Source organism: Streptosporangium sp. NPDC048886, from assembly GCF_055586905.1.
Genome location: NZ_JBVJHH010000013.1, coordinates 1 through 171,025 on the forward strand (window position 1 = coordinate 1; position 171,025 = coordinate 171,025).

Genomic DNA, 171,025 nt, shown 5'->3' on the forward strand with positions numbered 1-171,025 from the left:
ACGGATGCAGTACCGTCCTGCGCTGCTCGACGGCTTCATCGCCCAGACCGGCCTGCTCCTCGAACCGCTGTAACTTCAGCCTTTCAGGCTCAGTAACACGGTTGCTAACAACGGGCCCGCACGGACGTGGATATGTGTGGACTGGCGGGCTGTGCGAGTGGCCGTCGACCAGGGCGGCGGGATGAGGCGGACGCCGGTGGATGGCCGTGATCAGACTACGGATCAGAGACAGCGTGGTGGCTGAGGCCGTGACGATCGCACACTTCGGCGCCCGCCATAAGGGCTGGGGCGATCGCCGGCAAGGCCCTCCTACGTCGGGCCTTGCCATCGGGTGACCGTGGTTGAGGTGACAGCAGCGCTGACAGCAACGTCCCCACATCCAGACGCGTCTGCGCCACCGTCTGCACCCGTCTGACCGCGGCCTCGTTCAGGCGAGCAGGGTGATTGCTCCGCCTGAAAAGCGGAAGGTCGGCGGTTCGACCCCGCCCCTGACCACAGCAACTGAGCAGCACAAACGCCCCGAGCGATTATCGTTCGGGGCTTTTTTGATCTTCAGTGACAGCAACGTTCCCATCCTGAGTGCTGAGGTTGTGGTCTCTCAGCTTCGCTGGTTCGCGATCTCAATCTGTCGGACCTCTCAGCTATCTTGACCACGGCGTCTGGAGCTGACTGGGACGCAAGGGGTGGACCTCGGCCTTGATCTTGATGTGTGCTCTAGGTGTTCGTGTGCCGCCTGATGCAAAGGGGTTGTCGTGGAGTTCAGGAAAAAGACTATCGGGCAGATAGCGGACATGATCTGCGGAAACGCTCCTGATGCAGAGCAGTTCTTCGTTTACCGGAGCAGCTTCTATCTGACCGAGTTTTTCCAGGATATCGACACGGAATATCGGCATGACGGGTCAACGCGTAAGTGGTGGGTGTCTGATGTTCTTGCCGAGATACTTGCTGAGCCGCGCTCAAGCGTAAATGCCTTGCCTGAAACCTTCCTGCGCGTAATTCGCAGGCTTATGGATCAAGAAGACGCTACAAACGAAGAGGCGCACCGTCCTGGGGCTCTGGCTCTCCTGAACGCTGCGCTTCAGCGTGAAGGATTTCAAGCATTCTACGGCGAAGACAAGCAGTGCTATCTGCGTCACGTCGCAACAAACTCCATTGCTGCGCCGCCTCCCAGTCCGCATCGCCCTTTTTCGGAGGCGGAGATCAAGCGACGCGACCAATTGCTCGCATACCTTGAGGCTGCATCCGAGGATGCGTTGATCGAGGAGGTCCTCCTCCCGCTCTTTCGGCAACTGGGGTTCCATCGCATCACGGCGGCCGGCCACAGGGACAAGGCGCTTGAGTATGGGAAGGACGTGTGGATGAAGTACGTTCTACCTACTCAGCATGTTCTCTATTTTGGGATCCAGGCCAAGAAGGGGAAGCTTGACTCCTCCGGGATGGGCAGGTCTGGCAATGCTAATATCGCGGAAATTCATAATCAGGCGTTGATGATGCTTGGCCATGAAATATTCGACCCTGAGATTGGCAGGCGTGTTCTAGTCGATCACGCTTTCATTGTTGCTGGCGGAGAGATCACGAAGGCGGCGCGAAATTGGCTTGGTAATCATCTGGATGCTTCAAAGCGGAGCCAGATCATGTTCATGGATCGGGAGGATATACTTAACCTCTTTGTTGTGACGAATCTGCCATTGCCGAGTTCCGTATGGCCGGAGGCAAGGCAGTTTTCGGATGAGCCTCCCTTCTAGCTTCGCTTGCCTGGTTTCCCTAAAAAAGAAGCGCTCCAACTTGATGAATTGGAGCGCTCTAGTAGTGCTTTGTTAGGTGGTTAGGGCGGTCGCTGGTGACAGGTCGGGCATCGGCCTTCCCAGGTGGCCAGCAGCGTCTGCAGTTCCCGGAGGACCGCTTAAAGCGTCAGGCCGCCCCAGTCGCTTTTGGGCAACTCAAGCGCAGTTTGGTGCAGAACAGATGCGCAGCGGTCACCAACGTGACGTGCCGGTGCCAACCGGTCCAGGACCGGCCCTCGAAATGGTCCAGCCCCAGGCCGGTCTTCAACGACTTGCGGCGGCCGTCCAGTAGCAGGCCGCGCAGGTAGGTCAGGCCCTTGGCCCGCTGATCGCGGCGGGCCAAGGGGGTGAAGATCTCAGCGGCGAACGCTTCCAGCCGCTGCCGGGTATGCGCGAGCTGTTCGGGGGGCACACCCGCAGCGAACCATCACACGGTGACACCGGCCAGTCACAACAGGCTGACCTAACAAAGCACTACTAGGCCTGCCAGAACTGACGGCTCAGGTGCCCTGCGGATGTGTTAACCTCGCGGGCCAGCGCCTCCACACTCAGCGGCTCGGCGTACTCCCGATCGCTCCGGTCCCGCACCCGGTGCAGCCGAGCCAGGTCGCTCAGTCTCGCCCGCCGCTACTCGGGTGCGCCGTACGTGATTTCCAGCAAATGCTCCTCCAAGCTGCGGAGCGTTAGTTGGTCGTCTCGGACCTGGTTGAGCAGGAAGAGCTCCCGGGTGCGGCACTCGTCGCACAGGCTGACGACGGCGAACGGCCAGAGATCGACCGGAGCCCCGTACGGGACGCTGCCCACGTAGATGCGGTCGGGCCGCAGCGGCTGGGTACTCGACCGCTCGAACGGCTCCCAGCTCGGATGGCTGCCCCGCAGCCGGAGCCCGACGATCCGGTACGAGCCCTCGTCGAGGTACTCGCACCGCTCTACCCAGTCCCAGTGTGTCCCGGAGAGCCAGCTGACCGCGCTGATCGCCCGCACCACGTGCGGTTCCAACCGCTCGACGTCCTCTGCCAGTTGGTGACTGGCGCGGACACCGTGGGCGTGGTGCGAGGTGTTCCTGAAGTCCTTGATGTGGCCCAGCAGGGCGCGTGCGTCGTCACGGTCGCGCACGGTCGCGAGCTGTTGGACGCGTGGCACGATGCCCTCGGCCTCCAGCCGGTCGAGGAGCCAGAGCCAGGTGCCGAAGGTGGCACCGGTCCGGAACTGCTTGCGCAGGTTGCTGGAGAAGCCGTTCGACGCTGCGAGCTCGGTGAGCGCCAGCACGCCCAGCACCCGGGCCAGGCCCTCGCCCAGCTTGAGCAGTCCGTCCTTCCGTTCCGCCGGGTGCGTGCTGACCCGGTACTGACGGGACAGCGCGGCGACGTGGTGCGGAAAGCTCCACTCGGCGCGCCAGATCGGGTCGTCCAGCGGCCGCACGAGTTCGCCGATCAGGCCAGCCTCGTGGGCGGCAAACCTAATCTCGTTCCGAACGCCCTGGACGTCCCGCTCGCCGCTGCCGAAGACGTTGGGCAGGATTCCCGACATCGTGGTCCGCAGTGCGCGCCGCCCCTCCTGCACTGTCTCCAAGAGGCTCTCCACCTCGCTGTCGGTCACCAAGTCGACGGGGACATGCGTGTCCAGCAGATCGCGGGCGCTGGGGTACTGGCCGTTGTCCTTGCGGGAGTTCAACCACTCGCAGAGCGCCTGGCCGCTGCCGCGCAGCGGCTGCAGCACGAAGAGGGAGGTCGCCGCCTCGCCGAAGCCCTGCGGCAGCAGTCGCCAGTTGCCCGGCCGTCCGACGAGCATCCCACCCGCGCACAAGGTCAGTGGCGCCCCACCCTCCGGCGCGTCGGGGAGCTCGACGGCCGAGTCCGCCTCGTGGAGGTCCTGGGCACGCAGGTGCTTGGGCCGGTCGGCGCCGTCTCGCTGCTCCTCGCCGCGCTGCGGCGGGTTGACCCGGGTGGTCTCCAACTGGGCGAGGTTGCGCAGCAGTTCGAAGTCGCTGTCGAGTTCCGGCCGGTAGAAGAGCGCAGGTGGGATCTCGCAGCCCACCCGCGTCCTGCTGTCGTCGATCCAGGCGTCCGGAGCGCTCGGGAGCACTTCGCGTCGGAGGTGGTCGCTCGGATCCGCCTGCAGCGGCAGGTGGACGAACTCTCGCAGTTCGGGATCCGGCTCGTACGCCTCGCCGGTCCGCTGCGGCTCTCCGTCGCCGTCGCGCACGCCGACGACCTTGCGGACTGCCGCCTCGAAGGCCTTCCCCCTCGGCCAGTTCACGCTGGCCGAGGCGACCGCCCGGCGCAGCGCCGTGACGGCGTCCTGGCCCCTCGCCCACTTCGAGCCGACCAGCGGACGCAGGGCGGCCACCAGGGCGGCGGGATCACCGGTCTTCTGCATCATGCGCGATTCAGCGAGCCGGGTCAGGACCTCCTCAGACAGCTCGTACCGGAGCCGCAGCGGTCGTTCGATCGTGACGCGCTGGTACATCAGTTCGTGGGTGGAGACGAGACGGACCCGGTCGTCCGGCTGCTGGGCGGGGCCGGCGGACAGGGTGTCCAGGTAGAGCTCGGTAATCTCGGTGATCTGGTCCGACGTGATGTAGTTGCGCTTCGAGCCGATGGAGCGGCGCATCCGCTGGTACTGGTCCTGAGCGTTCAGCAGCAGCACCTGGCCCCTGCGCTGTACCGGCTTGCGGTTGCTGAGGACCCACAGGTAGGTGCTGATGCCGGTGGTGTGGAAGAGGTGGTCAGGCAGCGCGACCACAGCCTCGAGCCAGTCGTTCTCCACGATCCACCGCCGGATGTCCGATTCGCCAGACCCCGCGCCCCCGGCGTACATCGGGGAGCCGTTGAAGATGACCGCGATCCGGCTACCGCCCTCACCCGAGGCGCTCACCGGCTTCATCTTTGCCAGCATGTGCTGCAGGAAGAGCAGTGAGCCGTCGTTGATCCGGGGAAGACCGGCCCCGAAGCGGCCCACGAAGCCGAGCTGCTCGTGCTCCGAACGAACCGCGTACTCGCTCTTCTTCCAGTCGACGCCGAACGGCGGATTAGCGAGAAGGTAGTCGAAGGCGGCACCCTGGTGCCCGTCCTCGGCGAGGACATTCCCGAAGGCGATCGTCGAGGACCGGCGGCCGCTGATCATCATGGTGGCGCGGGAGACCGCCCATGAATCCCGGTTGATCTCCTGGCCGTACAGCGTGACGTCCGCCCGTGGGTTCATCGATGCGATATACGAGGCTGCCTCGGTCAGCAGGCCAGCTGTCCCGCAGGTCGGGTCCAGGATGGTGTGGACGGCGTGCGGAGACGTCAGGAGGTCCGAGTCGGAGGAGATGAGGAAGCCAGCCATCAGGTGGGCGACGTCCCGGGGAGTGTAGTGCTCCCAGCTCGTCTCGTGGCCGCTCTCTGCGGACCGCCGGACGAGCTCCTCAAAGAGGCTCTCCATGTGGACGTCGTTGATCATCTGCCCCAGGTCGATCGAGATGAACTGCGCGACGACGTGGTGAAGGAGCCGGGCTTGGTACAGGCGGGTGGTTGTCCACTCGAACTCGAAACCGTCCAGCAGTTCCCTGACGTTGCGGGAGTACCCGTTGACATAGGCCAGGAGCACCCGGTCGGCGTTCTCCGGATCGCTGAGCACGCTCTCCATGGAGAATCGGCTGGAGTTGTAAAAGGGCCAACCCGAGGCGGCCGTCAGGCGCTGCTCCCACTCCTGCCCGCCGTCGGTGCGCTCGGCCTCGTCGAGCACCGCCTGCCGTGTCGGGGCCAGCAGGCAGTCCAGTCGGCGCAGCACCGTGAACGGCAGGATCACCCGCCCGTACTCAGAAGGCTTGAAGTCGCCGCGCAGCAGGTCAGCCACCGACCAGACGAGCTTGGACAGATGTCCGGTGCCGTCACTCATGCTGTCCCCCGCGGGCCGGCGCCTTCAACTGAACTGATCATCCCATGGCGGGCGGCTGGGCCGGGCCCGCGAGGAGTACGGGACGCCGACATGCCGGTGGTGGCACCGGGTCCCGGGGCCGCCGCCGTCGATCGTCCGTCGTCAGCCGTCGTTCTCGGCGAACGACAAGTAGGCGCCGGGTACGTCGTTCGGGGCGTGGATCACCCCCTCCCGGGGACGGCAGGGTCCAGTTGTGCCTCGCACCAGGTCAGGCGATCCATCTGCGTCAGGCTGGCGGAGTCCGGCTTGGTGTCCGCCCCAGTGAGGTCCTGCTTCACCGCCCAGGCCTCCACTCTGCCGCCGCCCTGCTGCGCCATTGGCAGGGTGGCAGTCGTCGTGGCCGCAACCGCCTGGGCAGGCCGGGGCCGGGACGCCCGGACCGTAGGACGGCTGGGTCTTGAGGCCGTCGGTCAACGAGGTCCGGTTTGGCACCGAATTGAACGGGGTGAAGTCCGGCTTGTCGGTGAAGGCCATGGCCATCGGGGTGGCCGCGCTGTCCTTCTAGCTTCATCGGCTAGATCCCGAGGATCTGCTCGATGGTGCGGACCATGGTGATCTGCGCGGCCGCGCTCATCGTCCGTCCTGCGGGGGAAGCTCAGAGGCGTGATCGTTCACTCATGTGGTCCACTGTCGTGGCACTTCAGAGAGACTGGACGCTGTGATCTCGCCAACCCCCGGGCCTTCCCCTCACGTGACGGTGACAGAGACTGAGTTTGTTACCGCCCAGCCGAGTCCACCTCCAACAATCTACGTGAAAGTGCCGGACGACTGGGACCCGACTCGCGACGTGTGGCTGAGCGACTTCGGAGGCGCGCTACTCGGTGCGGTAGTAGCCCTGATCGTCGCCTTGACCGTGATCTGGTTTGACAGGCGAGCACGCAGAGAAGAGCGACGAACGGCGCTCGCTATCGAGTTCATGAACGCGATCGATGCCACGTTCACGGCGCTCGATCCCGACAGCGACGTGAACGAGCTGCGTAAAGCTGGCAACCAGTTCCTTTTTTGGGCGGCCAAGATGGCTGCGATATACGGCAACAGCCGCAGGCATCGCCGCTATGCGGAGTGGGTTCATCGCAGAACTGTGATAGCCACCGACGCCCTTGTCGAACTTCGCCACGGCACAAGCACTTCAGAAGGTGATGCGCGAGACAAGATTATGAAAGCCGTCGAGATCCTGGCACAAATCCAGGCCGCTACTGCCAACTGGATCATGATGAGTCCCTGCGCGTGGCATCCCGGCGACGATTCCGATGCTGAGATCCCAAGATCCAGGTGGTGCAGAGCGAAACGATGGATACAGCAGCGATTTGGGCGGGGGGACAAGTCCATCAACGCCAAGGCGCTCGGGTATAGCGATTTTGCTTCGTGACCCGGATGTTAACAACGGCCTTGGGTGATCATGGACGCTCGTGGATGACCGGACCCTCATGGTGACGCGCGACATGGGTTGTCGGAGGGACATGGACACTTGAGGACGTTTTCGTTCTCACTCGTAATGAAGTGGCCATAAGTGGAACTACGACCGTGCTGCATCCAGAGACGGCTACAGCGTCCCTGTTGGGTGAATGTGCGAGCGCACTAAGCTACTGATCATGAAGCGCTCGACGATCGCGGTGCTTGTGGCCGCTGCTGTGTGGGGCGGTGCTCTGCTTGTTCCCGCCGCTTTCTTCGTGCTGAACTATGGGTGCGATGCTGACGATGACCGGCTCGTCGACTCTCTCGGCATCCTCGACGTTCGTCCGGCAAGCGCCACACCGCAGGAGGGACGCGACAGCTCTTGTGAGGAGGACGACCGGATCACAACCATCTGGCAGACCTACCGTCCCTCGGGCCCGCGAGCCGACGTGCTGTCCTTCTACCAAGACATCGCGCTCAAGAACGGGTGGACGCCCCCTCCTGAGGATGACGGTGAAGGGGTGTACTGCTTCACCAAGTCCGTCGAAGGAAGGAACGTCGAGCTCTTTGTGCAGTTTGAGGATGCGACGGGAGAGGAGTACGGCGATGACTACGAAGTACTCGTGAGCACTTCCGCGGCTGGCCTGAGCTGGTGGTGCTGACACCACGGAGTCTCTGAATGCTTTGAGCCTCCACCGCAGGCTATGCGAGGTGGGGCTGACGACAACGGTGACGACAACGTCGGCCACCGCGAGCACACGGCGACAGTCGTCCACAGCCCTCTGACCTCGTATCGATTGGGCGGAGCAGGGTGATCGTTCCGCCTGAAAAGCGGAAGGTCGGCGGTTCGCCCCCACCCCTGACTAACTAGTTTAGGCAGCAAAAAGGCCCATAGTCAGTCATGTCCGGGGTATTTTTGATCTCCGGTGACAGCAACGCTGATAGCAACGTCACCACTCTTCGGCCACTTCTCAGAGGAAGCGGAAGTGCTCGTCGATGCCGATCTCTGAGCCCTTGAGATACCCAGCGATACCCTCCATCTCGTTGTGGAACGCTCGCATGTCCAGAGACCACAGACCTTCGAGAGTGAAGGAACCCTTGGTGTTGATCGGGTATCGAGCTTCCTGTCCTGTCGGATCCATTTCGTGAAGTTGGAGTATGAGGCGGCCTACGTGACCCTGGGTCTCGTCGTCGCCGAATGCCTCTGACTGGTCGATAAGGGCGGCGGCCTCGCGCCACAACCTGTCGAGCCGGTGGGTCTTCGGCACCTCGACGGGTAGTCCAAGCTCGAACTGAACCTGGTTGATCAGAGACTTGAGATGGAGCTCGACGTAGTGACGCCAGCAGACCAAGAACGGGAGAACCATGCTGTCTTGATTCGGATTTCCGGTTTCGACCTCTTTTAGGATGGCGCTAGCTGCGAGCCGGAAACCTTCCACATGTCCGAACCATGGGTCTGTGGCCGAACGTCGATACAACGGGAATGCGGTGGTCGCGGTCTGGTGGGCGACCTCCCGAAAAAGATCGCTGTTTACATTCGGCCAGACTCGTTGCGGAGACTCATCAGATTCCATAGAACAAGTTTCACCATAAACGATCAGCGCCTCAACCTGTTTCGACTGAGGCGCTGGCATCGAGACGATCAAGTGAGAGCGCTACCAAGCTTGGTGAGTGCCGAACGCTTGTCATCGAGGGAGACGCGGGCGTAGATGGTCATGGTCACTTCAATGTCGCTGTGGCCAACGATGTCGCGTACGACCTGGGGCGGAACGCCGAGGTTGAGCAGCAGGGTGACGCAGGTGTGGCGAAGGTCGTGAAAGCGCATGCTGCCGAGGCCGGAGGCCTTGCGAATCGCTCCCCCAGCTCCGCCGGAGGTTGTCCGGTTCCATCGGAGTGCCGCGACGGGACGGGACCGACCAGGCCATATTCCTCCCCGTCGTTCCATAGCCCTCACCGTTGAACGTCTCTAGCTCAGGGCGCATCACGGCCGGACGAACAAGGGCACCACGCCGAGAATCGCGGCGGCGATGTATACCGCAAGGGAAGGCCGGGCACCTGACCTGGCACACATGAACATGTGCACTGCAGCGAACGCCGTCCCCGTGATGGTTATCACCGAGCTGATGTGCCCGAACATGACGTCCGTGGAGGGGGCGGAAGCGAAGCCGGCCACACGCTGGTCGTAGGTGATGACGCCGGCGATAGCTAGGCCCAACACCACTAGACCGGACACCAGCACGACAACGCGGCTGGCGGGCGTTAGGCGCTCCTCATGGGGGGACACATTTCCTCCTCGGCGAACCACGGAGTCAGGAGAACACCCTCACGATCCCATCCGGGTCCGACAACGACCAGGCCCGCCACCCGCCAATCGCGGGCCTGGTCTCGTCGGTCTATGGGGTGCCGGCCCGGTTTCTCAGCTGGGCGGCGGCGCGCACGGTCGCGACGAGCTCTGCCGGTCGGCGTCGTATGGCAGGAGGACGACACCCGCGAAGCCGGTCCCGGGGAGGCGGAGGTCTGCGAATATCCCGGTCACTCCGGCAGGCCATGGAGTGGGCAGGATGGTTCCCGGTAGCCTCTACCCGAGCATGAGCCGTGGCCGGAGCCAATGCCATGCTTCTGCACTCATGCGTACCCTCTCGTCTCCTGCCAGGGTAAGGCGGTTCGGAAAGGACGCTGATGGGGTGAGGTACTTCCGGCGAGGGTGGGGCGAGGATCGTGGGGATCAGTACGCGAGCTGGGGAACGTCCACGTTCTATCTGGCGCTCGACGACGAGGGGTACGCCCATGCGCAAGTCGAGGTCTACGCCAACGGTACGGTGATCGCCTACGACGCGGAACACGACGAGGACCGGTACGGCGGCTTGACCTACGCTCAGTTGGATCTCGATGAGTTCGCGCCATATGAGATCGGCGAGCGGGAGTTCTCCGAGGAGTTGGGTCGTCTGTGCCCGATGAACCTGCGGGTCGATCGAGCGTGGCCACCTGACCGATGAGGCGCCGTGTTCCGTCACTGTTCCGTGGGAGCGCCGAAATCAGTGAGAAGTGACGCGAGACGGCCACAGGCGTAATCCCTGTTCACTGGCATGATCGAGCCGTTTCCCCAGGTGACCGGATCCGGTCCCGGAGATCACCCAGATCTACAAGGGCACCAACCAGATCCAGCGCCTCGTCATGGCCAGGCAACTGCTGAAGTAGGGCTTTGGGCAGGGGAAACTCTGCCCTCGGCAAGATTTCCCCGTGTCCTCTTCGGGGCAGAGGTGATCTTCTGAATGTCCCTGTTCCGCTCCGCGTTCCGTGAGACGCGGGGCGGCCTCGGGCGTATCTTTCATACGGCCCGCAAGGCGATTGCATTATTCCCGACAGGGCTGGCCATCCCCGGCATGAGGTCTTCTTCCGAAGGGTCCGGGATTATTTCGACCTCTCTAGTTTGGCGAACTGATTAGACAATAGTCATTCTTTCGCTTGCCCCAGTCGCGATCCATCTACAGCCAAATAGCCTGGCTGGTGGCGCTAGGTGCGGGGTTTTAAAATTCAGGTGGTGGCATGTTTAGCCAATCCGTGTCAATCCAATAAGTATTTCGTAGCCGGTAGTAGTCATAATCGTTACCTTGGGGTGCGCGATTAACCTTGAGTAGCCCGAGCTGTTCTAGCTCACGTTGCCCACGGGTCCACGTGTCATGAGAGAGGCCGTAACTCTCTCGCCGATCTCTTAGGAGATACCTTGGTTCGCTATACCCTCCAAGGGCTTCAGTTAGAGCGAAAAATACAGCTATTCCTGTAGGCGATAACTCAAGAAGCCAGCCGCGTGACCAAAATGTGATCGGTATGGTTATGTATCGCTCTCCCGCGCGTGGATCAGTCAAGGGGGCGCCATCCCCCTGGAGAGAGAGCAACTGAATCGAGGATGTCAATCCGGGACGCTTGGTCAGCTCGATAAAGCCGTGTTGTGCCAGCCATCTCATGTTGTTATTGATGCGCCTTGGTCCAGTGGAGGGCGGTAGGTCTAGAGTACGGGCTAGAGTCATAGGTGTTGGCGGATTCCGGATGTCAAATGGACGCTGTGTCGCACTCATAGTGAACAGTAGATAGAGCTGCAATCTCACCTGCCCTCCGCGTCCTCCTTGAATCAGCTGGGCAAGTGGTGGGGCAGACATGGGTTCGTTTGGCGACAGGTTCAGTGACCTGACGAATTCGAGGGAATACGCGACGTTCGAACGCTGGGACCTCTCTGCTGCACGGGCGAGGAGACGGCGAGCCTCAGTGTGGGACTCGAGGGTGGGCATCTTCTAGACCTTTGCACTGGAGAAACGGGGGGTGCGGGGGTACCGGGGGTTCGGGGGTCCTGGAGCTACCTACCCTATCCAGTAAAGGCTCCTAAGTAGTCCTGTGTAGCAACTGGAGCCTTACAGCAGGGCTTCCTTGCCCATCCATTACGATCGCTCTGTTGATACAGCACAAGCGTGCTCACAGTCGTTTGACCTGGGGTTTTTCTTTATGCGACTGTCTGTGATGCCAGCGCCGACGCTGGTTGGGGCGGATCCGAGGAAACGAGCTATCCGTTAGAACGCCATGCTCACGGCCATGGCGTCCCTCATCTAGGACGAAGGGGCAGCTCCAGTGTCAGAGAACCACCACTCTTCGAGCCGGCCTGTCTGGCTGGCGATCATTCTCGTCGCTTCCGTGCTTGTTGCGGCTGGGACTGCTTTTCTGTTTCACCTGGCTGGCGCTGGGACAATCAGCATCCTTGCGAGTTCGGGCGCAGCGTTCGTCGCAACGGTGACGTTGTGTATGACGGCATGGAACTTTCTCAACTCTTAAGCCTTGGTCGGCGGGAAGTTCTGGGGCAAGTTCGTACCCGTGGTCCAGTGGGCCGGTTGATCACCGAGCGGCCACACCGGCATGCCGTCTCGGGGTGGCCGTCGGCCCGATCAATCCTGCTAACGTCGGGTACGCCCCTGGAAGCTGATCAAGCCAAAGGGACACTGAGCAGGTTTCTGACGGCGGTGGACGTCCGTGAACGATCTCGAACTGGCTACGGATCAGGTACTCAGGGGTCAGCCCGTGACGATCGCCGGTTTGGTTCGCGCCATACAGGGGCAGGGCGATCAGCTACGGTGGCCCTCCTTCGCCGGACCTTGCCACCGGGTGACGTGGTGGCCGACCTCGGCGGATGCGGGACATGTACGAGATGATCTTGTAATGGGCGTAGGCCGCCTGAGGTGCTCGCGCAGCTCACGCCACGTGAAACAGCCGTACGGACACCGCTCTCCTAAAGCGGGTGTCGCATGTTCGAATCATGCCGGGGGCACTCTCTCGACCAGCGATCACGCCCTTGACCTGGGCATATCTTTCCGATCGCCATCCAGCTCTGCGCAGCCGTGTGCCAGCGTAGGCAGCCGTATGTCAGCGGCTGTGGGATATGCGTGGGATGGATCTTGGAGTGTTTCCGCAGGTCACCTCTCCTCTGAGCGGGCCGCAGTCACCGATCCCACAGCACCGGCCGGCGGCCGGAGCACGGGCCTGCAGGGCGAAGTCGGCCCCGCCTAAGATCGGGCACCGTGCAGCGATTGGCGCTCTTCGACCTGGACAACACACTCATCGACCTGGACGCCGCCTTCCTACTGTGGGCTCATGAGTTCGCCGAAGAGCATCGACTCAGCCGGAAGGCCATCGACCACCTGGTCAAGCTGGACCGTAACGGCCTGCCCCACCGTGAGTTGTTCTTCGCCAAGGTGCGCGAGCGGTTCAAGCTATCCGCTTCGGCAGCGGATCTGTGGACCGCGTACCGCCGCCGGATGCCCCATCTTGTCGGGTGTCGTCCCGAGGTCATAGCCGCACTGACAGAGCTACGCGCGTCCGGACGGCGGGTCGGGATCGTTACGAACGGGACAGCGGACAACCAGCTCGGCAAGATCCAGCGGACGGGACTGGCCGATGCCGTCGACGGCTACGCACTCTCGGGCGTCGAGGACATCCGCAAGCCCGACGTTGACCTGTTCGAGATCGCTGCCAAGCGGTGCGGTACGAGTCTCGCCGGCGGGGGCTGGATGGTCGGAGACCACCTCGTCGCGGACATCGGTGGAGGGCAGGCGGCCGGCCTACGAACGGTCTGGATCGACCGCGAAACCTGGGCCGGTCATGAGCATTCCTCGAACCATGTGGTCGCCGATGTGATCTACGCGATGGACATCCTGCGCGCCGCCGGTGAATGATCTTTTAGAGAACCACCGGATACCCGGTGGAACATAGGAGGTTCTGTCATGAGCAGCGAAGCCCCAGAGAGACAGGGCAACCTTGACGCGCACGACCGCGGCTCACAAAAGGTTGCTGTGGCCCTGATGAGTGCCGGCATCTTCATCCTGGCGCTGTTCGCGATGCTCATCAGCTTCATACCGACCAGCTACAGCTGGGACCTGGAGATGCCGGAATTCAGCGATCCGGACTCGGTGCTTTTCGCCCTTCTTTGCTCAGGGACCAGCTTGTTCCTCTTCACAGTCGTGGTCCTGATCCTGCGACGACACAGGGCGGCGTGGATCACCTATCTCCTGTTCGCAGCATTGAACGGGTACAGGTTTGCCGAGCTCGCGCTGCACTTCCAGGGGTAACTAGTCTCAATGAAGAAAGGCCCGAACTATGCCCAGACGACTGGCAGGATTGAGATATATACCCGTTCTGCCTATCTCTCTGCTGTGACCGCGTGACGCATCACAGTAGGTCTATCGGGCAGCGGACAAGGATGAGCCTCTGCTAGAGCCGAACAAATATCTACTGCGCCAGAACCCTCTCCACCCTGAATTCTCCCGGCCGCCCCGGAGGCCGGACTACCGCACCACGACCTTGCCTACTCCTGAAACATTCCGGAGCACCGACTTGACCGCGTCCACCGCCCGCCTGTCGGTAATCTTGATCTCGTAGCTCTCGACCACCTCATGAAGGGCGGGCGGCTCGCCCAGCATGTACTCGGCGACCTTGCGCGTGTGCTCGGCCTCCTGGAAATAGACCTTGTCGATCCCGTCGACCGTCGCGAGCACCGCCTCGATCGCCTCTCGCTCCTGCCCGGTGGGCCGTCCCCGCCCCGTACAGGGCGGTTCCTGCTCCAAGCCCTCCCCGCAGAGCTGGACCGACAGATCCGATTTTCCGTCCCAGAAGAGGTGCTCGGTGGAGAAGTTCACTGACACCACGCCAGGCAGGTCCTCAACAGCCGCTCGCAGGCCGTCCATCAGGGGACGCGTCGCGTCCTCATCCCCGACGTTCCGCAGGTGGCCGTCGAACGACGGTGGAGCCTCCTCCTCGGTGAGGAGACCCTCCTCACCGAACTGCTCGGCCGTCTGCCTGGCCGCCTCTTCGGCACTCACAAACATGAACTTCTCGACACCGGGCACTCCGCGGATCGCCGTCTCGACCGCTCGCCGCTGCCGGTCGGTGACTCCGCTCCGGCATTTCTCGGCGCCCTCGCCTTCTCCCTTCTTGTCCGGACAGAGCCAGACGGAGAAGAGCGTCTCCGGCCAAGGCCCGTCGGGCGGGGGCAGGACGGTGAGGGACGGCCGTTCCTGGAGCAAGAAACCCGTCGCCACCACACACAGGACGACGGCAACCACCGTAACCATCACCGCTATCAAGAGTCGCCGCCGAGGAACAGCCGACACGACCTTGTCAGAGCCAGAGACGCCTTTTGACGGAGCGTCTCCCTCACCAGGGCCGCAAGTCACCCGGCCAAGATCCTGGAAGAACGGTGTGCCGGTCAAGCCTCCGACATCACCTCGCCTCCAACGCCCAAGGTGATGGGCAGCGGCTGGTCGCGACCTACGCCGACAGTTTCAGAGCCGTCCAGGCCGGTGCTACACCAGTAGAGTTCTGCCCCATGGCCCACCGGCTGGACTTCTACGACGACCCCGAGGCGCCCACACCCAACGCCCTTGTCCCCTCGGTGAATGTCGTGGTCACCAACGATGCCGGGGACATCCTGATGATTCGCCGCACTGATGGCAGCAGTTGGCCCTGCCCGGCGGCGCGATCGACCTGGGCGAGTCCCTTCCCGGGGCTGCGATCCGCGAGACACTGGAGGAGACCGGAATCAGGTGTGAGATCACCGGCCTGATCGGCACCTACACCGATCCTCGGCACGTCATCCTCTACACCTCCAACGGCGAGGCTCGCCAGGAGTTCTCCATCGTGCTCACCGGTCGCGCCGTCGAGGGCGAGCCGACACCAGGCGACGAATCTCGCGAAGTCCGTTGGGTGCCACGCGAGGAGGTCGAGACGCTGGCGGTGGACCGGTCAATGCGGCTGCGGATCGGCCACTTCCTGGCTGGCAGGGCTGTGCCGCACATCAGCTAATACTGCTGCCGGATCTTTGTGGTCATCGATGCCCCAGGATGTTGACCACGCGGCCATTCGAGTCGCGGACGAAGAACCGGCGGACTTCCCACTGCTCGTCCTGCAAGTTGTAGCCGTCACTACCGCCGGACTTCTTCTTTGTGCTTTTCGGGAACCCAGGTGGCGCTGTGGACAGTCCCTGTGTGTGGACATGTCAATACGTGCCCGGATACGTGACGGGGATACAGAGGCGTTCGAGCAGCTCTTCGATGAGTTCGCCCGATCGGTGTACGGCCATGCCTTCCGGCTGACGGGCAACTGGTCGACCGCCGAGGATGTGACGTCCCTGACCTTCCTGGAGGCCTGGCGGCTGCGGCACCGCATCGACGCCAACGACGGCTCCCTGCGGCCGTGGTTGCTGGGCATCGCCACCAACGTCGCGCGCAATACCCGGCGGGCCGCCCGCCGATACAACGACGCCCTGACCCGGATGCCCAGAAGCGAGGAGGTCCCGGACCTCGCCGACGAGGTGGTAGGGCGCATCGACGACGCCGAGCGGCTGGCTGCGATCCGACGGGTCTACGGCAGGCTGCGCCGCCAGGAGCAGGAGGTGTTCGCGCTGGTCGTCGGGGCGGGCCTCGGCTACGCCGAGGCGGCCGAGGCGCTCGGCATCTCGGTGGGCACGGTCCGGTCCCGGCTGTCCCGGGCGCGAAGAAAACTGGAGAAATTCGCGGCTGAAAGGGAACCGCCTCGGCCGTCACGACAGGTAAGAGGTGACCGCGATACCGCGGTCCGGTTCACAAGGGAGGAGTACCGATGAACGCAGGCGAGCGAGAAGAGCTGGCCCGGCTGCTGCCGTCTCAGGTGGAGCCCGAACTCCCGCGGGACCGGCACCGGCAGCTCAAGGAGTTCGTGATGACCGAGATTCACCAGGACGCTCAGCCAGCCAAGGCGAAGTGGCGGCTGCTGCGCCCTGCCGTCCTGGCCCCAGTGCTGGCCGCCGCCGCTGCCGTGGCGATCGCCGCCCCGCTGGCTCTGGGCGGCGGCGCGGCCTACGCCGTCTCCCAGAATGACGACGGCACCATCCTCATCACCATCAACGAGGCCAAGGACCCTAAAAGCCTGCAGGCAGATCTGCGGGACATGGGTCTCAACGCGGTCGTGGACTACGTTCCCATGGGCAAGCAGTGCAGCCCGCAGCCCCGCAGCGAGAGCTTCCTGTCCAAGGAGGACGCTCCCCTCAGCGTCTCGGTACCGGAGAACTGGGGGCGAGGCTTCACGATCGACCCCAAGATCGTCAAGGACGACCAGGTCGCGGTGCTGGAGTTCAGCGTCTCCGAGAATCAGGGGGGGATAATCGCCGCCATCCGGGCGCGCGTCTCCAACGGGCCCGTGGCCGACTGCGAGCTGGTCGACAGCACCGAGGCCCCGCTCGGCCCGCCCCAAGGCAACTGACCAACCCACTCCTCAAGGTGCGGCAGGCCGCTGGGCCATCCCCACGGGGGCGCCTGCCGAACCTTGACGAAGCCCTCAATGAAGAAGGCCCCGGCTTGTACCAGGGCCCGAGACGAGCATCTGTGTCGATCACCCATCGAGAGCGCTGCTGATCTTCCCGTTCATCCGTTCCTGCTGTCCTTCCATGCACTTGGCGTACACCCGGTGAAGGACCTCCACGCTGTGCCCGGCTCGCTTGGCCACCTCGGTGGCCGGTACGCCCGCGTTGAGCCAGAGGGACAGGGCGGCGTGTCGCAGGTCGTAGGGCCGGGCGGCGAGCGGCGACCTCACCTGCTCATCGGTGAAGACGAGCGCTCGCGCTTCCTGCCAGACGTAGGAGCATGCCGAGCTGGAGTAGGAACTTCCCTTGGTGGTCCGGAAGAGCCGGCCGTCGTCCTCGGTGCCGTAGGCGTCGATGTGTTCGCGAAGGATGGCGACCAGGGCAGGCGGGATGGGAATCTCCCTGGTTTCCTTCGTCGCCCGGTGCTTGAGACTGCGCGACTCATGGGTCTCCCCCGAGTTGGTCCATCGCTTGTTCGCCTGCGGTCGCGCCCTCTCCAGGATGATCTGGCCCCATCCCGATTCGGGCAGAGTGCAGTTCCTCAGGCGAAGGTCCGCAGCCTCCTCCGGGCGCAGACCCGCGTAGTAGATGCAGGCGAACAGGGCCTTGAGCCGGACGCCCCGAGTACGGCCGACCTTGGGCACGGCGGCCAAGAGCTGCTTCGCCTGGGCCGGATTGATCACCGTACGGGGGTCGACGACGGTGACGGCCTTGGGTGGCTTCCACTTGATCTCGTGCAATGGGTTGGTCGCGAACACCTTCTGTTCCACTGCCAGCTCCAGGAGGTGGTGAAGGATCGCCCGCTTCCGCCGTACGGTGTTGGCTGCGGCTTCCTTGCCGTCGAAGGTGACCGAGATGGCATCGAGTGCGGTCCGGACGACGCGTGCCTCCTGAAGATCCGCCAGCGGAAGGGACGCCTTCTCCAGCCAGCGCAGCGCCATGGTCTGCGCGCGGGTCAGCGTCCCCCGCCGGCTCTCGGGAAGCAGCACGTGGTTACGTAGCACCTGTCGCAGTTCGTCGTCCTCCGGTCGGTCCGGAACGTCGGCCACCAGCGCCGGGATCAACGACAGCAGCGCGTACGCCTCGGTCTCCCGCGTCCGCGGAGCTGTCCTCCGCCACCGGCCGACCACATACGACTGCGCGAAATGCATGACAGACGGCCCCGAAGGCTCAGAGTCCGCCGCCAGCATCAAGACCGGCAACCCGGTGGCGATGTCGAACGCCTCCCCCTTCCTCGCTGCCTGGCGGAGGTCGGACAGGAAGTTCTCGGCCAGCGCCTTGGTCCGGAAGGTCTTGGACCGTGACTTGGTGCCGGCCTTCCAACGCGCTTCGAAGGATGGTGCCTTGCTGGACTGGTTCCGGCGGACTTCCCAGATGCGCACTTCATAGGTGACGGTCACGACGCCTCCCGCAGCGAGTCGAGCCACGCTTCGAGGTCGCTGCGCCGGACACGCAGCTCGTCATTGGGGTACTGGATGCAGACCGGTGCCTTGCCTAGCTCACGCCACCGGTAGAAGGTGCGGCGAGAGACTCCGTTCAGCTCGGTGAGCACTTCGGGCAGGGTGAGGAGCTTGTCGTCACGTCGAGGCATCAGGCGCCTCCCCCGAGCGTTGGAGGCGCAGGTAGAGGTTTTCCGGTCAGCGCGGCGGCGAGGAGGGCGTCACCGGCGGAGAAGCCCTTGCCTGCGTACTCCCAGGTGGCGATCACGAGGACGGTGTCGTCGTCGAACAGGGGCAGACGGCCGGTGGTGATCTCTTCGGTGCGGGCGAAGTCACGACGCTCGTCGCGGATGGAGCCCATGGTGGTGGAGTAGTGCCGGGAGCGGGTGGAGAAGTGGCCGCGAAAGCCCAGCATGTGGGCCCACTGGGCAAGGTGGAGGTCGGCCAGCTCGTCGAGTTCGCCCAGGCGCAGGCATTCGGCGATGAGACGGCGGGGGTGGTCGCGGAGGCCGAAGGCTTGGAGGTCGTCGAGAGGGTTGATGCGCCGGTCCAGGGTGCCGACGCATTCGGCGGCCTTGGTGGCGTACTTGGCGATGTAGCCGGCCACGGCCTGATCCGACAGCTCACCGTCCATGGTGATCTCGCGGATGTCGAGCTGTCGTCCCCAGCGCAGGACGCGCGCGGGTTCGGCATCTGTGGCGGGGATGGTGGCGGTCACTGCTTGAGCGGCGTGTTGTACGGCGTGCGTCAGCATCTCGGCCGTTGCCCAGGCCGGAGGCGGTGAGGTGGGCCCGTCGGGACCGTCGAGGCGGACGACGGCGTGGAAGTGGACGACGCCGCGCTTTTGGTATTCGGCGACCTTGGCGAAGGAGATGGTGACCTGCTCGCGCAGCTCCCGCAGAGTCAGGCCCGCGGTTTTGGCGACGCGGCGGCGCAGAGCGTCGGTGACGTACTTCCACAGCTGGGGAGCGAGCGCATTGAACAGCACGCTGCCGGAGTAGTCGTAGCAGTCCGGGCACAGCGGCTCCCCGAGACAGGACTCGTCGGCACCGTGCCGGGCGGGCAGGTGGCGGCATCCCGCCAGGCGTGACAGGGAAGGACCGTCCCGTTCTTCTCCCGCCGGGTGTGGACGGTACCGAAGGATGGGGCGGTGAGGGTGATGAACAGGCAGGGGTGGGCGGTGATCGAGGCCGGGACGCCCTTGCCGCCGACGAGGCCGGCGCGGATGAGGCGGATGAGTTGGTAGGTGTCGGCCCGGTAGGTCTCGGCGCAGGACGGGCAGCGGGTCGCGCGGCGGGTATTGCAGGGGAGGCGCAGGATGCCGTCCGGTTCGGTGGCAGTGGTGTAGCTGTGGAGGCGTTGGCCGGTGGTGGGGTCGACGTGGTGGACGTGGCCGCGGAGGTGGATGGGCTGTCGGCAGCCGCCGGCCCGGCGGATCTGGGAGGCCCAGCAGGCGTATTGGGGGTCGTGGAGCCGGGTTATGAGTCCGGCGACCGCGTGGGTGCTTGGCATGATGGGTGCGTCCCTTCCGGGCTTTCGAGGTTCGGTGCGGGATGGCCCCCATCGGCTTGCCACCGAGTGACGTGGTGAGGTGCCCTACGGTTTCCTGACAATCAGGGACATAACCTGACAGAGAGTCTGGAAGAGACAGGTACACGACCAGACGTCGCAGGCAGTTCTCGCCGGAGTTCAAAGAGGAAGCCGTCCGCATGGTGCTGGCCGGCCCCGCACGGTCGCCTCGATGGCCCGCGAGTTCGAGGTGAATCCCACGACCCTCGGCAGCTGGGTCAACCTGCACAAGACCCTGACCCCTGAGGCCGAACCGCCGCTGACCGGCCCGGAACGCGCCCGCATCCGCGAACTGGAGCGGGAGAACGCCGAACTGCGGCGCGGCGAGCGGGAACAGCCCTTGGTCACAGAGAACCCGCCGGCGGCCCAGGATTACTGATCAACTTCTAATCTTTGAGTGCGGTTCTCAACATCGCCCCTCGCTGCCGAGGCCGGGCTCGACCTTGCCGATTTCACACACTCCGTCGAAGCACATCGTTCTCCGCTGCATTCCGTTGGACCCTAAGGCCATAGCCGCCGATCTACCGGTGCTCTACGCCGACGACGTAGTCCATAGCAGCATCAGCCACGAAATCGCTTAGAGTAATGCCACTCAAAATAGCGACGATTGTTCTCAGTGAATGTAAGGCACGGTCGTCCTGCTAGGCGTGCCAGTTGATCAGCTAGAAATCCGCTGGTTTCTGCAGTAGTGGATGCGACGTTCCCGTCCTGATCAACGGAGATGTAGCCAGTTTCATAAAGGGCGTCACAACCAAACTGACATGCTGGCATCGCAATGTGAGCCAGGTCGCGGCGCTCTTCGTCACTGCAGAGGCTTCGCATCTTCACGTGTGCGGCAACCAGGAATCGAACAGGGTAAGTCTCGCCGCAGAGCGCGCACACTGCAGTAGTTTCCGAACCAAATAAGAGTCGGCGTAATGCGGCTTGTTCGCCACGCTGCACAGCAGTCACTGGTCGATCCAGATCGCCATCGTAGCTGAACGTCTCTTGATCCTCCGTAGACGTATCAATCGCGTCGAGAGGGCGCACAGCGATAACAGGCGGTGTTCCATCTATCAGTTGAACTCCCGGAAGAGTGAGCAGCACTGCTCCGATGAAGGCGCTGCGATAGCCAATCTCCTCAGGGCGGATCACCACGCGACCTACAGAGCGGAGCGTCTCGAGAGCAGCCTGCACATCAGTGATTGCCACCCGTTGCCCGCTTGGTGAGCGTTCTGTCGCGACTAGGGCGTATGAAGACTGTACGTCGATTATGCGATTTAGTCGGCCACGAATGGTCTGAAGATCGTGACCAAGTAGCCGTCGAAGTAGGTCCGCGGCACTATCCTTAGCCTCAGCAGGGAGTATGAAAGGAGCATCCGGAAAACGATCGCCAAAACGCTCTAGGAATCGGTTGGCGAAAGAATCGTCGACAGAGAACAAATAACCTTGCTTGACACCACCATCGCGATTAAAGGGCCCTGATGATGAATGGCCGGTGCGCCACATCTCGGGAATGTCGTCCAGCGGAACTACCTGTGACGCCCCGCGGTAGGCGGCTCGCACAAGTCTGCCACCGTCGCCCCAGAGGCCTTCAGGCAGTTGCCGAGGGCGACGAGTGGGGACGGCGGCGGCAGTCACGATGCTAAGAGCGGTCACTCCGGAGGCGTAGTGGATCACTGTGTCACCTGGACGCACCTCAGTCATCGTTTCCCAGTGCGATTGGCGCCTACCGGCCTGGTTGCGGATAGGTGCCCAGAGGATCCCCGCTTCTAGCTCCTGCCAAAACGAACGCCGCTGGTTCACCCACCAATACGCCATGCAGCGGACCCCTTCTCGATTTGCGGTTCCCGCTTGACAGCCCTACCAGGCAGGACACGCATCGGATGATCTTGAGGATGCCGGACGATTATACGGGGATATGTACAGCTTTTTTAGGGAGGGAGCATCACCTGCACGATCACCGCCCTCTTAGCGAACGGAGACCGATTGCACGAATCCGGCCAAGGAAGCGAGACCGTTGGCCTCTTCTCCGCGTTGATCGAGGTAGAGAACGCAACACGCCTACCGGTGGTCTGTTAAATCTGGACGTAGAGGTTGAGTGCGTGTCCGGCTCCGACGGCGGCAAGTAGGCGCTGGAGTTCAGGGGGCGGGGGCGCGTTGGACCAGGCACGCCAGTAGCGCTGGAGCCGTATCCAGGGGGTGAGCCAGCCGCACACGTGGCGCAGCGCTGACAGCCAAGATGGCCGGAGCCGGCTGCCGGAGCTGATTTTTTCCCCGGCTCTCGACGGTCTGCCCGCCGTTGGCATGATTCTCGCCCGGTGAAGGTGGCGGTTCATCGCCCGGATCTGCGGTGCCATCGGGTGGGCTACCGGCCAGCCAGGTGTGCCGGCAAAAGCAGAACACGGCCATCACCAGCCTCTGGTGGCGGCGGATCGCCACCGAGGAGCGAACCTGGAAGTCGGCCCAACCCAGTTCGTCCTTAACCTGTTTGTAGCCCTGCTCGATCCAGTCGCGTAGGCCGTACAGGCGCACGATCGCCGCGAGAGCGGCCGGTGGGTGCGGCGAGCCGGCGGCGGCCGAGCCGTGCGGGCGCGGCAGGTTGATGGTCAGATACCAGGTGCTCGCATCCGGCAGCGTCGCCGGGTCGGTGGTGGCGACCACCCGCCGGTCGTTGACCGCCTCGGGGTCCCACACCGATTCCGACAGGAAGTACTGCAGCCGCTGCACCGCCGGATCGTTGATCCCGACCATCGGTTCGGCCTCGGCCAGGCAGGTCAGCGTCTTGTTGCGCTCGCATGGCAGCAGCAGCCCGGCCAGGTACTCGCGAAACCCGCGCCGCTGCCCGAGCGCGGAGAACACGTCATCGAAACGCGCCGCGTAGTCCTCCAGCGGGCCAGGCGCCACCGGAACTGGCAGACGAGCGGTCATCACGCACCCCCGAATCACCTGAACGGTCATCAATCAGGTGATACTCGGCATCGTCTTTGATTCAACGAACTACCGGTAGCTGTTGAGCCTCTGATCTGGGGCTCAGGGTGCCTCCCGGTAGCGATCACATGCAGCTGAGTGCCGCTGGGCGCAGTTGTAGGCCAGTGATCGCTAACCGTATGCGAACCGATCTTGAGGTGGTTTACCCAGGTCACCGGCCCTTCTATGGGTAGTGCATCGCCGGCGGGGGTGGAGAGCCGTACGGAACCGGGGCGGTCGCCGCCGTAGGGTCTTCTCCGTCGGATCCACGGTTTCGGTGACCTCGGCCGACGTCCGTACTCACTTCGGTGACCATCGGATCCTTCACGAGAGACCAGTCCGGCTGCGGCGCGGGCGAACGGAAGCCCGCCCTCAGCTCGGCGGGTGGCGATCAGAGGTAGAAGATCACCAGAACGGTGAGGCCGATGCTCAGCGCTATGAAGCCCGGCGTTCTGGGCTGCCGGGCGGCCTCCCTCTGTGAGGAGATCACCAATACGGCGCCCATGGCCAGCGCCATCAGCAGGTGCAGGCCGTACCACATGGGGATGGGCAGTCTCCCAAGGATGGTCCCGGACAGCAGGTCGTCGGCGGCTCCGTAGCCGGCGAGTCCGGTGAGCACACCCAGGCCCAGCGCCGCGAGGGCGTATCGGAACCGGCCGAGCAGGGCCCAGAGGATCGTTCCCAGGACGAGCAGGACCGAGGAGGTGTGGTGCAGTCGCCGGATGAGCAGGCCCCCGCGCACGTCGAAGCTGAGGTTCAGGAGCGAGTTGTAGGCGGCGCTCATGGGAGTGCCCCGGAGGGGCTCGTAGGAGCCGCTGTAGGCCACCGTCTGGCCGCTGGGCACGTAGAAGAAGGCCAAGAAGCCTCCGGTCAGCAGGACGGCCACGGAACAGTAGATCAGCATCTCGCCCACCAACTGCCTCAAGCGCTCCATCCGGCATATCTCACCACAACGGCCAGTCACTGGCCCGGCTACAAGGGCCGCCGGCACGAGGAGGACGAGGGGGGGAGGAGGAGGAAGAAGGCTGAGGGACGAGGAGGAGGGGACGGCCGAGGGACGCGGCAGGCAGAAGGGCCCCGGTGAGAGACGGGTTCCGGCTGCCGACAAGGCGGAGCCCCGCCCCGGATACTCCGGGACGGGGCTCGGGGCCTCGGTCAGCTTTCCAGGTCATGGGCCAGGCGCAACCACGTGGTGAACAGGTCGGGGTCGATGTCGGCCGGGGTGTGGAGCCTGACGGCGGCCATCTGTCTGGCGGCCGGCTCCAGGCGGAAGGTCCAGTGGCTCTCTGGTGATGGAGGTCCGGGGATCCTCAGGCGGGCTGGTAGTGGAGGTTCAGGACACCGGTCTTGAAGGTGGTCGAATCGACCAGCTTGAGCGGCAGGCAGCCGGTGCTCTCGTCGAACAGCCGGGTTCCGGTGCCGAGCACGATCGGGTGGACCAGCAGGTGGAGCTCGTCGATGAGGCCCGCACGCAGCAGCGTCCTGGTCAGCGTGATGCTGCCGGTGATGCTGATGTTCTTGCCCGGGCGCTCCTTCATCCCCCTCAGCTCGTCGATCACATTTGCGCTGATCAAAGTGGAGTTGTTCCACTCCGCCTTCTGCAGGGTGGTGGAGGCGACCAGCTTGGGGATGTTGTTCAGCTGGTCGGCCATCTCGCCGGTCCGGTGGGGCCAGACCGCGGCGAAGGACTCGTAGGTGGCCCGGCCCAGCAGGAGCGTGTCCGCCTCGGCCTGGGTCGCCATGACCGCTGCGCCCATCTCCTCGCTCATATAGGGGAAGTGCCACTTCTCGGGCGACTCCACGACGCCGTCCAGCGAGACGAACAGCCCGGCAACGATCTTCCTCATGGGTTTCTCCTCAGGGATGAAGTGGTGTGTGATTCAGGCGGACTTGCGGAAGCGGGCCGCGACCAGGGAGACCCAGGCCATCGCGATCATGACCCCCGTGGCGAGTGTCACCGAGCCGGCGTGCCCGCCGGTGATCGCCCAGCCGTCACCCACGATCAGGGCCACACCGGCCAGGCGGGAGGCGACGGCCATGCCGCGGGCGCCGGTGCGGGTGAAGTACCGGCCGAGGACGAAGCAGGCCGCGGCGAGGGCGATGAACGTCACCGACCCTGTCACCATGTGCATGATGCTGTGCCAGCTCATCGCCGCCGGCGGTCCGGCGGGCGTGCCCACGGGGAAGCCGTCGGCGGGATCCATGACGAAGACGCCCGCTCCGATCATCCCGATGCCGGCGGCCAGCGTCAGACGCGGCACCCAGGTGCCGCCGGGCTCGCCGTACAGGGCCCTGCGGAACCCGAAGGAACCGGCGATGAGCAACGAGCCGACGATCAGGAAGTTGGTGATCTGGATCCACCCGAGCGAGCCGGTGGCGAGCTGGCTGAACGGGTGGCGGACCAGGTCGAAGCCCTCGCGGGTGAACGCCTGTGCAAGGGCGACCACGGTCCAGACGGGCATGGCGGCCGCCGCGGCGGTGAGCAGCGTGCGGGTGGAGGCGGAGCTGCGGGTGGAGGCGGAGCTGCGGGTCGTCGTGCTGGTCATGTTCCCGGTCCCTTTCGTGGTTCTGCCCACACGTCGTCCAAGCGATGTGACAGGGAACGCGGGAAGGACAGGGCCGCCGGAAACGGAACGGGAGTACGGCATGCGGTTTCTCGTGACGAGCGTGAGCGAGCAGAAGGCGGACGAGACGCTCCAGATCGAGACGGGCAGGTTCGTCCAGGAGCCGGCACAGGCCGGGGTGCTGCCGGCCGCCGGTGGGATGGAGCTGGGAGGCAGCGCGTGCTCAAGTCCGTGGGTGGCGAGCTCACGGTGACCGACGGCCCCTTCGCCGAGGCGAAGGGGATGGTGGTCGGGTCCGCACTGATCGAGGTGGGCTGCAGGGAACTGATCGAGGTGGGCTCCGGGGAGGAGGCGTTGGGGCTGTCCCGCCGCTTCTTCAAGTTCGTCGGCGACGCCGGGGGCCGGATGCAGCAGATCCACCGACCAGCGCGCCGAGCCGGCGAGCCTTCGGGCTGTTCGGCCTCAGCCGCGCGTGCTCTCGTCGCTCGGCTCGTTCAGCGGGGTCAGCGCGGCCGAGGCCGCGTCGTGGTCCATGCCGGTCGCCTCCAGCAGATCGACGGCGATGGAGCGCAGCTGCGCGATGGTGACGTTCGCGGAGAAGCCCAGGTTTCTGGGCCGCTCCCGCGCGGCGACGGCGAGCAACGCCTGCCTGGCCAGCATCGGTTCGCGTCCGGCCCCCAGTTCGAGCTGGAGCAGCAGCGCCGCCTCCGAGACCTCGCGCAGCGACTCGGCCAGCGCGGCCGGTGGCGGGCTGGCCTCACCCAGCGCCGCGAGCGTGCGGCGGACCAGCACCCGCGCGTTGCGCAGCGCCAGGTCCACCGGTACGGCGGCGGTCTCGTACCTGGTCAGTCTGGCCCGGTGATGCCAGCGCAGCGGTGAGATCATGATGATCTCCTTGCCGTTCTCCAGCGCCGCCTCGAACTCCTCGACCGCCGTCTGGGTCTTGCGTCCGCACTCCAGGGCCTCGGCGGCCAGGTCCACATCGCGCTTCTCGATCGCCTCCGCCGCCTGCTCCAGCACGGTGGAGAGGGCGTCAAGCACTCCGGACAGATGCTTGCCCACGATGGTGAGCGGGCTGGCGGGCAGCAGTGCGACCGCGGCGATGCCGATGACGCCGCCGGTGAGCGCGTCGGCCATCCGGTCCAGCCCGCCGACGTCCTCGCCCGGCACCAGCATGGCGACCAGCACCGCGGACGACCCGACCTGCGACACGAACAGCTCACCGCTGTTCAACAGTCCCGCGATGGTCATGGCCAGCGCGATCACAAGCGCCATCTGCCAGGGGCCCGAGCCGATCCAGGACACCAGCAGGTCGCCGATGCCCACGCCCAGACTGACGCCGACCACCAGCTCGGCCACCCTGCGCAGCCGCTGCCCGAGCCCCACACCCACGCAGATCATCACGGAGATGGGCGCGAAGAGGGGGTGGGCGTGACCGAGCAGATGAACGGCGACGATCCAGGCCAGCGCGGCGCCCACGGCACACTGCGCGATGGATGGCGCGATCAGGCCGAACGTGCCCAGCCGTTTCCTAACTTGATCACTGAGCCACGTCCGCACTCCTCCACGATGGCGGATCTTTATGACATTGGGATCACATTTGCCCTGAATTCTTCTGATTCGGCCATTCGGCGAAGGCCAGGGAGGCCACCGCATCCTGCCCTTTGGCACCGGCGGCCTGGGGCTCAGCGTGCGATCTCTCGGGGATCGTGTGCAGCCGAGCGCCGTGATATGCAGCCGTAGGCCACTGGTCGCGGGACGACTTGGGGACGATCTTGGAGGCGCTCCCCCAGGCCGTTCCCGGAAAACAGCGAAGGCCCCGGGACAGCTCGGAGCCTGGCCGGGCACGATCGACAGGTCGCTCCTCCAGCGTGTCCGAGATCTTGTCATTGGCGCGCCCACTGCCCTGCGACGCACTTGGCGTAGACCCTCAGAAGTCCTGACACGGCCCGACGCCGCCGACACCTGCCCGAGCCCGGTCGACACCGGCCCGAGCCCGGTCGACCGAGGCGAGACCGGCTCCAAGCACCCTGTGATCATCGGCGGGAACGGCATCCCGCCGGCGGTCAGCCTCGGCGGCGGCAACCGCGGGCGACACTTTGGCCGATGACGCTTTGGCCGATGACGCACCAGGTCAGCGAGGTGCACTCGGTCCCGGTCGGCCTGGCTCATCGACGTCAGGCCGCAGGTAGCCTTGGGTGGCTGCGTGCCGAGCCGGTGGGTGCTTCTGGCCCGACCACTGTGAAATCGTCCGACTCGCCGCCATCGGAAGTCCGCGGTGCGGACCGGTGGGTGAGCCGGGCCAGTGCGGCTGCCACCGGTTGAGCTCGCCGCCCAAGAACCGTGATCGAATCGCGGAACGTTCGTGGTGTCTCCCCAGCCGCACCCCTCAACTGATGGGAGATCTGTGTTCAGGGCAACTGGCATACGATCAGCGGTGCTCGCCGCCCTCATGGCCACCGGGCTCGCACTGACCACCGCCACAACGGCCGCCGCGGCTACCGTCCACGAGGCGGCCTCAGCGGGCGCAGGCCATCCCTCCATCATCGGTGGGAGGGCTGCGACGGAGCCCTACTCGTTCATGGTCTCCTTCCGGCTGCGAGGGCTGCCCGGCCACCACTGCGGCGGTTCCCTCATCGCCCCGGACTGGGCCGTCACCGCCGCCCACTGCAAGGGACTCATGAAGCCCGGCAGGACGCAGGTGCGGGTCGGCTCTCTCGACCGCGACAAGGGCGGAGCCCTCACCGGTGTGAAGCGTGTCATCGCCTATCCCGGCCACGACGGCCCCGGCCGGAGCGGGAAGTTCGAGAACGACATCCTGCTGGTCCAGCTGGACCGGCAGGTAGACCTCGAGCCCATCCGCATCGCCGACGACCCCGGCCGGGTGGGCGAGCCGAGCCGCGTCATCGGCTGGGGCATGGCATGCGAGGACAGGAACGATCCGATCTGTAAGAACGGTCCCCGGCGGTTGCAGGAGCTCGACACCGTACGCGTGCCCGACAACCGGTGCGCATCCCTCAACCGCGGCAGCGAGCTGTGCACCGGCGAGCGCCAGGGGCGCGCGGCCAGCGCGTGCAACGGCGACTCCGGAGGCCCGCAGATCCGCAGGGTGGGCGGCCGGTGGGAGCTGATCGGAGCCACCTCGCGCGATGGTGACGACGTGGAGGATCGCATGGACGGCGGCGCCGGCTGCTCCACCAACCCCGAGGGTGAGCCGGGAGTCGGCATCTGGACCGACGTGACCCACTACCGCTCCTGGATCACCGACACCATCGAGGAACACGTGCCCGCGGAGCTTCACAGCGCCTCCTGATCACCCGCCGGACCGCGCGGGCGCCGATTAACTTGATCTTCAACCTGCGCGTTGTCGTCGGGCGGTCATGGTCTGTCCAGCCGCATGAGGGTTTGGCGTCCGAGAATCGGTCGGCGACCGGCTGACCAGACGCTCGGAACCGTACCGGGAGCAGATCTCCGCCAGGCGCTTCTCGGCCTCGACCGGCACGGCTACCATTCATGATCATGTCGATGTGGTTGAACCTCGCGAAGATCGATGTCGAGCTGCTGGAGTCCGTACAGGCGGACCCCGACCTGATCGGTGAGATCTTCTTCGATAACGGGCAGGCGCCCGTCGGCTTCCAGCCGGAAACCGACATGTTCGCAGATGACTACCGAACCCTCAACGCCATCGCGAAGGCCAGAGCCGAGGCCGAGCGAGAGACCGCGCAGTGGCAGAAGTGCTATCCCTGGCTCGCGGCGGCGACCGGCGAGAACGGCGAGAACGACGTGGAGGGCTACGAGTTCGACTATGGTCCGGCCTTCGTCCTCGATCCCGGCCAGGTGGCGGCCGTCGCGCAAGGCCTGACAGGCGAGGGATGGGGGTTCGGCGCCGTTCGCCGGGACGCGGCAGACAGCGCTTATGAGGGGTTCGAGGACCTCGGGCCGTTCTACGCGGCGGCGGCACGAGAGGGCAAGGCCATCGTGGGCGGGGTGAGCTGACCCGCTGCGGTGGCCACCGCGCCGCTTCCGACGGGCTCTGCACCAGAGCCAAAACCTGTGGCCGTGCCCTGCTGGCGCCCGTAAGGTGCCGATCATGGTGGAGACGACGCCCGGAGGGCGCGCCCGATGACCCTGTTCACGCACCTCACCTCGGCTGATGACGTCCGCTCGATACGGCGGGCCGGCGTCCGCGCCCGCAGCCGAGGCTACGAGGGCACGGCCGGGGTGTTCTGCCTGCCGATCCTGCCCTCCTACCAGCTCACCCACCAGTGGGGCCGGGAGCTGCGGCGCAGCGGACGGCGCACGATGGTCGCCGTCGACTTCCGGCTGCCCGACGACGAGCCCGTGTCCGTGGGCCGCTACGGACGGGCTCATCAGGAGCTTCCCAGCGCCGAGGCCGCGGCCCTGATCGCCGGGTGCGAGGACGCCCGAGGGTATGAGGTGTTCGTCTCCCGGGCGATTGAGGCCAAGGAGATCCACCGAGTCCGGGGAGTCAACCGGGTCACCGGCTGGCGGTACATGCCCGACGCCCACGGCAGGTTCCCCTGCCCGTGTCCGAGATGCCTGCGGCGTGGGGAGTACGGCAGCGCGAAGATCCGCCAGGCGGCCGAGAGCCGCGGCTACTAGAGAAACCGGCCGAGCGTGACGGCCATCTCGTCCATCAGGCGGACGTCGACGTCCAGGGGGTGTCGGCCCAGGCTGGTGGTCATGTCGCGGTAGGTCTCAACGCCGCCACCGGCTCCGGGTGCTCCCGGTCGAACTCCTCGTTCAGCACGTCCAGCGGATCGCGCCCGGTGACCCGTAATCGCCGCACGGGCGTACGTGGGGCGCCGCGGGGCGACCTTCGATCGTGGCCGTGCCGTACAAGAGCTCCGGGCGCGTCTCGATCGCCGGTTCAGTCGCGACCAAGGCAGGTCGGCCACCGCGGCTGGCTTTACCGTACCCTCACCCACCGGAGCCGCAGGGACGAACTCAAAAGCTTTACCGGGACGGCTGCGCGGCGTTGTTCGACGCCGCCCACCAGCGGCTCGGCGGGCCGATCGTGGTGGTGTGGGACAACCTGGGCACCCGTCGCCGTTCACCGGGTCGGGCGAGGCCGGCGATCCGACCGGCTTGGAGATGCCGGCGGGGACCGGCGGCAGTGCGGCGCCCCGCAGCCGCACATGCGCTCTGCCGCCAGTTGAACCCGCTCGCCCATTGGGCCGTCGGGCCGTTCGGGCGAGCGGGTTACCGTGGCGGACGGCTGCAGACGTGCGAGAGCTGTCGCGGCCGTGCGTCGAAGTGGTCGGGGTAGGCGGAGTGGGCGGGGCGAGGGCCCGGGGTCAGGCCGCCACGAGCCGGAGAATCTCGCGAGGGCGTGATTCGCGCTCGTCATAGGCGAGGTCCAGTCCTGCCGCCTGTACGGCGGCGAGCGACGCGGCGAATGCGTCCTCGGACTCCCATTGCACGATGGAAATCACCGCGTCGGCCGACACCCAGCAGTCGGCTGAAAGGCATCCCGCTGTCCCCCGGAAGACCTCGGCGACCTGGTGGACGCGTGAGATGAACTCCTCGCGGTGAGAGGCGTGCGGATAGTGGCTTGCCAGCATGCCTACCTTCATGATGCGCTCCTTGGCGTTTCTCGACGGTGTGTCGCATATCGGATATCGGATCGTCGGCGAGAGTCCGGGCCGGACCGGCTCCGGGTGTGGCCGGTCACGGCGTCTTCCGCCCGCCGTCACGGGTAGAGGTGGCGGTCGGCCCGGCGCTCAGTGGTCAGCGTCCCGGGCGCGGTGGATCCGATGAACCCGGTACCCGATGAATCCGGTGGACCCGGTGGATCCGGTCATCCCGCCCCCTGCTCGCCGACCCACATCCGCCAGCCGTATCCGATCTTTCGGACCAGTGCCGGGTCCACGATCAGGTGCCGGAAGGGCCTGATCGCGGCCATGTAGGCCTTTCCGAACAGGCCGTTCGGCTTCACCAGCACGGCCATCTGGCCGCGGTGGCCACCGGCCCCGTCCGGGACCCAGCCGATGTGCATCACCGTGTGCACGGTCCGGTTGGCCATCTCCGCCGCCCACTCGTCGTCGGTCAGGTAGACCGAGCTGAACGGGACCGCGCGGAAGTCCGGTCCGGGGGGAGCGTCGCGGAGATCCGCCGGCAACCGGTCGCGCAGCGTCCGCACCCGCGCGCCGATGCCGGAGCCGGGCCCGTCCCAGCCGAGCAGCGCCCCGAGCTTCCAGCGGAGCGCGAACAGCGCGCGGGTGGCCCCGGAGAAGCGCCCCTCGCCGGAGCTCATCTGCCGCACCAGCCGCGGGAGGTCGTCAGGACCGCCAGGCGTCGGCAGCGCCCACACGTCCTCAACCCGGAAATCGGGCGCGAGCTCATGGATCCGCCAGGGCCGGGAGGTGTGCGCGGTGTTCGGGATTCTCATCAGTGGACCTCTTCAGTTCAGGCTCAGAGGAGTACGTGGAGCGTTCAGTTCAGAGAAGTACGTGGAGCGGGAGTCAAACCCGAGCACACCGGCGACGGCTGGTCCGGTGGACCTGGGCCGTCAGGGATCGGTCCCGCCCCCGCGGGAGACCGTACGGCCCGCGGGTTCCGGGGCTCACGGCTGCCGCCGGCTGTCCCATTCGGCCATCAGGCCGAACAGGGCGAACCGGTCGAGTGCCGGTTGGTCGGGGTGGATCTCGCGGTAGCGCCGGTAGACGTTGACCACGACCCGTTCGGCGTCCAGCCAGCCGCCGTACTCGGCCAGATCGATCCCGAACGCGGCCTCCTGGAAGTCCATGCCCTTGGCGTGGGCGGCGTCGGCCTGCTCGACGACGTGGCTGAGATACCCGCGCACGGCGCGGATCCCGTCGGGGTCCGTCACCGGGCCGTGACCCGGCACCACAATCGGGGTGTCGAGGGCGAGCATCGTGTCGCAGGCGGCGATCCAGTTGGCGATGGGCCCGCTCCATACGATCGGCGTGCCGCCGATGAACAGCAGGTCACCGGCGAAGAGCACGCCGGCGTCGGGTACGTGCACCACCGTGTCAGCCTCGGTGTGGGCGGGCCCGAGGTTGAGCAGACGCACCTCCCGCCCGCCCACGTCGAGGGTGAGCCGTCGGTCGAAGGTCTGGTCGGGCGTGCGCAGGCGGATGCCGCCGAAGTCGAAGGGCCTGAAGCGCTCGCGCAGGTACGGGGTGAGCGTGGGCCCGAGGTCCATGATCTGCAGGGCCGTGGTCAGCTCCGGCGCCATCTCGGTGTGCATCTCGTGCGCCGTCCCCTCGGCGGCGACCACGCGCACCGAGTCGGCGAGCAGTTGGCCGCCGTGGGTGTGGTCGCCGTTGGCGTGGGTGAGCACGGCGTGACCGATCGGGTGCCGATCGGTGATCGGCTCCATGCCGGACAGCATCTCGGCGGTGAGCGGCAGATCGTAGAGCGTGTCGACCAGCAGGGAGGCGCCCTCGCCCGCGACGAGGCCGGCGTTGCTCCTGCCGTACCCGCCGTCGGGCAGCAGCCACGCCCAGACGCCGTCGGCGATCTGGTGCAGCCCCTTCGTGTACGGCAGGGCGGGCTTGGCCGGGTTGACCCGGGGCCGGCGGGGCTTCGCGGTGGGGTCGGGCCTGGCGGCGAGCGGATGGGGGGCGGCGCTCGCCCGCACGGTCTGCCGCAGCGAGGGGCCGAGCAGTTCGATCAGGGTCGCGCCTCGGGGCAACGCGTGGATCAGGTCGCCGTCGATGACGCCGACCCGGTCGCCGTCAGCCGAGGCGTAGGTGACGAGGCGCAAAACGACCTCCTGTGTTGGTCAACATAGAATATGATTGCTAGCACAGAAGGAGGTGATGTGACAACACGACGAGGCGATGCTGCGGGTCAGGGAGTGAGCAGGCCCCGCGTGCGCGAGGTGCCGGAGCCGGACGGCCGGCGCCGGGACCGGCCTCGACACCTGGAGTCGTCGCGGGTCTCCGGTCGGCCGCGGCACGGGGTTCGACCCGTTGAGCCCAGGTCGGCGCGAGGGGGGCGAGGGAGCGACCTCGACCGGTTCATCACGATCACGGATGCTTCATGTGAGTCTCCACAGCGTCCGCCGGTCGCCCGTAGCGGCGGGGGTGGCTGTCGAGGAGCGATGTGGACGAGTTTCGCCAGTGCTCAAGGGCTTTCGACAGCGCTCAAGGGCCTGCGGTGGACGATCGGAACGCTCCTCGCACCGCAGCGGAACGATCGGAACGCTCCTCCTCGAAAGGGAACGCCAGTGGGCAGGGCGTCACGGGGGAGCGCCGGCGGGTACGGCGCGGAGGTCCGGCTCCGCCGTCATCCGGCTCCGCTCCCGGCGCGCCGGAGGTCGAGCGGACCGCAGGCCGCGGCGGACAGCACCGCGACCAGGCCCAGGGCGGCCAGCGCCACCGCCGGTCCACAGCCCCCGGCGTCGAGGAGCCGGCCTACGGCGAGCCCTCCCAGGAAGGCGGACACGCCGGACAGGAAGCTGAGCACACCCAGATAGGCCCCGAATCGATCGACCGGCGCGCACCGCGCGACGGTCTGGAACAGCGCCGGCTGCATGAGCCCCTTGGCCAGCCCGTTGAGTACGGCGGCCGCCAGCAGTCCGGCCGTCTGCCCGTCGCCGCCTCCCGACGGCGTCACGAGCAGCACCAGGTAGCCGGCCCCCGCGCAGAGCAGTCCGCTCCGCAGCACCCACGGGCGTTCCCCCCGTCCGCCCGTCGCGCACCACGGCTGAACCGCCGTCGCGACCATGGCCACCACCGAGAAGAACAAGGTCGTCGCGCCCGCTCCGACGTCCTTGAGCGGGACGACGGTTACGATCTGGTCGGCGAGCAACGTGCTGGGCGCGGCGACCACGGCGAAGCGCACGAACCTCCGATCGCGGAGCACCGCCGCCACTCCTTCGGCGACCGTCCGTGTGCCGTGCCGGGCACCGGCCCAGCGCCCCGTGCGGAGATGCGGGTCCGCGCGGGGAGCGGTACGGCGCTCCTCCCCCAGCAGGGTGAACAGCACGGCGGCGATCGCCCACGCGGCCGCCGCCGCGGCCGACAGCACCCAGAACCCGGCGGTCAGCAGGAGCAGCCCCACAGGCGGACCGGCCACCGCGGCCACCTGCCCGGCGATCGTGTAGGCCGCGAACCCGCGGGAGCGGCGAGCCGGCGCCAGCCCGGCCAGCAGGGACTGGGCGGTGGGATGGAACAGCGCACCGCCCAGCCCCAGCAGCACGGCGGCACCGAGCAGCCCGGCGAGCTCGTCCGCGGTCCCGAGCAGCACGAATCCCGCCGCGCGTAGCGTGCAGGCCAGCACCCCCGCCCTCGTCGCGCCGATCAGGTCGGTCACCGCGCCCACCGGCAGGAACAGCGCGTACTGGACCGCGATGCGCGCACCGAGCACCAGGGTGATGGTCCCGGCGAGCATGCCGAGGTCGTGCCGCAGGTAGGCCACCAGATGCGCCATCACCGCGAAGAATCCGAGCGAGATGGCGAGCTGCACCCCCACGACCACCACGATCACTCGCCGATCGGACGGCCCGCCTACTGGGCGACGGCACACCACGGACCGCCCGGGAGAATTCACGCGAGCACGGTCCGGACGGCGGCGGCCGGCTCCACCCGGGGACGCAGCGGGCGAGTGGGGGTACGGCGGTGCGACATGGGGGACTCCTTGCTCTCGGCGAACGGTGAGAGCAGACCAGGTCGATCCGGGTCGTGTCTAATATCGACAGGAGGGCGAGATCGATACCGGAATGAATAACCATGCTGCTCAAGCATGGTTCAGCGGCTGGCCCGGCCCGGTCTGCGCACGCCGCGAAACCCGGAGTCCACGCTGGGAGCCACGGGGCCGGATCACTCGTTCCCGCAGAGCCGAGAGATCCGGTCGAGATTCCTACGGAGCCGAGAAACCTGGTCGAGGTTCCTACGGAGCTGAGAGATCTGGTAGCGGCCAGCGGGTCGCGGTCCGCACCGGTCCCTCAATGCCGATCCGGGTGTCGTGGCGAGCGATGGAAGGCGAGGAACGACCGCCCTCGAATCGCCGCGGTCCGTGCTTTTCGGGAGCGTCCACGGACCGGAACCCTACGTGATCAGGGGCGCCCTCCAATGATCCGCACTTTCGGGAGCATCCACGGACCGGAACCCGCATGGTCAGGGGCCCCCTCCGACGGTCCGCGCCTTTTCGGAGCGCCCACGGACCGGAACCCCGCGTGGTCGGAGTCACGGCTTCGGGGTGAGGCCGGCGTCGAACCGCACCTCGACTCCGTCACTGACTCTGAGCGCGCCGAACAACGCCGAGTAGGGCCGGATCCCCCACCGGGTCTGCGCGATGGTCACCGAGCCCTGTGCGTGGCTCCCGGCCAGCGAGCCCTGTATCTCGACGGGCTGTGTGACGCCGACGATGGTGAGGTCGCCTTCGACGCGGAACGCCTCGGCGGTTCCGGCGACCCGGGTCGACCGGAATGTGATCATTGGGTTACGTCCGGTGTGAAGGATCTTCTCTCGGAGGATTTTCTCGATCTCCCGGCGGTCGGAGCCCGTGAGTGGCTTGACGCCGCCGGTCCCTTCCCGGACTTCGAGCGACTCGGCGTCGATCTCGACGGTCACCGAGGAGCCGGCCGGGTCAGTGGTGTCGACTGTGGCCTCGCCATGCCAGCGGGTGACCTCGATGGTGAGATCATGGCCGGCCTTCGCGCCCAGCCCGGCGCGGCCCGTGTTGACGAGGAGCCTGCCGGACTCAGGCCCCAACGTGTAGCTACCGGTGGTGACGCCCACCATGCCAGATTATCTCGCGCCCGGAGGATCCGTGGCGGCGCCCTGGATCGATGAGTCGGCGGCCATAACGGCCCCTGTTCGCTCCGATGGAACTGGCAGCACTCTCGACCGTATCCTTGAACCGAAGGTGTAAACTTTTATCCGTTTTCACTGGGCCTATGTGGCCATGACCTTCAACACCGTAAGGCGGTCCCATGCCCGGTGGGCGACTCCGGCCGGTCGACCTGGCGCGTGAGCACGGTCTGTCGACGCAGGCGGTGCGGAACTACGAAGAAGCCGGCATCCTCCCGCCGGCGGACCGCACACCCCACGGCTATCGGGCCTACACCCCTCTCCACGCGCAGGCCCTTCGCGCGTTCGCCGCCCTGGTGCCGGCCCACGGGCACCAGACGGCAACGTCGATCATGCAGGCGGTGAACCAGGGCGCGGTCGAGGACGCCCTGGAGTTGATCGATGGAAGCCATGTCCAGCTTCTCGAGGACCGCCGGACGCTCTCGGCCGTGGAAAAGGCGCTCCGGGACCTGGCGCAGTCAGGAACGCCCGGCCCTCCCCCGTCCGGCGTCACGTTCATCGGGCCGCTGGCCCGGAAACTGGGGATCCGGCCGGCGACCCTCCGCAAATGGGAGCGGGCCGGATTGATCCGTCCGCAGCGGGACCCGCAGACCGGTTACCGCGTCTACACCCCTGCCGACGTGCGGGACGCCCGGCTGGCCCACCAGCTCAGGCGCGGAGGGTATCTGCTGGAGCAGATCTCCCCGCTGCTCGCACAGGTGCGGACAGCCGGAGGCCTGGCACCCCTGGAGTCCGTCCTGGGCGACTGGCGCAGCCGGCTGTCCGCACGCGGCCTCTCAATGCTGACCGGCGCGACCGAACTCGCCGCCTACCTGCGTCAGCGCGGCGCCCTTCATCCAAAGGACGCCTCTCACCCAACTGATCCAAGGGACACCTTTCACCCGACTCATCCGACTCATCCGACTCCTTCAACGGACGCCCTGGACTAGGCGTCGCCACCGTGCCGGCCGGGCGCGTCGAGGATCGGGCGTCGCGCGGCGACCGGTGCCTGTCCGGCCGGCAGGGCCGGGCCCCGCATCGGCCGACACCGCTGCCGGATCCCCGGGGTCATCGATGCCCCAGAACGTTGACCACGCGGCCGTTGGGGTCGCGGACGAAGAACCGGCGGACTCCCCACTCCTCGTCCCGCAGTGGGTGCACGATCTCGGCGCCGCGCTCACGCATGACCGCGTAAGCCGCGTCCACATCGTCCACCTCGATGCTCACGTCCGGGGTGACGGATGCGGTCCTGTCGCTGATCATGAAGCTGACCTGGGCCGCCGGCGTGGATGGAGAGGCGAGGGTCATGATCCAGCCGTGGTTCATGACCTCTTCCAGGCCGAGCAGGCCGTAGAACTCCGAGCTCTCCTCCATGGCTTCCGACTGGATGTTGGGGACGATCCGACGGGCTGACATCGGCGACTCCTGGGGCAGAGGGGGTGTGGGTCTGATCCTTCCGTCCAGGATGGCGCATGTGTTCCCGAACCGGGTTCCGGCGCCGGTACGGCGGGCCGTCCCCCACCGCCGTGTCATCCGGGAAACGTGTCACCCGGAAAGCCGTGTCACCCGGGAAAACGGCCTGGGAGGTCGTCGCTCGGGTACGTTGGGGCCGGTGAACGATCAGCACGCGGGAGTCTCAGGGCAGGAGCGTGGCCGTCGGCCGGACGGGCGGGCGGCGCTCGCGCGGCCGGACGCCTCGGGTGGCGGGCCACCGGACATGCGCGCGGGCCGGTCGCGCGGGAGGCCGATGGCCGCCTCGCTCGTCGCCCTGGCCCTCGCGGTCTCCGGCTGCGCCGGCGCGCAGGGCGCCGCCTCACCGGCCGCTCCGGGCCGGACGGCGGCCCGGCCCGCTGCGGAGCGTCCGGCGACGCCGCCGGCGAAGGCGGAGGAGTCCGCGCCCCAGACGCCCGCACCCCAGACGCCCGCGGGTCAGGCGTCCGCCCTGCCCGCTCCGGACGCGGCGATCCCCACCGACCCGTCACGGCTGGCCCGTTCCCTGACCGGCACCGTCGCGGAGCTGCGACGCGCCGTCGACGGCTGGGTCCGCGACGGCGACCCCGCCAAGGGAGACCCCCCTGAGCCGGTGGTGCTGCTGGCCCTGCACCAGCAGCGCATCTACCGCTACCTGGCCCGCAACCCACAGGTCGCCTCCCGCACCTACGCCAGGCTGCCGAAGGCCCTGGCCGGGCAGGCGAAGGACAACGTGACGGCCGCCCGGAACCTGCTCTCCCTCGTCCGGCCCATCAGCAAGCCGGCGAAATTCCGCGTCCAGCCGCCCGAGCCCGCCGATGTCCTGCTCGGCCACTTCCGGCACGCCGCGCGCCGCTTCGGCGTCGAGTGGGAGGTGCTGGCGGCGGTGATGTTCGTCGAGACCAAGTTCGGCCGGGTGCGGTCGCCGAGCCACACGGGCGCCAAGGGCCCCATGCAGTTCATGCCGGGAACGTGGGACGCCTACGGGATGGGCGGTGACATCCAGGACACCCGCGACGCCCTGCTCGCCGCGGCCAACTACCTGCACGCCTCGGGGGCGCCGCGCGACTACCGGCGCGCGCTGTACGCCTACAACCACTCCCAGGCGTACGTCGACGCGGTGCTGCTGCACGCCCGCCAGATCAAGCGGGACGTCAGGAACTACTACGCCTACTACAACTGGCAGGTCTTCGTGGTCACCACCCGCGGCGACCGCCGCCTCACCGGCCCCTGACCTCGCGACCCGGCACCGCTCCTCCGGCGGCCGGGGAGCGGGACGCCCGCCGGCGGACCGGGCGCTCCCCGGCCGGTGCCGCCGGGCCGTACAGCGGCAGGTCAGGCCGGCGACAGCTCCGCCATCCGCGACCAGCCCTCGCCGGGCACCTCGACGTTGATGATCTCCGGTGTCTCCGCGATCACTTCGGGCATCCACGCCATGGCGGTCTTGAAGTGTTCGGAGCCCACGTGGGCCTCGCCCGCCGCGGATGAGGCGAACGCCTCGAGTAGGACGAACTGGTTGGGCGTCTCGACGCTCCTGGACCATTCGAAGAAGACGTTGCCCGGCTCCTGCCGGGTGGCCCGGGTGAAGTCGTCGACGAGCGAGAGCCATTCCTCGCTCCGCTCGGGACGGACGGTGAACTTGACGGTAATGAAGATCATGAGCTGGTCTCTCTCGCCGTGGTGAAGGGGCGTGTGCTCGGCGTGCGGGTGCCGCGCCGGACAGGCACGCGACGCCATGACCACGATAGGCGAGAGCCCGTCGGCCGGCCCGCAAGGCCAAGAGGGCGGGCGTGGAGCATCGGCGTGCCCTGCTCGCCGGGGCCGGCATCGTGGTCCCCCGGGACATCGGTCCGGCCGCCGTGATCCGCGGCGCCGGGCCGGTGCGGGTTCAGCCGCGGCCGGCGTGGGTTCAGCCGCGGGGGGAGGTCGGAGGGGGTGACGAGCTGTCGCAGGGGGAGGTCGCCGGCGCCGGTGTGCCCACGTACTGCCTCCATTCCGCCGCCGTGAGGTCGCGGCCCGCCGTGGCGCATGCCGTCGTCAGCCACCTGCTGGTGGACAGGTCCCACACCTGGGCCTCGCCGATCTCCTGGCCGGTGATGTCGTCCTCGGTCACGGTGATGAGGGAGGCGCCGTCAGGGGTGAGAGCCATCCCCGTCCGGGTGGTCGGCGACTTGCTGGGCAGGTCGAACGCGCCGAGCGTGGAGCCGTCGGCGATGTCGACGAGCAGAACGGTGCCGTCCCTGCGCGGCCTGGCGATGAGAGTGGACCGGGGAGCGGTGACCATCTCTTCCACGAGGTCCCCCTCGCCCTCGATCGACCGGATGCGGCGCTCCCCCCGCTCGTCGAACACGTCGAGCCGCCCGTTCTCCCGCTGCACGAGGAAGTGGTGCCCGGAGAAGCCGATCGCCTCCGCCGGACCGCCCCGGACGGCACGCCGCCGTCCGGACGCCAGGTCGACGACCCACACCTGTCCGTCGTGCTCCCAGCGGGTTTCGAAGAATCCGGCCGTCATGGCCCCGGGGTTGACGACGACGCTCGTCACGTCGTCGGGGTCGCTCACGGGCAGCACGCGGGACTCCCTGACGACAGCGCCGTCGGCGACGTCCCTGACCGTGATGTCGCCGGACGGGTGGGCGATGATGACCCGGCGGCTGTCCCGCGACCAGGTGATCGACAGGGCGGCCGGGTCCTTCCAGGAGCCGAGAGGGCGGTTGTGCCTGTCCCAGATCCGGTAGCTGTCGCCGGCCCCGTCGTCGACGGTGAGGATCAGGTGTCCGTGCGGAGACCACGAGAGAGGGACCTGGCCTTTCACCGGGAAGTCCTGCGCGGGTGACCCGTCGGCATGGTGGAGCTTCGCCCCGCCCCGGTCGATGACGAACTGCCGTCCGTCGGGACGTACCTCGACGCGCGGGCCGGGGCAGGCCATGCACCCCCAGGGGACCTTCATCCTGATGCGCGTGCTGATCCGTGACGCCTGCCGGAGATCCCACAGCGTCAGTGTGCGCCCGGAGGCCGAGGCCAGGCGGTCGCCCCCGGCGCCGAGGAACACCACGCCACGCTCGTTGACGGAGCTGTTGCCGGTCAGTTCCCTCGGCTGTCCGTTCTTCGTGGCGGCCACATCGGACACGTAGACAGTGCCCGCGCTGGCCACGGCCACCCGGCGCCCGTCACCGCTGATCGCCATCGCGGTCGGCCGGCCGTTCCGGATGGGCGTGACGAAGTCGGGTTTCTCATGGTCGTAGGACCGCTCCGCCCTGTCCCACACCGATGCGGGCGTTCTCCCGTTGGCCATGCCCAACCTGCGGCCGGTGGGCGATATCGCGCTGGCCGGGTCGTACATGGGGAAGAAACCCGTTGAAGCCGTCCTGTTCCTGAGGGGGTGCACCTCCCACTCCTCCAGCGCCCCGTCCGAGCCGAAGAAAATCGCCGACGACTCCGACGGGAACACTATTTCGGCGGCCCCTTCGGGGAGGTCGCGCGGGCGGAACGAGCGCCATTCCCCGTCGCTCCGGTCGAACACGGCGAGCCGGGCCGGCTTGTCATACGGCTCCCCCGGAGGCTCGGAGAGGGCGACGAATCTCCCGGAAGGGGAGAGGCCGACGGCGGTCGCCCTCATCTGCGGCCCGCCGGGGAGTTCCTGAGCGCCTTCCCGCGCGTCCCAGTACGCGATGGATACGCCGTCGGTGGCGGCCACCGCCTGTCCGCCGGAGCCGACCGACACGTCGACTATCGGTCTGGCCATGCGGGTGAGGTGTGTCCGCTCCAGTGTCGCGACGTTCCAGCGCAGAAGGTCACCGCCCCGGGTGCCGGCGACGACGGACTCACCGTCCCCCGAGGCTCTGACGACCGAGATGTCCTCGGGGGCGTGGAGATACCTCACCAGGTAGGGGCTGGCCGTGACGGCTCTGAACAGCGCCGCCCGCGTCTGCGGGTTGTCATCCAGCCGGTAGGCGGCCACCGACAGCAGCTGCGCCACGTCGGCGTGGGTGCCGAGCAGGGAGTCCGCCGTGGCGGCCAGCTGACGGGAGTTGCTCACCTTCTCCCTGCTGGTCGCGACGTCGCGCTGCTGGAAGGCGACGACGACCGCGTAGGAGAGGCCTACCAGCAGGGCGGTGAGGACGGCGATGACGCCGCCGACCGTCTGGCGCAGCCGGCGCCGGTAACGGACGTGCAGTCCCACCATCGTGTCCTTGGGACGTGCGCGGATCGGCGCGGCGAGGTCCGCGACGACGAGGTCTCCCAGCGGCTCCGGACCGTCCGCTCCCGGTCCGGGGTCACCACCCGCCGCGGCGCCCCGCAGGCCCCTCTCCCGCCGGAGGTCGGCCCATATCGGTTCTTGGGCGAAGGCTCCGGCGAGTTCTCGCCTGGGCAGTGCGGTGGTCGCACGCCAGTCGAAATCGTCGCCCTCCCAGACGATGTCACCCGCCGTCAGGGCGATCAGGAACCTGCCCGCCCCGCCGGGCTTGCGCGACATCCACCACTGGATCTCCCTGCGCACCCACGGCGACGCCGCCGACGCGGGCGAGGCGACGAGCAGGAACCACTCCGACCGGGCCAGCGCCCTCTCGATCTCAGGCCAGGCGCTGCCGCCGGCGGCGAGATCCGTCCTGTCGCGGAAGATCCTGAGCGATCTCGGTCTCCACCAGGGCCGCGCGAATCGCTGAAGCCTGTTCTGCAATTCCTCGGCGACAAAGGCGTCTCCGCCGTGACTGTAGGATATGAAAGCATGATATTTACTTTTTTGTCGCATTGCAGGTAATTCGCGCCCGTTCACCTGATCGCCAATGGCATTATCGCCACCAGGAAAGCACATGATGGATTGACGCGATGCGGGCATCGCGACAATCCGTCGTTCCGCCGGCGTGGCAGAGCGCCGTTCACCGGCGGCGCCGCCGGACCTGACCGTGCGGTCCGCGGGCTCCGCCGCCACGACCGCCCCGGGAACGGCCGCGCCCAGCGGCTCCGGGAGTAACCGCTCCAGAAGACGCGGCCCGGGACAGGACGGTCCGGTCTCACCGGATCTCCACAGGGATCTCCGCTGAATCTCCACGGATATCCCCACCGAATCTCCACAGAAAGGCCAGTCATATCTGCATACGTCCGCCGTAGATTGCGGCTTATGGCAGATATGCACGACTTCGGCGGATGGGTACGGGACTTCGAGGTCGAAGCCGAGCGCCGCGGGCTACGGGGCGATCCGGCCTGGGAGCGCGGGGCGCGGCTGGACCGTCCGGTGCTGCGCAGTTTGCAGCGCTTCCAGGTCGGCGAGGACGGCGACGGCGCGAACCTGATGGCCAAGGCCGCCGGCACGGGCGACGGGGCCTACGCGGAGGCGGTGCGGCTGTTCGTCGCGGAGGAGCGGAACCACGCGCGGCTGCTGGCGCTGCTGCTCGCCGCCGGAGGCGCGCGGACCATCACCGCGCACTGGAGTGACACGGTCTTCGTACGGCTGCGCCGGACGCTGGGGCTCCGGCTTGAGCTGATGGTGCTGATGGTCGCGGAGGTGGTCGCCCTCCGGTACTACCGGGCTCTGCGCGACGGGAGCGGGGACCGGCTCACCTCGGACGTGGCGGGCCGGATCCTCGCCGACGAGCAACGGCACGTGCCGTTCCACTGTGACCGGCTGCGGGAGTCGTTCCGGTCCACACCCCGGGCGCTCCGGACGGCCGTGCGCTGCGGCTGGTGGGTGCTCCTGCTGGGCGCCTGCGCCGTCGTCGTCTGGGATCACGGCCCCGCCCTGCGCCGCCTCGGGGTGTCCAGGGCGGCCTTCGTCGCCGATGTCACCGGCCTGTTCTCGGCGGTGACCGAGAAGGTCTTCGGGGCGGGGTGGCGCTGAACCGGACAGGCGGGCTCAGCACAGGCAGGCCCACCCGCCCGCCCGCATCGGACAGGCGGGCTCAGCCGTCCGCACCGGCCAGGAAGTCGAGCAGCAGCTCGTTGACCTTCTCCGGCGCCTCCAACTGCATCCAGTGGCCGGCTCCGTCGAGGCGTTCGTAGCGCCAGGGCCCGGCGACGTGCTCCGCCGTACCGGTCATCGCCCGCTCGGTGAGGAACCGGTCGCGGGTGCTCCAGACGCCCATGGTGGGCACCTGTATGGCGGGCAGGTCGTACGGCCAGGTGACCAGGGTCTCGGGCGGGATCCCGGCGCGGTAGATCGCCAGGCCGCTGCTGAGCGCCCGGGGGTCGCGCATGCGCTCGACGACCTCCTCGGCGTCGGGGTGCTCGGTCAGCATCTCGCGGAGGTTCCCGAAGTCGTCCTGAGCGAGCCACCGCTCGGCGATGTCGGGGAACTGGAACAGCAGCATGTACCAGGACTTCTCCCGCTGCTCCCAGCCCGCGGCCCGGAAGGCGGCGGGGTGGCCGACCGACAGGCAGGCGAGGCCGGCCACCCGGTCGGGTGCGGTGATGGCCAGGAGCTGCGCGAGCGTCGACCCCCAGTCGTGCCCGACCAGGTGCACCCGCTCGACGCCGACCTGGTCGAGGACTCCGGACAGGTCGGCGACGTACTGGCCGAGCTCGTAGCTCTTGAGGTCGGCGGGTTTGCCGGAGGCGCCGAAGCCGCGCAGGTCGGGGGCGATCGTCCGGTATCCGGCGGCGTTCAGCGCGGCCACCTGGTGCCGCCAGCAGGCGTGGGTGTCGGGGTAGCCGTGCACCAGCAGCACGGCGGGACCCTCCCCGCTGATCTGGACCTCAAGGTCGATGTCGTTGACGTTGACGCGCATCACGTGGCTCCGATCGCGGGCGGCGGCTCGGTGTGGACGGGCCCGGCGCGGCGTGGCGCGGCACGTCCCCACCCGGTCCCATGATTGTGTCAACGGGACCGGGGACGGCCAACGCCCCGCCGGAAGTCGCCCAGGCCGGCGACGTCACGGTTCGACCGACCTCACGGTTCGACGTACTGGTCGGCGTACGCCGTGGTGGGCGCGATGGGGGTGATCACATCGATCAGGACCCCGTTGGGGTCGGCCACGATGAAGTGCCGCTGCCCGAAGTCCTCGTCGCGCAGCTCCAGTTCGGCCCGGAGCCCCCCGCGCACGACGAGCCGCTCCCACTCCGCGTCCACGTCCTCCACCTCGAAGTTGAGCAGCAGCCCCCGCACGGGGGCGCGATAGGCCTCGGGCAGCGTCGGGTGGCCGTGGTCGAGCAGGGCGAGCTCGTACGGCAGCGCTCCCGGCCGCCGCAGGCTCACGTACCAGTCGGCCTCGAACGTCGGCTCGAACCCCAGCAGCCCGGTGTAGAAGTCGCGGGACTCCTGGAGCAGTGAGGTGCAGATGACCGGATAGAAGCTGGTCAGCGTCATACGAACTCCTTCACATACCGTCGGTATGTGAAGGTAATGTATTGGCGTACCATCGGTATGTCAACGGACGGGGACGCGATGACGGACGGCGGCAGGGCACAGCAGCGGGAGCAGACCAGGCGGGCCCTCATACGCGAGAGCAGACGCCTGTTCGCGGCCCTGGGCTACGGCGCGGTGGGCCTGTCGGAGATCGTCCGCGCCGCCGGGGTCACCAAGGGCGCGCTCTACCACCACTTCGACGGCAAAGCCGCCCTGTTCCGCGCCGTCCTGGAAGAGGTGCAGCAGCAGGTCGCCCGGGCGGTGGCCGCGGCCGCCGAGGCCCACGACGATCCATGGACGCAGTTCACCGCCGGATGTCAGGCGTTCCTCACCGCCAGCACCGACCCGGAGGTCCAGCGGATCATGCTCGTCGACGGCCCCGCCGTACTGGGCTGGAACGAATGGCGCGCGCTGGACGAGGCCGCTTCGGCCCGCCATCTGGCCGAAGCGCTCACCACCCTGATCGAGGAGGGGACGATCGCCCCGCAGCCGGTCGCGCCGCTGACCCGCCTGCTGTCGGGCGCGATGAACGAGGCGGCCCTGTGGCTGGCGGGGTCGGCCGACCCCGCAGACCTGGCCGACACCAGGGCCGCCCTGTCGCAGATGCTGGAGGCGCTGCACGTCGGATGAGCCGCCGCCGGCCCGCGCGTGCGGGCGGCGGCCCGCCCGGGCGGTACACCTAGTGCGCCGCGTCCAGCCGGGCCCGCTGCTCCTGGGTCAGCTCCAGGTCCACCGCGGCCAGGTTCTCCTCCAACTGCGCCACCGAGGACGCCCCTGCCAGCGGGATCACCGGCAGCCGGCCGCCGATCTGCCAGGCCAGCACCACCTGGTTCGCGCTCGCCCCGGTCTCCTCGGCGACCTCGCGCAGCACCGCCAGCCGGGCGGGCGTGCCCGGGTGGTCGTAGTCCGGCGGCAGCGGCTTGTCCTCCCGGACGTAGGCGCCGCCGAGCAGCGGCGAGTAGGCGACCAGGGTCAGGCCGGGCTCGGCCCGCAGGTAGCTGTGCAGCTCGGCCCCGGCATGGCCGAGGCTGCCGTCCTCGAAGAGCGGTTCGGGCATGTCGAAGCGGGGGCGCAGGTGGCTGTGCTGGTACTGCAGGACCTCGTAGCCGGGCAGCCCGGCCGCCGCGGCGAGGGCGCGGGCCCGCTCCACCCGCCAGATCGCGTGGTTGCTCACCCCGAGCAGCCCGACCGCCCCCTCCGCCACCAGTCCGGCGAAGCCCTCGACGGTCTCGCCGAGCGGGACCGTCCGGTCCTCGATGTGCGCGTAGAGCAGGTCGATCCTGTCCACCCCGAGCAGTTCCCGGCTGCGCTCGGCGGACTCCCGGATCGCCTTCGCCGACAGCCCCTCCGGATTGTCGATGTAGCCGGTGCCGGCCGCGAGCGGCCGCGCTCCCAGCTTGGTGGCGATGACGATCTCGTCTCCGACGCCGCGGCTGCGCCGCCACCGCCCGAGCAGCGCCTCGCTCTGCCCGCCCTGGCCGCCGTCGACCCAGAAGGCGTAGTTGTCGGAGGTGTCGATGAACGTCCCGCCCGCCTCGACGTAGCGGTCCAGGATGGCGAAGGAGGTCTTCTCGTCGGTCACCGAGCCGAAGAGCATCGCTCCGAGGGCGAGCACGCTCACCTCGCGGCGGGTCTCCGGGTCAGTGCCGATGGTGCGGTATTTCATGCTGTCCCCTCTGGTCCGGCCCTCTGTCTCCGGGCCTCGGACGGAAGTCTGGGACGTGGAGCGCACTCCAGGTCAAGCCCGCCGGCCGCGCGGGAGCCGCCGGACGGCCCCGGACCCGGACGGGCCTGAAACGCCGGCCCTGGACCGGAGCGGGCCTGGACGGCTGCCCCGGACCCGGGCGGGCCCGGACGACTGCTGGACGGCTGCTGGACGGCTAGCCCGCGCCGACCTGGGACAGGACGTGCGCGAGGGCGTCGAGTGCGGCCGGATAGGCGTGCTCGCGCGGCGTGCCGTACCCGACGATGACCGCCTGCGGGTGGTCGCCGGCCCGGTGCCAGTGGCCGCCCAGGCTCCCCAGGGCCAGACCCCGCTCCGAGGCGCGGTCGAGCACCTCCTGCTCGCCGGGCCCGCCGGCAGGCAGGTTGACCATCGCGTGGAGCCCCGCCGCGATCCCGTGGACGGCCAGGCCGGACACGGGTCCGAGCCGGTCCAGCAGGAGGTCGCGGCGGCGCCGGTAGTGCAGGCGGCAGGCGCGGATGTGCCGGTCGTAGACATGAGTGGTGATCAGGTCGGCGAGGGCCAGCTGCCCGACCACCTCGGTGTGATGGTCGAGGTGCAGCTTGGCGTCCACCACCGCCTCGACGAGGCGGTGCGGCAACACCATCCAGCCCAGACGCAGGGCGGGACCGAGGGTCTTGGACGCGCTGCCCACGTAGACGACGTGGTCGGGCGCCATGCCCTGGAGCGCGCCGACGGGCTGGCGGTCGTAGCGGAACTCGCCGTCGTAGTCGTCCTCGACGATCAGGCCGTCGCGGGCGCGCGCCCACTCGGTGAGGGTGTGGCGGCGGGCCGGGTGCAGGGTGACGCCGGTCGGATACTGGTGGGCCGGGGTCACCACGAGCGCCCCCACCTTCCCGTGCTCACCCATCAGGCCGGGGTGGGCCCCACGCCGGTCGACCGGGAGCGCGACGACGGCCGGACCGGCCCGCCGGACCACCTCCCGGTGAAAGCCCAGGCCCGGGTCCTCCATGGCCACCGCGTCGGCCCCGGCGTCGCCGAGCACCCCGGCCAGCAGGGCCAGCGCCTGGACGTAGCCGGAAGTGATCACGATCTGCCCGGGGGTCGCGAGCACGCCGCGGGTCCGCCCCAGATATTCGGCCAGCGCGGCGCGGAGCTCGGACCGGCCGCGCGGGTCGCCGTAGTCGAAGGCCCCGGCCGGCGTCGCGGCGAGCGCGCGCCGGATGGACCGCGCCCAGGCGGCGGCGGGGAACATGCCCACGTCGGGACTGCCCGGCCGCAGGTCGTGCCGGGGGACGGCGGCGCCGGGCCGCGGCGGCGGCTCCGGCGCGGGCCGTCCGGTGAGATCGGCGACCATGGTGCCGGATCCCCGGCGGGCGGTCAGGTAGCCCTCGGCGATCAGCTGATCGTAGGCGGCGCTCACCGTGCCGCGTGACAGGCCGAGCTGGGTGGCCAGCTTGCGGGTCGAGGGCATCCGGGCCTGCGGCGCGAGCCGCCCGGCGCGGACGGCGTCGCGCAGGGCGTGCTCCAGACCGACCCGGCGGCCGGTCGCGGTGTCGAGTTCCAGATACAGGTCGACACCGAAAGTGGCCCAAAATTCCGACATAGATTTGGATCTTATTACCGGTCCAGTCGATCTCTAATGTCGAGGGCATGACTACGACGAACCCTCCCACCGTCCGACTGGCGGTGGACAAGCTCGCCCCCCATGTCAACCGGGCGATGAACGCGCTGGACGCGGCCTCCAGGGAGACGGAGCTGGAGCCTGACCTGCTCGAGCTGGTCAGGGCCCGCGCCTCGCAGCTCAACGGCTGCGCCTACTGCGTCGACATGCACTCCCGGGACGCGCGCAAGGGCGGGGAGAGCGAGCAGCGGCTGTTCGCCCTCCCCGTCTGGCGGGAGACGCCGTTCTTCACCGACCGGGAGCGCGCGGCGCTGGAGCTGACCGAGGCGGGCACCCGGCTCACCGACGCCCCGGTCTCCGACGAGGTGTACGGGCGGGCGGCGGCCCAGTTCACCGAGACAGAACTGGCCGAGCTCATCTGGACGATCACTGTGATCAACGCGTGGAACCGGCTGGGCGCCATCGCCCACCCCTGGCCGCTGGCCTGACCGCCCGCGACCAGCCGGCGAGGACAGCCGGTCAGAACAGCCAGTCGAGCAGGCCGCCGCCGCCGCTGTCCTGGCTCGGGCTCTCACTGGGGGGCGTCTCGCTCGGCGCCGAGCTCTCCGTCGGGGCGCTCCGCGTCGGAGCGGGCTCCGCCGGCGGGCCGGTCTCGGGTCCGGAGGAGTGCTGCGGCCGGGAATCCACCTTGTGGGAGCCGTCCCTCTCGCGCTCCCGGGTGGGGTCGGGACTCGGCCGCACCGGCGGGCGGCTGCGCGTCGGCGTCGGCCGGGGCGGCTGCGTGCGGGGCACCGGGGCGCGGGAGACCTCCGGCTCGGGAGTCTCGCTCTCCTCAGTCGACGGCCGCGCCGTCTCCTCCGGTCCGGTGGACTCGGTGGGCTCGGCGGCCGGCGTCTCCGGCCGCGGTGGTTCGGCCCTCGCGCACCGGGCACCCGCCGGGCACGAGGCGTCGGGTGCGGACCCCACGGTGGAGGAGATCGCCCAGCCTCCGACGAGCCCCAGCGCCACGACGCCCGCGACGACCGTCAGCAGCATCCTGCTCCGGCGCCGGGGCCCGTCGTCGGGCTCCGCGTCTCCCCTCCAGCCCGACCCCAGGAAGCCGCGGGTCTGCCCCGCGCCGTCGCGGGTCTCACGCGAGGAGTCCCAGTCCTCCTGATCATGGAGATCGTAGGCGGCGTGCCGGTCCTCCTCGTCGCGGATCTCGTGCGAGGCGGGCCGGTCCTCCTCGGCTCCGGCCCCCGCGGCCTCGGGGGTCTCCCGGGACGCGTGTCCGTCGTCCCGGCCCGGCTCCTGGGCGACCTCCGGATCCCATCCGTCCGACAGCACGTCGCCATCCGGGCGGTCAGGTCCGTGCTGTGGCGTGACCGGCCCCATGGGGCCGGTCCGCTCACGGGGATCCTCGTCATATGGCCCTTGGATGCCGTCCTGCCCCACAATGACCCTCTCTGACGTGAATTTCGGTCGGGCAAATTCCTAGCAGATCCGACAGTGGCCTGTCCGAAAAATTCACTCATCGCTGGCAGTGTTCGAAGTTTCCCCACCGCCCGGAGCCGTCCGGCCAGGCGGATGTCACCCGGCCGATGAGGCATGACGGCCGGAGCGAGGGTAGCCGGGACACATACGGGCCGTACCGGTCCGGGAAGCCGGGGGTGAGGGGGCGTTCATGGCGTCATGGGTGGACCACGCGGTCCTGTGGCAGGTTTACCCGCTCGGGTTCACCGGCGCGGAGGGCTCGGCCCCGCCGCCGGGGGCGCCGGTCCGGCACCGCCTGCGGCAGCTCGACCCCTGGCTCGACTACGCCGTGGAGCTGGGCTGCTCGGGGCTGCAGCTGGGACCGATATTCGCGGCGGAGACCCACGGCTACGACACCGTCGACCACTTCCGGATCGATCCGCGGCTCGGTGACGACGAGGATTTCGACCATCTCGTCGCGGCGGCGCGCGGGCGGGGGCTCCGGATCGTCCTGGACGGAGTCTTCAACCACGTGGGCCGGGGGTTCCCGGTGTTCGCGCGGGCGACGGCCGCCGACCCCGATCCGCGTGCCGCGCGCTGGTTCCGGCGGCCGGCCGAGAACGGCGGCGAGCCGGACTACGCGACCTTCGAGGGGCATCACCACCTCGTGGCCCTCAACCACGAGGAGCCCGAGGTGCTCGACCACGTCGTGCGGGTCATGAACCACTGGCTGGACCGGGGCGCGTCGGGCTGGCGTCTCGACGCGGCCTACGCGGTGCCGCCCGGCTTCTGGCGCGGAGCCCTGGAACAGGTGCGGCCGCTCCACCCCGACGCGTGGTTCGTCGGGGAGGTGATCCACGGCGACTACGCCGGATACGTCCGGGCGAGCGGCCTCGACTCGGTCACCCAGTACGAGCTGTGGAAGGCGATCTGGAGCTCGCTCAACGACGGCAACTTCTTCGAGCTCGCCTGGGCCCTGGACCGGCACGACGGCCTGCTCGACGCCGTGCCGCCACCGCTGACCTTCGTCGGCAACCACGACGTGACCAGGCTGGCCAGCCGTCTCACCGACGTCCGGCACCTGGGTCACGCGCTGGCCGTGCTGTTCACCGTGGGCGGCGTGCCCAGCGTCTACTACGGCGACGAGCAGGCGTTCCGGGGCGTCAAGGAGGAGCGGGCCGGTGGGGACGACGCGGTCCGCCCGGCCTTCCCCGACCGTCCCGGCGCCCTCGCCGCCTCGGGATGGCCCGTCTACCACCTGCACCGGCGCCTGATCGGCCTGCGCCGCCGCCATCCGTGGCTGGTCCGGGCCCGCACCACCGCGGAGCATCTGACCAACCGGGCGGTCGCGCTGACCTCGACCTGCGCCGAGGCCCCGGGCCGCAGGATCGTCACCCTGCTCAACGTCGACGACCGGCCCCACCCGTTCCCGCTGGAGACCGGCGGGCTCACCGTCGAGGTGACGTCGGAGGCCACGCCGCCCTCCGGCGACCCGGCCCTCGTCCCCGCCCACGGCTGGGCCGTTCTCAGTGGCCGGTGACCCCGGCGGGCGACGGCCCCCGGCCGGCGTGACCGGGTAAGGACCAGCCGAGCATTTGATCTGCGAGGACCACACATGGGAGCCGGGAAGGTACGGTCGGCTCATGTCTGAGCGCAGCATGCCGCACGACGCCGCCTCCTGGGCGTGCCCCCACGGGCAGGACGCCCGCCGAGGCTGCGTGGCCTGCTACGAGAGATCGGTCGCCCCGGACCCGGCTCTGCCGTTCTGGGAGGTCGCCGCCTGGTTCACCACCGAGCAGCCGATCCCCATCAGGACCTTGCAGGACGTTCACCACCATGGCCGCCGTTTCGCCCTCGACCAGCCGTCCACGCCGCTGGTCTACCTCCTGACCGGTCACGCCCGTGCCCACGACAGCGTCGAGGCCCTGGCGGGCGTGATCGGCTTCCTCCTCCACAACCGGCACGTGGTCGCCGACTTCACCGTGACGGAGACCCGGGCCACGCCTCAGTCGCCGGCCAGGACCAGTGCCGCCCGCCAGACGGACGTGTGGCTCGACGACCGGTGAGGCGCCTGAGAGGCGGGGCGGACCGGCCTCCGCCCCGCTGCCGGAAAAGCGCTCCCCAGCGGGACCGCCGGTGGACCAAGAGCTCACCAGGATCGGGACCCGCCGGGCATCGCGTCCCCCGCGCCGGGTACGGCTGCCGCTAATTACACTAAATGCCCGGTTTCATAGCTAAAGGTGGAATTTCGGGGGTTCGCAGTGAAGAGAGCGGTGGCTCGCCTGGCGGCGGGCGGGGTGGCCGTCGTCGCGGCATTCGGGCTGACGGCCTGCGGGGTCATCGGGCGGCCCGGATCCGACGAGACGGCCTCCGCTCCCAGCCGCGCCGTGGCCGAGGGCTTCAAGATAGGTCTGCTGCTGCCGGGGACGGAGGCGACGCGCTACGAGAAGTTCGACCGCCCCTACATCACCGAGAGCGTGGCCGCGCTCTGCCCCAGGTGCCAGGTCGTCTACGGCAGCGCCGGCCAGGATCCCGACCGGCAGCGTCGGCAGTTCGACTCGATGCTCGGCGACGGCGTCAAGGCGATCATCCTGGACGCGGTGAACGCCAAGGCGATCGCGCCGTCGGTGTCCAGGGCCGTGGAGCAGGGCGTGAAGGTCGTCGCCTACGACCGCCTGGCCGGCGGGCCGATCGACGCCTACACCTCCTTCGACAACGTCCAGATCGGCAAGATGCAGGGCCAGGCCCTGCTCGACGCCCTCATGGCGGAGGGCGACCCCAGGCGGGGGCCGATCGTGATGATCAACGGCTCACCGGCCGACCCGAACGCGGGCGACTTCAAGAAGGGCGTCCACTCGGTCCTCGACGGCCACGTGGTGATCGGCGGGGAGTACGACATCCCGGGCTGGAGCCCCGACCTGGCCGCCTCCGAGGCGGCCGGCGCGTTCGCCACGCTCGGCCCGGAGCGGGTCATCGGGGTGTACGCGGCCAACGACAGCATGGCCGGCGGCGCCACCCGGGCGATGCGGATCACCGGGATCGCCAAGGGCACGCCGCTGACCGGCCAGGACGCCGAACTCGCGGCCATCCGGCGCGTCCTGCTGGGCACCCAGACGATGACCGTCTACAAACCGATCAGGCCCGAGGCCCGCAACGCCGCCCAGATGGCCGTCGACCTCGGCTCGGGCAGGACGGTAACGGGCAACGCCGACGGCGGCGGGACCGTGGCCAACGGGACCTCGTCCTCGATCCCCGCCCAGATCGTCCAGCCGATCGTGGTCACCAAGGACAACATCGAGAACACCGTGGTCAAGGACGGCCTCTGGAGGGTCGAGGAGATCTGCACGGCCGACCTCCGGGCCGCGTGCGAGTCCGCCGGGCTCACCTGAGCCGGGCTCACCCGAGAGGACCGGGACCGGCGACCGCGCCGCCGAGAACACGGGACCGGGAGCCGGCCCGCGGCGGAGACGGGACCGGGGCCGGGCGGCGGGCCACCACCAGGCCCCCTTGGCTCCGTTCGGATAGCGTGACCCCAGGGTCCCGTCCGAGCAGCGGCAGATGGAGTTTCATGGACGACCACGCGTCCTGGCCGACCGGCCGCCTCCTGCTGGTCGCCGCGCGCCTGGTGGAGCGCGAGTGGAACGCCGTGCTCGCCGGGCACGGCCTCACCCACGCGGGCTTCCTCACCCTGAACGCGCTCGACGACGGCCCCCGGACCCAGCGGGAGCTCGCGGCCCGCACCTACGTCGAGGAGCAGACGATCCGCCCGGTGCTCGACCGGCTCGAACGCGAGGGCCACATCAGCCGCAGGCGCGACCCGGCGGACCGGCGCCGCGTGATGGTGACCCGCACCCCGCGGGGAGAGCAGACGTATGCCTCGCTCCTGGCCGGCGACTCGGCCGAACGGATCATCGCCGACCGGGTGGAGGACCCCGAGACCCTGCGGGCCGAGCTGGTCCGGTTGATCAGCGGCATCCGCGGGGAGTGATCCGCCGCCCCTCGGGCCGGCCTCGCGAGGCCCGGCCGTGGCGGATCAGTCCTTACGGAGTGCGGAAGCCGCGGCCGCGTCCGCGCTCCTCGGCGGCGGGCGAGGATAGCGTCGGCCGCATGAGGACACTGGTCACCGGCTCCGCCGGGTTCATCGGAGGCCATGTGGCCGTCGCCCTGGAGGAGGCCGGGCACGAGGTCATCGGCTTCGACCTGCGGACCGGCGGCGACGTCCGGGACCGCGAGGCGCTGGACCGCGTGCTGGGCGGTGTCGGCGCCGTGGTGCACCAGGCGGCGAAGGTGGGGCTCGGCGTGGACGTGTCCGACCTCCCGGACTACGCCTCGGCGAACGTGCTGGGCACCGCCACGCTGCTGGCCGCCATGGCCGGGCACGGGGTCGGGCGGCTGGTGCTCGCCTCGTCGATGGTGGTGTACGGCGAGGGCGCCTACGAGTGCGCGGCGCACGGCCGGGTGCGGCCGGGCCCGAGAGCGGAGCGCGACCTCGCCCGAGGGCGGTTCGAGCCGCGCTGCCCGCACTGCGCGCTGCCGGTCGGCCCCGTCACCATCGGCGAGGACGCCCCGGCCGACCCGCGCAACGCCTACGCCACGACCAAGCTCGCCCAGGAGCACCTGGCGGCGAACTGGGCGCGGGAGACGGGCGGCACGGCCGTCGCGCTGCGCTACCACAACGTGTACGGGCCCGGGATGCCGCGCGACACCCCCTACGCCGGGGTCGCGGCGATCTTCCGGTCGGCGCTGGAGGCGGGCCGGGCGCCACGCGTGTTCGAGGACGGCCGCCAGCTCCGGGACTTCGTGCACGTGCGCGACGTGGCGCTGGCCAACCTCGTGGCGCTCGGCGGAGGGGCCCCCGGGACGCTGGCCGCCTACAACGTCGCCAGCGGGCAGCCGCACACGGTCGGGGAGATGGCCGCGGCCCTCGCGGCCGGACACGGCGGCCCGGCACCGGTGACCACCGGCGAATACCGGCTGGGCGACGTGCGGCACATCGTCGCCGGCCCGGGACGGGCGGCGGCGGAGCTCGGCTTCCGCGCCGCGGTGCCGTTCGCCGCCGGGATGGCCGAGTTCTCCACCGCACCGCTGGGCTGACCGGGCGGCGGACCTCACCACGGGGAGCCGACGAGCCCCTGCAGCAGGAGCCCGGTCAGGGCCTGGGCGGCGAGCCACCACCGGCCGGGCGACGACGCGGCGGCCAGGACGATCCAGACCGCGTAGGGCACCCAGATCCGCTCGACCTCTCCCCTGGTCACCCCGCTGACGTCGAGGGCGAGCACGGCCACGACCGCCGCCGCGACCAGCGCGCGCACCCCTCCGGGCGGCGTCCGCGCCAGCCCGGCGGCGGTCGCGGGGCCGGTCAGGAGGGCCAGCACCGCCAGGTTGGCGGCCAGGAAGTAGAGGTAGGGCCGGGCGGCGCCCGGGTCGGCGGCCCACTCCGCATGGGTGGCGAGCACCCCCAGCGGCCACAGGAAGCCGCCCGCGACGGCGGCCGCGGTCACCGCGGCCGCCCCCGCCAGGCAGGCGACCACGGTGGCGCGGGAGATCCGCGCCACCGTGGCGGCGACCACCGGGATCAGCAGGTACGGCACGAGCCCGTAGCTGAGGTACGGCAGGGCCCCCAGCAGCACCCCCGCCGCCGCACCGGACAGCACCCGCGCCCGGCCCCCGCCCCCGGACACCAGCAGGGCGATGCCCCAGGCGCCCACCCCGGCGAAGAAGGCGTCCATGGTCGTGGCGATCCAGACCGCGGCGGGGGTCAGCGCGAGGTACGGCAGGGCGAGACGAGCGCTCTCCTCCCCCGCCAGCCGCCGGACGGTGAGCGCGACGGCCACGGTGGCCGAGCATCCCACCGCGACGGCCAGCACCGCCGCCCAGAACGGCCCGGGCAGCCCCGCCTCCGCCAGGGCCCAGAGCACCAGGACGGGCAGCGGGGGATGGCCCCGCACGTGGGTGGGGTAGCCGGGGAGCCGCTCGGTGAAGGAGGCCAGCCAGCCGAGCGGGTCGTCCCCCACGGCGGGCAGCACGGCCGGATACTCGTAGCGGCTGGTGAACGGCTGGGCCAGGCCGTCGCCGGAGACGGCCAGCAGCACCGTCCACGCCAGGGCCGTGCCGTACGCCACGGCCAGGGCCTGCCCGAAGCGGAGCCGGACGGCCAGGCCGGGCAGTACGGCGACCGCCGCCGCGGCCAGGAGCAGGGGCGGCAGGAGCCCGGCCGTCGGCGTGCGGAGCCGCCCGTGCAGCGGCGGCAGGCGGTCGATGGGCAGCTCGCCGCGGGCGCGCAGGACGGCCCCGGCCGCGAACGCCGCGACGACGAGCGCGGCCCAGACGGCGAGCGCCGCCCGGCTCCGGCGGCCACCGGAGTCGGCGCCCCGCCGGAACGGGCCACCGGCCGCGGACAGGCGCCTTCCAACGCCCCGCCGGGGCGGGCCACCGGCCGCAGGCGGGCCCCCGGCCTGCCGCCGAGACTGTTTGATCACACACTCACATTAGGTCTGACCTGCTATTTTTCCGCGACACGTCACCACTCCGTAAGGGTTGACAGGCCCTGCCGGCCGTAGCGTCGCAAGCATGGAGATCGATGTGGTGCTCCCGTGCCTGGACGAGGAGGCGGCCCTGCCGTGGGTGCTGGGACGCATGCCGGACGGCTACCGCCCGATCGTGGTGGACAACGGCTCCACGGACGGATCGGCACGGGTCGCGGCCGAGCTGGGGGCGCTGGTGGTGAGCGAGCCCAGGCGCGGGTTCGGCGCCGCCTGCCACGCGGGCCTGCTGGCCGCGACGGGCGAGGTGGTGTGCTTCATGGACGCCGACGCCTCGCTGGACCCCGGCCAGCTCCCGCGGGTGACCGGGCCGGTCGCCTCGGGCCGGGCCGACCTGGTCCTGGGCAGGCGGATGGCCGGCCCGGGAGCCGCCTGGCCGCTGCACGCGCGGCTGGGCAACGCCTTCCTCGGCTGGCGGCTGGCCCGCCGCACCGGCACCCGGCTGCGCGACATCGGCCCGATGCGGGCCTGCCGCCGGGCGGACCTCGTGGCCCTGGGCCTGACCGACCGGCGTTTCGGCTACCCGCTGGAGATGGTCCTGCGGGCGGCCGAGCGAGGCTGGCGGATCACCGAGACCGGAGTGGACTACCTGCCCCGCAGCGGACGGTCCAAGGTGACCGGCACCGTACGCGGCACGCTGCGCGCGGTCGGCGACATGCGCAGGGTCCTGAGCGGGCCGGGCGGCGCCGGATGACCGGCGGCCGCGACAGGACCGCCCACCGGGACGCCACCCGTGCCGGGGCCGGTCCGCGGAAGGGGCGGCTCCCCCGGGAGGACGGGGGCCGGGCCGTCCGCGGCGGTGGGGCCCAGGTCGTCGTCATCGCCAAGGAGCCGGTGCCGGGGCAGGTCAAGACCAGGCTCACCCCGCCGTTCACCCCCGAGGAGGCCGCGGCCCTGGCCGCGGCGGCGCTGGCGGACACCCTGGGGGCGGTGGCCGCCGCCCCGGTAGGCCACCGGGTGATCGCGCTGCGCGGCGGCACCGGGCCCTGGCTCCCGCCGGGCTTCACCGTGCTGCCGCAGCGGGGTGCCGGCCTGGACGAGCGGCTCGCCGCCGCCTTCGACGATGCCCACCGGGCCTGCCCGCTGCCCGTCGTCCTGATCGGCATGGACACCCCGCAGGTCAGCTCACTGCTGCTGGCCACCGCGGTGGCCGGGCTCGCCACCTGCGACGCCGTCTTCGGCCCCGCCACCGACGGAGGGTTCTGGCTGCTCGGTCTGCGCCGTCCCGACCCCGCGCTCCTGCTCGGCGTGCCGATGTCCCGGCCCACGACCGGCGCCGTCCAACTGCGGCGGCTGCGCGCGGCGGGCCTGTCGGTGGAGATGCTGCCTCCCCTGCGGGACGTGGACACCGCCGACGACGCGCTGGCGGTGGCGTCCGAGGCGCCGTCGTCCCGCTTCGCCGCCACGCTCGCCGGGCTCGGCGCGGGGGTGCTCCCGGCCACCGGTCCGGCCCCGCGGCAGGGCCGCCCCTCGGACGGAAGCGGCCCGATGCCCCGGCCTCCTCGGGGCGGCCCCCTCCCCGGCCCCTCGGCAGGAGCGGCCCCATGACCGGGCACCGGTCCGGGGCGTCCCCCGGCGCGACGGATCCACCTGCGTAGACTCGTGGAAGGAGGCAGGACGATGGTCGACAAGCCTGCGCTGACGGAGAAGGTGGTGTTCACCAGCGGGCTGCGCTCGGAGGGCGTGGCCGCCCGGCTCGGCGCGCTGCTGGGCATCAGCTTCACCCTCGCCCTGATCACCGGGCTGTTCAGCCACTTCATGCAGCACCCGCCGCCCTGGCTGGACTGGCCGTCGCGGCCCGTCGGGCTGTACCGCGTCACCCAGGGGGTGCACGTCATCAGCGGCCTGGCCACGATCCCGCTGCTGCTGGCCAAGCTGTGGGCGGTCTACCCGAAGCTGTGGCAGTGGCCGCCGTTCCGCTCCGCGGCGCACGCGGTCGAGCGCGCGCTCATCCTGCTGCTGGTCGCCGGAGCGCTGTTCCAGCTGTTCACCGGGCTGCTGAACATCGCCTACACCTACCCCTGGTCGTTCTTCTTCCCGGCCGCGCACTACTGGACCTCGTTCATCGTCTACGGCGCTCTGATCATCCATGTCGTCACCGAATGGTCCAAGGTCCGCCGGTCCATCCCCGTCCCGCTGGAGCCGGCCCGGCGCCGCTTCCTGCTCACCATCGGCGCGGCCTCCGGGCTGACCGTGCTGCTCACCGTCGGTGAGGCCTTCGCCCCGCTGAGGCGGCTGGCCCTGATCGCGCCGCGGAACCCGGCGATCGGGCCGCAGGGCCTGCCGGTCAACAGGACCTCCCAGGCCGCCGGGGTCAGGCCCGTCGACGCCGGCTACCGGCTGGTCGTCACCGGCGCGGTCCAGGCGGAATACTCCTACCAGGACCTGGTACGGCTGCCGCAGCACACGGTCGAGCTGCCGATCGCCTGCGTCGAGGGCTGGAGCGCGTCCGCGCGCTGGACCGGCGTCCGGCTCCGTGACCTGGTGGCGGGCGCCCCGCCCGACGCCCTGGTCACGGTGGAGTCGCTGGAGCGTCCCTCCGGCGTCTACCGGACCAGCGAGCTGCGGCCACCGCACTGGAACGATCCGCTGACCCTGCTCGCCCTGCGCGTCAACGGCGAAACGCTCCATCTGGAGCACGGCTATCCGCTCAGGCTCATCGCGCCGGACCGGCCCGGCGTCATGCAGACCAAGTGGGTCACGAAGGTGGTGGTCTCGTGAAGGCGGACGGTCACCGGGTGAGCGGTTACAGAGTGGCCGGTTACGCCGCCGGGGCCGGGCTGGTCCTGCTGGGGTTCGCCGGGCTGCTCGCCGACGCCGACCAGACCCGGCCGTTGAGCTGGGCGGTGTGGTTCGGCGGGATCCTGATCGCGCACGACCTGCTGCTCGTGCCACTGGTGCTCGCGACGGGCGTCCTGACCCGCCGGATGCGCCGGCCGTACCGGGCGGCGCTGGTGATCGGCGCGGTGATCACCCTCGTCGCCCTGCCCATGGTCCTGGGCTTCGGACGGCGCGCCGACAACCCCTCCCAGCTGCCGCTGGACTACGGGCTCAACCTCGTCGTCATCCTCGCCGTGATCGCCGCCGCCGGGTTCGCCGCCGGGACGCTCGTCCGCGTCCGCGACGCGCGCACGCCCCACCCGCGCGACTGAGCCCCGCCGCCCCCGCGGGGCCTTCCACGAGGGGGCCTACGTGCGAGGAGGCAGGTCGTCGAGGGCGTCCTGGACCGTGGGGTAGACGGGGATGCGCGTCGTCAGACCGGTGATCCACAGGATGCGCGTGGCCCCGCGCTCGGTCCCCACCAGTGCCAGCCGGCCGCCCTCCTTGAGCGCGCGCCTCCAGCAGTTGACGATCAGGCCGGTGCCCCGGGAGTCGAGGAGGTCGAGACCCGTGAGGTCCACGATCAGACGCGGGCCGAACACGGCGAAGACCTGGTCGACGAAGTCGGCGGCGAGGGCGTGGACCGTGTGGTCGAAGCTTCCCCGGATCGCCACGACCGCCGCGCCCTCGGCGGCCCTGGCCGTGAACAGCGCCGCCGGCGTCTCCAGGTGAAGATCGGACATCAGCCGGCCCCGCGGACGTGCGGGCCGATCTGACCGTCCTGGGTGACCTGGGTGACCAGGACGCAGGTGTCGTCGGCCGCGTTGGCCGGCACCATGGCGTTCATGACCGCCGACAGTCGCTCCTGGGAGGCGGGCGCGATCGGCCTGAGCGCCTCGGCCAGGGCGGCGCTCATGAGATCCAGGCCCTCGTAGAGGTCGCTGCCGCGCTTCTCGATGAGCCCGTCGGTGAACATCACCATGAGATCGTCGGGCCTGAGCCGTACGGTGCCGCAGGTGTAGGCGGCGTCCTCGAAGACGCCGAGCAGCACGCCCGGGTGGAGCAGGCGCTCCACGTGGGAGCCCCGGGCCAGGAGCATCGGGGGGTGACCGGCGTGGGTCCACCGCAGGGTGCGGTCGGCCGGGTGGTAGCGGGCCACCAGCGCGGTGGCCAGCACGTCGGGCCGGAGCTTGCACAGCAGGCGGTTCAGCACGGTGAGGATCTCCGCCGGATCGTGCCGGGCGAAGGCCAGCCCGGTGATCGCGTGGCGGAGCTTCGCCATGGCGGAGGCGGCGGCCAGCCCGTTGCCGGCCACGTCCCCCACGGCGAGCAGCACGTCGCCGTCGTCCAGACCGATCGCCTGGTACCAGTCGCCGCCGAGATACGCCGCCGTCTCGGCGGGCTGGTAACGGGCGGCCACCCGCAGGCCCGGCAGGGTGAAGGGCTCTTCCTGGACCGGCATGACGATCTTCTGCAGGTGGGCGGTGAACCGGTTCTCCTCCTCCAGCCGCTGCCCGCTGTCGTCTCGGACCCAGGTGGCCAGCAGGCCGCCGTCGTAGCGGGCGAGCCGCACGACGTAGTCCGACCGGTGCGGGACGCCGTCGGCGGCCTCGACGTGCTCGTACCGGCTGGACCGCTCGGGCGCGCCGGTCTCCATCACACGCAGGTGCGCCTGCCACAGCGGTGTGTCCGGCACCGAGGGGTAGTCCTGCCGGACGCGCAGGCCGACCAGCTCCCCGCCCCGCCGGCCGTGAACGTCCTCCGCCTCCGGGCTCACGGCCTGGATGACGAAGTCGACGATCGCCCCCGAGGCGTCACGGATCGGCACGGACCAGCTCGCCGACCCGGGTATCACCTCGAGCATGGCCTGCGCCCGGGCCGTCGGGGCCGACAGGCGCTCGGCGGCGGGCAGCACCTCCATGATCCCCTCGAAGGCGGGATCGGCCGCCGGCGCCGAGCCGTCCGGGTCCGCGCACGCCTCCGGCGGGACCGCGTGGGCTCCCGCCGGAGCCGGGTACGCTCCCGCCTGGGCCGCACCGCGCCTGCCGGGGGACGGCATGGCCTGTCTGGTGGATTTCAGGACGTCCGGTCTGCTGGTGGGCAGCAGGCGACGCTCATCTCCTGGGCTCAGGATCGCTTCCTTCCGCATGGCCGCGCGCCGGCCTTGAGGGAGCCGGGGTGACGGGGCGCCGGCACGGGCTTTTGACAGATGGTGCAGATGGTCGTGTGCGGTCGGGGCGGTTCAAACACTGAAATATACGCGGACGGTGGTGCCGCCCTGGGTGGTGTGGACGCGGACGAGATCGCTGAGCAGGTTGGTGACGAGCAGGCCGCGGGATCCCCGCTGGCGGGGATCGACGGGCCGGCGTCCGGCAAGGGGGTCGACGATGTGACCGGCGTCGCTGACGTCCATGGCCACATGCCCGCTCTCCGACCAGATACGCACGGTCCCCGAGCCTCCGCCGTAGTCGAGGCTGTTGGCCGCCAGCTCGCTGGCGATCAGCCGCAGGTCCTCGAGCCGCTCTCCGGACAGTCCCATACGGCCGGCGTGTCCCACGACGAAGTCGCGTACCCGCCCCAGGTCGCCCGCGGAGAAGCCGAGGGCGGCGGCGTCCGCCGGGTCGCGCAGCGGCCGGTTGTAATGGCCGATGACGTGTTCGGGCGCGTAGTCGCGGCTGGGGCGCGAGCCCGAGGCGTCCACCAGGAGGGGGTGGGTCATCTCCGCGTCGGCGATCACCGAGGGGTCGAGCCCGTCGAGGTCGTAGGGGCACAGGATGGTGACGGCACGCCCGGAGAACGCCAGGTTGATCAGCGCCTCGTGCTGGGCGCAGGCGGGATACTCCGTCTCCGAGCGGCCCGGCCAGATCGGCTCGCCGATGATGCGGACCCTGCCGGCGGGGTGGAGGTCGGCGAAGGCGTACAGGACCCCGGGGATGATGCGGCCCGGGTTCCGGCCGGCCTGCGTCATGTCGAGGAAGCGCACTCCGGAGGCCTCCGCGCCGAGCTCGTCCCGGAGCAGCTCCACGTTCGGCGCGGGCACGGCCACCGCGACCGGCTCCCCGGCCGCCAGGCCCTCGCGGACGAACGGCACGGTGCCGTCGAGATACTGCTGGGCTCCCCGGTAGAACAGCGCCGGGTGGACGAACGGATCCACCGTGGTGGTGGTCGCCGTCGTGCTCATTGCGTCTCCACTTCGATCGGGGAGGGGTCCGGTCCGATCAAGGTGAGTACGGATCTCAGACAGTAGGGCGCGTGGTGCAGGAACACCTTTTTCCCGACGGGAAGGCTACGCGCGGCCTCGGTCAGCAACCAAGCCCCCCGGACGTCGACGAACGTCAGCCCGGAGAGGTCGAGGTGCATGTCCTCGCCCCTGGTGACCAGTCCGCCCAGCGTCTCCTCCCAGAGTCTCCTGGTCCTGCGGTCGATCTCACCGCTCACCCTCAGCAGGGCGGGCGCCGCCAGCAGGTCGACGTGGAGATCGTGGGGGCTCGGGTCACGGAGCCCGGCGGCCGGAGGCGGTCTGCACGGTCGCGCCTCTGGCCAGATCGTCATGATGACCATCCTGAAGTCGGCGATGAACACCTCCAACGTACCTGTTGTCCTCTTTCACAGCGAAAAGGGTGCGCCGACTCCACGGCGGAAGGGGGCAAGGAGGTCACGGCAGCGTGGAAGAGATCGCGGCGGCGCGGAAGAGGAGGTCAGCGCGGCGCGGAAAGCAGCGCGGCGCGGAAAGCGGCGCGGCGCGGAAAGCAGGGAGCGGAGCCGCGGTGGCGCGGAAACGGAAAGGAGGGAAGGCCGGTCCAGGCGTCCCTCGTGCCAGAAAATTCCGGCATACCTCACTAATTCCGGTGCACCTTATGCAGGAAAATGACGGGCATGCGCATTCTGATCATCGGTGGGACCCGGTTCGTCGGCCGGCACATCACCGAAGCCGCGATCGCGGCCGGGCACGAGGTCTCCCTGCTGCACCGAGGGCAGACGGGACCGGAGCTGTTCCCCGAGGCGGAGCACCTGCGGGCCGACCGCAACGCGGATCTGTCGGTCCTGCGTGAGCGGCGGTGGGACACGACGATCGACGTCAGCGCCTACCATCCGGGGCAGATCGCCTCCCTGGCCGGCGCGCTCTCCACGGGCCAGTACGTCTTCGTCTCCAGCACCGCCGTCTACACCGTCCCGAAGGAGCCGGGCTTCGCCGAGGACTCGCCGCTGGTCGAGCTCGACGGCCCGATCCCGGAGGCGGTCACCATCGAGACCTACGGGGCGCTGAAGGTGCTCTGCGAGCGCGCCGCGGTCGAGCACTTCGGGCCGGGGACCCTGATCGTACGGCCGACCTACGTGATCGGCCCGTACGACTACACGGGCCGGTTCACCTACTGGGTGAACCGGATCGCACGCGGCGGCGAGGTCCTGGCCCCGGGCGACCCCACGGACCCGATCCAGGTGATCGACGGACGCGACATGGCCGCCTGGATCATCGCCATGGCCGAGAAGGCGGGTTCGGGCGCCTTCCACGCGGTCAGCCCGCCCCCGCCGTTCTCCTTCGGAGACATGCTGGAGGCGATCGTGGCCGAGGTCGGACCGCCCGGGACCACGCTGACCTGGGTCGGGCAGGACTTCCTGCGCTCCGAGGGAGAGGACGGGCGGTCGCTGCCGCTCTGGTCGGAGGGCGGCGGGCACTCGGCGGTCAACACCGCGGATCCGGCCGCCGCCGCGGCGGCCGGTCTCAGCCCGCGTCCGTTCGGCCGTTCGGTGCGTGAGATCCACGAGTCCGAGGCGTCCTTCTCGACGGACACCACGATCAGCCCGGACCGGGAGGCGGACCTCCTGGCCAGGTGGCGCTCCCGCCCTCAGGGATGATCACATCCCCGCGGGTACGGCTTCCGGGTCCGGCACCCGCGGGACGCGTCATGAGGTGACACAGGACCGGCGCCCGCGGGGGATCGTCACGGGATGGCCGGCGCGGGACCGGCGCCCGCGAGAGGTCGTCACGCGGTGGCGTCGGTCTGGAGGACCGCCTGGATCTCGATGACGATCTGGACCTTCTCGCTCAGGGCCACGCCGCCGCCGGGGATGGGGCCGTTGTAGCTGACGCCGAAGTCCATGCGGTTGATCTCCCCGGTGGCCGTGAACCCGGCACGGCCACCGGCGAAGGGGTCGGCGGCGAAGGGGTCGGGGCCGAACCCGTTGACCTCCAGCCTCAGCGGGACCGGGCGGGTCACCCCCTTGAGGGTGAGCTCGCCGTCGAGCAGGAAGCCGTCACCGTCGGGACGGATCCCGCTGGAGCGGTAGGTCATGGTCGGGTGGACGTCGGCCTCGAAGAAGTCGGCGGAGCGGACGTGGTCGTCCCGCTGCTTGTTGCCGGTGTCGACCGAGGCCAGGTCGACGGTCGCGGTCACGCTCGACTCCAGCGGGTCGCCGCCGGTGACGATCCGGCCCTCGAAGGCGAGGAAGCGCCCGCGCACCTTGCTGATCATGAGATGCCGGACGACGAAGCTCACCTCGGAGTGGGTCGGATCGATGGCCCACGTGCCGGCGACGTAGCCGGGGATCTCGACAGCCTTGGTCGTCATCGTGTCTCCTTGGGTTACCTGGGGTAAGGCGGTTCCCTTTGATAGGTCGGTTCCGAAGGGGAACCGCCTCTATCCTGGTGACACTTCACCAAAAGTGACAAGAAGGCACTTTCACCTCATTTAGTTACCTGGAGAGAACCATGGACAGCACGGCCTCCCCGGAGCGCACCAGGGCCGCCTGCCGGGCCCGCGAGATCCTGGACCGCGTCGGGGACAAATGGTCGCTGTATGTGATCTCCCAGTTGAGCGACCAGACCAAGCGGTTCAACGAGCTCAAGCGCGACATCGACGGCATCAGTCAGCGCATGCTGACGGTCACCCTGCGCGGACTGGAGCGCGACGGCATCATCTCCCGGACCATGTATCCGGTCATGCCGCCCCGCGTCGACTACGCGCTCACCCCCATGGGTCGCACGCTGCTCGACACCGTCGGCTTCCTCGTCTCATGGGCCGAGGAGCACGTCGACGAGATCGAGACCACCCGCGCCCACTACGACGCCCGCACCGAGAGGTTCCCCGGCCCCGAGTGAGCCGCCGGCGCTCAGACCCCTATGTCCCGGGCGACGTTGTCGAGCCGGTCGGCCAGCACGTCGAGCTGTTCGTCGGTGACCACATCGCCGGCGGTGAAGTCCTCCACGTCCCGGCGGCGCGCGATGATCAGCGCCCGGTGGTCATCGTCGATCTCCCCCTTCTCCAGGACCAGGCAGTCGCCGCGGACGAACACCAGGGCGGCGTCGGGGTCCGGTGATTCCAGCAGCCGCCGGACGCATTCCCGGTCGATGAGCGCCATCGAAGCACCTCCTTGTCCGTAAGGCGGCCATACCCTGCGCACCCGCCGGCTTAACGGACCCGCAGGTCAAACCGGCCCGCCGTACGGCACGGCCCGCCATACGGCACGGCCCGCCCGGGCCGGTGCGGCGCGGGATCGGCCAGGCCGGTGCGGCGCGGGATCGGCCGGACCGGCGCGGCGGGCCCGCCCCCGCCCGGAAGGTCAGCTCGCCCGGCGGCCCTTCCTGCGGATGGGGATGGTGCTCATGTTCGTCATCGCCGGGCGCGGATCCCTGAACCCGTAGCCGTGGGCCTCGAGGAGGGCGATCGCCTCCTGCCGGGCCGCGGCCTCGCCGCCCGCCGCGTCGGCGGACACCTGGCAGCGGAACGTGAACCAGCTCAGGGTCTCGTCGTAGACGAAGGTGCCCTCCTCGCTGAAAGGGCTCACGGTCATGTCCCGACCGTCGGCCCGGTCGAGGCGGTCGAGGAGCACGGCCCGGTCGGCGTCGCCCAACCGGTCGAACTTGCCCCGAATGATCACTCGGAAGACGTGCCGCGTCATGGTGTCCTGATCCTTTCCGGACGGCGGGCGCCGGGGCCTGCCCGGCGGGTCACCGCCCCGGACGCACCCCGCCCGGCGGGCGGGTCCCGCGCTCCACACCCGCCCGCCCATTGCTGAACGTAGTGCAAATTTGAAGTCGACTGCAAATTTATACTAGCCTCCAGACGGACCTCGATGCCCACCGGCGGCGGAGCGACCGGACCGCCGCGGGCGCCGGACCTCCCACCCCTGTAAACGGATTGCTCACCCTTATGAGTGAGTAACTCACTCACTCACCGTGTAGGGTCATCCGCGTGATCATGACGTCCCATTCCCAGCGCGCCGCGCCGCTCCCGCCGGACGAGCGTCGTGCCGCGCTCATCGCCTCCACGCTGTCGCTGGTGCTCGCCCACGGCCCCGACGTCAACACCCGGCAGATCGCGCAGGCGGCCGGCGTCGCGGAGGGGACGATCTTCCGGGTCTTCGCCACCAAGGACGAGCTCGTGGACGCGGCCGTGGCCAGCGCCTTCGACCCCGACCCGCTCCTGCGCGACCTGGCGGCCATCGACCGCGCGGCCCCCCTGGAGGCCCGGCTCGTCGCGGCGGTCGAGATCCTGCAGCAGCGCACAACGCGCGTCTTCCGGCTGCTGGACGCCCTGGGGTGCGGGGGTGCCGTCGAGGCCGGCCGCAACCGCCAGATCCGGCTCGGCCAGAACACCGTCATCCGGCGGGCACTCATCGACCTGATCGAGCCCGGCCGCGACCGGCTGCGCTGCGGTCCGCAGGAGGCCGTACGCCGGCTGCAGTTGCTGACCGTCGCCTGCAGCCATCCCAGATTCGTCGAGGACGACCCGCTGTCACCGGCGGAGATCGTCTCCATGCTGCTGGACGGCATCCGCCTGCGTCCGGAGCACGACGCACCCGATCCGGACGCCACCGGCGGTCCGGAGACCTCCAACAGCTCCGACACCCCAAGCGGAGGGCACCACTCATGCTGAGCCGGCTGCTACGCACCTATCTCAGGCCCTACTCATCGACGCTGACCGCCGTGGTGGTGCTGCAGATCGTCGGCACCATGGCCTCGCTGTACCTGCCCAGCCTGAACGCCGACATCATCGACCAGGGCGTCGCCACCGGCGACGCCGGCTACATCCTGTCCGCCGGCGGCTGGATGCTGTTCGTGTCCCTGATCCAGATCGTCTGCTCGATCGCGGCGGTCTACTACGGCGCCCGCGCGGCGATGGGATTCGGCCGGGACGTCCGCTCAGCGGTCTTCCACCGGGTGGGCGAGTTCTCCACCCGGGAGGTCTCCCAGTTCGGAGCGCCCTCGCTGATCACCCGCAGCACCAACGACGTGCAGCAGGTCCAGATGCTCGTGGTGATGGGCTGCACGATGCTGGTCTCCGCGCCGATCACGGGCATCGGCGGCATCATCATGGCGCTGCGTCAGGACCTCACCCTGTCCTGGCTCCTGGCGGTCTGCGTCCCCGTGCTGCTGGTGTCGATCGGACTGATCATCTCTCGCATGGTCCCCCAGTTCCGTGCGATGCAGGAGCGCATCGACAGGGTCAACCAGGTCCTGCGCGAGCAGCTGACCGGCATCCGCGTCGTGCGCGCCTTCGTCCGGGAAGGCGAGGAGACGCTCCGGTTCGCCGGGGCGAACGACGCGCTGACCGCGACCGCGCTGCGCGCCGGGCAGCTGATGAACCTCATCTTCCCCGTCGTGCTGCTGATCCTCAACGTCTCCGCCGTCGCCGTGCTCTGGTTCGGCGCCGGCCGCGTGGACAGCGGCGAGATGCAGGTCGGCGCCCTCACCGCCTTCCTCATGTATCTGATCCAGATCCTCACCTCGATGATGATGGCCACCTTCATCTCGATGATGATCCCGCGCGCCGCGGTCTGCGCCGAGCGCATCGGCGAGGTGCTCGGCACCGAGTCGTCGGTGCGCCCGCCCGACGATCCCGTACGGCAGGTGCACGGCCGTGCCGAGCTGGAGCTGCGGGACGTCGAGTTCCGCTACCCGGGCGCGGCGGCTCCGGTGCTGTCCGGCATCTCCTTCCGCGTCTCCGCCGGGCAGACCACCGCCGTCGTCGGCAGCACCGGAGCCGGCAAGACGACGTTGGTCTCCCTGGTGCCCAGACTGTTCGACGCCACCTCCGGCACGGTGTCGGTCGACGGCGTCGACGTCCGCGACCTCGACCCCCAGATGCTCTGGACGCGCATCGGCCTGGTGCCGCAGAAGCCGTACCTGTTCACCGGGACCGTCGCGAGCAACCTGCGTTACGGCAACCCGGACGCCGGTGACGAGGAGCTGTGGCAGGCGCTGGAGGTCGCCCAGGCCCGCGACTTCGTCGAGGCGATGCCCGGGGGCCTCGACGCGCCCATCACACAGGGCGGCACGAATGTCTCCGGTGGCCAGCGGCAGCGGCTCTCCATCGCCCGGGCGCTGGTCAACAAGCCCGAGATCTACCTGTTCGACGACTCGTTCTCGGCTCTCGACCTGGCCACCGACGCCCGGCTGCGCGCCGCCCTGCGCCCCTACACCGCCCAGTCCGCCGTCGTCATCGTCGCCCAGCGGGTCTCCACCATCGCCGGCGCCGACCAGATCATCGTGCTCGACGACGGCGTGATCGTCGGCATGGGGACCCACGACGAGCTGCTGGAATCCTGCCCGACATACATCGAGATCGTCGAGTCCCAACTAGCCGCGGGGAGCGCAGCATGAGCGACCGGCCCATGACGACCACGCCACGCCCGCCGGCGGGTGGCGGCCTCTTCGGGCGGGGCCCCTTCGCCGGGGCCGGGATGCTCGTGGAGAAGTCGATGAGCTTCTGGCCGTCCACGCGGCGGCTGATGCGGCGCCTGGCGCCCGAGCGCGCGAGGATCACGGTGGTGCTCGTCCTCGCCGTGATCGGCGTGGTGCTCTCCGTCATCGGGCCGAGGCTCCTCGGCTGGGCGACAGACATGATCTTCGACGGCGTGATCGGCAAGCAGCTGCCCTCCGGGATCACCAAGGAACAGGCGGTCGCGGCCGCCCGCGCGGCGGGCGACGACAGCTTCGCGGACATGCTCTCGCGGATGGACGTCGTGCCCGGCCGCGGAGTCGACTTCGGCGCACTGGGCACGCTCGTGATGTGGGCGCTGGTGCTCTACGTCGCGACGTCGATCTTCGCCTGGCTCCAGGGGTACATCCTCAACGACGTGGTCCAGCGCACCGTGTACCGGCTCCGGTCCGACGTCGAGGACAAGCTGAACCGGCTCCCCCTGCGGTTCTTCGACGGCCAGCCGCGCGGCGAGCTGCTCAGCCGGGTCACCAACGACATCGACAACGTGTCCCAGACCCTGCAGCAGACGATGAGCCAGCTGCTGACCTCGCTGCTGACCGTGATCGGCGTGCTGGCGATGATGTTCGTGATATCGCCGCTGCTCGCGCTGATCGCCCTGGTGACCATCCCGCTGTCGATGATCGTCACCAAGCAGGTCGCGAAACGCTCGCAGAAGCTGTTCGTCGCGCAGTGGACCCACACCGGCACCCTGAACGCCCACATCGAGGAGGCGTTCACCGGCCACGAGCTGGTGAAGGTGTTCGGCCGCCGGCCGGAGGTCGAGCAGGCGTTCCAGGACCGGAACGAGGAGCTGTTCAAGGCCAGTTTCGGCGCCCAGTTCATCTCCGGGATCATCATGCCGACGATGACGTTCATCGGGAACCTCAACTACGTCGCCATCGCCGTCGTCGGGAGCATACGGGTCGCCACCGGGACGATGAGCCTGGGCGACGTCCAGGCGTTCGTCCAGTATTCGCAGCAGTTCACCCAGCCGCTGACCCGGGTCGCCTCGATGGCCAACCTGCTGCAGTCGGGGGTGGCCTCGGCCGAGCGGGTCTTCGAGCTGCTGGACGCCGAGGAGCAGGACCCGGACCCCGCCGAGCCGGTGCCGCCCGCCTCCCGGCGGGGCCGCGTCGAGTTCGAGCACGTGTCCTTCCGCTACGAGCCGGAGCAGCCTCTCATCGAGGATCTGTCGCTGGTGGCCGAGCCCGGGCACACGGTCGCGATCGTCGGCCCGACCGGCGCGGGGAAGACCACCCTCGTCAACCTGATCCTGCGCTTCTACGAGCTGGACTCCGGCCGGATCACCCTCGACGGCGTCGACGTCACCGCGATGCGCCGTGAGGACCTGCGCTCGCACATCGGCATGGTGCTCCAGGACACCTGGCTGTTCGGCGGCACCATCCGCGAGAACATCGCCTACGGCAACCCCCGGGCCACCGAGGAGGAGATCCAGGCCGCCGCGCGGGCCACGTTCGTCGACCGCTTCGTCCGCACCCTGCCCGACGGCTACGACACCGTCATCGACGAGGAGGGCGGCAACGTCAGCGCCGGAGAGAAGCAGCTGCTGACCATCGCCCGCGCCTTCCTCTCCGACCCGTCCCTGCTCATCCTCGACGAGGCCACCAGCTCGGTCGACACCCGGACCGAGGTCCTGGTCCAGCACGCGATGGCCGCGCTCCGCTCCGACCGCACCAGTTTCGTCATCGCCCACCGGCTGTCCACCATCCGCGACGCCGACCTGATCCTGGTGATGGACGCCGGCCGCATCGTCGAGCACGGCACCCACGACGAGCTGCTCGCCGCCCGGGGCGCCTACCACCGGCTGTACGCGGCGCAGTTCAGCGGCGCGCTGGTCACCGATGACGACGAGGTCAGCGGGGAGGAGGAGGTGGCGGGGGTGCGGGGATAGCCTCCTGCCCGGCCCGGACGGGCCTCACCGGGCGGTCACGGGTGAGGCTTACCCGGTTGCCTCAGGCGGGCCTCCAGCCCGCGTCATGCGAGCCTCACCGGTCTGTCACGGGTGAGCCTCTCCGGGGCGCCGCTCCGCCGGTTCCGCCGGGGCGGCGCCCGCCCCCGCCCCGGCGCGGCGGGCGGTCAGGCGTGCGGCGTCCGGCCAGCGCACGCCGTACGCCCAGCCTGCCCGTTCGAACCAGCGGATCAAGCGGGCGCTCGGGTCCAGCTGGCCTCGGAGCACCCCGTGGCGGGCGCAGGCGGGGTCGACGTGGTGCCAGTTGTGCCAGCCCTCGCCGAGGGTCAGCAGCGCCACCCACCGGACGTTGGAGGAGCGGTCCCTGCTCCGGAAGGGGCGTTCGCCGAAGGTGTGGGCGATGGAGTTCACCGACCAGGTCACGTGGTGCACCACGGCGTAGCGGACCAGCCCGCCCCAGAAGAGGGCGGTCCACATGCCGCTCCACGACATCGCCCACAACCCTCCGACCGCGGCGGGCAGCAGGAACGACAGCACCGCGACGGCGGGATAGGCGGAGTCGAAGCGCCGGACGTCGGGATCGGCCATCAGGTCCGGCACCCAGTGCTGCCGGCTGGAGCGGCGGCGCGCGGTGTAGAACCAGCCGACGTGGGCGTGCGCCATGCCGCGCAGCAGGGCCAGGCCGCTGTCGCCGTAGCGCCACGGCGAGTGCGGGTCGCCGGGCCGGTCGGCGTACTTGTGGTGGCGGCGGTGCTCGGCCGTCCACAGCGTGACGGGGCCTTCGAGCGCCATCCCACCGGCCAGCATGAGCGCGATCCGCAGCGGCCTGCGGCACCTGAAGGCGCGATGGGTGAAGTGCCGGTGGTAGCCGACGGCGATCCCGAAAACGCTGACCAGATACATGACGACGGCGATGACCGCGTCGCGGGGACCGATCCCCCACCCCCAGACGGCGGGGACCGCGACCGCCAGGGCCAGCACCGGCAGTATGACGAGGGCGACCAGATAGACGGCGCGGCGCCCGGCCGTGACCGCCACCGTCTCGGCCGCGCCTGACTCCGGCACCGTCTCGGCCGCACCTGACTCCGGCTGACCCGGCGGGAAGGCCGACGTGGTCACGCTACCTCCTTCTCCTGGCGGTCTCCTGGCGCTTCTCCTGGCGGTCTCCTCGCGGCCGGCGGAGACCGGCCGGCCCCCCTCGCGGCGGCGGAGACCGCCTGCGCACGGTCCGGCCACCCATTCAACGGCCGGACGGCGGGGCGGCGGGACTTGCCGGGAAGTGACGTCTTGATTACGTACGGGAGTCAAAACAATGCATTCGGTAGCCATCCTGAGGTAATGTGACGCCCACCTGAGTCATGGCTACGGAAAGTGACGCTCTCCATCCGCCACGGCTTCGGCGGTCGGTTCACGCGTGAGACGGAGGGTCCTACGGCATGGGTGCTGTCGATCAGTCGGCTGCGGGCGACCACCTGGAGAGAACGGGCGACCATCTGGCGAGATACGACGCGGCCGTGGCGCGCGATCCGAGGTCCGCCTCCGCCCTCGTCCAGGGGTGGATGCGCACCGACTGGCGCGCGCTGTTCGCGGAGCTCCGCGAACAGCGGCCGGTCTTCATCACGCCGGCGTTCACCGTCGTGACCCGGTTCGCCGATGTCGTCGAAGTGCTCTCCCGGGAGGAGACCTTCACCGTCAGGGCCTTCGGCCCGCGCCTGGACGCGGCCCTGGGCGGGCCGTTCATGCTCGGCAGGGACGCGACACCGATGAACTGGCGGGAAAAGGGGCTGATGCAGGTCATGCTCGCCCCGCAGGACGTTGCGGACCTGCGCGGACTGGTGGGACGGGTCGCGGACGAGGCGTTGGACGCCGCGGCGCGGCGCGGACGGATCGAGGCCGTCGGCGAGCTGTTCCGGCACGTCGCCCTCCGCGTGTGCGGAGATTACTTCGGCTTCCCCGGGCCCACTCCGGAGACCCTGTCACGGTGGACGAGGGCCATCGTCGCCGACGGCTTCGCCAACTTCCAGGGCGACCCGGCGGTCCAGGCCGAGTCGGTCCGCGCGGGCGAGGAGATGATGGGCTACCTGCGCGGCCTGCTCGCCGAGCGCCGGGCCGCCCTGGCGGCGGGGCGGGGACCACTGCCGGACGACGTCTTCACACGCCTGCTCCGCACCGCCCTCCCGGCCGAGGTCGGCGTCGGCGACGAGCGGCTGCTGATCAACATGGCGGGGCTGCCCCTCGGATCCGTGGAGAGCGGGCCGGGGGCCATGGTGGAGGCGGTGGAGCAGATCATGCTCCGCCCGCAGGTGCGGGCGGAGGCCGTCGAGGCCGCCGCCGACCCCGACCCCTCCCGTTTCGACCGCTACGTCTGGGAGGCGCTGCGGTTCAGCCCGTTCTTCAAACTGCTCCCCCGGCTGTGCGAGCGCGACTACGTCCTGGCCGCCGGCACCCCGCGCCGGACGGTCATCCCCGCGGGGACGTTCGTGCTCGCCGCGCCGGCCTCGGCCATGTTCGACCCGGACGTGGTGGAGGAGCCCGACGACTTCCGCCTCGACCGGCCGGAGCACCTCCGGCTCTACTTCGGCCACGGCCACCACGCGTGCCTCGGCGTGCATCCCGCCCGGGCCGTCATCTGCGAAACCGTACGCCGCCTGCTCCGCCGCCCCGGTCTGCACACGCTCCCACCGCCGGACGGGGTGATCGTCCGCGCCCACGGGATCTTCCCTGACCGATACGTCCTGGGGCTCGGCCCGGTGGGGAAGGGGGCGTGACGGTGAAGCCCACCAGAGTGAGCGCGCGGAGCATCGCGACCGACGGCGCCGCCAACCGGCTGAGGTTCCTGGCGCTGACCAACGGGCGTCCGCTCTGGGACCTCGCCCAGCGCGTCCAGCCCGTACGGCGACGCCTCAACGCCTCGCTGATCGACCACGCGATCCGCGAGATGCCGCCCCGGCCCGAGCCGCTGAGCACCATGGCCGACTACACCTCGTGGGCCTCACTGACCGACCGGACGTTCAACGGGCGCCACATGCCACCGGCCGCGGGAGACGGGAGCGGCCGGCCCACCCCCGAGCGGGCCGCCGACCTGTTCACCCGCGGCGACACCATGATCCCGTGTCCCCGGTCCACCGTGCTGTTCGCCTACTTCGCCCAGTGGTTCACCGACGGGTTCCTCCGCGGCGACACCCACGTCCCCAGAGATCCGCGCAAGAACAGCTCCAACCACCACATCGACCTGAACCAGCTCTACGGGCTCGACGACACGGCGACCGCCGCCCTGCGGACGTTCGACGGCGGACTGCTCAAGAGCCAGCTCATCAACGGCGCGGAGTTCCCTCCCCACCTCTGCGAGCACGGCAAGATCAAATCCGAGTTCTCCGCCCTCGGTGCGATCCGTTTCGCGGAGCTCACCGATGCGCAGCGCGACACCCTGTTCGCGACGGGCAGCGACCGGGGCAACATCCAGCTCGGCTTCACCATGCTCACGGTGCTTTTCCTGCGCGAGCACAACAGGGTGGCACGCCTGCTGGCCGGGCACCATCCGCGCTGGGACGACGAGCGCCTGTTCCAGACGGCGCGCAACATCCTCATCGTCCTCCTCATCAAGCTGGTGGTGGAGGAATACATCAACCACATCACCCCGTATCACTTCCGCTTCACCCTGGACCCACGGCTGTCGGCCATGCTGGCCCACGCGCCCTGGCACCGGCAGAACTGGGCCTCGGCGGAGTTCAACCTGGTATACCGCTGGCACAGCCTGATCCCCTCCACCCTGTCCGTGGGCGGCCGGGAGCTCCCGATGGCGGAGACCATGATCGGTGGAGCGCTCATCCCCGGGCCGGGTCTGGGCCGGCTCTTCGAGGACGCCTCTCGGCAGCGCGCCGGCCGTATCGGCCTGTTCAACACCGACCCCGTCCTGCGGGAGGTCGACGTGGCCAGCATCGCCGACTCGCGCGCACTGAAGCTGGCCCCCTACAACGGCTACCGCGAGCACTGCCGCTTCCCCCGCGTGCGCCGCTTCGATCAGGTCTCCGGTGACCCGAGGGTGAGCGAGGCACTGCGCGAGCTCTACCGGAGCGTCGACGACCTGGACCTGTACGTCGGCCTGTTCGCCGAGGAGCCGGGGGCCCCGGAGGCCATGCTGCCGCCGCTCCTCACAAAGATCATCGCAATTGACGCCTTCTCGCAGGCGTTGACCAATCCACTGCTGGCCTCGCGGGTGTTCAACGCCGCGACCTTCTCCCCGGCCGGGATGAAGATCATCGCCACCACGCGGACGCTGTCGGACGTGCTCCACCGCAACGTCCCCGAAGACCCGCGCCCGCGTCCGGTGAGCCTGACCTGGCAGGCGGCGCGGTGAAAGGTGCCCGACCCGAGGGCCCCCCGGCCGGAGACGCCCCGGCCGGAGGTGCCGCAGCCGAGGGCGCCCTGGCCGAAAGTGCCCCGGCCGCGGTCGCGGAGCTGCTGCGTGCCGCGGCCCGCGAGCTGGCCGACATCGGGTCGGCGGTCCAGGAGGCGTCCGTCCACGCCACCGCGGCGCTCACCGACGGCGCCGTGCTCGGCGCCCTGCCGCGCGCCCCGGCGGAGGGATACCGGGCACAGCGTGCCCTGCTCCGTGCGGTGACGGACCGCGGCGGGCTCGGATACGCGGTCGCCGGCGGCCGGTTGGGCGCTCTCGCGGCCAAGCTGGGCGGCATGGCGGGCGCCGAGAGCCTGGCCGTCCTCATCCTGGCGACCTCGCTGCGGCTGCGGATCACCGCCGTGACCCTGAACCACCCGGAGCTGCTCGACGACCCGCTGCTGAGCAGGCTCATCGGAGCGGTCGGCGCCGACCGCGACATCGAGTCGGTCCGGGCACTGCGCGCCCTGCTGAAGGACCGCGGCGCCGTACGCACCCTCAGCGAGCTCGCCCCGATCTTCGGCGAGGTTCTCGCCCTGCGGGCCCTGCTGGACGAGAACCCGCTCAACGACACCGCCGCGTGGCTGATCGCGACCGGGAAGGGATACGCCAGCGCCGATCCGATCACCGGCCTGAGCAACCGGGCCATAGCGGTCCTCGACACGGGAGACGGAGCCGCACGCCGCCTGGAGCCGGACCCCGCAGAGACCGCGCGGCTGGGATCGCGGGGCTCGCTGCTCGACTTCCTCGCCAACATCGGCGTCGTCGGCACGACCGGGCGGATGCTCATCCAGAGCGTGGCGGGCCCGGACGGCGTGGTGCGCCATGTCGTCCAGGTGCCCGGCATGAGACCCGGCCGGCCCGACAACGACTCCCCGCAGGATCTGCTCGGCGCCTTCAGCAGCGCCGTACTGGACAGCGGCCCCTACAGCCGCGCACTGATCAAAGCCATCGACGACTTCGGCATCCCGCCGGGGGCCGAGATCGCCCTGATCGGGCACAGCGCCGGCGGTGCCGCGATCATGAACCTGGTGCAGGACACCGGATTCTGCGCCCGCTACACCGTCACCCACGCCGTGGCCGTCGGATCGCCGGTCGACTTCAAGAGGCCCGCGGACCCGCGGACCTGGATCGCCAGCGTCACCAACCAGCACGACATCATCCCCACCCTGGACGGGCAGGGCGCGGGCAACTGCTTCGACCTGCATCCCGACTGGTACGTGGTGGACTATTTCGACTCGACCCACCTGTTCCCGATCTGCCACAGCATCGAGCACTACACCGCCAACATCGCCAACGACCTGCCCGAGGCCCGCGACCGGATCGACCACCGGCTCACGCCGTACCGGGGGCCGGTCACCCGCTCACAGACCTACCTGCTGTTCGACCGCGTCCCCCACCCCGAGGGCTTCCCCTTCCTGACCGTGCCGACCTATCCGGCGACGACCTCGCGGGGAGCGCTCGAACTGCCGGTCAGGTGCCAGGACGGCTCCGCCCTCACCGCCTACTTCGCCGCCGACCCGGGCGTGGCGGCGGCCCTGCTGGAGGAGACCGGGCTCGGGCCCGCCGTCCGGATCGCGGGGCGTGCCCTCGTCGCCCTCCACGCCTCCTGGGACCGGCGGACCAGCCTGGGGGGCTACCGCGAGGTCGACCTCGGGATCATCGTGCACGATCCGTGGCGGCCGCAGCCGTTCCGGGTCTGGCCCGATCTGCTCCGGAGGGCGGACCGCCGGCACTCCGGCAGCTGCTCCGTCGCCTCCGTGGTCGACACCGACACCGTGTCGGCCGTGGCCCCGGAGATCTGGGGCCGCCGGCCGTCCGTCGCCCCCCTGGACATCCGGCTCACCGCGCGCTCCGCCCGTGTCGTGGTCGGCGGCCCGGACGACAGGCTCCTCACCCTCCGGGGGCCCCTCGGTCCTGGAGTCCCGATCGAGGGCCGTGACCTGGTCGGCTACTCACGCCACGGGGGCACCACGCTGCGGTCGTGCGTCGAGACGCGGGGCCGGGGACGGGCGCATCCCGCGCCGCGGGCACGGCTGGCGGCCGGGCGGACGGCCCATCCCCTGGCGCGGCACCTGCGCGACCTGGGCCTCGACGGCGCCCGTCCCCTGCTGTGCCTGTCCACCACCGCCCACCAGACGCTCCGCGCCGCCGGCGTCCCGGTGTCGACCACCTGACCCGGCGTCCCGGCGCGGACCACCTGAACGACGACCACCTGACCACCTGACCGGCCTCCCCGACCGACTGGCCGACTGACCGAAGGAGCATCCGGATGGCCGCCGTCCCCCAGGCGATCGCCGCCCACGCGGAGGTCCTGCGGTCCGATGCCCGCGTGCTCACCGAATGCGCCCAACGCCTACGGGAGATCGAAGCCAGGCTGGACGGAGCCGGCGCCGCCCCGCAGTGGCTGCGGGAGACCCTGAACGCCCACGTCGCCGCCTGCGCCGCGGCCTCCGACGACCTGGCCGGAGCCGCGACCCTGCTGCGCCGCTACGCCGACCGGGCAGGTCGCTGACGGACCTGAGACGGCTCGGCGCGTGGTGGGGCAGCATGGAGGGGTGAGCGAGGGTACGAACATGCTGGCCGAGCTGCTGGCCGCGGGCGATGTCGTGGTGCTGAGCGGGGCCGGGATATCGACGGAGTCCGGGATCCCCGACTACCGGGGGCCGAGCGGCTCGTTGAAGCGGCACACTCCGATGACCTACCAGGCGTTCGTCGGCGACGCGGCGGCCAGGCGGCGCTACTGGGCCCGTAGCTATGTCGGGTGGCGGGCGATGACCCGGGCGGCGCCGAACAGCGGCCACCACGCGGTCGCGCGCCTCCAGCGGCGGGGCCTGGTGGCCGGCGTCGTGACGCAGAACGTCGACGGCCTGCACCAGGCGGGCGGCGCCCGGGCGGTCATCGAGCTGCACGGCAGCCTGCACCACGTGGTCTGCCTGGACTGTGGCGATTCGAGCCCGCGGGAGGAGCTGGACCGTCGACTGACAGAGGCGAATCCCCAGTTCGGCGCGCGTGCCACCGTGGTCAACCCGGACGGCGACGTCGAGCTGGGCGACGCGGAGGCCGACGGGTTCCAGGTGGTCGGATGCCGGGCCTGTGACGGAGGGGTGTTGAAGCCCGACGTCGTCTTCTTCGGGGAGACCGTCCCTGCTGGGCGCGTGCGTGAGTGCTTCGCCCTCGTGGAGGGAGCACGCCTGCTCCTGGTCCTCGGGTCGTCGCTGACGGTGCTGTCGGGCCGCCGGTTCGTCCTGCACGCCGCGAAGCTCGGCATCCCCGTGGCGATCGTCAACCAGGGCCCCACCCGCGGCGACAGATACGCGACCCTCGCCATCGACGCCCCACTCGGCACAGTCCTCCCGGAGCTGACCCGTCTCGTCGACGTATGAGCCGTGACAACCGGCCCCGGCCCGCCGGGAAGGCGCGAGACGGCCGCGGGCCCCGGCCGCCCGTGGACGTCCGGTGAACATCAGAGCTTGACGCGGGCCGCGATCGGCAGGTGGTCGCTGCCGGTGACGGGCAGGGTCCAGGTGGCGACGGGAGTCCCCGCACGGGTCATGATGTGGTCGATCCGGGCGAGGGGGAGAGCAGCGGGCCAGCTGAACCCGAAACCCCCGTCCGCCGGGGTCATCCGGGAGGTCACCGGGGCCAGACCACGGTCGTCGAGGGTGCTGTTGAAGTCGCCCAGCAGGACGACCCTGTCCAGTTCCTCCGCGGCGATGGCCGCGCCCAGTGCCACGGCGCTCTCATCCCTCCAGCCGGAGCTGAAGCCGTCGCGCAGCCGGATACGGACCGAGGGCAGGTGAGCGACGTACACGGCGATGTCGCCGAGCGGCGTCCGCGCGGTGGAGCGCAACCCGCGGCTCCAGTCGCCCCCGACGCCCACCGGCCTGATGTCCACCGGCCGGGAGCCGGTAAGGGGATACCTGGACCAGAGCCCGACGGTGCCCACGACCACGTGATGGGGATGGCCGGATGCGAGGACGGCCTCGTAGACGGGCAGGGCGTCAGGCGTCAGCTCCTCCAGCGCGATGAGGTCGGCCCCCGCTCGGGCCAGGACTCGCGCGGTTCCCCCGGGATCGGAGTTCTCGTCGCTGACGTTGTGCTGGAGCGCTGTCAGGTCGTGAGCCGCCCCGGGGTCGGCGGGCAGCAACCGCCCGCCGAAGACGGCGGCCCAGACCGCGGCGGGCAGCACCAGGGCCACCGTCGCGGTGGCCGAGCGGCGCAGCAGCGCCACGCCCAGCAGCACGGGAACGGCCAGGCCGCCCCAGGGGAGGAAGGTCTCCAGCAGGCTGCCGAGATTGCCCACGGTGTTGGGCACGGCGGCGGGGAACGCCAGCAGCCCGGCCACCAGCACGGCGATCGACGCGAGGACCCATCCGCGCGTCCAGGCCGTCCGCCCTGGCCCCTCCCCGCTCCAGCGCCACCGGCCCGTACGACGAGCGCCCCTCCGGCCCATGCGGCGAGCGCCCCTCCCGGCGGCGCGGCCTCTCCGGTCTCCGATGCTCATGCACCCGACCGTACGGGTCGCCGTCTGTCCCCGTGCGGGCCGGGCGCGGGCCGGGCGCGGGCCGGTTCAGGCCGTGAAGAACTCCGCCAGCGCGGGGGCGATGGCGGCCGGGTCCACGTTGTGGGGCTGGCCCTCCAGCGTGCGGCGCCGCGCGTCGGGAAGCGCGGCGGCGACCGCCTCGGCGGCGTTGCTCATCCACGGGGTCGTGCCGCCGTCGATCACGAGCGTGGGCATCGCGACCGCGGTCAGCCGCTCGGTGGGCAGGGAGAAGTCACCGGTGATGGTGGCGTCGTAGATGAGCGTGTGTGCCAGCGCCTCCATCGACGACCAGAACGGCAGATCGCGCATCGGGGCGACGAACTCGGCGGGCATGCCCACCGCGTCGGTGAAGAACAGCTCCAGCATGTCGCCCCGGCGACCGTCGGCCAGGAGCTCGACCAGCCGGTCTCTGTAGTCCGCCGGCACGGCCGGACGGCTGTCGTCGACGATGTAGGGCGTCTCCCAGACCGCCAGCCGGGTGATGGCCAGCCCACGCGCCGCCGCCTCCAGGGCGATGATCCCGCCACCGGAAGTGCCGTACACCAGAGCCGATCCGCCGGCCTCGGCGATGAGGGCCTCGATGTCCTCATACTCGCGGTCGACGGCGTAGGGCAGGGTGTCGCCGCTGTCGCCACGGCCCCGCCGGTCGTAGTTGAACACGGTGAAGTCCTTGGCCAGCAATTCGGCCAGCGGGGCGTTCGCCGTCCGGTCGGTGGGGCCGCCACCGATCAGGATGACCGCCGGCCCCTCCCCCATCCGGTCGAACACGATGGTGGTGCCATCCTTCGAAATGACCTTGTTCATGGTGATCTTCCTTCGACTCCGGTTCCGGACCCCGCCGTGCGGCCGGGCCTGACGTGCCTCTGCTTACGCGTCGATCGGTAGACGGCTTTTTCGACAGGCCTCACAAATTTTTTTCGCCGCAGGCGATGGGCGGCTCACCGCCAGCCCGTTCGGGGCCGAGATCCGCGGATCTCCGGACCCGCCCTACCGATCCGCCACGACGAGTACGGCCCGCACGACGGCGTCCGTGTCGGTGAGATCCTCCAGCACCAGATCGGCACCGGCCTCCTTCAGGGCCTGGACATCGCTGGAACCGGTGGCGACGGCCACCACCCGCGCCCCGCCCAGGTGACCGGCGAGGACGTCGTTCGGCGTGTCCCCGACCAGCACGGTGTTGCTCGTGGTGAAGGACTCCCCGTACTTCCGGGCGGCACGCTCCTGCGCCAGGCCCACCCCGGTCTTGCGTTCGATGCCGGACAACAGTCCCTCGAGGCAGACGCGGGCGCGCAGCCGTACCTCCCGCCGTAATCTCAGTTCACCTCCCGATGCGCGGCTGGAGTACTAGGTCGTCCGCAAAGTCCAGGATGACGAACTCGCTCCCCATCCCCGCATGGCGGCGGCACCTCAGCTTGTGTAGCCGACTGCCCGCGACCATGCCGGCACCATGACGGCACACCCCGCCGAGGCTTCATCACCCCGCGATCTCTCCTGACGCCACGGGTGGCCGTGGGCTCGCCCTTGGCAACAACCTCGCCGGTCGCTGGGGATCTCACCGTGACTTCATCAGAACCACGATCTGGTCCGGGCCCGGCTCATCCGGCTGATCTTCGCGTCGGCAGGTGGCGCCCCCGAGGCCGGGCAGTGCCCCTCCTTCCGGAGAGCCGCATCGCGGTGGTACGGCCCGCGTCCCGGTGCGAGCCGTACCCTCAGCCGGCGAACCCCGCCCCTGGGATGACCAGTTGGAACGGGTGCTGGCCCGGATAGACGCCCAGCATCCGGGCCTGGCCGGTCGCGACGTTCACCGCGTAGGTGATCTGGCGGTTCTCCCAGATGCGACCTGACGGGAGGGTGGCGAGCGTGACCTCGGTGCGGTTCGGCCAGGCTCCGAGGGTGAGCAGGACCGTGTCCTTCGGCAGGCCGCGCACCGTGACCTTCCTGCTGGTCCGGCCGGTCGTGGCGTCGAGGACGGCCAGGGTGCCGTCCATGTGCATGCCACCGCCCTTGACCTTCTCCATGCCGAGGGCGGCGATGCTCCTGCCGTCGGGGGCGAGTGCGCTGAATCTTGTGTACGTCTCGTCGAGTGTGACGGGAGAGCCTCCACCCGGCCGGGGCATCAGCCATGCCTTTCCCTTCGGCGGGTAGCTGACCATCGTCACGGGATCACCGCCGTCGGCGACGCTCGTCGGAGCCCACCCGCTCGGGAGGGGGGTGGTCGTCCCGGCACGCATGTCGATGAGCAGGCCGGGCTCCTTCCCCGCCGGGTAGGCGGTGAACGCCAGGTGACGTCCGTCGTCGGACAGCACCAGGGACGCCCGCGGACGTAGTCGCCGCTCCGCCACCGTGACGGGAGCCGTCAGCTCCTTGCCGCTCTCCAGATCGCGGACCTTGAATGTCTGCTCCTCACGGCTGTAGTAGGCCATCATGCGGCCGTCCCTGGTGATCGCCAACGGGACGAAGTTCAGCGCGCCGGCCATGCCGAGCGCCTGGGGCACGTGGTAGGTCTTACCGTCGCGGGTGACCACCCGCCACTCGCCGTTGCGGCAGTCCTCGGGCACGCCGCGAGCGACGTGGCAGAAGGTCTTGTAGGCGTGACTCAGCGGCCCCACCCCCCGTGGCGGCAGGTCGGCGAGTGCGCCGTCGCCCCGAGAGGGAGAAGATTCCTTCGGCGTGGCGGCGATGACGTTGTCGTGCCGGCCCGGCAGCAGGCCGGTGCCCGCCGCCGCACCGAGCGCGGTCACGGCGACCACGGCGACTGCGGCCAGCGCCACGCCGGTCCGCCGTCTGCGCCTGTCGCCTGCGATCGCGCGGTCGGCCAGGTCCACGGCCGGGGCCTCACCCGCGATGTCGGTCAGTGCGTCGTGCAGCCCGGTCATCGGTCCGCCCCCTGGATTTCGATCTCGGCGAGCAGGTGGGTCAGCTCGGGCGCGAGCGCGCGCAGGCGGCCCAGCGCGTGGTGGGTCTGGCTCTTGACCGTGCCGAGTGAGCAGCCCAGCAGGTCGGCGGTCTCGCGCTCGGTACGGTCCTCGTAGAAGCGCAGGACGATCACAGCGCGTTGCCTGGGGGTCAGGCGGCCCAGGGCCTGGCGTAGGACGATCCGGTTCACCGTGGAGTCGTCGTGGGAGTGCCCGCGCTCGGGCGGGTCGGCGCTCGGCAGTTCTCTCGTGGTACGGCGCCGCCAGGAGATGTGCTGGTTCACCAGCGCCCTGCGGGTGTACGCCTCGGGATTGCCGTGCCGTAAGAGCTTCGGCCAGTGCCCGGCGACCTTGATGAGAACGCTCTGCAGCAGGTCCTCCGCAAGGTGGGCGTCTCCCGTGAGCAGGTACGCGGTCCGCATCAGCGACTGCTGGCGGGCGTGCACGAACTCGTGGAAGCCGTCGTAGCGGTTCAATGTGATCCCCTCTCGCCCGTTACCAACGCGCGCGAGAGGCTGAAGGGTTGGAACCCTCACCCTCGAATATCGAGCGCCCGGGTCAGTCCACGCTCCGCCGGGTGGACCGACCCGGGCGCGGCCCCCCGGTCCTCACCAGGGGCTGAGGACAGAAGCGGATATTTCCGGAAATCTTCTGGGTGGGATGTCGAGGACGTGGCCGTGGCTCCGACTCTGCTGCGACCGGCCGAACCGAGACAGACGACAACCCCAGGGGGAACGAGCATGGAACCCACGAAGACGGACATCCTGAAGGTGCCCGGCGCGGAGCTGTACTACGAGGTCCGCGGCTCCGGTCCCGTCCTGCTGCTGATCTGCGGCGGGATCTATGACGCCGCCGGATACGCCGGCCTCGCCGAGCGGCTCGCCGGCCGGTACACGGTGGTGACCTACGACCGGCGCGGCAACTCGCGCAGCCCCCTGGCCGGGGCACCGGAGCGGCAGAGCATCGAGGTCCACGGCGACGACGCCCACCGCCTGCTGGCGGCGGTGGGCGTCACGGCGGACGAGCCCGCGTATGTCTTCGGCAACAGCTCCGGCGCGGTCATCGGCCTGGAACTGGCCGCCCGCCACCCCGAGCAGGTGCGCGCCCTGGTCGCCCACGAACCTCCCGTCCTCGGCCTGCTGCCCGACCGCGACCACTGGCACGCCGTCATCCAGGACGTGGAGGACACCTTCCTCAAGGAGGGCGCCGGGCCGGCGATGCAGGTCTTCGCCACCGGGATGGGGATGGGCGGCGACGGGCAGGGCGACGGCGACGAGCCGGCGCAGGGGGACGCGCTCTCCCAGGCCCCGCAGGGGGACGCCGCCGCGCAGGCACCGCGGGAGGAGTTGGTCCCGGAGACGACGGAGGAGCCGGACCCGGAGACGATGGGGATGATGACGCGCATGGAGCGGAACATGCAGTTCTTCATCGGCTACGAGGTGCCGCCGTTCGCCGGGTACGCCCCGGACATCGCCGCGCTCCAGGCGTGCTCGACACGCGTCGTCCTGGCGGTGGGCGGCGCCTCGGCAGGAGAGCCGCCGTACCGGGCCTCCTTCGCCGTGGCCGAGCGGCTGGGGACGCGGCCGGCGGTCTTCCCCGGCGACCACGGGGGCTTCGGCGCCCAGCCCGAGGAGTTCGCCGCCAAGCTCCACGAGGTGATCTCGAACCCCTGAGAACGTGGTGGTCCGGCAGCGTCACCACGCGGTCGGACGCCGGCTGGACATGGACGCCGGCTGGCGGTGGCCCCGGCCCGTGACCGGCGGTCACCTCTGCCCGTGGGCGGCGATGACCTCGTGGACGGCGTCGAGGACGAGGTCCGGCTGGGCGTTCTGGACGTAGTGCTCCGTCGTGGCCGCGATCACCAGGCGGCCACGGGTCGACAGCGCGGCAAGGCGCCTGGCGTGTTCGGTCACCTCCGCCGGCTGGCCTCCCGCGGAGATGACCACGGCCGGCAGCTCGCCCCATGCTCGCGGCCGGACCGTCGCGCCGACCTGGGCGGCGCTGTCCGCTGAGGCCCAAGCCTCGGCGCGGGCGGCCGCCATGCTCCGGTCCCCGTAGACGACGGTGGCGCCGGCGCGGGCCGCGGCGGTGGCGTCGGGCGGCACGAAGGCGTCGCCCGACAGTCTGAGCAGGCCGAGGCGGGCGACGAGCTGGTTGACGGTGAACTGGACGGCGAGCAGGGGACGGGAGATCCGGAGTGCGGTGACGGCCGTCTCGTCGGTGACGTCGATCAGCACCAGCCCGGCGGTCAGGGACCGCCACCGGTCGGCGAAGACGCGCACCGTGTTGCCGCCGTAGGAGTGCCCGACGAGGACGTACGGCCCCGCCTCCCCGGCCGCGGCCAGCAGGGTGTGCAGTTCCCCGGCGGTGCGCTCCGCCGTACGCGGCGACGGGCCGTCCTCGCTCCAGGAGTATCCCGCCCGGTCGTAGGAGCACACCCGGTTACCCGCGGAGAGCCGTCGCTGGATGGTCTCCCAGCTCGCGCTCGACTCGGCCAGTCCCGCCTCCAGCACGACGGTGGGAGCGCCTGTCCCGGTGCAGTACAGGTGCAGGCGGTGACCGCCGACGTCGACCAACCGTCCCGGCGCCCTGTGGCGCGCGGCATCGCCCTGCCGGGCGCCCGTCTCGTAGAGGAACCCCGCACTGGCCGCGAGCACGACCAGGCCCACGCCCCAGGCGGTGATCCGCAGCAGCCGCCGCGGTCGCCGCCGCTCTCTGGGCCGCGCCACCTGTGCGTCCTCGAACTCTCCGTCCGTCACACCTCGAATCTAGGTATGCGGCCCGTCCGTTTCCTCCTCCGCACAGCGGAACCCGCTGTGCCACCGGCGCTTCGACCGCCGCCGTCCCCTCCTCCGTCAGGAGGAGGGGCGTCAGGAGGAGCCGCGTCAGGAGGAGCCGGCCTGTGGAGAGGACGTGGCGGCGCCCGGTCCGGAGGGACGGCGCGGCCACGATTGGGCGGGAGAGGCCATGACACCTCCTGACCCGCGGGGAGGCTACTCCGCCGCGGCGGGCGGTCGTACAGCGACGGCCGGATCGGGCTTGGCCGTCTTCGCGGGGGATCCGAGACCGGGTGCCGGCCGGTCCAGGCCGGGACCGGTGATGATCCGCTCAGTGCCGCGGGCGCCCGCCGGCCGCGGGCGCCCTCGCCGTCGCTGCCCGTGCTCAGCCGGTGTAGCTGGGCTGCCGCACCGAGGGCTCGCCGGGCTCCGGTGCCGGGGCCGCGGTCGGATCCGCCCCGCCCCTGGTCGGAGCGGGCCGGGGAGTGTCGGACTCGGCGGGCTTGACCACGCGGGGGGCGGCGGGCTTGGCGGGCTCGGCCGAGGGCCCGCTGACGGCCGGTCTGGCGGGCTCGGCGGCCATCGCCGTACCGGCCAGGCCGGCGCCGAGGGCCAGGGCGGCGGCGAGGCCGCCGAGTACGAGCTTGAGACGCATGTATCTCACCTTCCGTTGTTCTCCGTGGCGGAGCTGTTCTCCGTGGCGGAGCCGTTCTCCGTGTTCGATATGTGGTCGGTCGATCCGTGGCCGGTCGATATGTGGTCCGGAGGGCGTCAGCCCTTCACGACGACCGGGGTGCCGATCGCCAGGTTCCTGGCCATCCAGGTGATGTCGGCGTTGCCGACCCGGACGCAGCCGTGGCTGGCCCGCGTGCCGATGGCCGCCGCGTCGTCGGTCCCGTGGACGGCGAGCTGCCCCGGGCCTCCCGCGAAGCGCTTCAGCGTCGGGGAGAACCCGCTCAGCCCGAAGGCGTAGGCGCCGTACGGCCCGCGCGGGTCCGGCGGGCGCACCAGCTCGGTGAAGAAGTAGCGGCCGGGGGGAGTGGGCGTGCCGTCCCGGCCCGTGGCCACCCTCCCCCGGCGCAGGACGCGCTCCCCGTCGTAGACCGTGAACCTGAACGCCGCGGGGTCGATCTCCACCCGGCGCGTGGTCCTGGCCAGCGTGACGTCGTCCGCCCTGATCCAGCCCGTGCTGCCGTTGGGCCTGACCGGCAGCAGCACCCGCAGCCACCGGCCGTCGCGGCGCTCCACGAGGAAGACCCGCTCGGCGCCGTAGTCGTTGGGGCTCGCGAGCTCACGCCAGGGCAGGCTCGCCCCTTTGCGCTTGTACACCGCGATGCGTGGTCCCCGCACGGTCGCCACCTCCACGCCGGCCCCCGTCTCGGCGTGATCGACGGCGGCAGCTCCGGTCCCGGCCTGACCGGTCGTGCCGCCCCCGGTCCCGGTCTGGCCGGTCGCGGTGCCGGCCTGGCCGGTGGTGGCGAGTGCCCGCGGAGGGACCGGACGCGCCTCGGGGGCCGCGCACCCGGTCAGCGTGGCCACGGCGGCGAGTGCCGCCGCGGCGAGACAGCCGTTGAACTTCACGCGACGCAGACTGGCGGAGGAATGTGAAGGTCCTGTTTGCTCGCTGTCAACGACCTGTCTTGGTCACATAACCTCGTCCCGATGTGCGCATATGTGCTGGTTGCAGAGGACGACGTGAAGCAGGCCGAGCTGGTCCGCCGCTATCTGGAGCGGGAGGGCCACGCGGTGCTCGTCGTGCATGACGGGCGGGCCGCGATCGACGAGGCCCGCGGGCGCGAGCCCGACCTCGTGGTGCTCGACGTGATGATGCCGAAGGCCGACGGCCTCGACGTCTGCCGTGTCATCCGCGCGGAGTCGGACGTCCCCGTGCTCATGCTGACCGCCCGCACCACAGAGGACGACCTGCTGATCGGCCTCGACCTGGGGGCCGACGACTACGTCACCAAGCCCTACAGCCCGCGGGAGCTGATGGCCAGGGTCCGCACGCTCCTGCGGCGGGCGCGGCGTTCCCGGGACGCCGAGGTCCCCGAGGAGACGCTGAAGGTCGGCGATCTCCTGGTCGACCCCGCACGCCACCTGGTCAGCGTCGCCGGCAGCCCGGTGGACTGCACGCCCGCCGAGTTCCGGATCCTGGAGACGCTCGCCGCCCAGCCGGAGCGGGTCTTCACCCGCGCGCAGCTCCTGGAGGAGGTCCACGGGTTCGACCGCTTCATCACCAGGCGCACGATCGACGTGCACATGCTGAACCTGCGTAAGAAGATCGAGTCCGACCCGCGCAGACCGGCCCGGATCCTGACCGTCTACGGGGTCGGCTACAAGCTGACCGACGGCTCGGGATGAGGGTCCGGCGGCACGGCCTGCTCACGCGGCTGCTGGCGAGCTCCGTCCTGGTGGCCGTCTGCTCGATCTCGGCGACCGCCTGGCTGACCAGCCAGAGCACCTCGGGTGCCATCCGCGAGGAGCAGGACCAGACCCTGGTCACCGACACGCGCATCAACGACACCCTGCTCGGCTACGGCGCGACGCACGCGAGCTGGGCCGGCGTCGGTCAGACGGTGCGTGACCTGGCCCGGAAGACGGGACGCCGCATCGCGCTCACCACCGAGAGCGGCGAGCCGATCGCCGACTCCAGCGACACTCCCCTGCCGGCCAAGCCCTCGGTGGTCGTCGATCCGCTGCGGGTGGACGTGACTCTGGTGCCGGGAGCGGCCAAGGATCGCATCGACCCCCGGGCGGTCGGGCCGTTCAAGCTCGCCGCCGCGGAGCGGTCCCGGCTGAGGAAGGCCGCCAACGCGGGGGCGGCCTGCGCGCGCCGCAACGGGCAGGAGGCCGACGTCGTCCTCTCCCCGTCCGGGCGTCCCTCCGTCGAGATCCCCAGCAAGAGCACCTATGTGGTCTCCGCGTGCGCCCTGAGGACGCTGGAGAGTCCCACCGCGACCGAACGCAAGGCGCTGCGCCAGCTCAACCACCTGCTCAACCGGTGCCTGTCGGGACAGAACAAGTCCGAGGTGACCCTCGCCCTCGACCTGTCCTGGACGTTCCGGCCCGCCGCCGCCCCCGCCCCCGCCCCCAGCCCGCGCGTCCTCGACCAGCAGCCCGTCTCCGCCTGCCTGGCGAGCGCCCGGCGCGAGCAGCTCAGGGCGTACGTCGCGCCCGCGGCCCTGCTCTACCTCGGCTCCTCGGCGCAGCAGCCCTCCACCGAGCTGACCTCGGCCGGGGTGGCGCGCATCGCGGGCACCGCGCTGCTCGTCCTGCTGCTCGCGGTCACGGTGAGCTTCGTGATCTCCTCCCGGCTGACCAGGCCGGTGCGGGCGCTCACCGAGGCGGTCCAGCGGATGCAGCGGGGTGACAGCTCCGCCCGTGTCGCGGTGACGGCCACCGGCGAGGTGGGCGAGCTGTCGGAGGCGTTCAACAGGATGTCGGAGCACCTGGAGCGGATGGAGGCGCAGCGCAAGGCCATGGTCAGCGACGTCTCCCACGAGCTCCGCACTCCGCTGAGCAACCTGCGCGGCTGGATGGAGGCCGCCCAGGACGGCGTCGCGGAGCTGGACCCCGCGCTGATCGACTCGCTGGTGGAGGAGATCATGCAGCTCCAGCACATCGTCGACGACCTGCAGGAGCTGGCTCTCGCGGACGCGGGCAGGCTGCGGCTGCACCCCGAGCCGGTGAACGTGGCCGACCTGCTCGACCAGATCGCCACGGCGCACCGCGGCCGCGCCGACGCGGCCGGCCTCGCCCTGACGGCCGAGACCACCGGCGCCCCCGAACTCCTCGCCGATCCCGTACGGCTGCGCCAGGCCGTGGGGAACCTGGTGAGCAACGCCGTGCACTACACGCCGCCGGGCGGGCGGATCACGCTACGCGGCCGCCTCGCGGACGGGCACGTCCTGATCGAGGTGGCCGACACCGGCGTCGGCATCGCTGCCGAACACCTCCCCCATGTCTTCGACCGGTTCTGGCGGGAGGAGAAGTCACGGAACCGGCGGACCGGCGGCAGCGGGCTCGGCCTGGCCATCGTCCGCAACCTGGCCGAGGCCCACCACGGGACTGTGAGCGTCTCCAGCGTCCCGGGTGAGGGCGCCGTCTTCACGCTGCGGCTGCCGGTCGGCCCGGGTCTGCCGGCATGAGCCGCTCCCGGCCCGGCGGAACCCGCACCAGCCGCCCCGGGCCGGCGGAACCCACACCGGCCGCCCGGGCCGGCGGAACCCGCACCGATCACTCCTGACCCTGCAAGGTCTGCACGGACCGGCGGAAGTTTCCCTAAGATCGATTCCAGAAGGACGGCGACAGATCGGAAGACAGCGTGGATGACCAGGCTACGCCGGACGGGGTCGACCCGAACGTGCCCAATGTCGCCCGGATGTACGACTACTACCTGGACGGCAAGGACAATTTCGCCGCCGACCGGGCCGCTGCCGAACAGATCCTGAAGCTCTTCCCGGCGACCCGCGACTCCGCGAGGGAGAACCGTGCGTTCCTGTCGCGTGCCGTACGCCATCTGGTCGGATCAGGCGTCCGGCAGATCGTGGACCTGGGCTCCGGGCTGCCCACGCAGGGCAACACCCATGAGATCGCGCACGCGGTCGCGCCCGGCACCCACGTGACCTACGTGGACTACGACCCCGTCGTGTGCGCGCACGGCCGGGCGCTCCTGGCGGGCGGCGACGACGTCGCCATCCTCCAGGCCGACGTGCGTGATCCGGAGAAGCTGCTGGCCGAGCTGGGCGGGCACGTCGACTTCGACCGGCCGGTGGCGTTCCTGATGCTGGCCCTGCTGCACTTCATCCCGGACGAGAGCGCCGAGGGCGCGGGCGCCCACGAGATCATCCGGCGGCTGCACGGGGCGAGCGCGCCGGGCAGCTACCTCGTTGTCAGCCATGCGATCGACGCCAAGCCGGACACCACTCCGGAGGCCCTGGAGATCTACAACCAGGCCACCGCGGCGCTGAACCTGCGCACGCACGCGGAGATCACCCGCCTGTTCGACGGCTACGAGCTGGTCGAACCGGGCCTGGTGTTCCCCAAGGACTGGCGCCCCGCCGATCACCCGCCGCTGATCGGCGACCAGGACACCTCGATCGGCTACGCCGGCGTGGGCCGCAAGCCCTGAACGCCGCCCTCCCCGCCGGGGTGGGACCAGCTCGCCGGCCTTGACGGCCCTCGGGCCCGCCGGGCCGTCGACGACCTTGACGGCCATCGGGACTGCCGGACCATGGCCGACCCTCACCGGCGTCCTGTCCTCGCCGAGCCGGCTGTCCAGGTCGACGGCCGGCTCCAGCCGTGGACGGAGGTCCGTACGGCGGGCAATCCGCGGCGACGACGGCTCCGAAGCATGTGAGACCCGCCTGTTGCCGGCGGGTGAGGCTCGGGCGGTCTGGACTGCGCGTTCCGGACCGGCCCGGTGAGCGGACGTGGCGGCGCGAGCTTGGAGGGGTGGCGCCGTCACGTCTGACCGGCCGGCGCGCCGCGGGTCACGCGGCGGGGTCCAGCGACCGGAGGAACTCGCCGACGGCCCGGGTGAACCCCTCGGGGTCGCCGGTGTGGACGAAGTGGTCGGTCTCCAGCTCGGCGAGGCGGGTGCCGGGGCGGCGTTCGATCATGGCGTGGGCCTGCTCGGCGGGGATGACCCCCTTGACGCCGCGCACCAGGAGGGCCGGGCAGGTGCTCGCCAGCCAGTCGTTCCAGTGGTCACCGTGGACGAGGTCCTCGGAGTCGACGATGTCCTGGGGGTGGAAGGGCAGGCGCCAGGTGCCGTCGGGGTTCTCCCGCAGGGCGTCGCCGAAGAAGGCGGCGGCCTGGCCGAGACCTTCGATCAGCGCCTCGCGGGTGGGGGCCTGGTAGGGCAGGGCGAGGACGAAGGCCAGCGGATTGGCGCCGTCGAGCCCGAGTGAGACCGCCCCTTCCGCGTTGACGAGGGCGCTGACCCGCTCGGGGTGGCGGGCGGCGAGCTGGTAGGCGTTGATGGCGCCGAGCGAGTGGCCCAGGACCACGGCCCGGTCGAGGCCGAGGTGGTCGAGCAGGGCGACGACGTCGGCGACGTAGCCCTCCCGGGAGTAGTCGGCCGCCCGGTCGGACTCGCCGTGGCCGCGCTGGTCGGGGGCGATGACCCGCCACTCGGGGGCCAGCGCGGCGGCCAGGGCGGCGAAGCTCGCCCCTTCGGACATGTGGCCGTGCAGGGCGACGAGGGGACGGCCGGCCCCGCCGAAGTCGACGTAGGACAGGCGGCGGCCGTCGCGGTCCAGCTCGGCCCGGATGGGAGTGGTCGTCTGGGGGGTGTCGCCGCGGCTCATGTCCGTCTCTTCCTTGTCGTTCGGTCTCTCTTGCCTGACCCGAACAGTACAGAGGATTTGCGCGTTTGCGCAATGCGTACGCCCAATTCGATCGCACAAGACATTTGTCTTAAAACTGGGTGGCGCGTCTGTCAGGGCAAGTAGCATCCCGGGTATGGGAAATCGTGAGGATCTGCTCGCCGGCGCCAGGCGCTGTTTGGAGGAGAAGGGGTGGGCGCGGACGACCGTCCGTGACATCTCCGCCGCCTCCGGAGGGGTCAGCATGGCCGCCATCGGCTACCACTTCGGCTCCCGAGAGGCACTGCTGAACGCGGCGCTCATCCAGGCGATCGACGAGTGGGGCGCCGAGACCGGGCGCACGCTGGCCGCCTACGGCGACCCCGCCTCCACCCCCGCCGAGCAGTACGAGGCCATGTGGACGAAGATCATCGAGTCGTTCACCGAGCACCGCAAGCTCTGGCTCGCAACCGTCGAGGCGCTTCTGCAGGCCGAGCACTCCCCCGACCTGCGACAGTATCTGGCCGGTGCCCAGAAGGAGGGGCGCCGGGGGTTGGCGGCGACGCTGCTGGGCGCCCCGGAGGAGGAGCTCTCCGACTCCACGACGCGCACCGTCGGCTCGGTGCAGTTGGCGCTGTTCTCCGGCGTGATGCTGCAGTGGCTGACCGACCCCGGGCAGTCACCCTCCGGGCCCGAGGTGCTGCAGGGCCTGCGCGCCATCGTGACCGGCCTCGGGCCGGCCACGGGCACCGGGGACCCGGCGGCCGGACCCGCTCAGCCGGCTCCGGGGACGACGACGTTCTTCTCCTTGAAGTCGTAGCCGTTCTTCAGGGCGTTCTGCTTCAGATCGTCGAAGGCGTTCTTGCTGACATCGAGGTCGGCCTCCGTGGCGGTGCCGCTCTTCAGCTTGTCGGTGAGGCTGGTGAAGCTGTCACTGACCGCCTGGACGCCCTTGCACAGCGTCGGGTTGGCCGTGGCGAACTTCTTGGCGACCTTCAGCTCGTGGAGGGCGAACAGGCCGGCCACGGCCGCCTTCACGAAAGTCCGCTTACGCTTCTCCGCCCCGGCCTTGAAGCCCCCGCTCCGCAGCGGCCGGTAGATGTAGCGGTAGAACGCCCCCAGCGCGAGGCCGGCGTGCAGCGCGAAGCGCGTCTTGGCGAACCGCCTGGTGTTGCCCGTGGTCGGGCACTCCTCGTCGAGGCCCCCCTGGGCGCCCGCCGGCCCGTCGAGGCCCGCCGGCGGTGGGGTGCTCGCGGCCGCCGGGGGCGCGGCACCCGCGCCCTGGGGGACCGGGTCGGCCGGCCGGACACCACCACAGCCGCCGATCAGCGTCACCGCCAGCATCACCGCCACCGGGAGGGTTGCGGACCGAGCTCTCCTTATAGCCATTTCTTCCCCCACGGAACCTTCATGCCGCCACGACCTGCACTCTCTCCTTTTTTCACTCCGTAGTCCAGTGAACACACTCGGTGATGGTCCGAGGTTGGCCGCCGGCCCCGGGCGTCGCCGTCACCCGGGGGCACTACCGTTGCAGGGCCGGCTCTCCCCCTCGACGGCTCCGGAGGGGCCCGGAGCCGGTGACCTCCTCCGCTCCGGCACGGAAGGCACGACGAGTGATGGCTGAGCGAAAGTACGGCGTGCCCGCACCCGAGACCCGGACCGTCATCCGGTCGCAGGACTGGGACAGCGAGGACCTGTCGGGTCAGAGCCACGACCGGGTCGCCTTCCTCGACGTGGACATGACCGAGACGTCGAGCCACGGCGCGGTCTTCCACGAGTGCACCTTCACGGGGGTCCGGTTCAACGCGTCCGCGCACTCCGACACCGCGTTCACGAACTGCACCTTCAAGCGGTGCACGTTCTTCGACGCCACCTTCACCGGCTGCAAGTTCGTCGGCAGCGTGTTCGACGGCTGCACCTTCGACCTTCTCAAGGTCGAAGGCGGTGACTGGTCGTTCGTCGGGCTGCCCGGAGCCGGACTGCGCAGCGCCTCGTTCAACGACGTGCGGATGCGCGAGGCCGACCTCACGGGCGCGCGCGGCGAGGGGGTCACGCTCCGGGGCGTCGACCTGTCCGGCGCCTGGTTGCACAGCGCCGACCTCTCCCGGAGTGACCTGCGGGGCAGCGACCTGTCCTCCCTGGACCCGTCCGTCGTCAAGCTGAAGGACGCGGTGATCGACATCCGGCAGGCCGTCACGATCGCCGCCGCGCTCGGCCTGCAGGTACGCTCCGACTGAGCCGGCCCGGGCGGCGCCCCCGCCACCCCGCACCGGCAGCCGGGCCCGCCGTACGGGGAGCTACCGGGCGGGGGTGACCTCGGGATACTCGGACGTCCCACCGCGCAGCAGCCGCTGCGGCCGGCCCTTGAGGCTCTGGTCGAAGAACGCGGTGAGGTAGGCCCGCTGGACGGCGACGCTCCGGCCGGGGTCGACGGTGCCGATCCGCTGGGCCCTGACCTCCGGTACGACCTCGAGCTCCTCATCCAGCTCCGGCAGGAACGCCTGGACGTCGGTGAAGCTGTAGTGCATCGCCCCGGGCATCGACAGGTCCAGCTTCCAGCCGGTCGACCTCTCCCAGAAGGACGTCCAGGCGGGGGCGGTCAGGTGGTCCCTGATCCGCCCGTCCGCGGTGCTGCCGGGCGAGCCCATCAGCAGGAACGGCCGGTCGACCCCTCCGGTGGCCGCGGGGCTGGGGGCCTCGCCGCCGACGTCATAGGCGAGCCAGCCGTCCAGATCGGCTCCGGCGTCCACCCGCCGGTCGGCGCGCATCGCCTCGGCCGCGGTGTCGCCGCCGTAGGAGTGGCCGAACACCCCGATCCTCGACAGGTCCATCGCCCGGGCGAGCCCCTTCACGGACGGGAGCCGGTCCAGGACGGTCCGGATGTCCTGGCGCCGGGTCTCCAGGGCCTGGCGCATGCGCGCATGAGCACCAATCTGGCCGCGCGGGCCCCTGCGCCACTTCTGGCATCCGTCAGGTCCCACCCCCGACTTCCGTCAGGGGCGCGCCCCACCGCCGGGCAGATATGACAGTGCTGTTACATTCTCTCCATGAGGGACATGCCAGACCGCGCCGCCGTCGGAACGCTACTACGCCACCTCCTCGAACTGCTGGAGGGAGACGTGGCCAAGGTGTACGGCGAGCTCGGCCTGTCGGGCTACCGGCCCCGGTTCTCCCCGGTCGTCCGGGCGCTGGTCTCCGAAGGCCCGATGTCGATCCGCGACCTGGCGCGGAGAGTGGGGGTGACGCATTCGGCGGCGAGCCAGACCGTGACGCAGATGGCCCGCGCCGGTCTGGTCGCCCTCGAACCCGGCGCGGACGCCCGCCAGCGGATCGTGCGCCTCACGCCGGAGGCGTACTCGATGCTGCCGACCATCGAAGCCGAGTGGGCGGCCACCAGGGCCGCCATGCGGGGGCTGGACGCCGAGCTGCCGATGCCCCTCGCCGACCTGCTGGCCGAGGCCGTACTGGCCCTGCAGCGCCGGCCCCTCCGCCGGCGGATAGCCGAGTCGGGGCTGGAGGAGCCGGGACCGGAGTAGCCAGGACCGTCATCGGAGCCGACCGTCTCCGGAGCTGACGGTCACCTCACCAGCGGACCACTACGCTCGACATCATGTTCGACCAGCTTGCCTGCCACTGCCTCCTGTGCGTCGAGCGCGACATCGAGCTCGACGAGCTCGACCGCGACACGATGCGGCACGTCCGGGAGCGCGGGTGGGGCGTCATCATGATCCCGGAGGACGAGGCCGGTCCCGGATGGGCGTTCACCGTCGGGCTGTGGCACACGCTCCGCTCGCCCGAGGCGGCGATGTTCGGGCTCCGGGTCGAGGTGCTGAAAGACTGCCTGAACACCCTGGCCGACAGGGTCGCCGCCGGTCACCGTCTCGTCGCGGACCAGGAACGGGACGACGTCATCAGGGACTACCCCGTCGTCACGAAGACCGTGGACACGAGCTGGTACCGCTCGCTGTTCGGCATGGCGCTGCACTTCTACCAGCAGCCGCCGCTGCCCTTCATGGAGATCGTCTGGCCCGACGCCGGGGGCCGGTACCCCTGGGACCCCGCCGCGGCGCCGAGACTGCGCGAGCTCCAGCCCGCGCTGTGGATCCCGAAGGACGACCACGCTCCAGGCCCGTGGACCGAGCTGCCGTGAGGCGTGTCCGGGGGCGTCCGGCATCCGGGGCACCCGGCAGGTGTCCGCCGCGCACCGCATGACACCCTGTCTCGGTCGATCAACACCAAAACGGGACACAGCAAGCAATGACCGATCAGGATACGGCCGGCCGGGGCAGCGTCATCGACCTGCTGCAGCGCATCGGCTCGGTGGTGCTCCCCGTGGGCATCGCGCTCTACGCCCTGCTCTATCTCGGCATCCAGCAGGTGTACGGAGTCTTCAACATCAGCCCCGAACAGGCGGGCATCGACCAGGCGACCATGTTCGGCCGCCTCGTCGGGTGCCTCATCCTGCTGGCCCTGGCGGGCGCGCTGGTCCTGGGCGCGCTGGTGGCGGTCGGCTGGCTGGTGGACAGGGCCGCCCGGGGCCACGTGTTCAGGCTGGCCCGCGCCGTACGGGAACGGCCCTGGGCGGCGGCCGCCCTCGGCGCGGTGTGGTGCGGCGGAACGTACTGGGGCTTCCTCGGCTATCTCGGCCTCGCCGAGGGGGTGGGGCCGGCCACGGTCGTGCTGGTGGCGGCGGGGATCGGGGTCGTCGCCTTCGTCGTGCCCTTCCGGCTGCTCCGGCGCCGCCCGACGGGCCGGGCCGGGATGCGGGTCGTGGTCGCCGCGTTCACCGGCATGGGGCTCGGCTTCGTGCTGATCGGGCAGATGGAGTCGGACGCGGTGCGGCTGGCCACCACGGGGCGGAGCAGCCTCGTGCTGACCCTGTCGGGCTTCCAGGACCAGTGGGTGCTCGCCACCCACCCGGGCAACGGCAAGCCCATGCGCGGGGGCGTGCCCCTGCTGCTGCTCGGTGAGCGCGAGGGGACCTACGCCTTCTACGACTGCGTCAGGCAGGAGACCTTCCGCCGCCCGATGGGCTCGACCGTGCTCCAGCAGATGGTGCTGGAGCCCGACCACGACGAGGGCTTCACCTGCGACTCTCTCGTCCCCTCCGGATCCGCCTCCGCCGAGCCCCGCGCGACCCCCCGCCCCACCGGCCCGGCCCCCGCCCGGACCGCTCCCGCCGGACCCCACGCGACCCCCCGCCCCACCGGCCTCCGCCCCACCGGCCCGGCTCCCACCGAGGCCGCCGGCGGTCATCGGGGCGAAACGGAAGAGCGCTCCATATCCGTAAGTGATTGATGGAGCACGGATCGTTATTTACGATCACGGTATGGACATCCCCACCGAACCGATCGGCAGCATCCCCCGCCCTCCCGCTCTGCTGGCCGCGCTGGCCGACCACGCCGCGGGCCGGATCGGCGACGCCGAGCTGGCCGCGGAGCAGACCGGAGCCGTCGCCGACACCATCGCGCGGCTGGAGCAGCTCGGCTGCCCGGTCCTCGTCGACGGCGAGCAGTCCAAACCCAGTTTCCTCACCTATCCGGTCGCCGGACTCGACGGCCTCAGCCCCGACGGGGCGGTCGTCCCGTTCGCCGACGGGCACACCCGGCAACTGCCGCGCCTGACCGCCGGCCCGTTCCGCTACCGCGTCCACGCCTCGGAGTATCTGAAGCAGGCACAGCGCCACACCCGCCTGCCGGTCAAGCAGGCGGTCATCGCCCCGTCGGCGCTGAGCCTGCTCTATCCGGCCGACGGCATCGCCGACTACCCCCGGAAGGTCTTCCTGGACGACCTGCTCGCCGAGGCCGAGGCCGACATCCGCGGCTGCCTGGACGCCGGTGCGCACGCCGTACAGCTGGACTTCACCGAGGGACGGCTGTCGCTGAAGCTCGATCCCAGCGGCGGGCTGCTGGATGACTTCATCACCCTCAACAACCAGCTCCTGGAGCGCTTCAGCGCGGCCGAGCGGGCCCGGATCGGCGTGCACACCTGTCCCGGCGGCGACCAGGACTCCACCCACAGCGCCGACGTCGACTACGCCGCCCTGCTGCCCAAGCTCCTCGGGCTGAAGGCCGGCAACTTCTACGTCCAGCTGGCCGGTGAGCCCGACCCGGCCCGGGCGCTGGACGTCATCGGCGCCCACCTGCGCCCCGGGACCAGGGTCTTCATCGGGGTGACCGATCCGATCGACCCCGCGGTGGAGACTCCCGAGCAGGTGCGTGACCGGGTGCTGCAGGCGGCCCGCCACATCCCGGTCGAGCAGCTGGGCACCTGCGACGACTGCGGCTTCTCCCCCTTCGCCGACGACACCTCGACCTCCCGCGAGGTCGCCTTCGCCAAGATCGACGCCCGGATACGGGGGACCGCGCTCGCCGCCGAGGCCCTGGGCGCCTGACACGGCCGGCCCCACGCGGGCCGCGCACCGCACTCCCCGCGAGGGGGGGGTTCGGCCTTCCCCGCGAGAGCGGGCGGTGCGCGCTCCGCGCGGGGTCACCCGCTCTGGGGCTCCGCGACGGGCGAGGTGGTCGTGTAGCCGTAGGCGATGATCCGGTCGGCCGCCATCGCGTAGTCCGCCGCGTCGTCGGGAGCGATCGTGGCCAGGCCGTCGACGTAGCGGTTGAACATGCAGAACGCCGCCGCGATCAGCACCGTGTCATGGATCTCCACGTCCGTCGCGCCCTCCGCCCGGGCCGCCGCGATCTGCTCGTCGCCGACCCGCTGCCCGCTCTGCTGGACCGCGCCCGCGATGGCCAGCAGGGCCTTCAGCTTGGCCGAGATGGGCGCGCCGTCCGGATCGGCGCGCACCTGATCCACCAGCGCCATCCCCTCCGGCAGCTGCGCGGCGGCGAAGGCCGCGTGCGAGGAGGTGCAGAACCGGCACTGGTTCAGCCCCGACACGTACGCCGCGATCAGTTCGCGCTCCCCGCGCGACAGGGTGCTCTCCCCGCGCAGCAGCACCTCGGCCAGGTCGTTCAGCGGGCGGGCCGTCTCCGGGCGGAACCTCAGCAGTCCGCGGATGCCGGGCTCGTCGGTGTTCAACGTGATGTGTGGCATGAACGCTCCTTCAGTGACCATGGCGGAGAAGTGCCCGCGGCCTCAATGGAAGATCACCTGGCAATCCCCCACGATCTCCGTCCCACCGTCCGCCGTCAATGGCCGGTTCCCGCCACTCCCACACCGCCGCCCACCGGGCGCCGCGCCGCTGGGCCTCCGGCGGACAGCGCCCGGTGCGGGGCCGGCCCCGGCCCGCACCGGCTCAGCCGGGCTCGCCGAACCAGCGGCGGAGCGCGGTCCGGAGGGAGGCGGCGTCGCCGGGGGGACACCAGGCGACGTAGCCGTCGGGCCGGATGAGCAGCGGCTCGCACTGTGCCGCCCGTATGGTGTCCACCCGGCCGGCCCACTCCGCCGCGACGTCCGCCAGCCGTTCACCACCGCTCGCCGAGCCACCCGGACCGCCCCGGCCACCGTCCGAGCCGGCCGAGCCGCCGCCCGAGCCGCCGTCCGAGCCGTCCCCCGGGCCGCCGTCCAGGGGGCACAGGAACAGGGGCCGGCCCCGGCGGAGCAGCTCCACCAGGCTGACCGCGCCGTCCTCGGTCTTGAGCTCGGTGTCCGGGGCGAGCCGGCCGGCGCCGGGGTGGCCGACGTCGTAGGCCGTCCGGGTGCCGCTGATCATGCCGCTCAGGTGGTCGTTGACCTGCTCCAGCCGCATGAGCTCGGCGAACAGCTCCCGCAGCGGGTCGACCCGGGGGTCGGGGTCGGCCAGGGCGGTCTGCGCGCGGACGTTCCACAGGACCCGCGCCGCCACCGGGTGCCGCTCGCCGTGGTAGGTGTCGAGCAGCCCGTCGGGGGCCCGCCCCCGCACCTGGGCGGCGAGCTTCCAGCCCAGGTTCATGGCGTCTTCCATGCCGGTGTTGAGCCCCTGCCCTCCCCAGGGGAAGTGCACGTGGGCGGCGTCCCCGGCGACGAGCACGCGCCCCCGGCGGTAGGTCTCCGCCTGGAGGGCCGCGTCGCCGTACCGGGTCAGGCCGCGCGGCTCGGCCATCCGGACCGGGTGGCCGGCGATGTGCTCCACCACCCCGCGCAGCTCCTCCAGGGAGACCGGCGCCTGCCGGTCGGCGTGCGGGCCGCGGAAGTCGTAGGTGCTGATCCGGCTGTGGCCGTATGTTCCGCCGCCCCAGACCATCAGCCAGCCTCGCGGGGTGCGGTGCCAGCCGCCGGGGAGGGGGTCCAGCAGCCGGACGTCGCCCGTCAGCGCGGCGACGCCCGCCGGAGTGCCGGTGAACGCGATGCCCGCGAGTCTGCGCACGGCGCTGCGGGCGCCGTCGGCGCCGACCACGTAGCGGGCGGCCAGCTCGTACGGCCCGGCCGGCCCCGCCACGGTCAGCGTGACGCGGTCGGCGTCCTGGGCGAGGCCGACGACCTCGTGCCCCCGCCGGATCTCCGCGCCCAGGTCGGCGGCGCGGTCGGCGAACACCTGCTCGGCCCACGCCTGCGGGCTGCCGACGATGCTGGGCCCCTCTCCGGCCACCGCGCCGAGGTCCAGTTCGAACATGCCGGAGAAGTGGAAGCGCACGCCGCCGTAGGAGGATCTTCCCACCTCGTCGAGCAGACCCCGGCGGTTCAGGCTCTGGGCGGTCCTGGCGTGCAGCGTGCCGGCCTTGGACTCCCCCGTCGGGGTGGGGAGCCGCTCCAGGACCACCGGCCGGACACCCTGGAGGGCGAGCTCGGCCGCGAGCAGCATGCCGACCGGGCCGCCGCCGGCCACCGCGACGTCGAAGCTCGGAACGTCGGAACTCATGGGGATCTCCTCAGGCGTCCACGCGCGCGGGCCGGGGCTCTGCCGCCTCGCGACGCTGGAAGGTCAGGGCCAGGAAGGCGCTCAGCAGGATACCCGCGGCGGCGACGTAGATCGCGGCCCGCAGTCCGCCGGTGATCTCGCCGAGCAGGGCCTCGCCCGCCAGGCCGGTGACGTCCTGGCCGGCGACCGCGACGAGCACGGCCAGGCCGAGCGCGGTCCCGACCTGCAGGGCGGTGGACGCCATGCCGGAGGCGACCCCCTGCTCTCCGGCGGCGACCCCGGAGGCGGCGGCGATCCACATCCCGGTCCAGGTCAGGCCCTGACCGAGCCCCATGACGACGATGCCGGGCAGCACGTGCCAGTAGGAGCCGCCCGCGCTCATGCCCGTGGCGAGCAGGGCGGTGCCGGCGGCGCCGGCGACGATGCCGGTGAGCAGGGTCAGGCGCATCCCGGCCCGGGTGGCCATCCGCTCGCCGATCTGGGTACCGGCGGCGATCATGAGGGACGGCACGAGGAAGGCCGCCCCGGTCGTGAGCGGGCTGTAACCGTGGACGCTCTGGAAATAGAGGGTCAGGAAGTACGGCAGGGCGTTGAACGTGGCCCCGAAGAGCAGGGTGATGGCCATCGATCCGCTCAGGCTGCGGTTGCCCAGCAGGCGCAGCGGCATGAGGGGGTCACGACTGCGGGCCTCGATGACGAGGAAGGCCGCCAGCAGCACGGCGGCGAGGGCGAAGCCCGTCAGGATGAGCGGCGAGGTCCAGCCGGACTCGGGGCCCTGGATGAGCGCGAAGGCCAGCAGGGTGACCCCGGCGGTGACGGTCACCGCGCCGGGCAGGTCGAAGCTGCGGCCCCGCTGCCGCGCGCCGTCGGCGGGGATGAGCGGGTAGGCGAGCAGCGCGGCGGCGCCGGCGAGCGGGACGTTGACGTAGAAGACCGCCTCCCAGCCGAAGGAGTCGGTCAGCACCCCGCCCAGCAGCGCCCCCAGGGACAGCCCGCTGGCCCCGGCGCCGCTCCAGATCGCCAGCGCCCGGTTCCGTTCGGGGCCTTCGGCGAAGAGGGTGTTGACCAGCGACAGGGTGGCGGGGAAAAGCAGCGCCCCGCCGAGCCCCTGCACCGCGCGGGCGGCGACCAGCAGGCCGGAGCTCTCGGCGAGCCCACCGACCAGCGAGGAGACCGCATACAGCAGCAGGGCCGTGACGAACAGGCGCCGACGTCCCAGCAGGTCGGCCGCCCGTCCGCCGAGCAGCAGGAAGCCTCCGTAGGTGACCGCGTACGCGCTGGTCACCCACTGCAGGGTGTGGGCGGAGAAGCCGAGGTCCCGGCCGATCTCGGGGAGGGCGACGAAGACGATGTTGAAGTCGAGCGAGGTGATGAGCTGGGCGAAGGCCAGCAGGGCCAGGGTCCGGCCGACATGGCGGCGCCGGGTGAGCGGCTGGGACGGGGAGGGAGACGGCATGACCACCTTCACATTGTTCGGGAAATACGAACAGTTGGACAGTTCGGGATACTCGTACAAAGCAGGTCGCGCCGTCAAGTTCGACTCTTCCGTACAATCGCCCTATGACCGCCCTTCACCCGTCCAGCGAGCAGTTCCAGCTCGAAGCGGTGCTGGCCGCGCTCGGCCACCCGATCCGGGCGTCGATCGTGCGGGCCCTGTCCTCCGGCGAGGAGAGGTTCTGCGGCGCGATAGTCCCCGACGTGCCCAAATCGACCCTCACCCACCACTGGCGGGTGCTGCGCGAGAGCGGCGTCATCCGGCAGCGCCCCTCCGGCCGCAAGCTCTACATCACCCTCCGCCGCGACGACCTCGACACCCGCTTCCCCGGCCTCCTCGACCTGCTCCTGTCCGACGAGACCTTCGGCAGGACGGCCTGGCACGCCGCCTCCACCGGCTGAGCGCCCGCCACCGTCCCGGCAGCCGGCGGAGAACCGTGAGACAGCCAGAAGAAGGGGTGAAACAGAAGCGCGGGTCCGGACAGGTATAGGTGACGAGTCCCCTCCGGAAGGCAACAGCGTGGGCCCCCCTGACCCGAAGCAGCGCTTCGAGGAGATCTACAACGCGCACTACCCGGATCTCCTCGCCTACGTACGGCGGCGCACCGGCTCCCCCGACGACGCGGCGGACGCCATCGCCGAGACCTTCACCACGGCCTGGCGCCGGATGGGCGACATCCCCGACGGGCACGACGCGCGGCTCTGGCTGTACGGCGTGGCCCGGCGGGTCCTGTCCAACCGGCGGCGGGAGGAGAACCGGCGGACCGCGCTGGCCGTACGGCTCCGCGCGGAGCTGGCCGCCTGGGCCGAGAGGGCCGTGGAGGAGGATCCCGACGGCGTCCGCCGGGCCTTCATGCGCCTGAGCCCCGACGACCGGGAGCTGCTCTCCCTGGTCAGCTGGGAGGGGCTGAGCAGCGAGGAGATCGCCAAGGTGCTGGGCTGCTCGCGCGGCGCGGCCCGGCTGCGGCTGCACCGGGCCCGCAGACGGCTCGCCAGGGAGCTGGACTCCGGGGGATTCGACATGGCCAGATACGGCTCGCGCGCGGTCGCGCTGGCGAAGGGACAGCTGTGATGAACGACGTCGACCGCCTCGTCGCGGGGATCGTCCCCGACCCCGGCCCCGGCATGACCCCCGGCGCCAGGGAGCTGTTCGACGAGATCACGGCGGTCCCGGCCGTCGCGCCCGGGAGGCGGTGGCCGCGCCTGACCTCCGCCCGTCCCGCCGCGCGCGGACGCTCTCAAGGACGGTGGAGCCGCCGGTGGTTGAGCGTGCCGGCGGTCGCCGGACTCGCCGCCGCGGCCATGATCACGGGCTGGGTGCTCCCCGGCGGCTACGGCACGGCTCCGGCTTCCGCCTCCCTCGACATCAAGCGGGCGGGCGGCTACTACGTCATCACGGTCAAGGACCTCTACGCCGACCCGAAGATGTACGAACGCGAGCTCAACGCCCGTGGTCTCGACATCAGGCTCCTGCTCGAACCGACCTCTCCGAGCATCGCCGGCCGGATGTTCGTGATGAGCGGGGGGATCGAGGGGCTCCGGCAGGGGCGGACCGTACCCGAGCAAGACTCCATCAGGACCATCGAGGCTCCGGGGCCCTGCAGCCGGTTCGGGGGCTGCCCGATCGGCCTGAAGGTCCCGGTGGGCTTCAAGGAGAGAGGCGAGATCCTCCTCGGCCGTGTCGCCCGTCCCGGCGAGCGCTACACGATGCCGCCCGGCATCGACACGCCCGGCGAGCCGCTCCACTGTGTCGACTACGTCAACAAGACCGTCGACAAGGTGCGGGCGATGCTCCGGCAACGCGGTGTGGAGCCGGAGTTCACCCACTACGGCGCCGGGAAGGGCGAGAAATTCTCGGTGCCGGGCGGCTGGTACGTCCACGACGGCGTGATGAGCGCGGCGGGCGAGGCGCTCCTCCTGGCCGGTCCCACGACGAACGACGCCCCCCGGCCCAGGAGAGCCTCCTGCCCCAAGGGTTCCTGACCCCGGGCGGCAAGGGTCCCCGCCCTCGGGCCGTGCCCTCTGCCGGCCGGGCCGCGTCCTCTGCCCGGCCATGCCCGGCACCCGGTGAGCGCGTCCGGGCCGCGCCCCTGACGGCACGCCTCCGGGCCGCGCCCCTGACGGCACGCCTCCGGCCCCGGCACGCTCCGCCGCCCACGCCCCTCCGACCGCCTTTCCGGCCCGCGTGACCTGAGCGGTCGCCCCTCACCCGCCACGAGCTTCCAAGCGCGGCGAGCGGGGAGTCCCGGCCGCCGGAGTCGCCCCACGCGCCACGCGCTCTCCTCCGCATGCGCGTTCCCCCGCCACGCCGCGTGCTCTCCTCGGCGCGCGGGTTCCCGCCACGCCGCGTGCTCTCCTCCGCGCGCGGGTTCCCTCCACGCCATGCGTTCTCCTCCGCATGCGCCGACCCCCACGACGACGATCGGATCCGGCGTGCTCACAGACGTCCGCCCCACGGCGATCCCCCCGGCCCGCCGCGCGCTCACCGACCACCGCCTGTTCGCCGCGGTCCTCACGCTGGCCGCGGCCCTGCGCGTGGTGACGATGCTCGGCTACCGCCCCGCCCAGCTCTACTGGTACGACTCCTTCACCTATCTGGACACCGCGGTCCACCTCAGGCCCTCGGCCACCTTCCACCCGATCGGCTACCCGCTCCTGCTGCGGGCCCTGTGGCCCTTCCACAGCGTCGAGGTGATCGCGGCCGTCCAGCACGCCATGGGCCTCGGGACCGGACTGCTGATCTACGCCCTGCTCCGCCGCAGGTCGCTACCCGCCTGGGGCGCGGCGCTCGCCACCGTGCCCGTCCTGTTCGACGCCTCGTTCCTGCGGCTCGAACACGCCGTCCTGTCGGACACGCAGTTCGTCTTCCTCGTCGTCGCCGGGCTCACCGCCCTGATGTGGTCGCCGGGGCTGTCGACACGGGCCGCCGCGGGGGCGGGCCTGCTGTTCGCGGCGGCCGCGCTCACCAGGACGATCGCGCTGCCGCTGCTCGTCCTGGTCCTGCTCCTGCTGGCCGTGCGGCGGGTCGGATGGCGGCCCCTGGCGGTCATGGCGCTCACCGGGACGCTGCCGCTGGCCGCCTACGCGGGGTGGTACGGCCACCACCACGGCAGGTTCGCCCTCAGCGGCGCCGACGGGGTCGCGCTGTGGGCGCGCACGATGACCTTCGCCGACTGCTCGGTCGTCAAGCCGCCGCCGGACCAGGCGAAACTCTGCCCCAACGGGACGGTCGTGGACGCGGCCTCGGAGTACGTCTGGGCCCCGGGAGCCTCGCTCAACAGACTCCCCGGCGACCGGTTCGGCCACAACGACCTGGCCCGCGCCTTCGCGGTCAACGCCATCGCGGCCCAGCCGTTCGACTATCTCCGCGAGGTGGTGAAGGACACCTCCCTCGCCTTCGCCTGGACCCCGGTGGCCCACCCCAAGCGGGTCACCCCGGCCTTCGGCTTCGCGCACGGGAGCTGGTCGCTGCCCGGCCATGCCCTGATCGGCGAGGTTCGCCGGGAGTACGACCCGGGCATCCGCGGCCTGTACTCGGTCCGGCCGTACGCGGACCTCCTGGTCGCCTACCAGTACCCGGCCTACCTGCGCGGCCCGCTGCTCGGCGCGATCCTGCTGCTGGGCGCGGCGGGCGCGGTGCTGCGGCGCCGTACCGTGCTGCTGCCCTGGGCGGTCGCGGTCGGTCTGCTGGTGGGCCCGGTGGCGGTGCTGGACTTCGACCACCGCTACGTCCTGCCGGTGGTCCCGGTCGCCTGCCTGGCCGCCGCGCTGGCTATTCGAGAGCTCATACGGCCGACGCCTCCTGCGTCTCGGGCGCGGCGAGCACGGTCCGCGGGATGAGCACGACCGCCGTCGTCCCCCCGAAGGGGGAGCGGCTCAGGGTGACCTTGATGCCGTGGCGGGCGGCGAGCTGGCTCACCACGAACAGGCCGAGCTGCTCGCTGTCGGCCACGTCGAACTCGGGCGGGGTGGCGAGACGTTCGTTGATGCCCTCGCGCTCCAGGTCCTGCAGGCCGAGGCCCCGGTCCTCGATCTCGATGACGTAGCCCCGCCCCACGGCCTCTCCCCGGACGTTCACCGGGGTGGTCGGCGGCGAGAAGACGGTCGCGTTCTCCAGCAGCTCGGCCAGCAGGTGGGTGACGTCGGCGGTGGCGGAGCCGGTCAGCCTGGCCTCCGGCAGCGGCGGGACGACGATCCGCCGGTAGTCCTCGACCTCGGCCACGGCCGCGCGGACCACGTCCATCAGGGAGACGGGGGTGCGCCAGGTGCGGCCGGCCGTGGCTCCGGAGAGGATGACCAGGCCCTCCGACTGCCGCCGCATGCGGGTGGTGAGGTGGTCCAGCCGGTAGAGGTCCTCCAGCGCCTCCGGCTGGGTGGTCTTGCGCTGCATGGAGTCGAGCTGGATGAGCTGGCGCTGGACCAGCGACTGGTTGCGCCGGGCCAGGTTGCGGAAGACCCGGTTGAACCCCTGGCGGAGCCGGGCCTCGCCCACGGCGGCCTCGACGGCCGTGCGCTGCACGGTGGAGAACGCCCGGCCGACGTCGGTGATCTCCAGGGTGGTCCCGGTCGTGGGGATGGGCGGCGCCTCGGTCTCCACGTTCACGGACTCGCCCTTGCGGAGCCGCTCGACGACCTGCGGCAGCCGCGCCTCGGCCAGGTCCAGGGCCGCCAGGCGCAGGCTGCCCAGCTCCTCGGCGAGCCCCCGGCCGAGCCTGGCCGACAGGATCACCGCGCCCAGGATCGCGGCGAGACCGAGGCCGCCGGCAACGATGATCTTCGCGATGATGCCGCCCGCGGCGCCGTCGGCGCGGTCGTTCAGCAGCTTGGCCCGGGTGATCAGGAGCTGGTCCATCTCGCCGCCGACCTCGGCGGCGGAGGCCTGCCAGGAGCTCCGGTTCCGGGGGAGCCGCGAAGTCTCGATGATCTCCTTTTCGAACTCGGTGATCTGCCCGTGGCGGGGGGAGCTGAGAAGCTCCTCGAAGGGGCCGCGCAGCTCGCCGTCCAGCACCGCCATGCCCTCGCTGAACAGCAGCCACCGGTTCGGCGCGATCACCTCGATCGCCTCGTACTCGTCGTGGGTCAGCGCGCCGGCGAGGACGGCGCTGGAGATCAGCGAGTCCTCCCTGGACATGAGGTCGCGGGCGTGCGCGATCCGCTGGAGTCCGATGGCCTGCTGGTAGAGCCCGATCTCCGGCACGGTGACGAGCTTGTCCTGGAGCCGGTAGACCGTGTCGGTGAGGCGGCTGAACGCCTGGACGGCCTGCAGCCGGCTGGAGACGCGCCCGTCGACGTCCCGGCGGATGGCGCGCAGCCTGCCCAACTCGCTGATGACCTGCTTGATCGACGCGTCCAGCTCCGGCCCGGTGACCGAGGTGGCCTCCATCGAGGTGGCTCGCGTGCGGAAGTGGCTGACCGCCCTGTCCGTCCGCTCCCGGACCTCGGAGAGCTCCTCGGGCTGGGAGCCGGACTTGCTCAGCGCGGCGGCCGAGAACTTGCGCTCGTTCTGCATCTCGGTGACCAACGCGATGGCGGGCGCCGACACCCGGTCGTAGAGCGTGGTGGCCTGGCGCAGTTCGAAGAGGTCACCGACGAGGTAGCCGGTGACGAAGGTCCAGAGTGCGATGAGCGCCACGATCGGGAGGCTGAGCAACGCATACAGCTTGAAGCGAATGGTCCGGGTTGCCATGACTCATGCCTGCCATATCGATGACCGCAATACCGACAAATAGCGCGAAAGATCGGAGATTAACATCCAACGGTGGCCGCTGTCCGCTGATCCCAGATCAGCTCGCCCCCGACGGCCGTCGCGACGCAGCGTCCCGGCCCCTCCTCGATCAGCGTCCGGTACGGCTCCCGCGCCGGGGAGACGTCGAAGACCGCGAAGTCGGCCGGTCCGCCCGGGGCGAGCCCCCCGGCGATCCCCAGGGCCCGGGCCCCGCCCAGCGTCGCGGCCTCGACCAGCCGCCGGTCCAGGTCACCGGCCCGGTAGCCCTGCCGGGTCGCGAGATCGCGCAGCAGCGCCACGTCCTCCAGCAGGTCCAGCGACGGCGAGGAGGACAGGGAGTCCGTGCCGACCGCGACGGGGTTGCCCTCGGCCAGCAGTGCGGCCACGTCCGGGGCCCGCGTGCCGACCGTCCGGTTGGAGCGGGGACAGAGCGCGACGGCGGTGCCGCGCGCGCGGAGCAGGGCGCGGTCGGCGGCGTCGAGGTGGACGCCGTGCGCGACGTGGCATTCGGGCCCGAGCACGCCGAGCCCGTCCAGGAACGCGGTGGGCCCGAGGCCGGTGCCGCCCTCGCGCAGGATGGCGAAGTCGAACTCCAGCTCCCTGACCATCCGGGCCAGCGGCCCGGTGCCCGAGACCGTGTACTCCCGCTCGTGCGCGCCCTCGGCCAGATGGATGTGCCGGCGCAGTCCCCGGGCGCGGGCCAGCCCGGCCACCTCCCGCAGCGCCCCGGTGTCCAGCGTGTACGGCGCGTGCGGGGAGACGCCCATCGGCACCCCCGCCGCGTCGAGCATGGCCGCGAACCGCTCCCGCCCCGACTCCGCCCAGCTCGCGTCGGTGTCGCCGAGGGTCTCCAGGTACGGCAGGCCGCCCAGGCCGGCCTCCCGCAGCGCGGTGGCCGCGGGGAGGTCGGTGACGACGTCGGCCGCCGCGGTGGTCCCGGCGCGCAGCGCCTGCCGGGCGCCGTCGAGGGCGCTGGCCGCCCAGTCGATCGCGGAGCCGTGGTAGACCTCGTCGAAGGCCGTGGACCACTCCTCGAAGGAGGCGTAGACGCGCTGCCCCACCTCGGCCATGTGCGTGTACTGCAGGTGGGTGTGGGCGTTGACCAGCCCGGCGACGATCGTCCCCGGCCAGCGGGTCTCCTCCCGGCCCGGCCACGCGGCCAGGACCTCCGCGCGCGGGCCGAGCGCGACGACGCGGCCCCGCCGTACGGCCAGGGCTCCGTCGCGGACGGGCGGCGAGCTGACCGGCAGGACCAGCGGCGCCGAGTGGATCACGGTCGGCGGCGCGGGGCGGGTCGTCGTCGGCGGCGCGGGGCGGGTCACGGCCGGTGGGGCGGGGCGGGTCACGGCCGGTGGGGCGGGGCGGGTCACGGCGTCCACACCTCGCCGAACGGGCCGAGGACCTTGGCGGCGGTCATCGCCGCGGCGAGCGCCAGGAAGCCGCCCATGACCAGGTAGTCGGTGCGGCCGAAGCCGAGCTCGCGCATCCAGGTGCGGTGCTTGGCGCCGAAGCCGCGCAGGTCCATGGCGTTGGCGGTGTCCTCGGCGTCGATCAGCGCGTTCACCGTCACCGGGACGACGACGGGCTTCAGCGAGGCGAGTTTCCTGAACGGGTTGCGGCTGCGGCTGTGCTCGTAGCCGCGGACCCGCTGGGCGTCGATGGTCTCGCGCATCGAGGCGACCGTGGACGGCAGGAACCGGAAGGTCAGGTCCACGCCGTAGGCGAGGCGCTGCGACAGGCGCAGCCGCGCGAAGGCGGTGCCGAAGTCGGAGGGGGCGATGTCGAAGGCCACCGGGAAGCTGACCATCGCCAGAGAGACGTAGCGGACCAGCAGGGTCAGCGCGTACGACAGGCCGGCCCAGGTGATCTCCGTCCCGGCGAGCGGGATGGTGAACAGCGTCTCCCCGTCCCCCGAGCGGGCATCCGCCGCGGTGAAGACGCTGTTGATCACCACCAGCACCGTCGTGAAGGTCAGCATGAAGATCCAGTTCGCCCTGACACCGCGCCACGGGATGCCCGCGGCGCGGTAGTACACCAGGGCGACCACGGCGCACAGGATGATGCCCCGCAGGTCGGCGACGTTCACCACCGCCACGAGATAGAGCACGGGGACCAGCAGGAGCACGCGCGGGTCACGGCGCGCGAGGAAGGAACCCGCCCCCAGATAACGTGGCGTGACGTCCATCGGCTACAGGCCCGCCCTCTTGGCCAGCGGCTCCCAGGCGGCGTCCAGCGCCGGGACGAGGATGACGACCGCGATGCCGTTGGCCAGCAGCGCCGGCAGGTAGTTGACGAACAGGAAGGTGTCGAAGTCGACCCCCTGGAGCCAGATGTCGGTGACCACGAAGAGCAGGCCGACCGCCGTCGCGAGGAGCGCCCCGAACGCGGTGACCAGGTGCCGGACGGTCTCGTTGGAGATCGGCGGGACCACCGTGAAGATCAGCGCGGCGAGCGCGCCGACCAGGCCGTTGGCGACGCTCCAGTTCCACCAGAGCAGGCCCGCCCCCTGGACGAGGTCGATGACGATGTTGCCCACGCAGCCGACGAAGAAGCCGGTGATCACGCCGAAGCGCTTGCCGAAGAACGGCACCAGCGCGACCGCGGGACGGACGGCGACGCTCTGGGTCCCGGGGATGAGGAAGCTGAACAGGCCGAGCACGGCGTAGAGGGCCGCGCCGACGGCGCCGAACACGATCGTCCTGGAGTTGAGCGTCCACGGGGAGTGGCGCGGCGACAATGCCTCTGTACTCATGAAGGGGGGACTCCTTCCGGGTGGGGGATGAGGCGGCGCGCGAGGTCGAACGGGTGGGGTATCCCTCCCGCGCCATGGACGTGGTCGCGGATGGCCCGGACCAGGCTGGTCTGCCGGAGCCCCGCGCGGGACCAGACGTCCGCGTCGTGGGCCAGTTCGGCGGGCGGCGCGTCGGCGACGACCCGCCCCCCGTCGACGACGACGATCCGGTCGGCCGAGGTCAGCGCCAGGTCGACGTCGTGGGTGATGAAGTAGACGCTCTCGACGGCGCCCAGGACCTGGGTCATGAACCGCGTGGTGGTGTGCAGGTCCTGGCCGGCGGTGGGCTCGTCGAGGATGAGGGTGCGGGGCCGCATGGCCAGGGCCAGGGCGACGGTGAGACGGCGCTGCTGGCCGAAGGAGAGCGTGCGCGGCGAGCGCTCCATGACGTCGGCCTCGTCGTCGAGGAGCATCGCGCGCAGCGCCTCCTCCGAGACCCGCCGGATCTCCTCGTCCGGCCGGCCGAGGTTGCGCGGGCCGAAGGCCAGCTCGTCGCCGACGGTCGCGCAGAACAGCGCCTGGCCGGGGTTCTGGAAGACGTATCCGAAGGTGGTGGCCAGCTCCCTGGTCGAGCGCTCGGTGACCGGCGCACCGTCCACGTGGACGGTGCCACGCAGCGGTTCGAGGAGCCGTACGGCGGCGCGCAGCAGGGTGGACTTGCCCGCCCCGTTCCGCCCGAGGACCGCGACCCGCTCGCCGCCCCCGAGCGCCAGGTCCACCCCGTCCAGCACGGTCCGCCCGCCGTACCCCAGCGAGGCCTCCCGGTAGTCCAGCCTCGCGACCGTGTCTCCGCCGCCCCGTACGGCGGGCCCGCCGGGCCGCGCGGCGGGTGGCTCGGCGGCGCCGCCGGGCCGCGTGAGACCGGCGGGCACGGCGGGCAGTTCGGCGGCGCGGGCCACCAGCGTCTCGAAGGGCAGCTTTACGTGGGCCACCGGCGCCCAGGCCAGGAAACCGGCCACGTCCCCGGCGTAGCCGCTCCGCCCGCCCTCCAGGTAGAGGACCTGGGTGGGCGCGAACCGCAGGATCTCCTCCACCCGGTGCTCGACGACCACGGCGGCCCCGCCCTCGTCGACGAAGCGGCGCAGCTCGCGCATGAGCCGCAGGCCCGCCGCCAGGTCGAGGTTGGCCAGCGGCTCGTCCACCAGGACGGCCCGGGGCCGCATCACCAGCACGCCGGCGAAGGCGACCAGCTGCAGCTCGCCGCCGCTCAGCTCGGCGGTGACCCTGCCGAGCAGGTGCCGGATGCCCACCCGGTCGGCCACCTCGCCGATCCGGCGGCGGATCTCGGCCCGGGGCAGGCCGAGGTTCTCCGGCCCGAAGGCCAGCTCGGCGTCCACGGTGGTGCCGACGATCTGCTTGCGTGGGTCCTGGAGCAGGGTGCCGACGGTGGTGGACAGCTGCCTGACGCTCTGCTCGGCCACCGGCCGCCCGCCGACCAGGACCTCGCCGGTCACCTCGGTGCGGTAGGCGTGTGGGATGAGCCCGTTGAGCAGCCGGAGCAGGGTGCTCTTGCCGCCGCCGGAGGGACCGCTGACCAGCGCGAGGTCGCCCGGGCCCACGGCGAGGTCGACTCCGTCGAGCACCTGCCGCCCGGTGGTCTGGTAGCGGACCGAGGCGCCCCGCAGCTCGATGATCACAATCCTCTTTCCAGGAATTCGCGCTGGCGCGCGGACGGCGCGTCGAGACCGATCCCCAGCGCGCGCAGCTTGAGCCGGGCGACCCGTTCGTCCAGCTCGCCGGGCATGAGGTGGACGGCTGGCTCCATCGCCGGGCCGTGGGTGACCAGGTGCTCCACGGCGAGCGCCTGCACCGACAGCGAGAGGTCCATGATCTCGATCGGGTTGCCCTCGGCCGCCGCGCAGTTCACGCACTCCCCCTCGGCCAGCACGGTGACGCCGGGCGGCACCTCGCCGGTCTCGACCTCATCCGGCACGCCCCCGGCGACGGCCACCACGGCGCCGGGCCGCATGGCGCGCAGGTGCTCGCGGGTGACCGTGTGCGCGACGCCGGTCGCGGAGAACACCAGGTCGGCCTCCGGGCAGGCGTCGAGGAGCGGGACGACCTCGAAGCCCTCGTGGTGGGCGCGCAGTGCCGCGAACGGCTCCACCTCCGTCACGACGACCCGGGCGCCGAACGCCCTGGCGTAGCGGGCCACGCCCTGGCCGACGTGGCCGTAGCCCGCGACCACGCAGACGGCGCCGGCGAGCTGGAGCCCGGTCAGGTCCAGGGCGGCCAGCACGCAGGACTGCCCGGTCCCGTGCACGTTGTCGAACAGGTATTTCGAGCGGGCGTCGTTCACCGCCAGCACGGGGATCCGCAGCTCGCCCCGGCCGGCCATGACCCGGAGCGGGCGCAGGCCGCTGGTCGTCTCCTCGGCCGCCCCGAGCAGCCCTCCCAGGAGGTCGGCGGCGTGCGCCAGCCGTACGACCCTTGAGCCGTCGTCGGCCAGCACGTCGAGCCCCTGACGGAGCATGCGCAGCGCGGAGTCCCGGTCCTGCTCCGGCGAGGCGTCGGAGCGGGCGAGCACGGCGACGCCCTCGGAGACGAGGGCCGCCGCCACGTCGTCGGCGACCTCGCTCGCCGGGCAGGTCACGATCACCTCGGCCCCGGCGTCCCTGAGCGTCAGCGCCAGGTTCGCGGTCTTGGGCTCCAGCACGAGCACCAGGCCGACCCTGCGCCCGGTCAGGTCGAGTTCGCCGGCGATCGCGTTCAGCACCGGCATGGACCGGCGCGCCCAGGCGATCCGCTCCAGCCCGCGCGCCTGGAGCGAGGCGTCCCTGATGTCGGCTAGCACGCCATGTCCAGCACGAACACCTCGCGGTCCGGGCCGAGCCGGTAACCGGTGATCCCGTCGCGGACCCGCGTCCCCGGCATCCCCGCCAGGACGCCGGCCGCCCCGGACGGGCGGCCGTCCGCGCCGGTCCGGGGTCCGGAACAGGCCAGGATCGCCCCGTCCCGTAGGAGGGGCAGGTGCGCCTCGGTCGCCCCGATCACCAGGTCGGCGACCGCCACCGCGTCCTCCTCGGCGAGCACCCGGTGGCCCAGGAGCGCCGCCGCCGGGTCGGTCAGGAGGGTCTGCGCGCCCATCGCCCGCAGGCAGGCGGCCAGCTCCGGCTCGTGACCGATGACCGCCACGCGCTTGCCCGCCATCAACAGGTTGGTGAGCCGGAGGATGGTCTGGACCGCGGCCTGTGCCCGGCGATGTCCGTTGTTCATGACCCCTCATCCGACTCTTTTGCAAGATCCGATTAAAGGGGAGATCCGCACCCAGTGACAATGCTCTTGCCCGGATAAACGGATAAACGGCACCGATCAGCCCGAATGAGCCTCCGTGGACGCCCTCCTGAGGCGAAGGACGCGCCGAACCACGACACCCGAGCCACCCGCCCCCCTCCACGCGCCGGCCCGGCCACCCCTCGACCGCCCCCCGCGAGGCCCTCTGGGCTCGGAGTCCCCGGAGGTCCGGGATCATGAATTTGCGAACACCAGAGCGACCTGTAATTTTTGTGCGATTGTTGGTCGGACGTTTACCTACGGGGAGGGTACCGGTGTCCAGGGCGACGTTCCGGGAACGGGTGCGGTACTGGTTCGACAACACCATGTCGCGGGGCGCGGTCGCCCTGATCGGCTGGCTCGCCCTGATCTCGCTCGGGCTGATCCTGCTGGTCACGATGTTGAGCCTGTGGCTGACCCCGGTCGAGGCGGCCAAGAACAACGGCTTCCCGGGCATGCTGTGGATGTCGCTCATGCGCACGCTGAGCCCCGGCAAGGTCGCCAGCGACACCGGGAGCACGCTGTTCGTCGCGCTCATGTTCACCGCGTCGCTGGGCGGGATCTTCATCGTGAGCGCGCTGGTCGGCGTGCTCTCCAACGGGCTCAAGACCAAGTTCGAGCAGCTGCGCAAGGGCAAGTCCCGGATCATCGAGACCAGGCACACCGTGATCCTCGGCTGGTCGGACCAGATCTTCACGATCGTCGACGAGCTGGTCCAGGCGCACGCGAGCCAGCGCGGCTCCGTCATCTCGATCCTGGCCGACAAGGACAAGGTCGACATGGAGGACGAGATCCGCCAGCACGTGGGCGAGACCGGGAGGACCAAGCTGGTCTGCCGGACCGGGCGGCCCACCGAGCCGACGGACCTCGACCTGATGAACCTCGACGCGGCCCGCTCCGTGGTCGTCCTGTCCCCGCAGGGCGACGACCCCGACGCCCACGTCATCAAGACCCTGCTCGCCCTGGCCAAGCGCTCCGGCGACCACCCGCCGGTGGTGGCCGCGGTCGCGAGCACCTCCAACATGGCCGCCGCCCGCCTCGCCGGAGGCCCGGCCGTCCACCTGGTCGACTCCGACGACACCGCCTCCCGGCTCATCGTGCAGTCGTCCCGGCAGTCGGGCACCTCCGTGGTCTGCATGGACCTGCTCAACTTCTCCGGCGGCGAGATCTACCTGCGCTCCGACCGCGACCTGGCCGGCATGACGTACGGCGACGCGCTCCCGGCCTACCAGACCGCCACGGTCATCGGCCTGCGCCGCGAGGGCCGGACCATGCTGAACCCGCCGATGGACACCGTGATCGCCGCCGACGACCAGATCATCGTGATCGCCCAGGACGACTCGATGATCCATCTGGCCGACGGCATGCCGCAGGCCCAGGAGGAGTCGATCGTCTCGGCCGAGCCCGACAGGCCCGGCCCCGAGCGGACCCTGGTCCTCAACTGGAACGGCCGGGGCCACCAGATCATCCGCTGCCTCGACGGCTACGTCGCCCCCGGCTCCGTCCTGGACATCGCCTCCGACCACCCCGACGCCTCCGCCGGCTTCGAGGGCCTGGTCAACCTCACGGTGAACGCCAAGGACTGCGACACCACCGACCGCTACGCGCTGGAGGCCCTGGGGCTGGGCGTCTACCAGCACGTGGTGGTGCTCTCCGACGACCGCTACGAGCCCGCGCACGCCGACACCCGGACGCTGATGACCCTGCTCCAGCTCCGCGACATGCAGACCACGCTCGGCGAGCGCTACTCCATCGTCAGCGAGATGCACGACGAGAACAACCGCGCCCTGGCCGAGGTCACCCGGGCCGACGACATCGTGATCAGCGACACGGTCATCGGCCTGCTCCTGGCCCAGCTCACCGAGAACCAGCACCTGGTCGACGTGTTCGGCTACCTCTTCGACTCGCGCGGCTCGGAGATCTACCCCCGCCCGGCCGGCCAGTACGTCCGCGCCGGGGCCCCGGTCAGCTTCGCCTCGGTGATCGAGTCGGCCCGCCGCCGCGGCGAGACCGCGATCGGCTACCGCCTGGCCGACCAGGTGAACGAGGCCCCCCACTTCGGCGTCGTGCTCAACCCCGACAAGTCACGGCCGCTCCGCCTCGGTCCCGGAGACTCGGTGATCGTCCTCGCCGAGCGCTGACCCGCCGTCGCCGGAGAGCGGGAGCCGGTGCCGAGGACCGGTGCCGGGAGAGCAGGGCCGGGAGAGCGGGGCCGGGGCGGCCCACCGTACCCGGCCCCGGCGGACGGTCGGTAGGGTGCCGGGCGTGGGACTCCGCCGCATCCCGATCGAGACCGTGGTCACCGCCCTGGTGATCCTGGGCGTGCTCGGCGGGAACGCCGTCATGGCCCGGCTCCGGCCGGAGGTGACGCCCAACGCCTGGGACCACGCGATGCCGCTGGTGGCGTGCGCCGCGGTGGCGATGCGCCGCCGCCTCCCGATCCCGGCGCTGCTGCTGGCCGTGGCGGCGGCCGGACTCTACTATCCGCTGGCCCACCTGGACGGCTGGATCTTCCTCGCCGTGCTGCTCATCCTGTTCACCGCCGCCGACCTGGGCCATCTGGCGGCCGCGGCGACCATCACGCTCATGAGCCTGCTCGCCGTCGTCCTCGGCGAGGCGAACAGCCCGATCCGGCATCTCGACGACAGCCAGTTCCTGCTGCTGGGCGGCTGGGTGCTGGCGACCCTGGCGATGGGCGGGGTCTCGCGCAACCGGCGCGCCTACCTCACCGAGGCCCGGCGGCGGGTGGCGGAGGCCGAGCGCACCCGCGAGGAGGAGGCCCGGCGCAGGACGGCCGAGGAGCGGCTCCGGATCGCGCGGGAGATCCACGACACGCTCGGCCACAACCTCTCGATGATCAACGTGCAGGCGGGGGCCGCGCTGCACCGGATCGGACAGCGGCCCGAGCAGGCCGAGGCGGCGCTGACGGCCATCAAGGAGGCCAGCAAGGAGGCCCTGCGGGAGCTGCGGGCCACGCTGGGCGTGCTGCGGCTGGTGGATGAGGACTCCCCCACCAGCCCGGCGCCGAGCCTGGCCCGGATCCGGGAGCTGGCCGACCGGACCGGGCTCGCCGTGCGGATCGAGGTCCTCGGCGAGCTCCGGCCCCTGCCCGCCGAGGTGGACCACGCGGCCGTGCGCATCGTCCAGGAGTCCCTGACCAACGTCACCCGCCACTCGGGCACCGGCGCCGCCGAGATCACCGTCCGGTACGGCGGCGCCGACCTCACCCTGCGGATCGACGACCACGGCCGCGACGTCCCCGGCCATGACGCCGGCGACGGGGGCCCTGGTGGCGCCCCGGAGCCGGGCGACGGCGACCGGTCGCGGCCCGGGAGCGGGTTCGGGATCGTCGGCATGCGGGAGCGGGCCGCCGCCCTCGGCGGCTCCCTGGAGGCCGGGCCCCGCCCCGGTGGCGGTTTCCGGGTCTCCGCCCGGCTCCCCCTGAGAGGAACTTCATGATCCGTGTGCTGCTCGCCGACGACCAGACGCTGGTCCGTGCCGGATTCCGGTCGATCCTGGAGGGCGAGGACGACATCGAGGTGGTCGGGGAGGCCGCCGACGGGGCGCGGGCCGTACGGCTCGCCGGGGAGCTCGGTCCCGACGTGGTGCTGATGGACATCCGGATGCCCGAGCTGGACGGGCTGGAGGCCACCCGGCGGATCGTCGCCGACGGCCGGCTGGCCGCCACCAAGGTGATCATCCTGACCACCTTCGACCTCGACGACTACGTGTACGGCGCGCTGCGCGCCGGGGCCGGCGGGTTCCTGGTCAAGGACACCGAGCCGGCCGAGCTCATCCACGGGGTCAGGGTGGTGGCCAGGGGCGACGCGCTGATCGCCCCCTCGGTCACCCGGCGGCTGATCTCGGAGTTCGCCGGGCGGGTGAAGCGGCCCGAGCCGGGGCCGGAGTTCAACGGGCTGACCGAGCGCGAGCGCGAGGTGCTGACGCTGGTCGCCGGCGGCCTGTCCAACGACGAGATCGCCGCGAGGCTGGTGCTGAGCCCGGCCACCGCCAAGACCCACGTGAGCCGGATCATGACCAAGCTGCACGCGCGGGACCGGACCCAGCTCGTGGTCCTCGCCTACGAGGCGGGCGTGGTCACCCCCGGCTGGATGGACTAGCGGCCGGCGAGCCTGGCCGGCCACGCGTCGACGCCCAGGCCGCGGGGTGACGTGGCGGGTGTACGGACGGGCCGCGGGGACGCAACTTCTGGAGTACGGCGTATGCGCGCCGGGAGGGACGCGCGGGCGGTGACCCTACCGCGAGCCTGAGGGCATGGAGACGCTCGACCTCGCCCGCCTGCAGTTCGCCCTCACCGCAGGGTCACACTTCCTGTTCGTCGCCCTCACCCTGGGTCTGGCCACACTGGTCGCGCTCATGCAGACCCGGGCGACGCTGACCGGCTCGGCCGTGCACCGGCGGATGACCCGGTTCTGGGGGCGGCTCTACGTGATCAACTACGCGATGGGGATCGTCACCGGGCTGGTGATGGAGTTCCAGTTCGGCCTGGTCTGGAGCGGGCTGACGCACTTCGCCGGCAACGTGTTCGGCGCCTCGCTGGCGATGGAGACGCTCACCGCGTTCTTCGTCGAGTCGACGTTCCTGGGACTGTGGATCTTCGGCTGGGACCGGCTGAACCGGTGGGCGCACCTGGGGGTGCTCTGGGTGGTCACGCTCACCGCCTACGCCTCCGCCTACTGGATCCTGGTCTCCAACGGTTTCCTGCAGAACCCGGTCGGCGCCGAGGTGGTGGACGGCGTGCTCCGGCTCACCGACGCGGCGGCGGTGCTGACCAATCCGGCGGCGCTCACCGCGTTCGGCCACATCCTCTGCGGCGCGCTGGTGGTCGCCGGGTTCTTCGTGGCCGGGGTGAGCGCTTACCACCTGCGCAGGCGCACCGAGGAGCAGGAGTTCTTCCGCCGGTCGCTGCGGATCGGCGTGTTCACCGCGCTGCCCGCGCTGATGGCCACCGCGACGTTCGGCGGCGTCCAGTTCGGTACGGCGCAGCCGATGAAGCTGGCCGTCTACGGCGGCGCGGCGCAGGAGGTGGCCCGGCTCCAGGCCGAGATGGTCGCCGCGCACGGGCCCGGCGACTACGCCCCGCCTGCCGGGCTGGTGCAGGGCAGCGCCACCACGATGATGATCCTCTTCGCGCTGATGCTGCTGATCGCGGGGCTGAGCGCGCTGCTGGCGCTGTTCCCGTGGGCGGTCCGCCGGCTGCGGATCTGGCACGTGCTGCTGACCGCGGCGGTCCCGCTGCCGTTCGCCGCCATGCTCGCCGGCTGGGTGTTCCGCGAGGTGGGCCGCCAGCCCTGGGTGGTGTACGGCCTGCTGACCACCCAGGACGCGCTGGGCGAGCTGTCACCCGGTGCGGTCCGGTTCTCGCTGGCCGCCTTCGCCTCGCTGTTCGGCCTGCTCATCGCGGTCAACACCTGGATGCTCGCCCGCAGCGCCCGCCAGGGCCCGGCGGCCGCCGGGACCGGCCACGTCCCCGCCGAGCCGCTGCCGGCCCTGGCCTTCTGAGGAGATTCCATGGAGATCACGCTTCTGGCGTTCTTCGCCGTCGGCTACTTCGTCCTCGCGGGCGCGGATCTGGGGATCGGCATGCTCCTGCCCCACCTCGGCCGCTCCTGCGACGAGCGCGGCCGGGTGCTCGCCGCGATCACCCCGCTCTTCATGAGCAACGAGGTCTGGCTGGTCGCCACGGCAGGGGTCCTGGTGGGCGCCTTCCCCGTCCTGGAGGGGGAGCTGCTCAGCGGGCTGTACGTGCCGTCCGTGGCGCTGCTGCTCGGCTGGGTGGTCCGGGACGCGGGGATCTGGCTGCGCGGCCGGGTCGACCGGGCCGCGTGGCGGCGCGGGTGTGACGGCGCCGTGGTCGCGGGGAGCTGGGCGGTGGCGCTGAGCTGGGGGTTCATCCTCGCCGGGATGGGTGAGAGGTCCGTCACCGGCTCCGCGGCGATCGTCGTGCCCGCCGTCGCCGCCCTGTTCTGCGCCCACGGGACGGCCTTCGCCGGCCTGCGGCTGGGCGGCGCCCCGAAGGCGCGGGCCCGGCGGCTGTCCGGAGCCTCGGGCGAGCGCCTGGCCTACGCCCTGACCTCGGGCGGGATGGCGCTGCTCTGTCTGCTGGCCGGGTCCCGCCTGCCACTGGCGGAGAACCTGGCCGATCCGGCGACCCTCGCCCTGCTCACCCCCGCACTGCTGGTGATCACTCCCGTGCTGGTGGCGTCGCAGGTGTGGCTCTGGCGGGTCTTCGACCGCGCTCCGGTCAGGTCGCAGTGATCATGTAGGCCAGGCCCAGCAGCACGACGACAGGGATCAGCCACACCACGGCCTCGACTGCGAACTCCTTGTACACGGTCAGTTTCTCCCTTTGGGTCGCACTAAATCCATAGAATCGGCAATGCGAAGCATATGTGTAGCGGGAGGTGGTCCCGCACGCGGGCCGGACACCGCTCCCCTCCTCCCGGCCGCACGGCACGGCCGGCGTTCGGAACGGCACCGGTTACGACCGACCCAATCACGGAATGTAGCGTTGTGACTACATTCATCGGAAGGGGTGCGGACGATGCCGGACGCGGACGACGGGCAGCCTGACATCCTCAGCGAGCGGCTCACACTCGGCACGGGCTTCACCGAGGCCGACCACCCCCAGGTCCTCGAACGGCTCGCCTCGCTGGGGAAACGGCTGCGCTCCCATCCCGGCGACTCGGTGGACCTGCGGCTGAGCGTCAAGAACCGCGGCCGGGCGGAGCAGAAGGTGACCCTCGAATGCCGGCTCGCCGGTGCCGAGCCCCTGGTGGCCACCTCGACCGAGCAGGAGCTGTCCACCGCGCTGACCGAGGTCCGCGACGACACGATCCATCAGCTGGACAAGCTCAAGACCAGGAGGGATCCGCGTCACGACCGCCCTCACCGGCCGTGATCCGCCACGACCGGGCGTGATGCGCCGACGGAGGGGTGAGCCGCGCGCCAGGCGGGCGAGCCACGCCGGGGGCCGGGTGAGCTCCGCCGGGGACGGGCGAGATCCGTCACTGACGGGCTAGATGCCGGGAATGTCAGGCGTGGCCGATCACGCTGTGCCCGGCAGGGAACCACCGTCTGTCCGAGGAGCCGTCATGACCGTCCGAGAGCTGCGCCTGGTCGTCACCGCCGCCGACTACGAGGAGGCGCTGCGGTTCTACCGCGACGTGCTGGGCCTGCCCGAGCGGGCCGCCTTCTCCTCCCCCGACGGCCGGGTGACGATCCTGGAGGCGGGCCGGGCCACCTTGGAGATCGCCGACCCGGCGCAGGCCGAGTTCATCGACCAGGTCGAGGTGGGGCAGCGGGTGGCCGGGCACATCCGGGTGGCCTTCGAGGTGGACGACTCCTCCGCCACCACCGCGGAGCTGGCCGGAGCCGGGGCCAAGGTGATCGCCGAGCCCGTCCGCACCCCGTGGAACTCCCTCAACTCCCGCCTCGAAGGCCCGGCCGGGCTCCAGCTCACGCTCTTCACCGAGCTGGGCTCCGAGGAGAGCTGACCCGGACCCGCTCCCCACCGCCGGAGAGCTCCCCGGGGGTTCCGACGAACTCCCGGATCAGCTCGGTGAGCTCGGCGGGCCGCTCCAGCACGACCATGTGGCCGCTGTCGAGCTCGGCGTAGCGGCTGCCCGGGATCAGGCGGTGCAGCTCCCGGGAGTGCTCGACCGGGATCAGGTAGTCCTGGGTGTTGCCGATGACCAGGGTGGGCGCGGTGATCATCGGGAGCCGGTCCCGGATGTCGACCTCCAGGTCCAGAGCGATCTGCCGGGCGGTGCCGGCCGGGGGCGCCGACGCGAGGACCTGGGCCAGCCCCTCGTCGCCGAACCCCCTCAGGAAGGCCGGGCTGAAGGCCAGCAGGGGGGCCACCCCGGCGAAGGCGGCGTTGTCCAGCGACCTCCCCCACAGGGACAGCCCGAGCCGGAGCCGAGGGTCGCCGCCGCCGTGGGCCCACCCGGCCACGAGGACCAGGCTGCGGACGCGCTCGGGATGCTTGGCCGCCACCGCCGCCGCCACGACCGCGCCGAGCGAGAACCCGACGAGATCGGCCGGGCCGTCGAAGGTGGCCGCGACCTGATCGGCCAGCAGGTCCAGGGTGAGCCCACCGGCCGGCAGCGGGGTGCCGCCGCTGCCGGCGTAGTCGGGGGTGATCACAGTGCGCCGGTCGGCGAAGGCTCCGACGAGGTGGCCGAAGTTCGTCAGCGAGTCGCCGCCGGTGCCGTGGACGAGCACGAGCTCCGGCCCCTCCCCGGTGACGTTGTAGTGGACGGGGGTGGCCGAGACGGAGACGGTGGGCATGGCGACCTCTCAGAGGCTGGGACCGCCGGTGGCGGCGGGGCTGATGGGGGAGAAGGCAGAACCGGCGGGGCCGTACGGGACGACGACGGGCCGATGCGAAGGACGGCGGGCCGTACCGGACACTGCCGGGGCCGTGCGGGACGGCGGTGGAGCCGTACGGGACGACGGCGGGCCGACGGGGAAGGCGGCGGGCCGGCGGGGGCTCAGAGCTCGGAGCCGCCGGTGGCGTCGAGGGTGGTGCCGGTGATCCAGCGGGCGTCGTCGGAGACCACGGAGGCGACGACGTCGGCGATGTCCTCGGGGGCGCCGACCCTGGCCAGGGCGGCGCGGCCGGCGGCATACGCCTCGGCGCCGGGGTTGCCGCGCAGCCAGCCCGCGTTGACGTCGGTGTCGACGATCCCCGGGGCGAGCGAGTTCACCGTGGTCCCGCGCGGACCGAGCTCCTTGGCCGGCGCCCGGCCGATCCCCGGCTCGCACCCGTCACCAAAGCAGTCTTCACGCCGGCTCCCCAACTCTTTCTGTATCGATCACTACAAAAAGAGACCATAGCAAGAATTTGTAGCGATCGCTATACAATGGTCCCCGTGAGCAGACAGCGCAGCTTCGACCGGGACACCGCGCTGGAGAGCGCGCTGCTGGAGTTCTGGCGCCACGGATACGAGGCGACCTCGATCGCCTCGCTCACCGCGGCGATGGGCATCCGGCCGCCCAGCCTCTACGCCGCCTTCGGCGACAAGCGGCGGCTGTTCGACGCGGTGGTGGAGCGCTACCAGCGCACCCACGGCACCTTCTCGACCCGCGCGCTGGCCGAGGAGCCGACCGGCCGGACCGCGATCGCCCGGATACTCCGCGAGGCCGCGGCCGAATACACCGACCCGGCGCACCCGCCGGGCTGCCTGATCATCAGCTCGGCGGTCAACTGCGGCCCCGAGTCCGCGGACGTCGAAGCGGCGATGCGCGAGCTCCGGGAGGGCGCCAAGGCCGCGATCAGAGCACGCATCGCCGGGGACGTGGCCGCGGGCCTGCTGCCGGCGGACACCGACACCGACGCCCTGGCCGTGTTCTACGCGGGCGTCATCCAGGGCCTGTCCGTCCAGGCCCGCGACGGCGTCGGCCGCGGAGCCCTGGAGCGCGTCGCCGGCCTGGCCATGCTCGCCTGGCCGGAGCCGGACGCGACCGCCTGACCTGGCCGGAGGCAGTCGCCCGGGCTGCGCCGGGCGACCCCGTCCCGGATGGGCACGGCCACGGGGACCGGCGGGAGACGCGGGAACGCCCGGCCCCGGGAACAGGCGCCTGGCCGCCTGCAGGACGTGGCGGAGCCGGTCTCCGCCCGTCCCGCGTACTCAACCCTTTGTGGTCAGTACACCTAGTGGCTCTTGGCCGAGGTGCTCTCCAGGGGCGCGTCGGGGACGGCGGCGCGCAGCCAGCGGGTGCCGTACGGCTCGAGGTCGAACGTCACCCGGCCGTCCGGGGGCAGTTCGAGGCTGCCGTCCACCAGCAGGTCGGTCAGCAGGTCGCAGTGGCCGAGATCGCGCAGCACGAGCTCCACCCGCGCCTCGCGGTCGGCGAAGTTGTGGACGGCGATCACGGTGCCGCCCTCGGCGTCGGCCCGGTGGGCCAGCACGGCACCGTCCCCGGCGTCCAGCACCTCGTAGCGGCCCCAGGCCAGCTCCGGCGACTCCCGGTAGCGCTCGACCAGCATGGTGACCCATCTCAGCAACGAGTCGGGGTCGCGGCGCTGGTCCTCCACGTTGACCTTCCGCGGGCCGTACTCGCCGTCGGGAGAGGCGACGAGGGTCTTCGGGTCGGGTGAGAACCCTCCGGAGCGGGACCACTGCATCGGGATCCGGACCGCCATCCGGCCCTCGGCCTCGAGGTTCTCGCCCAGGCCGATCTCCTCGCCGTAGAAGAGCACCGGCGTGCCCGGCAGGGAGAACAGGACGCTGTAGGCCAGCTTGAGACGGCGCGGGTCACCGCCGAGCATCGGGGGCAGCCGGCGACGCAGGCCACGGTCGTAGACCTGCATGTCCTTCTCGGGGCCGAAGGCGTCGAAGACCTCGTGCTTCTCGGCTTCGGTGAGCTTGTCCAGGGTCAGCTCGTCGTGGTTGCGGACGAAGGTGGCCCAGTGGGAGTCGTCGGGCGGGTCGGGCCGCTCGCGCAGGGACTCGGCGAGCGCCCCCGGGTCCTGCCGGGCCATCGACAGGTGGAACCGCTGCATGCCGATGAAGTCGAAGCACATGGTGACCTGGTCGCCGTTGCCGTCGCCGAAATACTTCATCAGGTCCGGGTAGGGCAGGTTCACCTCGCCCAGCAGGATCGAACTGCCGTCACGACGGTTCATGAACGCGCGCAGGTCGGCGAGGAACTCGTGTGGATCACCGCCGAGACCCTCGATCAGGAACGGCACCGCGTCCACCCGGAAGCCGGACAGCCCCAGCTCCATCCAGAACCCGAGGATGCGCGCGATCTCGTCGCGGACCTCGGGATTGTCGACGTTCAGGTCGGGCTGGAAGCGGTAGAAGCTGTGCAGGTAGTACTGGCCCGTCTTCTCGTCCAGCTCCCAGATGCTGTCCTCCTTGTCGGGGAAGACGATGGCCTTGGGATCGACCGGGTCGGGGTCGTCCTGCCAGACGTACCAGTCCCGCTTGGCGGAGTCCCGGCTGGAGCGCGCCTCCTTGAACCAGGGGTGCTCGTCGGAGGTGTGGTTGACCACCAGGTCGGCGATCACCCGGATGCCCCGGTCCTTGGCGGTGCGCATGAACTCCACGAAGTCACCGAGGGTGCCCAGGCGAGGGTCGACGGAGTAGAAGTCCGTGATGTCGTAGCCGTCGTCACGGTTGGGGGTCGGGAAGAACGGCATCAGCCAGATGCAGGTCACCCCGAGCCGGTCCAGGTGGTCGATCTGCTGGGTGAGGCCGCGGAAGTCCCCGATGCCGTCACCGTTGCCGTCCTTGTAGGTCTCGACGTCCAGGCAGTAGACCACCGCGTTCTTCCACCACAGATCAGCTGTGTAGGTCAGTCGCATGCCGACGCACTACCCGCGTGCGGGCCGTTTACCGGAGGATCGCGCACGCGCCTCGCCGGAGGAGGGGCCCGTGCTCCCTGTCCGGGCACCGGCCACACCCGCCGTCGAGGGGCTACGGTGGGAGCGACACCCTGGAGGAGAACATGCGGCAGTCGAGGCGCGGAGCGCCGTTCGGCTGGCTGCTCGCCCTCCTGCTCCCGCTGCTCGTCTCCGGCGGGGTGCACGCGGGCGGCGTCACCGCCCTCCTGGGACACGCCGGCGTCACCTCGGTCGCCGGGGAGCACCGGCCGCTGTTGCGCGAGGCCCGCCCCGGCGGGGAGCGCCGACCGCGGTCCCACCAGGTTCTCCCCGGCGGGGAGCAGCACCTGCTCACCACGGGCCACGCCGGGACCGGAGCCGGGGGCGGCCACCCGGCCGTGGCCGGCCCGGCCGCCCGGCACCTGCCCCCCGCCTCCGGCTCCGGCCCGCGCCCGGCCGGCGCCGACGATCCACGCCCGCTCGCGGCCCTGCTGGTCAGGCCCGCCCGGGCACCGCCCTCCACAGGCGTCTGAAGCACCTCGTAGCCGGACACCGCGGACACTCCGCGCCGGCCACGGGTGCTTCGCCGTACCCAGACACCATTCCCCAAGCCTGTGGAGGCTTCCATGTCGCGTGCCCCCGTGGTGCGCGCGGTGACGGCGTTCGCCGTCATCGCCGTCTCACTCGTCATCGCGTTGACCATGTCCCCGCGCCTCGGTCTCGACCTGCGCGGCGGCACCCAGATCGTCCTGGAGACCAGGGACTCCCCGACCGTCAAGGCCGACGCCGAGGCCACCGACCGCACCCTTGAGGTGCTCCGCCGCCGCGCCGACGCCCTGGGCGTGGCGGACGCGCCGCTGGCCCGCTCCGGCGAACGGCGCATCATCGTGGAACTGCCCGGCGTGCAGGACCCGGCCAAGGCCGCCGAGGTCATCGGCAAGACCGCCCAGCTCACCTTCCACCCCGTCGTCGCCCTGGCCGACGCGGCGACCTCGCCCAAGTCCGGCGAACAGGTCGTCGCCGACGAGGACGGCGTCAAACTGCTCATCGGCCCGGCCCGGCTCACCGGGGACGGTGTCGGGGACGCCCAGGCCGGGATCGACCCCCAGCAGGGCAGCGGCTGGTACGTCACCGTGGACCTGCGTGAGGGGGGCCGCCGGGCGTGGGCCGAGCTGACCGGCGAGGCCGCCTGCAACCCGGTGGGCGACCCGAAGCGGCGGGTCGCCATCATGCTCGACTCCAAGATCGTCGTATCGCCCCAGGTGAACGAGGGCGTGGCCTGCGAGGTGGGCCTGCCGGGCGACTCCACGCAGATCACCGGCTCCTTCACCGCCGAGGAGGCGGCGGACCTGGCCGCGCTGATCAAGGGCGGTTCGCTGCCGGTGCCCGTCGAGATCGTCGAGCAGCGGATCGTCGGCCCGACGCTCGGCGCGGCCGCGATCGCGGCCAGCGCCCAGGCGGCCGTCATCGGCGTGCTGCTCACCGCCCTGTTCATCGTGGTGACCTACCGGCTGGTGGGCTTCATCGCCGCCATCGCCCTGGCCTGCTACGCGCTCGTCTCCTACGCGGCGCTGGTGGCGCTCGGCGCCACGCTCACCCTGCCGGGACTGGCGGGTTTCGTCCTCGCGATCGGCATGGCGGTGGACGCCAACGTGCTGGTCTTCGAGCGCGCCAGGGAGGAGTACGCCGCCGGGCCGAGGCTCCGGCCGGCACTGGAGAAGGGCTTCCGCAACGCCTGGAGCGCGGTGGCGGACTCCAACATCACCACCCTGCTCGCGGCGGGACTGCTGTTCTTCCTGGCCTCGGGGCCGGTGCGCGGCTTCGGCGTCACGCTGAGCATCGGTGTGGTCGCCTCGCTGGTCACCGCGATGGTCGTCACCCGCGTGCTGGCCGAGTGGGCGGTGCGGCGGCCGGCGGTGGCGAGGCGGCCGGGGCTGACCGGACTGTCCGGCATCGGACGCGTCCGGACCTGGCTGAACACGCGTGGACCCCGCCTGATGCGCCACCGCGCGGTGTATTACGCGGTCACCTGCGTGCTGCTGGCCGGGGCCGTGGCCGGGGTGGCGGTGCGGGGGGTCAGCTTCGGGGTGGAGTTCACCGGCGGCCGGCTGGTGGAGTACTCCACCGGCGTCCCGATCAGCGCGGACGCCGCCCGCGACCTGGTCGCCGGGGCCGGGTTCCCGGACGCGGTGGTGCAGGCGTCGGGCGAGGACGTCTCGGTGCGGACCGGCCGCATCGGCGACGCCGACCTGGCGAGGATCGAGACGGCGCTGGAGAGCGGGGCCGGGCCGATCGCCAAGGAGCGCGACGAGCTCATCGGGCCGAGCCTGGGCGAGGAACTGCGCCGCAACGCGCTGATCGCGCTGGGTGTGGCGCTCGCCGCGCAGCTCGGCTACCTGGCCTTCCGCTTCCGTTGGACGTTCGGCCTGGCGACGGTGCTGGCCCTGGTCGTGGACGCGGCGGTCGTAGTCGGCGCGTTCGCGTGGCTGGGCAGGCCGGTGGACGGGGTGTTCCTGGCCGCGATGCTCACCGTGATCGGCTATTCGGTCAACGACAAGGTCGTGGTCTTCGACCGCGTCCGCGAGCTGTGGGCGCGGCGGCCCCGGACGCCGTTCGCGGAGGTGACCGACACCGCGATCCTGCAGACCCTGCCCCGTACGGTGAACACGGGCCTGGGCGCGCTGTTCATCCTGGTCGCGCTGGCCGTGCTCGGCGGTGACTCGCTGACCGACTTCGCGGTGGCGCTGCTGATCGGCGTCGTCACCGGCACGCTGTCCTCCGCGCTGGTCGCCGCGCCGCTGGCGGTGGAGTTCGAGAAGCGCAGCTCCGCGCCACCGCCGCGACCCCGGAGCGCGCCCCGGCCTCGCGAGGGGTCGGGTGCCGTGGTCTGACGGCGGGCCGGTCGGGGTCGGCCGCCGTCGCCTCCGGGGCGACCCCTCAGGAGATCGGGGGCAGGCCCTCCGGGGAGGGCACAGGCGGGTGAGGGTGCGGGCCGAGACCGGCCCGCACCCTCACCTGTTACACCTACCGAGCTTCACCTGTCGAACGTCTGCCCCACCGGTCCGGACGTCTGCCCTACCGGTGCCCCGGTGTCCCCGTGTCCCGTTCGACCGCGCCGGCCGGCCCTCGGCCCGCGCGGTCTCCGGCACGGTCTCACCGGGTGTGGAGTCCGATCCCGCTTCCGGCGGGAATCAGAAGCACCAGGTCTGGCAGACCGTGAAGCCCGGCAGGACGTGCAGGGCGGGGCGGGGGACGACCTGCAGGACGACAGGGCGGATAGGGACGGCAGGGCGGATGGAGACGGTGCGCACCTGCTGAACCGCTCCGGGAGGACCAGGAGGTCCTTCCGGACCCTGCGGGCCCTCGGGGCCTTCCGGACCCTGCGGGCCCTCGAAACCTTGCGGACCTTCAGGACCTTGAGGACCCTCAGGACCGACAGGTCCTTCCGGACCCTGCGGCCCCTCAGGACCGGCGGGGCCCTCAGGACCCACAGGACCTTCAGGACCGGCGGGACCCTCAGGACCGGCGGGACCCTCAGGACCGGCAGGACCCTCAGGACCGACAGGTCCTTCCGAACCCTGCGGCCCCTCAGGACCGGCGGGACCCTCAGGACCGGCGGGACCCTCAGGACCGGCGGGACCCGCAGGACCCTCAGGACCCTCAGGACCCGCAGGACCCTCAGGACCAGCAGGACCCTCAGGACCAGCAGGACCGGCGGGGCCCTCAGGACCGGCGGGGCCCTCAGGACCCGCAGGACCGGCAGGACCCGCAGGACCCCCAGGACCGGCAGGACCGGCAGGACCCGCAGGACCGGCAGGACCGGCAGGACCCGCAGGACCGGCAGGACCCGCAGGACCCGCAGGACCGGCAGGACCGGCAGGACCCTGCGGGCCGGCGGGGCCCGGGGGGACCGCGCAGAGGAACAGCGGCAGACGGAGCCACTTGCACAGCGGAATGTAGCTCTGCGGAGCCGAGCCGGCGGCCGGCTTCACATAGCTGATCCCACTGATCTGGGTGACCTGCGGAATGAAAGTGGCGCGATTCTCCCAGTAAGTGAGGGAAGTATTGCAGAGATCACTGGAAACCCCTACCGCGACGGGAAGGAGCGCCAGCTTTTCGCAATAGGGGTCGTTTGCCTCATAGCGGGCATGCGCCTGGCCCGTCAGCAAGTCCGGCGCCGTGTCGGCACCCGCTGGGACGGACGACTGAGCGAGAACGGCCCCGGCGAGCGCGCCGCCCGCCAGGATGCGTTTCATAAGGGTAGCCACACCGTCTTCTCTCTCCTTCCTCAATCACCGAAAACCCGGCGCCGACAGTTTTGAACCGACCGGGAAAACCCGCGAACAATGCCTTCCAAATCCAGTTGATGCATCGGACGAGAAACGCGCGTTTCTTTGCCGGCGGTAAATGTGAATCGCCAGATAAAGCCAATATGCATATCACTTTAATATTCGCAGTAAATGGCTTTATTCTCGCAACACCGGCAATGGGGCCGAATCCGTCACGGCAGGCGGACCCGTCACGGCGGGCGGACAGGGCCGCCGTCACGGCGACACCTGGCAAGCGGGTCGCGCCGGGAAGGGGGGAGCGCCTCGAAGCGGGCCCCTCGGCCCAGGCGTCAAGCAGGTCGCGCCAGGAGCCGGGGACACCAGATCAGGGGGACGCGCCGGACCGACCGGAAGGGACGCACCAGCGCCGGACCGCCCGGAGAGCCCGCAGGACCGACCAGGGAGACCCGCCGGGCCGGCCGGGGAGGCACACAGGCGGCCGGGAACGGCCTCCGGCGCCGCCGGCCCACCCTCCCTCCGCGCCGCGATCCCCCGCTAATGTGCTTGCGTCTCATTTCCCTGCTGCCGGAAGGCGGATGCACCCGTGGCGGATGACTACGCGACGACCTTCAAGATCATTGATGTCGACGGTGACGGCCTGATCTCGGCCACCGAGATGACGCGCCTGATGGAGGTGCTCGGCCAGCCGATCACCCCCGAGGCCGCCGAGGCCGCCATCGCCAGGATCGACCTGGACGGCGACGGACTGATCTCCCTGGAGGAGTTCGCCGGCTACCTCAAATAGCCCCGCCCCTCCCGCCGGAAGCCGCACATGTTGCATTTGAGACAAGAACAAGCGTTTGCTACTTGCTCAAAGTGTCAATGAGATCAGAATGTGAGGCGCACTCCGACGGGAGGGTCCATGGCGACAAAAGAAGATTCCAGGCTCGTTGCCACCGGTTTCGGTGACCGTAAGAGAAGATCTCACGATCTGTCCGACCAGCGGTTATGGAGATCCGCGCCGGCGGAAGTGGCCAGACTGCTGAGACCGGGCCTCACCGAGGTGGCCGATCAGGTGATCAAGGAAATCACGGTCCGGATCCCCGAATACTCCCGGCCGGCCGACGCGATCTACATCAAGGCCATCCGGTTGGCCGTGGACGAGGCCCTGCGCCAGTTCGTGGACCGGATCGAGAACCCCAGTGCGCCGTGGGAGCCCGAGGTCTTCCGCACCATCGGGCGCGGTGAGGCCAACGAGGGCCGCAACCTCGACCCCCTGCAGACCGCGATGCGGCTCGGCGCCCGGGTGGCCTGGCGGCGGCTGACCGAGCAGTCCGAGCACCTCGGCCTCACCCCGCAGCACCTCTACGACCTGGGCGAGGCCATCTTCGTCTACCTCGACCAGCTCGCCGACGCCGCCGCCGAGGGCTTCGAGGAGGCCAGGGCCCGCGCGGCCGGAGAGATCGAGCGCCGCCGCCGGCGGCTGATGGACCTGCTGCTGAGCCAGCCGGCCGCCTCCCCCGAGGCGATCGCCGACCTGGCCAAGGCTTCGGGCTGGCGGCTGCCCAGGACCGTGGCCGGGGTCGCCCTGGACGAGCACTCCAGGGGCTACCGCACCCCTTCGCTCCCGCCGGACGTGCTGTCCGGCCTCGACCGGCCCGGCCCCTGCCTGATCGTCCCCGACCCCAACGGCCCGGGACGGGCCCAGACCCTGGAGGCCGGGCTACGCGGCTGGAAGGCGGCCGTCGGGCCCGCCGTACCGCTGGCCGCCGCCGCGACCTCGCTGCGCTGGGCCCGTGAGGCGCTGGACCTGCACCGGCGGGGGGTGCTCACCGAGGAGCGCGGCGTGCTCCGCTGTTCCGATCACATGGCCACTCTTATCGTGTTCAAGGACGAGGAGCTGGTCAGCGCCCTCACCGAGGTGCGGCTCGCGCCGCTGGCCCACCTGCGTCCCAGCCAGCAGGACCGGCTGGCCGAGACGTTGCTGGCGTGGTTGCGGCACGGCCGGGGCGCCGGGGAGGTCGCCGCCCGGCTCCACGTGCACCCGCAGACCGTGCGCTACCGGCTGCGCCAGCTCGAGGAGCTCTACGGCGACCAGCTCAGCGATCCGGACATCCGGTTCGAGCTGGAGATCGTCCTGCGGGCCAGGCGGTCCGTCAGCTCCGGAACAGCCTGATCCGATCCTCACCGATGCGCTCCCTGAGCGCGCGGTCCTCGACGCCGAGGTCCTCGGCAGGGGCCAGACCCAGCACGCCGACCTTGCCGACATGCTTGTTGAGCTGTACGGCACGGGCGGCGTCGCCGGTCTGGTCGAGGGGGTAGACCGTCGACAGGGTGGGTTGGAGCACGCCCAGCGAGAGCAGCCGGTTGACCTCGTGGCACTCCTGGTAGTTCGCCCCGTGGGAGCCGACGATCCGCTTGAGCTTCATCCACAGGTGCCGGTTGTCGTACTCGTGGGCGTACCCGCTGGACGACCCGCAGGTGACGACCGAGCCGCCGCGCCGCGCGACGTAGACGGACGCGCCGAAGGTGTCCTTGCCGGTGTGCTCGAAGACGATGTGCGGATCCTCCCCCACCTGCCGCCGGACCTCGGCGCCGAGCCTGCGCCAGGACTTCTCGTCGTTGAGGTGGTCGAACTGCGAGCGGTCCACGATGTGCTCGCAGCCCATCCGGCGCAGGAGGGCGGCCTTCTCGTCGGAGCTGACCACGCCCACCGGGATGCCGCCGCCGTTCCTGACAAGCTGCACGGCGTACGCGCCGAGCCCGCCGGTCGCGCCCCAGATCAGCACCACGTCGCCCTGCTTCATCCGGGAGCCGCGCTCGCTGACCAGCATCCGGTAGGCGGTGGAGGCGCACAGCATGTTGCAGGCGGCCTCCTCCCAGGTCAGGTGCCTGGGCTTGGGGAGGAGCTGGGTGGCCTTGACCACCGCGAACTCGGCCAGCCCGCCGTAGTTGGTCTCGAACCCCCAGGCGCGCAGGTCGGCGCCGAGCATGGAGTCGGAGTGGGTGATCGGGTCCTGCTCGTCGACGTAGGCGGGCGAGACGACGACCCGGTCGCCGATCTTCCAGCGCCGTACGGCGGCGCCCATCCGGACGATCACCCCGGAGGCGTCCGAGCCGAGCACGTGGAAGTCCCGGTCGTGGCGCGGGTCCTCACGCCCGAACCGCTCCAGGAACGCGAACGTGGGGATCGGCTCGAACATGGCCGTCCACACGGTGTTGAAGTTGATGGCGCTGGCCATGACCGCGATCAGCACCTCGTCCGGGGCGAGCTCCGGCATCGGCACCTCGGACACGTGGATGGACCTGGTGATGTCCTTGTCGACGTCGTTGACGCCGTGCGGGCTCCGGCCGAACATGCCGACCTCGTCCTTACGGGTGTGGGCCGCCCGGAAGGCCGTGGGGACCTCCAGGCGTGCGAGCTCTTCGGGATCGGCACCGTCGACGACGGCCTGTGCGAGTGTCACAGCTGGCCTCCAAGGTGAGCGGCGATGACTTCGACGTGGGGCGGGTCGAGCAGGTTGAGGTGGTGCGACCCGGGGATCGTGACGATCTCCAGCCCCAGGCTGAACGGGCCGAATCCCCTCGTGGGGTCGTCGGCGTGGGCGTATCGGATGTCTTCGACCGCCCAGGGGGTCGGGTCCGTGGAGCGGTAGAGCACCACGCGGCCCTCATAGGTCCCGGCCCGGTATCCCTCGATGGCCCGGGTGTCCTCGTGCGAGGTGATCTGGTGCCGGAGGATGGCCTCCCCCAGCAGGTCCAGCACCCCCGATCCGGCGATGCGCGTCTCGGCCAGGGCGAGCTGGCCGGCCTCGCTCAGGCCCGCGAGCTCGTCGTAGGCGAGCCGGACGGGCACCCCGTAGGTCTCGGTGAGATAGGTGGCGAAGTCGGCGTACCGCCTGGCCGCGATCCGTGCCCGCTCCGCGGCCGCCACCTCGTCCGGCAGGCCCGAGTCGATCATCGCCACCAGCTCCACGTTCTCCGCCCCGAGCTGCCGGGCGATCTCGAACGCCAGGATCCCCCCGAACGACCATCCCCCCACCCGGTACGGCCCGGCGGGCTGCACCTTCCTGATCTCCGCCACGTACCGGGCGGCCCGCTCGCTCACCCCCACCTCGGCGCCGAGGGCCCCGACGCCGTCCAGGCGCTCCAGCCCGAACACCACCTGGCCGGCCCCCAGCGCCCCGGCCAGCAGCGCGTACACCCCCGTGGTCCCACCGGCCGGATGTCCCAGGAACAGCGGCACCCGCCCGTCCTCCGGCGCCGTGGCAGCGCCGGCCGCCGGTACACCGGACTCCGGCGCGGCGCGGCGGGCGGCCAGGTACGCGCGGGCCGCGGGGGTCAGCGGGCGGACGACGCCCCGGGCGGCCTCCTCCTCGTCGATCTCCCGGAGCAGGCCGGCGACCTGGGCCCCGGTGAGCACGCCGTCGGCGGCCAGCTCGCGGCCGGCCTCCCGGCCGAGGACGTCCAGCACGACGGGCAGGACGCCGGCCGGGATCTCCTCGGTGACCCCGGGCACGCGCCCGAGGATCCGGGTGAGGGCCGCCACGACCTGCCGTTCCGCCGCGTCCCTGGGCTCGACCGGGCGCGTCCCGGCGGTGCCGTGGATGCCCAGCCCGGCGGCCACGGCCACGGCGACGTCCCCGAGCGTCGCGCCCTGCAGCAGCAGCGCGGTCGGCACGGCCACCCCGAAGTCGTGCTCGATCATGCCCCGCACCCGGGTGGCCGCGAGCGAGTCGAGGCCCGCCTCGGTGAGCACCGTGCCCTCCTGGAGCCAGGCTGTCTCGAAGCCCAGCACGACGGCCGTCCGCTCCCTGACCTTGGCGACGACGGCCTCCAGGGCCTGGCCGGGCTCCATCGCGGCCAGCGCCTCGGGCCCCGCCCAGTCGCCGCCGGTCGCGGCCGCGCCCGCCAGATCCGCGAAGTACGGCATGCGCGCGATGCCGGGGAAGGCGGCGACGGCCGCCGCCGCGTCCAGCCGCAGCACGCCCGCGGCGTCCGCGCCCCGGGCCAGGAGCGCCTCCAGCGCCTCGACGCCCTCGTCCGGGGTCAGGGGCGTGACCGCGGGCAGCACCGCCTGGCCGGCCCCGCCGACGTCGGCCCAGGTGCCCCAGTTGATCGTCGTCCCGGGCAGCCCCTCGGCCCGGCGCAGGTCGCACAGGGCGTCCAGCCAGGCGTTCGCCCCCGCGTAGGCCGCCTGCCCGGGTGACCCGAGCAGTGCCGCCGCCGAGGAGAACGCCACCCACCAGTCGAGAGGCGCGTCCCTGGTCGCCTCGTGCAGCTCCCGGCCGCCGTGGACCTTGGCCGACCAGACCCGGTGTAGGTCCCCGGGGCCCACGTCGGTGACCAGGTGGTCGTCCAGCACGCCCGCCGCGTGGATCACCCCGCGCAGCCGTACGCCGCCTGCGGTGACCACGTCGACCAGCCCCTCGGCCACGCCCGGCAGGGCCAGGTCACCGGTCACCACCTGGACGTCGACGCCCAGCGCCCGCAGTCCCGCGATCGCCGCGGCCCCCGCGGCCGACGGCCCCGACCGGCCGCCGAGCACGATCCGCCCCGCCCCCCGCTCGGCCAGCCACCGCGCCACCACCAGCCCCAGCCCGCCGTACCCGCCGGTGATCAGGTAGCCCCCGCCCCGCCGTACCACCGGCCCGCGCGCGCCGGCGCGGCGCCGGTCGCCGTCGTCCGGGAGCGCGGCCAGCCGGGCGGTGTAGCGGACGCCCGCCCGCCAGGCCACCTCGTCGTCCGGCCGGTCGGCCGTCAGCTCGGCCAGGAGCGCCTCCGGGCCGTCCACGTCGAGCAGCCGGGCCCGCAGCCCCGCCTGCTCGAAGGCCAGCACCCGGACGAGGCCGCGCAGCGCGGCGGCGCCGGGGTCGCCCGGCTCCCCGTCCAGTACGGCCTGCGCCCGGTCGGTGACGAGCCGCAGCCGCCGCCCGGTCCCCGCGAGCTCAGCGGCGATCCGGGTGACGGCGAGGTACAGGGCCTCGGCGCCGGCCGGGTTCAGGCCGCCCGGGGCCAGCACGACGACCTCCTCGGCCCCGTCGCCCGCGGGGAGTGTGAGCGGGGCCGGGACCGGCGCCGTCCGCCGGGGGGCGGAGCGCTGGGCCGGGACGAGGGAGGGCACGGGACCGCCCGGCGCCACGCCGGGCAGGTCGAGGTGGCCGACGGTGTGCCCGGCGGCGGCGAGGTCGCGGGCGAGGCGCCCGGCCCGCGGATCCCCCTTGACGGCCACGATGAGCCAGCCACGGGCCGGGCGCGGATCGGATCCATTCCCGGCCGGCGCGGTCTCGACACCTGGTCCCGGCTCCCACACCCGCGCCAGGAGCTTGCCGGCCAGCGGGACCGGCACGGCGGTGGCCGGGATGTCCTTGGCCAGCAGTCCCACCGGTGTGCCGTCGCCTCCCAGCCGTCCGATCTCCACCGGCACCCCCGAGGGGCCCCGCAGCCGCTCGGCCAGCTCGGCGGGGCTCGGCAGGGGCCCGGCCGGGGACGGGCCGGGCACGACGGTCGCGGTGCCGTACCGGACCCAGACGCCCGCGGCGTTCCTGGCGTCGATCTCGACCTCGCCGGACGGGGTGAGGGTGGTGGTGACCGTGGCGGGCAGGGGCAGCAGCGCGTCCAGGGTGACGCCGGTCAGCTCGACCTCGCCCCGGACCTCGGCCCCCGCCGCCTGGGCGAGGGCCGCCACCACGGCCAGCGGCAGGACGGGCAGGCCGTGCAACCGCCAGAGCGAGGGGTCCAGGCGCCAGGGCGCCTCGGAGAGGTCGTCGACGGTCGTGGTCCACAGGTGTCCGGCGGGGCTCTCGACGTGCACGCCGAGCAGCGGGTGGCTGCCGGGCGGGAGCGCGGCTCGCCGGGTGGCGGAGACCCAGTGCCGTCCGCGCCGCCAGGGCGAGAAGGGAAGGTCGACGACCCGGCCGGAGGAGGCCGTGACCAGCGCGGGCATGGCGACCGCGGCCGCCGCGAGCTGCAGGCGCAGCTCCTCGTCGTGCCCCCGGCGCAGGGAGTGGGTGATCACCGTGCCCGCGGGGAGCGAGTCACGCATCGCCGAGGCCAGGACGGGGTGCGGGCTGATCTCGGTGAAGACGGTGTGGCCGTCCTCGGCGGCGGCCTGGAGGGCGGTGAGCAGGCGCACCGGGCGGCGGACCCCGGCGGCCCAGTAGGCGGGTTCGAAGGTGGGGACCTCGCGGGGGTCGTCGAAGACGGTCGAGTAGAACGGGATCTCGGGCTTGCCCCCGGCGATGGCGGCCAGTGCCTCGCGGAGCTTCGGCAGGAGCGGCTTGACCTGCGGCGAGTGCCCGGCGCCCTCGGCGGTCAGCACCCGCGACAGCAGACCCCGCGCCCTGACCTCGGCGGCGAACTCCTCGACCCGGCCGGAGTCGCCGGTGACGACGCACTGCCGCGGCGAGGCGTGGACGGCGACATGGAGGTCGGCGGGGACCTCTTCCGCGGCCACCTCCAGCACCGCCATCGCCCCGCCGCCGCCCAGCGTCCCGAGCAGGCCGGCGCGGCGGCAGATCACCCGGACCGCGTCGCGCAGCCCGATCCCGCCCGCGACCACGGCCGCCGCGACCTCGCCCATCGAGTGCCCGACGACCGCCACCGGCCGTACCCCGTGCGACGTCCAGAGCCCGGCCAGCGCCACCTGCACCGCGAAGATCACCGGCTGCGCGGTGGCCACGCCCTCCGCCTCCCGGCCTCCGGCGACGATCTCCCGCAGCTCGATGCCCGCCTCGTCCCGGAACATCGGGTCCAGCTCGTCGATCACTCCGGCGAACACCGGTTCCTCGGCGTAGAGCCGGGCCCCCATCCCCGTCCACTGCGAGCCGTATCCGGAGAACACCCACACCGGCCCGCGCCCGCCGGCCACCGCCGCTCCGGCGACGCCCCCGCCGCCCTGTACGGCCCGCAGCCCGGCCAGCAGCTCCCCGGCGTCCGCGGCCACGACGGCGGCCCCGGCCCGCCCGCGCCCGGCCCGCCGGGCGAGCGTGTGCGCGATGTCGCCGAGCACGACGCCCTCGGACGCGCGCTCCTCGGGTGCGGCGCCGTCGGAGGCGGCCTTCGCGGGTGCGGCGCCGTCGGAGGCGACCTCCGCGGGCGCGGCTCCCTCAAGCGGCGCCCCGTCGGGGGCGAGCTCGGCGCCGATCCAGTCCGCGAGCACCCGGGCGTGCTCCCGGACCCGCTCGGCGGACACGTCCGTGAGCAGGAACACCTTCGCCCCCGGCCGGTCGCGTCCGGCCTCGCCGTACCGGCCCGGGGCCGGGGCCGGGGTCGGGGCGGCCGCGGCGGGGGGCGCGACCGGCGCGGCGCGCTCCAGGACGACGTGGGCGTTGGTCCCGCCGAAGCCGAAGGAGGAGACCCCGGCCCGGGGGTGGTCGCCCGGCCAGGGGGTCGGAGCGGTGACGACCTTGAGACGCTCCCAGGGGATGTGCGGGTTGGGCCGGTGGAAGTGGACGCTGGGCGGGATCACGCCGTGGTGGAGCGCGAGGACGGTCTTGATCAGGCCGGTGATCCCCGCCGCGGCCTCAAGATGGCCGAGGTTGCTCTTCGCGGAGCCGATGAGCAGCGGCGTGGTACGGCCGCCGCACAGCGCGGCGTCGACGGCCCGGGCCTCGATGGGGTCGCCCAGGAAGGTCCCGGTGCCGTGGGCCTCGATGTAGTCGGGGCCGTCCAGCCCGGTGTAGGCGGCGCGCAGGAGCTCCTCCTGGGCCTCCGGATTGGGCGCGACCAGCCCGTTCGAACGGCCGTCCTGGTTCACCGCGGTGGCCCGGACGACGGCCAGGATCCGGTCGCCGTCGCGCTCGGCGTCGGCCAGCCGCTTCAGCACGGCGACGCCGCACCCCTCGGCCCTGACCATCCCGTCCGCCGAGGCGTCGAAGCTCTTGCAACGGCCGTCGGGCGCGGTCCCGCCGCCCTGGTCGAACGCCATCGTGATCACCGGTGAGAGCAGCAGGTTGACCCCCGCCGCGAGCGCCAGGTCGCTCTCCCCCGAGCGCAGGCTCCGGACGGCGAGATCCGTGGCGACCAGCGAGGACGAGCAGGCGGTGTCCACCGACAGGCTCGGCCCGCGCAGGTCGAGCAGGTAGGACAGCCGGTTGGCGGCGATGCTGAAGGCCGCCCCCGTCGCCGTCCAGGCGTCCACCTTCGCCGGATCGGCGGTGGTCAGGTAGGCGTACTCGTTGCCGGAGATGCCGACGAACGCCCCGGTACGGCTGCCGCCCAGCGACCGGGGGGCGATGCCGGCGTGCTCCAGCGCCTCCCAGGCCGTCTCCAGCAGCAGGCGCTGCTGCGGGTCCATGACCTCGGCCTCCCCCGGGACGATCCCGAAGAAGTCGGCGTCGAAGCCGGCCACGTCGTCCAGGAACCCGCCGTGCCGGGTGGTCGCGGCCAGCGCCTCGGCGGTGCGGGGGGAGCCGTCGTCGAAGGCCGCCCACCGGTCCTCGGGCACCCGGCCCACCGCGTCGCCGCCCGCCATGAGCAGCCGCCAGAAGTCCTCCGGCCCGTGCACGGAGCCCGGGAGACGGCATCCGACGCCGATCACCGCGATCGCCTCTTCGGGGTCGGCCGTACGGCCGGCCGCCGGGGCGGCGGCCGTACCGGACGCCAGGCCCCGCGCGAGCCGGTTGATCGTGGGGTACTCCCAGACCAGCGTGGGCCCCAGCTCCCGGCCCAGGAACACCTCCAGCTCGCCGGCCACCGCGACCGCGTCACGGGAGGACAGCCCGAACTCCTCCAGGGGGCGGTCGGGGTCGACGTCCGCCAGGGGCAGACGGCAGCGGGTCGCGATCCGCTCCGCGAGGAAGCGGCGGATCTCTTCTTCGCCGATCAGGTCCACGTGGCGGCTCCCAAGAACACCCGAGGTGATCGGCAAACTTACAGAGACAAATCGACATAAGGGAGCCCTGACAGCCCACAATCCACCAGCGCGTTTTGTCACCACTGTGATAACGGCCACCCGTTCGGGGGATTTGTTCGCGCGGCTCAATCACCTCTCCCGTTTCGTTGCGAACGCTCATATCCGCGCCCCGGGAGCCGGGCTTAGGGTCGCCTGCCACGGCCCCTGTCTCCAGGCCGGGTGGAGGAAAGACGATGCGACCTGCTCGACGCGGACTCCTGGTGCTGGCGACCGCGCTGATCGTCGGCCTGCCGACGACCGCGCACGCCGACCTTGGCGGCACGGCCGGCGAGAGCCCGTCCGGCAAGAGCCCGTCCGGCCCCTGGCCGGCCGCGCTGGCCGGCAGCGCGCGAGTGGTGAAGGAGCGCCGGCTCGGCCCGCGCATGCTCGACATCCAGGTGTCGTCGCCCTCGGTCAACGCGATCCTGCCGGTCCGGCTGCTGCTGCCCCGAGGCTGGTCGAAGCGGGCCGGGCGCACCTGGCCGGTGCTCTACCTGCTGCACGGCGGCGCTGACAACTACACCTCGTGGACCCGGATGACCGACGTCGAGGAGATGGCCGCGGACCTGGACGCGATCGTCGTGATGCCCGAGGCGGGCCGCGCCGGGAACTACTCCGACTGGTACAACGGCGGCAGGGGCGGGGCTCCCGCCTGGGAGACCTTCCACACCTACGAGGTGCGCCGCCTGCTGGAGACCGGCTACCGAGCCGGCGGCCGCCGGGCCGTCGCCGGTCTGTCCATGGGCGCCTACGGCGCGATGAAGTACGCCGCGCGGCACCCCGGGATGTTCCGCTTCGCCGGCTCCTACAGCGGCGTCATGTCCACCCGCCTGCCCGGCATCCCCGAGCTCATCATGAACGCGCAGGCGGCCGAGCGGAAGGACCCGAAGGCCCTGTGGGGGGACCCGGTCAAGAACTGGCGGGTCTGGCGGGACAACGACCCCGCCTACCTGGCCAGGAACCTGCGCGGGACGAGCGTCTACATCTCCAGCGGCACCACCAGCCGGCTCGGCGAGCTCGACCCGCCCGGCGCGCCCTGGAGCCCCGCCCACCTCAGCGAGCCGATCTCCGCCTACACGGCCAAGGACCTGGTCGCCAAGCTCCGCCGGTACGGCGTCAAGCACGTGGTCCACCTGTACAAGGACGGCACCCACACCTGGCCCTACTGGACCCGCGAGTTCAAGCGCTCCTTCCCGATGATCCTGGCGGCCCTCGGCCTGGAGGGCGGCGGGCCGCCCTCCTCGCCGGATGAGCAGGCGCCCCCGCAGGACGAGGTGGACGACGGCATCGGGGGCCTGCTCGGCCACCGCTCCTCGATCGTCGTCTCCGGCGCCGGCCCCTCCCGTTAGCCTCCGGGCCCTCCGCTCCGTCAGCCGCCGGACCCTTCCCTCAGCCTCCGGGCCTCCCGTCAGCCTCCGGGCTTTCCGGCCGCCCCGCCGGGCCCTCCGTCAGACGTCCCGCTCGGGATGGCGGACGTAGACCTGGTCCCCTGTCTGGATCATCCGGAAGAGGGGCTTGGCGTTGTGGAGCGGGACGCGGATGCACCCGTGGGACGCGGGGTGGCGCGGGACCCGCTCGGAGCCGTGGAAGCCGATGCCGCCGTTGAAGTAGACCGTGTAGAACTGCTCGCCCAGGGGCCCGGTGGTCCATCCGGCCGTCCGCCACCAGGCGCGGAAGTCGCCGGTGGGCGTGACGGCGACCCCGCAGTGGCCGTTCTTGCAGTAGGACTCGCCGTTACCGGTCGAAATGTGGGTGACCAGCGCGGGCCTGCCGTCCTTCCACGCCGTGAGCAACTGACGGCGCAGGTCGATCTCCACCCGCACGGGCCCGCCGTAGCTCACCAGCGGCCTGATGCGCGCCGGACGGGCCAGCGCCCGCCAGGTCGGCAGGTCGACCTGGTCGACGGGGGGCAGCCCGTTCGCCTTCTGGAAGGCCCACACGGCCACGCGCAGCGCGGAATCGTATCCGGATCCGGCGTGCCCTGGACTGAAACCCAGCCGGTCCAGGCGCCTGCGCACCTCCTCGACCCGGGCTCCCCCGTCGCCGAGACGCAGGGTGGGCCACCGCGGCGGCGCGGGGGCGGCCCCGGCCTTCGGCGGCTGGGGAGTCGGTCCGGAAGCCGGCGCGGGGCGCCCGGAGCTCCGCGGCGAGGCGATGCCGGTGTGCGCGAGGATCAATGGCAGTGACACGGCCAGAGCGACGGCCGTGCCCGCGATCAGGAGGAAATGAACAGTTCTTCGCATGTTTCGCTTCCAACCACTCTCGGGCGGAATCAGCTAGCAGGAATATGAGTATTCACGGTCCGTCACGGCTGAACGCACCAGCGCGACCGCCTCTTTCGCGCATCCCCAGGAGAAACTGAATCCGGCCCCACCGTGCGCGAAATTGTAAATGACCTGGTCCGCCTCATCCCATTCCAGGCAGACATTCTCATTCCGGAATGGCCGCAGTCCGGCCCGGACCGGCTCATCCGGGTCTATTCTGGCGTTCCGGAGTGCGGGCATGAACGCCAGGCAGCGCTCATACATCTCCCGCACGGGCCGATGATTGTCCAGATCGATGCCGGTGTCCCACTCGTCCTTCTCCGCCAGTCCGCCGAGAACGAGAAGCCTCTGGTTGCGCGGCACGATGAAGACGATGTCCTGCTCGTCCTGGCCCTCGACGTGGGAGACGCAGTGGGCCTCGCTTATCCGGGGACCGCCGAGCCCGCCGTTGCGGACCCGCACGAGCGCGCCGCGCAGCGGATACATGCCGACCCCGCGGAGCTGGGCGGTGCCGAGTCCCGCGCAGCAGACGATCACCTCGGCGCCGAACCGGTTGAGCAGCTCGGCCCTCCCCTCGGCCAGCGTCCCCTCGACCCGATACCGCCTGACCTGCACCCCGTGGGCCTTGACCTGGCGCATCAGCCACGCCATGTACTGGTCGGTGTCGATCATCGGGGCCATGTGGGAGTAGGCGTCGACCACGCCGTATCCGGGGCTGACGCCGTTGCGCTCGGCGAGCGACGGGTCGCGGACGAAGCCGCGCACCTTCCCCGCCAGTTCCTCCATCTTGTGCAGGTCGTGCGGGCTCTCGTCGACGGGGCGTCTGAAGTAGAAGTTGGATCTCCGCATGGCCACCCCGGGGACCCTGGCCCGCGCCAGCTCCTCGAACATCCCGTAGGAGGTGACGCACCAGTCCTTGGAGCGGGCGAGGGAGATCTGGTCGTGGTGGTAACCGCACACCGCGGGCGGCCACTCCCACAGCGCGCCCGCGACGACCGAGACGATCTCGGGCGCGAACTTCTCCGCGATCACGGTGACGCGGAATCCCTCCCTGGCCAGACAGAGCGCGGTCGTCAATCCACTCACACCGGCCCCGACGACGAGAACCTTCTCCGAATTCGCGCGCACCTGGGAAAGCCTTCTTTCTTCAGTCCGTCCAGCTCGATCGGTTTTGGACGTGGCCGGCCGCGGGAGGTCGGCGCGACGGACACCGAAACTCCCCCAGGTTAAATGGGGGTGTCCGCGGATTCCGGAACGGAGACGGGCCGGACCCGGGGCGGGATCGGCCGCGGATCGTTGGAGAAGCATTACCGATCAGCACGGCGAACCGGATCGAACGGGGACGGAGCCACGCCCCGGCCGGCGCCCCGGATGACGGGCGCTTGACGGCCGGCGGGATTTCCACCGCGGATCCATTGGCCACACCGGGCCGGTGTTGACGCGTTTTTGGCCGGTCCCCGGCGGTCACGGCGGGGTGAAGGGGGCTGGATTGCCTGCGTTCGGCGCAGGCTCGCCTATATGCCCTCAGTGGGGTCGTTGGGGGCGGCAGGCGACGCGGCCCGCCCGGCTGAGGGCGGGCCGGCGATCAGGCCGGCGCGGCTGAGGGCGACGGCCCTCGCCCCGGTGGGAAACGGCTGAGGGCGACGGCCCGCGGCCCGGTGGAAACGACGGGCCCGCGACCCCGGTGCTGGGGTGCGGGCCCGTCGGCGGTGGCGCTGAGGTCAGGCGGTGGTGAGGTAGACCTGGCTGAAGACCTCGGAGATCTTCTTGAGGTCGGTGGCCACGTCCACCTCAGGGGTGGTCGGGTTGTAGACCGCGGCCAGGCGGCGCTTGATCGGGTTGAGCTTCTTCAGGTCGTCCCAGGCGGTCAGCCGGTCCACCGTGCCCTGGGCGTTCTGGACGCGGGTCCAGAGGTTCACCTGCTGGGCGGCGCCGTCCATGACGGGCGTGGACGCGCGGGTGGCGACCTGCTCGGGCGTCACCTGGCCGACCAGGCCGGTCTCCTCGGCGGCGACCTGGGCCAGGACGTCCCAGGAGCGGGCCCGGACCTGGATCCACTGGTTGCGCCGGGCCTTCTCGGCGTCGATCTTCCAGGTCTCGTAGCCGCCGTACAGCAGGCCGGTGTCCAGGGAGATCTGGTCGGCGCGGCCGGCGCTCAGCAGGGTCTCGACCCGCTCGGGGACGACCAGCGGGTAGCGCTTGCGCATCTCGGTCTTGCACGCCTCGTCCGCACCGCAGGCGAGCTCGGGCACCACCGTGTGCACGCCCAGCCGCTTGCCGGGGGCCGCCTGGCGCAGCGCCGCCGAGGCGGCCGTGACGAAGGCGGTGATCTCCTCGTCCGTCTTGAACGTCGCGTTGTAGCCGAGCTGCGAGGTGAACCGGATCCCGGCCACCTCCGGTCGGGCGGCCAGCGCGCCGACCCGCTTGACGGCCGCGGCGAACTGCGTGGCGCCCGCCTTCCAGTCGTCGGCCAGCTCGGTGTCGAGCCAGACCCGGATGCCGGTGGCCCTGGCGGCGGCGACCGCCTGGCCGGCGGGGGTCTGCGCGGCCGCGGCGATCTCCTGCTCCGTCGTGGCGAAGCTCTGCGTGGCCGCCGTCTTGGCGGGCGAGGTGGAGGGGGCGGCGGCGCTGCCCGGCTCGGGCCGGCTCGGCGTGCCGTCGCCGCCCATCTCGTTGCCGTCGACCGAGCACTGCTGGCCGGCCTCGCACTCGGGCGTCCCGCCGTCCTCGGCGCCCTCGGGGGCCGGGGAGTTCTCGTCGCCGACGGTGTCGTCACCCTCCAGCGCCGGGCAGGAGCTTCCGGGGGCGGAGCAGTCGATGAAGTTACCCTCCGACGGGGTGGCCCCCTTGAGGTTGGCCCCGTCGTCGCTCAGCCAGAACGCCGCGACGCCGAGCGCCTCCTCGGGCTTGGCCAGCCAATGGCACACGACGTATGCCGGGGTGTCGGCGCTCATCAGGTCGTTGCAGCTACGAGGGTCATCCTGTGAGTAGGCGGCGACCGCGGGGGTCACGACCCCGACGACCGTGAGCATGGCACCGACGGCGAGGGCCCGTCGCAGCGTGAATCGCATGTTCTGAAACTCCCCGGTAATGCCAGCCAAAACGATTGCCTCGCACTCTACAGAGATCACCATCACCCCAACAGGGCCTGACACTAAAACGTCAAATTCCAGACATGTCCCGTCCAATTACGGCAAGAACGGGCTGATCATCGCCGGTCCCGGGGCGACCGGTGAAAAGCCCCGCCGGGGAGCCACCGGGAATCGACGGTCGTCACGGGTGGCGGGCAGGGCGTCTTGGGTGGCGGGTAAGTCGTCGCGGGTGGCGGACGTCCCGGTCCTCCGCCGGGGAACGGGACGTCCGCCGGTCAGACCCCCAGCGCCTCGCACGCGCGCCCCACCCCGTCCTCGGCGCGGAGCCGCTCCCCCAGCCGGGCCGCCGCCGCCCTCATCCGCCCGTCCCGTACGGCCTGCGCCACCCTCCCGGCCAGTGCCTCCACCGTGACCTTCCGCACCGGCAGCGGCGCGGTCCCCGCGCCCAGCAGGGCCACCCGGGCGCCCCAGAACGGCTGGTCGGAGAAGAAGGGGCAGACCACTCCCGGGACCCCCGCCCGCAGCCCGCTCCCCGTCGTACCGGCCCCGCCGTGATGCACCACCGCGGCCATCCGCGGGAAAAGCCATCCGTGGTCAGCGTCGCCGGTCACGAACATGTCCTCCGCCCCGCCGTACGGCATGCCCTGGAGGACTCCCCGCACCCCGGCCCGGCGCAGCGCCGCCACCACCGTCCCCGCCATCGCGCCGGGGTCGGCCGGGACCATGCTGCCGAACCCCACGTAGACCGGTGGCGGCCCGGCGTCCAGGAACGCCGCCAGCTCCGGGCCGGGCGCCCAGGCCCGCTCCAGCGGCCAGAACCCCGTCAGGTGCACGTAGCCGGGCCAGTCCACCGGGCGCGCGACGACCGAGGGGCTCACCCCGCACAGCACCGGCACCCGGCCGGCCCGCGCCTGCCGGAAGGGGCTGCCCCGCATGGGGCCGAGCGCGAGCACCCTGCCCCGCACCCGGTTCACCATGCGGCCGAGCAGCAGCCAGCTCACCCCCTCGACCAACGCGTAACTGGCCCGGTTGCCCGCCCTGCCGAGGGTGCGCAGCGGGACCAGCGGGTTGGGGAAGGCCCCGGTGGGCTCGCTGGGCTGGAAGTGGAGCAGCGCGTACGGCATGCCGTACCGCTCGGAGAGATGGTGCCCGAAGCCGCCCAGCGCGGGCGAGAGCACCAGGTCCGCGCCGGAGCAGGCCGCGTCCACCTCGGCGACCAGCCGCTCGGCGAGCGGCTCCACGATCCTGCGGAACCCCCGGACGAATCCGGCCGGGCCGCTGCGCAGCCACGCCTGCCCCTCCTCGGACTCCACGATCTTCAACGGGTCGACGCTGATCGGGGCGGACCCGAGCCCGGCCTCCTCGACCAGCCCGCCGTACCGGGCGGCGGCGACGACCGTGACCTGGTGCCCCCTCGCGGCGAGTCCCGCTCCGAGCGCCACGCAGGGCTGGGTGTCGCCCCGCGACCCGAAGGCCAGGACCGCGACCCTCACCGGAGGGTCACCAGGCTCACGACGGCACCGACCACGACCAGGCCGGCCGCGGTGAGCAGGCCGGCGGAGTAGCCGGCGGTGAAGCTCGCGGAGCTGTTGACGATCACCCCGATGACCGCGATGCCGAACAGCCCCGACATCTCACGTGCCACGCTGAACACGCCTCCCGCCACTCCCGCCCTGGACTCCGGGACGGCCCCCAGCACCGCCGAGCCCAGCGGCATGGTCAGCGCCGAGCCGATCCCGATCACGCACACGGCGGGCAGCAGGTCGGCCCAGCCGTCACCGGGCCGCAGGAACCCCACGGCGGCCATGCCCGCGGCGACCAGGAGGAGCCCCAGGGCAACTGTGCGGCCCGCGCCGATCCGGCGCTCGACGGACGGGACCAGCGGCGTGACCACGACGACGAGCAGCGCCAGCGGGACGAACGCCAGCCCCGACATGGTCGGGCTGAAGCCGAGGACCCCCTGCAGGAACAGCGCCGTGAAGAAGAACACGCCGTTGACGCCGAGCCCCCAGAGCACCTGGGCGGCCACCCCGCCGGTGAACGCCCGCGACCGGAACAGGACGAGATCCACCATCGGGTCCCTGCCGAGCCTCTCGACGGCGACGAAGACGACGGCCCCGACCACGCTGACGGCCGCCGCCACCGGGATCACCGGGGTGGTCCAGCCGAGCTCCGCCCCGAAGGTCAGCGCGAACGTGCCCGTCGACAGGACGACGACCGACGTCACGACCCCGGGGACGTCCACGCGGGCGGCCGCCCCGTCACGTGACTCGGGGATCGCGACGGCCGCGAGCGCGATGACGAGCGCGCCGAGGGGGACGTTGAGCAGGAAGACCCAGCTCCAGTGGGAGTGCTGGGTCAGGTAGCCGCCGACGACCGGGCCCAGGGCCAGCGCGCCCGCCCCCGAGGCCATCCAGACCGCGACGCCCGCCGACCGCCGCCGGTCGTCGTTGCCGACCGAGACCACCGCCAGCATCGCCGGCAGGATCAGCGCGGCGCCGGAGCCCTGCACCAGCCGGGCGGCGACGAGCGCGCCCGCCGAGGTCGCCAGCCCGGCGGCGAGGGAGGCGGCCGTGAAGACCGCGAGCCCGGCGATGAGGACCCTGCGGCGGCCGTAGACGTCGGCCAGGCGCCCTCCGGCGAGCATGAAGCCCGAGAAGGTGAGGACGTAGCCGGTGACGATCCATTCGAGCGCCGCCAAGGACGCGCCCAGCTCGGCCTGGATGGTGGGCAGGGCGACCGTGACGACCGTGTTGTCCAGGGTCGTCACGAACCCGCCAAGGCCGACGACCAGCAACAACAGACCGTGCCGGGCGGGTCGGACCGGGGCGGCGCCCTCGGGTCCGGCGGCGAGGTCGCTCACTCCCGTACCTCCACCCACTCCCAGCCGGACCCGTCCGGCTTGGGCCGCACGACCCTCGTGGTCCGGGTCCCCACGGGGACCCAGCCGCCGGCCTCCTCCCCGATCTCCTGTTCTTGCTCCCACACCCCTTCCGGCTCCCGCATCGGTTCCGGCACCGGCTCCCGCACCGGTTCGGGCTCCCACGCCGGCTCCCGAACCGGTTCCGGCGCCGCTCCCGCCCGCCGGGACACACCGCGCTCGGACACACCGCGCTCGGACTCGACCGCCGGCGGTACGGCGTGCGCGGCCGGGGGCTCTCCGGCCCGCGCTCCGTTGACCGGCCCCGGACGGGACTCCGGACGCGGCTCAAGGCGGAACTCCGGACGCGGCTCAAGACGCGGCTCAGGACGATGCTCCGGAGGCGGCTCCGAGCGCGGTTCAAGACGCGGCTCCGAGGGCGGCCCGGGGTGTGGCTCCGGCTGCTCCATGGCCGGTACGGCGGGTCCGACCGGCCGGCCGTCCTGCCGGACGAGCGGCTCAAGCTGGTCGATCAGATGGCTGCTGACCAGTGGCGTGCTCCGCTCGCCGGGCGCGTCCCCGGCGCCCGCCGTGGGAGCGGGCGTCGTGGCCGCCGGGGCGGCGCCCTCGGGTCCGGGACCCGGACGGGGAGCGGGAGGCCCCAGGTCGGGACGCGGGTGCGATTCCAGCTCCGGATCGGGACGCGGGTGCGGATCGGGACGCGGGTGCGATTCCAGCTCCGGATCGGGACGCGGGTGCGGATCGGGCTCCGGCCGTACCCGGATGACCGGGGGCGGGGGGAGCTCCGGGCAGGATGGCACGGGCGGGGCCGGCCTGGGGACGGGGCGGCCGGGGATCGGGGAGTGCGCCGGGGAGTGGTGGGCGGGCCCCACGGCGTCCTGGACGGTGAGCAGGGGCTGCGGCGGGGACGGGTCCTCGTGCTCCTCGGCCCAGTGCCAGCCCGGGCCGTCCAGGTTGGGCTTGATGACCTTCTTGACCTTGCGTGCCCGGGCCGGCTCGCGCTCCGGCGGACCGGAGGGCGCCGCCGGGGTGGGAGGAGGCGGGCCGGGGTCGAGTCCCGGAAGGGGGTAGGGGTTCGACCGGTGCTGCCGGTGCCGGGTGTCCGAGGCCCGTGACGGCTCGGTCCGGGGAGGGGCCGGACGCGAGGGAGGCGGGGGCGCGGGCCGGGGCGGAGCCGGAGTCACGCGGGGCGGCGGAGCCGGAGACACCCGGGGAGGGGCCGGACGCGAGGGAGGCGGGGTGGCGGAACGGGGCGGAGCGGCGGGACGGGGAGCGGGCGGTGGGGCGGCGGGACGAGGAGTGGACCTGGCGTCACCGGCGGGCTCCTCGGCCCACCGCCAGTCAGAACCACCACCGGCGCGCTCTTCGGCCCACTGCCAGTCGGAACCACCGGCGGGCTCCTCGGCCCACTGCCAGTCAGAACCACCACCGGCGCGCTCCTCGGTCCACCGCCAGTCGGAGCCGTCAGGGGTGGTCCTGATGACGCGGACCGGGGCGGCGGAGGCGAGGGGCTCGGGTGCGGTGATCTGCGGGACCGGCGGGGAGGTGTCCAGGCGGTGCGCCGGGGTGACGTAGCGGTCGCCAGGGCCGTCCTCGCGCTCCACGGTGACGTAGGTGGGGGCGATCTCGGCGGGCCCGTGGTCGCGGACGTCGTGCTCGCGGATCTCGATGCGCCGGTGGATGCCCCGCAGGAAGTCCGGCAGCCACCAGTTGGCGTTGCCCATCAGACGCATCGTCGCGGGCACCAGCAGTGCCCGGACCAGCGTGGCGTCCACCACGATGGCCACGAACATGCCGACGCCGAGCATCTTCACGATGGTGATCCCGGCAGTGGAGAACGCCGCGATGACCACGAGCAGCAGCAGGGCGGCGCTGGTGATGACCCCGCCGGTCCGCTCCAGGCCGACCGCCACGGCGGCGGTGTTGTCCCCGGTCCTCAGCCACTCGGCGCGGACCCGGCTGAGCAGGAACAGCTCGTAGTCCATCGACAGCCCGAACACCACCGCCAGGATCAGCACGGTGATGGTCGCCTCGATGCTGCCGGTCGGGGTGAAGCCGAGCAGTCCGGCCAGGTTGCCGTCCTGGAAGGCCCAGACGATCACGCCGAAGGACGCGCCCAGGGACAGGACGTTCATCAGGATCGCCTTGATCGGCAGCAGGACCGAGCCGAACGCGGCGAACAGCAGCACGCCGGTCATCAGGCAGACCACCAGCGCGGTCCAGGGCAGGGTGGACTCCAGGCTGGCCTGCAGGTCGAGCTGGGCGGCGGTGGGGCCGCCGACGACCACGTCCTGGAAGTTCCGCTCCAGGGGGAGGTCGCGAATCCGCTCGACCAGCGCGCGGGCCTCCTCCGACATCGGGTCCCTGTCGTAGCGGACCGCCAGCCGTATCGCGCCGTTGTTCTGCGAGATCCCGGTGACGTCCACGCCGGTGACGTGGTCGAGCGCCTCCAGCCTCTCCACGAAGGACCTGACGTCCAGCGGGCCGACCTCGGTGACGGGGGTGATCCCCGAGTTGCCGACCCCGAGGGGGCCGCGCCGCGTCCCCACGTCCGAGGTGAGCGCGCCGGGCGCCGCCACGGTCATCGGCCCGACGAGGTCGCGTTCGACGAGCACGACGACCTCGATCGGCGACATCGCGTTCCGGGCGAACCTCGCGTTGATCTCCTCGGCGACCTGGCGGCTCTCGAACCGCTCGGGCAGCACCCGGTGGTCCACGCTGCCGAACCGCGCGTGCAGGAACGGCGCGGCCAGCGCGATCAGCACCACGCCGACCCCCACGAGATAGACCACGGGCCGGCGCATCACGCTGGAGGCGACCGCGTGCCAGGTCCCGCTGCCGCCCTTGTGCCTGCCGAAGTCGGGCACGACCCGGACCGCGTCCACTTTGGGCCCGAGCACGGCCAGCAGCGCGGGCAGCACGATCAGCGCGGCCGCCATCGCGACCAGCACCACCGCCGCCGCGCCCAGGCCGATCGAGCGCAGGAACATCTGCGGGAACAGCAGCAGCCCGCTGAGCGAGGTGGCCACGGTCAGCCCGGAGAAGGCGACCGTGCGGCCGGCCGTCGCCATGGTCCGCACGACGGCCGTCTCCACCGGCGACCCCCGGCGGATCTCCTCACGGAAGGCGTTCAGCACGAACAGCGAGTAGTCGATGGCCAGGCCCAGGCCGAGCATCGTCACGACGTTCAGCGAGAAGACCGAGACGTCGGTCACCTCGGTGAGCAGCCGCAGCAGGAAGAGCGCGCCGGCCACCGCCACCAGCCCGACGACCAGCGGCAGCCCGGCCGCGACCAGGCTGCCGAAGACCATGACGAGCAGGACCAGCAGGACCGGCATCGACAGGGCCTCGGCCTGCTGCAGGTCGGCGCCGGTCTGCGTGTTGAGGTCCTTGAGCAGCGGGATCGGGCCGCCGACCTTGACCGTGTATCCGGCCGGCGCCTCCCTGAGCCGGTCCTTGATCTGCTCGTAGCCGCTCTGTTTCGTCAGCTTCCCGCCGCGCAGGGTGATCAGGGCGTAGGTGGAGTGCCTGTCCTCGGAGACGAGTTCCTTGGCCTTGGTCGTCCAGTAGGTGGAGGTCTTCGTGACGCGCTCGGCGGGCAGCGCGCGGAGCGCGGCGTGCACGTCCCGCTTGAACTGCTCGTCGCCCGCCTCGAACGTCGGGTGCGTGTAGAGGACCACCACGTCGGGCGCGTTGCCGCCGAACCACTGCCCGCTCCATCGGGCGGCCGAGGTCGACTCGGCGCCCGGATCCTCGAACCCGCCGTCGGCCATCCGCCCGAACAGTCCCAGCCCGAGGTATCCGGCGACGACCGTGAACACCGCCCCCAGCACCAGCAGGGACCAGCGTCCGCGGTAGACGGTCCGCCCGAACGACTCGAACATCAGACGCCGGCGTCCCTGGGTCCGGCCTGCCGCGCGCCGAACGCGCCGTCCAGGTAGGCCCGCACGCACGCCCTGCGGGCGATCTTCCCGCTCGACGTGCGCGGTACGGTTCCCGCCTCGGTCAGCACGAAGTCGTACAGCCGCAGGTCGTGGTTCTTAGCGACGGCGGCGCGGACGTTGGCCGTGATCTCGGCCAGGTCCCGCCCGTCGGCCCTGCGTGATCGCTCGGCCACCACGACCAGGCGCTCGGTCTCCTCCCCGGCCACCGCGAACGCCGCCACGTGGTCCCGGCGGACGGCCGGGTCGGCCTCCTGCACGGTGACCTCCACATCCTGTGGATAGTGGTTGCGCCCGTCGACGATGATCAGATCCTTGATCCGCCCGGTGACGTAGAGCTCGCCCCCGTGGATGACGCCCAGGTCGCCGGTCCGCAGCCAGGTGCCGTCCGCACCGTCGAGCACGTTGCCGAAGACCTCGGCGCTGCGCTCCTCGTCCCGCCAGTAGGCCCGCGACACGTTCGGCCCCTGCACCCAGATCTCGCCGACCTCGCCGTCCGGCCTGGCCGTACCGGACTCCGAGGCGATGACCACCCGCTGGCCCGTCGGCACCCCGCAGGAGACCAGGTCGCTGACCCGCCCCCGCCCCGTGTACGGCACGGCCCGCCCGGCGGTCAGCGCGTCCCTGTCGAACAGGGTCACCCGGGCCGGCAGGTCCCGGTCCATCACCGTGACGAAGACCGTCGCCTCCGCCAGGCCGTACCCGGGGGTGTGCGCCTCGGGCCGCAGCCCGCACCCGGCGAACGTCTCGGAGAACCGGTCGATCGTGCTGCCCCGCAGCGGCTCGGCGCCGTTGAGCATGACCGAGACCCCGGACAGGTCGAGCGTCGCCTTCTCCTCGTCGGTGACGCGGCCGGCCGTGTACTCGTAGGCGAAGTTCGGGCCGCCGGTGAACACGTCGTCGTACTCGCTGAGCATCCGCAGCCACCGCACCGGATGCATGACGAACGCCACCGGGTCCATGAACACCGCCTGGTTGCCGCCCACGATCGGCGCGGCGATCGTGGCGATCAGCCCCATGTCGTGGAAGAGCGGCAGCCACAGGGCCGCCGTCGACACCCGTGGGGTGGCCCGGAACGCCTCCCAGAGCTGCCGGGCGTTCGCGGTGAAGTTGGCGTGGCTGATCTCCACTCCGGCGGGGGCGCGGGTCGAGCCGGAGGTGTACTGCAGGTAGGCCAGATCGTCGAGCCCGATCGGCTCGGGCTCCCACTCGTCGGCGAGCAGGTCGGAGACCGTGTCCAGCGTGATGACCTGCTTGGGCCGGGGCGCGGACCCGCCGTCCAGGAAGGCGCGGACGCCGTCCAGCGCGGAGGTCGTGGTCAGCACGCAGACCGGGTCGGCGTCGGCGTAGGCCCGGACCAGCCGGTCGGCGTGGCCGGGCAGGTCGGGCGCGAACAGCGGCACCGCGACCACCCGGGCGTACATCGCCCCGAGCATCGCGACCACGTACTCCAGTCCCTGCGGCGCCAGGATCGCCGCCCGGTCGCCGGGGAGCGTCACCTCGCGCAGCCGCACGGCCAGCGCCCGCGCCTTGAGATCCGCCTTCGCCCAGGAGAGCGTGTGCTTCACCCCGTCGTTCCCGGCGGAGTAGTCCAGGAAGGTGTAGGCGGGAGCGTCCGGGATCTCTCTCGCCCACCGCTCGACCTGGGCGATCAGCGCGCCGCTCATGTTCAAGGTCCCCTCGCCGAGATACAGGGACCTAGCAAGTTACGTCAGGCGACTCCAGCAGTTCTTGCCAAAGACCTGCACATTCCGGGCCTCCGGTTATTACCGGCATGACAACTGATCACCGGTCGGTCAGACCGCTCGTGCGCAGGCCCCGGGCGGCGGTCCGGGGGTGGAGGCCGAAGCGGGGTTCGGGCTCCCGCCCGCCGTCGAGGATCTCGGCGACGTACTCGGCCAGGGCCGGGGCGTGCTTGAACCCGTGTCCGGAGTCGCCGCCGAGCAGCCAGACCCCGTCCTGCCACTCGGCGACGACCCATTCGGCGTCGGGGGTGAGGGTGTACTGGCAGACCTGGCTGAACAGCACCGGCGCCCCGGCCAGGCCCGGGAACCTGCGGCGGAGGTAGGCGCGCGAGGCCTCCTCGCTCGACGGCGAGATCCGCCGCTCCCCCGTCTCCGGGTCGTACGGTCCGCCCTCGGCGTCCGAGGTCACCTTCATCCCGAGCCCGTCGACGTCCCCGTGCCCGTAGACCGAGCCGTCGTAGTCGACCCAGGCGGGGGTGTCCCAGCCGGGCTCCACCGCGAAGTGCACGGTGTCCTGCTTGGTCACGCGCAGGTCCACGGTGCCGGGGAAGAGCCGGGGCAGCCACGCCCCGCAGGCCCACACCACCCGGTCGGCCCGCAGCACCTCCTCCCCGATCCGCACCGCGGGCCCGCCGGGTCCGCCGTCCGGCACCGCCCACCCCTGGAACGCCGTGCCGTAGGACTCCGTCCCGCGCGGGACCACCACGTCGTACGGCTCCGCGCCGTACGGCTCGGCCCGCCCCCTGACCACCGTGACCCCGGCCGCGCGGGCCAGGCGGGCCGTCACCTGCGTGGCCCGCCGGGCCCGGACCACCCCGGCCTGCGGCTCCCAGAGCACGAACTCCAGGTCGTCGCCCCGGAAATCGGGGAACAGGGTCCCCGCCCGGGCCGGATCCCAGAGCTCGTGCGGGATGTCGAGCCGCTCCAGGACCGAGGCGCTCATCCGCTCCCAGCCCTGCTCCCGCCGGGCGAACCAGAGCATGCCCGTCTCGGCGTACAGCTCCTCGCCGACCCGCTCGCCGAGCCCCCGCCAGAGCTCACGGGCCCGCCGGGCCATCCGGGCGTACCAGTCGTCGCTCCCGTGCGAGGCCCGCAGCAGCCGCGTCTCCCCGGCGCTCGCCTGCCGCAGGTGCCCGGGCTGGTACTGCTCGACCAGCGTGACCCGCCACCCCGACTCCGCCAGCCGCAGCGCCAGCGACGTGCCCCAGATCCCCGCTCCGACCACGATGACGGACTTCATCCCCCGGCCACCCCTTTCTGTGGATCCCTTCACCGTGGACCACTCCCGGTCCCGGTCGCAAGGCCGCCGGGCCCCGCCCGCCTCCGTCCCGGGCACCACCGATAATCGGGAGCATGTTCCCAGCCCAGCAGGTGCCCTGATGCCGGCCGAATCGTCGCAGACCCTGGAACGCGGCCTGCGCCTGCTCCGCCTGCTGGCCGACGGCCGCCGCGGGCGCACCCCGACCGAGCTCGCGGCCGAGCTCGGGCTGAGCCGCCCGGCGGTTTACCGCCTGCTCACCACCTTGCAGAGCGAGGGCTTCGTCCGCCGCGACGGCGACGGCCGCGCCCACCTCGGCTTCGGCGTCCTGGTCCTGGCGCGCGCCGTCCAGCCCCTGCTCCGTGAGGGCGCCATGCCGACCCTGCGCAGGCTCGCCGAGGAGGTGGGCGCGACCGCCCACCTCACCGTGGCCGAGGGGGACGACGGCCTGGCAGTGGCGGTGGTCGAGCCCTCCTGGACGGACATGCACGTCGCCTACCGCGAGGGCTCCCGCCACCCGCTCGCCCGTGGCGCCGCCGGCCTCGCCGTCCTCGCCCTGCGCCAGGGCCGCACCGACTACGTGATCACCGAGGGCCAGCTCCAGGAGGGCGCCCGGGGCATAGCCGCCCCCGTCCCCGACGTCCCCTGGCTGGAGGCGTCGGTGGGAGTGATCTCCTTCACCCCGCTGGACCCGGCCGTCATCGGCCCCCGGGTGGCCGCCGCCGCCGCCGAACTGGCCACGGCCCTGGCCTGACATCCGGTGCCGAGCCAGATGCCGCACGTTAATTCCACGGTGTTGTATGACCCTGTCCGCAGGGTTTCGAAGCACCGCTCCGCTGCCCGCAATGCATTTTCAGCTTTTGATATGAATCCCAATTACTTCATACTGTTTGCGGATTTTCACGGCCGTCCGCCGCCCGCTCGCCCGGGGCGCCGCCGGCCCCGGGCCGGGGACACCCCGGGGCATGAAGGCCGCCAATGGGAATCACATTGACCGGACAACCGGAATTCGCCATATTGGCACGATGATCTCTCTACGTCCCCTCGCGGGAGCGATCCTCACCTCCGTTCTCCTGACCGGTCTCGCCGCCGGCCCGGCTGCCGCGTCCACGCGGGACACCGTCTCGGCGTCCTCGGCGCAGACCGCCGCGCGGCCGGGCAACGGCACGCTCCTCTACGACCGCCTCAGCAGCGGGCAGGGCACCCTGAAAATCAAGAACGGCACCGGCAGGGACGCGGTCGTCACCCTCGTCCGGGGCAGGTCCAAGGCGATCAGCCTCTACATCCGCGCGAGGTCGAACGCGAGCACCGACGTGATCGAGGACGGCACCTACCGGATCTACTTCACCAGCGGATACAAGTTCAGCACCTCGAAGGGCAGGTTCACCCAGAGCGCCGTCTACCAGCGTTTCGACGACCGGCTGAAGTTCACCACGACCTCCTCCAGCTCCACCATCTGGACGCTGACCCTCAACCCCGTCAGGAACGGCAACGCCCGCACCAGCGGCGTCGACCCGGACGACTTCCCGGCCTGATGCGGGAGTGACTTCCGACGCGGTCCGGGAGTGAGACGGCTCCCCGGCGTGGTCCGGGAGTGAACGGCGGTCCCGGCGGGCGGAGCCCCCGGGACCGGCCGCCGGGACCGCTCCCCGGCCGGGAGCACGGCCCCGCGGGCGCGGGTGCGAGAGACCCGAAATCTCGGTGAGAACCGCCCATCGCTCACCGTTTGGGAGCCGTTTGGGAGAAGCCCGGCAAAGGTCACGCCAAAATGCGCAACACGGCGATTACCGGTGACGGCTGCCCTGCTCAGCGCTTTTACGCTGGGCAGAACTTGATGACCGAACCCGTCGAAGGGACAGGGTCCTCATGAGGCTCGTCGTCGATCTCAACCGGTGCCAGGGATACGCGCAGTGCGCCTTCCTCGCCCCCGACGTGTTCACCATGCACGGTGAGGAAGCGCTGATGTACGACCCCGGCGCCGACGAGGCGCGGCGCGAGCAGGTGATGAGAGCCGTGGCGGCATGCCCGGTCCAGGCCATCCTGGTCGACCGGACAGACGCGCCGATCGCGCTGGAGAGGGCGCAGGCCCATGACCGTTGACGGATCCGCGAGGGCGTTCAGGCAGCACGGTCACGTGGTCGTCGTCGGCGCCTCCCTGGCGGGTCTGCGCGCGGCGGAGACGCTGCGCGAGGAGGGCTTCGCCGGACCGCTGACCATGATCGGAGACGAGCCGTCCGAGCCCTACGACCGGCCGCCGCTGTCCAAGCAGGTCCTGCTCGGCAAGGTGCCGGCGGACGGCACCGCCCTCCCCCGGCGCCGCGCGCTCGACGCCGAGTGGCGGCTCGGGGTCGCCGCCACGGGGCTGGACCTGACCGGCAAGCGGGTGCGCCTGGCCGACGGCCAGGAGGTCGGGTTCGACCGCCTGCTGATCGCGACCGGCACCCGCGCCCGGCCGTGGCCCAGGGAGACGGAGGCCGACCTGGACGGCGTCTTCGTCCTGCGCACCGCCGACGACGCCGCCCGGCTGGAACGCCGGCTGGCCGCCAGGCCCCGCCGGGTGATTGTGATCGGCGCCGGGTTCACCGGCTCCGAGGTCGCCTCCGCCTGCCGCGAGCGGGGCCTGGAGGTCACGGTCGCCGAGCGCGGCCCGGCCCCCCTCGTGGGCGCGCTGGGGGGCGTCATCGGCGCGGTCGCGGCGGAGCTCCAGCGCGAGCACGGCGTCGACCTGCGCTGCGGCATCACGGTGACCGCGCTCGAAGGCGATCCGGCCGGGCGGCTGAAGCGCGCCCACCTGTCCGACGGCACCACGCTGGACGTCGACGTGGCGGTGATCGCGCTCGGCGCGATGCGCAACACCGAGTGGCTCGCGGGTTCCGGACTGGGCGCCGGGCCCCGGGGGGTCGCCTGCGACGCCGGGTGCCGCGCGTTCGACGTGCACGGCATCGTCACCGACGACATCTTCGTCGCGGGCGACGTCGCCCGGTCCCCGCACCCGCTCTTCGGCTACCAGTTCCTCTCCCTGGAGCACTGGGGCAACGCGCTCGCGCAGGCCGAGGTCGCGGCGCACAACATGATCAGCTCCGGACCCGAGCGCCGCCCCCACCTGTGGGTGCCGGCCTTCTGGTCGGCCCAGTTCGGGGTGAACATCAAGTCCGTCGGCGTGCCGCCCATGGGCGAGGAGCTCATCGTCACCCAGGGCTCGCTCGCCGAACGCAGATTCGCCGCGGCCTACGGCCACCAGGGCCGCGTCATCGCCGCGGTCACCTTCGACCAGGCCAGATGGATCGACTTCTATCGCGAGCAGATCGAGTCGGCCGCGCCGTTCCCGCCCGTCTTCGCCAACGTCGACCGGCGGCCCGAGGGGCTGCGGCCGGTCGGGGCCGACTTCCCCGACCCCGCACTGCCCACCCACGGGCCCACCGTCACCCTGAGCGGCTACTCGCCCAGCGAACGGCGGGTCACGTTCACCCCGGCCCGGGCCTGACAACCGGCGCGCCGGCCGACCACGTCCAAGGACTCCACCATGACTGCGACTTCGGGCACCCTGCTGCACCAGATCACCGATTACGCCAACCGCGCCGACCCCTACCCCCTCTACGCCGAGCTCCGCAGGACCCCGGTGGCGCGGCAGGACGACGGCGTCTACACCGTCAGCACCTACTGGGAGATCCTCAGCCTGCTCCACGACCCGCGGATCAGCTCCGACGTGCGCAACCGCACCCCCCAGGCGGGCGGCGGCCTCCCGCCGGAGGACGACACGACGCTCCCGCCCAGCTTCCTGCGGCTCGACCCGCCCGAGCACGACCGGCTGCGCCGCCTGGCGACGCGGCCGTTCGGACCGCCGCACAGTCCCCGGCGGATCCACGACATGGGCGGCGACCTCCTCCGGATGGTGTCCGGCCTGATCGACGGCTTCCAGGGCCGGGAGCAGGTCGACATCGTCGAGGACTTCGCCTATCCCTTCCCGGTGATGGTGATCTGCAAGCTGCTGGGGGTCCCGCACCAGGACGAGGCGCTCTTCCACGGCTGGGCCGAGGTGATCGTCTCCTCCCTCGACCCCGACCCCGCCGAGGGCCCGCAGGAGCGGCAGCGCACCGCCCAGCGGGCCCGCACCGAGCTGGGCGCCTACCTCGCCGGGCTCGTCGAGGAGCACCGCCGCGCGCCCGGCGACGACATGCTCTCCGCGCTGATCACCGACCACGGACCCGACGGGCAGATGTCGCCGGTGGAGCTGATCACCACCGCCGTCCTGCTCCTCATCGCCGGCCACGAGACCACCGTCAACCTCATCACCAACGGGATGCTCACCCTGCTGCGCCACCCGGAGAGCCTCAAGCGGCTGCGCGAGGACCCCGACCTGGCCGTCCCCCTGGTGGAGGAGCTGCTGCGCTACGAGCCGCCGGTGCAGCTCCTGCCCCAGCGCACCGCCCTGGCCGACATCGACATCGCCGGCACCGTCATCCCCGCCGGGGCGCCCATCTGGCTGATGCTGGCCTCCGGCAACCGGGACCCCAGGCGGTTCGACGACCCCGACCGGTTCGACCCCGGACGCCGGGACAACGAGCACCTCGGCTTCGGCAACGGCATCCACTACTGCTTCGGCGCGCCCCTCGCCCGGCTGGAGGCGCAGCTCGCGCTGACCGGGCTGGCCCGCCGGCTCGACAGCCCGCGGCTCGTGGCGGACCCGCCCCCGTACCGGCAGAACCCGGTCCTGCGCGGTCCCCGCCACCTCCCCGTCGCCTTCGACGGCGTCACGGCATAGCGCGCCGCCGGGGGCCTGGTTGACATCATCCCGCCAGTGAAAGATGGTTGTTCGTATAAAGGACAACAACGTCCGTTAATCGGACAAGCTGGGAGAAGCGGATGCCGTACTACCGCACCGTGGGTGAGGTCCCCAGGAAGCGACACGTGCAGTTCCGGCGGCCCGACGGCGGGCTGTACGCCGAGGAGCTGATGGGCGAGGAGGGCTTCTCCAGCGACTCCTCCCTGCTCTACCACCGCCACCTCCCCACGGCGATCATCAAGGCCGAGGCGGTCGAGCCCACCTCGGCCACGGCGCTCACCCCCAACCTCCCCCTCTCCCCCCGCCACTTCCGCACCCAGGACCTGCCGGTGGGCGGCGACCTGGTCACCGGGCGCGGCCTGCTGGCGGGCAACGCCGACGTCCGCATGTCGTACGCCGCGAGTGAGACCCCCAGCGAGCTGTACCGCAACTCCATGGGCGACGAGTGCGTCTACATCGCCGACGGCCGGGTCAGGTTCGAGTCGACCTACGGCGTCATCGAGGCCGGCGCGGGCGACTACGTCGTCATCCCGACCGGGACGATCCACCGCTGGGTGCCCCAGGGCCGGGTCACGGCCTTCGCGATCGAGGCCGCCGGGCACATCCGGCCGCCCAAGCGCTACCTGTCCAAATACGGCCAGTTCCTGGAGCACGCCCCCTACTGCGAGCGCGACCTGCGCACCCCGCAGGAGCCGCTGACCGTCGAGGGCGAGGAGGTGCCGGTGCTGGTCCGCACGCGCGGCGGGCTGACCCGGCTGGTCTACCGCAACCACCCCTTCGACGTGGTCGGCTGGGACGGCTGCCTCTACCCCTACGCCTTCAACATCAACGACTTCGAGCCCATCGTGAAGCGGACCCACGCCCCGCCGCCGGTGCACCAGACCTTCGAGGGCCCGAACTTCGTGATCTGCTCGTTCTGCCCCCGGCCGCTCGACTTCCACCCCGACGCCGTCCCCATCCCCTACAACCACCACAACGTCGACTCCGACGAGCTGATGTTCTACGCGGGCGGCGACTACACCGCGCGCAAGGGCTCGGGCATCGACGTCGGCTCGATCTCGCTGCACCCGGCCGGGTTCACCCACGGCCCGCAGCCGGGCGCCGTCGAGGCCGTCATCGAGGCCGTACGGCAGGGGCACACCCAGACGAGCGAGCTGGCCGTGATGGTCGACACCTTCCGCCCGCTCGACCTGGGCCCCGCCGGGCTGTCGGTCGAGGACCCCGCCTACGCGTGGACCTGGGCCCGATGACGCTCTTCCACGACCTCGTCGACGACGCGGGGCTGTTCCCGCCGACCGCGCTGCCGATGGCCGAGGCCCTCCGGCGGCACGGCGCCGATCTCGCCAAGGGCAGCCCGGTGCTCACCCACCGCTTCCTCTGCCCGGCCAGCCGCCTGCCGGAGCTCCGCGCCCACCTGGACTCCCCGATCAGGCTCGGCCTGATCCTCGACACCCCGGAGGTCCCGCCGCTCGACGGCCTCACCGTCGAGCTGGTCGAGGTGCCGGGCGGCCGGGCCGTCGGCCTCGGCTTCCCGGCCCGCCAGTTCGTCGAGGTCACCGCCGCCCAGCTCCCGGTGGACGTGCCACCCGGGGTCGGCCTGAAGATCCGGTGCGGCGGACTGACCGCGGCGGCCTTCCCCACCGCCCAGGACCTGGGCTCCTTCATCACCTACTGCGCCGAGCACGACCTCCCGTTCAAGGCGACCGCGGGGCTGCACAACGCGGTCCGCCACTTCTACCCGGCGCTGGGCACCGACCGGCACGGCTTCCTCAACCTGGTCCTCGCGGTCTGCGCGGCGGTGGAGGGCGGCGACCCGGTGCCGGTGCTGGGCTCGACGGACGTGGGCGGGCTGGTACGGCTGGCGCAGGCCGTGCCGGACGCCACCGCCAAGCGTGCCAGGCAGTTGCTGGTGTCGTACGGCTCCTGCAGCACGAGCACCCCGGTCGAGGACCTGCTGGCCCTCGGCCTGATCACCGACACGACTGTCGACGCGCCCGTCGACGCAGAGGAGAACGCGTGATGTCTTGGGGCCTGGAGCACCTGCCCTACGGAGTCTTCTCCCGGCAGGAGGGTGAGACCCCGCGCGTCGGCGTGCGCTACGGCGAGCACGTGGTCGACCTCGCCGGGGCCCTGCACGACGAGGTGTTCGCCACCGGTTCGCTCAACGCCTTCATGGCCAGGGGCGCGGACGCCTGGCGCGACACCCGGGCGGTGATCCAGAACAAGCTGGGCACCAACCCGGGCACGGTCGAGCCGCACCTGATCCCGCTGGAGCAGGTCACCCTCCACCTGCCGATCGAGGTGGCCGACTACGTCGACTTCTACTGCTCGCTGGAGCACGCCTCCAACCTCGGCCGGATGTTCCGTCCCGACGACGAGCCGCTGAAGCCCAACTGGCGGCACCTGCCGGTCGGCTACCACGGCCGGGCCGGGACCGTCGTGGCCTCCGGGACCCCGGTCGTCCGGCCGTCCGGACAGCGCGGCGCCGGGGTCTTCGGCCCCTCGGCCAAGCTGGACATCGAGGCCGAACTCGGATTCGTGGTCGGCTCGCCGACGGCCCTCGGCGAGCGGGCCGGCCGGTTCGAGGACCACGTGTTCGGCGTGACGCTGGTCAACGACTGGAGCGCCCGGGACATCCAGGCGTGGGAGTACGTCCCGCTGGGCCCGTTCCTCGGCAAGTCCTTCGCCACCTCCATGTCGCCGTGGATCACACCGCTCGCGGCCCTGTCGGAGGCCCGCGTCCCGGGCCGGGAGCAGACCCCCGAGCCGCTCGACTACCTGCGCCGCCAGGAGCCGTGGGGGCTCGACCTGACGCTGGAGGTCGCGCTGAACGGCGAGGTCGTCTCCCGCCCGCCGTACCGGGAGATGTACTGGACGCCCGACCAGATGCTCGCCCACATGACCGTCAACGGCGCCAGCCTGCGCACCGGCGACCTGTACGCCAGCGGCACGGTCTCCGGCGCCGAGCCGGGCGAGCGGGGCTCGCTGATCGAGCTGACCTGGAACGGCACCGAGCCGCTCAAACTGCCCGACGGCTCGGCCCGGACCTTCCTGGAGGACGGCGACACCGTCACGATCACCGCGTCCGCCCCCGGCCCCGGCGGCACCGTGATCACCCTGGGCGAGGTGTCGGGGACCGTCCGGCCGGCGAGGTAGCCACACCGGGTGACGCCGCGCGCCCATCTGATCACTGATCGCTAATGTGGGGTAGTCGATCATTCGCGTACCCCGAAGGCAGGAACAGATGCGGCGCGCCGCGGGATGTCTCCCGATCGTTCTCCTCCCGCTCGCGGTCACGGGATGCTCATCGGTCGTCGCCGGTGACGACCGTCCGACGACGGTGACGGCGGCCGGCGTGCGGATCTCCCCTCCCCTCGACTCGGTGCGCGCCCGCACCGGCCGGGGCCTGGTCGTCCGGGCCGCCACGGGCACGCTGACCGGGGTGAGCGCCTACGCGGGCGGCGCCCCGGTGCCGGGCCGGTTCGACCGCGCCCGGACCACCTGGCGCTCGGACTGGGCCCTGGCCCCCGACCGGGAGTACATCGTCAACGTCACCTCGGCGGGAGCCGACGGCGCCACGGCGACCGCCTCCGGCAGGTTCCGCACGCTCACTCCGGCCCGGACCTTCCAGGTCCGCTCCGTCACCCCCTACCCCGGCGAGACCGTGGGCGTCGGCATGCCGATCATCGTCGACCTCACCGCCCCGGTGGAGGACAGGGCCGCTGTGGAGCGGGCCCTGGAGGTCCGCTCCACCAAGCCGGTCGAGGGCGCCTGGCACTGGGTGAGCGACACCCAGGTGGTCTACCGGCCCCGCCGCGGCTGGCCGGCCCGGCAGCGGGTCTCCTTCACCGCGCACCTGTCCGGCGTCCGCGCGGCCAGGGGCACCTACGGCACGGCCGACCACACGGTGCCCTTCACCGTCGGCCGGGGGCAGGTCAGCTTCATCGACACCCGGACCCACCGGATGCGGGTCACGCGGGACGGCAGGACGGTCCAGCGGATGGCGATCAGCGCCGGCACGGCCACCACCGAGGAGTACACCACGACGAGCGGCGCCCACCTGACCATGGACAAGGCCAGCCCGATCCGCATGGTCTCCCCCGGCCGGGACAAGGGCGACCCCGGCTTCTACGACGTCATGATCGACCACGCGGTCCGCATCTCCGGCAGCGGCGAGTACGTCCACGCCAAGGACAACCTCTGGGCCCAGGGCAGGGCGAACGTCAGCCACGGCTGCGTCAACGCCCGCCCCGACCAGGCCGCCTGGTTCTTCGACACCTCCCTGCGCGGCGACCCCGTCATCATCCGCGGCACCGACCGCGAGCTGGAGTGGGACAACGGCTGGGGCTACTGGCAGCGCTCCTGGGAGGAGTGGCTCGCCGGCAGCGCCCTGCGCGCCCCCGGACCGCCCCGCCGCCTGACCGCCCCCGCCCCGGCGCCGCCCTGATCGCAAGTCCCACGACGTGGGCACTGACGGCGCTCCAGGTAACGACATACGGTAGGGGAAGGAACCTCCTGGACATCCGAGCCGTTCATCTAATAGGAGGCCGGAGCATGGAAGACTGGGTCATCTGGTTGGTCCTCGCGGTGGTGCTCGGTGTGGCTGAGATCTTCACCCTGACCACCGCCCTGGGTCTGCTCGGCGGCGCCGCCCTGTTCGCCGCCGTCGCCGCCGGTCTCGGTCTGCCCATCCCCCTCCAGCTCATGGTGTTCACCGCCGCTCTGGCCGCGGGGGTGGTCGCGGTCCGGCCCATCGCCAGACGCCAGCTCCAGCGGATGCCCGCCGAGCAGCGGTTCGGAGTCCAGGCGCTCGTCGGCAAACCCGCCTATGTCGTGCGAGAGGTCACCGGGCGGGACGGCCGGGTGCAGATCGGCGGCGAGGAGTGGTCGGCCAGGGCCTACGACGAGACGCTGGTGATCCCAGCGGGGGCCGTCGTCGACGTCATCGAGATCGAGGGCGCCACCGCGCTCGTATATCCCCGGGAGTGACCATGGATGCGCTGTTGATAGCCGGTCTGCTCATCGTCCTGTTCGCCGTGATGACCGTGGTCCGCTCGGTGCGCATCGTCCCCCAGGCCCGGGCCCGCAACGTGGAGCGGCTCGGGCGCTACCACAGCACGCTCAAGCCGGGCCTGAACTTCGTGATCCCCTACATCGACCGGGTCTATCCGATGATCGACCTCCGCGAGCAGGTGGTCTCCTTCCGCCCGCAGCCGGTGATCACCGAGGACAACCTGGTCGTCGAGATCGACACTGTGCTGTACTTCCAGGTCACCGACCCCCGGGCGGCCGCCTACGAGATCGCCAACTACATCCAGGCCGTCGAGCAGCTCACGGTCACCACCCTGCGCAACGTCGTCGGTTCGCTGGACCTGGAGATGACGCTCACCTCGCGCGACACGATCAACAGCCAGCTCCGGGGCGTGCTGGACGAGGCGACCGGCAAGTGGGGCATCAGGGTGAACCGGGTGGAGATCAAGGCGATCGACCCGCCCAAGTCCATCAAGGAGGCGATGGAGAAGCAGATGCGCGCCGAGCGTGACAAGCGCGCCGCGATCCTCAACGCCGAAGGCCAGCGCCAGTCCCAGATCCTCACCGCCGAGGGCGACAAGCAGAGCGCGATCCTGCGCGCCGAGGGCGACCGGAGCGCCGCGATCCTCAAGGCCCAGGGTCAGTCCCAGGCCATCGACGAGGTCTTCCAGGCGGTCCACCGCAACGACCCGGACCCCAAGCTGCTGGCCTACCAGTATCTGCAGGTGCTGCCGGAGCTCGCCAAGGGCCAGGGCAACACGTTCTGGGTGATCCCCAGCGAGGTCACCTCCGCCCTCCAGGGCGTCTCCAAGGCGTTCACCGAGTCCCTGCCCCCGTCGGCGGCGACCCGCGAGGCCCCCGCGATCAGCGAGGCGACCGCCAGGGAGACCGCGCAGGCGGAGCAGGCCGCCGCCGAGGCGGTGGCCGAGGCCGCCGACGTCGACGCGGGACCCCGCCAGCTCGGACCGGCCGCCGTCCCCTCCGACGCCCTCGCCGACCTGCACAAGCACCGCCACCCCTCCACCTCCTGACCCCGCGCGCCGTACGGGCACGTGCCCGTACGGCCCCGCGCCCGTACGGCCCCGCACGTCCGTACGGGAGGTGCCCGGGAGCCGGGCGGCGGGAGCCGCATAATACTAAGCATGCTTAACAATCCGCGCCGTACGGGATCCCACCGCGCGCTGCTCTGGGGGGTCGCGGCGAGCGCGGTCCTGACCGGGCTGGTGTGGCTGCTCGGCCAGCGCCTGCACGGCATCCGGCTCCTGCCCGACCAGGGCGCCTCCTGGTACTACTGGAAACTGCCCGAGCCGACGGGGTGGACCCGGGCGTCCGCGTGGCTCGGCTACGCGGCCCACCAGCTGGCGGCCTGGGGTCTGATCTACTACGCCCAGACCCGGGTCCGCCGTCACACCGGCGGCCTGCACCGGATCAACGTCGTGGCGCTGGCGGTGAACTTCGGCTTCGTCGTCCTGCACACCCTGCAGACCCACCTGTTCTACGACGGGCTCGCCCAGGACGTGTCGATCTTCAGCTCGCAGGGGTCGGTGGTCATCCTCCTGGTCGTGGTCCTGCTGATGGAGAACCGGCGCCGGGGGCTCTTCGCCGGCCGCCCGGCCCCGATCTCAGCGGAAGTAGTGGGATTCGCCCGCAAATACCATGGCTACCTGTTCAGCTGGGCGGCCGTGTACACCTTCTGGTACCACCCCATGGAGAACAGCAGCGGGCATCTGATCGGCTTCTTCTACATGTTCCTGCTCATGCTGCAGGGCAGCCTGTTCATGACCCGGGCGCACACCAACCGGTGGTGGACCATGACCCTGGAGCTCCTGGTGGCCGTGCACGGCACCCTCGTCGCGATCATGAACACCGGCCCGGACGGCGCCTGGCCGATGTTCCTGTTCGGGTTCCTGGGAGTCTTCGTGCTCACCCAGATGCACGGGCTCGGGCTGTCCCGGACCGTCAGGTGGGTGCTCGCCGCCGCCTACGCCGGCGCCGTCCTCCTGGTCTACGGCGGCCGCGGCCCGGGCCGGATCGACGAGGTCGTGCGCATCCCCGCGATCGAATACCTCCTGGTCGCCGTCCTGGCCGTGCTGGCCTGGCTCGGGCTGCGGGCCGTCAGGTCGGCGACCGGGGGCCGGTCCGCGCCGGACGCCCGGGAGCCGGAACCGGCCGGAGCCCCGGCCGCACCCCCTGACCTCCCCGTCCCCCTCGACCCGCCCGATCACAGGTGATCCGGCGGAGCCTCCGGGCAGACCCTCCGGTGAGGGACACCCGGAGGGCGTCCGGACCGAGCGTGAAGCAGCACTGTGGGCGGGGTTAAGAAAACCGCGATGGACACCTTCGGAGCCGGCCGGGCACAGTGCGTAAGGTCGGACTGAGGGGGGATCTGTGATGAAGGCGCTGGTCAAGGAGAAGGCCGAACCGGGCCTGTGGTTGCTGGACGTTCCGGAGCCGGTCGTCGGCCCCGGAGAAGTGCTGATCAAGGTGCTGCGGACCGGGATCTGCGGGACGGACCTGCACATCCGCAGCTTCGACGCGTGGGCGCGACACACCCTGCGGACGCCGCTCGTCGTCGGCCACGAGTTCAGCGGCGAGGTCGTCGAGGTGGCGCCCGGCGTGGAGGACATCGCGGTCGGCGACCTGGTCAGCGGTGAGGGGCACCTGGTCTGCGGGAAGTGCCGCAACTGCATGGCCGGGCGGCGCCACCTGTGCCGCAACACGGTCGGGCTGGGCGTCAACCGGGACGGCGCCTTCGCCGAATACGTGACGCTCCCGGCCTCCAACGTCTGGGTGCACCGGGTGCCGGTCGACCCCGACATCGCGGCGATCTTCGATCCGTTCGGCAACGCCGTGCACACCGCCCTGGCGTTCCCGATGGTCGGCGAGGACGTGCTGATCACCGGGGCCGGGCCGATCGGGCTGATGGCCGCCGCCGTGGCCACGCACGTGGGCGCCCGCAACGTGGTCATCACCGACGTCAGCCCCGAGCGGCTGGCCCTGGCCGGCAAACTCGGGGTCACCCTGGCGCTGAACGTCGCCGAGCGGTCCGTCGCCGACGGCCTGCACGACCTCGGCATGCGCGAGGGCTTCGACGTGGGGCTGGAGATGTCCGGGCACCCGCAGGCGCTCCGCGAGATGATCGCCAACATGACGCACGGCGGGAAGATCGCCATGCTCGGCCTGCCCGCCGAGGAGTTCGCGGTCGACTTCGCGACGATCGTGACCTCGATGATCACCATCAAGGGCATCTACGGCAGGGAGATGTACGAGACGTGGTACGCCATGTCCGTGCTCCTGGAGAAGGGCCTCGACCTGTCCCCCGTCATCACCGACCGTTTCTCCTACCGCGACTTCGACGCGGCCTTCGACACCGCCGCCAGCGGCAAGACCGGCAAGATCATCCTGGATTGGACCGCCTGATGTTCGACAACGTCCGCGACGACCTGCGCGCCACCCTCGACGAGATCGCCTCCGCCGGGCTGCTCAAGCCCGAGCGGGTCATCACCACCCCCCAGCGCGCCGGCATCGCCGTGTCCGGCGGCGGCGAGGTGCTGAACTTCTGCGCCAACAACTACCTCGGTCTGGCCGACCATCCCGAGGTGGTGGCCGCCGCCAAGGAGGCCCTCGACCGCTGGGGCTTCGGCATGGCGTCGGTCCGCTTCATCTGCGGCACCCAGGAGGTGCACAAGGAGCTGGAGACGCGGCTGTCGGACTTCCTCGGCCAGGAGGACACCGTCCTCTACAGCTCCTGCTTCGACGCCAACGGCGGGGTGTTCGAGACCCTGCTCGACGAGCGCGACGCGGTCATCTCCGACGCGCTCAACCACGCGAGCATCATCGACGGCATCCGCCTGTGCAAGGCCCGCCGCCTGCGCTACGCCAACCGCGACATGGCCGAGCTGGAGGCCCGGCTCAAGGAGTCCGCCGACGCCCGGCGCAGGCTGATCGTCACCGACGGCGTCTTCTCCATGGACGGCTACGTCGCGCCGCTGGGGGAGATCTGCGACCTGGCCGAGCGCTATGACGCCATGGTCATGGTGGACGACTCGCACGCGGTCGGCTTCGTCGGCCCGAACGGCCGGGGCACCCCCGAGCTGCACGGCGTGACGGACCGGGTCGACATCATCACCGGCACGCTCGGCAAGGCGCTCGGCGGGGCCAGCGGCGGCTACGTGGCGGCCCGCAAGGAGATCTGTGAGCTGCTCCGCCAGCGTTCCCGCCCCTACCTGTTCTCCAACTCCCTCGCCCCGGTGATCGCCGCCGCCTCCCTGCGCGTCCTCGACCTGATCAGCGGCCACAGCGAGGCCCGCGAGCGGCTGCGCGCCAACACCGAGCGCTTCCGCACCAAGATGACCGAGGCCGGATTCGACATCCTGCCCGGCGACCACCCCATCGCCCCGGTGATGATCGGCGACGCCGCCGAGGCCGCCGCGATGGCCGAACGCCTGCTGGAGCAGGGCATCTACGTGATCGGCTTCTCCTATCCCGTGGTCCCGCACGGTAAGGCCCGGATCCGGGTCCAGCTCTCGGCCGCCCACTCCACCGAGGACGTCGACCGGGCGGTGGACGCCTTCGTCACGGCCCGCGGGTGACCTCGACGAGAATGGAGAGGTGATAGACACGCGGCGGCTCAGGACCCTGCGCGCGGTGGCCGACCACCGGACGGTCACCGCCGCGGCCGCCGCGCTTCACCTGACCCCCTCCGCGGTGTCCCAGCAGCTCGTCGCCCTGGAGCACGAGGTGGGCCACCGGCTGCTGGAGCGCGACGGCCGGGGCGTCCGGCTGACCTCCGTCGGCCGGATCCTGCTCGGCCACACCAACGAGGTGCTCGCCCAACTGGAGCGGGCCGAAGCCGACATCGCCGCCTACACCGCCGGCACGGCGGGCGAGGTGAAGGTCGCCTCCTTCGCCACCGCGATCGGGCTGGTCGTCGCGCCGGCGGTGAGCACCCTGCGGGACAAGGAGCCGGGCATCCAGGTGCGGGTCCTCGACGCCGAGGGCGACCAGAGCCTCACCAAGGTCCTCGACGGCGCGGTGGACGTTGCCGTGGCCGTCGAATATCGCGGGGCCCCCGCCGAGGACGACCGGCGGCTGTCCCGGATCCCGCTCTACTCCGAGCCGTTCGACGTGGTGCTCCCCCGTGGCCACGCCCTGGCGGGCCGCACCCCGGCGGACATAAGCCACGTCCCGGCGGACGAGGCCCTCGCCGGAGGCGCCCTCCCGGTCACGGGGGTCCCGGACGCCCTCCGCCCCGCGGGCCGGTCCGGGTCGCCCGCGGACGGCGGTCCCGGCCTGTCCGTCGCCGACCTGGCGGGCGAGACGTGGATCGGCCCCTACCCGGGCAATCCCTGCCACGACGTGATCGCCCTGGCCTGCGAGCACGCGGGCTTCACCCCCGAGTTCGCGCACTCCTCCGACGACTTCAGCGCGGTGGTCGCGCTGGCCGCCGCCGGGGCGGGCGTGGCGATGGTCCCGCGCCTGGCGCTGCGCGCGGCAGACCTGTCCGGCGTGGTGATCCGCCCGGTCCCGGGCCCGGAGCGGCGGGTCTTCGCCGCCGTACGGCGGGGCGCCGAACGCCACCCCCTGCTCGTCCCCCTGCTGGACACCCTCCAGGACGCCGCGGCGGCACTGCGCCGGGCCCCGTCACTGTGACGGAGGCGGCGGCTCCCGGCAGGACGGCCACCGCCCCTGAGAGGAAGGGGGCCGCCCCGTAAGGCGGCAGACCGTGGTGTTCCGGTGACCCGCCGGGTGACGGAGCGTATGGCCGCCCCGCTCGAACAGCCGGTCCTGCCAGCTCCCCAGTCCGACGGCCTCGACGAAGCCCTGGCGCCTGAGCCGCCGCGCCGCCTGACGGGTGGTCACGACCGGCAGTGCCCTGTCCAGACCGCGGCGCGCCACCCGGTCCCAGTGGTCGCCGTGCATGTGCGACAGCACCACGGCGTCGAGGAGCGGGAGCCGGTCGATCCCGATGGCCGGCTCGCTGCGACGCCGGGTGCTCAGGCCGTAGCCGAGGTAGGCACGCCGGCCGCGGTGCAGGAAATCGGGATCGGTGAGGAGCGTGAACCCGTGACAGCGGATCAGCGTGGTGGCGTTGCCGACGAAGAACACGCCTGATCCGTTGGGATCGGCCATCGCGGCCTCCGACAGGTAGGGCGGCGGTCGTGACACCGAGTGATCCGCATGATGACCGGCTCCACGGCTGATGACACAGCGGCCCTCGCCGGCCGGATCCCCGGACACCCGTCGCCTTCCCTGCTCTCGACATAGGAATCATCCTCGCTTTCTCGGGATCGAAAATCTGTAGTGACTGAGATAGACATCTGAGCTAGTTGAGGGTAGAGTTCCTGACATCGCAAGGAACGGATCCACGAGGGCAGAGCAATACTCGAGCATCACGACGGACTGCCCGGGCGGGCGTGGACAGCAGTGGACGAGGCAGGTAGATGGCAGAAGGTCGGACGTGCCGGGGCCGATGCAGGTGAAGGGTCCCGGCCGTGGACGCGCTGCCACAGCAGGTAGCAGTGAACGGCAGAAGGTCGGACGTGCCAGGGCCGATGCAGGTGAAGGGTCCCGGCCGTGGACGCGCTGCCACAGCAGGTAGCAGTGAACGGCAGAAGGTCGGACGTGCCAGGGCCGATGCAGGTG

General features: G+C 71.2%; 148 protein-coding genes, 1 tRNA gene and 7 pseudogenes. 82 read left to right on the forward strand and 74 right to left on the reverse strand.

Features of this window, described 5'->3' with window-relative positions; all coding sequences use genetic code 11:
• The first annotated feature begins 425 nt into the window (after positions 1–425).
• Together ACZ6R6_RS17680 and ACZ6R6_RS17685 are read left to right on the forward strand one after the other, a co-directional pair.
• A tRNA-Phe gene (locus ACZ6R6_RS17680) sits at positions 426–495 on the forward strand.
• Between the two features lie 257 nt (positions 496–752).
• Positions 753–1,745 carry a hypothetical protein gene (locus tag ACZ6R6_RS17685; RefSeq protein WP_470094536.1) on the forward strand — a complete coding sequence of 331 codons (993 nt, stop codon included), beginning with the start codon at positions 753–755 and terminating at the stop codon, positions 1,743–1,745.
• A gap of 166 nt (positions 1,746–1,911) precedes the next feature.
• Here ACZ6R6_RS17685 and ACZ6R6_RS17690 read toward each other — a convergent pair.
• The 3 genes and pseudogenes from ACZ6R6_RS17690 to ACZ6R6_RS17700 form a co-directional block, all read right to left on the reverse strand.
• Positions 1,912–2,058: pseudogene (locus ACZ6R6_RS17690) on the reverse strand (IS701 family transposase); the annotation flags it as partial.
• A gap of 206 nt (positions 2,059–2,264) precedes the next feature.
• Positions 2,265–2,399 (reverse strand): annotated as a pseudogene (locus ACZ6R6_RS17695) (AraC family transcriptional regulator); the annotation flags it as partial.
• A gap of 12 nt (positions 2,400–2,411) precedes the next feature.
• Positions 2,412–5,666, reverse strand: a complete 3,255-nt coding sequence (locus ACZ6R6_RS17700; protein ID WP_470094538.1) for a type I restriction-modification system subunit M — start codon at positions 5,664–5,666, stop codon at positions 2,412–2,414.
• A gap of 790 nt (positions 5,667–6,456) precedes the next feature.
• Between ACZ6R6_RS17700 and ACZ6R6_RS17705 the strand changes: the two genes are divergently transcribed.
• Complete coding sequence (locus tag ACZ6R6_RS17705; RefSeq protein WP_470094540.1) at positions 6,457–7,074, forward strand: hypothetical protein; 618 nt, start codon at positions 6,457–6,459, stop codon at positions 7,072–7,074.
• Positions 7,075–7,297: 223 nt separating this feature from the next.
• Complete coding sequence (locus ACZ6R6_RS17710; protein WP_470094541.1) at positions 7,298–7,762, forward strand: hypothetical protein; 465 nt, start codon at positions 7,298–7,300, stop codon at positions 7,760–7,762.
• 309 nt (positions 7,763–8,071) lie between these two features.
• Here ACZ6R6_RS17710 and ACZ6R6_RS17715 read toward each other — a convergent pair whose 3' ends face one another.
• The 3 genes from ACZ6R6_RS17715 to ACZ6R6_RS17725 all read right to left on the reverse strand — a co-directional run bounded on the left by ACZ6R6_RS17715 (position 8,072) and on the right by ACZ6R6_RS17725 (position 9,384).
• Positions 8,072–8,674 (reverse strand): hypothetical protein, encoded by a 603-nt coding sequence (locus ACZ6R6_RS17715; RefSeq protein WP_470094543.1) that lies wholly within the window; start codon positions 8,672–8,674, stop codon positions 8,072–8,074.
• A gap of 68 nt (positions 8,675–8,742) precedes the next feature.
• Positions 8,743–8,925 carry a tyrosine-type recombinase/integrase gene (locus ACZ6R6_RS17720; protein ID WP_470094545.1) on the reverse strand — a complete coding sequence of 61 codons (183 nt, stop codon included), beginning with the start codon at positions 8,923–8,925 and terminating at the stop codon, positions 8,743–8,745.
• Positions 8,926–9,081: 156 nt separating this feature from the next.
• On the reverse strand, positions 9,082–9,384 hold the full coding sequence (locus tag ACZ6R6_RS17725) for a hypothetical protein (protein ID WP_470094547.1): 303 nt from the start codon (positions 9,382–9,384) through the stop codon (positions 9,082–9,084).
• Positions 9,385–9,784: 400 nt separating this feature from the next.
• On the opposite strand from ACZ6R6_RS17725, the gene ACZ6R6_RS17730 reads away from it, so the two are divergent.
• The 3 genes from ACZ6R6_RS17730 (at position 9,785) to ACZ6R6_RS17740 (ending at position 13,708) form a co-directional block, all read left to right on the forward strand.
• Positions 9,785–10,096 carry a hypothetical protein gene (locus ACZ6R6_RS17730; RefSeq protein ID WP_470094549.1) on the forward strand — a complete coding sequence of 104 codons (312 nt, stop codon included), beginning with the start codon at positions 9,785–9,787 and terminating at the stop codon, positions 10,094–10,096.
• A gap of 2,565 nt (positions 10,097–12,661) precedes the next feature.
• On the forward strand, positions 12,662–13,315 hold the full coding sequence (locus tag ACZ6R6_RS17735; RefSeq protein WP_470094551.1) for an HAD family hydrolase: 654 nt from the start codon (positions 12,662–12,664) through the stop codon (positions 13,313–13,315).
• A gap of 48 nt (positions 13,316–13,363) precedes the next feature.
• Positions 13,364–13,708 carry a hypothetical protein gene (locus ACZ6R6_RS17740; protein ID WP_470094553.1) on the forward strand — a complete coding sequence of 115 codons (345 nt, stop codon included), beginning with the start codon at positions 13,364–13,366 and terminating at the stop codon, positions 13,706–13,708.
• A 216-nt stretch (positions 13,709–13,924) separates the two neighbouring features.
• On the opposite strand, the gene ACZ6R6_RS17745 is transcribed toward ACZ6R6_RS17740, so the two are convergent.
• A complete protein-coding gene (locus ACZ6R6_RS17745; RefSeq protein ID WP_470094554.1) occupies positions 13,925–14,848 on the reverse strand; it encodes a permease-like cell division protein FtsX in 924 nt (307 codons plus the stop codon).
• A gap of 116 nt (positions 14,849–14,964) precedes the next feature.
• On the opposite strand from ACZ6R6_RS17745, the pseudogene ACZ6R6_RS17750 reads away from it, so the two are divergent.
• Positions 14,965–15,440, forward strand: a pseudogene (locus tag ACZ6R6_RS17750) (NUDIX hydrolase).
• Between the two features lie 22 nt (positions 15,441–15,462).
• On the opposite strand, the pseudogene ACZ6R6_RS17755 reads toward ACZ6R6_RS17750, so the two are convergent.
• Positions 15,463–15,549: pseudogene (locus ACZ6R6_RS17755) on the reverse strand (VOC family protein); the annotation flags it as partial.
• 81 nt (positions 15,550–15,630) lie between these two features.
• On the opposite strand from ACZ6R6_RS17755, the gene ACZ6R6_RS17760 reads away from it, so the two are divergent.
• Both ACZ6R6_RS17760 and ACZ6R6_RS17765 read left to right on the forward strand, forming a co-directional pair.
• Positions 15,631–16,239, forward strand: coding sequence for an RNA polymerase sigma factor (locus ACZ6R6_RS17760; RefSeq protein ID WP_470094556.1), 609 nt, complete (start codon positions 15,631–15,633; stop codon positions 16,237–16,239).
• A complete protein-coding gene (locus ACZ6R6_RS17765) occupies positions 16,236–16,874 on the forward strand; it encodes a hypothetical protein (RefSeq protein ID WP_470094558.1) in 639 nt (212 codons plus the stop codon). The genes ACZ6R6_RS17760 and ACZ6R6_RS17765 overlap by 4 nt, the downstream gene beginning before the upstream one ends.
• A 129-nt stretch (positions 16,875–17,003) precedes the next feature.
• On the opposite strand, the gene ACZ6R6_RS17770 is transcribed toward ACZ6R6_RS17765, so the two are convergent.
• The 3 genes and pseudogenes from ACZ6R6_RS17770 to ACZ6R6_RS17780 all read right to left on the reverse strand — a co-directional run bounded on the left by ACZ6R6_RS17770 (position 17,004) and on the right by ACZ6R6_RS17780 (position 19,925).
• Positions 17,004–18,374, reverse strand: a complete 1,371-nt coding sequence (locus ACZ6R6_RS17770) for a tyrosine-type recombinase/integrase (protein WP_470094560.1) — start codon at positions 18,372–18,374, stop codon at positions 17,004–17,006.
• Positions 18,371–18,565, reverse strand: coding sequence for a helix-turn-helix transcriptional regulator (locus tag ACZ6R6_RS17775; RefSeq protein ID WP_355575959.1), 195 nt, complete (start codon positions 18,563–18,565; stop codon positions 18,371–18,373). The genes ACZ6R6_RS17770 and ACZ6R6_RS17775 overlap by 4 nt, the downstream gene beginning before the upstream one ends.
• Positions 18,565–19,925, reverse strand: a pseudogene (locus ACZ6R6_RS17780) (replication initiator). Before ACZ6R6_RS17780 ends, ACZ6R6_RS17775 begins: the two are co-directional and overlap by 1 nt.
• Before the next feature lie 226 nt (positions 19,926–20,151).
• On the opposite strand from ACZ6R6_RS17780, the pseudogene ACZ6R6_RS17785 reads away from it, so the two are divergent.
• A pseudogene (locus tag ACZ6R6_RS17785) lies at positions 20,152–20,361 on the forward strand (transposase); the annotation flags it as partial.
• 182 nt (positions 20,362–20,543) lie between these two features.
• Here the strand turns inward: ACZ6R6_RS17785 and ACZ6R6_RS17790 are convergent.
• The 5 genes from ACZ6R6_RS17790 to ACZ6R6_RS17810 all read right to left on the reverse strand — a co-directional run bounded on the left by ACZ6R6_RS17790 (position 20,544) and on the right by ACZ6R6_RS17810 (position 25,477).
• On the reverse strand, positions 20,544–21,527 hold the full coding sequence (locus ACZ6R6_RS17790) for a hypothetical protein (protein ID WP_470094562.1): 984 nt from the start codon (positions 21,525–21,527) through the stop codon (positions 20,544–20,546).
• 576 nt (positions 21,528–22,103) lie between these two features.
• On the reverse strand, positions 22,104–22,892 hold the full coding sequence (locus ACZ6R6_RS17795; protein WP_470094892.1) for a hypothetical protein: 789 nt from the start codon (positions 22,890–22,892) through the stop codon (positions 22,104–22,106).
• 430 nt (positions 22,893–23,322) lie between these two features.
• Complete coding sequence (locus ACZ6R6_RS17800) at positions 23,323–23,865, reverse strand: hypothetical protein (RefSeq protein ID WP_470094564.1); 543 nt, start codon at positions 23,863–23,865, stop codon at positions 23,323–23,325.
• A 376-nt stretch (positions 23,866–24,241) separates the two neighbouring features.
• Positions 24,242–24,778, reverse strand: a complete 537-nt coding sequence (locus tag ACZ6R6_RS17805) for a dihydrofolate reductase family protein (protein WP_470094566.1) — start codon at positions 24,776–24,778, stop codon at positions 24,242–24,244.
• Positions 24,779–24,811: 33 nt separating this feature from the next.
• Positions 24,812–25,477, reverse strand: a complete 666-nt coding sequence (locus ACZ6R6_RS17810) for a DUF998 domain-containing protein (protein WP_470094568.1) — start codon at positions 25,475–25,477, stop codon at positions 24,812–24,814.
• 100 nt (positions 25,478–25,577) lie between these two features.
• Between ACZ6R6_RS17810 and ACZ6R6_RS17815 the strand changes: the two genes are divergently transcribed.
• Positions 25,578–25,748, forward strand: a complete 171-nt coding sequence (locus ACZ6R6_RS17815) for a hypothetical protein (protein ID WP_470094570.1) — start codon at positions 25,578–25,580, stop codon at positions 25,746–25,748.
• A gap of 209 nt (positions 25,749–25,957) precedes the next feature.
• Here the strand turns inward: ACZ6R6_RS17815 and ACZ6R6_RS17820 are convergent, their stop codons facing one another.
• A complete protein-coding gene (locus tag ACZ6R6_RS17820; RefSeq protein WP_470094571.1) occupies positions 25,958–27,055 on the reverse strand; it encodes an FUSC family protein in 1,098 nt (365 codons plus the stop codon).
• Positions 27,056–27,482: 427 nt separating this feature from the next.
• Here ACZ6R6_RS17820 and ACZ6R6_RS17825 point away from each other — a divergent pair.
• From ACZ6R6_RS17825 to ACZ6R6_RS17840, 4 genes and pseudogenes are all read left to right on the forward strand, one after another.
• Positions 27,483–27,584: pseudogene (locus ACZ6R6_RS17825) on the forward strand (IS5/IS1182 family transposase); the annotation flags it as partial.
• A 348-nt stretch (positions 27,585–27,932) separates the two neighbouring features.
• Positions 27,933–28,808 (forward strand): S1 family peptidase, encoded by an 876-nt coding sequence (locus ACZ6R6_RS17830; protein WP_470094573.1) that lies wholly within the window; start codon positions 27,933–27,935, stop codon positions 28,806–28,808.
• A 206-nt stretch (positions 28,809–29,014) separates the two neighbouring features.
• A complete protein-coding gene (locus tag ACZ6R6_RS17835; RefSeq protein ID WP_470094575.1) occupies positions 29,015–29,491 on the forward strand; it encodes a hypothetical protein in 477 nt (158 codons plus the stop codon).
• A 126-nt stretch (positions 29,492–29,617) separates the two neighbouring features.
• Positions 29,618–30,118, forward strand: coding sequence for a hypothetical protein (locus ACZ6R6_RS17840; protein ID WP_470094577.1), 501 nt, complete (start codon positions 29,618–29,620; stop codon positions 30,116–30,118).
• Between the two features lie 695 nt (positions 30,119–30,813).
• Here ACZ6R6_RS17840 and ACZ6R6_RS17845 read toward each other — a convergent pair.
• The 5 genes from ACZ6R6_RS17845 to ACZ6R6_RS17865 all read right to left on the reverse strand — a co-directional run bounded on the left by ACZ6R6_RS17845 (position 30,814) and on the right by ACZ6R6_RS17865 (position 36,231).
• Entirely contained in the window at positions 30,814–31,092 is a 279-nt protein-coding gene (locus ACZ6R6_RS17845) for an antibiotic biosynthesis monooxygenase family protein (RefSeq protein ID WP_470094579.1), read from the reverse strand.
• 224 nt (positions 31,093–31,316) lie between these two features.
• A complete protein-coding gene (locus ACZ6R6_RS17850) occupies positions 31,317–31,907 on the reverse strand; it encodes a DUF2867 domain-containing protein (RefSeq protein WP_470094581.1) in 591 nt (196 codons plus the stop codon).
• A gap of 174 nt (positions 31,908–32,081) precedes the next feature.
• Positions 32,082–33,248 (reverse strand): MBL fold metallo-hydrolase, encoded by a 1,167-nt coding sequence (locus tag ACZ6R6_RS17855; RefSeq protein WP_470094583.1) that lies wholly within the window; start codon positions 33,246–33,248, stop codon positions 32,082–32,084.
• A gap of 524 nt (positions 33,249–33,772) precedes the next feature.
• Positions 33,773–34,975: an MFS transporter gene (locus tag ACZ6R6_RS17860; RefSeq protein ID WP_470094585.1), complete on the reverse strand. Its 1,203-nt coding sequence runs from the start codon at positions 34,973–34,975 to the stop codon at positions 33,773–33,775.
• Between the two features lie 698 nt (positions 34,976–35,673).
• Positions 35,674–36,231, reverse strand: a complete 558-nt coding sequence (locus ACZ6R6_RS17865) for a YceI family protein (RefSeq protein ID WP_470094587.1) — start codon at positions 36,229–36,231, stop codon at positions 35,674–35,676.
• A 191-nt stretch (positions 36,232–36,422) separates the two neighbouring features.
• Here ACZ6R6_RS17865 and ACZ6R6_RS17870 point away from each other — a divergent pair, with 191 nt between their 5' ends.
• Positions 36,423–37,229, forward strand: coding sequence for a TioE family transcriptional regulator (locus ACZ6R6_RS17870; protein ID WP_470094589.1), 807 nt, complete (start codon positions 36,423–36,425; stop codon positions 37,227–37,229).
• 118 nt (positions 37,230–37,347) lie between these two features.
• Here the strand turns inward: ACZ6R6_RS17870 and ACZ6R6_RS17875 are convergent, their stop codons facing one another.
• Positions 37,348–37,695 carry a VOC family protein gene (locus tag ACZ6R6_RS17875; protein WP_470094591.1) on the reverse strand — a complete coding sequence of 116 codons (348 nt, stop codon included), beginning with the start codon at positions 37,693–37,695 and terminating at the stop codon, positions 37,348–37,350.
• 196 nt (positions 37,696–37,891) lie between these two features.
• On the opposite strand from ACZ6R6_RS17875, the gene ACZ6R6_RS17880 reads away from it, so the two are divergent.
• Positions 37,892–38,983, forward strand: coding sequence for a lytic transglycosylase domain-containing protein (locus ACZ6R6_RS17880; protein WP_470094593.1), 1,092 nt, complete (start codon positions 37,892–37,894; stop codon positions 38,981–38,983).
• Between the two features lie 101 nt (positions 38,984–39,084).
• Here ACZ6R6_RS17880 and ACZ6R6_RS17885 read toward each other — a convergent pair whose 3' ends face one another.
• Positions 39,085–39,408 carry a putative quinol monooxygenase gene (locus tag ACZ6R6_RS17885; RefSeq protein WP_306863358.1) on the reverse strand — a complete coding sequence of 108 codons (324 nt, stop codon included), beginning with the start codon at positions 39,406–39,408 and terminating at the stop codon, positions 39,085–39,087.
• 250 nt (positions 39,409–39,658) lie between these two features.
• Positions 39,659–42,586 carry a toll/interleukin-1 receptor domain-containing protein gene (locus ACZ6R6_RS17890; RefSeq protein WP_470094595.1) on the reverse strand — a complete coding sequence of 976 codons (2,928 nt, stop codon included), beginning with the start codon at positions 42,584–42,586 and terminating at the stop codon, positions 39,659–39,661.
• A gap of 282 nt (positions 42,587–42,868) precedes the next feature.
• Between ACZ6R6_RS17890 and ACZ6R6_RS17895 the strand changes: the two genes are divergently transcribed.
• On the forward strand, positions 42,869–43,585 hold the full coding sequence (locus ACZ6R6_RS17895; RefSeq protein WP_470094597.1) for a ferritin-like domain-containing protein: 717 nt from the start codon (positions 42,869–42,871) through the stop codon (positions 43,583–43,585).
• 61 nt (positions 43,586–43,646) lie between these two features.
• Here the strand turns inward: ACZ6R6_RS17895 and ACZ6R6_RS17900 are convergent, their stop codons facing one another.
• Complete coding sequence (locus ACZ6R6_RS17900) at positions 43,647–44,471, reverse strand: alpha/beta fold hydrolase (RefSeq protein WP_470094599.1); 825 nt, start codon at positions 44,469–44,471, stop codon at positions 43,647–43,649.
• A gap of 161 nt (positions 44,472–44,632) precedes the next feature.
• Positions 44,633–45,049: a VOC family protein gene (locus ACZ6R6_RS17905; RefSeq protein ID WP_306863348.1), complete on the reverse strand. Its 417-nt coding sequence runs from the start codon at positions 45,047–45,049 to the stop codon at positions 44,633–44,635.
• 57 nt (positions 45,050–45,106) lie between these two features.
• Here ACZ6R6_RS17905 and ACZ6R6_RS17910 point away from each other — a divergent pair, with 57 nt between their 5' ends.
• The gene (locus ACZ6R6_RS17910; RefSeq protein ID WP_470094601.1) at positions 45,107–45,718 is read left to right on the forward strand and encodes a TetR/AcrR family transcriptional regulator; all 612 of its coding nucleotides are present in this window, start codon (positions 45,107–45,109) and stop codon (positions 45,716–45,718) included.
• A gap of 49 nt (positions 45,719–45,767) precedes the next feature.
• Here ACZ6R6_RS17910 and ACZ6R6_RS17915 read toward each other — a convergent pair whose 3' ends face one another.
• Together ACZ6R6_RS17915 and pdxR are read right to left on the reverse strand one after the other, a co-directional pair.
• Complete coding sequence (locus ACZ6R6_RS17915) at positions 45,768–46,754, reverse strand: aldo/keto reductase (protein ID WP_470094603.1); 987 nt, start codon at positions 46,752–46,754, stop codon at positions 45,768–45,770.
• Positions 46,755–46,968: 214 nt separating this feature from the next.
• On the reverse strand, positions 46,969–48,378 hold the full coding sequence (gene pdxR / locus ACZ6R6_RS17920) for a MocR-like pyridoxine biosynthesis transcription factor PdxR (RefSeq protein WP_470094605.1): 1,410 nt from the start codon (positions 48,376–48,378) through the stop codon (positions 46,969–46,971).
• A gap of 47 nt (positions 48,379–48,425) precedes the next feature.
• Between pdxR and ACZ6R6_RS17925 the strand changes: the two genes are divergently transcribed.
• Positions 48,426–48,884, forward strand: a complete 459-nt coding sequence (locus ACZ6R6_RS17925; RefSeq protein ID WP_470094607.1) for a carboxymuconolactone decarboxylase family protein — start codon at positions 48,426–48,428, stop codon at positions 48,882–48,884.
• A 31-nt stretch (positions 48,885–48,915) separates the two neighbouring features.
• On the opposite strand, the gene ACZ6R6_RS17930 is transcribed toward ACZ6R6_RS17925, so the two are convergent.
• The gene (locus ACZ6R6_RS17930) at positions 48,916–49,722 is read right to left on the reverse strand and encodes a hypothetical protein (protein ID WP_470094609.1); all 807 of its coding nucleotides are present in this window, start codon (positions 49,720–49,722) and stop codon (positions 48,916–48,918) included.
• Between the two features lie 337 nt (positions 49,723–50,059).
• Between ACZ6R6_RS17930 and ACZ6R6_RS17935 the strand changes: the two genes are divergently transcribed.
• The 5 genes from ACZ6R6_RS17935 to ACZ6R6_RS17955 all read left to right on the forward strand — a co-directional run bounded on the left by ACZ6R6_RS17935 (position 50,060) and on the right by ACZ6R6_RS17955 (position 54,942).
• The gene (locus ACZ6R6_RS17935) at positions 50,060–51,388 is read left to right on the forward strand and encodes an alpha-amylase family protein (RefSeq protein WP_470094611.1); all 1,329 of its coding nucleotides are present in this window, start codon (positions 50,060–50,062) and stop codon (positions 51,386–51,388) included.
• A gap of 103 nt (positions 51,389–51,491) precedes the next feature.
• Positions 51,492–51,914 (forward strand): hypothetical protein, encoded by a 423-nt coding sequence (locus tag ACZ6R6_RS17940; RefSeq protein ID WP_470094612.1) that lies wholly within the window; start codon positions 51,492–51,494, stop codon positions 51,912–51,914.
• A 207-nt stretch (positions 51,915–52,121) separates the two neighbouring features.
• Positions 52,122–53,237: a sugar ABC transporter substrate-binding protein gene (locus tag ACZ6R6_RS17945; RefSeq protein WP_470094614.1), complete on the forward strand. Its 1,116-nt coding sequence runs from the start codon at positions 52,122–52,124 to the stop codon at positions 53,235–53,237.
• 179 nt (positions 53,238–53,416) lie between these two features.
• Complete coding sequence (locus ACZ6R6_RS17950; protein ID WP_470094616.1) at positions 53,417–53,836, forward strand: MarR family winged helix-turn-helix transcriptional regulator; 420 nt, start codon at positions 53,417–53,419, stop codon at positions 53,834–53,836.
• 119 nt (positions 53,837–53,955) lie between these two features.
• Complete coding sequence (locus ACZ6R6_RS17955) at positions 53,956–54,942, forward strand: NAD-dependent epimerase/dehydratase family protein (RefSeq protein WP_470094618.1); 987 nt, start codon at positions 53,956–53,958, stop codon at positions 54,940–54,942.
• 14 nt (positions 54,943–54,956) lie between these two features.
• Here ACZ6R6_RS17955 and ACZ6R6_RS17960 read toward each other — a convergent pair whose 3' ends face one another.
• Positions 54,957–56,327, reverse strand: coding sequence for a hypothetical protein (locus ACZ6R6_RS17960; protein WP_470094620.1), 1,371 nt, complete (start codon positions 56,325–56,327; stop codon positions 54,957–54,959).
• Positions 56,328–56,418: 91 nt separating this feature from the next.
• Between ACZ6R6_RS17960 and ACZ6R6_RS17965 the strand changes: the two genes are divergently transcribed.
• From ACZ6R6_RS17965 to ACZ6R6_RS17980, 4 genes are all read left to right on the forward strand, one after another.
• Positions 56,419–57,084 (forward strand): glycosyltransferase family 2 protein, encoded by a 666-nt coding sequence (locus tag ACZ6R6_RS17965; protein WP_451930984.1) that lies wholly within the window; start codon positions 56,419–56,421, stop codon positions 57,082–57,084.
• Positions 57,081–57,938 carry a TIGR04282 family arsenosugar biosynthesis glycosyltransferase gene (locus tag ACZ6R6_RS17970; protein ID WP_470094622.1) on the forward strand — a complete coding sequence of 286 codons (858 nt, stop codon included), beginning with the start codon at positions 57,081–57,083 and terminating at the stop codon, positions 57,936–57,938. The genes ACZ6R6_RS17965 and ACZ6R6_RS17970 overlap by 4 nt, the downstream gene beginning before the upstream one ends.
• Before the next feature lie 72 nt (positions 57,939–58,010).
• A complete protein-coding gene (locus ACZ6R6_RS17975; protein ID WP_470094624.1) occupies positions 58,011–59,111 on the forward strand; it encodes a molybdopterin-dependent oxidoreductase in 1,101 nt (366 codons plus the stop codon).
• A gap of 17 nt (positions 59,112–59,128) precedes the next feature.
• Complete coding sequence (locus ACZ6R6_RS17980; RefSeq protein ID WP_470094626.1) at positions 59,129–59,542, forward strand: hypothetical protein; 414 nt, start codon at positions 59,129–59,131, stop codon at positions 59,540–59,542.
• 36 nt (positions 59,543–59,578) lie between these two features.
• On the opposite strand, the gene ACZ6R6_RS17985 is transcribed toward ACZ6R6_RS17980, so the two are convergent.
• The 4 genes from ACZ6R6_RS17985 to ACZ6R6_RS18000 form a co-directional block, all read right to left on the reverse strand.
• Positions 59,579–59,953, reverse strand: a complete 375-nt coding sequence (locus ACZ6R6_RS17985) for an STAS domain-containing protein (RefSeq protein ID WP_470094628.1) — start codon at positions 59,951–59,953, stop codon at positions 59,579–59,581.
• Positions 59,953–61,359, reverse strand: coding sequence for a PP2C family protein-serine/threonine phosphatase (locus ACZ6R6_RS17990; RefSeq protein WP_470094630.1), 1,407 nt, complete (start codon positions 61,357–61,359; stop codon positions 59,953–59,955). The genes ACZ6R6_RS17985 and ACZ6R6_RS17990 overlap by 1 nt, the downstream gene beginning before the upstream one ends.
• Before the next feature lie 93 nt (positions 61,360–61,452).
• Positions 61,453–62,391, reverse strand: a complete 939-nt coding sequence (locus ACZ6R6_RS17995; protein WP_470094632.1) for an anti-sigma factor RsbA family regulatory protein — start codon at positions 62,389–62,391, stop codon at positions 61,453–61,455.
• Complete coding sequence (locus tag ACZ6R6_RS18000; protein WP_470094634.1) at positions 62,388–62,792, reverse strand: STAS domain-containing protein; 405 nt, start codon at positions 62,790–62,792, stop codon at positions 62,388–62,390. The genes ACZ6R6_RS17995 and ACZ6R6_RS18000 overlap by 4 nt, the downstream gene beginning before the upstream one ends.
• Positions 62,793–63,086: 294 nt before the next feature.
• On the opposite strand from ACZ6R6_RS18000, the gene ACZ6R6_RS18005 reads away from it, so the two are divergent.
• The gene (locus ACZ6R6_RS18005) at positions 63,087–64,067 is read left to right on the forward strand and encodes an NAD-dependent epimerase/dehydratase family protein (RefSeq protein ID WP_470094636.1); all 981 of its coding nucleotides are present in this window, start codon (positions 63,087–63,089) and stop codon (positions 64,065–64,067) included.
• 128 nt (positions 64,068–64,195) lie between these two features.
• Here ACZ6R6_RS18005 and ACZ6R6_RS18010 read toward each other — a convergent pair whose 3' ends face one another.
• Entirely contained in the window at positions 64,196–64,780 is a 585-nt protein-coding gene (locus ACZ6R6_RS18010) for a YceI family protein (RefSeq protein WP_470094638.1), read from the reverse strand.
• Between the two features lie 140 nt (positions 64,781–64,920).
• Here ACZ6R6_RS18010 and ACZ6R6_RS18015 point away from each other — a divergent pair, with 140 nt between their 5' ends.
• Entirely contained in the window at positions 64,921–65,310 is a 390-nt protein-coding gene (locus tag ACZ6R6_RS18015; RefSeq protein ID WP_470094640.1) for a winged helix-turn-helix transcriptional regulator, read from the forward strand.
• A gap of 11 nt (positions 65,311–65,321) precedes the next feature.
• On the opposite strand, the gene ACZ6R6_RS18020 is transcribed toward ACZ6R6_RS18015, so the two are convergent.
• Complete coding sequence (locus ACZ6R6_RS18020; protein ID WP_470094642.1) at positions 65,322–65,570, reverse strand: hypothetical protein; 249 nt, start codon at positions 65,568–65,570, stop codon at positions 65,322–65,324.
• Between the two features lie 201 nt (positions 65,571–65,771).
• Positions 65,772–66,110 (reverse strand): DUF6204 family protein, encoded by a 339-nt coding sequence (locus ACZ6R6_RS18025; protein WP_470094644.1) that lies wholly within the window; start codon positions 66,108–66,110, stop codon positions 65,772–65,774.
• Positions 66,111–66,409: 299 nt separating this feature from the next.
• On the opposite strand from ACZ6R6_RS18025, the gene ACZ6R6_RS18030 reads away from it, so the two are divergent.
• From ACZ6R6_RS18030 to ACZ6R6_RS18040, 3 genes are read left to right on the forward strand one after another with little or no spacing between them, the layout of a single operon-like run.
• Positions 66,410–67,087: a TetR/AcrR family transcriptional regulator gene (locus ACZ6R6_RS18030; RefSeq protein ID WP_470094894.1), complete on the forward strand. Its 678-nt coding sequence runs from the start codon at positions 66,410–66,412 to the stop codon at positions 67,085–67,087.
• A complete protein-coding gene (locus ACZ6R6_RS18035; RefSeq protein WP_470094646.1) occupies positions 67,081–68,814 on the forward strand; it encodes an ABC transporter ATP-binding protein in 1,734 nt (577 codons plus the stop codon). The genes ACZ6R6_RS18030 and ACZ6R6_RS18035 overlap by 7 nt, the downstream gene beginning before the upstream one ends.
• Positions 68,811–70,826: an ABC transporter ATP-binding protein gene (locus ACZ6R6_RS18040; protein WP_470094648.1), complete on the forward strand. Its 2,016-nt coding sequence runs from the start codon at positions 68,811–68,813 to the stop codon at positions 70,824–70,826. Before ACZ6R6_RS18035 ends, ACZ6R6_RS18040 begins: the two co-directional genes overlap by 4 nt.
• A gap of 105 nt (positions 70,827–70,931) precedes the next feature.
• Here ACZ6R6_RS18040 and ACZ6R6_RS18045 read toward each other — a convergent pair whose 3' ends face one another.
• On the reverse strand, positions 70,932–71,963 hold the full coding sequence (locus tag ACZ6R6_RS18045; protein WP_470094650.1) for an acyl-CoA desaturase: 1,032 nt from the start codon (positions 71,961–71,963) through the stop codon (positions 70,932–70,934).
• Positions 71,964–72,280: 317 nt separating this feature from the next.
• Between ACZ6R6_RS18045 and ACZ6R6_RS18050 the strand changes: the two genes are divergently transcribed.
• The 5 genes from ACZ6R6_RS18050 (at position 72,281) to ACZ6R6_RS18070 (ending at position 78,626) form a co-directional block, all read left to right on the forward strand.
• A complete protein-coding gene (locus ACZ6R6_RS18050; RefSeq protein ID WP_470094652.1) occupies positions 72,281–73,612 on the forward strand; it encodes a cytochrome P450 in 1,332 nt (443 codons plus the stop codon).
• A gap of 2 nt (positions 73,613–73,614) precedes the next feature.
• The gene (locus ACZ6R6_RS18055; protein ID WP_470094654.1) at positions 73,615–75,201 is read left to right on the forward strand and encodes a peroxidase family protein; all 1,587 of its coding nucleotides are present in this window, start codon (positions 73,615–73,617) and stop codon (positions 75,199–75,201) included.
• Positions 75,198–77,417: a hypothetical protein gene (locus ACZ6R6_RS18060; protein WP_470094656.1), complete on the forward strand. Its 2,220-nt coding sequence runs from the start codon at positions 75,198–75,200 to the stop codon at positions 77,415–77,417. The genes ACZ6R6_RS18055 and ACZ6R6_RS18060 overlap by 4 nt, the downstream gene beginning before the upstream one ends.
• 95 nt (positions 77,418–77,512) lie before the next feature.
• Complete coding sequence (locus tag ACZ6R6_RS18065) at positions 77,513–77,755, forward strand: hypothetical protein (RefSeq protein WP_470094658.1); 243 nt, start codon at positions 77,513–77,515, stop codon at positions 77,753–77,755.
• Positions 77,756–77,816: 61 nt separating this feature from the next.
• The gene (locus ACZ6R6_RS18070) at positions 77,817–78,626 is read left to right on the forward strand and encodes an NAD-dependent protein deacetylase (RefSeq protein WP_470094896.1); all 810 of its coding nucleotides are present in this window, start codon (positions 77,817–77,819) and stop codon (positions 78,624–78,626) included.
• A gap of 80 nt (positions 78,627–78,706) precedes the next feature.
• Here ACZ6R6_RS18070 and ACZ6R6_RS18075 read toward each other — a convergent pair whose 3' ends face one another.
• The 5 genes from ACZ6R6_RS18075 to ACZ6R6_RS18095 form a co-directional block, all read right to left on the reverse strand.
• Positions 78,707–79,747 carry an endonuclease/exonuclease/phosphatase family protein gene (locus ACZ6R6_RS18075; protein WP_470094660.1) on the reverse strand — a complete coding sequence of 347 codons (1,041 nt, stop codon included), beginning with the start codon at positions 79,745–79,747 and terminating at the stop codon, positions 78,707–78,709.
• Between the two features lie 66 nt (positions 79,748–79,813).
• Positions 79,814–80,590, reverse strand: coding sequence for an alpha/beta fold hydrolase (locus ACZ6R6_RS18080; RefSeq protein WP_470094662.1), 777 nt, complete (start codon positions 80,588–80,590; stop codon positions 79,814–79,816).
• Positions 80,591–80,773: 183 nt separating this feature from the next.
• Complete coding sequence (locus ACZ6R6_RS18085) at positions 80,774–81,022, reverse strand: HAD family hydrolase (RefSeq protein ID WP_470094898.1); 249 nt, start codon at positions 81,020–81,022, stop codon at positions 80,774–80,776.
• Positions 81,023–81,495: 473 nt separating this feature from the next.
• Positions 81,496–82,662 carry a hypothetical protein gene (locus ACZ6R6_RS18090; protein WP_470094664.1) on the reverse strand — a complete coding sequence of 389 codons (1,167 nt, stop codon included), beginning with the start codon at positions 82,660–82,662 and terminating at the stop codon, positions 81,496–81,498.
• Entirely contained in the window at positions 82,659–83,177 is a 519-nt protein-coding gene (locus tag ACZ6R6_RS18095) for a SigE family RNA polymerase sigma factor (protein ID WP_470094666.1), read from the reverse strand. The genes ACZ6R6_RS18090 and ACZ6R6_RS18095 overlap by 4 nt, the downstream gene beginning before the upstream one ends.
• 264 nt (positions 83,178–83,441) lie before the next feature.
• On the opposite strand from ACZ6R6_RS18095, the gene ACZ6R6_RS18100 reads away from it, so the two are divergent.
• Entirely contained in the window at positions 83,442–84,374 is a 933-nt protein-coding gene (locus ACZ6R6_RS18100; RefSeq protein ID WP_470094668.1) for an alpha/beta hydrolase, read from the forward strand.
• A gap of 90 nt (positions 84,375–84,464) precedes the next feature.
• On the opposite strand, the gene ACZ6R6_RS18105 is transcribed toward ACZ6R6_RS18100, so the two are convergent.
• The 3 genes from ACZ6R6_RS18105 to ACZ6R6_RS18115 all read right to left on the reverse strand — a co-directional run bounded on the left by ACZ6R6_RS18105 (position 84,465) and on the right by ACZ6R6_RS18115 (position 87,059).
• Positions 84,465–85,460, reverse strand: a complete 996-nt coding sequence (locus ACZ6R6_RS18105) for an alpha/beta fold hydrolase (protein ID WP_470094670.1) — start codon at positions 85,458–85,460, stop codon at positions 84,465–84,467.
• A gap of 403 nt (positions 85,461–85,863) precedes the next feature.
• On the reverse strand, positions 85,864–86,133 hold the full coding sequence (locus ACZ6R6_RS18110; RefSeq protein ID WP_470094672.1) for a hypothetical protein: 270 nt from the start codon (positions 86,131–86,133) through the stop codon (positions 85,864–85,866).
• A gap of 116 nt (positions 86,134–86,249) precedes the next feature.
• Entirely contained in the window at positions 86,250–87,059 is an 810-nt protein-coding gene (locus tag ACZ6R6_RS18115; protein ID WP_470094674.1) for a L,D-transpeptidase, read from the reverse strand.
• Positions 87,060–87,140: 81 nt separating this feature from the next.
• Here ACZ6R6_RS18115 and ACZ6R6_RS18120 point away from each other — a divergent pair, with 81 nt between their 5' ends.
• The 3 genes from ACZ6R6_RS18120 (at position 87,141) to ACZ6R6_RS18130 (ending at position 90,609) form a co-directional block, all read left to right on the forward strand.
• Positions 87,141–87,839 (forward strand): response regulator transcription factor, encoded by a 699-nt coding sequence (locus ACZ6R6_RS18120; protein WP_470094676.1) that lies wholly within the window; start codon positions 87,141–87,143, stop codon positions 87,837–87,839.
• On the forward strand, positions 87,836–89,626 hold the full coding sequence (locus tag ACZ6R6_RS18125) for a sensor histidine kinase (RefSeq protein ID WP_470094678.1): 1,791 nt from the start codon (positions 87,836–87,838) through the stop codon (positions 89,624–89,626). Before ACZ6R6_RS18120 ends, ACZ6R6_RS18125 begins: the two co-directional genes overlap by 4 nt.
• A gap of 176 nt (positions 89,627–89,802) precedes the next feature.
• Positions 89,803–90,609 (forward strand): SAM-dependent methyltransferase, encoded by an 807-nt coding sequence (locus ACZ6R6_RS18130; RefSeq protein ID WP_470094680.1) that lies wholly within the window; start codon positions 89,803–89,805, stop codon positions 90,607–90,609.
• 361 nt (positions 90,610–90,970) lie between these two features.
• Here ACZ6R6_RS18130 and ACZ6R6_RS18135 read toward each other — a convergent pair whose 3' ends face one another.
• Positions 90,971–91,789: an alpha/beta fold hydrolase gene (locus ACZ6R6_RS18135; protein WP_470094682.1), complete on the reverse strand. Its 819-nt coding sequence runs from the start codon at positions 91,787–91,789 to the stop codon at positions 90,971–90,973.
• Between the two features lie 154 nt (positions 91,790–91,943).
• On the opposite strand from ACZ6R6_RS18135, the gene ACZ6R6_RS18140 reads away from it, so the two are divergent.
• Complete coding sequence (locus ACZ6R6_RS18140; protein WP_470094684.1) at positions 91,944–92,606, forward strand: TetR/AcrR family transcriptional regulator; 663 nt, start codon at positions 91,944–91,946, stop codon at positions 92,604–92,606.
• Here the strand turns inward: ACZ6R6_RS18140 and ACZ6R6_RS18145 are convergent.
• Positions 92,561–93,130, reverse strand: coding sequence for a hypothetical protein (locus ACZ6R6_RS18145; RefSeq protein WP_470094686.1), 570 nt, complete (start codon positions 93,128–93,130; stop codon positions 92,561–92,563). The genes ACZ6R6_RS18140 and ACZ6R6_RS18145 overlap by 46 nt on opposite strands.
• A 272-nt stretch (positions 93,131–93,402) precedes the next feature.
• Here ACZ6R6_RS18145 and ACZ6R6_RS18150 point away from each other — a divergent pair, with 272 nt between their 5' ends.
• Entirely contained in the window at positions 93,403–94,023 is a 621-nt protein-coding gene (locus ACZ6R6_RS18150) for a pentapeptide repeat-containing protein (protein WP_470094688.1), read from the forward strand.
• Positions 94,024–94,083: 60 nt separating this feature from the next.
• On the opposite strand, the gene ACZ6R6_RS18155 is transcribed toward ACZ6R6_RS18150, so the two are convergent.
• Positions 94,084–94,701: an alpha/beta hydrolase gene (locus tag ACZ6R6_RS18155; RefSeq protein WP_470094690.1), complete on the reverse strand. Its 618-nt coding sequence runs from the start codon at positions 94,699–94,701 to the stop codon at positions 94,084–94,086.
• 132 nt (positions 94,702–94,833) lie between these two features.
• On the opposite strand from ACZ6R6_RS18155, the gene ACZ6R6_RS18160 reads away from it, so the two are divergent.
• The 4 genes from ACZ6R6_RS18160 (at position 94,834) to ACZ6R6_RS18175 (ending at position 98,180) form a co-directional block, all read left to right on the forward strand.
• Entirely contained in the window at positions 94,834–95,322 is a 489-nt protein-coding gene (locus ACZ6R6_RS18160; protein WP_470094692.1) for a MarR family winged helix-turn-helix transcriptional regulator, read from the forward strand.
• A 74-nt stretch (positions 95,323–95,396) separates the two neighbouring features.
• Entirely contained in the window at positions 95,397–95,936 is a 540-nt protein-coding gene (locus ACZ6R6_RS18165) for a DUF4262 domain-containing protein (protein WP_470094694.1), read from the forward strand.
• Between the two features lie 107 nt (positions 95,937–96,043).
• Positions 96,044–97,084, forward strand: a complete 1,041-nt coding sequence (locus ACZ6R6_RS18170; protein ID WP_470094696.1) for a hypothetical protein — start codon at positions 96,044–96,046, stop codon at positions 97,082–97,084.
• Between the two features lie 31 nt (positions 97,085–97,115).
• Positions 97,116–98,180 carry a cobalamin-independent methionine synthase II family protein gene (locus ACZ6R6_RS18175; protein WP_470094697.1) on the forward strand — a complete coding sequence of 355 codons (1,065 nt, stop codon included), beginning with the start codon at positions 97,116–97,118 and terminating at the stop codon, positions 98,178–98,180.
• 95 nt (positions 98,181–98,275) lie between these two features.
• Here ACZ6R6_RS18175 and ACZ6R6_RS18180 read toward each other — a convergent pair whose 3' ends face one another.
• The 3 genes from ACZ6R6_RS18180 to ACZ6R6_RS18190 all read right to left on the reverse strand — a co-directional run bounded on the left by ACZ6R6_RS18180 (position 98,276) and on the right by ACZ6R6_RS18190 (position 102,039).
• Entirely contained in the window at positions 98,276–98,839 is a 564-nt protein-coding gene (locus ACZ6R6_RS18180) for a carboxymuconolactone decarboxylase family protein (protein ID WP_451932003.1), read from the reverse strand.
• A gap of 202 nt (positions 98,840–99,041) precedes the next feature.
• Positions 99,042–100,583 carry an FAD-dependent monooxygenase gene (locus ACZ6R6_RS18185; RefSeq protein WP_470094698.1) on the reverse strand — a complete coding sequence of 514 codons (1,542 nt, stop codon included), beginning with the start codon at positions 100,581–100,583 and terminating at the stop codon, positions 99,042–99,044.
• A gap of 10 nt (positions 100,584–100,593) precedes the next feature.
• Positions 100,594–102,039: an MFS transporter gene (locus ACZ6R6_RS18190; RefSeq protein WP_470094699.1), complete on the reverse strand. Its 1,446-nt coding sequence runs from the start codon at positions 102,037–102,039 to the stop codon at positions 100,594–100,596.
• A gap of 104 nt (positions 102,040–102,143) precedes the next feature.
• Here ACZ6R6_RS18190 and ACZ6R6_RS18195 point away from each other — a divergent pair, with 104 nt between their 5' ends.
• The 4 genes from ACZ6R6_RS18195 to ACZ6R6_RS18210 all read left to right on the forward strand — a co-directional run bounded on the left by ACZ6R6_RS18195 (position 102,144) and on the right by ACZ6R6_RS18210 (position 105,917).
• A complete protein-coding gene (locus ACZ6R6_RS18195) occupies positions 102,144–102,479 on the forward strand; it encodes an ArsR/SmtB family transcription factor (RefSeq protein ID WP_306863163.1) in 336 nt (111 codons plus the stop codon).
• Positions 102,480–102,597: 118 nt separating this feature from the next.
• Positions 102,598–103,149 (forward strand): RNA polymerase sigma factor, encoded by a 552-nt coding sequence (locus ACZ6R6_RS18200; protein ID WP_470094701.1) that lies wholly within the window; start codon positions 102,598–102,600, stop codon positions 103,147–103,149.
• Entirely contained in the window at positions 103,149–104,060 is a 912-nt protein-coding gene (locus ACZ6R6_RS18205; RefSeq protein ID WP_470094703.1) for a hypothetical protein, read from the forward strand. The genes ACZ6R6_RS18200 and ACZ6R6_RS18205 overlap by 1 nt, the downstream gene beginning before the upstream one ends.
• A gap of 450 nt (positions 104,061–104,510) precedes the next feature.
• Positions 104,511–105,917: a hypothetical protein gene (locus tag ACZ6R6_RS18210; protein ID WP_470094705.1), complete on the forward strand. Its 1,407-nt coding sequence runs from the start codon at positions 104,511–104,513 to the stop codon at positions 105,915–105,917.
• Here the strand turns inward: ACZ6R6_RS18210 and ACZ6R6_RS18215 are convergent.
• Genes ACZ6R6_RS18215 through ACZ6R6_RS18245 form a run of 7 tightly spaced genes read right to left on the reverse strand, consistent with a single transcriptional unit; the run spans position 105,862 to position 113,809 of the window.
• Positions 105,862–107,763, reverse strand: coding sequence for a sensor histidine kinase (locus ACZ6R6_RS18215; RefSeq protein WP_470094707.1), 1,902 nt, complete (start codon positions 107,761–107,763; stop codon positions 105,862–105,864). The two genes, ACZ6R6_RS18210 and ACZ6R6_RS18215, sit on opposite strands and share 56 nt — an antisense overlap.
• Positions 107,764–107,822: 59 nt before the next feature.
• On the reverse strand, positions 107,823–109,172 hold the full coding sequence (locus tag ACZ6R6_RS18220) for an amidohydrolase family protein (protein ID WP_470094709.1): 1,350 nt from the start codon (positions 109,170–109,172) through the stop codon (positions 107,823–107,825).
• Positions 109,169–109,987 (reverse strand): energy-coupling factor transporter transmembrane component T family protein, encoded by an 819-nt coding sequence (locus ACZ6R6_RS18225; protein WP_470094711.1) that lies wholly within the window; start codon positions 109,985–109,987, stop codon positions 109,169–109,171. The genes ACZ6R6_RS18220 and ACZ6R6_RS18225 overlap by 4 nt, the downstream gene beginning before the upstream one ends.
• A gap of 3 nt (positions 109,988–109,990) precedes the next feature.
• Entirely contained in the window at positions 109,991–110,554 is a 564-nt protein-coding gene (locus ACZ6R6_RS18230) for an ECF transporter S component (protein WP_470094713.1), read from the reverse strand.
• On the reverse strand, positions 110,551–112,230 hold the full coding sequence (locus ACZ6R6_RS18235) for an ABC transporter ATP-binding protein (protein ID WP_470094714.1): 1,680 nt from the start codon (positions 112,228–112,230) through the stop codon (positions 110,551–110,553). The genes ACZ6R6_RS18230 and ACZ6R6_RS18235 overlap by 4 nt, the downstream gene beginning before the upstream one ends.
• Positions 112,227–113,387: an adenosylhomocysteinase gene (locus ACZ6R6_RS18240; RefSeq protein WP_470094716.1), complete on the reverse strand. Its 1,161-nt coding sequence runs from the start codon at positions 113,385–113,387 to the stop codon at positions 112,227–112,229. The genes ACZ6R6_RS18235 and ACZ6R6_RS18240 overlap by 4 nt, the downstream gene beginning before the upstream one ends.
• On the reverse strand, positions 113,381–113,809 hold the full coding sequence (locus ACZ6R6_RS18245) for a Rossmann-fold NAD(P)-binding domain-containing protein (RefSeq protein WP_470094718.1): 429 nt from the start codon (positions 113,807–113,809) through the stop codon (positions 113,381–113,383). The genes ACZ6R6_RS18240 and ACZ6R6_RS18245 overlap by 7 nt, the downstream gene beginning before the upstream one ends.
• Positions 113,810–114,141: 332 nt before the next feature.
• On the opposite strand from ACZ6R6_RS18245, the gene ACZ6R6_RS18250 reads away from it, so the two are divergent.
• The 7 genes from ACZ6R6_RS18250 to ACZ6R6_RS18280 all read left to right on the forward strand — a co-directional run bounded on the left by ACZ6R6_RS18250 (position 114,142) and on the right by ACZ6R6_RS18280 (position 121,383).
• Positions 114,142–116,007: a CASTOR/POLLUX-related putative ion channel gene (locus tag ACZ6R6_RS18250; RefSeq protein ID WP_470094720.1), complete on the forward strand. Its 1,866-nt coding sequence runs from the start codon at positions 114,142–114,144 to the stop codon at positions 116,005–116,007.
• A 124-nt stretch (positions 116,008–116,131) separates the two neighbouring features.
• Complete coding sequence (locus ACZ6R6_RS18255; protein ID WP_470094722.1) at positions 116,132–117,325, forward strand: sensor histidine kinase; 1,194 nt, start codon at positions 116,132–116,134, stop codon at positions 117,323–117,325.
• Positions 117,322–117,987, forward strand: a complete 666-nt coding sequence (locus tag ACZ6R6_RS18260) for a response regulator (RefSeq protein ID WP_306863130.1) — start codon at positions 117,322–117,324, stop codon at positions 117,985–117,987. Before ACZ6R6_RS18255 ends, ACZ6R6_RS18260 begins: the two co-directional genes overlap by 4 nt.
• Positions 117,988–118,141: 154 nt before the next feature.
• Complete coding sequence (locus ACZ6R6_RS18265; RefSeq protein WP_470094724.1) at positions 118,142–119,389, forward strand: cytochrome ubiquinol oxidase subunit I; 1,248 nt, start codon at positions 118,142–118,144, stop codon at positions 119,387–119,389.
• A 9-nt stretch (positions 119,390–119,398) separates the two neighbouring features.
• The gene (locus ACZ6R6_RS18270; RefSeq protein WP_470094726.1) at positions 119,399–120,145 is read left to right on the forward strand and encodes a cytochrome d ubiquinol oxidase subunit II; all 747 of its coding nucleotides are present in this window, start codon (positions 119,399–119,401) and stop codon (positions 120,143–120,145) included.
• Positions 120,146–120,431: 286 nt separating this feature from the next.
• The gene (locus tag ACZ6R6_RS18275; protein WP_470094728.1) at positions 120,432–120,788 is read left to right on the forward strand and encodes a hypothetical protein; all 357 of its coding nucleotides are present in this window, start codon (positions 120,432–120,434) and stop codon (positions 120,786–120,788) included.
• 193 nt (positions 120,789–120,981) lie between these two features.
• A complete protein-coding gene (locus ACZ6R6_RS18280; protein WP_470094729.1) occupies positions 120,982–121,383 on the forward strand; it encodes a VOC family protein in 402 nt (133 codons plus the stop codon).
• Here ACZ6R6_RS18280 and ACZ6R6_RS18285 read toward each other — a convergent pair.
• Positions 121,355–122,179 (reverse strand): alpha/beta fold hydrolase, encoded by an 825-nt coding sequence (locus ACZ6R6_RS18285; RefSeq protein ID WP_470094731.1) that lies wholly within the window; start codon positions 122,177–122,179, stop codon positions 121,355–121,357. The genes ACZ6R6_RS18280 and ACZ6R6_RS18285 overlap by 29 nt on opposite strands.
• Before the next feature lie 203 nt (positions 122,180–122,382).
• A complete protein-coding gene (locus tag ACZ6R6_RS18290) occupies positions 122,383–122,691 on the reverse strand; it encodes an SDR family oxidoreductase (protein ID WP_470094733.1) in 309 nt (102 codons plus the stop codon).
• A 63-nt stretch (positions 122,692–122,754) separates the two neighbouring features.
• Here ACZ6R6_RS18290 and ACZ6R6_RS18295 point away from each other — a divergent pair, with 63 nt between their 5' ends.
• Positions 122,755–123,363, forward strand: a complete 609-nt coding sequence (locus tag ACZ6R6_RS18295) for a TetR/AcrR family transcriptional regulator (protein ID WP_470094734.1) — start codon at positions 122,755–122,757, stop codon at positions 123,361–123,363.
• Between the two features lie 182 nt (positions 123,364–123,545).
• On the opposite strand, the gene ACZ6R6_RS18300 is transcribed toward ACZ6R6_RS18295, so the two are convergent.
• Entirely contained in the window at positions 123,546–125,204 is a 1,659-nt protein-coding gene (locus tag ACZ6R6_RS18300) for an alpha-amylase family protein (protein WP_470094736.1), read from the reverse strand.
• Positions 125,205–125,347: 143 nt separating this feature from the next.
• Between ACZ6R6_RS18300 and ACZ6R6_RS18305 the strand changes: the two genes are divergently transcribed.
• The 4 genes from ACZ6R6_RS18305 (at position 125,348) to ACZ6R6_RS18320 (ending at position 131,666) form a co-directional block, all read left to right on the forward strand.
• Entirely contained in the window at positions 125,348–125,755 is a 408-nt protein-coding gene (locus tag ACZ6R6_RS18305; protein WP_470094738.1) for a hypothetical protein, read from the forward strand.
• Positions 125,756–125,848: 93 nt separating this feature from the next.
• The gene (gene secD / locus ACZ6R6_RS18310; protein WP_470094740.1) at positions 125,849–128,113 is read left to right on the forward strand and encodes a protein translocase subunit SecD; all 2,265 of its coding nucleotides are present in this window, start codon (positions 125,849–125,851) and stop codon (positions 128,111–128,113) included.
• 1,981 nt (positions 128,114–130,094) lie between these two features.
• Positions 130,095–130,295: an EF-hand domain-containing protein gene (locus ACZ6R6_RS18315; protein WP_306863101.1), complete on the forward strand. Its 201-nt coding sequence runs from the start codon at positions 130,095–130,097 to the stop codon at positions 130,293–130,295.
• A gap of 117 nt (positions 130,296–130,412) precedes the next feature.
• Positions 130,413–131,666 (forward strand): PucR-like N-terminal domain-containing protein, encoded by a 1,254-nt coding sequence (locus ACZ6R6_RS18320; protein ID WP_470094742.1) that lies wholly within the window; start codon positions 130,413–130,415, stop codon positions 131,664–131,666.
• Here ACZ6R6_RS18320 and ccrA read toward each other — a convergent pair.
• Together ccrA and ACZ6R6_RS18330 are read right to left on the reverse strand one after the other, a co-directional pair.
• The gene (gene ccrA / locus ACZ6R6_RS18325) at positions 131,647–132,957 is read right to left on the reverse strand and encodes a crotonyl-CoA carboxylase/reductase (RefSeq protein ID WP_470094744.1); all 1,311 of its coding nucleotides are present in this window, start codon (positions 132,955–132,957) and stop codon (positions 131,647–131,649) included. The two genes, ACZ6R6_RS18320 and ccrA, sit on opposite strands and share 20 nt — an antisense overlap.
• Positions 132,954–139,325, reverse strand: a complete 6,372-nt coding sequence (locus tag ACZ6R6_RS18330) for a beta-ketoacyl synthase N-terminal-like domain-containing protein (protein ID WP_470094746.1) — start codon at positions 139,323–139,325, stop codon at positions 132,954–132,956. The genes ccrA and ACZ6R6_RS18330 overlap by 4 nt, the downstream gene beginning before the upstream one ends.
• Positions 139,326–139,579: 254 nt before the next feature.
• Between ACZ6R6_RS18330 and ACZ6R6_RS18335 the strand changes: the two genes are divergently transcribed.
• Positions 139,580–140,734 carry an alpha/beta hydrolase gene (locus ACZ6R6_RS18335; protein WP_470094748.1) on the forward strand — a complete coding sequence of 385 codons (1,155 nt, stop codon included), beginning with the start codon at positions 139,580–139,582 and terminating at the stop codon, positions 140,732–140,734.
• A 99-nt stretch (positions 140,735–140,833) separates the two neighbouring features.
• On the opposite strand, the gene ACZ6R6_RS18340 is transcribed toward ACZ6R6_RS18335, so the two are convergent.
• The 8 genes from ACZ6R6_RS18340 to ACZ6R6_RS18375 form a co-directional block, all read right to left on the reverse strand.
• The gene (locus ACZ6R6_RS18340) at positions 140,834–141,628 is read right to left on the reverse strand and encodes a L,D-transpeptidase family protein (RefSeq protein WP_470094750.1); all 795 of its coding nucleotides are present in this window, start codon (positions 141,626–141,628) and stop codon (positions 140,834–140,836) included.
• A 33-nt stretch (positions 141,629–141,661) separates the two neighbouring features.
• Positions 141,662–142,777, reverse strand: a complete 1,116-nt coding sequence (locus ACZ6R6_RS18345) for an FAD-dependent oxidoreductase (protein ID WP_470094751.1) — start codon at positions 142,775–142,777, stop codon at positions 141,662–141,664.
• A 593-nt stretch (positions 142,778–143,370) separates the two neighbouring features.
• Entirely contained in the window at positions 143,371–144,720 is a 1,350-nt protein-coding gene (locus ACZ6R6_RS18350) for a hypothetical protein (protein ID WP_470094753.1), read from the reverse strand.
• Positions 144,721–145,016: 296 nt separating this feature from the next.
• Positions 145,017–146,234: a glycosyltransferase gene (locus ACZ6R6_RS18355; RefSeq protein ID WP_470094755.1), complete on the reverse strand. Its 1,218-nt coding sequence runs from the start codon at positions 146,232–146,234 to the stop codon at positions 145,017–145,019.
• Positions 146,231–147,604: an MFS transporter gene (locus ACZ6R6_RS18360; protein ID WP_470094757.1), complete on the reverse strand. Its 1,374-nt coding sequence runs from the start codon at positions 147,602–147,604 to the stop codon at positions 146,231–146,233. Before ACZ6R6_RS18360 ends, ACZ6R6_RS18355 begins: the two co-directional genes overlap by 4 nt.
• The gene (locus ACZ6R6_RS18365) at positions 147,601–151,506 is read right to left on the reverse strand and encodes an MMPL family transporter (protein WP_470094759.1); all 3,906 of its coding nucleotides are present in this window, start codon (positions 151,504–151,506) and stop codon (positions 147,601–147,603) included. Before ACZ6R6_RS18365 ends, ACZ6R6_RS18360 begins: the two co-directional genes overlap by 4 nt.
• Positions 151,506–153,230 (reverse strand): fatty acyl-AMP ligase, encoded by a 1,725-nt coding sequence (locus tag ACZ6R6_RS18370; protein ID WP_470094761.1) that lies wholly within the window; start codon positions 153,228–153,230, stop codon positions 151,506–151,508. Before ACZ6R6_RS18370 ends, ACZ6R6_RS18365 begins: the two co-directional genes overlap by 1 nt.
• 118 nt (positions 153,231–153,348) lie before the next feature.
• On the reverse strand, positions 153,349–154,548 hold the full coding sequence (locus ACZ6R6_RS18375) for an NAD(P)/FAD-dependent oxidoreductase (protein ID WP_470094762.1): 1,200 nt from the start codon (positions 154,546–154,548) through the stop codon (positions 153,349–153,351).
• Between the two features lie 139 nt (positions 154,549–154,687).
• Between ACZ6R6_RS18375 and ACZ6R6_RS18380 the strand changes: the two genes are divergently transcribed.
• The 15 genes from ACZ6R6_RS18380 to ACZ6R6_RS18450 all read left to right on the forward strand — a co-directional run bounded on the left by ACZ6R6_RS18380 (position 154,688) and on the right by ACZ6R6_RS18450 (position 170,032).
• Complete coding sequence (locus ACZ6R6_RS18380) at positions 154,688–155,320, forward strand: IclR family transcriptional regulator (protein ID WP_470094764.1); 633 nt, start codon at positions 154,688–154,690, stop codon at positions 155,318–155,320.
• A gap of 271 nt (positions 155,321–155,591) precedes the next feature.
• Positions 155,592–156,101 (forward strand): hypothetical protein, encoded by a 510-nt coding sequence (locus ACZ6R6_RS18385; protein WP_470094766.1) that lies wholly within the window; start codon positions 155,592–155,594, stop codon positions 156,099–156,101.
• 331 nt (positions 156,102–156,432) lie between these two features.
• Positions 156,433–156,666: a ferredoxin gene (locus ACZ6R6_RS18390; protein WP_306863054.1), complete on the forward strand. Its 234-nt coding sequence runs from the start codon at positions 156,433–156,435 to the stop codon at positions 156,664–156,666.
• Positions 156,656–158,050 (forward strand): NAD(P)/FAD-dependent oxidoreductase, encoded by a 1,395-nt coding sequence (locus ACZ6R6_RS18395; protein WP_470094768.1) that lies wholly within the window; start codon positions 156,656–156,658, stop codon positions 158,048–158,050. Before ACZ6R6_RS18390 ends, ACZ6R6_RS18395 begins: the two co-directional genes overlap by 11 nt.
• 39 nt (positions 158,051–158,089) lie before the next feature.
• Positions 158,090–159,328: a cytochrome P450 gene (locus tag ACZ6R6_RS18400; RefSeq protein ID WP_470094770.1), complete on the forward strand. Its 1,239-nt coding sequence runs from the start codon at positions 158,090–158,092 to the stop codon at positions 159,326–159,328.
• Between the two features lie 101 nt (positions 159,329–159,429).
• Positions 159,430–160,599, forward strand: coding sequence for a homogentisate 1,2-dioxygenase domain-containing protein (locus ACZ6R6_RS18405; protein ID WP_470094772.1), 1,170 nt, complete (start codon positions 159,430–159,432; stop codon positions 160,597–160,599).
• Positions 160,581–161,369, forward strand: a complete 789-nt coding sequence (locus ACZ6R6_RS18410; RefSeq protein WP_470094774.1) for a hypothetical protein — start codon at positions 160,581–160,583, stop codon at positions 161,367–161,369. The genes ACZ6R6_RS18405 and ACZ6R6_RS18410 overlap by 19 nt, the downstream gene beginning before the upstream one ends.
• The gene (gene fahA / locus ACZ6R6_RS18415) at positions 161,369–162,505 is read left to right on the forward strand and encodes a fumarylacetoacetase (RefSeq protein ID WP_470094776.1); all 1,137 of its coding nucleotides are present in this window, start codon (positions 161,369–161,371) and stop codon (positions 162,503–162,505) included. Before ACZ6R6_RS18410 ends, fahA begins: the two co-directional genes overlap by 1 nt.
• An 88-nt stretch (positions 162,506–162,593) precedes the next feature.
• The gene (locus ACZ6R6_RS18420; protein ID WP_470094778.1) at positions 162,594–163,796 is read left to right on the forward strand and encodes a L,D-transpeptidase; all 1,203 of its coding nucleotides are present in this window, start codon (positions 162,594–162,596) and stop codon (positions 163,794–163,796) included.
• 107 nt (positions 163,797–163,903) lie between these two features.
• On the forward strand, positions 163,904–164,338 hold the full coding sequence (locus ACZ6R6_RS18425; RefSeq protein WP_470094780.1) for an NfeD family protein: 435 nt from the start codon (positions 163,904–163,906) through the stop codon (positions 164,336–164,338).
• Between the two features lie 2 nt (positions 164,339–164,340).
• On the forward strand, positions 164,341–165,411 hold the full coding sequence (locus ACZ6R6_RS18430) for an SPFH domain-containing protein (RefSeq protein WP_470094782.1): 1,071 nt from the start codon (positions 164,341–164,343) through the stop codon (positions 165,409–165,411).
• Positions 165,412–165,522: 111 nt separating this feature from the next.
• A complete protein-coding gene (locus ACZ6R6_RS18435; RefSeq protein WP_470094784.1) occupies positions 165,523–166,611 on the forward strand; it encodes a hypothetical protein in 1,089 nt (362 codons plus the stop codon).
• Between the two features lie 160 nt (positions 166,612–166,771).
• Positions 166,772–167,800 (forward strand): L-threonine 3-dehydrogenase, encoded by a 1,029-nt coding sequence (tdh, locus tag ACZ6R6_RS18440; RefSeq protein ID WP_470094786.1) that lies wholly within the window; start codon positions 166,772–166,774, stop codon positions 167,798–167,800.
• Positions 167,800–168,972, forward strand: coding sequence for a glycine C-acetyltransferase (locus tag ACZ6R6_RS18445; protein ID WP_470094900.1), 1,173 nt, complete (start codon positions 167,800–167,802; stop codon positions 168,970–168,972). The genes tdh and ACZ6R6_RS18445 overlap by 1 nt, the downstream gene beginning before the upstream one ends.
• Before the next feature lie 19 nt (positions 168,973–168,991).
• The gene (locus ACZ6R6_RS18450; RefSeq protein ID WP_470094788.1) at positions 168,992–170,032 is read left to right on the forward strand and encodes a LysR substrate-binding domain-containing protein; all 1,041 of its coding nucleotides are present in this window, start codon (positions 168,992–168,994) and stop codon (positions 170,030–170,032) included.
• Here ACZ6R6_RS18450 and ACZ6R6_RS18455 read toward each other — a convergent pair.
• The gene (locus ACZ6R6_RS18455; RefSeq protein ID WP_470094790.1) at positions 170,024–170,548 is read right to left on the reverse strand and encodes an MBL fold metallo-hydrolase; all 525 of its coding nucleotides are present in this window, start codon (positions 170,546–170,548) and stop codon (positions 170,024–170,026) included. The two genes, ACZ6R6_RS18450 and ACZ6R6_RS18455, sit on opposite strands and share 9 nt — an antisense overlap.
• Between the last annotated feature and the right edge of the window lie 477 nt (positions 170,549–171,025).

Bases quoted from the DNA above. Each gene is read 5' to 3' on its own strand.
- ACZ6R6_RS18190 (WP_470094699.1), bottom strand. From the start codon at position 102,039: ATGCCGTCTCCCTCCCCGTCCCAGCCGCTCACCCGGCGCCGCCATGTC.
- ACZ6R6_RS17985 (WP_470094628.1), bottom strand. From the start codon at position 59,953: ATGTCCGATCTTCACCTGGAGACGCCGGCGGCGCTGTTCACGGCCAGG.
- ACZ6R6_RS18370 (WP_470094761.1), bottom strand. From the start codon at position 153,230: ATGAGCGGCGCGCTGATCGCCCAGGTCGAGCGGTGGGCGAGAGAGATC.
- ACZ6R6_RS18230 (WP_470094713.1), bottom strand. From the start codon at position 110,554: ATGAGTACAGAGGCATTGTCGCCGCGCCACTCCCCGTGGACGCTCAAC.
- ACZ6R6_RS18420 (WP_470094778.1), top strand. From the start codon at position 162,594: ATGCGGCGCGCCGCGGGATGTCTCCCGATCGTTCTCCTCCCGCTCGCG.
- ACZ6R6_RS18110 (WP_470094672.1), bottom strand. From the start codon at position 86,133: ATGCGTCTCAAGCTCGTACTCGGCGGCCTCGCCGCCGCCCTGGCCCTC.
- ACZ6R6_RS17875 (WP_470094591.1), bottom strand. From the start codon at position 37,695: ATGTCAGCCCGTCGGATCGTCCCCAACATCCAGTCGGAAGCCATGGAG.
- ACZ6R6_RS18010 (WP_470094638.1), bottom strand. From the start codon at position 64,780: ATGACGACCAAGGCTGTCGAGATCCCCGGCTACGTCGCCGGCACGTGG.
- tdh (WP_470094786.1), top strand. From the start codon at position 166,772: ATGAAGGCGCTGGTCAAGGAGAAGGCCGAACCGGGCCTGTGGTTGCTG.
- ACZ6R6_RS18075 (WP_470094660.1), bottom strand. From the start codon at position 79,747: ATGAGCATCGGAGACCGGAGAGGCCGCGCCGCCGGGAGGGGCGCTCGC.
- ACZ6R6_RS18150 (WP_470094688.1), top strand. From the start codon at position 93,403: ATGGCTGAGCGAAAGTACGGCGTGCCCGCACCCGAGACCCGGACCGTC.
- ACZ6R6_RS18380 (WP_470094764.1), top strand. From the start codon at position 154,688: ATGCCGGCCGAATCGTCGCAGACCCTGGAACGCGGCCTGCGCCTGCTC.
- ACZ6R6_RS18175 (WP_470094697.1), top strand. From the start codon at position 97,116: ATGGACATCCCCACCGAACCGATCGGCAGCATCCCCCGCCCTCCCGCT.
- ACZ6R6_RS17795 (WP_470094892.1), bottom strand. From the start codon at position 22,892: ATGACCGCTCGTCTGCCAGTTCCGGTGGCGCCTGGCCCGCTGGAGGAC.
- ACZ6R6_RS17975 (WP_470094624.1), top strand. From the start codon at position 58,011: ATGGTCGACAAGCCTGCGCTGACGGAGAAGGTGGTGTTCACCAGCGGG.
- ACZ6R6_RS17715 (WP_470094543.1), bottom strand. From the start codon at position 8,674: ATGGAATCTGATGAGTCTCCGCAACGAGTCTGGCCGAATGTAAACAGC.
- ACZ6R6_RS18205 (WP_470094703.1), top strand. From the start codon at position 103,149: ATGAACGACGTCGACCGCCTCGTCGCGGGGATCGTCCCCGACCCCGGC.
- ACZ6R6_RS18275 (WP_470094728.1), top strand. From the start codon at position 120,432: ATGCCGGACGCGGACGACGGGCAGCCTGACATCCTCAGCGAGCGGCTC.
- ACZ6R6_RS18375 (WP_470094762.1), bottom strand. From the start codon at position 154,548: ATGAAGTCCGTCATCGTGGTCGGAGCGGGGATCTGGGGCACGTCGCTG.
- ACZ6R6_RS18125 (WP_470094678.1), top strand. From the start codon at position 87,836: ATGAGGGTCCGGCGGCACGGCCTGCTCACGCGGCTGCTGGCGAGCTCC.
- ACZ6R6_RS17970 (WP_470094622.1), top strand. From the start codon at position 57,081: ATGACCGGCGGCCGCGACAGGACCGCCCACCGGGACGCCACCCGTGCC.
- ACZ6R6_RS18090 (WP_470094664.1), bottom strand. From the start codon at position 82,662: ATGACCGGGCTGCACGACGCACTGACCGACATCGCGGGTGAGGCCCCG.
- ACZ6R6_RS17720 (WP_470094545.1), bottom strand. From the start codon at position 8,925: ATGCGCTTTCACGACCTTCGCCACACCTGCGTCACCCTGCTGCTCAAC.
- ACZ6R6_RS18305 (WP_470094738.1), top strand. From the start codon at position 125,348: ATGCGGCAGTCGAGGCGCGGAGCGCCGTTCGGCTGGCTGCTCGCCCTC.
- ACZ6R6_RS17760 (WP_470094556.1), top strand. From the start codon at position 15,631: ATGTCAATACGTGCCCGGATACGTGACGGGGATACAGAGGCGTTCGAG.
- ACZ6R6_RS18015 (WP_470094640.1), top strand. From the start codon at position 64,921: ATGGACAGCACGGCCTCCCCGGAGCGCACCAGGGCCGCCTGCCGGGCC.
- ACZ6R6_RS18025 (WP_470094644.1), bottom strand. From the start codon at position 66,110: ATGACGCGGCACGTCTTCCGAGTGATCATTCGGGGCAAGTTCGACCGG.
- ACZ6R6_RS18005 (WP_470094636.1), top strand. From the start codon at position 63,087: ATGCGCATTCTGATCATCGGTGGGACCCGGTTCGTCGGCCGGCACATC.
- ACZ6R6_RS18405 (WP_470094772.1), top strand. From the start codon at position 159,430: ATGCCGTACTACCGCACCGTGGGTGAGGTCCCCAGGAAGCGACACGTG.
- ACZ6R6_RS18285 (WP_470094731.1), bottom strand. From the start codon at position 122,179: ATGCCCACCGTCTCCGTCTCGGCCACCCCCGTCCACTACAACGTCACC.
- ACZ6R6_RS18385 (WP_470094766.1), top strand. From the start codon at position 155,592: ATGATCTCTCTACGTCCCCTCGCGGGAGCGATCCTCACCTCCGTTCTC.
- ACZ6R6_RS17905 (WP_306863348.1), bottom strand. From the start codon at position 45,049: ATGACGCTGACCAGCTTCTATCCGGTCATCTGCACCTCACTGCTCCAG.
- ACZ6R6_RS18425 (WP_470094780.1), top strand. From the start codon at position 163,904: ATGGAAGACTGGGTCATCTGGTTGGTCCTCGCGGTGGTGCTCGGTGTG.
- ACZ6R6_RS18215 (WP_470094707.1), bottom strand. From the start codon at position 107,763: ATGGCAACCCGGACCATTCGCTTCAAGCTGTATGCGTTGCTCAGCCTC.
- ACZ6R6_RS18080 (WP_470094662.1), bottom strand. From the start codon at position 80,590: ATGAACAAGGTCATTTCGAAGGATGGCACCACCATCGTGTTCGACCGG.
- ACZ6R6_RS17805 (WP_470094566.1), bottom strand. From the start codon at position 24,778: ATGAGGAAGATCGTTGCCGGGCTGTTCGTCTCGCTGGACGGCGTCGTG.
- ACZ6R6_RS17700 (WP_470094538.1), bottom strand. From the start codon at position 5,666: ATGAGTGACGGCACCGGACATCTGTCCAAGCTCGTCTGGTCGGTGGCT.
- ACZ6R6_RS17845 (WP_470094579.1), bottom strand. From the start codon at position 31,092: ATGAAGGTAGGCATGCTGGCAAGCCACTATCCGCACGCCTCTCACCGC.
- ACZ6R6_RS18030 (WP_470094894.1), top strand. From the start codon at position 66,410: ATGACGTCCCATTCCCAGCGCGCCGCGCCGCTCCCGCCGGACGAGCGT.
- ACZ6R6_RS18195 (WP_306863163.1), top strand. From the start codon at position 102,144: ATGACCGCCCTTCACCCGTCCAGCGAGCAGTTCCAGCTCGAAGCGGTG.
- fahA (WP_470094776.1), top strand. From the start codon at position 161,369: ATGTCTTGGGGCCTGGAGCACCTGCCCTACGGAGTCTTCTCCCGGCAG.
- ACZ6R6_RS17810 (WP_470094568.1), bottom strand. From the start codon at position 25,477: ATGACCAGCACGACGACCCGCAGCTCCGCCTCCACCCGCAGCTCCGCC.
- ACZ6R6_RS18180 (WP_451932003.1), bottom strand. From the start codon at position 98,839: ATGCCACACATCACGTTGAACACCGACGAGCCCGGCATCCGCGGACTG.
- ACZ6R6_RS18040 (WP_470094648.1), top strand. From the start codon at position 68,811: ATGAGCGACCGGCCCATGACGACCACGCCACGCCCGCCGGCGGGTGGC.
- ACZ6R6_RS17995 (WP_470094632.1), bottom strand. From the start codon at position 62,391: ATGAGCACGACGGCGACCACCACCACGGTGGATCCGTTCGTCCACCCG.
- ACZ6R6_RS17765 (WP_470094558.1), top strand. From the start codon at position 16,236: ATGAACGCAGGCGAGCGAGAAGAGCTGGCCCGGCTGCTGCCGTCTCAG.
- ACZ6R6_RS17815 (WP_470094570.1), top strand. From the start codon at position 25,578: ATGCGGTTTCTCGTGACGAGCGTGAGCGAGCAGAAGGCGGACGAGACG.
- ACZ6R6_RS18065 (WP_470094658.1), top strand. From the start codon at position 77,513: ATGGCCGCCGTCCCCCAGGCGATCGCCGCCCACGCGGAGGTCCTGCGG.
- ACZ6R6_RS18300 (WP_470094736.1), bottom strand. From the start codon at position 125,204: ATGCGACTGACCTACACAGCTGATCTGTGGTGGAAGAACGCGGTGGTC.
- ACZ6R6_RS18430 (WP_470094782.1), top strand. From the start codon at position 164,341: ATGGATGCGCTGTTGATAGCCGGTCTGCTCATCGTCCTGTTCGCCGTG.
- ACZ6R6_RS17955 (WP_470094618.1), top strand. From the start codon at position 53,956: ATGAGGACACTGGTCACCGGCTCCGCCGGGTTCATCGGAGGCCATGTG.
- ACZ6R6_RS18335 (WP_470094748.1), top strand. From the start codon at position 139,580: ATGCGACCTGCTCGACGCGGACTCCTGGTGCTGGCGACCGCGCTGATC.
- ACZ6R6_RS18365 (WP_470094759.1), bottom strand. From the start codon at position 151,506: ATGTTCGAGTCGTTCGGGCGGACCGTCTACCGCGGACGCTGGTCCCTG.
- ACZ6R6_RS17910 (WP_470094601.1), top strand. From the start codon at position 45,107: ATGTCAACGGACGGGGACGCGATGACGGACGGCGGCAGGGCACAGCAG.
- ACZ6R6_RS17740 (WP_470094553.1), top strand. From the start codon at position 13,364: ATGAGCAGCGAAGCCCCAGAGAGACAGGGCAACCTTGACGCGCACGAC.
- secD (WP_470094740.1), top strand. From the start codon at position 125,849: ATGTCGCGTGCCCCCGTGGTGCGCGCGGTGACGGCGTTCGCCGTCATC.
- ACZ6R6_RS18185 (WP_470094698.1), bottom strand. From the start codon at position 100,583: ATGAGTTCCGACGTTCCGAGCTTCGACGTCGCGGTGGCCGGCGGCGGC.
- ACZ6R6_RS18245 (WP_470094718.1), bottom strand. From the start codon at position 113,809: ATGAACAACGGACATCGCCGGGCACAGGCCGCGGTCCAGACCATCCTC.
- ACZ6R6_RS17900 (WP_470094599.1), bottom strand. From the start codon at position 44,471: ATGCGCGTCAACGTCAACGACATCGACCTTGAGGTCCAGATCAGCGGG.
- ACZ6R6_RS18340 (WP_470094750.1), bottom strand. From the start codon at position 141,628: ATGCGAAGAACTGTTCATTTCCTCCTGATCGCGGGCACGGCCGTCGCT.
- ACZ6R6_RS18035 (WP_470094646.1), top strand. From the start codon at position 67,081: ATGCTGAGCCGGCTGCTACGCACCTATCTCAGGCCCTACTCATCGACG.
- ACZ6R6_RS17800 (WP_470094564.1), bottom strand. From the start codon at position 23,865: ATGGAGCGCTTGAGGCAGTTGGTGGGCGAGATGCTGATCTACTGTTCC.
- ACZ6R6_RS18135 (WP_470094682.1), bottom strand. From the start codon at position 91,789: ATGAGCCGCGGCGACACCCCCCAGACGACCACTCCCATCCGGGCCGAG.
- ACZ6R6_RS18140 (WP_470094684.1), top strand. From the start codon at position 91,944: ATGGGAAATCGTGAGGATCTGCTCGCCGGCGCCAGGCGCTGTTTGGAG.
- ACZ6R6_RS18320 (WP_470094742.1), top strand. From the start codon at position 130,413: ATGGCGACAAAAGAAGATTCCAGGCTCGTTGCCACCGGTTTCGGTGAC.
- ACZ6R6_RS18225 (WP_470094711.1), bottom strand. From the start codon at position 109,987: ATGGACGTCACGCCACGTTATCTGGGGGCGGGTTCCTTCCTCGCGCGC.
- ACZ6R6_RS17895 (WP_470094597.1), top strand. From the start codon at position 42,869: ATGGCAGATATGCACGACTTCGGCGGATGGGTACGGGACTTCGAGGTC.
- pdxR (WP_470094605.1), bottom strand. From the start codon at position 48,378: ATGTCGGAATTTTGGGCCACTTTCGGTGTCGACCTGTATCTGGAACTC.
- ACZ6R6_RS18155 (WP_470094690.1), bottom strand. From the start codon at position 94,701: ATGCGCCAGGCCCTGGAGACCCGGCGCCAGGACATCCGGACCGTCCTG.
- ACZ6R6_RS17835 (WP_470094575.1), top strand. From the start codon at position 29,015: ATGTCGATGTGGTTGAACCTCGCGAAGATCGATGTCGAGCTGCTGGAG.
- ACZ6R6_RS17840 (WP_470094577.1), top strand. From the start codon at position 29,618: ATGACCCTGTTCACGCACCTCACCTCGGCTGATGACGTCCGCTCGATA.
- ACZ6R6_RS18050 (WP_470094652.1), top strand. From the start codon at position 72,281: ATGGGTGCTGTCGATCAGTCGGCTGCGGGCGACCACCTGGAGAGAACG.
- ACZ6R6_RS18390 (WP_306863054.1), top strand. From the start codon at position 156,433: ATGAGGCTCGTCGTCGATCTCAACCGGTGCCAGGGATACGCGCAGTGC.
- ACZ6R6_RS17710 (WP_470094541.1), top strand. From the start codon at position 7,298: ATGAAGCGCTCGACGATCGCGGTGCTTGTGGCCGCTGCTGTGTGGGGC.
- ACZ6R6_RS17915 (WP_470094603.1), bottom strand. From the start codon at position 46,754: ATGAAATACCGCACCATCGGCACTGACCCGGAGACCCGCCGCGAGGTG.
- ACZ6R6_RS18120 (WP_470094676.1), top strand. From the start codon at position 87,141: ATGTGCGCATATGTGCTGGTTGCAGAGGACGACGTGAAGCAGGCCGAG.
- ACZ6R6_RS17885 (WP_306863358.1), bottom strand. From the start codon at position 39,408: ATGATCTTCATTACCGTCAAGTTCACCGTCCGTCCCGAGCGGAGCGAG.
- ACZ6R6_RS17865 (WP_470094587.1), bottom strand. From the start codon at position 36,231: ATGGTGGGCGTCACCACCGGTAGCTACACGTTGGGGCCTGAGTCCGGC.
- ACZ6R6_RS17775 (WP_355575959.1), bottom strand. From the start codon at position 18,565: ATGCCTCGACGTGACGACAAGCTCCTCACCCTGCCCGAAGTGCTCACC.
- ACZ6R6_RS17940 (WP_470094612.1), top strand. From the start codon at position 51,492: ATGTCTGAGCGCAGCATGCCGCACGACGCCGCCTCCTGGGCGTGCCCC.
- ACZ6R6_RS18445 (WP_470094900.1), top strand. From the start codon at position 167,800: ATGTTCGACAACGTCCGCGACGACCTGCGCGCCACCCTCGACGAGATC.
- ACZ6R6_RS17990 (WP_470094630.1), bottom strand. From the start codon at position 61,359: ATGCGGAAGGAAGCGATCCTGAGCCCAGGAGATGAGCGTCGCCTGCTG.
- ACZ6R6_RS18260 (WP_306863130.1), top strand. From the start codon at position 117,322: ATGATCCGTGTGCTGCTCGCCGACGACCAGACGCTGGTCCGTGCCGGA.
- ACZ6R6_RS18295 (WP_470094734.1), top strand. From the start codon at position 122,755: ATGGTCCCCGTGAGCAGACAGCGCAGCTTCGACCGGGACACCGCGCTG.
- ACZ6R6_RS18395 (WP_470094768.1), top strand. From the start codon at position 156,656: ATGACCGTTGACGGATCCGCGAGGGCGTTCAGGCAGCACGGTCACGTG.
- ACZ6R6_RS18145 (WP_470094686.1), bottom strand. From the start codon at position 93,130: ATGCTGGCGGTGACGCTGATCGGCGGCTGTGGTGGTGTCCGGCCGGCC.
- ACZ6R6_RS17965 (WP_451930984.1), top strand. From the start codon at position 56,419: ATGGAGATCGATGTGGTGCTCCCGTGCCTGGACGAGGAGGCGGCCCTG.
- ACZ6R6_RS18170 (WP_470094696.1), top strand. From the start codon at position 96,044: ATGACCGATCAGGATACGGCCGGCCGGGGCAGCGTCATCGACCTGCTG.
- ACZ6R6_RS18270 (WP_470094726.1), top strand. From the start codon at position 119,399: ATGGAGATCACGCTTCTGGCGTTCTTCGCCGTCGGCTACTTCGTCCTC.
- ACZ6R6_RS18265 (WP_470094724.1), top strand. From the start codon at position 118,142: ATGGAGACGCTCGACCTCGCCCGCCTGCAGTTCGCCCTCACCGCAGGG.
- ACZ6R6_RS17935 (WP_470094611.1), top strand. From the start codon at position 50,060: ATGGCGTCATGGGTGGACCACGCGGTCCTGTGGCAGGTTTACCCGCTC.
- ACZ6R6_RS18100 (WP_470094668.1), top strand. From the start codon at position 83,442: ATGGAACCCACGAAGACGGACATCCTGAAGGTGCCCGGCGCGGAGCTG.
- ACZ6R6_RS17950 (WP_470094616.1), top strand. From the start codon at position 53,417: ATGGACGACCACGCGTCCTGGCCGACCGGCCGCCTCCTGCTGGTCGCC.
- ACZ6R6_RS18020 (WP_470094642.1), bottom strand. From the start codon at position 65,570: ATGGCGCTCATCGACCGGGAATGCGTCCGGCGGCTGCTGGAATCACCG.
- ACZ6R6_RS18165 (WP_470094694.1), top strand. From the start codon at position 95,397: ATGTTCGACCAGCTTGCCTGCCACTGCCTCCTGTGCGTCGAGCGCGAC.
- ACZ6R6_RS18070 (WP_470094896.1), top strand. From the start codon at position 77,817: ATGCTGGCCGAGCTGCTGGCCGCGGGCGATGTCGTGGTGCTGAGCGGG.
- ACZ6R6_RS18350 (WP_470094753.1), bottom strand. From the start codon at position 144,720: ATGCGATTCACGCTGCGACGGGCCCTCGCCGTCGGTGCCATGCTCACG.
- ACZ6R6_RS17850 (WP_470094581.1), bottom strand. From the start codon at position 31,907: ATGAGAATCCCGAACACCGCGCACACCTCCCGGCCCTGGCGGATCCAT.
- ACZ6R6_RS17890 (WP_470094595.1), bottom strand. From the start codon at position 42,586: ATGCCCGCATCGCGTCAATCCATCATGTGCTTTCCTGGTGGCGATAAT.
- ACZ6R6_RS17870 (WP_470094589.1), top strand. From the start codon at position 36,423: ATGCCCGGTGGGCGACTCCGGCCGGTCGACCTGGCGCGTGAGCACGGT.
- ACZ6R6_RS18435 (WP_470094784.1), top strand. From the start codon at position 165,523: ATGCTTAACAATCCGCGCCGTACGGGATCCCACCGCGCGCTGCTCTGG.
- ACZ6R6_RS17925 (WP_470094607.1), top strand. From the start codon at position 48,426: ATGACTACGACGAACCCTCCCACCGTCCGACTGGCGGTGGACAAGCTC.
- ACZ6R6_RS18280 (WP_470094729.1), top strand. From the start codon at position 120,982: ATGACCGTCCGAGAGCTGCGCCTGGTCGTCACCGCCGCCGACTACGAG.
- ACZ6R6_RS18160 (WP_470094692.1), top strand. From the start codon at position 94,834: ATGAGGGACATGCCAGACCGCGCCGCCGTCGGAACGCTACTACGCCAC.
- ACZ6R6_RS18400 (WP_470094770.1), top strand. From the start codon at position 158,090: ATGACTGCGACTTCGGGCACCCTGCTGCACCAGATCACCGATTACGCC.